Source organism: Nonomuraea sp. IBHARD001, from assembly GCF_056106265.1.
Window position 1 is genome coordinate 7,279,731 of record NZ_JBWBBW010000002.1, and the last position, 228,015, is coordinate 7,507,745.

The 228,015-nt window shown below is 69.7% G+C and carries 206 protein-coding genes, 3 tRNA genes and 1 riboswitch (2 of these 210 running past the window's edge); of the genes, 111 read left to right on the forward strand and 98 right to left on the reverse strand.

Features of this window, described 5'->3' with window-relative positions:
• The 3 genes from ACTWNK_RS34705 to ACTWNK_RS34715 form a co-directional block, all read right to left on the reverse strand.
• Positions 1–301: the start of a DNA polymerase III subunit alpha gene (locus ACTWNK_RS34705; RefSeq protein WP_474311068.1), read on the reverse strand. It extends 3,296 nt beyond the left edge of the window; only the first 301 of its 3,597 coding nucleotides appear in the window; its start codon is at positions 299–301; its stop codon lies off the left edge, out of view.
• The gene (locus ACTWNK_RS34710; RefSeq protein WP_474309139.1) at positions 301–567 is read right to left on the reverse strand and encodes a DUF6504 family protein; all 267 of its coding nucleotides are present in this window, start codon (positions 565–567) and stop codon (positions 301–303) included. The genes ACTWNK_RS34705 and ACTWNK_RS34710 overlap by 1 nt, the downstream gene beginning before the upstream one ends.
• A 90-nt stretch (positions 568–657) precedes the next feature.
• On the reverse strand, positions 658–1,404 hold the full coding sequence (locus ACTWNK_RS34715) for a GntR family transcriptional regulator (protein ID WP_474309140.1): 747 nt from the start codon (positions 1,402–1,404) through the stop codon (positions 658–660).
• 113 nt (positions 1,405–1,517) lie between these two features.
• On the opposite strand from ACTWNK_RS34715, the gene ACTWNK_RS34720 reads away from it, so the two are divergent.
• From ACTWNK_RS34720 to ACTWNK_RS34750, 7 genes are read left to right on the forward strand one after another with little or no spacing between them, the layout of a single operon-like run.
• The gene (locus tag ACTWNK_RS34720; RefSeq protein ID WP_474309141.1) at positions 1,518–2,663 is read left to right on the forward strand and encodes an ABC transporter substrate-binding protein; all 1,146 of its coding nucleotides are present in this window, start codon (positions 1,518–1,520) and stop codon (positions 2,661–2,663) included.
• 3 nt (positions 2,664–2,666) lie between these two features.
• Positions 2,667–3,509, forward strand: a complete 843-nt coding sequence (locus tag ACTWNK_RS34725; RefSeq protein ID WP_474309142.1) for an ABC transporter permease — start codon at positions 2,667–2,669, stop codon at positions 3,507–3,509.
• On the forward strand, positions 3,497–4,390 hold the full coding sequence (locus tag ACTWNK_RS34730) for an ABC transporter permease (RefSeq protein ID WP_474309143.1): 894 nt from the start codon (positions 3,497–3,499) through the stop codon (positions 4,388–4,390). Before ACTWNK_RS34725 ends, ACTWNK_RS34730 begins: the two co-directional genes overlap by 13 nt.
• Positions 4,387–5,460: an ABC transporter ATP-binding protein gene (locus tag ACTWNK_RS34735; RefSeq protein ID WP_474309144.1), complete on the forward strand. Its 1,074-nt coding sequence runs from the start codon at positions 4,387–4,389 to the stop codon at positions 5,458–5,460. Before ACTWNK_RS34730 ends, ACTWNK_RS34735 begins: the two co-directional genes overlap by 4 nt.
• Positions 5,450–6,091, forward strand: a complete 642-nt coding sequence (locus ACTWNK_RS34740; protein ID WP_474309145.1) for an HAD family hydrolase — start codon at positions 5,450–5,452, stop codon at positions 6,089–6,091. The genes ACTWNK_RS34735 and ACTWNK_RS34740 overlap by 11 nt, the downstream gene beginning before the upstream one ends.
• Before the next feature lie 58 nt (positions 6,092–6,149).
• Complete coding sequence (locus ACTWNK_RS34745) at positions 6,150–7,787, forward strand: serine/threonine-protein kinase (protein ID WP_474309146.1); 1,638 nt, start codon at positions 6,150–6,152, stop codon at positions 7,785–7,787.
• 40 nt (positions 7,788–7,827) lie between these two features.
• Positions 7,828–8,787, forward strand: coding sequence for a quinone oxidoreductase family protein (locus tag ACTWNK_RS34750; protein ID WP_474309147.1), 960 nt, complete (start codon positions 7,828–7,830; stop codon positions 8,785–8,787).
• A gap of 83 nt (positions 8,788–8,870) precedes the next feature.
• On the opposite strand, the gene ACTWNK_RS34755 is transcribed toward ACTWNK_RS34750, so the two are convergent.
• Positions 8,871–9,608: an SDR family NAD(P)-dependent oxidoreductase gene (locus tag ACTWNK_RS34755; protein WP_474309148.1), complete on the reverse strand. Its 738-nt coding sequence runs from the start codon at positions 9,606–9,608 to the stop codon at positions 8,871–8,873.
• Between the two features lie 230 nt (positions 9,609–9,838).
• Here ACTWNK_RS34755 and ACTWNK_RS34760 point away from each other — a divergent pair, with 230 nt between their 5' ends.
• Entirely contained in the window at positions 9,839–10,387 is a 549-nt protein-coding gene (locus ACTWNK_RS34760) for a TetR/AcrR family transcriptional regulator (protein ID WP_474309149.1), read from the forward strand.
• A gap of 154 nt (positions 10,388–10,541) precedes the next feature.
• Here ACTWNK_RS34760 and ACTWNK_RS34765 read toward each other — a convergent pair whose 3' ends face one another.
• The 9 genes from ACTWNK_RS34765 to ACTWNK_RS34805 form a co-directional block, all read right to left on the reverse strand.
• Positions 10,542–11,435 (reverse strand): IS982 family transposase, encoded by an 894-nt coding sequence (locus tag ACTWNK_RS34765; RefSeq protein ID WP_474309150.1) that lies wholly within the window; start codon positions 11,433–11,435, stop codon positions 10,542–10,544.
• Positions 11,436–11,537: 102 nt separating this feature from the next.
• Positions 11,538–12,185, reverse strand: coding sequence for a LysE family translocator (locus ACTWNK_RS34770; RefSeq protein WP_474309151.1), 648 nt, complete (start codon positions 12,183–12,185; stop codon positions 11,538–11,540).
• 316 nt (positions 12,186–12,501) lie between these two features.
• A complete protein-coding gene (locus ACTWNK_RS34775) occupies positions 12,502–12,996 on the reverse strand; it encodes an N-acetyltransferase family protein (RefSeq protein WP_474309152.1) in 495 nt (164 codons plus the stop codon).
• Between the two features lie 273 nt (positions 12,997–13,269).
• A complete protein-coding gene (locus tag ACTWNK_RS34780; RefSeq protein WP_474309153.1) occupies positions 13,270–13,809 on the reverse strand; it encodes a hypothetical protein in 540 nt (179 codons plus the stop codon).
• Positions 13,809–19,736, reverse strand: coding sequence for a polymorphic toxin-type HINT domain-containing protein (locus ACTWNK_RS34785; protein ID WP_474309154.1), 5,928 nt, complete (start codon positions 19,734–19,736; stop codon positions 13,809–13,811). Before ACTWNK_RS34785 ends, ACTWNK_RS34780 begins: the two co-directional genes overlap by 1 nt.
• A 335-nt stretch (positions 19,737–20,071) precedes the next feature.
• Positions 20,072–21,727, reverse strand: a complete 1,656-nt coding sequence (locus tag ACTWNK_RS34790; protein WP_474309155.1) for an FAD-dependent oxidoreductase — start codon at positions 21,725–21,727, stop codon at positions 20,072–20,074.
• Positions 21,728–21,763: 36 nt separating this feature from the next.
• Positions 21,764–22,741, reverse strand: coding sequence for a PucR family transcriptional regulator (locus tag ACTWNK_RS34795; protein ID WP_474309156.1), 978 nt, complete (start codon positions 22,739–22,741; stop codon positions 21,764–21,766).
• Positions 22,741–23,541, reverse strand: coding sequence for an ABC transporter permease subunit (locus ACTWNK_RS34800; protein WP_474309157.1), 801 nt, complete (start codon positions 23,539–23,541; stop codon positions 22,741–22,743). The genes ACTWNK_RS34795 and ACTWNK_RS34800 overlap by 1 nt, the downstream gene beginning before the upstream one ends.
• Positions 23,510–24,427 (reverse strand): ABC transporter ATP-binding protein, encoded by a 918-nt coding sequence (locus ACTWNK_RS34805; RefSeq protein ID WP_474309158.1) that lies wholly within the window; start codon positions 24,425–24,427, stop codon positions 23,510–23,512. The genes ACTWNK_RS34800 and ACTWNK_RS34805 overlap by 32 nt, the downstream gene beginning before the upstream one ends.
• A gap of 121 nt (positions 24,428–24,548) precedes the next feature.
• Here ACTWNK_RS34805 and ACTWNK_RS34810 point away from each other — a divergent pair, with 121 nt between their 5' ends.
• Positions 24,549–25,496, forward strand: coding sequence for a serine hydrolase (locus tag ACTWNK_RS34810; RefSeq protein WP_474309159.1), 948 nt, complete (start codon positions 24,549–24,551; stop codon positions 25,494–25,496).
• A gap of 215 nt (positions 25,497–25,711) precedes the next feature.
• Positions 25,712–25,957, forward strand: a complete 246-nt coding sequence (locus ACTWNK_RS34815) for an ArsR/SmtB family transcription factor (RefSeq protein WP_474311069.1) — start codon at positions 25,712–25,714, stop codon at positions 25,955–25,957.
• Here the strand turns inward: ACTWNK_RS34815 and ACTWNK_RS34820 are convergent.
• The 6 genes from ACTWNK_RS34820 to ACTWNK_RS34845 all read right to left on the reverse strand — a co-directional run bounded on the left by ACTWNK_RS34820 (position 25,954) and on the right by ACTWNK_RS34845 (position 40,549).
• Positions 25,954–27,000 (reverse strand): HTTM domain-containing protein, encoded by a 1,047-nt coding sequence (locus tag ACTWNK_RS34820; protein ID WP_474309160.1) that lies wholly within the window; start codon positions 26,998–27,000, stop codon positions 25,954–25,956. The genes ACTWNK_RS34815 and ACTWNK_RS34820 overlap by 4 nt on opposite strands.
• Positions 26,997–27,590: a DUF5819 family protein gene (locus tag ACTWNK_RS34825; protein WP_474309161.1), complete on the reverse strand. Its 594-nt coding sequence runs from the start codon at positions 27,588–27,590 to the stop codon at positions 26,997–26,999. The genes ACTWNK_RS34820 and ACTWNK_RS34825 overlap by 4 nt, the downstream gene beginning before the upstream one ends.
• Before the next feature lie 157 nt (positions 27,591–27,747).
• The gene (locus tag ACTWNK_RS34830; protein ID WP_474309162.1) at positions 27,748–28,311 is read right to left on the reverse strand and encodes a hypothetical protein; all 564 of its coding nucleotides are present in this window, start codon (positions 28,309–28,311) and stop codon (positions 27,748–27,750) included.
• Positions 28,299–39,308 (reverse strand): polymorphic toxin-type HINT domain-containing protein, encoded by an 11,010-nt coding sequence (locus tag ACTWNK_RS34835; protein ID WP_474309163.1) that lies wholly within the window; start codon positions 39,306–39,308, stop codon positions 28,299–28,301. Before ACTWNK_RS34835 ends, ACTWNK_RS34830 begins: the two co-directional genes overlap by 13 nt.
• A gap of 359 nt (positions 39,309–39,667) precedes the next feature.
• Entirely contained in the window at positions 39,668–40,333 is a 666-nt protein-coding gene (locus tag ACTWNK_RS34840) for a hypothetical protein (protein ID WP_474309165.1), read from the reverse strand.
• Positions 40,334–40,336: 3 nt separating this feature from the next.
• Positions 40,337–40,549, reverse strand: coding sequence for an SHOCT domain-containing protein (locus tag ACTWNK_RS34845; protein ID WP_474309166.1), 213 nt, complete (start codon positions 40,547–40,549; stop codon positions 40,337–40,339).
• A gap of 6 nt (positions 40,550–40,555) precedes the next feature.
• On the opposite strand from ACTWNK_RS34845, the gene ACTWNK_RS34850 reads away from it, so the two are divergent.
• From ACTWNK_RS34850 to ACTWNK_RS34860, 3 genes are all read left to right on the forward strand, one after another.
• A complete protein-coding gene (locus ACTWNK_RS34850) occupies positions 40,556–41,386 on the forward strand; it encodes a patatin-like phospholipase family protein (protein ID WP_474309167.1) in 831 nt (276 codons plus the stop codon).
• A gap of 25 nt (positions 41,387–41,411) precedes the next feature.
• Complete coding sequence (locus ACTWNK_RS34855) at positions 41,412–42,446, forward strand: 1-acyl-sn-glycerol-3-phosphate acyltransferase (protein WP_474309168.1); 1,035 nt, start codon at positions 41,412–41,414, stop codon at positions 42,444–42,446.
• 96 nt (positions 42,447–42,542) lie between these two features.
• Positions 42,543–43,124, forward strand: coding sequence for a Pycsar system effector family protein (locus ACTWNK_RS34860; protein ID WP_474309169.1), 582 nt, complete (start codon positions 42,543–42,545; stop codon positions 43,122–43,124).
• 10 nt (positions 43,125–43,134) lie between these two features.
• Here ACTWNK_RS34860 and ACTWNK_RS34865 read toward each other — a convergent pair whose 3' ends face one another.
• From ACTWNK_RS34865 to ACTWNK_RS34880, 4 genes are all read right to left on the reverse strand, one after another.
• Positions 43,135–44,631, reverse strand: coding sequence for a cobyric acid synthase (locus ACTWNK_RS34865; RefSeq protein ID WP_474309170.1), 1,497 nt, complete (start codon positions 44,629–44,631; stop codon positions 43,135–43,137).
• Between the two features lie 72 nt (positions 44,632–44,703).
• On the reverse strand, positions 44,704–46,308 hold the full coding sequence (locus ACTWNK_RS34870; RefSeq protein ID WP_474309171.1) for a carbohydrate binding domain-containing protein: 1,605 nt from the start codon (positions 46,306–46,308) through the stop codon (positions 44,704–44,706).
• 308 nt (positions 46,309–46,616) lie between these two features.
• The gene (locus tag ACTWNK_RS34875; RefSeq protein ID WP_474309172.1) at positions 46,617–47,582 is read right to left on the reverse strand and encodes a cobalamin biosynthesis protein; all 966 of its coding nucleotides are present in this window, start codon (positions 47,580–47,582) and stop codon (positions 46,617–46,619) included.
• Positions 47,566–48,351 (reverse strand): phosphotransferase, encoded by a 786-nt coding sequence (locus ACTWNK_RS34880; protein WP_474309173.1) that lies wholly within the window; start codon positions 48,349–48,351, stop codon positions 47,566–47,568. Before ACTWNK_RS34880 ends, ACTWNK_RS34875 begins: the two co-directional genes overlap by 17 nt.
• Before the next feature lie 103 nt (positions 48,352–48,454).
• Here ACTWNK_RS34880 and ACTWNK_RS34885 point away from each other — a divergent pair, with 103 nt between their 5' ends.
• Positions 48,455–49,189 (forward strand): ZIP family metal transporter, encoded by a 735-nt coding sequence (locus ACTWNK_RS34885; protein WP_474309174.1) that lies wholly within the window; start codon positions 48,455–48,457, stop codon positions 49,187–49,189.
• A gap of 86 nt (positions 49,190–49,275) precedes the next feature.
• Positions 49,276–49,349 (forward strand) — tRNA-Arg (locus ACTWNK_RS34890).
• Positions 49,350–49,697: 348 nt separating this feature from the next.
• Here ACTWNK_RS34890 and ACTWNK_RS34895 read toward each other — a convergent pair.
• A complete protein-coding gene (locus tag ACTWNK_RS34895; RefSeq protein ID WP_474309175.1) occupies positions 49,698–50,030 on the reverse strand; it encodes a GntR family transcriptional regulator in 333 nt (110 codons plus the stop codon).
• Between the two features lie 62 nt (positions 50,031–50,092).
• Here ACTWNK_RS34895 and ACTWNK_RS34900 point away from each other — a divergent pair, with 62 nt between their 5' ends.
• Entirely contained in the window at positions 50,093–50,527 is a 435-nt protein-coding gene (locus ACTWNK_RS34900) for an NUDIX hydrolase (protein ID WP_474309176.1), read from the forward strand.
• 199 nt (positions 50,528–50,726) lie between these two features.
• Here the strand turns inward: ACTWNK_RS34900 and ACTWNK_RS34905 are convergent, their stop codons facing one another.
• The 3 genes from ACTWNK_RS34905 to ACTWNK_RS34915 all read right to left on the reverse strand — a co-directional run bounded on the left by ACTWNK_RS34905 (position 50,727) and on the right by ACTWNK_RS34915 (position 53,414).
• Positions 50,727–51,668 (reverse strand): HNH endonuclease, encoded by a 942-nt coding sequence (locus tag ACTWNK_RS34905; protein WP_474309177.1) that lies wholly within the window; start codon positions 51,666–51,668, stop codon positions 50,727–50,729.
• A gap of 964 nt (positions 51,669–52,632) precedes the next feature.
• Complete coding sequence (locus ACTWNK_RS34910; RefSeq protein WP_474309178.1) at positions 52,633–53,091, reverse strand: DUF732 domain-containing protein; 459 nt, start codon at positions 53,089–53,091, stop codon at positions 52,633–52,635.
• Positions 53,092–53,186: 95 nt separating this feature from the next.
• A complete protein-coding gene (locus ACTWNK_RS34915) occupies positions 53,187–53,414 on the reverse strand; it encodes a hypothetical protein (protein WP_474309179.1) in 228 nt (75 codons plus the stop codon).
• On the opposite strand from ACTWNK_RS34915, the gene ACTWNK_RS34920 reads away from it, so the two are divergent.
• The 9 genes from ACTWNK_RS34920 to ACTWNK_RS34960 all read left to right on the forward strand — a co-directional run bounded on the left by ACTWNK_RS34920 (position 53,413) and on the right by ACTWNK_RS34960 (position 62,385).
• Positions 53,413–53,808, forward strand: a complete 396-nt coding sequence (locus ACTWNK_RS34920; protein ID WP_474309180.1) for a hypothetical protein — start codon at positions 53,413–53,415, stop codon at positions 53,806–53,808. The two genes, ACTWNK_RS34915 and ACTWNK_RS34920, sit on opposite strands and share 2 nt — an antisense overlap.
• A 474-nt stretch (positions 53,809–54,282) precedes the next feature.
• Complete coding sequence (locus ACTWNK_RS34925) at positions 54,283–56,781, forward strand: ATP-dependent Clp protease ATP-binding subunit (protein ID WP_474309181.1); 2,499 nt, start codon at positions 54,283–54,285, stop codon at positions 56,779–56,781.
• Between the two features lie 95 nt (positions 56,782–56,876).
• Positions 56,877–57,293, forward strand: a complete 417-nt coding sequence (locus ACTWNK_RS34930; protein WP_474309182.1) for a septal ring lytic transglycosylase RlpA family protein — start codon at positions 56,877–56,879, stop codon at positions 57,291–57,293.
• A gap of 125 nt (positions 57,294–57,418) precedes the next feature.
• Positions 57,419–57,775, forward strand: a complete 357-nt coding sequence (locus ACTWNK_RS34935; protein WP_474309183.1) for a GntR family transcriptional regulator — start codon at positions 57,419–57,421, stop codon at positions 57,773–57,775.
• Complete coding sequence (locus ACTWNK_RS34940; RefSeq protein WP_474309184.1) at positions 57,772–58,680, forward strand: ABC transporter ATP-binding protein; 909 nt, start codon at positions 57,772–57,774, stop codon at positions 58,678–58,680. The genes ACTWNK_RS34935 and ACTWNK_RS34940 overlap by 4 nt, the downstream gene beginning before the upstream one ends.
• Positions 58,677–59,381 carry a hypothetical protein gene (locus ACTWNK_RS34945; protein WP_474309185.1) on the forward strand — a complete coding sequence of 235 codons (705 nt, stop codon included), beginning with the start codon at positions 58,677–58,679 and terminating at the stop codon, positions 59,379–59,381. Before ACTWNK_RS34940 ends, ACTWNK_RS34945 begins: the two co-directional genes overlap by 4 nt.
• Positions 59,382–59,400: 19 nt before the next feature.
• Entirely contained in the window at positions 59,401–60,129 is a 729-nt protein-coding gene (locus ACTWNK_RS34950; RefSeq protein WP_474309186.1) for an ABC transporter ATP-binding protein, read from the forward strand.
• Between the two features lies 1 nt (position 60,130).
• Entirely contained in the window at positions 60,131–61,234 is a 1,104-nt protein-coding gene (locus ACTWNK_RS34955) for an ABC transporter permease (RefSeq protein WP_474309187.1), read from the forward strand.
• Positions 61,231–62,385, forward strand: a complete 1,155-nt coding sequence (locus tag ACTWNK_RS34960) for an ABC transporter permease (protein ID WP_474309188.1) — start codon at positions 61,231–61,233, stop codon at positions 62,383–62,385. The genes ACTWNK_RS34955 and ACTWNK_RS34960 overlap by 4 nt, the downstream gene beginning before the upstream one ends.
• On the opposite strand, the gene ACTWNK_RS34965 is transcribed toward ACTWNK_RS34960, so the two are convergent.
• Positions 62,372–63,007 (reverse strand): hypothetical protein, encoded by a 636-nt coding sequence (locus ACTWNK_RS34965; RefSeq protein WP_474311070.1) that lies wholly within the window; start codon positions 63,005–63,007, stop codon positions 62,372–62,374. The genes ACTWNK_RS34960 and ACTWNK_RS34965 overlap by 14 nt on opposite strands.
• 20 nt (positions 63,008–63,027) lie before the next feature.
• Here ACTWNK_RS34965 and ACTWNK_RS34970 point away from each other — a divergent pair, with 20 nt between their 5' ends.
• Positions 63,028–63,201 (forward strand): hypothetical protein, encoded by a 174-nt coding sequence (locus tag ACTWNK_RS34970; protein ID WP_474309189.1) that lies wholly within the window; start codon positions 63,028–63,030, stop codon positions 63,199–63,201.
• Here the strand turns inward: ACTWNK_RS34970 and ACTWNK_RS34975 are convergent.
• Positions 63,177–64,751 (reverse strand): ABC transporter substrate-binding protein, encoded by a 1,575-nt coding sequence (locus tag ACTWNK_RS34975; RefSeq protein ID WP_474309190.1) that lies wholly within the window; start codon positions 64,749–64,751, stop codon positions 63,177–63,179. The two genes, ACTWNK_RS34970 and ACTWNK_RS34975, sit on opposite strands and share 25 nt — an antisense overlap.
• A gap of 182 nt (positions 64,752–64,933) precedes the next feature.
• On the opposite strand from ACTWNK_RS34975, the gene ACTWNK_RS34980 reads away from it, so the two are divergent.
• Complete coding sequence (locus ACTWNK_RS34980) at positions 64,934–66,838, forward strand: sensor histidine kinase (protein WP_474309191.1); 1,905 nt, start codon at positions 64,934–64,936, stop codon at positions 66,836–66,838.
• Complete coding sequence (locus ACTWNK_RS34985; protein WP_474309192.1) at positions 66,831–67,187, forward strand: DUF742 domain-containing protein; 357 nt, start codon at positions 66,831–66,833, stop codon at positions 67,185–67,187. The genes ACTWNK_RS34980 and ACTWNK_RS34985 overlap by 8 nt, the downstream gene beginning before the upstream one ends.
• Here the strand turns inward: ACTWNK_RS34985 and ACTWNK_RS34990 are convergent.
• From ACTWNK_RS34990 to ACTWNK_RS35020, 7 genes are read right to left on the reverse strand one after another with little or no spacing between them, the layout of a single operon-like run.
• On the reverse strand, positions 67,174–68,064 hold the full coding sequence (locus ACTWNK_RS34990; RefSeq protein ID WP_474309193.1) for an ABC transporter ATP-binding protein: 891 nt from the start codon (positions 68,062–68,064) through the stop codon (positions 67,174–67,176). The two genes, ACTWNK_RS34985 and ACTWNK_RS34990, sit on opposite strands and share 14 nt — an antisense overlap.
• The gene (locus ACTWNK_RS34995; protein WP_474309194.1) at positions 68,061–68,801 is read right to left on the reverse strand and encodes an ATP-binding cassette domain-containing protein; all 741 of its coding nucleotides are present in this window, start codon (positions 68,799–68,801) and stop codon (positions 68,061–68,063) included. Before ACTWNK_RS34995 ends, ACTWNK_RS34990 begins: the two co-directional genes overlap by 4 nt.
• Positions 68,798–69,610 carry an ABC transporter permease gene (locus ACTWNK_RS35000; RefSeq protein WP_474309195.1) on the reverse strand — a complete coding sequence of 271 codons (813 nt, stop codon included), beginning with the start codon at positions 69,608–69,610 and terminating at the stop codon, positions 68,798–68,800. The genes ACTWNK_RS34995 and ACTWNK_RS35000 overlap by 4 nt, the downstream gene beginning before the upstream one ends.
• The gene (locus tag ACTWNK_RS35005) at positions 69,607–70,623 is read right to left on the reverse strand and encodes an ABC transporter permease (RefSeq protein ID WP_474309196.1); all 1,017 of its coding nucleotides are present in this window, start codon (positions 70,621–70,623) and stop codon (positions 69,607–69,609) included. Before ACTWNK_RS35005 ends, ACTWNK_RS35000 begins: the two co-directional genes overlap by 4 nt.
• 9 nt (positions 70,624–70,632) lie before the next feature.
• On the reverse strand, positions 70,633–72,273 hold the full coding sequence (locus tag ACTWNK_RS35010) for an ABC transporter substrate-binding protein (protein ID WP_474309197.1): 1,641 nt from the start codon (positions 72,271–72,273) through the stop codon (positions 70,633–70,635).
• 20 nt (positions 72,274–72,293) lie between these two features.
• Complete coding sequence (locus ACTWNK_RS35015) at positions 72,294–73,844, reverse strand: hydantoinase/oxoprolinase N-terminal domain-containing protein (protein WP_474309198.1); 1,551 nt, start codon at positions 73,842–73,844, stop codon at positions 72,294–72,296.
• Positions 73,837–74,910 carry a DUF917 domain-containing protein gene (locus ACTWNK_RS35020; protein WP_474309199.1) on the reverse strand — a complete coding sequence of 358 codons (1,074 nt, stop codon included), beginning with the start codon at positions 74,908–74,910 and terminating at the stop codon, positions 73,837–73,839. The genes ACTWNK_RS35015 and ACTWNK_RS35020 overlap by 8 nt, the downstream gene beginning before the upstream one ends.
• Before the next feature lie 105 nt (positions 74,911–75,015).
• On the opposite strand from ACTWNK_RS35020, the gene ACTWNK_RS35025 reads away from it, so the two are divergent.
• From ACTWNK_RS35025 to ACTWNK_RS35045, 5 genes are all read left to right on the forward strand, one after another.
• The gene (locus ACTWNK_RS35025) at positions 75,016–75,384 is read left to right on the forward strand and encodes a hypothetical protein (RefSeq protein ID WP_474309200.1); all 369 of its coding nucleotides are present in this window, start codon (positions 75,016–75,018) and stop codon (positions 75,382–75,384) included.
• On the forward strand, positions 75,381–75,722 hold the full coding sequence (locus ACTWNK_RS35030) for a hypothetical protein (protein WP_474309201.1): 342 nt from the start codon (positions 75,381–75,383) through the stop codon (positions 75,720–75,722). The genes ACTWNK_RS35025 and ACTWNK_RS35030 overlap by 4 nt, the downstream gene beginning before the upstream one ends.
• A 9-nt stretch (positions 75,723–75,731) precedes the next feature.
• The gene (locus ACTWNK_RS35035; protein WP_474309202.1) at positions 75,732–76,907 is read left to right on the forward strand and encodes an amidohydrolase; all 1,176 of its coding nucleotides are present in this window, start codon (positions 75,732–75,734) and stop codon (positions 76,905–76,907) included.
• Between the two features lie 68 nt (positions 76,908–76,975).
• Complete coding sequence (locus ACTWNK_RS35040) at positions 76,976–79,495, forward strand: Tex family protein (protein ID WP_474309203.1); 2,520 nt, start codon at positions 76,976–76,978, stop codon at positions 79,493–79,495.
• 144 nt (positions 79,496–79,639) lie between these two features.
• Entirely contained in the window at positions 79,640–80,833 is a 1,194-nt protein-coding gene (locus tag ACTWNK_RS35045) for a hypothetical protein (RefSeq protein ID WP_474309204.1), read from the forward strand.
• 303 nt (positions 80,834–81,136) lie between these two features.
• On the opposite strand, the gene ACTWNK_RS35050 is transcribed toward ACTWNK_RS35045, so the two are convergent.
• The 6 genes from ACTWNK_RS35050 to ACTWNK_RS35075 form a co-directional block, all read right to left on the reverse strand.
• Positions 81,137–81,541, reverse strand: a complete 405-nt coding sequence (locus tag ACTWNK_RS35050; protein ID WP_474309205.1) for a hypothetical protein — start codon at positions 81,539–81,541, stop codon at positions 81,137–81,139.
• Between the two features lie 99 nt (positions 81,542–81,640).
• Positions 81,641–82,552, reverse strand: a complete 912-nt coding sequence (locus ACTWNK_RS35055) for a sigma-70 family RNA polymerase sigma factor (protein ID WP_474309206.1) — start codon at positions 82,550–82,552, stop codon at positions 81,641–81,643.
• 10 nt (positions 82,553–82,562) lie between these two features.
• Positions 82,563–82,940, reverse strand: coding sequence for an STAS domain-containing protein (locus ACTWNK_RS35060; protein ID WP_474309207.1), 378 nt, complete (start codon positions 82,938–82,940; stop codon positions 82,563–82,565).
• Between the two features lie 405 nt (positions 82,941–83,345).
• Entirely contained in the window at positions 83,346–84,575 is a 1,230-nt protein-coding gene (locus tag ACTWNK_RS35065; RefSeq protein WP_474309208.1) for an APC family permease, read from the reverse strand.
• A gap of 173 nt (positions 84,576–84,748) precedes the next feature.
• Complete coding sequence (locus ACTWNK_RS35070; protein ID WP_474309209.1) at positions 84,749–85,213, reverse strand: universal stress protein; 465 nt, start codon at positions 85,211–85,213, stop codon at positions 84,749–84,751.
• 84 nt (positions 85,214–85,297) lie between these two features.
• Entirely contained in the window at positions 85,298–85,927 is a 630-nt protein-coding gene (locus ACTWNK_RS35075; protein WP_474309210.1) for a DUF998 domain-containing protein, read from the reverse strand.
• Between the two features lie 220 nt (positions 85,928–86,147).
• On the opposite strand from ACTWNK_RS35075, the gene ACTWNK_RS35080 reads away from it, so the two are divergent.
• Positions 86,148–87,122 (forward strand): aldo/keto reductase, encoded by a 975-nt coding sequence (locus ACTWNK_RS35080; protein ID WP_474309211.1) that lies wholly within the window; start codon positions 86,148–86,150, stop codon positions 87,120–87,122.
• 3 nt (positions 87,123–87,125) lie between these two features.
• Here the strand turns inward: ACTWNK_RS35080 and ACTWNK_RS35085 are convergent, their stop codons facing one another.
• From ACTWNK_RS35085 to ACTWNK_RS35095, 3 genes are read right to left on the reverse strand one after another with little or no spacing between them, the layout of a single operon-like run.
• Entirely contained in the window at positions 87,126–88,043 is a 918-nt protein-coding gene (locus tag ACTWNK_RS35085; RefSeq protein WP_474309212.1) for an anti-sigma factor RsbA family regulatory protein, read from the reverse strand.
• Positions 88,040–88,933 carry an aminoglycoside phosphotransferase family protein gene (locus ACTWNK_RS35090; protein ID WP_474309213.1) on the reverse strand — a complete coding sequence of 298 codons (894 nt, stop codon included), beginning with the start codon at positions 88,931–88,933 and terminating at the stop codon, positions 88,040–88,042. The genes ACTWNK_RS35085 and ACTWNK_RS35090 overlap by 4 nt, the downstream gene beginning before the upstream one ends.
• On the reverse strand, positions 88,930–90,336 hold the full coding sequence (locus tag ACTWNK_RS35095; RefSeq protein ID WP_474309214.1) for a helix-turn-helix domain-containing protein: 1,407 nt from the start codon (positions 90,334–90,336) through the stop codon (positions 88,930–88,932). Before ACTWNK_RS35095 ends, ACTWNK_RS35090 begins: the two co-directional genes overlap by 4 nt.
• 202 nt (positions 90,337–90,538) lie before the next feature.
• On the opposite strand from ACTWNK_RS35095, the gene ACTWNK_RS35100 reads away from it, so the two are divergent.
• The gene (locus ACTWNK_RS35100; RefSeq protein ID WP_474309215.1) at positions 90,539–90,853 is read left to right on the forward strand and encodes a hypothetical protein; all 315 of its coding nucleotides are present in this window, start codon (positions 90,539–90,541) and stop codon (positions 90,851–90,853) included.
• A gap of 181 nt (positions 90,854–91,034) precedes the next feature.
• On the opposite strand, the gene ACTWNK_RS35105 is transcribed toward ACTWNK_RS35100, so the two are convergent.
• Together ACTWNK_RS35105 and ACTWNK_RS35110 are read right to left on the reverse strand one after the other, a co-directional pair.
• On the reverse strand, positions 91,035–92,033 hold the full coding sequence (locus ACTWNK_RS35105) for a FecCD family ABC transporter permease (protein ID WP_474311072.1): 999 nt from the start codon (positions 92,031–92,033) through the stop codon (positions 91,035–91,037).
• A 5-nt stretch (positions 92,034–92,038) separates the two neighbouring features.
• Positions 92,039–93,034: an iron chelate uptake ABC transporter family permease subunit gene (locus ACTWNK_RS35110; protein ID WP_474309216.1), complete on the reverse strand. Its 996-nt coding sequence runs from the start codon at positions 93,032–93,034 to the stop codon at positions 92,039–92,041.
• Positions 93,035–93,112: 78 nt separating this feature from the next.
• Between ACTWNK_RS35110 and fepB the strand changes: the two genes are divergently transcribed.
• Positions 93,113–94,108, forward strand: a complete 996-nt coding sequence (gene fepB / locus ACTWNK_RS35115; protein WP_474309217.1) for a Fe2+-enterobactin ABC transporter substrate-binding protein — start codon at positions 93,113–93,115, stop codon at positions 94,106–94,108.
• Here fepB and ACTWNK_RS35120 read toward each other — a convergent pair.
• Positions 94,071–95,177 carry an aromatic ring-hydroxylating oxygenase subunit alpha gene (locus tag ACTWNK_RS35120; RefSeq protein ID WP_474311074.1) on the reverse strand — a complete coding sequence of 369 codons (1,107 nt, stop codon included), beginning with the start codon at positions 95,175–95,177 and terminating at the stop codon, positions 94,071–94,073. The genes fepB and ACTWNK_RS35120 overlap by 38 nt on opposite strands.
• A gap of 118 nt (positions 95,178–95,295) precedes the next feature.
• On the reverse strand, positions 95,296–96,609 hold the full coding sequence (locus ACTWNK_RS35125; protein WP_474309218.1) for an APC family permease: 1,314 nt from the start codon (positions 96,607–96,609) through the stop codon (positions 95,296–95,298).
• A 164-nt stretch (positions 96,610–96,773) separates the two neighbouring features.
• On the opposite strand from ACTWNK_RS35125, the gene ACTWNK_RS35130 reads away from it, so the two are divergent.
• Together ACTWNK_RS35130 and ACTWNK_RS35135 are read left to right on the forward strand one after the other, a co-directional pair.
• Positions 96,774–97,154: a hypothetical protein gene (locus ACTWNK_RS35130; RefSeq protein ID WP_474309219.1), complete on the forward strand. Its 381-nt coding sequence runs from the start codon at positions 96,774–96,776 to the stop codon at positions 97,152–97,154.
• 186 nt (positions 97,155–97,340) lie between these two features.
• Positions 97,341–98,807: a DUF2079 domain-containing protein gene (locus ACTWNK_RS35135; protein ID WP_474309220.1), complete on the forward strand. Its 1,467-nt coding sequence runs from the start codon at positions 97,341–97,343 to the stop codon at positions 98,805–98,807.
• Here ACTWNK_RS35135 and ACTWNK_RS35140 read toward each other — a convergent pair.
• Positions 98,804–99,922, reverse strand: a complete 1,119-nt coding sequence (locus ACTWNK_RS35140; protein ID WP_474309221.1) for a glycosyltransferase family 4 protein — start codon at positions 99,920–99,922, stop codon at positions 98,804–98,806. The genes ACTWNK_RS35135 and ACTWNK_RS35140 overlap by 4 nt on opposite strands.
• Positions 99,923–100,006: 84 nt before the next feature.
• Between ACTWNK_RS35140 and ACTWNK_RS35145 the strand changes: the two genes are divergently transcribed.
• Both ACTWNK_RS35145 and ACTWNK_RS35150 read left to right on the forward strand, forming a co-directional pair.
• Positions 100,007–100,384, forward strand: coding sequence for a metalloregulator ArsR/SmtB family transcription factor (locus ACTWNK_RS35145; RefSeq protein WP_474309222.1), 378 nt, complete (start codon positions 100,007–100,009; stop codon positions 100,382–100,384).
• The gene (locus ACTWNK_RS35150) at positions 100,381–100,884 is read left to right on the forward strand and encodes an SRPBCC family protein (protein ID WP_474309223.1); all 504 of its coding nucleotides are present in this window, start codon (positions 100,381–100,383) and stop codon (positions 100,882–100,884) included. Before ACTWNK_RS35145 ends, ACTWNK_RS35150 begins: the two co-directional genes overlap by 4 nt.
• On the opposite strand, the gene ACTWNK_RS35155 is transcribed toward ACTWNK_RS35150, so the two are convergent.
• Entirely contained in the window at positions 100,856–101,809 is a 954-nt protein-coding gene (locus tag ACTWNK_RS35155; RefSeq protein ID WP_474309224.1) for a hypothetical protein, read from the reverse strand. The genes ACTWNK_RS35150 and ACTWNK_RS35155 overlap by 29 nt on opposite strands.
• A 320-nt stretch (positions 101,810–102,129) precedes the next feature.
• Here ACTWNK_RS35155 and ACTWNK_RS35160 point away from each other — a divergent pair, with 320 nt between their 5' ends.
• The 4 genes from ACTWNK_RS35160 (at position 102,130) to ACTWNK_RS35175 (ending at position 107,742) form a co-directional block, all read left to right on the forward strand.
• Positions 102,130–102,300 carry a hypothetical protein gene (locus ACTWNK_RS35160; protein WP_474309225.1) on the forward strand — a complete coding sequence of 57 codons (171 nt, stop codon included), beginning with the start codon at positions 102,130–102,132 and terminating at the stop codon, positions 102,298–102,300.
• An 84-nt stretch (positions 102,301–102,384) separates the two neighbouring features.
• A complete protein-coding gene (locus tag ACTWNK_RS35165) occupies positions 102,385–103,203 on the forward strand; it encodes a PIG-L deacetylase family protein (RefSeq protein WP_474309226.1) in 819 nt (272 codons plus the stop codon).
• A gap of 37 nt (positions 103,204–103,240) precedes the next feature.
• Positions 103,241–104,308, forward strand: a complete 1,068-nt coding sequence (locus ACTWNK_RS35170) for a lysylphosphatidylglycerol synthase domain-containing protein (protein ID WP_474309227.1) — start codon at positions 103,241–103,243, stop codon at positions 104,306–104,308.
• 74 nt (positions 104,309–104,382) lie between these two features.
• A complete protein-coding gene (locus ACTWNK_RS35175; RefSeq protein ID WP_474309228.1) occupies positions 104,383–107,742 on the forward strand; it encodes a BTAD domain-containing putative transcriptional regulator in 3,360 nt (1,119 codons plus the stop codon).
• A gap of 81 nt (positions 107,743–107,823) precedes the next feature.
• Here the strand turns inward: ACTWNK_RS35175 and ACTWNK_RS35180 are convergent, their stop codons facing one another.
• Complete coding sequence (locus ACTWNK_RS35180; protein ID WP_474309229.1) at positions 107,824–108,336, reverse strand: hypothetical protein; 513 nt, start codon at positions 108,334–108,336, stop codon at positions 107,824–107,826.
• A gap of 182 nt (positions 108,337–108,518) precedes the next feature.
• On the opposite strand from ACTWNK_RS35180, the gene ACTWNK_RS35185 reads away from it, so the two are divergent.
• Positions 108,519–109,052, forward strand: coding sequence for a DedA family protein (locus ACTWNK_RS35185; RefSeq protein ID WP_474309230.1), 534 nt, complete (start codon positions 108,519–108,521; stop codon positions 109,050–109,052).
• Between the two features lie 24 nt (positions 109,053–109,076).
• Here ACTWNK_RS35185 and ACTWNK_RS35190 read toward each other — a convergent pair whose 3' ends face one another.
• On the reverse strand, positions 109,077–109,274 hold the full coding sequence (locus tag ACTWNK_RS35190) for a YegP family protein (protein ID WP_474309231.1): 198 nt from the start codon (positions 109,272–109,274) through the stop codon (positions 109,077–109,079).
• A 118-nt stretch (positions 109,275–109,392) separates the two neighbouring features.
• Here ACTWNK_RS35190 and ACTWNK_RS35195 point away from each other — a divergent pair, with 118 nt between their 5' ends.
• The gene (locus ACTWNK_RS35195; protein ID WP_474309232.1) at positions 109,393–110,277 is read left to right on the forward strand and encodes a D-alanyl-D-alanine carboxypeptidase family protein; all 885 of its coding nucleotides are present in this window, start codon (positions 109,393–109,395) and stop codon (positions 110,275–110,277) included.
• Here ACTWNK_RS35195 and ACTWNK_RS35200 read toward each other — a convergent pair.
• Both ACTWNK_RS35200 and ACTWNK_RS35205 read right to left on the reverse strand, forming a co-directional pair.
• The gene (locus ACTWNK_RS35200) at positions 110,274–111,095 is read right to left on the reverse strand and encodes a TrmH family RNA methyltransferase (protein ID WP_474309233.1); all 822 of its coding nucleotides are present in this window, start codon (positions 111,093–111,095) and stop codon (positions 110,274–110,276) included. The genes ACTWNK_RS35195 and ACTWNK_RS35200 overlap by 4 nt on opposite strands.
• A 60-nt stretch (positions 111,096–111,155) precedes the next feature.
• Positions 111,156–111,923 (reverse strand): DUF4184 family protein, encoded by a 768-nt coding sequence (locus ACTWNK_RS35205; protein ID WP_474309234.1) that lies wholly within the window; start codon positions 111,921–111,923, stop codon positions 111,156–111,158.
• Between the two features lie 171 nt (positions 111,924–112,094).
• Here ACTWNK_RS35205 and ACTWNK_RS35210 point away from each other — a divergent pair, with 171 nt between their 5' ends.
• The 14 genes from ACTWNK_RS35210 to ACTWNK_RS35275 all read left to right on the forward strand — a co-directional run bounded on the left by ACTWNK_RS35210 (position 112,095) and on the right by ACTWNK_RS35275 (position 129,072).
• A complete protein-coding gene (locus ACTWNK_RS35210; protein WP_474309235.1) occupies positions 112,095–112,730 on the forward strand; it encodes a cation diffusion facilitator family transporter in 636 nt (211 codons plus the stop codon).
• A 208-nt stretch (positions 112,731–112,938) separates the two neighbouring features.
• Positions 112,939–114,618 carry a substrate-binding domain-containing protein gene (locus ACTWNK_RS35215; RefSeq protein ID WP_474309236.1) on the forward strand — a complete coding sequence of 560 codons (1,680 nt, stop codon included), beginning with the start codon at positions 112,939–112,941 and terminating at the stop codon, positions 114,616–114,618.
• A 314-nt stretch (positions 114,619–114,932) separates the two neighbouring features.
• Positions 114,933–116,504: a sigma-70 family RNA polymerase sigma factor gene (locus ACTWNK_RS35220; protein WP_474309237.1), complete on the forward strand. Its 1,572-nt coding sequence runs from the start codon at positions 114,933–114,935 to the stop codon at positions 116,502–116,504.
• 115 nt (positions 116,505–116,619) lie between these two features.
• Positions 116,620–116,907 carry a hypothetical protein gene (locus tag ACTWNK_RS35225; protein ID WP_474309238.1) on the forward strand — a complete coding sequence of 96 codons (288 nt, stop codon included), beginning with the start codon at positions 116,620–116,622 and terminating at the stop codon, positions 116,905–116,907.
• Between the two features lie 133 nt (positions 116,908–117,040).
• Positions 117,041–117,889: a helix-turn-helix domain-containing protein gene (locus tag ACTWNK_RS35230; protein ID WP_474309239.1), complete on the forward strand. Its 849-nt coding sequence runs from the start codon at positions 117,041–117,043 to the stop codon at positions 117,887–117,889.
• A 66-nt stretch (positions 117,890–117,955) separates the two neighbouring features.
• Positions 117,956–118,312 (forward strand): hypothetical protein, encoded by a 357-nt coding sequence (locus ACTWNK_RS35235; RefSeq protein ID WP_474309240.1) that lies wholly within the window; start codon positions 117,956–117,958, stop codon positions 118,310–118,312.
• Between the two features lie 465 nt (positions 118,313–118,777).
• Entirely contained in the window at positions 118,778–119,149 is a 372-nt protein-coding gene (locus ACTWNK_RS35240; RefSeq protein ID WP_474309241.1) for a hypothetical protein, read from the forward strand.
• Positions 119,146–120,273, forward strand: coding sequence for a GNAT family N-acetyltransferase (locus ACTWNK_RS35245; protein ID WP_474309242.1), 1,128 nt, complete (start codon positions 119,146–119,148; stop codon positions 120,271–120,273). The genes ACTWNK_RS35240 and ACTWNK_RS35245 overlap by 4 nt, the downstream gene beginning before the upstream one ends.
• Before the next feature lie 142 nt (positions 120,274–120,415).
• Entirely contained in the window at positions 120,416–121,249 is an 834-nt protein-coding gene (locus ACTWNK_RS35250; protein ID WP_474309243.1) for a glycosyltransferase family 2 protein, read from the forward strand.
• The gene (locus ACTWNK_RS35255; protein ID WP_474309244.1) at positions 121,246–122,211 is read left to right on the forward strand and encodes a glycosyltransferase family 2 protein; all 966 of its coding nucleotides are present in this window, start codon (positions 121,246–121,248) and stop codon (positions 122,209–122,211) included. Before ACTWNK_RS35250 ends, ACTWNK_RS35255 begins: the two co-directional genes overlap by 4 nt.
• The gene (locus ACTWNK_RS35260; protein ID WP_474309245.1) at positions 122,208–123,011 is read left to right on the forward strand and encodes a polysaccharide deacetylase family protein; all 804 of its coding nucleotides are present in this window, start codon (positions 122,208–122,210) and stop codon (positions 123,009–123,011) included. The genes ACTWNK_RS35255 and ACTWNK_RS35260 overlap by 4 nt, the downstream gene beginning before the upstream one ends.
• Complete coding sequence (locus ACTWNK_RS35265; protein ID WP_474309246.1) at positions 123,004–124,326, forward strand: lipopolysaccharide biosynthesis protein; 1,323 nt, start codon at positions 123,004–123,006, stop codon at positions 124,324–124,326. Before ACTWNK_RS35260 ends, ACTWNK_RS35265 begins: the two co-directional genes overlap by 8 nt.
• 32 nt (positions 124,327–124,358) lie before the next feature.
• A complete protein-coding gene (locus ACTWNK_RS35270; RefSeq protein ID WP_474309247.1) occupies positions 124,359–127,793 on the forward strand; it encodes a hypothetical protein in 3,435 nt (1,144 codons plus the stop codon).
• 82 nt (positions 127,794–127,875) lie between these two features.
• Entirely contained in the window at positions 127,876–129,072 is a 1,197-nt protein-coding gene (locus ACTWNK_RS35275) for a DUF418 domain-containing protein (RefSeq protein ID WP_474309248.1), read from the forward strand.
• On the opposite strand, the gene ACTWNK_RS35280 is transcribed toward ACTWNK_RS35275, so the two are convergent.
• Positions 129,073–130,446, reverse strand: a complete 1,374-nt coding sequence (locus ACTWNK_RS35280; RefSeq protein WP_474309249.1) for a GH39 family glycosyl hydrolase — start codon at positions 130,444–130,446, stop codon at positions 129,073–129,075. It lies immediately after the preceding gene.
• A gap of 102 nt (positions 130,447–130,548) precedes the next feature.
• The gene (locus ACTWNK_RS35285; RefSeq protein WP_474309250.1) at positions 130,549–131,592 is read right to left on the reverse strand and encodes a phosphotransferase family protein; all 1,044 of its coding nucleotides are present in this window, start codon (positions 131,590–131,592) and stop codon (positions 130,549–130,551) included.
• A gap of 246 nt (positions 131,593–131,838) precedes the next feature.
• Between ACTWNK_RS35285 and ACTWNK_RS35290 the strand changes: the two genes are divergently transcribed.
• Both ACTWNK_RS35290 and ACTWNK_RS35295 read left to right on the forward strand, forming a co-directional pair.
• Positions 131,839–132,876 (forward strand): GNAT family N-acetyltransferase, encoded by a 1,038-nt coding sequence (locus ACTWNK_RS35290; RefSeq protein ID WP_474309251.1) that lies wholly within the window; start codon positions 131,839–131,841, stop codon positions 132,874–132,876.
• 7 nt (positions 132,877–132,883) lie between these two features.
• The gene (locus tag ACTWNK_RS35295) at positions 132,884–134,086 is read left to right on the forward strand and encodes a DegT/DnrJ/EryC1/StrS family aminotransferase (protein ID WP_474309252.1); all 1,203 of its coding nucleotides are present in this window, start codon (positions 132,884–132,886) and stop codon (positions 134,084–134,086) included.
• A gap of 79 nt (positions 134,087–134,165) precedes the next feature.
• Here the strand turns inward: ACTWNK_RS35295 and pdxR are convergent, their stop codons facing one another.
• Positions 134,166–135,569 (reverse strand): MocR-like pyridoxine biosynthesis transcription factor PdxR, encoded by a 1,404-nt coding sequence (pdxR, locus tag ACTWNK_RS35300; RefSeq protein ID WP_474311076.1) that lies wholly within the window; start codon positions 135,567–135,569, stop codon positions 134,166–134,168.
• A gap of 69 nt (positions 135,570–135,638) precedes the next feature.
• On the opposite strand from pdxR, the gene ACTWNK_RS35305 reads away from it, so the two are divergent.
• The 8 genes from ACTWNK_RS35305 (at position 135,639) to ACTWNK_RS35340 (ending at position 144,739) form a co-directional block, all read left to right on the forward strand.
• On the forward strand, positions 135,639–136,277 hold the full coding sequence (locus tag ACTWNK_RS35305) for a pyridoxamine 5'-phosphate oxidase family protein (RefSeq protein ID WP_474309253.1): 639 nt from the start codon (positions 135,639–135,641) through the stop codon (positions 136,275–136,277).
• A gap of 90 nt (positions 136,278–136,367) precedes the next feature.
• Complete coding sequence (locus ACTWNK_RS35310) at positions 136,368–138,683, forward strand: serine/threonine-protein kinase (RefSeq protein WP_474309254.1); 2,316 nt, start codon at positions 136,368–136,370, stop codon at positions 138,681–138,683.
• Between the two features lie 104 nt (positions 138,684–138,787).
• Positions 138,788–140,440, forward strand: coding sequence for a serine/threonine-protein kinase (locus ACTWNK_RS35315; RefSeq protein WP_474311077.1), 1,653 nt, complete (start codon positions 138,788–138,790; stop codon positions 140,438–140,440).
• A gap of 42 nt (positions 140,441–140,482) precedes the next feature.
• Entirely contained in the window at positions 140,483–142,036 is a 1,554-nt protein-coding gene (locus tag ACTWNK_RS35320; protein WP_474309255.1) for a protein kinase family protein, read from the forward strand.
• A gap of 134 nt (positions 142,037–142,170) precedes the next feature.
• The gene (locus ACTWNK_RS35325; protein WP_474309256.1) at positions 142,171–143,517 is read left to right on the forward strand and encodes a DUF2510 domain-containing protein; all 1,347 of its coding nucleotides are present in this window, start codon (positions 142,171–142,173) and stop codon (positions 143,515–143,517) included.
• A 66-nt stretch (positions 143,518–143,583) separates the two neighbouring features.
• Positions 143,584–144,204, forward strand: coding sequence for an oligoribonuclease (orn, locus tag ACTWNK_RS35330; protein WP_474309257.1), 621 nt, complete (start codon positions 143,584–143,586; stop codon positions 144,202–144,204).
• Positions 144,205–144,287: 83 nt separating this feature from the next.
• Positions 144,288–144,363: transfer RNA gene (locus ACTWNK_RS35335), tRNA-His, on the forward strand.
• Between the two features lie 151 nt (positions 144,364–144,514).
• On the forward strand, positions 144,515–144,739 hold the full coding sequence (locus tag ACTWNK_RS35340) for a helix-turn-helix domain-containing protein (RefSeq protein ID WP_474309258.1): 225 nt from the start codon (positions 144,515–144,517) through the stop codon (positions 144,737–144,739).
• A 257-nt stretch (positions 144,740–144,996) separates the two neighbouring features.
• Here ACTWNK_RS35340 and lat read toward each other — a convergent pair whose 3' ends face one another.
• The 5 genes from lat to ACTWNK_RS35365 form a co-directional block, all read right to left on the reverse strand.
• Entirely contained in the window at positions 144,997–146,271 is a 1,275-nt protein-coding gene (gene lat / locus ACTWNK_RS35345; protein ID WP_474309259.1) for an L-lysine 6-transaminase, read from the reverse strand.
• A 75-nt stretch (positions 146,272–146,346) separates the two neighbouring features.
• Complete coding sequence (locus ACTWNK_RS35350) at positions 146,347–146,880, reverse strand: HdeD family acid-resistance protein (protein ID WP_474309260.1); 534 nt, start codon at positions 146,878–146,880, stop codon at positions 146,347–146,349.
• 46 nt (positions 146,881–146,926) lie between these two features.
• Positions 146,927–147,292: a PPOX class F420-dependent oxidoreductase gene (locus tag ACTWNK_RS35355; protein WP_474309261.1), complete on the reverse strand. Its 366-nt coding sequence runs from the start codon at positions 147,290–147,292 to the stop codon at positions 146,927–146,929.
• Positions 147,289–147,939 (reverse strand): PAQR family membrane homeostasis protein TrhA, encoded by a 651-nt coding sequence (gene trhA, locus ACTWNK_RS35360; protein WP_474309262.1) that lies wholly within the window; start codon positions 147,937–147,939, stop codon positions 147,289–147,291. The genes ACTWNK_RS35355 and trhA overlap by 4 nt, the downstream gene beginning before the upstream one ends.
• A gap of 126 nt (positions 147,940–148,065) precedes the next feature.
• Positions 148,066–149,556, reverse strand: a complete 1,491-nt coding sequence (locus tag ACTWNK_RS35365; protein WP_474309263.1) for a penicillin-binding transpeptidase domain-containing protein — start codon at positions 149,554–149,556, stop codon at positions 148,066–148,068.
• 96 nt (positions 149,557–149,652) lie between these two features.
• Between ACTWNK_RS35365 and ACTWNK_RS35370 the strand changes: the two genes are divergently transcribed.
• On the forward strand, positions 149,653–150,495 hold the full coding sequence (locus ACTWNK_RS35370) for a spermidine synthase (RefSeq protein WP_474311078.1): 843 nt from the start codon (positions 149,653–149,655) through the stop codon (positions 150,493–150,495).
• On the opposite strand, the gene ACTWNK_RS35375 is transcribed toward ACTWNK_RS35370, so the two are convergent.
• The 9 genes from ACTWNK_RS35375 to ACTWNK_RS35415 form a co-directional block, all read right to left on the reverse strand.
• The gene (locus tag ACTWNK_RS35375) at positions 150,492–152,051 is read right to left on the reverse strand and encodes an amylo-alpha-1,6-glucosidase (RefSeq protein WP_474309264.1); all 1,560 of its coding nucleotides are present in this window, start codon (positions 152,049–152,051) and stop codon (positions 150,492–150,494) included. The genes ACTWNK_RS35370 and ACTWNK_RS35375 overlap by 4 nt on opposite strands.
• Positions 152,052–152,054: 3 nt before the next feature.
• Positions 152,055–152,876 carry a carbohydrate ABC transporter permease gene (locus ACTWNK_RS35380; RefSeq protein ID WP_474309265.1) on the reverse strand — a complete coding sequence of 274 codons (822 nt, stop codon included), beginning with the start codon at positions 152,874–152,876 and terminating at the stop codon, positions 152,055–152,057.
• Positions 152,877–152,886: 10 nt separating this feature from the next.
• On the reverse strand, positions 152,887–153,762 hold the full coding sequence (locus tag ACTWNK_RS35385) for a carbohydrate ABC transporter permease (protein WP_474309266.1): 876 nt from the start codon (positions 153,760–153,762) through the stop codon (positions 152,887–152,889).
• Between the two features lie 62 nt (positions 153,763–153,824).
• Positions 153,825–155,132, reverse strand: a complete 1,308-nt coding sequence (locus ACTWNK_RS35390; protein ID WP_474309267.1) for an ABC transporter substrate-binding protein — start codon at positions 155,130–155,132, stop codon at positions 153,825–153,827.
• A gap of 36 nt (positions 155,133–155,168) precedes the next feature.
• Complete coding sequence (locus ACTWNK_RS35395; RefSeq protein WP_474309268.1) at positions 155,169–155,927, reverse strand: SDR family NAD(P)-dependent oxidoreductase; 759 nt, start codon at positions 155,925–155,927, stop codon at positions 155,169–155,171.
• 2 nt (positions 155,928–155,929) lie between these two features.
• Positions 155,930–156,958, reverse strand: a complete 1,029-nt coding sequence (locus ACTWNK_RS35400; protein WP_474309269.1) for an ATP-NAD kinase family protein — start codon at positions 156,956–156,958, stop codon at positions 155,930–155,932.
• Positions 156,959–156,982: 24 nt separating this feature from the next.
• A complete protein-coding gene (gene gcvPB, locus ACTWNK_RS35405; RefSeq protein WP_474309270.1) occupies positions 156,983–158,548 on the reverse strand; it encodes an aminomethyl-transferring glycine dehydrogenase subunit GcvPB in 1,566 nt (521 codons plus the stop codon).
• Positions 158,545–159,843, reverse strand: coding sequence for an aminomethyl-transferring glycine dehydrogenase subunit GcvPA (gene gcvPA, locus ACTWNK_RS35410; RefSeq protein WP_474309271.1), 1,299 nt, complete (start codon positions 159,841–159,843; stop codon positions 158,545–158,547). Before gcvPA ends, gcvPB begins: the two co-directional genes overlap by 4 nt.
• A complete protein-coding gene (locus ACTWNK_RS35415) occupies positions 159,840–161,795 on the reverse strand; it encodes a beta-galactosidase (RefSeq protein WP_474309272.1) in 1,956 nt (651 codons plus the stop codon). Before ACTWNK_RS35415 ends, gcvPA begins: the two co-directional genes overlap by 4 nt.
• 113 nt (positions 161,796–161,908) lie before the next feature.
• Here ACTWNK_RS35415 and ACTWNK_RS35420 point away from each other — a divergent pair, with 113 nt between their 5' ends.
• Positions 161,909–162,556 (forward strand): GntR family transcriptional regulator, encoded by a 648-nt coding sequence (locus ACTWNK_RS35420; RefSeq protein WP_474309273.1) that lies wholly within the window; start codon positions 161,909–161,911, stop codon positions 162,554–162,556.
• Positions 162,557–162,670: 114 nt separating this feature from the next.
• Positions 162,671–163,630 (forward strand): pirin family protein, encoded by a 960-nt coding sequence (locus ACTWNK_RS35425; protein ID WP_474309274.1) that lies wholly within the window; start codon positions 162,671–162,673, stop codon positions 163,628–163,630.
• Between the two features lie 49 nt (positions 163,631–163,679).
• Here the strand turns inward: ACTWNK_RS35425 and ACTWNK_RS35430 are convergent, their stop codons facing one another.
• The 8 genes from ACTWNK_RS35430 to ACTWNK_RS35465 all read right to left on the reverse strand — a co-directional run bounded on the left by ACTWNK_RS35430 (position 163,680) and on the right by ACTWNK_RS35465 (position 171,606).
• Positions 163,680–164,780 (reverse strand): aminotransferase class V-fold PLP-dependent enzyme, encoded by a 1,101-nt coding sequence (locus ACTWNK_RS35430; protein ID WP_474309275.1) that lies wholly within the window; start codon positions 164,778–164,780, stop codon positions 163,680–163,682.
• 58 nt (positions 164,781–164,838) lie between these two features.
• On the reverse strand, positions 164,839–165,399 hold the full coding sequence (locus tag ACTWNK_RS35435) for a superoxide dismutase family protein (RefSeq protein ID WP_474309276.1): 561 nt from the start codon (positions 165,397–165,399) through the stop codon (positions 164,839–164,841).
• 55 nt (positions 165,400–165,454) lie between these two features.
• The gene (locus ACTWNK_RS35440) at positions 165,455–165,730 is read right to left on the reverse strand and encodes a 4a-hydroxytetrahydrobiopterin dehydratase (protein WP_474309277.1); all 276 of its coding nucleotides are present in this window, start codon (positions 165,728–165,730) and stop codon (positions 165,455–165,457) included.
• A gap of 4 nt (positions 165,731–165,734) precedes the next feature.
• Positions 165,735–166,631 carry a carbohydrate ABC transporter permease gene (locus ACTWNK_RS35445; RefSeq protein ID WP_474309278.1) on the reverse strand — a complete coding sequence of 299 codons (897 nt, stop codon included), beginning with the start codon at positions 166,629–166,631 and terminating at the stop codon, positions 165,735–165,737.
• Between the two features lies 1 nt (position 166,632).
• Positions 166,633–167,547: a carbohydrate ABC transporter permease gene (locus ACTWNK_RS35450; RefSeq protein ID WP_474309279.1), complete on the reverse strand. Its 915-nt coding sequence runs from the start codon at positions 167,545–167,547 to the stop codon at positions 166,633–166,635.
• Positions 167,548–167,551: 4 nt separating this feature from the next.
• Positions 167,552–168,994, reverse strand: coding sequence for an N-acetylglucosamine/diacetylchitobiose ABC transporter substrate-binding protein (gene ngcE / locus ACTWNK_RS35455; protein ID WP_474309280.1), 1,443 nt, complete (start codon positions 168,992–168,994; stop codon positions 167,552–167,554).
• 459 nt (positions 168,995–169,453) lie between these two features.
• Complete coding sequence (locus ACTWNK_RS35460; protein WP_474309281.1) at positions 169,454–170,671, reverse strand: aminotransferase class III-fold pyridoxal phosphate-dependent enzyme; 1,218 nt, start codon at positions 170,669–170,671, stop codon at positions 169,454–169,456.
• Complete coding sequence (locus ACTWNK_RS35465) at positions 170,668–171,606, reverse strand: carbohydrate kinase family protein (RefSeq protein ID WP_474309282.1); 939 nt, start codon at positions 171,604–171,606, stop codon at positions 170,668–170,670. The genes ACTWNK_RS35460 and ACTWNK_RS35465 overlap by 4 nt, the downstream gene beginning before the upstream one ends.
• Before the next feature lie 81 nt (positions 171,607–171,687).
• Here ACTWNK_RS35465 and ACTWNK_RS35470 point away from each other — a divergent pair, with 81 nt between their 5' ends.
• Positions 171,688–172,278, forward strand: a complete 591-nt coding sequence (locus tag ACTWNK_RS35470; protein WP_474309283.1) for a TetR/AcrR family transcriptional regulator — start codon at positions 171,688–171,690, stop codon at positions 172,276–172,278.
• A gap of 28 nt (positions 172,279–172,306) precedes the next feature.
• Here the strand turns inward: ACTWNK_RS35470 and ACTWNK_RS35475 are convergent, their stop codons facing one another.
• Together ACTWNK_RS35475 and ACTWNK_RS35480 are read right to left on the reverse strand one after the other, a co-directional pair.
• Complete coding sequence (locus ACTWNK_RS35475; RefSeq protein WP_474309284.1) at positions 172,307–172,960, reverse strand: class II aldolase/adducin family protein; 654 nt, start codon at positions 172,958–172,960, stop codon at positions 172,307–172,309.
• 47 nt (positions 172,961–173,007) lie between these two features.
• Positions 173,008–174,576, reverse strand: coding sequence for a DUF885 domain-containing protein (locus tag ACTWNK_RS35480; RefSeq protein ID WP_474309285.1), 1,569 nt, complete (start codon positions 174,574–174,576; stop codon positions 173,008–173,010).
• 36 nt (positions 174,577–174,612) lie between these two features.
• On the opposite strand from ACTWNK_RS35480, the gene ACTWNK_RS35485 reads away from it, so the two are divergent.
• From ACTWNK_RS35485 to ACTWNK_RS35505, 5 genes are all read left to right on the forward strand, one after another.
• On the forward strand, positions 174,613–175,830 hold the full coding sequence (locus ACTWNK_RS35485) for a DUF4032 domain-containing protein (protein ID WP_474309286.1): 1,218 nt from the start codon (positions 174,613–174,615) through the stop codon (positions 175,828–175,830).
• Positions 175,831–175,995: 165 nt separating this feature from the next.
• Positions 175,996–176,373, forward strand: a complete 378-nt coding sequence (locus ACTWNK_RS35490; RefSeq protein WP_474309287.1) for a roadblock/LC7 domain-containing protein — start codon at positions 175,996–175,998, stop codon at positions 176,371–176,373.
• Positions 176,374–176,376: 3 nt separating this feature from the next.
• Complete coding sequence (locus tag ACTWNK_RS35495; RefSeq protein ID WP_474309288.1) at positions 176,377–177,204, forward strand: hypothetical protein; 828 nt, start codon at positions 176,377–176,379, stop codon at positions 177,202–177,204.
• Between the two features lie 38 nt (positions 177,205–177,242).
• Positions 177,243–177,638, forward strand: a complete 396-nt coding sequence (locus tag ACTWNK_RS35500) for a roadblock/LC7 domain-containing protein (RefSeq protein ID WP_474309289.1) — start codon at positions 177,243–177,245, stop codon at positions 177,636–177,638.
• A gap of 31 nt (positions 177,639–177,669) precedes the next feature.
• Positions 177,670–178,041, forward strand: coding sequence for a hypothetical protein (locus tag ACTWNK_RS35505; protein WP_474309290.1), 372 nt, complete (start codon positions 177,670–177,672; stop codon positions 178,039–178,041).
• A gap of 180 nt (positions 178,042–178,221) precedes the next feature.
• On the opposite strand, the gene ACTWNK_RS35510 is transcribed toward ACTWNK_RS35505, so the two are convergent.
• Both ACTWNK_RS35510 and ACTWNK_RS35515 read right to left on the reverse strand, forming a co-directional pair.
• Positions 178,222–179,013: a hypothetical protein gene (locus tag ACTWNK_RS35510; RefSeq protein ID WP_474309291.1), complete on the reverse strand. Its 792-nt coding sequence runs from the start codon at positions 179,011–179,013 to the stop codon at positions 178,222–178,224.
• A 234-nt stretch (positions 179,014–179,247) separates the two neighbouring features.
• Positions 179,248–179,384, reverse strand: a riboswitch (cyclic di-AMP (ydaO/yuaA leader).
• A 207-nt stretch (positions 179,385–179,591) separates the two neighbouring features.
• Positions 179,592–179,795: a DUF5302 domain-containing protein gene (locus ACTWNK_RS35515; protein ID WP_474309292.1), complete on the reverse strand. Its 204-nt coding sequence runs from the start codon at positions 179,793–179,795 to the stop codon at positions 179,592–179,594.
• 83 nt (positions 179,796–179,878) lie between these two features.
• Between ACTWNK_RS35515 and ACTWNK_RS35520 the strand changes: the two genes are divergently transcribed.
• Complete coding sequence (locus tag ACTWNK_RS35520; protein WP_474309293.1) at positions 179,879–180,511, forward strand: DUF1707 SHOCT-like domain-containing protein; 633 nt, start codon at positions 179,879–179,881, stop codon at positions 180,509–180,511.
• A 32-nt stretch (positions 180,512–180,543) separates the two neighbouring features.
• Here the strand turns inward: ACTWNK_RS35520 and ACTWNK_RS35525 are convergent, their stop codons facing one another.
• Positions 180,544–181,086, reverse strand: a complete 543-nt coding sequence (locus ACTWNK_RS35525; protein WP_474309294.1) for an RNA 2'-phosphotransferase — start codon at positions 181,084–181,086, stop codon at positions 180,544–180,546.
• A gap of 121 nt (positions 181,087–181,207) precedes the next feature.
• Positions 181,208–182,377: an MFS transporter gene (locus ACTWNK_RS35530; RefSeq protein WP_474309295.1), complete on the reverse strand. Its 1,170-nt coding sequence runs from the start codon at positions 182,375–182,377 to the stop codon at positions 181,208–181,210.
• 45 nt (positions 182,378–182,422) lie between these two features.
• Here ACTWNK_RS35530 and ACTWNK_RS35535 point away from each other — a divergent pair, with 45 nt between their 5' ends.
• From ACTWNK_RS35535 to ACTWNK_RS35550, 4 genes are all read left to right on the forward strand, one after another.
• Complete coding sequence (locus tag ACTWNK_RS35535) at positions 182,423–183,454, forward strand: ROK family protein (RefSeq protein ID WP_474309296.1); 1,032 nt, start codon at positions 182,423–182,425, stop codon at positions 183,452–183,454.
• Positions 183,455–183,466: 12 nt separating this feature from the next.
• A complete protein-coding gene (locus ACTWNK_RS35540) occupies positions 183,467–184,039 on the forward strand; it encodes a DUF421 domain-containing protein (protein WP_474309297.1) in 573 nt (190 codons plus the stop codon).
• Positions 184,040–184,093: 54 nt separating this feature from the next.
• Positions 184,094–185,542 carry an MFS transporter gene (locus ACTWNK_RS35545; RefSeq protein ID WP_474309298.1) on the forward strand — a complete coding sequence of 483 codons (1,449 nt, stop codon included), beginning with the start codon at positions 184,094–184,096 and terminating at the stop codon, positions 185,540–185,542.
• A gap of 117 nt (positions 185,543–185,659) precedes the next feature.
• Positions 185,660–186,649, forward strand: coding sequence for an endonuclease/exonuclease/phosphatase family protein (locus ACTWNK_RS35550; protein WP_474309299.1), 990 nt, complete (start codon positions 185,660–185,662; stop codon positions 186,647–186,649).
• A 10-nt stretch (positions 186,650–186,659) separates the two neighbouring features.
• Here ACTWNK_RS35550 and ACTWNK_RS35555 read toward each other — a convergent pair whose 3' ends face one another.
• The 4 genes from ACTWNK_RS35555 to ACTWNK_RS35570 form a co-directional block, all read right to left on the reverse strand.
• Positions 186,660–187,589: a GNAT family N-acetyltransferase gene (locus tag ACTWNK_RS35555; protein WP_474309300.1), complete on the reverse strand. Its 930-nt coding sequence runs from the start codon at positions 187,587–187,589 to the stop codon at positions 186,660–186,662.
• 37 nt (positions 187,590–187,626) lie between these two features.
• Positions 187,627–188,280: a pentapeptide repeat-containing protein gene (locus ACTWNK_RS35560; RefSeq protein ID WP_474309301.1), complete on the reverse strand. Its 654-nt coding sequence runs from the start codon at positions 188,278–188,280 to the stop codon at positions 187,627–187,629.
• A gap of 47 nt (positions 188,281–188,327) precedes the next feature.
• Entirely contained in the window at positions 188,328–188,675 is a 348-nt protein-coding gene (locus ACTWNK_RS35565; RefSeq protein WP_474309302.1) for a hypothetical protein, read from the reverse strand.
• 77 nt (positions 188,676–188,752) lie between these two features.
• Positions 188,753–189,568 (reverse strand): AfsR/SARP family transcriptional regulator, encoded by an 816-nt coding sequence (locus tag ACTWNK_RS35570; RefSeq protein ID WP_474309303.1) that lies wholly within the window; start codon positions 189,566–189,568, stop codon positions 188,753–188,755.
• Between the two features lie 236 nt (positions 189,569–189,804).
• On the opposite strand from ACTWNK_RS35570, the gene ACTWNK_RS35575 reads away from it, so the two are divergent.
• The 21 genes from ACTWNK_RS35575 to ACTWNK_RS35675 all read left to right on the forward strand — a co-directional run bounded on the left by ACTWNK_RS35575 (position 189,805) and on the right by ACTWNK_RS35675 (position 214,910).
• The gene (locus tag ACTWNK_RS35575) at positions 189,805–191,937 is read left to right on the forward strand and encodes an Agd3-related carbohydrate deacetylase (RefSeq protein WP_474309304.1); all 2,133 of its coding nucleotides are present in this window, start codon (positions 189,805–189,807) and stop codon (positions 191,935–191,937) included.
• Positions 191,934–193,337 (forward strand): GT4 family glycosyltransferase PelF, encoded by a 1,404-nt coding sequence (pelF, locus tag ACTWNK_RS35580; protein WP_474309305.1) that lies wholly within the window; start codon positions 191,934–191,936, stop codon positions 193,335–193,337. The genes ACTWNK_RS35575 and pelF overlap by 4 nt, the downstream gene beginning before the upstream one ends.
• Complete coding sequence (locus tag ACTWNK_RS35585) at positions 193,334–194,701, forward strand: hypothetical protein (protein ID WP_474309306.1); 1,368 nt, start codon at positions 193,334–193,336, stop codon at positions 194,699–194,701. The genes pelF and ACTWNK_RS35585 overlap by 4 nt, the downstream gene beginning before the upstream one ends.
• A 13-nt stretch (positions 194,702–194,714) precedes the next feature.
• Positions 194,715–195,440, forward strand: coding sequence for a sugar phosphate nucleotidyltransferase (locus ACTWNK_RS35590; RefSeq protein ID WP_474309307.1), 726 nt, complete (start codon positions 194,715–194,717; stop codon positions 195,438–195,440).
• Positions 195,437–196,324 carry an NAD-dependent epimerase/dehydratase family protein gene (locus tag ACTWNK_RS35595; protein WP_474309308.1) on the forward strand — a complete coding sequence of 296 codons (888 nt, stop codon included), beginning with the start codon at positions 195,437–195,439 and terminating at the stop codon, positions 196,322–196,324. The genes ACTWNK_RS35590 and ACTWNK_RS35595 overlap by 4 nt, the downstream gene beginning before the upstream one ends.
• Entirely contained in the window at positions 196,300–197,172 is an 873-nt protein-coding gene (locus ACTWNK_RS35600) for a glycoside hydrolase family 191 protein (RefSeq protein ID WP_474309309.1), read from the forward strand. The genes ACTWNK_RS35595 and ACTWNK_RS35600 overlap by 25 nt, the downstream gene beginning before the upstream one ends.
• Positions 197,157–198,437, forward strand: a complete 1,281-nt coding sequence (locus tag ACTWNK_RS35605; protein ID WP_474309310.1) for a nucleotide sugar dehydrogenase — start codon at positions 197,157–197,159, stop codon at positions 198,435–198,437. The genes ACTWNK_RS35600 and ACTWNK_RS35605 overlap by 16 nt, the downstream gene beginning before the upstream one ends.
• Positions 198,434–199,366, forward strand: coding sequence for an NAD-dependent epimerase/dehydratase family protein (locus ACTWNK_RS35610; RefSeq protein WP_474309311.1), 933 nt, complete (start codon positions 198,434–198,436; stop codon positions 199,364–199,366). The genes ACTWNK_RS35605 and ACTWNK_RS35610 overlap by 4 nt, the downstream gene beginning before the upstream one ends.
• Positions 199,363–200,082 carry a hypothetical protein gene (locus ACTWNK_RS35615; protein ID WP_474309312.1) on the forward strand — a complete coding sequence of 240 codons (720 nt, stop codon included), beginning with the start codon at positions 199,363–199,365 and terminating at the stop codon, positions 200,080–200,082. The genes ACTWNK_RS35610 and ACTWNK_RS35615 overlap by 4 nt, the downstream gene beginning before the upstream one ends.
• Before the next feature lie 86 nt (positions 200,083–200,168).
• Positions 200,169–200,810, forward strand: coding sequence for a Crp/Fnr family transcriptional regulator (locus tag ACTWNK_RS35620; RefSeq protein WP_474309313.1), 642 nt, complete (start codon positions 200,169–200,171; stop codon positions 200,808–200,810).
• Between the two features lie 71 nt (positions 200,811–200,881).
• The gene (locus ACTWNK_RS35625; RefSeq protein ID WP_474309314.1) at positions 200,882–201,616 is read left to right on the forward strand and encodes a hypothetical protein; all 735 of its coding nucleotides are present in this window, start codon (positions 200,882–200,884) and stop codon (positions 201,614–201,616) included.
• The gene (locus ACTWNK_RS35630) at positions 201,613–203,811 is read left to right on the forward strand and encodes a hypothetical protein (protein WP_474309315.1); all 2,199 of its coding nucleotides are present in this window, start codon (positions 201,613–201,615) and stop codon (positions 203,809–203,811) included. Before ACTWNK_RS35625 ends, ACTWNK_RS35630 begins: the two co-directional genes overlap by 4 nt.
• A 296-nt stretch (positions 203,812–204,107) precedes the next feature.
• Complete coding sequence (locus tag ACTWNK_RS35635; protein WP_474309316.1) at positions 204,108–204,719, forward strand: hypothetical protein; 612 nt, start codon at positions 204,108–204,110, stop codon at positions 204,717–204,719.
• Entirely contained in the window at positions 204,716–206,101 is a 1,386-nt protein-coding gene (locus tag ACTWNK_RS35640; protein WP_474309317.1) for a protein kinase family protein, read from the forward strand. Before ACTWNK_RS35635 ends, ACTWNK_RS35640 begins: the two co-directional genes overlap by 4 nt.
• 269 nt (positions 206,102–206,370) lie before the next feature.
• Entirely contained in the window at positions 206,371–209,007 is a 2,637-nt protein-coding gene (locus ACTWNK_RS35645) for a DEAD/DEAH box helicase (protein WP_474309318.1), read from the forward strand.
• A complete protein-coding gene (locus ACTWNK_RS35650) occupies positions 209,008–210,183 on the forward strand; it encodes a hypothetical protein (protein WP_474309319.1) in 1,176 nt (391 codons plus the stop codon).
• Positions 210,184–210,201: 18 nt separating this feature from the next.
• Positions 210,202–210,405 carry a hypothetical protein gene (locus ACTWNK_RS35655; RefSeq protein ID WP_474309320.1) on the forward strand — a complete coding sequence of 68 codons (204 nt, stop codon included), beginning with the start codon at positions 210,202–210,204 and terminating at the stop codon, positions 210,403–210,405.
• A 332-nt stretch (positions 210,406–210,737) separates the two neighbouring features.
• Positions 210,738–211,475: an ABC transporter ATP-binding protein gene (locus ACTWNK_RS35660; protein WP_474309321.1), complete on the forward strand. Its 738-nt coding sequence runs from the start codon at positions 210,738–210,740 to the stop codon at positions 211,473–211,475.
• On the forward strand, positions 211,472–212,293 hold the full coding sequence (locus ACTWNK_RS35665; protein WP_474309322.1) for an ABC transporter permease: 822 nt from the start codon (positions 211,472–211,474) through the stop codon (positions 212,291–212,293). Before ACTWNK_RS35660 ends, ACTWNK_RS35665 begins: the two co-directional genes overlap by 4 nt.
• Before the next feature lie 71 nt (positions 212,294–212,364).
• Positions 212,365–213,513, forward strand: a complete 1,149-nt coding sequence (locus ACTWNK_RS35670; protein ID WP_474309323.1) for a substrate-binding domain-containing protein — start codon at positions 212,365–212,367, stop codon at positions 213,511–213,513.
• 17 nt (positions 213,514–213,530) lie between these two features.
• The gene (locus ACTWNK_RS35675; protein WP_474309324.1) at positions 213,531–214,910 is read left to right on the forward strand and encodes an amidohydrolase family protein; all 1,380 of its coding nucleotides are present in this window, start codon (positions 213,531–213,533) and stop codon (positions 214,908–214,910) included.
• A 109-nt stretch (positions 214,911–215,019) separates the two neighbouring features.
• Here ACTWNK_RS35675 and ACTWNK_RS35680 read toward each other — a convergent pair whose 3' ends face one another.
• The gene (locus ACTWNK_RS35680) at positions 215,020–215,388 is read right to left on the reverse strand and encodes a hypothetical protein (protein ID WP_474309325.1); all 369 of its coding nucleotides are present in this window, start codon (positions 215,386–215,388) and stop codon (positions 215,020–215,022) included.
• A 176-nt stretch (positions 215,389–215,564) separates the two neighbouring features.
• Between ACTWNK_RS35680 and ACTWNK_RS35685 the strand changes: the two genes are divergently transcribed.
• The gene (locus tag ACTWNK_RS35685; RefSeq protein WP_474309326.1) at positions 215,565–217,694 is read left to right on the forward strand and encodes a GmrSD restriction endonuclease domain-containing protein; all 2,130 of its coding nucleotides are present in this window, start codon (positions 215,565–215,567) and stop codon (positions 217,692–217,694) included.
• Here the strand turns inward: ACTWNK_RS35685 and ACTWNK_RS35690 are convergent.
• Positions 217,649–218,548 carry an abortive infection family protein gene (locus ACTWNK_RS35690; protein ID WP_474309327.1) on the reverse strand — a complete coding sequence of 300 codons (900 nt, stop codon included), beginning with the start codon at positions 218,546–218,548 and terminating at the stop codon, positions 217,649–217,651. The two genes, ACTWNK_RS35685 and ACTWNK_RS35690, sit on opposite strands and share 46 nt — an antisense overlap.
• A gap of 209 nt (positions 218,549–218,757) precedes the next feature.
• Here ACTWNK_RS35690 and ACTWNK_RS35695 point away from each other — a divergent pair, with 209 nt between their 5' ends.
• Together ACTWNK_RS35695 and ACTWNK_RS35700 are read left to right on the forward strand one after the other, a co-directional pair.
• Positions 218,758–219,135, forward strand: coding sequence for a hypothetical protein (locus ACTWNK_RS35695; RefSeq protein ID WP_474309328.1), 378 nt, complete (start codon positions 218,758–218,760; stop codon positions 219,133–219,135).
• A gap of 1 nt (position 219,136) precedes the next feature.
• The gene (locus ACTWNK_RS35700) at positions 219,137–219,589 is read left to right on the forward strand and encodes a YxiG-like protein (protein WP_474309329.1); all 453 of its coding nucleotides are present in this window, start codon (positions 219,137–219,139) and stop codon (positions 219,587–219,589) included.
• 581 nt (positions 219,590–220,170) lie between these two features.
• Here the strand turns inward: ACTWNK_RS35700 and ACTWNK_RS35705 are convergent.
• Positions 220,171–220,734: a hypothetical protein gene (locus tag ACTWNK_RS35705; protein WP_474309330.1), complete on the reverse strand. Its 564-nt coding sequence runs from the start codon at positions 220,732–220,734 to the stop codon at positions 220,171–220,173.
• A 686-nt stretch (positions 220,735–221,420) separates the two neighbouring features.
• Positions 221,421–221,494 (reverse strand) — tRNA-Lys (locus tag ACTWNK_RS35710).
• 98 nt (positions 221,495–221,592) lie between these two features.
• Between ACTWNK_RS35710 and ACTWNK_RS35715 the strand changes: the two genes are divergently transcribed.
• Positions 221,593–222,441 (forward strand): AAA family ATPase, encoded by an 849-nt coding sequence (locus ACTWNK_RS35715; RefSeq protein WP_474309331.1) that lies wholly within the window; start codon positions 221,593–221,595, stop codon positions 222,439–222,441.
• Between the two features lie 82 nt (positions 222,442–222,523).
• Positions 222,524–223,915, forward strand: a complete 1,392-nt coding sequence (locus tag ACTWNK_RS35720) for a vWA domain-containing protein (protein ID WP_474309332.1) — start codon at positions 222,524–222,526, stop codon at positions 223,913–223,915.
• A gap of 47 nt (positions 223,916–223,962) precedes the next feature.
• Here ACTWNK_RS35720 and ACTWNK_RS35725 read toward each other — a convergent pair whose 3' ends face one another.
• Positions 223,963–224,736, reverse strand: a complete 774-nt coding sequence (locus ACTWNK_RS35725; RefSeq protein WP_474309333.1) for a nuclease-related domain-containing protein — start codon at positions 224,734–224,736, stop codon at positions 223,963–223,965.
• Between the two features lie 156 nt (positions 224,737–224,892).
• Here ACTWNK_RS35725 and ACTWNK_RS35730 point away from each other — a divergent pair, with 156 nt between their 5' ends.
• Positions 224,893–225,480 carry a TetR/AcrR family transcriptional regulator gene (locus ACTWNK_RS35730; protein ID WP_474309334.1) on the forward strand — a complete coding sequence of 196 codons (588 nt, stop codon included), beginning with the start codon at positions 224,893–224,895 and terminating at the stop codon, positions 225,478–225,480.
• A gap of 37 nt (positions 225,481–225,517) precedes the next feature.
• Here the strand turns inward: ACTWNK_RS35730 and ACTWNK_RS35735 are convergent, their stop codons facing one another.
• The 3 genes in view from ACTWNK_RS35735 to ACTWNK_RS35745 are tightly spaced (at most 35 nt apart) and all read right to left on the reverse strand, a layout consistent with a single transcriptional unit that may run on beyond the window.
• Positions 225,518–226,570 (reverse strand): acyl-CoA dehydrogenase family protein, encoded by a 1,053-nt coding sequence (locus tag ACTWNK_RS35735; protein WP_474311080.1) that lies wholly within the window; start codon positions 226,568–226,570, stop codon positions 225,518–225,520.
• Entirely contained in the window at positions 226,567–227,718 is a 1,152-nt protein-coding gene (locus ACTWNK_RS35740; protein WP_474309335.1) for an acyl-CoA dehydrogenase family protein, read from the reverse strand. Before ACTWNK_RS35740 ends, ACTWNK_RS35735 begins: the two co-directional genes overlap by 4 nt.
• Before the next feature lie 35 nt (positions 227,719–227,753).
• Positions 227,754–228,015, reverse strand: the 3' end of a protein-coding gene (locus ACTWNK_RS35745; RefSeq protein ID WP_474309336.1) for an acyl-CoA dehydrogenase family protein. 941 nt of this gene lie beyond the right edge of the window; only the last 262 of its 1,203 coding nucleotides appear in the window; its start codon lies beyond the right edge, outside the window; it ends in the stop codon at positions 227,754–227,756.

Consider the following 228,015-nt stretch of genomic DNA (forward strand, 5'->3'; position numbering starts at 1 on the left):
AGCGGGCCAGCACGGTGATCCGGTCCTCCGCCTCGGACCCGGTGCGCGGCCGCGCCCCCTCCGGAGGCCGTGTGCCGCCCGAGGGCGTGGCCAGGGCCAGGTCGACGCCGTAGACGGGCGCGATGCCCGCGTCCGCGCAGGCCTGGGCGTGCTTGACCGCGCCGTAGAGGCCGTCGCGGTCGGTGAGGGCGAGGATGTCCATGCCGTGCGCCGCCGCCCTGGCCGCCAGTGCCTTCGGGAAGGCGGTGCCGTAGCGCAGGGAGTAGGCGGAGGCGACGTGCAGATGGGTGAAGGCCGCCATCAGTCCCACGCCCTCAGCAGCAGCCAGCCGCCGCTCGCGGTGTCGTAGCGCAGCTCGTAGGCGCCCTTCTCCCTGCCGGGACCGGCCTCGACGCGCCAGAACCAGCGCTCACCGGGATCGGTCTCGGAGGTCTTCCACCATTCGCGGGCGACCACCCAGTGGTCGAGGATCTGCCTGACCAGGTAGAGCCGGTCGCGCCAGACGAACTGGACGGGCCTGCCCTCACGGGTCCACACCTCTATCGGATCGCCATAGAGTCTGCTCAAGACTTTTCTCTTCTCCCCGCGGGCTCAGGACTGCTCTCTCGTGAGCCACCCGGGGGAAGACGGGCGCATCAATGTGTCGAACATATGTTCTCACGGCCCGAAGCGCAAGTCGCCCTCCTGCCGGATCAGCGGGTTGGCGCCGATCGAGTTGCGGATGCTGAAGGCCACGCTGCCCGCCCGGTACCTGTCGTCCGACCACTCCACGGGCCTGCCCTCACGCGTGGTGGTGACCCGTCGCTGACGCAGCAGCGGGCTGCCTCGCCGTACTCCGAGCAGGCGGGAGTCGAGCGAGCCCGCGGCGACGGCGTCGATGAGGTGCTCGCCGTAGGCGAAGACCAGGCCGACCGCGTCGTTCAGGGCCTGGGTGATCGACTCGCAGTCGGGCGGCAGGGCCTCGACGGCCGGGGCGATCCAGCCGCCGTACACCGTGCGCTCCAGCAGCACGGGCTCGCCGTCGAGCGAGCGCAGCCGCAGCACGTCGAGCACCTCGTCGACGGCCAGTTTCGCCGACTCGGCCGCGCTGGCCCGCCTGCGCCGCTGCCGCACCACCTGGCCGCCCACCCGGTAGCCCTTGGAGGCCGCCCACTGGGCGAAGCTGTGCAGTTCGGCGAAGCTCTGCGAACGCTCCTGGCCGAGCACGATCCTGCGCGCACCCTGACGCGAGCCGATGAGCCCTTCGGCCGCGAGCAGCGCCACCGCCTGACGCACCGTGCCCCTGGCAGCGCCGTAGCGCGCAGCCAGGTCGGCCTCGGTGGGCAGCTGTGCGCCCACCGCGTGCACACCGGTCAGGATGGCCTCGCGCAGCTCAGCGGCAATGCATTCATAGCGGGCAACCATCCTCGACCTTCCCCGTTCACGAAACAGCAATCCTTATGGGACTTACTGGGACTGGCCTTGTTTGAACAAGTTTCTTACATTCAGTGCACAGCCCCAAGAGTGGAGGAGGCGCCGTGTTCGCACCCCGCGCCCGAGTCGCAGCTGTCGTAGCAACTCTCACCGTAGTCACGGCGGCCTGCGGAGCCGCGCCCTCGAAGGAGCAGGCGACGGAGGGCGGCGTCAACGCGAAGACCGCCACCTCCGCCGCCGACTTCGGCGGTTTCGACAAGCTCGTCGAAGCCGCGAAGAAGGAGGGCAAACTCCATGTGATCGCCCTGCCGCCCGACTGGGCCAACTACGGCGAGATCATCAAGGTCTTCGGCGAGAAGTACGGCATCGCGATCGAGAGCGAGGACCCCGACGCGGCCAGCGCCGACGAGATCAACGCGGTCAAGACGCGCAAGGGCCAGGACCGCGCCCCCGACGTGCTCGACCTCGGCCAGTCCTTCGCCATCAGCGGCGCCAAGGAGGGTCTGTTCGCCCCCTACAAGGTGCAGACCTGGGACAAGATCCCCGCCGCCCAGAAGGAGGCCACCGGCCTCTACGTCAACGACTACGGCGGCTACGTCTCCATCGGCTGCGACGCCAAGGCCATCGCCGCCTGTCCGCAGAGCTTCGCCGACCTGCTCAAGCCCGAGTACAAGGGCAAGGTCGCGCTCAACGGCAACCCCACCAAATCCGGCTCGGCCTTCGCCGGTGTCTACGCCGCCTCCCTGGCGAGCGGCGGCTCCTTCGACGACATCGCGCCCGGCCTCGACTTCTTCAAGAAGCTCAAGGACGCGGGCAACTTCAACCCGGTCGAGACCACCCCGGCGACCATCGAGAAGGGCGAGACCCAGATCAGCATCGACTGGGACTACAACAACGCCGCCTACGCCCCCAAGATGGCCGAGAAGGGCCTGGACTGGCAGGTCGCCATCCCCAGCGACGGCCAGTACTTCCAGATGTACGCCCAGGCGATCAACAAGGACGCCCCGCACCCCGCGGCGGCCAGGCTGTGGCAGGAGTTCCTCTACAGCCCCGAGGGCCAGAACCTCTACCTCAAGGGCTTCGCACGTCCCGCGCTGCTGCCCGCGATGATCGCCGACGGCACCGCGGACCAGGCGCTGCAGGACAAGCTGCCCAAGGTCGAGGGCGAGCCGACGTTCCCGACGCCCGAGCAGGTGGACAAGGCCAAGGCGGCACTGGCCACCGGCTGGGACACCGCGATCTCCGGCTGAGGCATGACATCCACCCTCACATCGCGCCGGGCCCGCTCCAAGGGCTGGCTCGGCGCGCTGCCGCTGCTCGCCTTCGTCGCCTTCGCCTTCGGCGTGCCCGCCGCCGCGATGGTCGCCGGAGCCTTCACCGCCGAGGGCGAGCCGAGCCTGGCCAACCTCCGGATGAGCCTGCAGGGCGGCTACCTCAATGCCATGATCGGCAGCATTCAGCTGTCGGCCGTCGTGGCGTTCTCCGGCGCCGTGCTCGGCTCCTTCCTCGCCTATGCCGTCGTCACCTCGCGCTCGGCGCTGCTGCGCGAAAGCGTGCTGACCGCCTCCGGCGTGCTGGCCAACTTCGGCGGCGTGCCGCTGGCGTTCGTGTGGATCGCCACGCTCGGCAACTCCGGCATCCTCAGCGCGCTGCTCGGCCTGCCTTCGGGCAGCCTCTACAGCTTCTGGGGCCTGGCGATCACCTATCTGTACTTCTCGGCGCCGCTCATGGTGCTGGTCATGGTGCCCGCCTTCGACGGCCTGCGCCCGCAGTGGCGTGAGGCGGCGGCGGGAAGCGGCGCCACCGCATGGCAGTACTGGCGGCACGTGGGCCTGCCGGTGCTCGCACCCGCGCTGCTCGGCGGTGTGGTGCTGCTGTTCGGCTCGGCGTTCGCCGCCTACGCCACCGCGCAGGCGATGGTCGGGACCGTTGTGCCGCTGGTCACCTTGAAGATCGCCAACGCGCTGACGGGCGACGTGCTGATCGGCTACGAGAACGTCGCACTGGCGCTCAGCCTCGACATGGTCGTCGTCGCCGGGCTGGTCATGGCGCTCTACCTCCCGCTGCAGAAGAGGAGCACGCGATGGCTGCGGTGACCCCGGTGCTCGTCCCCGGCTCCGAATCCGCGCCCGCGCCGCGTCAGGCGGGCCGCAGGCCGTGGCGTCTCGTCGTCCTGGCGCTGGCCGCGCTGTACTTCCTCGTGCCGCTCGGCGCCTCGGCGTGGTTCACCGTCGAGGACCCGGGCAAGGGCTTCACCCTGGCCGCCTACGGCCGCATCCTGACCGCCGACGGGTTCGCCGCCAGCCTGCTGCTGTCGTTGTCGCTGGCCGTGGCCACCATCGTGCTCGCGCTGCTGCTGACCCTGCCCGCGATGCTCGCCGTACGGCTGAGCGCGCCTCGGTTGAAGCCGGTCATGGAGGTGATCTGCACGCTGCCGCTGGTGGTGCCGCCGATCACCTTCGTCGCCGGGATCAGCACGGTGTTGCGGGCCGGGCCCGACTACCTGGCGGCCACGCCGTTCTGGGCGACGCTCATCGCCATCCAGGACCCCGCCTTCCCGTTCGTGCTGGTCCTCGCCTACGTGGTGCTCGTGCTGCCGTTCGTCTACCGCTCGCTGGACGCGGGGCTGGCCACGATGGACGTGCGCACGCTGGTCGAGGCCGCGCGCAACCTGGGCGCCTCCTGGCCGCACGTCATGTTGCGTGTCGTCGTGCCCAATCTGCGCTCGGCGCTGGCCAGTGCCTCGTTCCTGGCGCTGGCGCTCGTGCTGGGCGAGTTCACCGTGGCCAGGCTGCTCGGCTACCAGCCGTTCGCGGTCTGGATCGTCACCGTCTCGGGAGCGGACGGGCGGTTGTCGGTCGCGGTCTCCGTACTGAGCCTGCTGCTGACGTGGCTGCTCCTGCTCCTCGTGTCCACGGCCTCGGGAAGATCCACCGCCTCACGAAGATCTACCGCCTCAGGAAGGAAGAAGCGATGACGTCAGCGCGTGTGGAGTTCAGCGGGCTGCGCCGGGTCTTCGGCAGGACCACCGCGCTCGACGGATTCGATCTGGTCGTCGAGCCGGGTGAGTTCGTCGCGCTGCTCGGGCCTTCGGGGTGCGGCAAGACGACGGCGCTGCGGTGCGTGGCCGGGTTCGAGCAGCCGGACGAGGGCGCGGTGCTGATCGACGGCAGGGACGTCACGCGCGTCCCCGCCAACAAGCGCGACGCGGGCATGGTCTTCCAGTCCTACTCGCTCTTCCCCAACCTCAACGCCCGCGACAACGTGGCGTTCGGGCTGCGCGTGCGCAAGGTGCCTGTCGCCGCGCGCCGGGCCAAGGCCGCCGAACTGCTCGACCTGGTCGGCCTGCCCGCGCACGGCGAGCGCTACCCGCACCAGCTGTCCGGCGGGCAGCAGCAACGCGTCGCCCTGGCCAGGGCGCTCGCCCTCGAACCCCGCGTGCTGCTGCTGGACGAGCCGCTGTCGGCGCTCGACGCCAAGGTACGCGTCACGCTGCGCGAGGAGATCCGCAGGCTCCAGCTCGACCTGGGCATCACCACGATCTTCGTGACGCACGACCAGGAGGAGGCGCTCTCGGTCGCCGACCGGGTCGCCGTGCTGCGCGACGGCCGTCTGGAGCAGTGCGGCACGCCCGCCGAGGTCTACGACAGACCGGCCACGCCCTTCGTCGCCGAGTTCGTCGGGACGATGAACCACCTGCCAGGCCGGGTCTCGGGCGATCACGTGACGGTGCTCGGCCAGCTCCTGCCGCTGGCCGGCGCCGCGCCTGGCGACGACGTCGACGTCCTGGTCAGGCCGGAGGCCGTACTGGTCGAGCCGGACGCCGAAGGCCGCGCCGACGTGCTGACCGTCTCCTTCCGAGGCGCGTCCGCGCGGGTACGGCTGGCCGTCGACGGCGCCGAGATCCTGGCCGACGTCGCCGGGCACGAGGCCGTACGGCTCGCGCCCGGCGCCAAGGCCACGGTGCGCCTGGTGGAGCGGCCCGTCCTGGTGGCGGCACGCGCCGCCGCGTCGCCGGTGCGGGAAGCGCGGGCCGGTGCGATCTGAGGCCCGGGCGGTGCTCTTCGACATGGACGGAACGCTGGTCGACACCGAAGGGTTGTGGTGGGAGGCCGTCGCCGAGGTCGCCGGATCGCTCGGTCTGCCGCTCGGCCCGGCCGACGCCCCCGACGTCGTCGGCCGCTCGGTCGAGGACACCGCCGCGTACCTGCTGCGCCGTGCCCCCGATGCCGGGCCCTGGGTCGGGGCGGGGCTGGCCGAGGCGTTCGTCTCGCGTGTCGCCGGAGGGGTCACGGTGCTGCCCGGCGCGTTCGACCTGCTGGAGGCGCTCACTCTGGCCGGGGTGCCCACCGCGCTGGTCAGCGCCTCGCCCCGGCGTGTCGTCGACCTGGTGCTGCCCTGGCTCGGCGGGCACGCCTTCGACCTCGTCGTCGCGGCCGAGGACGGCGCGCGGGGCAAGCCGTACCCCGATCCGTATCTGGCGGCGGCGCGTGCGCTCGGGGTCTCGCCCCGGGCGTGTGTGGCGGTCGAGGACAGCCCGGCCGGGATCGCCGCCGCGCACGGGGCCGGGATGACGGTGCTCGTGGTGTCGGGCGCGCCGCTTCCGCCCGGTGGGCTGCGGCTGGGCGGGCTGGGCGAGGCGATCGGGCTGCTCGGGCTCGACGCCGTGCCCCGGTGAGGTTCCGGCCGGGCGCTGCCCCTTCCGAATACGCCCGGCATCGGTAAGCTGGCCCGCTGTGAGCGCGCATTCCCCCCAGATCGGGCGTTACAGATTACTGGGGCAGCTGGGCAAGGGCGGGATGGGCACGGTCCACCTCGCCGAGGACCCTTCGGGGCAGCGGGTCGCCATCAAGGTGATCAACCAGGAGTACAGCCAGCACGAACAGTTCAGACTGCGCTTCCGCCGTGAGGCCGACGCGGCCGGCCGGGTCCGCAGGTTCTGCACCGCCGCCGTGCTGGAGGCCGCGCTCGACGGCGACCAGCTCTACGTGGTGACGGAGTACGTGCCCGGTCCCAGCCTTGAGCAGGCCGTACAGCAGTCGGGCCCGCTCAGGGGGTCGAGCCTGGACGCGCTCGCGGTGAGCGTGGCGACCGCGCTCACCGCCATACACGGGGCCGGCGTCGTGCACCGCGACCTCAAGCCGTCCAACGTGCTGCTCTCGCCCGTCGGGCCCCGGGTGATCGACTTCGGCATCGCCAGGGCGCTGGACGAGCTCGGCGGCGTCACCACCACGGGGCAGCTCGTCGGCACGCCCAGGTACATGGCGCCCGAGGTGCTGCGCGGCGAGCAGGCCTCGCCCGCGTGCGACGTGTTCTCGTGGGGCTGCCTGGTCGCCTACGCGGCCAGCGGCAAGGCGCCCTTCGGCGGGGACGCGCTGCCCGCGATCGTGTACCAGGTGCTCAACACCGAGCCGGTGCTCGACGACGTCGAACCCGGTCTGCGTGAGCTGGTCGTGGCCGCGCTGTCCAAGGATCCGGCCCGGCGTCCCACGGCCCAGCAGCTGCTCGACCAGATGGTGGGCCGCCAGGCCGACCCGACCCGCGTGCGGGAGGCGCTCACGACGGCGCTTCCCTCGACGGGGGTGCCCACGGCGGCCGTGCCCGCCGTACGGCAGGGGGCGAGGGCTGGGCGGGTCAAGCTGGTCGCCGGGCTGGTCGCGGCGCTCGTCGTCGCGGGCGGTGCGGCCGCCGCCTGGACGATGCTCGGCGACAAGGGGCCCTCCGCCGACCTGCCGATCCTCTACCAGGACGACTTCATCTCCTCCTCCACCAGCTGGGGCGGCGAGGACTACGACACCGGCAGCTCCGACTACAGCTACGGCTACACCGCCGAAGGCTTCTACGCCCTCGACGCCGAAGGCGACAACGACCTGCGGGCCGTCCAGGCGCCCATCCCCTACGTCGCGCAGCAGCCCACTCCGGTGCCCACGCCGACGCCCTCGCCGCTCATCCCCGAGCACGTGCAGATCGGCGCCGACGTCACGCTGCGCGAGGTGGAGGGCGAAGGCGAGTACGGCCTGTTCTGCAGGGGCGCCGACACGGGCAGCGCGTACGAGTTCATACTCGACAGCGGCGGCCAGGCGCGTATCCGCAGGTCGGTGAGCGGGGCGGGCGGCACGATCGCCAAGCCGGTCAAGGTCGAAGGGCTCAAGACCGGCAGCAGGGTACGTCTGGTCGTCTCGTGCGAGAAGGTCGACGACGCGGTCAGGCTGCGCATGTGGGTCGGCGACAGGAGCGTGCTCACCGTCGACGACCCCAACCCGCTGCCCAACGGAGTGATCGGGATCTTCGCCCGCATCGCCAAGGGCAGCGACTCCAAGATCCGTACCTCCTTCGACGACTTCGAGCTGCGCGGCCCGAAACCCACTTCCTGAGTCGGGAATTATCGGGGGCGGCGGCCGGTTGCCGCTGAACATGCGTGCCATCGTCGTGTCCGCGCCCGGCGGACCTGAAGCCCTCGTCCACTCCGCCGACCTGCCCGACCCACGGCCCGGACCCGGCGAGGTGCTGGTCGCCGTCGCCGCGAGCGGGGTCAACTACGTCGACGTCTACCACCGCTCCGGCGTCTACAAGGTGGCGGCGCCGTTCACTCCCGGCTCGGAGGGCGCGGGCACGGTGCTCGTCTCCAACAGCGACGACTTCACCGAAGGCCAGGTCGTGACCTGGGCCAACGTACTCGGCAGCTACGCCTCGCACATCGTCGTACCCGCCGCGCGGCTGGTGCCCGTGCCCGACGGCATCACGGCCGAGACCGCCGCGGCGGCGTTCCTGCAAGGCCTCACCGCGCACTACCTCGTCCGCTCCACCCACGAGGTCAAGCCAGGCGACCAGGTGCTCGTGCACGCCGGGGCCGGAGGGATGGGCCTGCTGCTGACCCAGCTCGCCAAGCTGCACGGCGCCCGCGTGATCGCCACCGTCTCCACCGACGAGAAGGAGAAGACCGCCCGCGCGGCAGGCGCCGACGACGTCCTGCGCTACGAGGGCTTCGCCGGGCGCGTACGCGAGCTGACCGGCGGCAGAGGCGTCGACGTCGTCTACGACGGCGTCGGCCTGACCACCTGGGAAGGCAGCCTCGCCTCCCTGCGCCCACGCGGCGTCCTGGCCCTGTACGGCGGAGCCGGCGGTCCCGTGCCGCCCATCGACCCGCTGGCGCTCACCGCCGCCGGTTCGGTCTTCCTGACCAGGCCCTCGCTCGTCGACCACATCGCCGAGCGCGCGGAGTTGCTGGCGCGGTCGGCCGAGCTGTTCGGGTGGATCGCCTCCGGGGACCTCAGGATCACGATCTCGCACCGCTATCCACTGACCGAGGCGGCCCAGGCCCACACCGACCTGACCGGACGGCGCACGACGGGGAAGGTCCTGCTGATTCCTTAGGCTCGGGCGTTCTTCGAGGTGATCGGCGGGCGCCTTGGGATCCGCCACAGGCTTTCTTCGACACGCTCGGCGGGCGCCCAGGGTCAGACGTGAGATCCGCCGTCCACGCGTAGCTCCACGCCGGTGAGGTAGGCGCCGTCCGCCGATGCCGCGTACGCGATGGTACCCGCGATGGCGGCGGGGTCACCGAAGCCGACCTGCGGCATGATGCGGCCGTAGAAGCTCGCGTCCACGCCTTCGGGGAAGCTGACCGACGTCATCAGCGGCGTCACCACCCCACCGGGCGAGATCGCCACCACGCGCACGCCCTGCGCCGCGACCTCCGCCGCCAGACTCACCGAGAACGCGAGCACCGCACCCTTGCTGGCCGCATAGGCAGTCATGTACGGATGCGCGTGCGTGGCCGACGTCGACGCCGTGTTGATCACCACTCCCTTGCGCTCCACCAGGTACGGCATCGCCTCGCGGGCGAACAGGAAGGTGCCGATCAGGTTCACGTCGAGCAGGCGGCGGAAGTCGGCCACGGTCAGTGTGGCCAGCGGCGTGGTCTTGTGGATGCCCGCGACGTTCACCAGGACGTCGATGCCGCCCATCGCACGTACGGCCTCGGCCACGGCCCGCTTGACCGCCTCCTCGTCCGACACGTCGGCGACGTGGGTGTGGACACCGTCGAGCTCCTCGAGTCCTTCGGCGAGCCCCTCGGCGTTGACGTCCACGGCGAACACCGTCGCGCCCTCCGCGACCAGGCGCTGCACCGTCGCCCTGCCGATGCCGGTCGCGGCCCCGGTCAGAAGCACACTCTTGCCTGCGAAGCGATCCATACGCACCTACCTTTTGTCGTCTCATAACGAGACACATGTGTCTCTTTCAGAGTATCCCGTCGAACATGGTGCGAGCGGCGGGGCGGGGGCGGGGGGCGGCCTGGGCTTACCGTGGATGGGCGATCCGCACTCTCGCCGGCCTCGTTCTCACCAGGCTCGTCACGTCGGGCTCGTCACGTCGGGCTCGTTCTCGCCAGTGACAGGCGGCTTGGCCCTACAGTGGATGGGCGATGAGATCAGCCGAGACCATGAGCCGCACCCGCGACGCCATCCTCCGAGCCGCGGCCACCGCCCTGCGCACCCACGAACGCGCTGGAATGGCCGACATCGCCGCCGCCGCGGGAGTCGGCAGAGCCACCCTCTACCGCCACTTCGCCAACCGCGAGGACCTCCTGCTCGAACTCGGCCGCTTCGCCGCCGAAGAGTCGATCAGAGTCCTGGACGAGGCCCGCATCGACGGCGTCCCCCCTGCCGAAGGCATCGCCAGACTCACCCGGGCCCTGCTGACGACAGGACGTGAGTTCTGGGTCGTCAGCACGCATCGCACCCAACTCTGGCCCGAGGAGGAAGAGGTGGGCCACCGGCTCCGCACCCTCGCCGAACGCGGTCAGGCCGACGGCGTGCTCCGAGGGGACATGCCTGCCGATCAGCTGGCCGTGCTGCTGGGCGCGCTCATTCTCGGGGCGCTCAGTTTGCCGCCGCTGTCGAACCTCGGGGTCGAGGACGCCACGGATGCGATCGTACGGCTGTTCCTGGAGGGGGCTCGGGCCCCAGGCTAGAGGGGCGCCGACGTTTCGTTTCGCCGGTTGCCCAGCTGTGGGCTTGTGTCGACTGTTGTCCAACCGCTGGCTTGTGCCGATTGCCCAGCTTCGAAGGGCTCTCACCAGTTGCCCGCCTACCTGGGCGTCTAGACGCGTAAGTCCTTAGTCGGGGTCAGTGATCGTAGGCGATCAGCGATCGGGTGATGGGCTGGCCGGTTGCGCGGTTGTGCCAGATCGCGGTGGTCAGGGCGAGGATCCGCTGGGCTATGCGCACCGCGACGCCCGTTGGGGTGCGGGCGCCGTGCAGCTCGAGGTCAAGCTGGCTTTTGAGGGTGTGATGCACGGATTCGATGAGCTGGCGGATCGGCTTGAGCAGATGCTCGCCTGGGCGGGGTGCGCGGTTGCGGTGGGAGGGACGCAGCAGCCGCACGCCGCGGTCGGCGAGGTAGGTGTCCAGTTCGGCGGAGATGTAGCCCTTGTCGGCGATGATCAGCAGGCCGGGCCGGTCGGTGAGCAGGGCGGGATCGTGGTCGCAGACGGCCGTGAGCACCTGGCGTTCGTCGATGCCGGGGGTGGCCAGCGCCCAGGTGACGGGGAGTCCTGCGGGGGTGCAGACGAGGTGCAGGCGCAGCCCCCAGAACCAGCGGGCGTGGGAGCGGCAGTAGCCGTAGCCGGCCCAGCCGGCCAGCTCGGATCGCAGCGCGGTGGGGCGGGAACGGCCGCATTCGACCGGGGTGGAGTCGACGATCCATACGTCGTCGTGCCACAGGTCGGTGTCGGTGGCCAGGGCACGTATGGCATGTTTGAGCAGGGGCAGGGCTTTGTGCAGGCGCTTGTTGTAGCCGGATTGGCCGGGCAGGTACGGGAAGGCCCCGGGCAGGTGAGCGGGCACATAGCGCAGCCAGCGGGCTTGGGAGCGGACGCCGAGCAGGACCTGAGCCACGGCCAGGGTGAGTAGCTCGGCGTCGGTCAGCTTCGGCGGTCGTCCGAAGCGCGGGGATGTCTTCAGCCAGTCGTCGATCGCCACGTACAGTGCGGTGAGAAGGGTGTTGAGGTCTTTCGTCACACATCGATCCTCAACACCCTTCGCCATTCCCGCACTGGCATGGAAGCGACTTAGGACTTACTCGTCTAGGGGCTCTCGATGGTTGCCTGCACACCTAAGCGCCTAACGGCTCTCGACCGCCAGCCGTACGCCCAGGGCGATCAGGACCGTGCCGCTGATCGCGTCCAGGCGGCGGCGGATCGCCGGACGCCGGAACCACGCGCCCGCCCGTCCGACCACGGCCGCCAGCCCCAGGTACAGCACGACCTCGATCGCCACCTGGAGCGCCGCCAGCCAGGCGGTGGTGGCGAACAGCGGCCGATCGGCGGGCACGAACTGCGGATAGAACGCGATCATAAATGCCGCGATCTTGGGATTGGCCAGCATCACCACCGCCCCCTCCCCGAACGCCCTCCACCACGACAGCGCCGCTTCCCGCTCCTCCAGTTCCTCGCCCCCCGCACTCCCCCGCCGCGCCGACCGCCAGGCCTTCACCCCGAGGTACAGCAGAAACCCCGCCCCCACCACACGCAGCACGAGAAAGGCCACCTCAGAAGCGGCCACCAGCGCCCCGAGCCCCGCAGCGGCCAGCAACGCCCACACATACAGCCCCGCCTCGAGCCCCAGCACAGTGGGCACCGCACCGGAGAACCCCCGAAGCGCGGCACGCCGCAGAATCAACGCCATAGCCGGCCCCGGCGAAGCCGAAATCACCACAACCGCAAGCGCAAAGGCAAGAAGCGAAGACGTCTCGACCATGACGCACATCATGTCCGCGCCAACGCCACCCCCTCAAGACATTTAGCACCGAGCACCTTCGCCGAGCACGTCTACCGGGAACGTCTACCAAGGACGTCTGCCGGGCGCATTTGTCTCGCGCCTTTGCCTCGCGCTTCTGCCGAGCGCGTCCACCTCGTGCACGTGCCGAGCGCTTTCACACCAAGCGCGTTTCGCGCCTAGGCGCTTCCCAAACCGGGCGCTCCGGGATGCGCAGGGTGCCCAGCATGACCGGGAACCCCCGCGCACCCGATCAGACCAGACTCTCCAGGTCAGACAAGACCCTCCTGGTCAGACCAGCCCTTCCCGCTCAGACCAGACTCTTCTGCATCAACACGGTGTCCACCCACCGGCCGAGCTTGAACCCCACCCCTCGCAACCGCCCCACCTCGCCGAACCCGTACGCCCTGTGCAACGCCCCGGAAGCCTCGTCCCCCGTATCGGCGATCACCGCGATCACCTCCCGCACCCCGCCCGCCGCACACTCCGACAGCAACGTCGCCAGCAGCGCCTTGCCCAGCCCCTTGCCCGTCCAGCCCGGCGCAAGGTAGACGGAATCCTCCACCGAATGCCGATAGGCCGGCTTGAGCCGCCAAGCACCCGCATAGGCGTACCCGGCCACCTCCCCCTCCACCTCGACGACCAGGAACGGCAACCGCCTCTCCTGCAGCCCGTACAGCCGCTCCCGCCAGTCGTCCACCGAGGGAGGCGTCTCATCGAAGGTGATCACAGTGTGCTCGACATAGTGCGCATAGATCTGCGCAACAGAGACGAGATCCACCGGCGTGGCAGGACGAATGACCATACCGCCCATCCTCCCGCACCCAACGCCACCACAAGGGCCACTACTCCGGATCAGCCCCTCACTCCCCGTACAGCGCGACGATCAACTCCTCCACATCACCCGCCACAAGGGTCCAGCAGGGCCTCCGATCGAACCCGAGATACAGAACACGCGGCCGCCCACGCGACACCCGATAATCCAGAACCACCGGAACGAGCAGCCCACCAATAGCGAGACCGTCTTCCTCGGCAGCGGCGGTCAGGCGAGCTCCATGACCAGCAGATTCCGGCAAGGTCACTCCGTCATCCGATCCTCATCGAACCCGAGTTCGTCCTCTATCCCCAAAGCCACCGCGGCATGCCAGCGAATCGGGTCCGGCCAGTCCTCCGCAGTCATCTCCCGCAGAAATCCATCCGCCTCACCGGTGCCGAACTCACTCAAAGCGAGAACGGCTTTCTGCGTCAGCCAATAAGCCGGAGCATCGGACACCACCGAACGCGCGACCAGCCCATGAATCGCACGTGCGGCACCCGCTGCCCGTATCTCCCCGAGGATGTCCACGAGGTCCTCGACATCAAGCCCCGGCCGATCCCCCTCAAGCAGCCCGCTGAGCTCCTCCCCAAGCCCAGGCGGCGCGAGCGGAGCGGCAAGATTCGCCAGACGGCCCACCCTCGGCCAGTCCCCGTGACGGGCTGCCCGGCGAATCCAACCCACGATCAATTCCTCGACCTGAGGATGCTCCCGAACGATGGCCCGAGCCTGCTCGGGAGTGACAAACCCGGTGATCAGCGAGTCGACCTCGCCAAGAAGGAATTCGTCACTCCCGAAACTCATTACCAGTCTATCCTCTCGAATCCAAGAATTCTGGAGTTGAATACATCGACCGAGCCCGGCCTGAGGCCGAACGTCTGCGCTCCCCGCTCCATCTTCAGATGGACGGCGGCCATGTCGGAGCCGATATCGTCAGGCATTTTCCCGGCGGCCGTGAGCGCATCCCTCGTCCCGTCCGCCATTTGGAAGCGTACCAGCACGGTGTACTTGTCGGCATTTCTGCCACCCCTTCTCGTGAATCTGTCCCTCAACCCTTCGAGGTATTCACGTGACTGGGTGACGAAGTTCTCAGTCCCCTTGACCGTAATGCTGCCACTGTTTTCACCGAGCTGCTTGAACTCCTTCTCGCTCATCGCCCGGTAGAAGGTTTCGCAGTTGTGGACGAGGACATCTGTGGTCCCGGCGTACACGTAGTACGTGTGGATGTCGGCGACCGTGAGGTTGTAGACGCGTTCGTGCTGGGTCCATTGCTTGACCGCGCTTACCTGGACGTATGTCCCGGCGCTGGTGCGCAGCCATATGCCGGGCTCGAGCTGGTCGGCGTCGAGCCACTTGCGCTGGTCCCGCACCCAGAACGGATGGTTGTCGGTCGCCACCAGTTGGCTGGTCGCCGTGCCATCGTCGCCGTCGGTGTCGACGGTGATGCGGACCAGGTTCTTTTCGCCCTCGCCGCGGATGAGGCCGACGACCGGTTCGGTCTTGGTCTCTCCCGTTTCGGGGTCGGTGGCGATGACCTGGTCACCGAGGTCGACCTTTTCGATGGGCTTGCTGGTGCCGTCGGCCAGCAGGACCGGCGTGCCTGCGACGAAGCTGTTCTCACACTTGGCCGCTGGTTTGGGCTTGGTCTTCGCCTTGGCCTTGGCGGCCAGTGCCTTGGCCCGTTCTGCCGCTTCGGCGGCCACCTTCTTCGCGTATGCCTCGGCTGCCGCCTTGGCCGCGGCCGCCTTTTCGGCTGCTGCCTTGGCTGCTGCCGCTGCTGCGGCCTTGGCGGCTTCGGCGGCTCGTTCGGCTCCTCTCAGGATGGCTTTGGCCCAGTTGAGTTCCTTGAAGAAGGTGATGACGGCTTTGCCGGCTCGCCAGATGGCCTCGATGATCTTCTTGGCCTTGAAGATCTTGCCCCAGGGCAGGTTGCCGACCACGGCCATGACGCAGGCGCCGAGGTCGCCGTTGAGGCAGTTGATGATGTCGTTGATCCCCAGGACTTCCATGAGGATCTGGCCGCCGGCCTCCAGGATGACGTCCAGCACGCTCTTGTTCTGCAGCTGCTGGGCCTTGGCCACGTCCTCGGGACTCGGCCCCGGGTCGACCTCCTGGTTCGGCGCGGTGCCGCCGCCTCCTCCTCCGGCGTCGAGGACCATGCCGGTCGGGTCGGTGTAGACGAGCGGGTTGTTGGCCGCGTAGGTGTAGGCCGAGCTCTTGCCGATCCCCGTCGGCATGGCGTCCGTCGCGGTGAAGCGGCCGGTGCCCGGGTTGTAGTTGCGTGCTCTGAGGTAGTAGTTGCCCTCGCCGCTGGTCTGGTCCTGGTACGCCCCGGTGAAGCGCATCGGGTTGTCGGGCGCCTGCTGGGAGGGAGGCGCGGTCAGGGTGGGCCCGGTGCGGGGATTGCCGAACGGGTCGTAGTCGTAGCCCGCTTCCACCTGCCCGCCGGGGGCGAGCATGTTGGCGACGCCGCCGAGCCAGTCGTGGGTGTAGGCGTGCGCGGCACCGTTGAGCAGGGCGAGGGGCTCGTCGTCGGGGCCGTAGGCGAAGCCCTGTCGTTCCACCGTGGCGCCGTTGCCGTTGGTGGTGGTGTCCAGGGCGATCTGCGGCAGGGTGCCGTTGGTGTCCCAGCTCCAGCGCTGGGTGGCGGCCAGGGTGCCGCCCGCGGTGCTGGTGGCCGCCGACAGGCGCAGGCCGGTCGCGTCGTAGGTGAAGGCGGCCTTGTTGCCGTTCACCGTGGCGGTGGCCAGGCTGTTGTCCAGGTTGTAGGTGAGCCGGTCGGCTCCGGCCCGGATCTGGTTGCCGTTGACGTCGTAGCCGAAGTCACGCGCCACCACCGAGCCAGGCTTGGCCACGGTTTCACGGGTGAGCTGGTCGGCGGCGTCGTAGGCGTAGGTGGTGGTGTCGTTGCCCGCGCTGCCCGTGCGCTTTTGGGAGGTGCGGTTGCCGACCAGGTCGTAGGTGTAGTCGATACGCCCGGCCATCTGCGAACCCGTCGCGCAGCTGGTGGCCGAGTAGCACGCCGAGGTGACCCGGTCGACGTTGTCGTAGGAGTAGACCACCGCCTCCGACGCCGTCCCCCTGGTGGTGGTGACCTTCGTCGGGTTGCCCACCGGGTCCAGCGTGAGATCGAACGCCGAGACCGGGGCCGCGTCCCCGTCGGCGGTGCGGATGGAGGTCAGGCGTCCGGCGTCGTCGTAGGCGCGCCTCTCGCTCAGCCCGCCGCCCGGCAGCGTCGTCGTGGTGCGGCGTCCGGCGGCGTCGTAGGCGAAGGTCCAGGTGCTGGTGCCCCCGGCGATACCGCCCGCGACCTTGTGCTCGGTCTGACGGGAGTCGTCGTCGTAGGCCGCGCTGACCTGCGTGCCGTCCGGATACGTGCGCGAGGTGATGTTGCCGCGCTCGTCGTAGCCGTAGGTGAACCTCTCGTCGTCGAGCCCGGCGGTCTTGCGGGTGACCGTCGTGATCTGGTCCTCGTCGTCGTAGGCCACCTCGCGTACCCCGGCCGGGTCGCCGTAGGCCGTGGTGCGGTCCTTGGCGTCGTAGCCGTAGGTGTAGGCCGGGCCCTCCGACCCCAGGGCGGTCTTGGTGCGGCGGCCCCGGATGTCGTAGGTGTTGACGATCGTCCGCTTCAGCCGCTCCTCAGGGCTGACCCACTCCGGCCCGTTGATGGTGATCGCCGACAGCGCGTTGTTCTCCGCGTCGTAGGTGACCTCCACCCGCCTGGCCAGCGGATCGGCCCGCGTGATCAGACGCCCGGCATCGTCGTAGGCCATCCGCGTGTACCGCCCGGCCGGATCGCGCACCGACTCCAGCAAACCGTCCACGCTGTACCCGTACACCGTCGACCTGGCGGTCGGATCCGCCGGGTTGTACGGCGTGTCCGGGGTGTGCACCGTCGCCGGGAGGTCGTCCTCGCGGTAGGTGTAGTGGGTGGTGCGGTTCTTCGGGTCGGTGCTCGCCGAGACCCTGCTGGTCGCGTCGTAGGCGATCGTGGTCGTCGCGCCGAGCGGGTCGATGGACTTGACCTGGTTCCCGGCCTGGTCGTACTCGTAGCGGGTGGTGAACCGGGCCGGATCGGCGCCCTCCAGGTTGCCACGCGGCTCGGTGACGCTCACCAGCAGGCCGTCGTCGTCGTACTTCCAGGTCGTGACGCCGCCCGCCGCGTTCGTCTCCTTGATCCGGTTCCCGGCGGGGTCGTACTCGGTCCTGGTCGCCTTCCCGCCCGGATCCTTGATCTCGGTCTGACGACCCGACCGGTCGTACTCCATGGACGTCTTACGGCCCAGGTTGTCCGTGGTCGCCGTGACCTGGCCGGTCTTGTCGCGCTGGAAAGCCGATGACTTGCCCAGCTCGTCGGTCTTGTTCGTCGTCCGGTCGAGCGGGTCCACCTTGATGTCACGCTCGGTGAAACCACCCCCGGGATACGGCGTGCGCACCCGGATCGGATTGTCGTTGGCGTCGTAGAAATAGGTCGTCGTGAAGTCCGCCGGATTCGCGCCGGGCTCGTTACCTCGTGGCGAGACCACGGTCTTCAGCAGGCCCTTGGCGTCATACCCGTACGTGGTCGTGATCGGGGCACGCGTGCGCAGATGCACCAGGTCGGCGGACTTGCGGCCGGCCGCCGTGTAGGTGAACGTGGTCGTGCGGCGTTCGTCGTCGACCGTCTTGAGCAGACCGTTGGCGAAGTACGCGTAGACCGTCGTCTGGCCGGTCGGCGTCTGGGTGCGGATCTTGCGACCGGTCTCGTCGAACCCGGTGCGCCAGGCCCCCGTCTTGCCGGGCTCCAGCGTGCTGAGCAGCCGGTCCTGGGCGTCGTAGGCGTACCGGGTGGTGTAGGCGGCACGATTGCCCCCCGCCACCAGGCCGCGCGGATCGACCGAGGTGAGGGTACGGCCGGTCACGTCGTAGGTGACCTCGTTGCGGCGTCCGGTCGGCGAGATCACGGCCTTCGGCATGCCGGTGGCGTAGTACTCGTACCTGGTGACCTTGCCGCGCTGGTCGGTCGTCGTCAGGCGCAGGCCGCGCGTGTCGTAGGTGTGGGTGATGTCGTTGTTCTCGGGATCCACACTGCGGACCAGCTCGTTGAACTCGTTGTAGGTGTCCTTCCACACCTGGCCATTGGCGTCGGTGTGCTCGGTCGGATTGTTGTTCGCGTCGAACTTCGTCCTCTCCGAGAAATCCAAAGACTTCGGCGCGTCCGCGCGCACCCGGTTGCCGTTGGCGTCGAACGTCGCCTCGTGCTGGTACTGATTGCCGTTCACCACCAAATCACGGTTCAGCGCAGGGTCATACCGGTGGTTGTCGGAATCGCCGGTCGCACGCTGGGAGTAGACCAGCGTGTTGCCCTTGTACCCGTCCCAGATCGTCACACCGTCCGGGTCGGTCGTCGACGCCTCCTCCTTCCCGGCATCCCACCCGAACACCGTCTGCCTGCCCAGCGCGTCCTGCTGCGACGTCACCCGCCCGTCGGCGCCGTAGACGTTCGACACGATCGCCACATTGTGCGGATCCACCACCTGCGAGAGCAGGCTGTTGGCGTGGTAGGCGTACCGCCACGCGAAACCACGCGCGTCCAGCACCCTCGTCAACAGGCCACCGGTGTAGAAGTAGTTCACATTACGGCCGTCCGGCAGACTGATCTGCCTGATCAGACCGCCCTCGATCCGTACCTCGACGACCCGGCCGGAGGCGTCGGTGATGTTCACACCGAGCCCCTCGTACGCCAGCGTCACGCCGACGTCGCGGGCGTTGCGCACCGAGACCAGGCGGCCTTGGGCGTCGAAGGCGTAACGCACCTGGCGGGGCGTCTTCAGCTCCCAGCCGCTCGCCGTCTTGCGCAGCGTCGAGCGCACACCCGGCGGGCGCTTGTAGGAGTCGCCGTCGGCGGTGTACCTGGCCTGGGCGCCGTCCTCGGCCCTGACCAGCACGGCGCCCTCGCCCGCCGGGGTGACCCGCATGTCGTAGGACCAGTTCCAGCCCGGCCCCAGCGGGCTCGCGCCGCGGTTCATCGACGAGTACGTACGAGCCGACACGAACTGCGGCCCGAACGACGCCATCGCGAAATCCTGCTCGGTCCGCACATACGCCCCCGTACCGGTATTCACACCCGACGCACGAGAGGCCTGCCCGGCCGCGGTCAACGCCAGCGCATTGCCACACCCGCACCCGGCCGCCTGCTCGTTCGGCACCGGCGGCGGCACCGACGTGACACGCGGCTGCGCCTCACCCGACGGATTCGACACCACCTCACGCCCGTCGCCGAACACCGCGGCGACCGTCACGAAGTACTGCTTGGCCGGGTCCAGCACCCAGCCGTCCACAGCACCGAACGAACGACAGAACTGCCCGCCCGAACCGCAGTACGACGACGCCAGATCCGCACGCGACACCAGCGACGAGGCCTGCTCGGTCTGCGACTCCACGTCGTACAACCGCACCCGTGCGCCGGTCCACGACGGATCGACGCCGGAGCCGTTGAAGTAGGTGATCAGCGAGGTGTCGCCCAGCGCGTACCCGGGGCGCAGGTCGAGGTCGGTGAAGCCGTCGTCGGCGACGGCGGCGGGCCTGGCCACCAGCGACGACCACCTGGCCCCGGCCAGCTCGACCGGCTTGCCCTCGGCTTTCGCGCCCAGGGGCACGACCGGCGGCCGTTGGGCCGGGGCCTTGTCCGGGCGCACACCGGCGGGCAGCGGCCGGTTGACCGGCCCGGCACCCGCCTTCACCTGCGCCACGGGTGGCGGATCCGCCGCCGCCGCGATCGGTACGGGAGCCCATAAGAATGAGGCGAGAAGAGTGGACACCACGGCCAGGATCAGAATCCGGGCACGCCGAACAGAACGCTTGTCGCGCATGGGCTTCAACCCCCGTTGAATAGTCCCCGGGCTGAGAGTTCAGCCATTCATTTCCATATCGGAGACAAGCAGGGCTTCAGGGGGTGCGCAACCCGTAATTTATAGGGGTGGCATTCCGTCATTTCGCTCGGGAATAGGCGGCGAGCAGTTCAGCGGCATCGCCGCCGATTCCATACCTGGCAGTTCATCGGGAACGTCACCTTCCGCTTCCTCACTCAGTGCGAGGAATCGACTCCCTTTCCCAAAGAATGCGCGATATCGGTCGCCGCCGCATATCCGAACGTCATCGCCGGGCCGAGCGTCGCCCCGGGCCCCGGGTAGGTCTCGCCCATCACCGCGGCCGATGCGTTGCCCGCGGCGTACAGGCCTTCGACGGGGGTGCCGTCCGCCCTGACGACCCTGGCCTTGGCGTCGGTGACCACGCCGCCCTTGGTGCCGATGTCGCCGGGCCTGATGGGGATGGCGTAGAAGGGGCCCTTGTCCATGGGGGTGAGGTTGGGATGGGGCAGCGTGGGGTCGCCGTAGTAGGCGTCGTAGGCGCTGTCGCCGCGGCCGAAGTCCTCGTCCCTGCCTCGGGCGGCGAGGGTGTTGAAACGGTCGACGGTGGCCTGGAGCCTGGCGGGTGCGACGGAGATCTTCGTGGCGAGTTCGGCGACCGTGTCGGCCTTCCTGATGAAGTCGCCGCGCATCCACGCCTTCTTGAACGGCTGGCCGGGGAAGTGCCCGAGCATGAGATAGCGGTTCTTCGTACGCTGATCGATGATCATCCAGGACTCGACGGCGTCCTTGGCGTACATCGTGTCGACGAACTCGTGGTACGGCACGGCCTCGTTGACGAACCTGTCGCCGTCGCGGTTCACGATGACCATGCCGGGCACGGCCCGGTCGGTGACGAGGAAGACGGGCGCGGCGCCCGAGGGCACGGCGGTGGGCATGCCCCACACCCTGTCCATGAGGTCGAGCGTGGCTCCGGCCGCGACGGAGGCGGCGATCACGTCACCGGTCTGGCCCGGCGCCGCCGAGGTCCACCGGGCGTCGGTCGGGGCCGGCAGGTACTGCTCACGCAGGGCCTGGCTGTGCGAGAACCCTCCGGCGGCCAGGATCACACCGCCGCGTGCCTGGATGCTCTTGCCCGAAGCCCGCACCCCGGCGACCCTGCCGTCCTCGACGACGAGGTCCTCGAACGGCGTGTTCACCCGGACCTGGCCGCCCGCCTCGGCCAGCGACAGCCGCAGCCTGCCGACGAGCGCCTCCCCGAGCGAGGCGTAGCGTGCGCCGGTCAGCAGCGAGGTGACCGCCCGCATGCCGATCCTGAGCGCCATGCGCCTGCCGCGCCACGTCCTGGAGATCATGTTGACCTTGTGGAACTCGCGGGAGTTCATCACCATGCCGTAGGTGGGCAGTTCGGCCCGGCGCATCGTGGCCCGCAGATGGCCGAGCTTGCGCAGGTCGAACAGGACGGGCTCGACCGACCTGCCGAGCGGCTTGCCGCCGGGCCGCTCGGGATAGTAGTCGGAGTAGCCGGGCGTGTACTCGAAGCGCATGTGCCGGGTGCGTTCGTGCAGGAAGCGCACCATCTCGGGACCGAGGTCGAGATAGGCCTCAAGGCGTTCGCGCGGCACGCGGTCGCCCACGGTCTCCTTGAGGTAGAGCGCGGCCTCCTCACGGCTGTCGCGCAGCGCGGTGCCCTCCAGGTAGAGATTGCCCGGCACCCAGATGGCTCCGCCCGACAACGCACTGGACCCGCCGTACGTGGCCGTCTTCTCGATGACGAGTGCGGTGAGCCCGCGCAGCCTCGCGGTGAGGGCGGCGGCCAGTCCCGCGGCTCCCGAGCCCACCACGACGACGTCATAGCTGTGGTCCCAGTGCATCGCTACACCTCTTTCTCATGACGAGACACCTATGTCTCATACTAGCGATGCGGGCCAATCCAGCAGCCGTGCTCCGAGTACGGCCGTCTCCAGCGTGAAGCGCTGCGTCGGATCGTCGGGCGAGAAGCCGGTCAGCCTCCTGACCCGCTCCAGCCGATACGTCACCGCCCGCACACTCACCCCCAGCCGCCTGGCCGCCGCCGTCTGGTTGCCCTGCGCGGCGAAGACCGCCTCCAGCGTCTCCAGCAGCGGCCCCGGCCCGCCCCTGGCCTCGAGCAGCGGGCTCAGCACCGTACGGATCAGGTCCTCGATCGCCTCCCTGTCGCGCAGCAGAACGGGGAAGACCAGCAGATCGGCCGCCTTGAGCACGTTCGCCCGCAGGCCGAGCCTGGTCCCGAGATCGAGTGCGCCTCCCGCCTCCCTGAAGGAGGTGACGATCCCGGCCGGGCCCCTGTGCGGGCGGCCGATCGCCACCCTCCAGCCGGGCGCGTCGTCGGCACGCACCCTGTGGGTGAACTCCCCCGTCGCCGCCGCCAGCGAGGCCGGAGCCACACACACGAGCAGCCCCTCCCGCACCGCCACCAGGATGTTGTGCGACCCAAACCTGGCCACCAGGTCACGCTCGATCCGCCCGGCCACCCCCTCCTGGTACGGCCGCGCCGAGCCCGCGACGGTCACCGTGTACGACTCGGCCAGGCGCAGGCCGAAGTGCTCGGCGCGTTCGGCCAGCCGTTCGGCCCTGCCCTGGAGCAGGTCGTCGACGAACTCGCGTCTGGCCTTCTCCTCCTGGCGCAACGCCTCTCGCTGGGCGTCCTCGTACCCGGTCAGCAGGGCGGCGACCGAACGGCGCAACTCCGGGCCGACGACCGTGCCCTGCGCCGCCTCCAGCGCCGCCTCGACCAGGGTGCGCACGGGGACGCCCAGCTCGGCGGCGCTGACACCGCACGCATGCCAGTGCGCCCTGGGCTCCGCGCCCGCCACCAGCTCGCGCAGCCGTTCGCCGAGCAGATCCATCAGACTCCCAGGTCGCGCCTGTCGAAGGTGAGAACCGCGATGAGCACGAGTACGGCGCTCGCCCCCGCGAGCACCAGGTAGTCCCCGACCGGAAAGCCGTGGTGCAGCGGCTGCCCTTCGAGGTAGTAGCGGAACGGCGAGACCCCCCTGAGCCAGCCGACGGCCTCGACGCCCTTGCCCAGCGTCTGCACCGCGTAGCCGGTCAGCGCCACCGCGCCGACGACGGTCAGCGCCAGGGCCTTGCGCCCGGTCGCGGCCCCGACCGCCAGGCACAGCGTCCCGAACAGCAGCGCGATCAGGTACAGACCGACGTGCCCGGCCACCAGCCTGGAGAACGGCACGCCCATCCCCACCGCCGAAGCCACCCCCCACACCACGCCGAACGTCACCACCGCCACGCCGAGCAGCCCGAGCGCCATCGCCGCGAACCTCTCCAGCAGCAGCCTGCGCCGCCGTACCGGCAGGGTGACGGTCAGCTCCAGCGTGCCCGACTCCTCGGGCGCGGCGATCGCGCGGCCCGCCATGCCGGTCGCGCACAGCAGCAGGAGCAGCGGCCCGAACAGCTGGTACACCAGCGTCTGGAGGAAGCCGGCGCCCGTCGTGAAGTCGCCGAGACCGCCCATCAGGTCGCGCAGCACGCCCGGGTACTTGTTCAGCACCAGCTGGCCGTACAGGTGGGCCTCGGCCTTGACCTGGGTGAAGAAGGCGCCGTACCCGCCGAAGAACAACGACGTCCCGAGCGTCCAGCCGATCAGCGGCCTGCGGTTGTCACGCAGGGCCTTCGCCAGCAGCACCGGCATCACGCGCCTCCTCGCTGTAGTAGGTCAGGAAGATCTCTTCGAGGTCGGGCTCGGCGCTGACCAGGTGGACGACGGTGAAGGCCGCCGCCGCCTTGATCAACGCATCCGGCCTGCCGTCGATCGTGCAGCGCAGATGGGCGCCTTCGATGCGCAGCTCCCGCACACCGGGCAGCCCCTTGAACGCCTCCGGCGGCACCGGCGCGTCGAAGTGGAACTCCACCTTGCGCACCGCACGCTCCCGGAGCGCCGCCACCTCCTCCAGGGCGATCAGGCGACCGGCGCGTACGATGCCGACCCGGTCGGAGACGTGCTCGACCTCGGCCAGCACGTGCGAGGACATCAGCACCGTGCGGCCTTCGGCTCTCGTCTCGCGCACCATGGCCAGCACCTCCTGCTGGACCAGCGGGTCGAGGCCGCTCGTCGGCTCGTCCAGGATGAGCAGGTCGGGGCGGTGCATGAAGGCCTGGATCAGGCCGACCTTCTGCTTGTTGCCCTTGGAGAGCCTGCCCATCGGGACCGACAGATCGGCGTCGAGCCGTTCGGCCAGCTCCGTCACCCGCCCCTGCGGCACGCCGCCGCGCATCGCGGCCATGAAGGCGAGGAAGTCCTTGGCCTTCTCCCCGCCTTCGAGCGCCAGTTCGCCCGGCAGGTAGCCGATGCGGGCCCGTACCTCCGGGTCGCGCGAGTCGTGCCCGAGCACGGTCACGCGGCCTCTGGTCGGTCTGATGACGTCCAGGACGAGTCTGAGCGTCGTCGTCTTGCCTGCGCCGTTCGGCCCGAGATAGCCGAAGACCTCTCCGGCGCGGATCTCCAGGTCGAGGTCTTCCAGTCCCCTGCGCCCGCCGTAGAACTTCGTCAGCCCCTCGGCTCGCACCACTGCTGTCATGGCGTCGATGTTCCTCCGGGCGGGTGGCCCGTGACAGGGCCGAACCCGGACATCTGGCCGCCGCTTCCGTTCCGTGCTCCAGAAAGTTTTAAATTCCGAAAATTCGAGTTATCGTAGATCCATGCATCTCCTTCCCTCGCTCGCCGACATCGTCGCCTCGGCCGCCACCTTCGCGCCCCGCCTCAAGGACACCGAGTCGCTGCTGGCCTACCTCACCGCCCATCCCGGCGACGTCGCCCTCGTCACCACCGGGCTCGCCCACAACGCCGACGTCCTGTTCCCCGTCGCCTCCGCCATCAAGGTCGTGCACCTGCTTGCCTACGCCCAGGCCGTACGGCAGGGCACCGCCGATCCCGGCGAACCGGTCGAACTCGCTCTCTGGCGCGCCTACCACCTGCCCGGCACCGACGGCGGCGCCCACGACAAGGCGCTCAAGCGCCTGCAGGCCGGACCCGTCGTCACCCTCGACCAGGTCGTCTCGGCCATGATCGAGGAGAGCGACAACGCCGCCGCCGACCTGCTGCGCGACCGCCTCGGCCCCGACCACCTCGCCGAGATCGCCGCCACCCCCGTGGGCCCGGTGAACGGCGAACTGCTCAAGGAGTACGGCAACCGCCCCGGCAGCGCCGACGCGTGCCTGCGCCGCCACATCGAGCACGGCGACGTCAAACTCAGCATGGGCCGACTGTCCCGGCAGGCCGCCTGGGCCGACACCGTCACGCGCCTCACCCCCGCCGCCCTGCACACCGCCCTGACCGCGTGCTGGGCCGACCCGCTGGCCGCCCAGCACCTGCGCTGGCCCATGCGCAGGCCCGGCGCCACCCCCGAACCGGTCATCGGCGTCAAGCCCGGCGCACTGCCCGGCGTGCTCAGCGAGGCCATGTCCGTCCACACCCAGGCCGCCGGCGCCCGCCACACCGTGCTCGCCCTGCGCCACCTGCCGCTGTCGACCTGGCTGTCCGGGACGCTCGGCTATGCTCTGCAGCAGTTCATCGCCCGGCTTTCCACCGATCCCGGCTTCGCGCCCAGGGTCGGGCAAGCCCTCCAGCCCGAAGCGAGGCCGCTCTGACCGACGAGACGCGCATCCAGTCGCTGGAGGCCAGGGTCGCGGCGCTTGAGGCGTCCATCGCCCGGCCTCCCGCCCCGTCGTCCACCACCGTCTCGGCATCCGGACGCTTCGAGTACGGCGGGCAGGCCGAACTCGGCGGCCAGACCTGCGAATGGCATGCCGTACACGACCCCGCCGACCTGCTGACCCTGCCCACCGCGCCCATCGCCGCCGTCCTGGCCGCCGCCGGGCACCCCGCACGCCTGGACATCCTGCGCCTGCTCACCGCCGGCCCCCGCGCCATCGCCGACCTGCAGTCCGCCCTGGGCCTCGCCTCACCCGGCCAGCTCTACCACCACCTCAAGACCCTCCAGTCGGCCCACCTGGTCGAACAGCCCGAACGCGGCGTCTACCGCGTCCCCCCCAAGGCCATCTTCCCCATCCTGGCCCTGACGGCAGCCGCCCAGGACACCACGCGTTAGGGGCCGACCTTCAACGGCTCAGGCAGCACCACCTTTTCTTTCCCGCCGAACCTCCGGCGCGCCTTCACCACGACCACCCGCGTCACGGCGGCTCCCCGCTGATAGGTACGGCCGCGCACGAACAGCAGGTCGGTCGCAATCATGATCAACGAGAACGACGCCAACCCCATCAACACACCGATTCCCGCATGCATCCCGGTCACAGCGACCAGACCGAGCCGCCTCGTCACCGTGTTCAGCATCAACAAAGGGAACAGCAGTTGCACGAACACCGCCGTGTACGTCCCGGCGGTGACGAGCAAGGCATTGTCGTACACCAGTTCGCTCAGCCACGGGAACGGCTGAAACTCCGTCACCCGCAGCGTGTAGTACAACGCCGTCCCGTCCTGCCACATCTCACCGCGTACCTTGAGCAGACCCGCGTTCATGTACAGGATGCTCACCTGCAGCAACGTCGCCAGCAGGGCCGCGTTGTGCAGGACGCCTCCCAGCCTCCGGCGCAGCCCGTCCCGCACCTCGACCGTGCCCCTTCTACGGACGTCGAGCGACCAACGGCCCGACAGGTCGGCGAAACACAGGTAGATCAGGACGAGTTGCATGAGGTTGTCGCCACCGTCGAGCACCCACGGCTCCCGCTGGTGCCACGACCACACCATCGCCGCCAGCAACGGCGTCACCCACCGCGTCCGCCAGCCCAGTGTGAACAGTACCGCAAGCCCGATGAAGGCGTGGTATACCACCTCGAAGAACCATCCCGAGTCGGTCAGCGCGAAGATCGAGAACGTGCCTTCCTCGGCCAGGCTCTCGTTCAGCAGGCCCACCGTCCACGGCGACTCCGGCCCCCATAGCACCCGCCGATCGCCGTATGCGGTCAGCAGCAACCCCAGCAACACCACGCCGTAGCCGATCCGGAGCACCGCCAGCCCGTAGAGTCCGTGCCGAGCCCCCGAGACCCACTCGACCGCATCCCACAACCGGGCCCGCCCACGCGCCCAGAGCCGACGCGGCGATGGCAACACGTCATCCTGTCGCACGTCGCTCACCGGTGCGCCTCCTTCCACAGCCGCACCGCATGCGCCGAGACCTTCGCCGGCTGCCACCACCCGAAGTCGCCGTAGGTCCGCTGCCCGTCCTTCCGGCTCACACCCGCGCGCTCGTCGAACCGCGCGAACACGTGGTCGGTGACCCGCACCTGCACCGCGCTCACCCCGTCACCCCACCGCGCCCTGGCGGCCAGCGTCGCCACCGCCCGCATGTGCCGTACCGCCTGCTCCTGGAACACGGGATCCGCCGTCTCCTCCTCCCCTTCCTCTTCCTCCTCCTCAGTCCCGGCGGGGCTCTCCGGTGCCACGTCGGCATCGGTCATCATCTGCCGCGCCCCGCCCACGATCCGCGACGTACGCCTGGGGAACAGCGAGCCCTCGACCATCCGCATCTCCGCCACGGTGATGTCCTCCCAGCCCGTGTGCCGCTCCCACCCATCGGCGTTCTTGACCTTCGCCCGCACCTGCACGGCGGGGTTGTAGTCGATGGGATCGGGGGCGAACAACTCCCAGTTCTGGCCGAAGTACGGATTGATGTAGCCGTCGACGACCGATGCCCCCTTGTCGTAGACCGGATTCCAGGGCGCCACGTATAGGAAAGTCAGGAGAAAGTGTCCGGTGAGTGCTGCGGCGCAACCGAAAATCCCACCTAGCACCAGGCGCCTTTCCCATCGCGGGAGGGCACGAATGCCCCCCACTCCTGCTAAGGGTTCAGTACGCCGATCCGGCTCCGCCGCTCTGACGATTTCAGTCGTCATCGTCATCGTCCGGCGCCAAGGCCACTTCCAGCGCGTCGAGAGCACGCTGTCGTCGTGTGGAGGTGGATCTGGCCACTTCCCGCTCGATGATCCCCAGTGCCTCCGGGCTGCGCCGGACCATGCCTCGTACCAGGAACATCAGATACTCGAATACCGCGCCTTGCGCCTCTGAAGCCGCCCGGCCGATCAGTGGAAGCGCATCAGCGATGCGCGTACGGCAATACTCCTCGATGTCATGGCTCTGCCCCTCCACCATGACTTGCCCGCCGTACGAGGCTCCGCGATTGATGGCGTTGAGCAGGAGCCAGCCGTAGGCAGGCAGATTCCCTTCCTGATTCAGCTCATTCAGCAGAAGATCCACTACACCGGCGGCAGCCGAGTGGAGGTCTCCTTGAGTGACCACCAGGTTGAACAAGTATCGAAACGCGTTCAGCGCTTCTTCCTCTACCGGCGAGAGCAGTCGCTCGACCAACGGCGGCACACCGCTGCCGTCGCCACTCAGCGTTCGCAGACTCGCCCAGTCCCAGTTCACTGCACCCGTCATCTGCCCCACGCCCCATCAGGATCGGCCAGCACCCCAGGAGGGAACTGACTCTCTGCATTTCTTTCTTGGCATCGCGTACAGACGGCGGCGTCTTTTTCCGTGTCCGGGTGACGCGGGTTTCCGTAGCGAATGTTCGCCGGATCGGAGCCCATGTTCACCAGCTGTTCACGCGCGTTGTCCTCTGCGCAGAAAGGCCCGGCTCCGGACCGCTTCTTTCCGAAAACGCCTCTTCCATTGGTACAGTCCACTGCGCCGATGCCCATGACGTGCTTGTCTCTCTGCGTCTTCGACATGTTGCTGATCCCCTCATCTCTGATGCGATTGGCTTCAGCGAAGCACTGTTCATCGGTGAGCGGCTCGTCGTTGTGAACCAGGATGCCCTGGTCACCGACGACGACGTAATACGTGCTGAGCTCGTCGATCGTCAGGTTGTGGACGCGTTGGACGGCGGTTTGCCGTTCGACTGCGGTGACCTGGACGTAGGTGCCGGCTGAGGTCTGGAGCCAGGCACCGGGCTGGAGTTGGTCGGCGCGGACCCAGCGGCCGAGGTCGGGCGCCCAGAACGGGTGGGCGTCCGTCGCAGTGATGGGGGCACCGGTTTCGAGGCTGATCGAGACGAGGGTCTTGGGGCCCTCGCTGGTGATCAGATTGGTGACCGGCTTCGGCTCGGTACGGCCGGTGGCCGGGTCGGCGGCGAGCACCTGGTCGCCGATCTCGACTTGCTCGATCGCTTTGGTGGTGCCGTCGGCCAGGAGAACCTGCGTCCCGGCCACGAAGCTGCTCGGCCGGGTGCATCCGCCGCCGTCGAGGCCGGGGATGTCCATCGGGAGTTCGGGGACGATGTCCTCGATGATGTTGTCGATGACCTCATCGGCGGTGTCCTCGACGATGTCCTCGATCACGTCCTTGACGCAGCTGCGGACACTGCGGCAGCCCAGGTCGACATCGCCCATCGGGATGCCGAAGTCCTCGACAGCGGCCTCGATCAAGCCTTCCTTGACGTCCTTGCTGCTGCCCTTGCCTGCCTTCTTCGCGGCCTTGACGACCTTCTTGGCCGCCTTTCCTGCCTTCTTCGCCACCTGCTTGGCGGCCTTCTTCGCAGCCTTGCCCGCCTTCTTGGCCGCTTTTCCAACCTTCTTGGCGGCCTTGCCGACCTGCTTGCCCGCCTTCTTGGCGACCTGCTTGGCGGCCTTGCCGGTCTTCTTCGCCACCTGCTTGGCGGCCTTGCCGACCTGCTTGACCGCCTTGCCCGCCTGCTTGCCTGCTCGCTTCGCGCCTTGCTTGACGGACTGCTTCACCGCCTGTTTGACCGACTGCTTCCCGCCTTGCCTTGCCCCCTGTTTCGCGCCTTGCTTGGCTGCCTGCTTCACCGTCTGCTTGACGGACTGCTTCACCGACTGCTTGACCGCCTGCTTCACGACCTGCTTGACCGCCTGCTTGCCCACCGCCTGCGCGACGGCGCGTCCGACGGCGGTCCGTACGGCCACCTGGACGACCACGCGGACGGCGATGAAAAGCAGCGGAATGCAGAACGGACAGTTACCCGACGGGTCGGTGTAACCGAGAGGCGAGCCTCCGGCATAGGTGTAGCGGTTGAGATTGATCGACGGGTAAGGGCTGATCGTCCAGTCGTCGCGGGAGGCGAAGCCTCCGGTCCCCGGCATGTACCAGCGCGAGTGCATGTTCACCTTGCCCGTGGTGGGGTCGGTGTACTCGCCCTGGTAGCCGAGCCTGCGCTTGGTGCCCGTGCTGGCCGCCACCTCGCCGAAGGGGGTGTAGGCGACGCTGTCCACCAGGCCGGTGTCGGAGAAGGTGGCGACCACGTCGTCGTGCTGGTCGGTCAGGACGCCGAGCTTCACGCCGCCTTCGTCGAGGCCGAGCAGTTCGCCCGCCGGGCCTCGACCGAAGCGCGCCTTGACCACTCCGGCGGCGTCGGTCACGGCGGAGATGTCGTTCTCCAGCCCGCCGTACACGAATCGCTCGTCGTCGCGGGAGGTCAGGCGGCCCAAGCTGTCGTAGCCGTAGTCGACCTCGCCGTCCGAGACCATCTGGTCGAAGGCGTCGAACACCAGGTTCGTGGTGACACCGTCCGTGGTCTGCGAAGCCAGGGTGCCACGCGGTGAGTAGGCGTAGGTGCTGCCCGCCCCGCCGATGAGGCGGTTGCGCTCGTCGTAGGTGAAAGCGGTGGCGCCGACCTTGACCCGGTTGCCCGAGTCGTCCCACTCGTAATCGGTGACAGTGCCGTCGGGAGCCGTCCAGGAGGTCAGCCGATCCGCGCGGTCATAGCGATAGGAGTTGGTCCCGGCACCGGCCGTACCCGTGGTGGTCTTGCCGGTGAGGTTGTCGTCCTTGTCCCAGGTGTAGGCGATCGAGGCCAGCGGTGTGGAGCCGGGGCCGCGCAGCTCGTGGCTGACGACGCGGTCCATGCCGTCGTAGCCGTAGGTCTGAACGCCGGCCGGGTTCGCTGAGGTCAGTGTGGTCAGGCGGTCGGCCTGGTCGTAAGCGTAGGTGAAGGAGCGTCCCGAGACGGGGTCGCCGACCGAGGAGAGCCGGTCGTCGGCGTCCCATCCGAAGGTGGTGTCGCCGTTGACGTCCTGGCGCTTGGTCGGGTTCCCGTACTCGTCGTAGGTGAAGGCCGCGGTCTGGACACCAGCCTTAGTGATCGTGGTGAGCAGGCCCCGATCGTTGTAGCCGAGGTCGTACTCGCCGATCTTGGTACGGCGGCCCGCCTTGTCATATCCGAAGGCCCATTCAGGCGTCGCGGCCTGCGCGTTCGAGCCGTTCTGGCGGACCAGACGGCCCAGCGGGTCGTACTCGTTGTCGACACGCACGCCGCCCGGCTGCAGCGCCGCCAGCATGTTGCCGCCGCCGTCGTAGACGTAGGTCCAGGTACGGTCGGCCGCCGACGGGTGTGACGAGGTGGCTGGCTCGATCACCGACTCGGCCAGTCCCAGGCTGTTGTACGTCGTCCAGACCGTGTTGCCCCGGCCGTCGGTCGAGCGGGTGCGCTGACCGGTGGCGTCGTATCCGAAGGTGGTGGTGATCGACTTGTCGGCCGAGGCCGGCTCGATCAGCTCCACCAGGGCGTCGGAGGCGTCGAACACGCTGCGGATGGTATGCCCCTCGGCCGACGTCTCGCTGGTCTCGTTGCCGGCCAGGTCGTAGCCGAAGCCGATCTCGCGCAGCACGCCTCCCGCCGCGTCGGCCTCCTTGAGCGAGGTACGCCGTCCGGCCAGGTCGAAGTCCATCAGTGTGGTGTCGCCGAGCGGCCCCTTGACCTTCACCGCCCGGCCCATGAGGTCGTAGCCGTAGGTGGTGGTGTTGTTCGCCGGGTTCTTCTCGGTGAGGATCTGCCCAGCCGCGTTCACCGTCCATGTGGTGGTACGGCCGAGCGGCCCGACCTCCTTGACCCGGTCGCCCGCGTCGTTGTACTCCAGCGAGGTGATGAACGCCTGCGTCGCGGGGCTGCGCTCGATCAGTGTGGTGGTGATCGCCCGGCCGAGATCGTCGTAGGTGGACTGCACCCTGGCGCCCATCGGGTCCACGCCGGCCACCTGCTCACCGGCGAGATCGTACTCGTAGACCCACTGACCGGAGCCGGGCTCGGTCACCCGGACCCGGTTACCCAGGGCGTCGTACTCGGTCGTCCACACCGATCCTCTGGGGTCGGTCATCGCGGTGACCCGGCCCGCGTGGTCGTAGGTGTAGGCGGTGACCGGGTTCAGCAGGCCGCCGCCCGATGGCTGCTGGTAGGCCGGCGCGGTGGCCGACTTCAGCCGACCGAGCCGGTCGAACGCGGCCGTGCTGACGGCTCCCTCCGCATCCTCGGCGTGGGTGCGGTTGCCGACCGAGTCGTAGCCGTAGCGGCCGGTCGGCCTGGTCGTCACCGGTGCGGTGCCCTGCTTCTCCACTCGCACCTCGGGAGCCTTGACCTCCACCAGGCGATCGGCCGCGTCGAAGCGGTAGGCCGTGGTGAACGCGGCCGCGTCGGCGCCCGCCGCGTTGCCACGGGGGTCGGTCACAGTCATCGTCAGCCCACGCTCGTCGACCACCCGCGAGCTCACGATGTCGACGTCGCCGTTCTCGACCGTCTGGCGGATCAGCACGTCGTCGGCATTGTAGGCGTACTGCGTCGACTCCTCGCGCTGCGTGCCGGCGCCGGTTCGCGACGCCTTCAGGACGTTGTCGTTGGCGTCATAGGTGTAGGAGGTCGTGCGTGCTTCCCCTTCGGGATCGAACGTCCTGGACGTCAGCCGGTCGGCGGCGTCGTACACCGCGTCGCTGCGTTGCACGCCCCCTCCGGCGACCACGCGCACGATGTTGCCCGACGGGTCGTAGGTGTTGGCCTCCAGCACGACGTCCCTGGGAGTCGCCGAGCCGTTCAGCCGTACGTCGTCGGCGATGACCTGGGCCAGCAGGCCGTCGGCGAAGTAAGTGTAGGAGGTCTTGCGACCCATCGCGTCCACCTCGGAGGCGAGCCTGCCCTCATGGTCGTAGGCGTTGGACTCCAGGACGACGTCCTGCGGCGCGTGCGGCGCCACAGGGCTGCCGGTCCAGCCCTTGAGCGTCGTGGTCTCCAGTTCGTCACGCTTGGTGTAGGCGTACTCGAAGCGCACGCCCGCCTCGTCCACGACACTCGTCCGGTTACCTGCGCCGTCCCAGGTGTAGGCGACCGTGCCGTTCTCGGCCCCCTTGACGGTCTCGACCCGGCCGTGGGCGTCGTAGGTGTAGGTGACCATGCGGGCCGGATCGCCGCCGGTCAGGTCCGCGGCAGTCTCGGTGAGGGTGTTGCCGTCGGCGTCGTAGGTGTAGGAGACACGCGAGGTGTGGGTGACGCCGGAGACCTCGTTACGGACGCCGGGACCGGTGTGGGTGAGCAGCCGGGTACGGCCGTCGTAGGTGAAGGCCGAGGTGACTCCGTCTGGGTCGGCCTGGGTGGCCACGGTCTTGGAGCGCACTCTGCCGATCTCGTCGTGCGTGAAGCGGGTCACCAAGCCCTGGGGGCTACGCGTCTCGGCGAGGTCGCCGGAGGCGGTGTAGCGGTATGTCGTCTCGTTGTTCTTGGCATCGCGCTCAATCTTGAGCAGTCCTGCGGGCGTCTGGCCGCCGCCGACCGCGGCCTCGGTGCCATCGGTGTAGACCGATACGGCGGCCCTCCCCGTGGGGAAGTCGGCCGTCGGCGGGGTCGTCTCCTTGGTCTTCTCGCCGAAGGAGTTGAACGTCCAGGCGGTGAGGTACCTGTCGTCGACGGCCGAGCTCGAACGGCCGTCGCGCTGGGCGATCAACTGGTCGTTGCGGGGATCGAAAGGATCGTCGGCCTTGAGGTAGTAGTCGAAGTACTCGGTGAAGCAGGTGCCGACCACGCGGCACGTCTTCTTCGCGATCATGTTTCCGCGGGCGTTGAAGGACAGCTCGGCGCCGTTGCCGTTGCGGTCGACGACCTTGGCGAGGAAGCCGCCGGTGTCGTATCGGAAGGTCGTGCTCTTGCCGAGCTGGTCGGTCCTGGTGACCAGTCGGTGTCCGCGCTGCGCGTCGGTGGCGTAGGTGATCGTGTTGTCGCGCGGGTCGGTGACCTTGGTGGTGGCCAGGGTCAGCGAACTGGACTCGCGGGTGAAGACCGGGGCCGACACCTTCCACATACCACCGTTGGAGTCGACATGGGTGAGCAGCCTGCCACCGTCCGGAGCGTAGGCATTGTCCGCCCACACCCGGCCCGACGGCTGCACCACCTTGGTGAGCTGCGCTCTGGCCAGCCGGGCCGCGTGATGGGCGCGGACGACGCCCTCGCCCAGCGGCTTGGCGTAAACGGCGACCTCGTCGATGTCACCGACGAAGGAGAAGGATCCGGGCGTGGTCGTGGTCGACGGCCAACTCGGCGCGCCGTAGCCGGAGCCGATCCTGGTCTCCCATTGATCCCAGTGCCAGATCTGCCCGGCCAGGGCGCCGACGCGCTGACCGTCGAGGAAGAGGGTCTGCGAGGTTCCGGCCCCCGACAGCACGACGTGGTGCCAGTTGCCGTCGTTGACCGGCCCCGTCGAGGTGATCGGCTCCGGCTTGCCGGTGTAGAACTGGCCGCGAAGCTTGCCGTCCTTGCCCACGTACACGACGGGGGTGAAGGCCGAGGGGTCGCTCCACTCGGAGTTCTGGTAGCCGATCACCGTGCCGGACGCCGTGGTCTTGAACCAGGCCTCGACGGCCAGGTTGCTGCCCTTGCCGCTCACCGAGCCCGGCGGCAGGCGTACGTAGGAGGAGGTGGCCGTGCCCTTGAAGCGCATCGCGGTGTCGCCCGAGCCGCCCAGCGCACCCGGCACACCCGCGATCAGGTCGGCGGTGTAGCCGGTCACCTTGGCGTCGTCGATGCCCGCGTTCCATTCGGCGGCGCTGGCCACCTTCGTGCCGCCGACGGCCGTGGGCTCGTTGAGCCGCCAATAGCTGACCGGTCCGGTGTCCAGGGCCAGGCTGCGGTAGGTGTTGGCGTCACTGTAGGCGTAGGTCGTACAGGCGGTTGCGCTGTCCGGCGGGCATACCTTGGTCAGTTTGTCACCGTTGTAGGTGTAGCTCCAGGTGAGCGGCGTGCCGGCCACAGGGTCGGTGGAGACGCCGGTGACGTGGCTTCCGGTCCAGGTGAACGAGATCGACCGGCCGCCCGTCGCCGTGACCTTCTCGATCTTCCCGTCCGCGCCGTGGGTGAGCACCTGGGTACGACCCCGGCTGTCACTGATCTTGGTCAGCCTGGAGGAGGCGTCGAACCAATAGGAGGTGGACGACTTGTCCATAAGTCGCCAGCCGCCGCCCGCCACTGTGGCCAGCGTGGCGTAGGTGCCCGGCGGCGCCGCGTAGGTCCCGTCACCCTTGGCCGCGAACCGCAACTGCCGGCCATCCGGGTAGGTGATCAGCAGCGTCGAGGTCTGACTCTCGTCCTCGACCCGCATGTCCCAGCGGGTCGACCAGCCGACCCCGAACGCACCGTCGGCACGCTGGTCGAGGCTGTTGTAGGTACGCGTGATCGACAGCGGCGGTCCGGCCACGGGGATCGCCAGATCGGTGACCGAGTGGCTGTAGTTACCGGCGACGTGGTTAAATTCGCGGCCGTTCGTCCCTGTCGTCAGCAGAGAGTTGAGCGAGCCCTGCTCGGGTGCGGTCACGAAGGTCCGCCAGGCCGAGGTGGTCTGTGCGGTGGCCGTGCTCGCCTTGGCGTACCACCAGTAGGTCTCTCCCCACTTCAGCTTCTCCTCAGGGATGCGCCAGCTCCCCTCCTTCCCCCACTCGTAGGAGGATTCGCACCACGTCCAGGCGTCCTTGGCTCCGGCGCAGATCTGGAACCAGTAGGTGACGGGCGACTCGTCCAGCGGCCTGGCATTGGCCGACAGTGTCGGCGTCAGCGCCCCCACCTGGGTGTTGTCCTCGGGATAGAACGAGGTGAACGGCAATGCGGTGATCTTGGCGCTCTGCCATTCGGTCCAGGGGCCCGTGGCGTTGGACACCGTTACGGCGCGCACCCGCCAGCGGATCTGCCAGCCGTCGCTCAGCTTGGCCGTGGGCACCTGAGTCCAGGCGTTGGTGCCCGAGGCGTAGGACTTCGCGCCCTTGCCCGCCCAGATCAGGCCGGTGCCCTGATCGGTTGCGGTGGGGTCGTGCTCAACCTCGACGCCGAGGAAGGCGGGGCGACTCTCCGGGTCGGTCACCTTGGCGTAGAGCCATGGGGTACGGGTCGTGGCAGTCCACGAGACGGTGCCGCGCGCGGCCGGCGACATGCCCGGCGCCTCGACCGACGGCTTGTTCAAGTCAACCTTGGCCGATTCCCAGTCCGACCAGGGGCCCTTGACGCCGTTGGCGGTGGCTCCCCTGACCCGCCAGCGCACCAGCCAGCCGTCGGTCAGCTTGGCCGTGGGCACCTGCACCCAGGCATTGGCATCGGAGGCCGCAGCGGTGGCGCCCTGCCCGGCCCAGATGAGGCCGGAGCCCTGCGCCGTGGCGGTGGGGTCGTGCTCGACCTCGACGCTGAGGAAGGCAGTGCGGCCCTCGGGCGAGGTGACCTTGGCGTACACCCAGGGAGTGAGCGTGGGCACCGTCCACAGGCCGCTGCCCTTGGTACCGGGTGTCAGGCCCGGCGCGCTGACGGCGGTCTGGGTCAGCGACACCCGGCCGGTCTGCCAGTCGGTCCAGGCGCCCACCGCGCCCGACGTCGGCACTCCCCTGACCCGCCATCGAACGAGCCATCCGTCGGTCAGCTTGGCCATGGGCACCTGCACCCAGGCATTGGCACCGGAGGCGTAGTTCGTCGTGCCCTTGCCTTCCCAGATCAGGCCGGTGCCCTGGCCCGGCACCGACGGGTCGTGCTCGACCTCGACGCCGAGCGCGGCGGCGACGCCGTTCGGGGTGGTGATCTTCGAGTAGAACCACGGGGTCAGCGAGGCGAACGTCCACAGACCGTCGCCCTGCGTGCCGGGTACGACGCCCAGTCCGGTGCCCGCGGGCGAGTTGACCTCGACCTTGGCGATCTGCCAGGTCGACCAGGGGCCGTAGAGGGTGCCCGACACACTGGTGTGGCCGCGCGCCCGCCAGCGGATCAGCCAGCCGTCGCGCAGCTTGTTCGAGGGGACGGTGAGGGAGATCGCGGAGCCTGAGGCGCTACCGGCGCCGGTGGCGCCGGTCCATATCCGCCCGTTGCCCTGGGCGGGCACAGAGGGATCGTGCTCGACATCGATCTCAACCCCGACGCTGCGGCCGTCCCCGTCGGACACGGTGGCGGCGAGGGCGGGTGTCAGCGACGTCAGAGTCGACAGGCTCGTGCTCAGCGATCCCGGCGACACCGACAGCGACGACACCGCCGGCTTGGTGATGTCCAGCCGTGCGTACTGCCAGGTCGACCACGGACCGTAGAGGGTGCCGGACGCGGAGGTGTGGCCGCGTACCCGCCAGCGGATCAGCCAACCGTCCTTGAGCTGGTTACCGGCGACGGTGAAGCGGACGGCCGCTCCCGAGAGGTTGCCGGAGCCGCTCTCAATGGCATAGATCTGGCCGACTCCCTGCGCCGGGACAGAGGGGTCGTGCTCGATCTCCAGGCGCATACCGACGTTGCGCTCGGCCGGGTCGGTGACCCTCGCCTCGATCCACGGCGTTCTCGAGGACAGTACGGCCATGCCGCCGGTGACCGCGGTGCCCGGACCGGCGGCGAGCTGGGAGACCGCAGGCTTGCCGATATCGATCCTGGCGGTCTGCCAGGCCGACCACGGTCCGTACAGCGTTCTGGAACCATCTGTGATGGTAGCGCCTCTGGCCCGCCAGCGGATCAACCAGCCGTCCCTGAGCTTGCCCGAGCCCACGGTCTCGGTGATGACGGTGCCGTTGTGGTAGCCCACTCCTCCGTTGGTGGACCAGATCAACCCTGAGCCCTGGCCGAGCGCCGACGGGTCGTGCTCGACCTGCACGGACATGCCGACGCTGCGTTCGTCGGGGTCGATGATCCTGGCACTGAGCTCGGGCGTCAGCGAGGTGAGCTCGGTCAGGCCGCCGCTCTCGGTGCCGGGCCAGGCCGCGAGCTCGCTGGCCAGCGGCTTGGTGACGTCAACCTTGGCCGACTGCCACAACGACCACGGCCCGTACAGGTAGAGGTTGTCCGCGCCCACGGTGAGGCCACGCACACGCCAGCGGACCAACCAGCCGTCCTTGAGTCTGCTCGAAGGCATGTCTACTGAGGCCACTGAGCCCGACGGGTAACCCGACCCGGTGGTATCGGACCAGATCCGGCCCGTGCCCTGACCTGCCGCAGCCGGGTCGTGTTCGACCTCGACGGTGATACCGACCGGGCGTCCGTCGGGGTCGACAACCCTGGCCTCGAACGAGGGGTCGAACGCGGCGATCGTCCACAGGCCGCCGTCGTTGGAGGCAGGCCATACCCCCAACGAGGAGACCGAGGGCTTGCTGATGTCCACCTTGGCGCTCTTCCAGCCCGACCACGACCCGAACACGTACTGGTTGCCCGACCCCACTGTGAGGCCACGGACACGCCAGCGGATCAGCCAGCCGTCGCTCAGCTTGCCGGACGGGACGGTATGTCTGAGCAGGGAGCCGCTGGGGTTGCCCGAGCCGCCCGTGTAGTCCCAGATCAGGCCGGTACCCTGCGCGGGTACGGAGGGGTCGTGCTCGACCTCCACGGCGAGGCCCACGTTGCGTGCGTCGGGGTCGTCGACCCTGGCTTCGAACCACGGCATCTGTGAGGACAGCGTCGTCTGGCCGCCCTCCTCGGTGCCGGGTCCCGTGCTGCGCTGGGAGACCGCCGGCTTGCTGATGTCGAGCCTGGCGCTCTTCCAGCCGGACCAGGCGCCGTAGACGCTGCCGGTGCCGCTGTCCCAGGTGTGGCCCCGCGCCCGCCAGCGGATCGTCCAGCCGTCGCTGAGCTTCCCCGTCTCGACGGTGAACCGGATCGCGGCGCCGCTGCTGTGGCCCGAGCCGCCCTCGTAGGCCCAGATCTCCCCGGTGCCCTGTTGCGGCACCGAAGGGTCGTGCTCGACCTGCACCTGAAGGCCGACGGTGTCGCCTGCGGCGTCGTGGACCCTGGCCTCCAGCCAAGGCGTGGGGGACGACAGCACCATGACACCGTCTGCGGCCTGCGTGCCGGGACCGGCCTGGAGCATGGCGATCGTGATGTCCGCCGGCACCGAGGCACGAGCTTGGGCAGGTGGTACGGCCGCTGCCCCTCCCACAGGGGCGATCGGCGGGACGGCAGGTGGTGGCGGTGTGTCCTGCTTCAGCGCTTCTGGCAGAGGCGGTGCGCTCTTGAGGCCACCGGTGGCCGGCTCGTCGGCAGGCTCATGCCGGGCTTCGAGCGGCAGTGCCCCCTTGGGCCGCTTGCCGCCCTCCGGCAGAGCCGCCGGGCCTTGCTGGGTCACCGAGGGGTCGACCAGATGGGGCAGGCCCTTGGCCGTACCGCTCTGCTGGACGGGCAGGCTGAGTGGAACGGGAACGGGATCAGCTGCCACCGGGAAGGCACTGAGCTGCGCCATGCTTGGTAACAGCGCCACGGCGAGCACCGCCGCCAAGCGAGCCCGCCACCGGCTCGGTCCGTCGATCCCCAGCCCAAATCTGCTTGCGCGCATGCGACCGCCCCTATGCCCCGTAAGCCGTCCAGTACGGAGAGATCAACTTCTCCGCGAACGGTCAGGAAGCTATCAGGGCGCTCTAAATAATCTCTAGACGGAACAAATGCGCATCAGAAACGATGACACCCAAAGGCGTATACAGCACCGAACACGCGGACACCATCCGCCGAACATGCTCAAGCACAGGTTTCGACCGACGAAAGCAGTTACTCAACACACCCGCGCCGTCACCATCAGCGCGCTTACGCGAAGCGCATGCCTGTCTAGATGAACTCGTCGCGAAACAAGCGCCCCTCGTAAACCTGGTCCATGGCGACTCTTGCGACCGCCAAGGAATGCTCCGGGTCGGTCCAGTCGGGCAGGTAGCGCCTCAGTACACGCGCCACGCGAAGGCGGATCACCGGATTGGCGTCCACCAGGAAACCCCGCGTGGTCGCCACCGCCTCCTCCCCCCAACCCGTCCGGCCGAAGAGCGTGGTCACGGCAGCGGCCAGGTCGCCTCGCACCACGAGGTCCGTCTCGCTCCGAAGCGCCTCGACACACCACGGCAGCGCCTCATCGGGGTCCGCGGCCTCGCCTAGCAACTCGATACTCGCACCCCGTAGCGCGACCTCCGGATGAATGGCGAGTGCCCAGACCACGTGCATGCCCTCCGAGATCGCCGACCGGCATTCGTACTCTTCGGTCCCCGGCCGCATGTCGAGCGGCGGCGCGCACACACCGTTGACAGCCGCGACACAGTCGATGAGCTGCAGCGCATAGTTCCGCCACGCGAACGCGGGATCCGCGACCAGTCCCCACAACTGCCTGACCACCGATGCGGTTCCTGCCACAACGAGGAGCGAGCAGCTGAAGTACTCCCCCTCGATCCCGGCGGCCGCGTGAGCGGCCTCATCATCCGTCGGGGCGGCGCGAAGCGTGTGCACCACCGGCTACCACTCCTGTGACAGGCCCGACATACGGCGCAGGTACTCGTCCTCGTCGATCTCCCCGGCGGCGTAGCGGCGGCGCAGGATCTCGCGTGGCTCCTCCGCCGACGACCTGCGCGGGGCGGGCTTGGACCTGCGGTTGTTGGCCAGCATCACGCCGAAGATGACGGCCGCGACGAGGGCGATCAGCAGGAGCGGCAGGACGAGGCGCAACATGCACCGATGATACGTGTCATCGTTGGAGGCGTGGAGACGGCGTTCGTACTCGGTGGTGGCGGTGTGCTCGGTGCGCACGAGGTGGGCATGCTGCGTGCCCTCGACGAGGCGGGCGTACGGCCCGACCTGGTGGTCGGCACGTCGGTGGGCGCGCTCAACGGTGTCCTGGTGGCGGCCTCGCCCGAGGACGCGGTCAAGCGGCTGACGGGGCTGTGGGGGTCGGACGTCGTGCGGACGGCGTTCACGGGGTCGCTGCTGACGCGTATCTCGACCCTGGCCAGGACCGGCACGCATCTGCATCCGATCTCGCCGCTGCGCAGGCTGATGGAGGAGACGATCCCGGTCTCGCGCATCGAGGACCTGGCGGTGCCGTTCCAGTGTGTGGCCGCCTCGATCGAGAAGGCCAGTGCGCATTGGTTCACCGAGGGGCCGGTCGTCGACGCCGTGCTCGCCTCGTGTGCGGTGCCGGGGCTGCTGCCGCCCGTACGGGTGGGTGGCGAGAGCTTCTTCGACGGCGGGCTCGTGCACAGCATCCCGGTCGGCAGGGCCGTGCACCTGGGGGCGAGGCGGATCTTCGTCCTGCATGTGGGCAGGATCGAGCAGCCGCTGAGCCGGCCCAAGCGGCCCTGGGAGGTGGGCACGGTGGCGTTCGAGATCGCCAGGCGGCATCGGTTCGCCGAGGAGATGGCCGCGTTGCCGCCTTCGGTGGAGGTTCATGTGCTGCCCGCCGGTGCAGATTCCTTGAGCTCACCGCTCCGCTACCGCGATTTTTCGGCTATTGGTGGATACATCGACAGGGCTTATCGGGCGTCGGCTCGATACCTTGCCGCCCTGTGAACCGCCTTATGACAGGAGGCCCGGCGTGCTTCCCCCTCGTATCCTGCGGCGGTTGATCCTGGCGCCGTTGCTGATCCCGCTCACTCTGTTCATGATCGTCACCCTGCCGGTCTGGCTGCTCGTCGCCGCCGCGGCCTCCATGCGGCTGCCCAGGCCGCAGCGGCGCAGTGCCAGGCTCGTGTGGTTCCTCGTGGTGTGGATGACGCTGGAGTGCGGGCTGCTGGTGTCGTGCCTGGCGCTGTGGGTGGCCAGCGGGTTCGGCGGGCGGCTGCACCGCGACAACCACCAGGTCAGGCACTACTCGCTGATCCGCTGGTTCCTGTCCAAGGTCTACAACGTCGCCGTGGCCATCTTCCAGCTCAGCGTCGACGTCGAGGAGCCCGAACACACCCCGCAGGAGCTGGCCAGCCGAGGCGCACGCCCGGTCGTCGTGCTGTCCAGGCACGCGGGACCCGGCGACTCCTTCCTGCTGATCCACCACCTGCTCACCCAGTACGGCAGGCAGCCCAGGATCGTGATGAAGGCCGCACTCCAGCTCGACCCTTCGCTCGACGTCGTGATCAACCGCCTGCCCAACGCGTTCGTCCCCCGCAAGGTCGCCGAGAGCGGCGTCATCGAGGAGATCAAGCGCCTGGCCGCCACCATGGACGACGACGACGCGCTCGTGATCTTCCCCGAAGGCGGCAACTTCACCCCGCGCCGCCGCAGGGCCGCCATCCAGCGCCTGGAGGACAAGGGCCTGACCGAGGAGGCCGAACGCGCCCGCGGCCTCGACCACCTGCTGCCACCACGCCCGGGAGGCGCGATCGCCGCCATCGACGCCTGCCCGCAGGCCGATGTGGTGTTCGTCGCGCACACCGGGCTCGACGAGCTCATCACGATGCGCGACGTCTGGCACCACCTGCCGGTGCGTGCCCACATCAAGGTCAAGTGGTGGCGGGTGCCGAGCGCGCAGGTGCCGAGGGAACGCGAGGCGCAGGCCCGGTGGCTGTTCGACCAGTGGGAGGCCATCGACGCCTGGATCGCCGCCAACCGCACGCACCCGGTGATCAAGAACTGACCTCAGATGTCTTGTGCGAGGGGCACGACCTGGGTCAACCTTGATCCCCGTGACCTTCTTCCCCGCCCGAAACTTCCCCGCCCGAAACGCCCTGTGATGTTCCGTCGGCTCCTGGGCGTCGACGGCCGCCGCCCCACCCCGCGCGAGGAGGGCCCCGCCGAGCGCGCCCGCGCCGCCGGACAGTACGGCGAGCGCCTGCTCGACGAGGCGCGCGAGGAGCTCAACAGGGCCGACGTCAAGGCCCAGGTCCTGCTCAGCACCGCGGGGATCGGCCTGGGCGCGGTCGCCGCCGGACTGCTGGCCGGCACCTGGGCGCCGGTGTCGCTGCCCGACTCGGTGGAGTGGCTCTGGTGGCTGGGCGTCGGAGCGACGCTGGCCGCGGTCGGCGCGCTCGCCGGAGCCGTGTACCCGCGTCTCGGGCAGGCCAGGCGGGTGGGCTCGCTGGCCTACTTCGGCGACGTCGCCAAGCACGTCACGCCTGCCAGCCTGGCCAAGGCGCTCGACGACGCCCACCAGCCGGACCTGCTGCGCATCGCCGAGCAGCTGCTGCAGATCAGTGTGATCGTCCGGCGGAAGTACCGGCTGATCAGGTACGGCTTCTGGCTGCTGTGCGGAGGCGTCACCGGCGCACTCGCCTCGGTGATCATCGGCTGGATCATCAAGTCCGCGACGCCGTGACCCCGCCGCCTCAGGGCGCGCCCGGCGGCAGGAACGGATAGGCCGGGAGCGGGCCGGTCAGCAGGCGGGTGAGGGCGGCGGTGTCGAGGTGCCGCTCGACCAGGTCGCCCAGGGCGTCGAGCCTGCTCTCCCGCAGCGCCTCGAACGACACGTCAGGCGCGGGGGTGAAGTCACGTCCGGCCCTGGCCGCGACGTCGGCGAGAAAGGCACGCCGGAAGCCGTCGTTCTCCAGAGCGCCGTGCCACGTGGTCCCGTACGTCGCGCCGACCCGGCACCCGTCGAGGAACGGCTCCCCGCCCCGAACGGTGACGACGCCGTGATGGATCTCGTAGGCCGCCACGCGCTCGCCGTACGCGCTGCCCACAGGACGGCCGAGCGTCTTGTCCTCGGCGAAGGTCACGTCGGCGGGCAGCAGACCGAGCCCCGGTACGGCTCCCGCCTTCGACTCGACCTCGTCGAGGATCCGTCCGGCCAGCATCTGGTACCCGCCGCAGATCCCGAGCACGGGCCCCCCGGCGGCGGCGCGTGCGACGACGGCGTCGGCGAGGCCGCGTGCGCGCAGCCAGGCCAGGTCGGACACCGTGGCCCTGGAACCAGGCAGCACGACCAGGTCGGCGTCGTCGAGTTCGGCGGGCGAGGTGACGAAGCGCAGCACCACACCGGGCTCGGCGGCCAGCGCGTCGACGTCCGTGAAGTTGGAGATACGCGGCGGACGCACCACCGCCACCCGCAACGTCTGGCGACCGCGCGCCTCCTGGGCGGGCACCGAGCGGCTGTCCAGGGCGAGGGAGTCCTCGACGTCCATCCACAGGCCGTCGAGCCAGGGCAGCACGCCGTACACCTCGCGTCCGGTCAGGCCGCGCAGCATGTCGAGCCCCGGCTGCAGCAGTTCGGCCGCGCCCCTGAACTTGTTGACCACGAACCCCGCCACCAGCGCCTGGTCGGCGGCCTCCAGCAGTCCGACCGTGCCGTAGAAGGCGGCGAACACGCCTCCCCTGTCGATGTCGCCGACCACGATGACGGGCAGGTTCGCGGCTCTGGCCAGGCCCATGTTCGCGATGTCGCCGCGTCTGAGGTTGATCTCGGCCGGGCTGCCCGCGCCTTCGCAGACCACCACGTCGTACTGCTCGCGCATCCGGCTCAGCGACTCCAGGGCGACCTCGCGCAGACGGTCCTTGAGCGCGCCGTACTCCATCGCGTCCACGTCGGTCAGCGGTCTGCCCATGACCACGACCTGACTACGGCGGTCGCTGCCCGGTTTGAGGAGGATGGGATTCATGTCGGCCGTCGGTTCCAGCCCGGCCGCCCTGGCCTGCATGGCCTGCGCCCTGCCGATCTCGGCGCCGTCCGCCGTGACGAACGAGTTCAGCGACATGTTCTGCGCCTTGTACGGCGCCACGCGCACGCCCTGGCGGGCCAGCCAGCGGCAGATGCCCGCGGTGACCACGCTCTTGCCCGCGTCCGACGTCGTCCCTGCGACCAGCAGTGCACCCTTCACGGGTGCCATCTTGCTGCATCACCGCACAACGGCCGAAGGCCGCTCCCCCACGCCGGGGAAGCGGCCTTCGGTGCGGACCGGCTAGCGGCCCTGCAGTGACTTCACATTGTCGCCGAAGGTCCAGCCCTTCGAGCCGTCCCAGTTGATGGACCAGGTCATCAGGCCCTTGAGCTGGCCGCTGAAGCTGTTCCAGCTCTGGCTGACCAGCGACGGGCCCATGTGGCCGCCACCGGCGCCCGGCTGGGCCGGAAGGCCGGGGACCTGCTTGTCGTAGGGCACCTTGATCGTGGTGCCCTGGATGACCAGGCCGTTGTTGAGGCAGGTGGTCTGGGCCACGAAGCCCTGCACGGTGCCTGCGCCGTAGGAGTCGCCGGTGCAGCCGTACATGCTGCCGTTGTAGTACTGCATGTTCAGCCACCACAGGCGGCCGTTGTCGGCGTACTTCTTGATGATCGGCAGGTACGCGCCCCAGATCGAGCCGTAGACGACGCTGCCGCCGGTGACATAGGCCGTCTCCGGGGCCATGGTCAGGCCGAAGTTCGAGGGCATCTGGGCGAGCACGCCGTCGATGATGCGGATGAGGTTGCTCTGCGAGGCGGACAGCGTGTTGATGTTGCCGCTGCCGGCCAGGCCGGTCTCGATGTCGATGTCGATGCCGTCGAAGTTGTACTTCTTGAGGATCGGCACGACGGTGGCGACGAAGCGGTCGGCGACGGTGGCGGAGCTGAGGTCGATGCCGGCGGTCGCGCCGCCGATCGACATCAGGATCGTCATGCCGTCAGCCTTGGCCTGGCACATCTCGGCCGGGGTCGCGACCTTGACGGTGACGTCCATGCCGTCTTCCCACAGGACCGTGCCGTCGGAGCGGATGACGGGGAAGGCGGCGTTGATCACGTTGTAGCCGTGCTGCTTCATGCGCGGGTCGGTGATCGGGATCCAGCCGAGCGGCGGGTGCACGCCGTTGATGGCGCCGTCCCAGTTCTCCCAGTAGCCGTGCAGGACCTTGCCGGTGGGCCGCGACTTGACCGCGCAGGTGGGGCTGGTCGGGGTCACGGTGGGCGTGGGCGACACGGTCGGCGTCGGAGACACCGTCGGGGTCGGGGAAACCGTCGGGGACACCGTCGGCGTCGGCGACACGGTCGGCGTGGGCGACACGGTCGGCGTCGGGGACACCGTCGGGGAGACGGTCGGCGAAGGCGTGGAGCCCGGGCCGTCGAAGTTCACGTCGTCGACGTTGTAGGTGCCCTGGCCGTACCAGCCGTGGGTGTAGACCTCGGCGCTGGTCTGGCTCGCCGACGTGGTGAAGGACACCGTCAGCTGGGCGTAGGAGGAGGCGGAGGAGGTCCAGCGGGCCTGGCCGCCGGTCACGCCGAGATAGACGTAGCTGCCGCGTACCCAGGCGCTGAGCGTGTAGGCCGTGCTCGGCCTGACGCTCACGGTCTGGGTGCACTTGGCGTTGTCTGAGCCGCTGGCGGCGGCGGCGAGCGCCTTGGTGCCGCTGCGGACGGGAGTGCTGACGATCGAGCCCAGGCCGCCGGTACACGACCAGGGCGACAGGGTTCCGGTCTCGAAGCCCGGATTCACAAGGAGGTTGGCGGCGTTGGCCGACGTCTGAGTGACGAGGACGCCTGCGAGTGCCAGCAGCAGTGACACTGCCAGCACCAGGAGGCGGGGGGTTCGCTTCATGGGGGGAGAACCCTTCTGTTGCCCGGACGCGATTTGTCACCGGGCACTGACGGAGCGGCGGTTAGTAGCGGGGCCGCGGTGATGGGTGGCTCGCGAGTAGCAAGTTGACCGAATTATCGGAAGAAATTCGGTCATTGTCCATCAGAAGTTGATAACCCGTCATTGTTCACTTCTAGACACTTATTCGGGCATCTTTGGCGACGAGGGGCGCTTACCCGGGTTGACCTGGGACGTCAGGAAGACGGGTCAGGCTGACTTCGTCGGGTCCTCGGCCGGGTCCTTGCTCGGGTCCTTGCTCGGGTCCTTGGTCACGTACGGCGAGACCGTCGGACGGCCGCCACACCGAGGGCCACCGCGGTCGCCGCCAGGCTCACCACGCGCGTCAGCCGTACGGCGCGCCTGATGTCGCCCACCTCGGGCTTGTGCCCCTCCCCCAGCTCCGGCCGGTGCTCGACCCGGCTCCCGTACACATTCGTGCCGCCGAGCCGCACCCCCAGCGCGCCCGCGAACGCCGCCTCGCACCTGCCCGCATTGGGACTGGGATGGCGGTGCCCGTCCTTGAGCAGCACGCGTGCCGCCCGGCCCGGCGATCCGCCCACCAGCGGCGCCCCGAGCACGGCCAAGGCGCCCGTCAGCCTGGCCGGAACTACGTTCGCCACGTCGTCGAGCCTGGCCGAGGCCCAGCCGAAACGCTCGTACCGTGCCGACCTGTGGCCGACCATCGCGTCCAGCGTGTTGATCGCCCGATACCCCAGCAGACCGGGCACCCCGGCGACCGCCCCCCACAACAACGGCGCCACGACGGCGTCGGAGGTGTTCTCGGCCAGCGACTCCACCGTCGCCCTGGCCAACTCGGGCGGCTCCAGCACCGAAGGGTCGCGCCCGCACAGGTGCGGCAGCCTGCGCCTGGCGGCTTCGAGATCGTCGCCCTCCAGATGGCCGGCCATCAGGGCGCCCTCGCGGGCCAGCGTCGTGCCGCCGAGCACCGCCCACGTCGCCACCGCCGTCACCCCGGCCCGCGCCACCGGACTACGCCGCGTCAGCCACTCGGCCGCCGCCCCCAGCCCCACCGCCGCGCCCACGGCCAGGGCCGTGTAACCCGCACCCGCCGCCCGCGCGTCCCGATGCGTCCGGCGCTCCAGCGTGCCCGCCGCCCGGCCGAACACCGCCACCGGATGCCAGCGCGAACGCGGATCACCGATCACCGCGTCGAGCGCCACCCCCGCGGCCAGTCCCGCGACCCGCGACCATCGCTTCTCACACCAGATATCCACGAATCTCATCTTCGTGCACGTCCAGCCATGCCGCCGCACGCCTGATCCGCTGCCCGGCGCCGCCCGCCCACAACCGGGCCCACGCGCCGCCCTCGCTCTCCGCACGGTCGCGCATCACCAGATACGACCGGTCGAACCGCGTGCGCGCCACATCGACGAGCCGGCGCCGCTCCCTCGCGCCCAGACCGTAGGCGTCGCAGAACAGACGCACCCGCGCGCCCACCTCGACCCCGCGCTGGCACGGCTGGCGATCCAGCGGATCGGCGAAAGGCGCCCAATGCCGCAACGTCGTCACCACGTCGAACAACCGCGTCGTCGGCCTGGCCAGATCGAAGTCGATCAACGCATAGGGCAGGCCGTCACGGCGCACGACATTGTCGGGTGTCACATCGCAGTGCCCGATCACCTCGGGCGGCGCGTCGTCGTTGGAACCGCCGATCCACCCGTGCCCCGCCAGCGGGAACCCGGCCGTGGCGTCATGGAAGCGGCGCAGCAACCGCGCGAGTGCGACCAGGCTCTCCTCGCTCGCCGTCGCGGCTCCGGCGCCGCACTGCCCCGGCAGATAGGTGAGCACCTCGCGCCCGGCCCCGTCGAGCCCCATCGCCCGGGGCGCACCGTCGAAGCCCGCGGCCTCCAGGTGCCGCAGCAGGGCGTGCACAGCGGGCGTCGAACGGCCCACGGGTCTGCGCACCGTGCTGCCGACACGCACGACCCCGTCCGTCACGACCCCGCCCTGCAGCGGAATCTCATGAAGGGTCGTCGCCACCATGCGACCACAGAATAGAGCAAGGCCCTTGGAACGCGCCGCCGTTTTCCCAGGCGCATGTGTCGTTCGGCCCGCCCGGGGCCCGCTCCCCCTACGGTGAGGTCCCGTGCCGATCCTGCTCTCCTTCGCCGCGTTCCTCATGACGCTCGCGGGAGGCCTCGTCGCCCTGCGCGTACGCGACCACCGCCACCTCGTACTCGGCGCAGCGGCCGGTGTCATGCTCGGCGTCGTCGCCTTCGACCTGCTGCCCGAAGCCCTCACGCTGAACACCGTGATCCTGCACGGCGTGCCCCTGCCCATGCTGACGTTCGCACTCGGCTTCCTCGCCATGCACGGCGTCGAGCGTTCGCTGGCCGTACACGACTCCCAGGAGGGCGCCTACGCGCCGCACGTCCATCACCACCACTCGGTCGGCCTCACCGCGGGCAGCGCCCTCGTCCTGCACAGCCTCCTCGACGGAGCCGCCATCGGCGCGGCCTTCCAGTCCGGCGGCACGGTCGGCCTCACCGTCGCCGTCGCCGTCATCGCCCACGACTTCACCGACGGCTTCAACACCTACACACTCACCACCCTGTACGGCAACGCCCGCCGCCGCGCGCTCGTCCTGCTCGGCCTCGACGCCGCCGCCCCCGTGGCCGGAGCCGCCCTCACCACGCTCATCACCATCCCGCACGGCGTCCTGTCCGCCTACCTCGGCTTCTTCGCCGGTTTCCTGCTGTACCTGGCGACCGCCGACATCCTGCCCGAGGCCCACACCACCCGCCGCCAGCCGTACCTCACCCTCGCCACCACCCTCACCGGAACGGCGTTCATGTGGCTGGTCATCGGCTTCGCCGGCTGAGCCCGTCGCATACTCGCCGAAGGCGACACAGGACACTATGCTCTACGCTGTGTACGCGCGGGAGCCGCATCGGCACCCGGCCCCTGGCACCCTTAGCTCAGCTGGATAGAGCACCGGACTTCTAATCCGACGGCCGCAGGTTCGAATCCTGCAGGGTGCGCTTCCTTTTCCTGAATATCAGCGGGCTGACCTGGTTCTTCTTCTGATCTGAGCGATGATCTCGAAAGCCGCTGGATGTCAGTAGAGGCCGTGCACTGCACCTTCATGCCACTGGTCACGGACCATACACGGAATGCGTTGGCCTCTTGTTCCCCCGATAGATCACCGATTCTGAGCCCGATCACCAAAGGACTCCGGTGGTCTCCGGAGCCCCGTTTCGCCTTCGTGCTTCATGCGGCCAAGGCGTCAAGGATGCGCTGGTTTGCCACCTCACGTTGTCCGTCAATGCACTTGGCGCAAGCCGAGCCGGAGACCAGTCCACTGACCAAATGCCGGCGCGACCGAGCCACTACCGGATCCTCCGGGCCGATTCCCAGCAGGCCCACCGCATCGTTGGAGGGCGCTCCTCGGCGAACCGGATCGTCTTGCCCTGTTCGCGGTGTCGGCGCGCGAACCTGCCGGAGGCAAATCCGCGAACCGGCGAATGAGATCGAGCGAAGACGTCTTGTGTGTGCTCGGCGACAGTCAGCCCTTCGCCTTGCAGAGCCAGAAGGGCGCCGCGGATCGTCATCCGCGCAACGCCGTAATGTTGCATGAGCTCGGCTACTGAGGTCACTTTGTCGCCCACGGCAACCGCGCCTCGCTCGGTCGCGCATGCCTGATGTGACGGCAGCTCTGCCACCACCACTCCTCAGCGCGTAACCAACCGCATAGCCCTCCTTCACAAGCAGCGGAGGTAATCCGATGGATCACCAGGACACGCACTCCGTCAGCGTGGCAGGCGTGATCATCGACGATCGGGGACGAGCACTCCTCACCCAGCGCAGAGACAACGGCCACTGGGAGGCACCCGGCGGCGTACTGGAGTTGAACGAGGACATCACCAGCGGCCTGCTGCGCGAGGTCTACGAGGAGACCGGTCTGACAGTCGAACCGGTCGCACTGAGCGGCGTCTACAAGAACATGGCCCGAGGCGTCGTCACGTTGGTCTTTCGATGCAAGGCCATCGGCGGACACATCTCCGTGACCGACGAGACCCGAGCGTTCCGCTGGGTTACCGAGACCGAGGTACGAGAGCTCTCATCCGAGGCCTTCGCCATCCGCGTGCTGGATGCCATGCACCGTACCCAGCCGCCCGCCGTACGCCACCACGATGGCGTCCAACTGTTGGGGAGCTAGCAGAACACATCCGGCATCTCACCCGAGCATCTGGGGATCGTGCCGAACTGTTCTCGTAGGTATTCAAGGCGGCGGCGCGCGCCGCGCCGCCGCATCAGCCGTATGCCCTCCGCGCTGCGCGTGCGGCCGAGCTGGAAGGTGGATCTCCTCATTCGCCGTCGGCCCAGGCGCATCGGCCCTCGGGACCAGGGACCGATCGCTAGAGGGCGATGCCCGAGCGGTGTGTCTTCCAATGCTGGCTGAGCCATTTCAGATGTCCCGCCGACAAAGGGACACGGACAGGTGAGCCATGGAGGCTTGCGTACTCGGAGAACGCCTTGAGCGAGTGTGCGGCATCGATCGTTCTTGTGCCGGGGTGGATGGACAGCTGGCCTAGGTCGAAGAGCCGGTGAATGTCTCTGCGCATGAGCAGGCCACCATGGGAATGGTGTCTTGCTTGATCCGCATAGCTGTAGAGGTGCGCTGCTTCGAGAACGGCGTCGGGTGCCGGACCCGTGAAGGCGCAGATGTACCCATGCTCTCGGAGGAGACGCCGACGGAAGTCTGCTTGGCCGATGCGGACTCTGACGGTAGCGGTCGAGTGTCCGCCGCGGATTCGGACCTGAGTGTTGTGGAGAAGCGGTAGCGGAAACCCCTCGATGCGCTGCTCTATCGCCTTCGTAAAAGCCGACCAGTCGAGCTTGCGGAAGCTGTGCTGGGTTCCAGGGACAACACAAAGCTGCCGAAGCTCGCTGCCGGACAGCACGCCTGCCAGGTCGATCCAGGCTGCCTCGTGTTGCGAGGCGTAGGACGTGACTTCCTTCTCCTGGCGTGCGGCAACGTCAAACTCGCCCTTGCACCCATAGCATCTATAGAGCGGCTGCTGCACTTCGCGGGTCTTGATACTGGAATTCCCGCAGTCGGGGCACTTGTATATGGACTTCTGGATCTGGGCGGTCATGATCTTCTCGATCACTGAGACGCCCAGCAGCGTGTCTTTGTCCCATAGCGCGATCACATCGCCCGCTGCCACTGCCGCCGAGTGCGGAACAGTGCTGTCCCATCGGTAGGACTCGCTCGGGATGTCGGCGTACCCATCGTTGCCGCCATGCTCCCGCTTGCCCGACACGGTCAGTGCCAGCCAAGCCGTCGGCTCGCTCATAGTCCCCCCGGGAGGTTGCGGTGAGAGTCTCAACGCTAGCCAGCGTCACCGACAAAAGGGCAGGTTTCATGGCCGACTGAGCGCCCAGCGCCAAGCTCTTTGGGAGCCACATTGGGAGCCACCGCGCCGACCGGCTGGCATCTCGCCGGAGATCGCTTGCACCGCTGCCTGCTGTGCCTTCCATCAGGTGGCCGCAGACATCCTTCCTGATGGAGATGCCAAGTGCCCGACTGCCTCCGGGGAGTGCCGCGAAGGCAAGAGCCTCAGAGGTTGCGATCCTTCACCAGACCACCGGCTCCAGACGGTCCACCAATGGCGTGTCAGACCAGCCCGAACACGCTGGGGCAGCGCAGACCCGAGCAGCTGATGCCGGTTTGCCACGGCCCCGGAGGCGCTGCCCACATGTCGTCTCACGATCGCCAGAGGGCTCCGGGAACTGCGGGTGGTAAGAGCGCTCCTCCAAGCGATTAGCGTCCGACCAGCCAAGACACCTGGACCTCTTGAAGCTCTCCCACACCGACAGCAAGGACTTCTGCATGATCCGGAACGTGCACAGCAAGCCCAGCGCTCCTCCTGGCCATGCAACGATCGGCTTTGGGGAACGATCACGAGGAGACGCTTTGTCTGGCGGCTGTCGCAGGCACAGACGCACTTCTGGGGATCATCGTCGAGCGAGCAGGCCAGGCCGCCGACACCCTGTGAACGATCGCAGACCAGGACACCAACGCCCGCGGCCTCATCCTCAAGCTGACCAACGCCCAGAGCCAGGGCTGGACACTCCTATCAAGCCCCGCCGTATGCCATCACGGTGGCACCCGTCTGCTGAGGAGCTGACGGCGCGACTCAGGGTCCTGCGCCGTTCGCCGCGTGGGCAATGCCAGGAGCGCTCAACGGCTGCTCGTCGGCGAGTAGATCCGTGCTCAGCGAACGAGGCGCGCCGTTGTCCGGGCCTTTCGTCGCTCGGTCAGTGCTTGGCGCGGTGTTCTGGGCACAGTTCCGAAATCGCCATGCCGATGACGAGGGCGGCCTCTTCGCGTGACAGGTTCCTGGGCACGGTGCCGTTTTCCGCGATCGTGGCGAGGTCCTGGCCGTCGTCGAGCGCCTCGCATATGGGCAGGCCCGAGTCGACGAGCCTGGCCACTTGGTCCTCGGAGAGCATCGGGTGCTCTCGCTGCAGTTCCGTCAGGAAATCCTCGCGCTCATCGGCGATTGTCGTCTCTACCGTGTCCCTTGACTGTTCGGCCCAGCCCAATGGTGCGGCGGCGAGCGGGACCACGCCGAATACGAGAATGCCGACAGCCATCAGCACGGTGACGGTCAGCACGGTGCCCCCGCCGACCGCTACCAGGGCGATCAGCGCGATCCAATGGCCGCGTCGGAGCGGTGTCAGCCGACGCTGCTGCGGGGGCTGGTCAGAAGGCATGGAGCACACCGTACGCCCCATGGCGCGGCTTCCGTCCCTGGTGACCGGTGACGCCTCAAGGTGACCGCCCGATGCAGTCCCAAGCCGTGGTCGCCTCACTTCAGCTCGCCCAGCGAGAAACCCGCGTCCGTCAAGCGGATGGAATGGACCTCGGGGTCGTCGAGGAGGCGGCTCAGTGTCGGGACGGCCCAGCGGTCGACGACCAAACCGTAGGTCAGCCCGAACGCCGTGAGGTCGACGTCGGCGTCCGGAGCGGCGGTCCAGGTGATGGCGTTGGCAGGGTGGGGGTCGCTGGAGTCGTCGTGGTACGGCGGCGCGTACATGAAGGAGACGGAGGCGTCGACGGCCTTCTTCGCGTTCAGCGCCTCGGGCCTCCCTGCCGCCTCCGCCCGGCCCAGCTCGGCCAGGGCGTCGCCCAGCCTGCCGTTCGGACCGCCGAGCCAGGGAGCCGAGACCGTGCCGAAGAAGTCCTCCTCGATCGCGCAGGCCTTCTCCGCAAGGGAAGCGCGGCTCCCCCCGCACGGTGTACGTCGACGTCAGCACGCCACGTTCGACCCGGCCGTGCGTCGAACGCAGGTCGGGGTTGGCGATGAGGGCGGTGGTGCCGTACAGGTGGGCCATGGTCGTGGCGCCGTCGACGACGAACCGGGCCGGGGGGCGGAGCATCGCGAGGGCGAGCACGAGGGCGGCGGTGACGGCGATGACCTCGGCCGGTGATCGGCCCACGTGGGACCAGTCGGGCTCGTTCGTGTTCGACACCGGACACTCCCCGCGCGGCGACGACGGACAGCGGCACGGATCGAAGATCGAAGAAGTGGAACGCACCATATCCGATCGGCCCGGCGAACGGCTTCGGATGGCGACGCGTGGGACGCAGGAATATGCAGCAATACGCAAGTTCCCGCGCCGGTGCGAAAACACGCCCGCACCCGGCGCCAATTCCCTGTCGCGATTATGGGACAAGCCCGCACCCCGGCGCCCACGGGCCGGACCCTGCCCAGCAGGGGTGATGACGCAGCGAAACCACGAGTTTTCTAATTGCTCCCGTCAACCATTATCCCGCCCTCTATATAGAGCCTGCGTTCGCCGCTGGCGTAGAGGGGTTTCGAAATATGAGAAGGGTAGTTGGATAGAGCGTGAACGAGTCTGCCCCAGGGAACGTCTATACGTAGAGGTGCGAGGAGCGGCGTGATGTTCGAGAGGTTCACCGACCGTGCGAGGCGGGTTGTCGTGCTGGCGCAGGAAGAGGCGCGCATGCTCAACCACAACTACATCGGCACCGAGCACGTTCTGCTGGGCTTGATCCACGAGGGCGAAGGCGTGGCGGCCAAGGCGCTGGAGAGTCTGGGCATCAGCCTGGAGGGGGTGCGTCAGCAGGTCGAGGAGATCATCGGGCAGGGCCAGTCGGCTCCTTCGGGACACATTCCGTTCACCCCGCGGGCCAAGAAGGTTCTTGAGCTGTCGCTCAGGGAAGCTCTGCAGCTGGGTCACAACTACATCGGCACCGAGCACATCCTGCTCGGGCTCATCCGTGAGGGTGAGGGTGTGGCGGCCCAGGTCCTCGTCCGGCTCGACGCGGATCTCAGCCGTGTGCGCCAGCAGGTGATCCAGCTGCTGCACGGATATCAGGGAAAGGAGCCAAGCGTGGCGACGAGTGGGCCCCAGGAGGCGGCGCCTTCGACCTCTCTGGTGCTCGACCAGTTCGGCCGCAATCTCACCCAGGCCGCCCGCGAGGGCAAGCTGGACCCGGTGATCGGGCGTGAGAAGGAGATCGAGCGGGTCATGCAGGTCCTGTCCCGCAGGACCAAGAACAATCCCGTTCTGGTGGGCGAGCCGGGCGTCGGCAAGACGGCCGTCGTCGAAGGGCTCGCGCAGCGGATCGTCAAGGGTGAGGTGCCCGAGACGCTGAAGGACAAGCAGCTCTACACCCTCGACCTGGGCGCCCTCGTGGCCGGTTCCCGCTATCGCGGTGACTTCGAGGAGCGCCTGAAGAAGGTGCTCAAGGAGATCCGCACGCGCGGCGACATCATCCTGTTCATCGACGAGCTGCACACCCTGGTGGGCGCGGGCGCGGCCGAGGGCGCGATCGACGCCGCCAGCATCCTCAAGCCGATGCTGGCCAGGGGCGAACTGCAGACCATCGGCGCCACGACCAACGACGAGTACCGCCGCTACCTGGAGAAGGACGCCGCCCTTGAGCGCCGCTTCCAGCCGATCCAGGTGGCCGAGCCGACCCTCACGCACACGATCGAGATCCTCAAGGGCCTGCGCGACCGCTACGAGGCCCATCACCGCGTGTCGATCACCGACGACGCCCTGGTGGCAGCCGCCCGCCTGGCCGACCGCTACATCAGCGACAGGTTCCTGCCCGACAAGGCCATCGACCTCATCGACGAGGCCGGTTCGCGCATGCGCATCCGCCGGATGACCGCACCCGCCGACCTGCGCGAGTACGACGAGAAGATCGCCGACGTACGGCGGGGCAAGGAGTCGGCCATCGACGGCCAGGACTTCGAACGCGCGGCGGCGCTGCGCGACAAGGAGAAGCAGCTGCAGCTCAGACGTGAGCGCAGGGAGAGGCAGTGGAAGGCCGGCGACATGGACGTCGTGGCCGAGGTCACCGAGGAGCTCATCGCCGAGGTGCTCGCGACCGCGACCGGCATCCCGGTCTTCAAACTGACCGAGGAGGAGTCGCAGCGCCTGCTCCGCATGGAGGACGAGCTGCACAAGCGCATCATCGGCCAGAACGACGCCATCAAGGGCCTGTCGCGGGCCATCCGCCGCACGCGGGCCGGCTTGAAGGACCCGAGGCGTCCGGGCGGCTCGTTCATCTTCGCCGGGCCTTCGGGCGTGGGCAAGACGGAGCTGTCCAAGGCGCTGGCGGAGTTCCTGTTCGGCGACGAGGACGCGCTGATCATGCTGGACATGTCGGAGTTCATGGAGAAGCACACGGTCTCGCGGCTGTTCGGGTCGCCTCCCGGCTATGTCGGCTACGAGGAGGGCGGGCAGCTCACCGAGAAGGTGCGGCGCAAGCCGTTCTCGGTGGTGCTGTTCGACGAGATCGAGAAGGCGCACTCCGACATCTTCAACTCGCTGCTGCAGATCCTGGAGGACGGCAGGCTGACCGACGCCCAGGGCCGGGTGGTCGACTTCAAGAACACCGTCGTGATCATGACGACGAACCTCGGCACCCGCGACATCTCCAAGGGCCAGGGCATCGGGTTCGCCAAGTCCAACGACGCCGAGTCCAACTACGACCGGATGAAGGTGAAGGTCCAGGAGGAGCTCAAGCGGCACTTCCGGCCCGAGTTCCTCAACCGTGTCGACGACATCGTGGTCTTCCACCAGCTCACGCCGAAGGAGACGATCCAGATCGTGGACCTCATGCTGGCCCAGGTCGGCCAGCGCCTGAAGGACCGCGACATGGACATGGAGCTCACCCAGGAGGCCAAGCAGCTGCTGGCCGACAGGGGCTACGACCCGGTCATGGGCGCTCGGCCGCTGCGCCGTACCATCCAGCGCGAGCTGGAGGACTCGCTGTCGGAGAAGATCCTGTACGGCGAGCTGCGCCCTGGCCAGATCGTCAAGGTGGGCGTCACCGGCACGGGCGAGGCGGCCACGCTGACGTTCACGGGTGTGGCCAGGCCGATTCCCGGTCTGACCCTTGAGGCCGAGGCCTCCTCGATGTAGCCGGGAGGCGCCTGCCGCCGTACACGTGTGACGGCCGGCGCCTCCGGGGACGAGATCACCGTCAGTAGTCTTCCGACTTCCTGAGGTGAGTCTTCATGCGTGTCACCCATAGCCTGACCGCCGTCGCCGTCGCCCTGACGGCCTGCCTGACCGGGCCGGTCGCCCTGGCGGCGAGCGCCGATCCCGCGCCCGTCGCCGCCGAGGAGTGCCAGGCCACCTGGCACGGCGAGCCGGACGACCCGCCCACCCAGACCGCGAGCGGCGAGATGTTCGACCCGCTCGGCCTGACCGCGGCCCACCGCACGCTGCCGTTCGGCACCCTGGCCAAGGTGACCAGGATCGACGACGCCAGGCGGCCTTCGGTCGTGGTCCGGATCATCGACCGGGGGCCGCGCGGCAAGAAGCGCTGCGTGAACCTGTCGAGGGCGGCCTTCGAACGGCTCGCGCCGCTGTCGACCGGCGTGGTCCAGGTCAGGGTCGAGGTCGTGCCACCCGGCACTTCGCAGGACTAGCACCACCACGGAGCCCTGTACCAGCGCACCCGAAGCGTCAACCCCGCCGACTCCGGGGTTGACGCTTTTCGCTGCCTGCTTCTATGGTTCATTAGTGGAGTAATGAACCATAGAAGCAGGAGCCGATGTTCGACGACCGCAGTCCCATCTACCGGCAGATCGCCGAGCGCATCAAGGCCGACGTGCTGAGCGAGGCGATCAAGGCCGACGAACAGGTCATGTCGACGACGCAGTACGCCGCCTTCTACCGGATCAACCCCGCCACGGCTGCCAAGGCCTTCCAGCAACTCGTGGACGAAGGCGTCCTCTACAAGAAGCGAGGTATCGGGATGTTCGTCAGTCCGAGCGCGCGCGACTCCCTCAGAGCGCAGCGCCGGGAGAGCTTCTTCGCCGACGTGGTCGAGCCGATGATCGCCGAGGCCGCGGCCATCGGCATCTCACTCGACGAGATCGTCGCCAGGCTCAGGAAGGAGCAGGTATGAAGATCGAGGTGACCGGCCTGCGCCTGGACTACGGCAATGTCACGGCCCTGCGCGACGTCGACTTCACCCTGGCCAGCGGCAAGATCTACGGCCTGCTCGGCCGCAACGGCTCGGGCAAGACCACCCTGCTGTCGGTGCTGGCCGCCTTCCGCAGGGCCACCGCAGGGAGCGTACGGCTGGACGGCCTGCCGGTCTGGGAGAACAGCGCCGTCACCCGCAGGATCGCCCTGGTCAGGGACGCGGGCGAGACCATCGACATCGACAAGGTCGAGGACGCCCTCTGGTTCGCCCAGGGACTGCGCCCGCAGTGGGACCAGGACTACGCCGAGCAGCTGCTGGAGCTGTTCGGGCTCAAGAAGTCGATGAAGGTCTCGGAGATGTCCAAGGGCCAGCGCTCGGCGACCGGCATCGTGGTCGGGCTGGCGGGCAGGTCGGACGTGACCATGTTCGACGAGTCCTATCTCGGCATGGACGCGCCCTCGCGCTACGCCTTCTACGACGCGCTGCTGGCCGACTACGCCGCCAACCCGCGCACGATCATCCTGTCCACGCATCTGATCGAGGAGGTCAGCTCGCTGTTCGAGGAGGTCCTCATCATCGACAGGGGCCGCCTGCTCGTGCACGAGGAGCGCGAGAGCCTGCTGGCCAGGGGCACGGCGGTGACCGGGCCGACGGCGGCGGTGCACGAGTTCACCCGGGGACTGCAGGTGCTCAACGAGCGTTCGCTCGGTCCGACCACGTCGGCCATGGTCTACGGCGAGTTCGACCAGGCCCGCAGGCGGGCGGCGCTCGCCGACGGCCTCGAACTCGGGCCGATCGCCCTGCAGGACCTGTTCGTCCACCTCACCGAACCCGAGCCCAAGTCCGAGCCCAAGTCCATGCCCGCCTCCGGAGGCCCGTCATGACCTTTCCCACCCGGTTGTTCGGCGGCAACGCCTACTTCTCCGTCGTGGTGTGGGCGCTGTTCCTGCTGGGCGTGCTGGTCGTGGCGACCGGCATCGCGATCTTCGGCACACTCTCGGTGAGCATCTGGGAGGCCGGGATCGCCGCGTCGAAGTGGTTCGCCGCGGCGCTCGGCGTGTATCTCATCCGCATGTACATGCCGCTCTACATCGCACACGGCCGGACCAGGCGCGAGTTCGGCGGGCATGCCGCGATCACCGCCGCGCTGCTCGCGCCCTTCCTCGCCGTCCTGGTCACGCTGGGGTACCTGCTGGAGCGGCTGGTCTACCACCTGGCCGGATGGACCTACGCGCTCGACCGCGAGCACCTGTTCACCCAGCCCACGCAGGCACACCTGGTCTTCGCCGAGTACACCCTCGCCTTCCTCGTCTGGATCGCCGCGGGCGGCTTCGTCTCGGCCGGGTTCTACCGCTGGCAGGTGGGAGGGGTCGTCACGCTGCCCGTGGGGCTCGGCCTCGTGGTGCTGATGGAGGGCACGATCGGCTCCGGGCTGCGGCTGCCGTTCTTCGCCGACATGTTCTCCTTCGAGGCGTCGGTGCCGCTGCTGTCCGCCCTGGCCATCGGGCTGGCGCTCGCCGCGGCCGGGCTGGGGCTGTGCTGGGCGCTGATCAGGGACGTCCCCCTTCGCAACAGGACCGGCTGACGCCGAAAGGAGCGCGCTCGTGACCGTCCCCCTTCTCCAGGTCACCGGGTTGTGCAAGACCTACGCCGGACGCCCCGCCGTACACGATCTCGGCTTCGACGTGCACGCGGGTGAGATCTACGGGCTCCTCGGGCCCAACGGAGCCGGGAAGAGCACGGTGATCTCGATCGTGGCGGGTGTGCTCGCACCCGACGCGGGTGAGGTGCTGCTGGCCGGCCGCCCGCACTCGGTGCGTGCGTACGCGGCCAAGGCGCTGGTCGGTTACGTGCCGCAGGAGCCCGCGCTCTACACCGACCTGACCGCCCGGGAGAACCTGCGCTTCTTCAGCGGCCTGTACGGCATGCGCCGCGCCCGCGCCAGGGCCAGGATCGCCGACGTCCTGGCCCTGGCCGGGCTGAGCGACCGGGCCGACGAGCCGGTCGCCAAGTACTCCGGCGGCATGCTGCGCCGCCTCAACATCGCCATCGGCCTGCTGCACACCCCCCGCCTGCTGGTGCTGGACGAGCCCACGGTCGGCGTCGACCCGCAGAGCCGCAACGCCATCCTCGACGGCGTGCGCCGCCTGGCTGACGAGGGGCTCGGCGTGCTCTACACCACCCATCACATGGAGGAGGCCGAGCGGCTGTGCGACCGGGTCGGCATCGTCGACCTCGGCAGCATGCTCGCCGAAGGCACACCGGCCGAGCTCGGCGCGCCCGACCTGGAGGCGCGTTTCCTGCAGCTGACCGGCAAGGCGCTGAGGGACTGACATGCGCGCCCTGCTGCTCATCACGCTGAAGGATCTCAGGCAGCGCTCACGCGACAGCATGCTGGCCGTGTTCGCGGTCGTGCTCCCGCTGGGCATGGCCCTGCTGTTCACCACGGCCATGGGCGAGGAGGGCCCACGGCTCAACGCGAGGTACGGCGTCGTCGACCTCGACCCCGGGCCGACCGCCGAACGATTGTCGGGCCAGGTGCTCGGTCCCATGGCCTCGGCCGGACACATCGAGGAGCCGCGGGGGCTCGCCTCGGTCGTCCGGGCCGAGGCCATGGCGGCCGACGGCGAGCTGGACGCCGTGTTCGTCGTCGAGCCCGGCGGCTCGCTGCGGGTGATCGGCTCCACGCACGCGCCGCTGGCCGTACAGGTGGCGCGTGAGCTGGCCGAGGGGCTGCTGCTGCGGGAGGAGGGGGGCAGGCTGGCGGGGGCGCTGGCCGGGGGCGGGGGTGCGGTCGCGGCGCTCGCGCCCGTGCTGGTGCTCGGCGGTGACGACTCGCTCGGCACCAGGCAGCTGAGCCGTGCGGCCTATCACACGGCGGGGATGGCGGTGTTCTTCCTGTTCTTCGCGGTGCTGTTCAGCGTCGCGGGGATGTTCCAGGAGCGCTCGTCGGGGACGCTGCGCCGGATGCTGGCCGCGCCCGTCGCGCCGGTGACGATCGTGGCGGGCAAGCTGCTGGCGGGGGTGCTGGCGGCACTCGCCGGGCTGGTGGTGCTGATCCTCAGCTCCTCCTGGCTGCTCGGCGTGTCGTGGGGACCGCCCGCGGGGGTGGCGGCGCTCGCGGTGTCGGGGGTGCTGGCGGCCACGGGGCTGATGGCCGCCGTGGCGACGTTCGCGGGTACGGCCGAGCAGGCGGCCAACTGGCAGTCGATGCTGGCCACCGTGCTGGGACTGTTCGGCGGGGCCTTCTTCCCGGTGGGGCAGCTCGGCGTGCTGGGCGGGCTGGCGCCGTTCACGCCGCACCACTGGTTCCTGCACGGGCTGGCCGAGGTGCAGGGGGGCGGCTCGGCCGTACTGGCTGTGCTGGTGTTGCTGGGGTTCGCACTGGCCGGCGGCTCGGTGGCCGTCGGCCGTAGCCGAAGGACGGTGGGGCTGTGAAGGTCGCGGGGATCGCGTGGCTGAACCTGCGGCGGCTGTTTCGCGACCGGGCCAATGTGTTCTTCGTCGTGCTGGCGCCGTTGCTGCTGGTGTTCGTGCTCGGGCAGCTGTTCGGGGAGCAGCGGCTGCGGCTCGGCGTGCTGGCCGACGACGGCGTGCTCGCCGCCGGGCTGGTCGCGGCGCTCGGCGCGGGGCCGAAGGTCGAGGTGGAGCGGCACGACGACGAGGCCGGGCTGCGTGCGGCCGTCGAGCGTGGTGAGGTGCACGCGGGGCTGGTGCTCCCGCCGGGCTACGACGCCGGTGTGCGCGAAGGGCGTCAGGTGCCGCTGCTGCAGCTCACCAGGCGTGACGACCTGCGCGGACACGACGTCGCCGCCTGGGTGCGCTCGGTGGTGGCCGGGCAGGACGTACTGCTGGCCGCCGCGCGGCACGGGCAGGGCGCGGGGGCCGGTTCCCTCGACGCGATGCTGGCCGAGGCCGGGCGTGCCGCGCCCGTGCGCCGCGTCGTGGTCAGCATGGCGGGCGGGCCCTCGCCCTTTCCCGAGGGGTACAACGCCTTCGCGGTGTCGGCGCCGCCGTTGCTGCTGATGTTCACCTTCCTGACCTCGCTGACCTCGGCGCTCGGCCTGGTCGAGACGCGGTTGAGGGGAGTGGCGCGGCGGATGTGCTCGACGCCGACCGCGCCGTGGACCATCGTCTGCGGCGAGGCGCTCGGCAGGCTGCTGGTGGCGCTCACCCAGGCGTTGCTGGTGATGGCGGGCTCGGCGCTGCTGTTCGGCGTCGAGTGGGGCGATCCGGCCGGTGCGGCGGCCCTGGTGACGGTGTTCGCGCTGGTGGGTGCGGGCGCCGGGATGCTGCTCGGCGCGGCCTTCCGCACGCCGGGTGCGACGATCTCGACGGCCATGGTGCTCGGGCTCGGGCTGTCGGCGGCGGGCGGCACGATGGTGCCGCTGGAGGCGATGGGCGAGCCGCTGCGCTCGCTGGCGCATCTGACGCCGCACGCCTGGGGCTACGACGGCTTCGCCGAGCTGCTGCGGCGCGGCGGCGGCCTCACCGACGTCCTGCTCGAACTCGGCGTGCTGGGCGCGCTCGCCGCCGTGCTGTTCACGCTGGGCGGCTGGCGGCTGCGCGTCGTGCTCACCCGTCGGTAGCGTCCTTCGGCACCTCGACCATGATCTCGCCGCCCAGCCGGTGGCCCTCGGTCAGGCCCAGGTCGTCGCCGCTCCAGAACCGGCCCGGGTCGTACCAGTTGGGCCTGCGCCCGCCCGGCAGCAGGCCCATCTCCTCGTAGGTCACCGCGACGACCTCGGCGCAGTACGCGCTCTCCAGCGCGGCGTCGGCGCCCGCCCGCCTGATCCTGGGCAGCCTGCCGCGCAGCCAGCGACCGGCGAGCCTGGCGGTGGAGGGGAACGGCGTGCCGTCCAGCCGTGCCACCACGCGCAGGGCGGCGTCCTCCATCTCGCGGGTCGCGGTCGGCTCCAGCTGACGCAGCCAGCCGCGCTGGCCGTATCTCCGCGCCCACACCGTCACGGCCGAGCGCAGGTCGTGCAGCTGGACGCCGCGCTGGTTGGCGCCGGCCCACAGGTCGGGCAGCGAGCGGCCGAGCTCGGCGTGCCACATCATCGGCGGCATGTCGTCGACGACGATCGACATGCCCACGTGGTTGACCGGGCTGTTGGTCGTCATCTGGATCGCCCGGTCGGGCACCGAGCGGCCTCGGAACACCCAGAGATCCCCGGTCCTGGTCAGGCTCACGGCCTCGTCGAGAGTCAGCACACCGCTAGCGTAGGCACATGACCAAGCGCTGGTGGAAGATTCTCGGCCTGGCCGGGTTCGCGGGCGTCGCCGCGACCGGTGTGGTGATCGCACGGGCCGAAAGGCGTCGCCGGGCCTACACGCCCGACGAGATCCGGTCCAAGCTCCGCGCACGGGTGGAGGAGGCTCAGCCCGACACTTCGAGGTCGTGAACGAACACCACGTCCGGATAGGCGGGATTGTCGGTGTAGCCGCGCACGCCGCCCTGGTAGACACGCTGGTAGGTGACCACCCAGGGCACCGCGAGCACCGCCTTGGCGTCGAGGAGCTGGGCGCGCAGCTCGGCGTATGACGCCTGGGCGGCCGGTCTGTCGGTGGCGGCGAGCTGGGGCAGCCTGTCGATGGCGGTGTCGATGACGCTGTCCTTGATGAAGCTCAGATTGAACTCGGGCCGCTCGCTGCTGCGGAAGAGCCCCTTGAACCAGGAGTAGGCGTCGGCGGCGTCGGGCCACCAGTACATCGCGAAGATGTCCTGGGCGCCGCGCTTGCCGAGCTCCCACTGCCTGCCCCAGGGCAGCGCCTTGGACTCCAGCGTGACGTTGAGCGTGGCGAGCGTCTCGGTCAGGCTCTTGACCAGGGTCGCCTGGTCGTCGTCGCCTTCGGCGTAGGTGAGCGTGAGCTTGAGCGGCGCGCGCCCGGGGCCGTGCCCGGCCAGGGCCAGCCAGGCCGCTGCGTTGTCCAGGTTCTGCTTGGCCGCCTTGCCCGCGACATGGCCGAGCAGCGCCTCGGGCACGATCCCGCTGGCGGGCGCGGCGGCTCCGCGCAGCTTCTTGATCAGCCCCTCGTAGTCGATGGCCCGCTGTACGGCCTTGCGTACCCTGACGTCGCGCATCGGGCCCTTGGCCGTGTTGAACATCAGCACCATGGTCTGGAACGAGGGCCGGTTCGTCGTCCGCACGCCCGGTGTGCGTTGCGCGGTGCGGAACAGCGCGGGCGTGAGCCTCGGCACGAACGTCGCCTCGCCGTTCAGCAGCAGCCGCCAGCTCCGGCGCGGGTCGGTCTCCACCCGGAAGGTGACGCGGCGGTAGTGCGGCTTGCTCCAGCGCCCCCAGTAGCCCGGGTAGGCCTTCAGCTCCAGCTCGTCACGCGCCCCCTTGCGCCAGGCCGCCACCGTGTACGGCCCCGAGCCCGCGTCGCGTCCGGCCGACAGCCATTTCTTCAGGTCGGGCGCCGCCTCGGTGTCGTAGATGTAGGCCGCTGCCCCGGCCGATGCGATGAGGTCGAGCGGCACGGGGTACTTCAGGGTGAACGTCACCTCGGTCGGCTCGTCCACCCTGATGCGATCGACGGCGTCCCAGATGTAGGACGCGCCCATGCCGAGCCGCCTGGTGCGCTCGATGGCCGAGCGCACGGCGTCGCCGTCGAGCGGTCTGCCGGTGTGGAAGGTGACGCCTTCGCGCAGGACGAACGTCCAGGTGCGGCCGTCGGGCGTGGCCCACCACGAGGTGGCCAGGCGCGGTCCGGCCTTGCGGGTCACCGGGTTGTAGACGGTGAGCGTCTCGTAGATGTTCTGCAGGGCGACGATCTCGTTGGAGTAGGCGCTGGCCGGGTCCCAGTCGGTGACGATCTCGAGGTTCGACAGGTAGGTGAACGTCGATTCCAGCACGGTCGGAGGCTGGGCCGAAGGGACCTCCGAGGCGGTGCAGCCGGTGAGCGCGAGCACCACGGCGAGCAGGCAGGCGGTGATCGACCGGTATCTCATGGACTCGTTCCTCGTTGGATCCTGGGGCAACCTACTCCAAGTCCGTGGGCAACCTACTCCAAGATCACGAAATTACCCCGAAAGTCCTTATTTTTCGGGTAATCTCAACTTTCTCACTGATAACCTCAGGCCTGTCCCCTCCGGGGTTCCGATCAGGGACCGCTCGGAAGGAGGTGTCGATCGTGTCCCGTAGCCGGACCATCCGGGTCAGGGTCGGCAGCCTGCTGCTGGTGCCCCTCGTCTCGGTCGTCGTGCTGTGGGGCGTGGTCGCCGCCGTGACCACCGGCGAGAGCCTGGAGCTGCGCACCTTCGAGCAGCTCTGGACCGGCCTGCGCCAGCCCGCCGACCGTCTGGTCGTCGAACTCCAGCGTGAGCGTCTGGCCTCGGCCAGGCTCCTGCGCACAGAGCAGGAGCGTGACAGAGCAACCGCATACGTGCAACGCGTCAGGACAGATCAGGCCAGGGAGAGCTTCCGCACGTTGGCAACGCAGTCGAAGAGCATGATCGCAGAGGGCACCGTCGCGCAGGTCGACGACCTTCTCGTCCGGCTTTCCCGCCTCGAAGGGGTCAGGGCCGAGATCGACTCGGGCCTGTCGGACCGGCTGCGCGCGATCGAGTCCTACAACGACATCTGCGACGCGCTGTTCCGCCTGCACCGCAGCGTCGCGCTCTACGGCGACATCCCGATCTACCAGCAGTCCCGCGTCGTGATCAACCTGGCCTACGCCAAAGAGCTGCTCAGCAGGGAGCAGGCGCTCGCCGTCGGCAGGCCGGACTCCGCCGAGCGCAAGATGTTCACCCAGTTCGTCGGCAACAGGCGCTTCCTCGTCGACCAGTCGCTGGCCGAGCTCGACCCCGAGCTGCGCGACATCCACGTCGACCTGCTGGCCGGGGCCGAGTACCAGCGGCTGCGCATGATGGAGGAGCAGATCGCCGCCGGTCGCATGCCGTCGGCATGGCAGGAGACGGCGCAGGAGTTGTCGGCCGACTTCCAGCAGGCGCACGTCGCCGCCGGGTCGATGCTGGCGCGCAAGGCGAAGCCGATCTCCGAAGCCGTGTGGACCAGGGCGCTGCTGTTCATCGGCGCCGGTCTGATCGCGGTCGCCGCCTCCATCGGGGTCTCGCTGCGCCTGGGCACCAAGTTGTCCAAGGAGCTGGCCGGGCTGCGGCAGAGCGCGCTCGACCTGGCGCTGATCCGGCTGCCGCAGGTCGTCGGCAAGCTGCGCAGGGGCGAGGACGTCGACGTCGCCGCCGAGGCGCCCGATCTGCGGGTCAGCGCGAGCACCGTGGAGATCCAGGACGTCGGCCAGGCCTTCTCCACCGTCCAGCACACCGCGATCGAGGCCGCGGTCGGCCAGGCGCACCTGCGCGAGGGCGTCGGGCACGTCTTCCGCAACCTGGCCAAGCGCAGCCAGGCCCTGCTGCACAACCAGCGCATCCAGCTCGACGGCATGCAGCGCAGGGCCACCGACCCCGAGGCGCTCGAAGACCTGTTCAGGCTGGACCACCTGACCACCAGGATGCGCCGCCACGCCGAAGGCCTCATCATCCTGTCGGGCGCGACACCGGGACGCGGCTGGAGCAAGCCCGTGCCCCTGCACGACGTCGTACGCGGCGCCGCCGCCGAGGTCGAGGACTACGCCAGGGTCACCGTGCTGCCGATGCCGTCGCACGCGCTGGCGGGACCCGTGGTCGGCGACATGATCCACCTCATCGCCGAGCTCATCGAGAACGCCGCTCGCTTCTCCCCCCAGCACACCACCGTGCACGTGCGGGGCGAGCTCGCCGCACACGGGTTCGCGATCGAGGTCGAGGACAGAGGGCACGGCATCGGCGCCGACGAGCTGACCGAGCTGAACGCCAGGCTGGCCGACCCGCCGGAGTTCGACCTGGCCGACAGCGACAAGCTCGGCCTGTTCGTCGTCGCGCGCCTGGCCGCGAGACATGACATCAGGGTGACGCTGCGCGCCTCGCCGTACGGCGGGAGCACGGCGATCGTGCTGATTCCGGGCGACCACGTGGTCGCCCCAGAGGAGCCCGTGGCCGAGCAGCGGCCCCGGCCGGTGAGGGTGGTTTCCGGTGAGTGACCAGAGGTGGCTGGACGAGGACGCGGGCCCGATCGTGCCCGCGTATCTCCTGACCAAGGGCCGGACCGAGCCCTCGGGTCAGGCGATCGACCTCATCGCCACGGTGACGACGGCAGGCGGCCTGGCCATGCCGGTGGGGCTCGGCCCCGAGCACCTGATCATCATGCAGCTGTGCACCAGGCCGACCAGGCTCGTGGACGTCGCGGCCGAGCTCGACCTGCCGATCGGCGTGGTCCGCGTGCTCGTCGGCGACCTGCGTGAGCGCGAGCTCGTCTCGGTGGAGCAGCCCGCTCCCACGCCGACGGGAAGCGTGCTGCTGGAAGTGATCAACGGACTCAAGGCGCTCTGAGCACCTCAGGCGCCCGATGGCAGGCGACCTTCCTGCCCTCCTCGATCGTCACGAACCGCGGTGTCCGAAGGCAGACGGCCACCGCGAGCGGACAGCGCGGCCGATAGGCACAGCCCTCCCCCGCCGCGACCGCCTCCGTCCTCCCCGTCACCGGCGGCGCCGGACCTCCCAGCTTCGGCGTCGCGTCCCGCAACGCCTTGGTCCAGGGATGCGCCGGCCGTTCGAGCACCGCCTCCGACGGCCCCGACTCCACCACCCGCCCGGCGAACAGCACATACGTCGTACGGCACAGCCGCCGCACCGAGGCCAGGTCGTGCGTGATGAGCAGGCGTCCCGCCTCGACGGAGGCGATCAGGTCGAGCACCCTGCGCCGCACCGTCGCGTCCAGCGCGCTCGTCGGCTCGTCGAGCACGAGCAGCGACGGCCGCACGGCCAGCGCCCTGGCGACGACCGCACGCTGCCGCTGCCCGCCCGACAACTCGTGCGGCCTGCGTACGGCGAGCGCGGGATCGAGGCCGACCTGCTCCATCAGGGCCGCCACCCGCCCGGCGGCCTCCGCCCTGCCCAGCCCTTCGGCGATCGAGCGGCCGATCCGCATCCGGGGGTCGAGCGAGTCGGCCTGGAACACCGGCTGCACCGCCCGCCGGAAGGCGCGCCGCTGGGCACGGTCCATGCGGGCCAGGTCGAGCCCGTCGAAGGTGATCGTGCCTTCGACCGGCCTGATCAGGCCGAGCACGGCCCTGGCCAGGGTGGTCTTGCCCGAGCCGCTCTCGCCGACGAGCCCGGCGCCGCCCTCGCCCACGGTGAGCGAAACGCCGTGCACCACCGTGGTCCTGCCGTGGGCCAGGCTGACCTCCCGCACGCGCAGCTCGGTCATGGCAGTGCCTCCAGGAGCTCACGCGTGTGGGCGTGGGCCGGGTCGCCCAGCACACGGGCCGTTTCGCCGCTCTCGACGACGTCGCCGTCCTTCATCACCAGCACCCTGCCCGCCATCGCCGAGACCAGCGCCAGGTCGTGCGAGACCAGCAGCAGGGCCAGGCCCCGCTCCTCACGCAACCGGCACAGCACCCCCGCCACCTCGGCCTGGACGGTGACGTCGAGCGCGCTGGTCGGCTCGTCGGCCAGCACGACGCCGACGCCGAGCGCCAGGGCCAGGGCGATGGCGAAGCGCTGGGCCTGGCCGCCCGAGATCTCGTGCGGACGGCGCCGCAGGATCGACGGGTCGAGCAGCACGTCCCGCAGCGCCCGTGCGGCCCGCTCGCCCCTTTCGTCGCCGAGGCCGTGCCTGCGCAGGGCGCGCCGCATCAGCGTGCCGAGACGCATGGCCGGGTTGAGCGAGCCCTGCGGGTTCTGCAGGACGAGGGCGGCTTTCGCACCGCGCAGCTCGCGCAGGCGCCTCGGCCCCGCCTGGTCGACGCGCACGCCGCACACGGTGATCTCGCCGCCCACCTTCGCGCCTTCGGCCAGGCCGAGCGCGGCCAGCAGGACGCTGGACTTGCCGCAGCCGCTCTCGCCGACGATCGCCACGCACTCGCCGGGGCCGACGTCGAGCTCCGGCACGCGCGAGACGCTGTGCCCGCCGTACGCGACGTCGAGGTTTCTGATCTTGATCATCGCCTGGCTCCTCTGGGGTCGAGTGCGGCGCGCAGTCCCTCGCCGAGCAGGGTGCAGGCGAACGCGGTCAGCACGATGGCCAGGCCCGGGAAGGTGATCACCCACCAGTTCGTGGTGAACAGCGCCTGCCCCTGCTCCACCATCAGCCCCCACTCGGCGACCGGCTCCCGCGCGCCGAGCCCCAGGTAGGACAGCGCGGCGACGGTGAGGATGACGCCTCCCGCGTCCAGCGAGAGCTGCACGATGACGGGCGTGAGCGAGTTCGGCAGCACGTGCCTGACCACGATCAGCGGCGCGGGCACGCCGAGGCAGCGGGCGGCGTCCACATACGTGCTCCTGGCGACGGTGGCCGCCGTGGAGACGGTGAGCCTGGCGTACCAGGGCCACCAGGTGGCGGCGACGGCCACCACGACACTGGTCAGGCCGGGCCGCAGCACCACGGCCAGCGCGAGCGCCAGCAGCAGCGCCGGAAAGGCGAGGAACACATCCGTCACGCGCATGATCACCTCACGCGCCCACCCGCCCGCGTACCCCGCGACCACCCCGAGCGTCACCCCCACCAGCGCCGACGAGAGCAGCACCGCGGCGACGACGGCCAGCGAGGTCCGCGCGCCGTACACCACCCTGCTGAGCACGTCGCGCCCCACCTGGTCGGTCCCGAACCAGTGCGCCGCGCTCGGCCCCTCAAGCGCCCGCACCGGATCGAGCCGGTCATACGGGTACGGCGTGAGCCACGGCGCCAGCACGGCCACCAGCACCACGAACGCCAGCAGCACCCCTCCCGCCACCGCGAACCCGTCACGCCTCACCCGGCACGCGCCCTCGGGTCGACCACGCCCTGCAGCAGGTCGACGACCAGATTGGCGAGCACGTAGACGACGGCGACCAGCAGCGTGACGCCCGCCACGGCCGGGGTGTCCAGCGCCCTGATGGAGTCGGCGGCGTAGCGGCCCAGCCCCGGCCAGTTGAACACCGCCTCCACCAGGAACCCGTTGACCAGCGCGTAGGCGAAGACGAGCGCGATCAGCGACAGGACCGGATTGATCGCCGGTCGCAGGGCGAACCTGGTCAGCACCGCGCCCTCGCCGAACCCGAGCGCCCTGGCCATCCTGGCGTGGTCCTGGCCCGCCTCCTCGATGAGCGCGGCCCGCGTCATCTGGGCGATCACCCCGGCCGGGTACGCCGCCACGACCACGGCCGGGAGCGCCAGATGCCACAGCGTGCTGACCAGGATCGGCCAGTTCCCGGTGATGAGCGCGTCGACGGCCGTGATGTCCGTCCACACCGTCAACGGACTGGTCGTGTCGAGCGAGGCGTCGTACTCGCCCGCGACCGGGAACCACCCGAGATCGGCCGCGAACACCGCCTGTACGGCGAGCGCCAGCCAGAACACCGGCACCGAGACCGCCAGCATGCCGCCGAGCCGTACCCCCAGGTCGGGAAGCCGGGCCCGGAAGCGCGCGGCCAGGAGGCCGAGCGGCAGACCGACGGCCACGGCGAGCAGGAGGGCGGCGCCGACCAGTTCGAGCGAGGCGGGGAAGGCGCCGAACAGCTCCTCGCGCACCGGCCGCCTGGTCCGCAGGCTGATCCCCCAGTCGCCGCTCAGCAGGTCGCCCGCGTAGCGCCACAGCTGCACGGGCAGCGGGTCGTCCAGGCCGAAACGCCTCCTGGCCTCGGCCAGCTGCGAGGCCGTCGCCTTCGGCCCCGCGTAGGCCACGGCCGGGTCGCCCGGCACCCTGCGCATGATCAGGAAGGTGAGCGTGACCACACCGGCCACGACCAGGACGGCCTGGCCGAGCCGGTGGATCAGGTGACGCGTCATGCCGTCCGATCAGTCGATGGGCCTGAGCGAGTGGAAGAAGACCACGTTCGGATAGGCCGGGTTGTCGACATAGCCCTGCACACCCGCCGACAGCACCCGCTGGTAGGTCTGGACGTAGGGCACCGCCGCCGCCGCGCGTTCGCCGAGGATCGTGCGCTGCAGGTCGATGTAGGACAGCTCGGCGCTCTTGCTGTCGGTGGCCGTGAGCTGGGGCAGGGCGTCGACGGCCCGGTCGAGCGCGGGGTCGCTCAGGTAGGACAGGTTGAAGTTCACCGGGTCGGCGCTGCGGAAGACGTTGACGAACCAGGAGTAGGCGTCGGCGTAGTCCGGGTACCAGTACATGACGAACACGTCCTGGCCGCCTCGCTTACCGAGGTCCCACTGGGCGTTCCAGGCGAGCGGCCTGGCCTGCAGCTCCACGTTCAGGCCCTTGAGCGCCGAGCTGAGCAGCGTCACCAGCAGCTGCTGGTCGTCGTCGCCCTGGGCGTAGGTGAGGGTCAGCCTGAGCGCCTCCAGGTCGGGCCCGTACCCGGCCTCGGCCAGCAGGCTCTGCGCCTTGTCCAGGTCCTGCTTCGGCTCAAGGCCCGGGCTGAAGCCGAGCAGGCCCTGCGGGACCAGGCCGCTGCTCTTGCGTCCCGCGCCCTTCAGCGCCGCCACCAGGCCGTCGTAGTCGATGGCCAGCTGCAGCGCCTGCCGTACCCTGACGTCCTTGAGCGGGCCCTTGGCCGTGTTGAACAGCAGCATCAGGTTCTGGAACGAGGGCGTCTCGCTGACCTGCACGCCCTGGGTGCTCCTGGCCCGCTCGACGAGCTGCGGGTTGAGCCGCTGGACGAAGCCGACCTCGCCCGCCTGCAGCAGTTGCCAGGCCGTGGTGAGCTTCGGGGTGACCCTGAAGGCCGCCTTGCGGTAGTGGCCGGGCTCCCAGCCGCCCCAGTAGTCGTCGAACGCCTTGAGCGTGAGCTCGGTCTCCTTGCCTCTGGTCCAGGTGTCGACCGTGTACGGCCCGGTGCCCGCGTCCTCGCTGCCGTCCTTTACCCGTTCGACGGCGTCGGTGTCGTAGATGTAGGCCGCGTACCCCGATGAGGCGATGAGGTCGAGCGGGGCCGCGTACTTCAGCTTGAAGGTCAGGGTCGAGGCGTCCGGCGTCTCGATCGCCTGGACCGCGCGCCAGATGTAGGCGGCCCCGCCGTCCAGTCTGATCGTGCGCTCGACGGCCTTCTTGGCCGCCTGCGCGGTGAGCGGCGCCCCGCTGTGGAAGCGCACGCCCTGACGCAGCTTGAACGTCCAGGACCTGCCGCCCTCCGCGCTCGACCACTCGGTGGCCAGCAGCGGGTCCGGCTTGCCGGTCTTCGGGTTGTACCTGGTGAGCTGCTCGTAGATGTTGGCCATCGCGATGATCTCGTTGGAGTACGAGGTCGCGGGATCCCAGTCGGTGACCACCTCCAGGTTCGGCGCGTAGACGAACGTGGCCTCGTTGGGCTGGGCGGTGTGCGGCTGTGCCGTGGCTCCCGTCGCCGTGGGCTTCGCGGACGGCCTGGACGCGGACTTGGCGGGGTCTGCCCCCCTGACCTGCCCGCCCGCGCACGCCGATGCGGTCACGGCCAGAAGTCCTGCGACTCCGGCGACGAGCAGACGCTTGTGCCAGCGCATGATGTTCGGGTGTTCCTTTCCTACCTGTGGTGCCGGAGCGGCCCTGCGGCCTTCACGTGCAGGCGCGTTGCGGGCTCTGCCAGATAGCTGAGCGGGACCTCGTGCAGATCGACGATCCGCACGGCGCCCGGATCGGCCCCCGCCGCGACCGCGCGTTCCACGGCCTCCTGTTTGGCGTCTTGCATGGCTTTCGTCCGGCCCGGCCCCGCGGGCAGGATGGTATCGACTCTGCCGCCCGCCAGTGCGATCGCGGCGCCCACGGCGTTGGCGACGGCGGCGTGCGGCGGCCTGACCGGCTCGCCCGCCCCCGCCAGCCGTCCGGGCATCAGGAAGGCGCCTCCGCCCACGACGACGAGCGGCAGGCCGGACCGTCCGGGCCGCATCCGGTCGACGGCGTCGGCGAACTGCCGCTCCGCCCTGGCCAGCGCCCGGGCGAGCGCCTCGGCCCGGCTCGCGAGCACCCCGGTCCTGGCCGCCCACGAGGGCGCGATCCCCTCGGTGCGCCCGGCCGCGACCGCCGCGTCGGTGAGCGTCGGGGTCGAGCCGCCCGCCACCAGGGCGGCCGAGCCGATGCGGCGCCCGACCGACCGGGGCTCGCCGCCCACGACGGTGCCGCCGCCGACCGCGATCGACAGGATGTCGGGCATGCGGAAGCCGGTGCGCACACCGCCGATCTCCGTCGCCGCCGCCGACTCCCTCGGGAAGCCGCCCGCGATCACCCCGAAGTCGGTCGAGGTGCCGCCCACGTCGGCCACGATCGCCTCGCCCACCCCCGATAGGAGCGCCGCCCCTCGCAGCGAGTTCGCCGGGCCCGAGCCGATCGTCGAGATCGGCAGGCGCGCGGCGCGCTCCACCGACATCAGCGTGCCGTCGTTCTGGGCGAAGTACGGCCGCGCGCGCACCCCCGAGGCGGCGAGCGCCCGGGTGAGGGCCGCGCTCACCTCGGCCGCGACGCCGTGCAGCGCGGCGTTGAGCACGGTGGCGTTCTCGCGTTCCAGCAGGCCGAGTGTGCCGATCTCGTGGCTGAGCGAGATCGGCAGTGCGCCTCGTTCGCGGGTTATCAGGTCTGCCGCCGCCCGCTCGTGCTCGGGTGTGGCCGGGGCGAAGACGCCGGTGACCGCCACGGCGTCCAGGTCGTCGCCCAGCGTCTGGAGGAACCTGGCGATCTCGTCGGTGTCCAGGGGGGCGATCGCCCTGCCGTCGACGTAGTGGCCGCCGCCCACGACGCGCTCGCCCGCCGACACCGCGGCCCTGAGGTCGCGCGGCCAGTCGCTCAGCGGGGGGATCGAGGTGGTCGCGGGCAGGCCGAGCCTGATCACGGCGACCCGGCCGAGCCGCGTGCGTTCGACGATCGCGTTGGTGGCGTGCGTGGTGCCGAGCACCACCCTGCTCACGTGCCGCTCGTCCTGGCCCAGTACGGCGAGCACGGCGCCGAGCGCGTCGGTGAGGCCGCCGGTCACATCGGCGCTCGTGGGGCGCTTGACGGCGGCCACGACCCTGTCGCGTTCGTCCAGGGCGACCGCGTCGGTGTGGGTGCCGCCCACGTCGACGCCGATACGCAGGTCAGGCATGCGGCACCGCCACCGGCACGTGGTCCAGGTCGTACCCGAACGCCCTCGGCCCCGCCGTGCGCAGCCCCTGCGGCGTACGCCACAGCGGGTCGCACGGCCAGGCCAGCACCGCCACGCGCATGCCGTACCTCAGGCTCTCGGTCTGCACGGCCAGCGCGGTCTCGGCGTCGACGACGGCGATGAGGTCGGGGACCGCGGCCAGGACGCGTTCGCCCGATCGGGCCAGCAGGTTCTCGTTCTGGATGTCGAGGGTCAGCGTCGTGCCCCGGTGCTCGCCGGTGCCCTCGACGGTGGCCGTGCCCCTGACGAAGCCGCCCGAGGTACGGCGTTCGACGTCGGCGAGCCTGCCGGTGATGAGCTGGGCGGCTCCGAGTTCGTCGCGCAGGGCGGCCAGCGGGCCGTGCGGGGCCCTTTCGGTCGCGAGGCCGATCTCGATCGCCCTGCTGACCGTGCCCTCGATCACCGCTCCCCTGGCCAGGCCCGCCGTCATCACGTAGTCGGCCATGAGCGCGCTCGATCCCGACGCCACGCACACGGCCCTGGCCAGGCGTTCGGACCACAGGCCGTCCGCCGGTCTGATCGTCACCACGTTCCCGGCGACGTCCGCCATGATCACCAGGTCGGCCGGCAGGCCGGCCACGTACATGGAGACCATCTGCACCTCGGGGAAGGCCCGGCCCATGCCGTCGGCGTCGAGCAGCGGCAGGCCGAGCTGTGCGGCCCAGGCGACGGCCGCCACGCCGTTCGCGCCGCCGATCTCCGAGGGCATGACGACCGTGGGCGGGCGGCCGAAGACGCGCTCGGCCTCCTCGGCGATGCGGCGCGGCTCGTGCGTGCCGTGCGGCATCTCGTGGCTCACGGTCGGGGCGCCGATGCCGGACAGCGGGAGGATCAGGGCGTCGTCGTCCAGGTCGGCCAGGCGGGTCAGCCTGACCTCGCCGTGCTCCTCGATCGCACGTCCGGCCGCGACCGCGCCCGTCCGCACCTCGCCGCCGCCGCCCGTGCCGAGGACCGCGCATCCTCTGGCGAGTGCGGCGACGTCGCCGAAAGTGATCTTCCCTCGCATCACGGCGAGCCTTGCCGATCTTCGTCGGCGGTGGCGGGGAAAGCGGGGAGCTGTTCCCGATTTGTGTCTTTCTGCCCCCGATGCCGCACCTGCCACACTGCTCTCATGACCGTGCCCCAGACGCTCACCGACGCTCTGACCGCCGTACGGCAGGACCTTAGATCCACCGGCGTCGCCCAGCCCCTCGACCTCGTGACCGACGAGTACGGCTACCTGCGCGTCTCGTTCATGGGCCAGGCGTGCTCCTACGGCCTGTCCGCACACGACGCGCACGAGCCCGTCGACACCACGGTGCTGGTGGCCGACCTCGCCCAGGAGGTCGTCGTCGAGCAGCTGTGGGGCGCCTGGCCGGTGTGCCCCGAGCACGACCACGGCCTGCATCCCGTGCGGGCGGCGGGCGCGGCCGTGTGGAGGTGCGAGGCCAAGGGACACCAGGTGGCGGCGATCGGGGAGCTCGCAGGGGCGGCGCGATGAGCGGCGCGAGCGACCCGGTGCTCGGCCGGGTGGTCGCCGACGTGCTCGCCGAACAGGCGGCGCAGGTGGCGCGGTGGGGTGAGCAACGCCATCACGACGACACGGGAGCCGCCGAGCACGCGGCCGCGGCCGAGCGGGCCAAGGCCGCCGTCGCCGACGCCGTCGCCCGGGGCGAGCTGACCTGGCGGGCGATCCTGTACGAAGAGGTCATGGAGGCGTTCGCCGAATCGGACCCCGGCGCGCTGCGTGCCGAACTCGTCCAGGTGGCGGCCGTGGCGATCCAATGGGCCAGGGCCATCGACCTGCGTGCCGCCGAAAACGTCGGCGGCACCGTCTAGGGTGCAGGCATGACCGAGGTCCTGCTGCGGGGTGGCCGCCCCTGGGGGCTCGACGCCCCCGCCGACATACTCGTGCGCGACGGCGTCATCGCGGCCGTCGGGCCCGATCTCGACGCCGCCGGGGCGCTCCCCCGTGCCCAGGTGCGCGACGTCACCGGTCTCCTGCTGCTGCCCGGACTCGTCGAGGCGCACTGCCATCTCGACAAGACCCTCTACGGCGGGCCGTGGGAGCCGCACTCGGCCGACGACACGCTCGCCGGTCGCATGGGCAACGACCGGACGCGGCGGCACGAGCTCGGCCTGCCCGACCTCGGCCGGATCACCGCGCTGCTGGAGCGCATGAGCGCCTTCGGCACCACCCACGTGCGCACCCACACCGACGTCGACCCCGAGGTGGGCCTGCGCGGCGTCGAGACCGTCGGCGCGGCCGCCGAGCTGGTCGCCCGCCGGATGAGCGTCACACAGGTCGCCTTCCCCCAGCACGGCGTGCTCACCAACCCCGGCACGGCCGAGCTGCTCGAAGAGGCGCTGAAGAGCGGCGTCGCGGCCATCGGCGGCATCGACCCCGCCGGTGTCGACCGCGATCCCGTCGGCCATCTCGACGTGGTCTTCGGCCTGGCCGAGCGTTACGGCTGCGCGGTCGACCTGCACCTGCACGACGGCGGCACGCTCGGCGCCTGGGAGCTCGAGCTGATCATCGAGCGCACGCGGGTGAGCGGCCTCGGCGGCCGGGTCACCGTCAGCCACGCCTACGCGCTCGGCCAGCTCGACGAGGGCCACCAGCGCCGCCTTGCCGAGCAGCTCGCCGACGCGGGAGTCGCACTCGCCACCGCCGCCGTCTACAGCTTTCCGGTGCCTCCGGTGAAGCTCATGCGCGCCGCCGGGGTCACGATCGCGTGCGGCCACGACGGCATCCGCGACCTGTGGGGCCCCTACGGCAGCGGCGACATGCTGGAGCGCGCGATGCACCTGGCCTACCGCAGCACCTTCAGGCGCGACGAGGACATCGAGCTGGCCCTGCACGCCGCCACCTACGGCGGTGCGCGGGCCCTGCGGCTCGACGGCTACGGGCTGCGGCCGGGCGACCGGGCCGACCTCGTCGCCGTCGCCGCCGGCAGCGCGGCCGAGGCCGTCGTGACGCGACCGCCACGGATCGTGGTGATGAAGGACGGGACGCTCCTGTGACCCTGGACAATTGACGGGCACCCCTCTGCTGCCTGCACCTTGCAACCTCGTACCTCGAAGGCGGATCAGTGACCTCAATCAACCAGCGGATCGCGGAAGAGCTCGGCGTGCGCGAAGGACAGGTGGCGGCGGCCGTCGACCTGCTCGACGGCGGCGCCACCGTGCCCTTCATCGCCCGATACCGCAAGGAGGTGACGGGCACACTCGACGACGCTCAGCTGCGCACGCTGGAGGAGCGCCTGCGCTACCTGCGAGAGCTGGAGGAGCGGCGGGCCGCGATCCTGGAGTCGATCAGGTCCCAGGGCAAGCTCGACGACGCGCTCGAAGCGCAGATCCTCGCGGCCGACTCCAAGGCCAGGCTTGAAGACATCTACCTGCCCTACAAGCCCAAGCGGCGCACCAAGGCCATGATCGCCAAGGAGCTCGGCCTCGAACCCCTCGCCGACGCCCTACTGGCCGACCCCACGCTCGACCCGCTCGCCACCGCCGGACCCTATGTCGTGGAGGGGCTGGCCGACGCCGCCGCCGCGCTCGAAGGGGCCAGGGCCATCCTCGTCGAGCGGTTCGCCGAGGACGCCGACCTCATCGGCGAGCTGCGTGAGCGCATGTGGAGCAAGGGCCGGGCCTCGGCCAAGGTCCGTGAGGGCAAGGAGGAGGCCGGAGCCAAGTTCGCCGACTACTTCGACTTCGCCGAGCCGTTCACCAAGCTGCCCTCGCACCGCATCCTGGCGATGTTCCGCGGCGAGAAGGAGGAGATCCTCACCGTCTCGCTCGAGCCCGACGAGGGGCCCGACTACGAGCTGCGCATCGCCGCGCGCTTCGGCGTCTCCGACCAGGGCAGGCCCGCCGACAAGTGGCTGTCGGACACCGTGCGCTGGGCCTGGCGCACGCGTGTGCTCGTGCATCTCGGCCTCGACCTGCGGATGCGGCTGTGGCAGGCGGCCGAGGAGGAGGCCGTGCGGGTGTTCGCGTTCAACCTGCGCGACCTGCTGCTGGCCGCGCCGGCGGGCACCCGCGCCACCATGGGCCTCGACCCCGGTCTGCGCACCGGCGTCAAGGTGGCCGTCGTCGACGCCACCGGCAAGGTCGTCGAGACTGCCACGATCTACCCGCACGAGCCCAAGCGGCAGTGGGACCAGTCGCTGGCCGTGCTGGGCGCGCTCGCCCAGAAGCACGGCGTCGAGCTGATCGCCATCGGCAACGGCACGGCCTCCCGCGAGACCGACAAGCTGGCCGGTGACCTGATCAAGCACATGCCCGGTCTGACGAAGATCGTGGTGTCGGAGGCGGGGGCCTCGGTCTACTCCGCGTCGGCCTTCGCCTCGCAGGAGCTGCCCGACCTCGACGTCTCGCTGCGTGGCGCGGTCTCCATCGCGCGTCGGCTGCAGGACCCGCTGGCCGAGCTCGTCAAGATCGACCCGAAGTCCATCGGCGTCGGCCAGTACCAGCACGACCTGTCGGAGACCAAGCTCTCCCGCTCGCTCGACGCGGTCGTCGAAGACTGTGTCAACGCCGTCGGCGTCGACGTCAACACCGCTTCGGCGCCGCTGCTCACCCGCGTGTCCGGCATCGGCGCCACACTGGCCGACAACATCGTCCAGCACCGCGACACCAACGGTCCCTTCCGCAGCCGCACCGCGCTCAAGGGCGTCGCCCGGCTCGGGCCCAAGGCGTTCGAGCAGTGCGCCGGGTTCCTTCGCATTCCCGGGGGCGACGATCCGCTCGACTCCTCCAGCGTGCATCCCGAGGCCTATCCGGTCGTACGGCGCATGCTCGGCTCGACCGACGGCGACCTGCGCACGCTGATCGGCAACACGGCCGCACTGCGGGCGATCAGGCCGCAGGACTTCGTGGACGACACCTTCGGCCTGCCGACCGTGACCGACATCCTGCGCGAGCTGGAGAAGCCCGGTCGCGACCCTCGTCCCGCCTTCAAGACGGCCACGTTCAAGGAGGGCGTGGAGAAGCTCTCCGACCTGTCCTCCGGCATGATCCTCGAAGGCGTGGTCACCAATGTCGCCGCCTTCGGCGCGTTCGTTGACGTCGGCGTGCACCAGGACGGCCTGGTCCACGTCTCGGCCATGTCCCGCACGTTCGTGAAGGACCCGCGTGACGTCGTCAAGCCCGGCGACATCGTCAAGGTGAAGGTCCTCGAGGTCGACATCCCCCGCAAGCGCATCTCGCTGACCCTCCGCCTGGACGACGAGGCCACACAGGACGACGGGGGGCGCGGGGCTCGCGGTGGCGCCGGGGGTCAGGGGCAGCGGGGTGCCGGCGGGCCTGGCGGGCCCGGCGGATCGGGAGGCCAGGGCGACGGCCAGCGTGGTCGCGACGGCCAGGGCGGCGGGCGTGGCGGTCAGGGCGGCCGTGATGGGCAGCGTGGGCGTGATGGGCAGCGTGGGCGTGACGGTCAAGGTGGTCAAGGTGGTCAAGGTGGTCGTGATGGGCAGGGTGGCGGGCGTGGTGGTCAGGGCGGGCGTGGCGGTCAAGGTGGCGGCCAGCGTCGTCAGGACCGTCCCGCTCCCACCGGCGCACTCGCCGAGGCCCTCCGGAAGGCGGGCCTGACCGGCGAGGACAAGCGTTCCTGACCTCAGGGACGCGCACGGCCAAAGCACGCCGATCGTCATCCGCCAGGGCGAACAGCCCTGGCCGTTCCAGGGATGCCTGAGGTTCCGGCCTCAGGCATCCCGGGCGCACACACGGCGTCGGTGGGGAGTGGGTACGGTCGGGTGGTGAGCAAGAAGAGAGCGGTCGGGCGGTATGCGCAGGCGGTTACGCAGGCGCGTGAGCTGTTGCGGTGGCGCTCACCGCTGCGGACGGAGTTGTGGGCCGGTCGGCTGAGTGCCGCATGGTTGCCAGGCGGTCCACAGGAGGTGTCGCCGGACCTGGACGACGCCGTTGTGCAGGAGTCGTCGCTCCAGGAGTCCGGAGCCCAGGAGGCGGGGTCTCAACAGGCGGCGCGCCAGGAGTCCGAGCCCCACGAGGCGGGATCGGTTCCGGCAGATGTTGAGGCCTTTCTCGGGCGGGCGTTCAAGGAGAAGGGGCCGGAGGGGGCCGTCATCCTGCGGGCGCTTGCCGTGGCAGGGGCCCCCGAGGTGGTGGCGCGGGAGGCCGGGCGGCTGGCGGCGGAGCGCGAGAAGCGCCAAGGAACTGAGGAGCGCGACGAGCGCGGCCGTGAGCTGGGCTGGCTTGGGCGGCTGGGTGAGGTGAGGTGCGAAGGAGGCTGGTACGGGAAGGCCGATGCCTACGGTGAGCAGGCGCTCGGTGTGTTGCGCTTCGACTACGAGGACGGCAGGGAGCCGCATCTGGTCGTGGTGGGCATCGACCAGGTCAACGGTGGACTCGCCGTCGACGCGACGGTGGAGGAGCCGAAGTTCCTCGACGATCTCGCCCTGCTGACCGCGGAGCCGTACGAGCAGGTGGCGCGGCGGATCGCGACCGCGTTCGCGCTGACCGACGAGGTGATGGGGGCGGCGACGGCCGACACGCTGGCGGCCGAGCGGTCGTTCGTGCTGGCCAGGGTCGGGCGGGTGCTGGAGCAGGCCGGGCCGACGGCCGAGGACGAGCCGTGGGGGCACGGCGGCTGGGGCGGCGAGGAGGGCGTGCGGGGCTTCGAGGTGCCGAACGTGGCGGGAGGGGCCGAGGCCTGGGAGCGGTTGCGGGAGTTCGTCGGCGACCGGGTCCTGTGGTGGAGCCCGGCCAGGGTGACGACCTTCCTGACGACCTGGTTGCCGCGTGAGGCCGTGCTGAGCGACGAGGCGCTGGCCGCCATGCCCGACGTCGTGCTCGCCTGGACGCGTTTCCAGGGCGGGCACGCCGAGGTGCTGGCCAGGGTCGAGCGGGAGGCGCCGAAGCTGCCCGCCTTGATGGCGGATCTCACACGGGCGAGTCTCGCCAAGCGCATCGCCCTGGCCCAAAGGGGTTGACTCCTGCGGCTATGCTGCGCAGTGGACTTACCGTGGGCCTTGCCCGGACACCCCTGAGGGAGATCTTCGCCATGTACAAGGAGTTCGCTGCCGAGGCCGTGGTCTGGCTCGTACCCGTCGTCGTCCTGCTCGGCCTCGCGCTGATGATCACCAGCACCTGAGCCTGCGCACGTGAGCCTGCGCATCTGAGTCTGCATATCTCAGCCTGCGCATCTGAGCCCGAGTGCCAGAGCCCGCACACCTGAGCCTTGACGGCCGGTCCGGCGTGTCCCGCCCGACCGGCCGTCGTCGTTCGCCCCCCGCCTATGCCCGGCCCGTCACCCGCACGTACGCCTCGGCCGAGAAGTCCTCCAGGTAGCCGTTGTCGTACTCGTCCCACAGAGCGGCGAGTTTGTCGGTCGACACCGTGCATCCGACGTTCCGCACACGTCCGCGGGGAATCGTCCCGACGTAGGCCGAGCAGGTTCCGGCCTTCTTGCCGTTGACCTTGAGCGTGGCCTTCATGCGCGTGCCGTACGAGGTGCTGGAGCCGTTCTTGATGCGGACCTTGATCCGGCAGGTGTCCTTGCAGCGGCCGAACGTGATCTTCAGCGTGTAGTGCCTGCCCGCCGATTCCGCCGCCGACGCCGATGCCGTCACGGGGGTGACGGTGGTGAGTGCCGTGGCGAGCAGGGCTAACGCGAGCACGCCGGTGACTCTTCGCAACATGGGACCCCCTGGTTGATGTCCCCGCCCCCGGTCGGAAACGGGCGCATTAATCAACCTTCATCCCATTCGTCCCGTCAACGAATACCCACAAAACGGGTATCAAGCTGCCCAGGCCAGCAACACGCGGCCCTTCTTGAGGCGGTTCATCGCCTGCTTCTCCAACTGCCTGACGCGCTCCCTGGTGAGCCCGAGCCGTTCGGCCAGCTCCCTGTGGCTCGTCGGGCCGCCGCCGCCCAGGCCGTACCTCGCGGTGATGATCAGCCCCTCACGCTCGGGCAGGCGTGCGACCATGCGGCGCACGTCCTCGCCCATCGCCCTGGCCTCCAGCGCCTCGTGCGGCTGCGGGCCGTCCTCGTCGGCCAGCAGGTCGGCGACGACGTGCTCGCCGCTCGCCCCCACGGGCACGTCCAGGCTGACGACGTCCCTGGCCAGCGTGCGCAGCCTGGCCAGCTCCCGCGTCGAGAGCCCGGCGGCGTCGGCGAGTTCGGCCTCGGTCGGGTCGTGCCCGAGGTCGAGGAACATCCGGCGCTCCAGCCGGGCGAGCTTGGCGATCTCCTCGGCCATGTGCACGGGCAGCCGTACGGCACGCGACTTCTCGGCCAGGCCGCGTTCCATCGCCTGCCTGATCCACCACATGCCATAGGTGGAGAACTTGAAGCCGCGCCGGTAGTCGAACTTCCACACCGCCCTGATCAGCCCGAGATTGCCCTCCTGGATCAGGTCGAGCAGCGGCAGCCCGCGCTGGGCGAACCGTTTGGCCGCGGCGACGACCAGCCTGAGGTTGGCGGTGATCAGAAGGTCCATGGCACGCTCGCCCTCGACCGCCACCTGCCACAGGTCGCTGTCGAGCACATCGGCGTCGTGACCGTGACGCAGGAGGTGACGCGCGTAGAGCCCGGCCTCGACCTGCCTGGCGAGGTCGACCTCCTCCGCCGCACCGAGCAGGGGGACGCGTCCGATCTGCTCAAGGTAGAGCCCGAGCAGATTCGGCTCGTCGACGGGGATCGTCATGCCCCGGCGACTACCCAGGGATCGGCGAAGGATGCTCCAGAGCGGCGACGGCGTCGTCGACCGTGGGCCTGATGTCGAAGAACCTGTCGAGCGAGGTGATGGCGAACAGGTGCCTGCAGCGGCCGTGCACCCCGGCGAGCAGCAGCCGGCCGCCCGTCGCGGTGATGCCCTTGTGCAGATACACCAGGACGGACAGGCCCGAGGAGTCGCACATGCTCACCGCGCGCATGTCGATGACCAGCAACGGCGGGCGCGTGAGATCGAGTGCCCTGGTGATCCGATCCCTGACCTCGGCCGCCGAGCCGAAGTCGAACTCTCCTGACAGTCTCGCGACCACGCACGGGCCCTGCAGCCCGAGTCTGATCGACAACGCCTGATCTGTCGTCACCTCAGCTCCACTCGGTCGGTTGCCAGCAAATCCGGACACCACATCCAACCGCATACCTTTACAAGAAGTAAAGGCTTGAGTTGCTGCCAAGCATAGGGTCAAGGCCGCCGCTGGGCCTGCTTTCCTGGCGAATATGACCAAAGCGCCAGTTCAGTACGTCGGGCCGCCGCGCACGGGCTCGCCCTGCTGCCGTCAGGGGCCATGACCGTGCGTGATCGCGTGCTGCGTGTGCGTGCGCGTGAGATCGGGCTGGGCGGGTAGGCAAAACAACCTCCCAAACCTGCTGGGGTTGCGGGTAACGTACACCGCGCATCCCAAGCACACCAGAGGGGCCGAAACCGCTTACAGGGTTCCGGTCCCCCCTTCCAGCCTCGCGACCACCACGAACCGCCCGTCCGGGCCCGTTCACCTGGGCCTCGCGCGCATGAGGGCGAAGACCAGCGCGCCCACCGCGAACACGGCCACCCCCGGCAGCACCGAGCCGATCGGCAGCGTCGCGGCCAGCACCAGGCACAACACCAGCCCGGCGACGGGCACCACGACGGGCGGCGCCCCCTCGGCCGCTGTCAGCCTGAGCGCCGCCGCATTGGCGATCGCGTAGTACACCAGCACCCCGAACGAGGAGAACCCGATCGCCCCCCGCAGATCGGCCACCAGCACCAGCCCGAGCACGACGACCCCCACGACGAGCTCGGCCCGATGCGGCGCCCGACGCACCGGATGCACGGCCCCGAGCATCGAGGGCAGGTCACGCTCCCGCGCCATGGCGAAGACCGTGCGCGAGACGCCGAGCAGGAGAGCGAGCAGCGCCCCGAGCGCCGCCACGGCGGCCCCCACCCTGACAAGCGGTGTCAGACCATCCCATCCCGCTGCGACCACGGCATCGGCCAGCGGCGCCACCGACCCGCCGAGCGCGACCGGCCCCAGCACCCTGAGCAGCCCCGCCGCCACCAGCGCGTAGACGACGAGCACCAGCCCCAGCGCCAGAGGTACGGCACGCGGAATCGTCGTGGCCGGATCGCGCACCTCCTCGCCCAGCGTGGCGACGCGCGCGAACCCGGCGAAGGCGAAGAACAGCAGCCCCGCCCCCTGCAACACCCCCCACGGCCCCGCCGGTGCGACGACGACGTCAGGCGCGCGCCCGCCCGCGAACGACGCGACCACCACCACCCCGAGCACGACCAGGACGAACAGGACGGCGACCCGCGCCGCGAGGGCCGAGCGGTGCACGCCGAGCAGGTTCAGCCCGGTCAGCGCCACCACCGCGCCGACGGCCAGCGGCCTGGCCAGGCCGGGAGCGACGTAGGCGCCGAACGTCATGGCCATCGCCGCGCACGAGGCCGTCTTGCCGAAGGTGAATCCCCATCCGGCCAGGAAGCCCCACAGCGGGCCGAGCCGCTGCCTGCCGTACACGTAGGCGCCGCCGGAGGAGGGGTGCCTGGCGGCGAGCGCGGCCGAGGAGGTGGCGTTGCAGTAGGCGGCGAGCGCGGCCAGGGCGAGGGCCGCGGGCAGCCAGGCCCCGGCGGCTGCGGCGGCGGGCGCGAAGGCGGCGAACACCCCCGCGCCGATCATGGCGCTCAGCCCCACGACGACCGCGTCGCCCGTGCCGAGCCGCCGGGCCAACCCCTCGGCCACCGTGTCCCCTCCGCTGCCTCGCAGTGAAAGCGACACTCTCCACCATCCCGATGAACAACGGGTTACCGCATACCGTCATCCACCCCCGAGACGACCACGCCCACATGCGCCCCCGTATCCACGGCATGCCGCCGCCCGAGACAGCCGCGCACACTCGCCCCTCGCTCTCGGGATCAGCGCCCGTCGTCGCTCTCCTCGACGCTGGGCACGACCAGGACGGGGCGTCCGGCGTGGTGCAGGACGCGGTCGGAGGTGCTGCCGAGCAGGAGGGACTTGACGCCGCTTAGTCCTCTGGTGCCGGTGACGATGAGGGCGGCGTCCAGTTCGGCCGCGGTGTCGACGATCGTGGACCAGACGGCCAGCGAGTTGGAGGCCCAGCGGGCGCTCGCGTCGAGGCCGGCCTGGCGGGCGAGTTCGGCGCCCTGCTCGGCGAGTTCGCGGGTGGCCTGTTCGATCGCCGCGTCCTCGCCCGTGGTGTCCGGCGTCATGATCATGCCGGCGGACGCTCGGGCCGAGGCCAGGGCGAGGCTCTCCCACACGCTGAGGACGACGACGCTCTGCCCCTTGAGCAGCGATCCGGCGAACGCGATGGCCGACTTGGCGTCGTCGGATCCGTCGTAGGCGATGAGAATGGCCATTTTCGGTCCTCCTAAAAGAATGCTCCCGACTAGCCCTCTTTCCGGATTCGCGGCTTTCACGCATGCTGACGCGCACAGCCCCCCTCAGGCCCGCGCCGTGACCCTGGCCTTCCTCGCCTTGAACAGCGACAACGCGGTCAGCGCCAGCACCGCGACCTCGCTGACGACGACCAGCCGCTGGGTCAGCCCGGCGGGGATGTCGGCGTTGCTGAGCGGGTACCCGAGCATGCGCACCACGTACGGCACGACGACCAGCAGCAGCGCGCCGAGCGCGACGGCGCTGAGCACCTTCAGCGCCCTGGCGTAGTACAGCCTGGTACGGCTCAGCCGCGCCCGGCTCAGCAGCAGCCCGGCGGCCGGCATGCTGAGAAAGGCGGCGAAGGCGGCATAGCGATGGATGCCCCCCGAAAGCGATAGCGGCACACCGGGCCTGTCGGTGGGGAAGGCGCCGATGAGGAACATGCACGCGCCCCACCCGAGCATCAGCAGCACGACACGCCGATCGGCCCCCGCCTTGCGCAGCGCCAGTGCGATCAGCGCCGAGCCCGCAGCGAAGAGCGTCAGCGAGGTGGGCAGCAGCCAGCCGACCGACTCGAACGCGTACTCACTGATCACACTGTGCAGCGGATCGAGGCCCGCACCGGCGTGCAGAGTGAGCATGGCGCCTGTTCCGGCGGCGATGGCGGCGAAGCCGCTGACGAGGAGACCCTTCATGTTTCAAAGGTCGGGCAACGCCCGCTCCCGGAGTATCGGAGATCGACCCGAAGCGCCCCTGAAGGACCCCCTACTACTTTGGTCGGAAAATACCGCCCGCACGTGCCCTGACCTGCCCCCGGACAGCCCCTGGTAGGGCTGGCCTCCTCAGGGTCTCCCCTGGGGACCGCACCCCCGTGCGGCAAGCTGGACAGGCAGGCGACCACCATCGGGAGAACACATGAAGCACCGCACACTCGGCACGGACGGCCCTCAGGTCTCGGCACTCGGACTCGGCTGCATGGGCATGTCGGAGTTCTACGGCACGGCCGACGAGAGCGCCTCGATCGCCGTCATCCACCGCGCCCTCGACCTGGGCGTCACCTTCCTCGACACCGCCGACATGTACGGCGAAGGCCACAACGAACAGCTCGTCGGCCGGGCGATCGCGCAGCGCCGGGACGAGGTCGTCCTGGCCACCAAGTTCGCGATCCGGCGCGAGGGCGGCGTCAGGAGCATCGACAACTCCCCCGCCTACATCCGCAGCGCCTGCGACGCCTCGCTCAGGCGGCTCGGCGTCGAGCACATCGACCTGTACTACATGCACCGCCGCGACCCGGCCGTGCCCATCGAGGACTCGGTCGGGGCCATGGCCGAGCTGGTCCAGCAGGGCAAGGTCGGGCACATCGGCCTGTCGGAGGTCAGTGCGCGGACGCTGCGCCAGGCGCACGCCGTGCATCCGATCGCCGCACTGCAGAGCGAGTACTCCCTGTTCACCAGGGACATCGAGCGGGAGATCCTGCCCGCCGCCCGTGAGCTCGGCGTCGCCCTGGTCGCGTACTCGCCGATCAGCAGGGGCCTGCTCACCGGCACCGTGCCGTCGGCCGAGCACCTGCCGGACGACGACTTCCGCAAGCACACCCCGCGCAACGTCGGCGAGAACGCCGTGCACAACGCCGCCCTGGTGGCCGAGGTGGCCAAGATCGCGAGTACGGCCGGCTGCACGCCCGCGCAGCTCGCCCTGGCCTGGCTGCTGGCCCAGGGCGACGACGTCGTGCCCATCCCCGGCACCAAGCGCCTGACCTACCTGGAGGAGAACGTCGCCGCCGCCGCGCTGACCCTGACCCCCGAGCAGCTCGACGCCCTGGCGACGGCCGTGCCCGCCGACGCGGTCAGGGGCGCGCGATATGCGGACATGTCCAGCGTCGAGCGCTGAGGCTCAGGTGCGGGGCAGGGCGAAGGTCGCCCTGATGACCGTGCGGCCCGGCGCCGTCCAGGTCCTGACCAGGTCGCTGAGGAGGTTGACCACCAGGAGGCCGCGTGAGCCCTGCTGACGCGGGTCGGCGGGGACGCGGCCGGCCATCGGGTCGGTGATGTGCCCGGCGTCGCTCACCTCGCACACGAGCGCGTCGGGTTCGAGCCAGAGGCGCAGCGTGCCGGAGCCGCCGCCGTGGTCGAGGCTGTTGGCGGCCAGTTCGGCCACGACGAGCTGGATGTCGTCGATCCGGCGCGAGGAGAACCCGGCCAGCCGTGCCTCCTCGACCGCCAGGTGCCTGGCCGCCGCCAGGCTCCCCGCGTCGAAGCCGAGCACGACGGGCCCGTCGGGTTCGGGCAGCGGCAGGTTGTAGCGCTCGAACACCTCGTCCGGCGCGTAGGCGCTGCTCGGCCACTCGCCCGCGGTGTCGAGCAGGGTGGGATGGGTCCTGGCGGCGTCCTCGATCACCGAGAGCGGCAGGCCGTCGAGGTCGTAGGGGCACAGGATCGTGACGGGCCGACCGGCGAACGCGTGGTTGATCAGCGCCTCGTGCTGGACGCAGGCGGGGTACTCGGCGTCGCTGCGGCCGGGCCAGATGGGCTCGCCGACGATACGGACCCTGCTGTCGGGATGGGTGTCGGCGAAGGCGCGCAGCACACCGGGGATGATCCGCCCGGGATTGCGGCCCGCGACCCGCATGTCGATCCAGTGCACCTTCTCGGCCGCCGCCCCCAGCGCCTCGCCGATGAGCTCCAGATGCGGTCCCGGCGCGGCGACCGCGACCGGCTCGGCCTCGGCCAGTCCCTCGGCGACGAACGGCACGGCGCCGGCGACGAGCTCGTCTGGCCCGCTGTAGAACAGCGCCGGATGGACGAAGCTCATTGCCTCACCGCGTCTCCCATGTACCACCTGGCATTGCCGTCCCCCCTCGCCAGAGAGTCGAGCCTACGCGGTAGCTCGCGCCTGGAGAACGGATCGGCCGCGGCGTTGCGGATATGGATACCGATGGCATACATGTCTCGTACCTCCATCAGCGTCGCGTAACCCCGCCAGCTACGGAGATCTCTGCCATAGGCCGCGGCGAAATCATCCACATCACCCGAGGTCAGGCCAAATCGCCGCTGCCCGTGGTAGGTGTGCACGAGGTCCCACTCCCGTGGGCCGACCGCCACGCCGTCCCAGTCGCACAGCACCACGTGCCCGTCGGCGCACCGCAGCAGGTTGTCGATCCAGGCGTCGCCGTGCAGGAGGACGGGGTCGTCCTCGACGGCCAGGTCGAGCCACTGCTCGCTGAGCCTGACGATGCGCTCGCCGAGCCACACGCGCTCCTCGACGGTCAGCACCTGCGAACGCGCCACCGCCGCGCGCAGTTCGGCCAGCGGGTCGCCGAACCTCTTCAGCTGCATCGGCGGCACCGGCAGCCGGTGCAGGCTGCGCAGGATGCGCCCGAGCTCACGCGTGGTGGGCCGCCCGTCGGAGGGCACGTAGTGCCAGAACGTCACCACCCTGCCGTCGTGCACGACCGGCTGCTCGGAGATCTCGTCGGCCGGGCGCACGGCGGGAAAGCCCTGCTCGGCCAGCCACCTGGCGACGGCGAGCACGAGCGGCAGGCGGGTGAGGGCGTCGGGCGCGGTGGCGATCCTGACGACGATCTCGCTGCGCAGCTTGAACACCGCGTTGCTGCGCACCCGCAGGAGCTGGGCGTCGTCGGAGCAGATGCCGACCTCGGAGCAGACCTGTTCGAGCACACGATGCGCCTCGTCCGTCCTCACAGGCTCACCAGGATCTCTTCCAGTCTGCGCGCGGCCGGGCCACGCCTGCCGGTGGGCAGCAGTTGCCTGGCCCGTGTCACCACGATCGAGGTGCGGAACTCCACCGGCACCTGCAGCAGGGCGGCGGCGGCGAGCTCGCAGGCGTCCTCGGCGCCGCCCTCGCGGGCCAGCCTGGCCGCCTTGTCGAGCTGCAGCAGGATCGGGTCGATCGTGTAGGGGCCGGGCGCGTAGCTGCCCGCCTCCTCGGAGTCGCCGAGCTCGATCAGCGTGCAGGCGCGGTAGAAGGCCAGGCGGCGCTCGGAGAAGACGAACGCCAGATGCTCCGACCTGCCCCTCGGCATTCTGGCGAAGATCTGCTCGGCCTCGGCGAGCGCGTGCCGCGCGGCCTTGTGCTCGCCCATCCTGGCCAGCGCCCTGGCCTCGGCCGCCGCCCCCAGCGCCGCCGGTGTGCTCGGCGCGCTGCCGGCCAGCATGCGGGCCTCGCGGGCCAGGCGTATGGTCTCGGCGACGTCGCCGTAGTAGTAGGGCAGCATCGCCTGCTGGGCGCGTACGAGCGCTCTGAGACGCAGGTCGCCCAGGTCGTCGGCCGCGACGCGGGCCGAGCCGTACCAGGCGTTGGCCAGTCTGGTGTCGCCGAGCTTCATCAGCGCGTCGGCGGCCAGCAGGGCCAGCATGGTGGTGGCGTTGAGCAGGCGGCGCTGGGCGGTGAGCGGCTGGCGTGCGGCCGTCACCCTGCGCACGTCGTCGAGCTCCAGCATCAGCCGGTAGAGCATGGGGACCGGCGCGCTGCCGATGTACTGCCTGCGGAAGGTGACGACCTGTTCGTCGATCAGGTCGAGCTGGTCCTCGGTCACGGTCGAGGTGGCCAGCGCCCGGTCGAGGTCCTGGCGGGTACGTTCCACTTCGGCCAGTTGCCTGCCGCCCGGCGCGCTGCCTCCGGCGATCATGGCCTGGTGGAAGACCGCGCTCCTCGGGCCGGACTCGTCGATGAGCACGGCGTCCAGGGACGGCGGCAGCCGCTCGGTGGTGGCGACCATGACGACGGCGGTGTCGTCGTCGTCGCAGAAGTCGGCGGCCAGGCCGAGGCGCACGGCGTTGGCACGGTACAACCTGGCGATGAGGTCGATGGTCTGCGGTCTCGGCCGTGCTCTGCCGTTCTCCCAGGCGTTGAGCAGGTCGATGTTGGCGTGCGGCTCGCCGAGCCCATGGCGTTCGCACAGGTCGGTGAGCTCCTGGACGGTCTGGCGTGCCGACCAGCCTCTGGCCAGCCGGTGTGCTTTGAGCAGGCTGACCGCGCAGCAGCCGTGGATGGCCTGGGCGCTCTGCCACAGGGTCCAATGCTGCTCTGCGGCCTGCTGACGCCAGCGCCGTGCGCAGGCAGGTGCGTGCTCGCCTCTGGCCACCTCGCCCCCTCCGGGATTGCCGCCAGATTAATCATCGCGCACGATCCCATGACCGTCCCGTTACCCAGCATTCCCGTTATCCGCGTGTTTTCCACGACCTACCGCCCAGTTTCCGCGTTAATCCACGTATCTGGTCATGCGCAGTGATTGCCGGAGCGGACAGGCTGTCGCACTCTGCAGGAAAAGCAGGCTGCAGGTAAGCATGCCTTCCCGTTTCCAGCCGATGGAGTCGATCGCCATGGAACGTGCCGACGCAGTGGACCACCTGCAGCGCCTCGCGATCCAGTTGGAGGCGCACGCCTTCCAGGTCGAGCTCCGCTCGCGTACCGGCCTGTTCCCGAGGCTGCACGTCGTCAACCCGATGGTGCCGTCGATGAGCGAAGACGTGCTCGCCGCCTACGAGTCCGACGGCGAGTGGTGGTTCTGGCTGTCGTGGGCCGGACGCATCGGCCATGCCGAGGACGTCGCCACCGCCGCCGAGCGGATCGCGTCGGTCCTGCACGTGATCCGCAGGTGAACCGGTCGTTGAATCAACATCGCCCATGACGTGATCTGTCGTTGACCTGGGGTATTAATAAAGCATCCCCTCCGGAAAGGAGTCGGATCATGAAAAGGCTCCAGATCCAGCGTCCCCGTCCGCCTCGCCGACCCGAACCCTCGCTCGACCTCCGCACGCCGTCGGGTCGTCGACTCCCTTTCTAACGCCGCCTGGCCAGCAGCAAGGCCAGATAGCACCCCCCGATGGCGGCCGTCAGGACGCCGACGGGCACCTGAGTCGTGCTCGTCACGCGCTGAGCCGCGAGGTCCGCGGCCAGTAGGAGCAGGCCGCCCATGAGCCCGGAGGTCACCAGACCCGTCCCTGTGGTCCTGGTCAGCCGCCTGGCCAGCTGGGGCGCCGTCAGCGCGACGAACTCCACCAGGCCCACCGCGGCCGTCGCCGTGGCGCACAGGGCGACCGCGGCGAGCATCAGCGTGAGCCTCGTGCTCTCCACCCCCACGCCGAGCCCTCGCGCGGTGTCGTCGCCCAGTTCGAGCAGCGTCATCCGGGTGCTGTGCGCGAACACCACGGGCAGCAGCACCGCCAGCGCCACCGCCACCATCGCCACGTCCGTCCAGCCCCGCCCGTTCAGACTGCCGAACAGCCACGCCTGGGCCCGCTGCGCCTGCGTCACCTCCGCCCTGGTGATGAGGAAGGCGTTGACCGAGTACAACATCGCGCTGACCCCGATGCCGATGAGCACCATGCGGTAGCCCTGCACGCCCTTGCGGTAGGACAGCGCGTAGACGAGCACGGCGGCCACGATCCCGCCGCCGACGGCCGAGCCCGCCAGCAGGGCGGGCCCGGCCCCGAGCACCAGGATGGCCACGATCGCGCCGGTCGCCGCGCCCGTGGTGAACCCGATGATGTCCGGGCTGCCGAGCGGATTGCGGGAAAGGCTCTGGAAGACCGCACCGCTCACCCCGAGCCCCGCCCCGACCAGCAGCGCGGTCACCACCCTCGGCACGCGCAGCGTCAGCACCACGAACTCGCTGCCGGGATCGCCCCTGCCGAGCAGGGTGCCCACCACCTCGCCGGGGCTGAGCGGCACGTCGCCGGTCCCGATCGCGTAGACGGCCATCAGGGCCGACAGCAGTGCGATCAGCGCCCCCACGACCACCGTGCGCGCCCGTACCCGGGACAGTCCCGGCCTCGTCATCGCCTTCACAGCTGCGCGATCCTCACCTTCCGCACGATCGCTATCAGGACAGGCGCCCCCACGAACGCGGTCACCAGCCCCACCTCCAGCTCGCCCGGACTGGCCACGATCCGCCCCAGCACATCGGCCACCAGCAGCAGCAGCGCCGCCAGCACCATCGAGTACGGCATCAGCCACCGCTGGTCGGGCCCGGTGATCGCCCGGGCCAGATGCGGTACGGCGAGCCCCACGAAGACGAGCGGCCCCACGGCCGCGGTCGCACTCCCGCACAGCAGCACGACGGCGACCGCGCCGAGCCCCCTGGTCAGCCCGACCCGAGCGCCGAGCGCCGCCGCCGCGTCGTCGCCGAGCGCGAGCGCGTTGAGCGGCCTGGCCAGCGCGAGCGTGAGCAGGATCCCGGCGACCAGGAAGGGCATCAGGTCGACGAGCACACCGAGGTCGCGCCCTTGCAGCGACCCGACCGACCAGAACCTGAAGTCGTCGAACACGGTCAGGTCGAGCATCATCATCCCGGCGACGAACGCCTGCAGCGCGGCGGTGATCGCGGTGCCCGACAGCGCCAGCCGTACCGGGGTGGCGCCGCCTCGGCCGCGGCTGCCGAGCGCGTAGACGAGGACGGCGGCGGTGAGCGCTCCGGCGAAGGCGAACCAGACGTAGGAGCCGGGCTCGCTCACGCCGAAGAAGGCGATGGCGACGACGACGGCGGCCGAGGCGCCCGCGTTGACGCCGAGCAGGCCGGGATCGCCGAGCGGATTGCGGGTCAGCGCCTGGACGAGCGCTCCGGCCAGGCCGAGCGCGGCGCCGACGCCGATGCCGAGCAGGGTGCGCGGCAGGCGCATGTCCATGACGACCACGGCCTGTTCGGTGCCGCCGCCGTGCCAGAGCACGTGCCAGACCGTCTCGAAGGGGATCGACTGCGCGCCCACGGCGAGGCTGGTGACGACGGCCGCGGCGAGGGCGGCCAAGGCAAGGGGCAGCCCCAGCGCCCTTCTCACGTTCATAGTAACCGGACAATATTAGGTAAACCTCACCTAAGTAAATTAAGGTAAGCCTGCCCTTAGATCCCCCATGGAGGACTCGTGCGTATCTTCACCGGGCTCGTGGCGGCCGTCGCCCTTGCCACGCTGACCGCCTGCGGCTCCGCGGCGCCCGCCGCACCCGCCGCTTCGGCCGCGCCCGCCGCCGACGCGGCGCCCGCCACCCGTCAGGTCCAGCACGACCTCGGGACCACCGCGGTGCCCGCATCCCCCCAGCGCATCGTCTCGGTCAGCGTCACCCTCACCGGGCACCTGCTGGCCCTGCAGGCGCCGCTCATCGCCACCCAGGCCACGCCGCCCTCGCCGATCGTCGACGAGAACGGCTTCTTCACCCAGTGGGCGAAGGTGGCGGTCGAGCGCGGTGTCAAGCCCGCCTACCAGGGGTTCGAGCCCGCCCTTGAGAAGATCGCGGCACTCAAGCCCGACCTGATCGTCGGATCGGCGTCGGGAGCCGACGACAGCTCCAAGCTCTACGACAAGCTCGGCCAGATCGCCCCCACGATCATCTACCGCTACGACCAGCTGTCCTGGCAGGACCTGACCACCAAGATCGGCCAGGCGATCGGCCTGGACGCGGCCAAGGTCATCCAGACCTACGACGCACGCGTGGCCGAGGTGAAGGCCAAGATCAAGCCTCCGGCCCAGGAGGCCGCGCTGATCAGGGTCAACCCGACCGAGATCCCGATCTTCACCGCGGTCTCGGCGCAGGGCCGGCTGTTCACCTCGCTCGGTCTGAAGGTACGCGCGCTCCCCGCCGACCTCGCGGGCGGCTCGGTCGAGGGCGAGGCGGGCCAGCGCTCCGACATCACCCCCGTGGCGGGCGAGAACGTCACCAAGGCACTCGGCGACTCCTCGCTGTTCTTCGTCAGCCACACGCCCGAGGAGATCACCGAGGCGCAGACCAAGCCACTGTGGAAGGACCTCCCCGCGGTCAAGGACAAGCGCGTCTACGACCTGGGCCTGGACTCCTTCAGGCTCGACTACTACAGCGCGACCAATGTCATCGACCGGCTGGAGAAGCTGCTAGCCGGTCAGTGACCCAGCGGTGGAAGGCCGAGAGGTGATGCTCGCTCGGCACCAGGACGCCCCCATCCCGGTAGGCCCGTGAGGCCATGCCGGGCTGGGTGCGCTCGCAGGCGGCGAAGTCCTGCTCGTTGACCCGGTGGAACAGCTCGACCGAGCGCGACAGATCGGCGCCGGACTCCACCACACCGGGGGCGTAGAGCCAGTCGCACTCCACCCTCGTGCGGTCGGGGGCCAGTGGGAACACCCGGTGCAGGATCACGTGGTCGGGCACCAGGTTGACGAACACCTGCGGCTTGACGGTGAGGGCGAAGTAGCGCCTGTCCTGTTCGTCCGCCACCGAGGGCAGCCGCCCGAACCCGGCGCCGCCGTCGACGGTGAAGCCCTCGGCCCGCTCGGCGAACGCGGCGCCGTGCCCCACGTAGGACTGGGCGGCGTACCCACCGGCGAACTCGGGCAGCACGGCGGTGAGCTCGGGATGGATGCTGGCGCAGTGGTAGCACTCCATGAAGTTCTCCACCAGCAGCTTCCAGTTGGCCGCCACGTCGTAGCCGATCCTGCGCCCGAGCGCCAGGTCGCCGACCGTGTAGCGCTCGATGGCCCCCTGCTCGCCCAGCCGCTCGACGGCCGACGCCGTCACGGTGTCCTCGAACGAGGGCGGCCGATCGGCCAGGCACACCCACGCGTAGCCGAGCCACTCGCGCAACGCCACCGCGACCAGGCCGCGCTCGACCCTGTCGACGTCGGGCATCCTGGCCAGGTTCGGCGCGGCGGCCAGCGTGCCGTCCAGGTCGTAGCTCCAGGCGTGATAAACACACCGCAACGTACGGCCGGCCTGGCCGCTCTCCTGCTCGCACAGCCGTGCTCCCCTGTGCCTGCAGACGTTCAGGAAGGCCCTCAGGACGCCGTCACGGCCCCTGACGACGATCACGCTCTCCCGGCCCACCTGGACCGTGCGCCAGGCCCCTGGCGAGGCCAGGTCGGCCGAGCGCACGGCGCAGAACCAGAGCGCCTCGAAGATCTTGGCCTGCTCCTCGGCGAAGATCGCGGGATCGGTGTAGAAGTGGCCAGGCAGGGTGGGCATCAAGCTCGTCACATCGGGCCCCCTGTCGCGCACCACGCGCACAGTCGCATCCTTGGCGACATCGTGGGAGTCGTTCATCCACCTGTCAAGAAGATGAACGCCCGGGGGCCCGGGCTCGTCAGTCCGACGGGTTGATCTTCGAGGCGTCGATGTCCTTGACCCGGCCGAAGAAGATCCAGTTGACGAACCACAGCAGCACGCCGATGCCCAGCAGGATCCCGGCCCGCAGGTAGACGTCGCCGCCCCTTCCGGTGATCGGCAGCGTCAGGAACAGGCACACCACGGCGCCGAGCGCGGGCATCCAGCTGGGCGCGACGTAGTGGTCATGCTCGACCCGGTCCTTGCGCAGCACCAGGACGCAGACGTTGACCAGGGCGAACACCAGCAGCAGCAGGAGCACGGTGGTGTCGGCCAGCGGCCCGACGTCGCCGGTCGAGACCAGCACGACCGCGATCGCCACCGTGAACAGGATCGCCACCCACGGCGTCGAGCGCGTCGGGTGCACCGCGCCGAGCACCGGCGGCACGATGCGCTGGCGTGCCATGCCGTACACGAGTCTGGAGGCCATCAGCATGTTGATCAGCGCGGTGTTGCCGACGGCCAGCAGGGCGATGAGGGCGAACAGCTTGGGCGGGAAGGCGAATCCGGCCACCTTCACCACTTCGAGCAGCGGGCCCGAGGAGTCGATCAGCGTCTTGGTGTCGACCAGCATCGTCGCGGTGAAAGCCACCGCCATGTAGATCAGCGCCGCCACGACCAGCCCGCCGAACAGCGCCCTGGGGAAGTCGCGCTGTGGGTTCTTGGCCTCTTCGGCCAGGTTGACGGAGTCCTCGAAGCCGAGCAGCGCGTAGAACGCGAGCGCGGTGCCGCCCAGCACTCCGAGGAAGGCGCCGTTGGCCGGATGGAACTCCAGCGCACGCGCGGGCTCGCCGTCCCCCGTGACCAGGGCGAACACACCGATGGCCACGATCACCAGCAGGCCGAACGCCTCGATGACGGTCAGGACCACATTCACCTTGATCGACTCGGAGATCCCGGCGAAGTTCACCAGGGTGACCAGAGCCAGGAAGACGAACGCCCCGATGATCGTCGGAATGTTCACGAACTCGGCGAGGTACTTCCCGCCGAACGCGCGTGCCGCCGCGCTGGCCGACGTGATCCCGCTCATCAGGACGGCGAACGCCACGATGAACGTGACGAACGGAATATTGAATGCCTTGTTTGCGTAAAGCGCGGCACCGGCCGCTTGGGGGTACTTTCCTACCAGTTCGGCGTAGGCCGTCGCAGTGAGCGCCGCAAGGACGAACGCCACCAGGAACGGCATCCACAGCGCTCCGCCGACATACCCGGCAACCTTCCCCACCAGGGCATAGATGCCCGCACCCAGGATGTCGCCGACCACGAACAGCAGCAGGACCCTGCGGCCGATCACGCGCTTGAGTGAGTGATTCTGTACCTGACCCTCAGTCATGCGGGGGGTCTACCCCAGATCTACCTCGGATCTACCTGCGGGTGTAAGCACGATGTAAGTGATCCGCAAGGAGTGCTGAATAATGTCCGCTTCGTTGCACATGCGAAGAAGGGCACATCCACATCATGAAGTTCTATAGCCGTCCCCTCGCCGTCGCCGCCACCGTGGTCGCGCTCGCCGGGTTCACCTCCGCCTGCGGCGCCTCCGACACGGCCAACTGCGTCGAGGCCAGCCAGATGATCACGGCGTTCAGCTCGGCCGCCAGCTCCAAGATGGCGACCGACCCGGCCGGCTTCTCCGAGTCGCTGAAGAAGTTCAGCGCCGACGCCAAGGCTCTCGCCGACAAGAGCGGCGGCGACCTCGCCGCGGCGCTCAACTCCTTCGTCTCGCTGATGACGGACCTGGAGGGCGCGACCCAGGACCCGACCAAGGCCGCCGAGGCGACCGCGGGCATGGGCCCCAAGCTCCAGGAGTTCCAGACGAAGCTCACGGCCGCCTGTAGCTGACGGCGAGGCCGTACCGGCCAGCGGCTCACGGCCGTCGTACCGCCTGCGGGGGGCAGCGCGGTGCGGCGGCCGTGTCGTGTCCGTCGCAGGTGGTTCGTCATCGGTGTCGCCTCTGGCACCCGAACGACGTTCCAGAGCGCTCTGGCCGTGTTCTTACCCCCCTCGTGCCGTCTACCCTTGTCGCCCGTGACCGTCGACATCGCGGAACCAGCGACCGTGCCGCCAGCAGGCCCCACGGGCAGGACCAACCGCCACGCGCTGTACGTGGGGCTCATCAGCGTGGTGTCGACCCTCGCCTACGCGCTGCTCGGGCTGACGAAGCTGGCCTCCTTCCGGGCCACCACCTTCGACCTGGTGATCGTCGACCAGGCGGTGCGTGCCTTCTCCAGGTTCGCGCCGCCCTACATCCCGTCGGTCGGGGTGTTCCGTGATCGCGGGCTGGAGTACCTCCTGCTCGGGGAGCACTTCTCGCCGATCTACGCGTTGCTCGCGCCGTTCTACTGGATACACGACGGGCCCTCGACGCTGATCGTGGCGCAGGCCGCGCTGTTCGCGGCGGCGATCCCGTTCCTGTGGATGTTCACGCGGCGGGTGCTCGGCACCGGGCCCGCCTATCTGGTCGCACTCGCCTACGCGCTGTCGTGGCCGGTCGCGCAGGCGGTGGCGTTCGACGCGCACGAGGTGATGTTCGTGCCCGTGCTGACCGCGATCATGATCGAGCGTTACCACGCGGGGCGGCACGTGCCCGCGTTCGTCGCGATGCTCCTCCTGCTGATGGTCAAGGAGGACATGGGGCTGATGGTGATCGGCTTCGGGCTCTACCTGGCCGTGATCGGCGACCGGCTGCGCGGCGCGAGCGCCGTGGCGATCGGGCTGGCCTGGACGGTGCTGGTGCGCTCGGTGCTGGTGCCGATGGCGGGCGGCGATCCGAGCGACTTCTGGGCCTACAACCACCTCGGCGACGGCGCCGGCAGCGCGATACTCGGCATGCTCGGCGATCCGCTCGGCACGCTCTGGCTGCCCTTCAGCGAGGAGGCCAAGGTCGACACGCTGTTCCTGCTGGTGTGGCCGACCCTGCTGCTGTGCCTGCTCTCACCGCTCTCGCTGGCCGCGCTGCCGCACGTGCTGGAGCGCATGCTGTCGGACCGCATGCTGTGGTGGCAGGCCGACTTCCAGTACAACGCCTTCACCGTCATCGTGCTGTTCTGCGCCGGGGTCGACGGGCTGGCCAGACTCCTGCGCTGGCTCAAGCGTTCCGACGACCGCTCGCTGAAGCTGGCCTGGTCGGTCGGTGTGCTGGCGGTGGCGCTGACCCTGGTGCCCAGGTTCGCCTTCGACCAGCTCTACCACCACACCTTCTACGACAAGGACGCCCGGGTGGCCGCCGCGGCCGAGGCCGTGTCCTACGTGCCCGACGGGGCGCTCGTCGAGAGCACCAACTCGCTCGGCCCCGCCCTGACCAGGCGTACGACCGTGCTCCTGTGGGACCACAAGCCCAGGATGGCGCCGTGGGTGGTGGCCGACGTGGCCCGCTGGGAGTTCCCGTTCGGCTCGGCCGAGGACCAGGCCAACCGGGTGGCCGAGCTCAGGGCGATGGGCTACGTCACGGTCTACGAGCGCGAGGGTTACGTCGTGCTCAACAAACCCGCCTAGCCGGTGCCGCCCGCCTGCTTGTAGCAGCGCTCGAAGCCGTCGAGCACGGCGGGCCAGGCGCCGACCGTGGGGTCGGTCCTGCGGTTGTGCTCGGCGATCGACCGCCTGAAGCCGGCATCGGTCGCCAGCCGCGCCACCGCACTCACGAGATCGTCGAACGTACGGCCGAGCAGGCCCTCCCTGCCCTGTGCGACGAAGTCGGCCACCCCGCTCTGCGCCCTGGCCACCACCGGCAGCCCGGCCGCCCTGGCCTCAAGCGCGGCGATGCCGAACGACTCCCGGGGGGCGGGCGCCACGAAGATGTCGGCCGAGGCCAGCACCTTGCCGATCTGCTCGCGCGTGTAGCGGCCTGGCAGGCTCACCCAGCCGGTCATGCCGTGCTTGGCCAGGTAGCGCTCCATCGAGCCTCTGGCCGGACCGTCGCCGATGATCGTCGCACGCATGCCGATGCCGGGCGGCACCTTGGCCCGTGCGCCCCGCAGCAGTCTGAGCAGGCGCACCGGCTGCTTGCGCGGCGCCAGCCTGCCGACGGCCACGACGTGCACGTCGCGCCCTTCGCCGCCGCTCTCGCGCACGCCCGGCTCCGCGGCCGCCGGACGCCAGCCTGAGACGTCGAGGCCGTTGGGGACCACGTGGACGGGCACGCCGCGTCCCGCGACCCTGCGGATCGGCACCGCGGCCGCGGCGCTCACCGTGGTCGCCACGATTCCCCAGCGCTGCCACTCGAACAGCAGCTTCAGCCCGCTGTACAGGCCCGCCGTGACCGGGTCCCACATGCTGTGCACGGTGACCACGACCGGCAGCCCGCACCGCACGGCCGCCCGCACCCCCATCCACGCGAACGGCGAGACCGCTCCGGTGTGCACGTGCACGACGTCGGGCCTGCGCGAGGTCATCAGGCGCATGAGCTTGCCCACACCGAGCGGATGGACCGGCAGGTCGAACGGCATCCTGGCCACGATCCTGTGCACGCCGGGCAGCGCCTCCCCCTTGGTCGCCGTCGCCACCTCGACGTCGTGGCCGGCTTCGCGCTGCATCCTGATCAGGTCGGCGACCTGCACTTCGATGCCTCCGAGCCGCGGCAGGTAACAGTCGCTCACGTGAAGGATCCGCACCCGTCCACCCTAGTGCGGCACCCGGCGAGCGCTCACCGCCCGCCACATTGCCCAACGCGTAACCTATGGGTTACGCTTTCAGTCATGGACCAGGCTGCCGAGGCGATCGCGGATCCGGTGCGGCGCGAGATCCTGGTGATGCTGCGCGAGCGGCGGATGCCCGCCGGGGAGATCGCCGCCCACTTCACCATCAGCAGGCCCGCCGTCAGCCGCCACCTGCGCGTGCTCAGGCAGAGCGGTCTGGTCCGCGACGAGGTCGTCGGCAGGAGACGCCTCTACGCCCTGGACACCACGGCGCTCACCGAACTCGTGCGATGGCTCGACGACCTCGTCCGCGCGCCCGAGTCGCCCTGGGAGCGCCACCTCGACGCCCTGGAGACCGAGGTCTACCGGACGCGCCGCGAGAACCGCGCGCCGCAGCCGCACGCGGATTCCGACACCGACAAGGAGAACACCGCATGAGCCCGACACCCACTGGCAGGCTCTTTCGCACCGATTCCGGCACCGACCTCGTCCTGACCAGGACCTTCCGCGCGCCCGTCGACGACGTCTGGGCCAGCCTCACCGAGCCGGAGCGCACCGCCCGCTGGTTCGGCACCTGGACGGGCGAGGCCGCGCCCGGCCGGACGATCAAGGTGCAGCTCGGCTTCGAGGAGGGCACGCCCTGGAGCGAGGCCCGCATCGTGGCGTGCGAGCCGCCGGTGCGCCTCGCGCTCGCCGTGGTCGACGAGTACGGCAGCTGGCACCTCGAGCTGCTGCTGAGCGAGAGCCAGGGCAAGACGGAGTTGCGCTTCGTGCACCACCTGGACAAGGAGGAGCAGGTCGGCGAGGTCGGCGCGGGATGGGAGTACTACCTCGACCAGCTCGTGGCCTCCCGCGAGGGAACGCCTCTGCCCGACTTCGACGACTACTACCCGGCCATGAAGCCGTACTTCACCGCGCTGCGCGACGAGCTGGACTAGGCCCGCCGGAGGCGTAGGCCGGGACGCGCCCGGCGATCTCGCCGGGGAAGGGCAGGGGCTGGGACCACTCGCTCGCCCTGAGCGACGCCTCGGCGTTCTGCCCGCCCCTCGCCCGCGCGAAGCACGCGGCCAGCCCGGCGACCTCCTGTGGGCGCAGCGGCACGTGGTGATGGCCGCGCGCGGTGTGCCTGCCGCGCGCGGGCAGCAGCAGTTCGAGGCCGGCGGGCCCGTCAACGCTGGTCGCGTAGGCCAGCCACCTGCCCGTCAGGCCGCCGGCCTCGAAGTCGGCGTAGGCGAAGGCGACCTGCCAGCAGACGTCGGCCACGATCGAGCCGACGAACCTGGCTCCGGCCCGCAGCTCGGGCAGGTCGAGCGCCAGCTGCGGCCTGGCCCGCCCCGCCAGCTCCAGCAGCAGCCGCCCCTCGTGCACACTGCCGCGATTGGCGAGCAGGATGCCCAGCTCGAACCCCGACAGCGCCTCCCCCTGCTCGAACTCGGCCAGCAGGTGCCGGCCTCTCGGCCCGAACCACCGTTCGAGGCGGTCACCCGTGCGCCCGTCGCGCGAGGACCGCGCCCCCACCGGGGGCGAGGGCCCCGCCGCCCCCGAGGCGGAGGGGTCGGCGGCTCCCGTCACGTCGAGGTAGAGGCGGTAGAGCCGCTCCAGGGTGCCGAGGCCGACGTCCGGATCGACGCCCGTCGCGGCCAGCTCGGCCCGCAGGACGTCGTAGACGCTGGCCACCTGCTCCCACCGGGGCGGATTCTTCCTGCCCTTGCCGGTGCACACCGCGACCACCGTGGTCTTCGACCAGCTCTTGCTGATCTTCTTGGCGATCTCGCCGTAGGAGATGCCGCCCGCTCTCCTGCGCATCTGCTCGAGCTCGGCGTACAGCCTGCTCGCCGTGGGCCGTGCCTCAGGGCCAGTCATCGCTGCCGGCCACCGCCAATCGCACGCTTCGTCGTTGATGGATGGAAGGCAAGATTCTTCCGCACCGCACCGGCCCGCGCTCCCCTGACGGAACCTGCCGTACGCGAACGGCACGATCCGGAACGATCCGTTCTCCCCTCGACCGGGCCGGGGCGCGCCCGTGCTGCTGTCGCGATGCGGTCCGGGCGCGGCCCGGATCATGCTTGGCGCGGCGCGGCCGTACCTGGCGCTGGTATGCCTGGTGGTGGGGGCGCCGGCCCCCTGGCGGCCCTGGTCGGGGGCGGAACGTGCGGCCCTCCTGGTGATGTTCGGAGAGTGCGATGTCCTTGTTCGACGTGCGGGCCGCGGTGGTGCTGTCGATCGCGGTGGGGGCCGCGGCCATCGCCGTGGGGCTGCTGCGCGCCGGGGGTGCGACGTGGCCGACGGCGCTGCTGGGCGGGGGCGCGGCCTTCGGCGGTGCGCTCGCGATCGCGCCCGCGCTGATCTCCTGACCGGTCGCGTGCGGGCCGGTTCGAGATCGATTGGGGACCGGTGTCGCGCGCGGCCGGGGGTGGTGGACAAATAGGCTGGAGCCTGTGCCACGTACCGCAGTGTTCTTTCATGCCCATCCCGACGACGAGGCCCTGCTGACGGCGGGCACGATGGCGATGCTCGCCGACGAGGGGCACCGGGTGGTCCTCGTGGTGGCGACCGCGGGCGAGCGCGGACTGGCCGACCAGGAGCCCGGCGAGGCGCTCGGCGAGGCGCGCATGGCCGAGCTGGAGCGCTCGGCGGCCGTGCTCGGCGTCCAGCGCGTGGTGTGCCTGGGCTACGGCGACTCGGGCCTGAGCCCATCGGGCGGCTCGGCGGACGAACGTCCGGACAACGCCTTCATCGACGCCGACTCCGAAGAGGCGGCCAAGGCGCTGGCCGGACTCCTCCAGGAGGAGGACGCCGACCTGCTGACGATCTACGACCCGGCCGGAGGCTACGGCCATCCCGACCACGTCCAGGTGCACAGGGTGGGACGCCGGGCGGCGGAGATCGCGGGCACGCCGATCGTCCTGGAGGCCACCGTCAACAGGGACCCCCTGCTCAAGGCGCTGAGACTGGCGGGAAAGGTCTACCGCTTCCCGCCCGAGTTCGACGTCAGGACCTTCGAGAGCGCCTACAGCGCCGGGGACACGATCACGCACAGGGTCAATGTCAAACGCTACATCCGCCGCAAACGCGCCAGCATGCGCGCCCACGCCTCCCAGGCCACGGGCGGCAGCACCGACCGCACCCTGGCCGTGATGCTCCGCATCCCGGGCCCGCTCTACCGCCTGGTCTTCGGCACCGAGTGGTACGTACGCCGTGACGTCCCGCCGGGCACCCGGCTGAGGCACCCGTTCGACAATCCGCCTCAGGGATGAGCTGAGGAGCCGTCGCGACCGGGCAGACTTGACGGCGATGAAGAACAAGTGGCTCCAGGTCCTGCTGTCGGTCGCGTCGCTGGCGCTCGCCGTGACGCTGGTGGTGTTCCTGCCGCAGATCGTGCGTTCGCTGACGGGCAAGGACGTCTCCTGGGCGCAGATCGGCGAGGTGTTCGCCGGGCTCAGTCCCGGCATGATCGCGCTGATGGCCGCCGTGTGGCTGGCCAGTCTCGGCGCCTACACCTTCGTGCTGACCTCCTCGCTGCCCGGCCTCACGCATCTGCAGGCGCTGACGCTGAACGCGGCGGGCAGCGCGGTGTCGAACCTGCTGCCGTTCGGCGGGGCCGCCGGGGTGGCGATGACCTTCGCGATGACCAAGGGCTGGGGCTTCCCCGTCCGTCCCGTCGTGGTGCTGACGCTGGTCAGCGGGGTGTGGAACACCCTGTTCAGGTTCATCCTGCCCGCGGTCGGGATCGTGGCGCTGCTGACGGCGGGCGAGGTGCCCAACCAGACGATCGCCAACGCGGGCTGGGTCGGCGCCCTGTCGATCCTGGCCCTGGTGGCGGTCGCGGCGGCGGCGCTGTACTGGGACCGCGCGGGCGACCTGCTCGGCCGCGCCCTCGACCGCCTGGTACGGCTGGCGCCCAAACGGATCAGACCGGCCGAGCACGCGGCGTCGGAGGCACTGCGCAAGCTGCGGGCCGACACGGCCGACATCGTCAGGACCCGATGGGCCGGGCTGACGTTCGGCATGGTCTTCTTTCTGGTGTTCCAGTGGTTGATCATGGTCTGCTGTCTGCTGGCGACCGGCGCCTACCCGGGCCTGGCCCAGTCGATCGCCGTGTTCGCCCTGTCGCGGGTGCTCACCACCGCCCTGATCACGCCGAGCGGCACCGGGATCATGGAGGCGGGCACGATCGCGTTCCTGCTGTTCTTCCAGGTGCCGGCCCCCGCCGCGGCGGCCGCTGCACTGCTGTTCGGCTTCTGGACCTACACTGTCGAAATCCCCTTCGGTGGCCTGGCACTCGGCGCCTGGGCCCTGCTGCGCAAGCGAAACGGCAAGGTCTCCGACACCGACAGGGGCGAGGTCGCAGAGCGAGGTTGAGTTGTCCAGGCCAGCGCCAAACACAACAAGGTCCTTGTGCGTGATTCGAAAGCCCGCATAGCGTGGCGGCTGACATGGTGGCATTCCGGGTTCTCGGGCCGGTCGAGGCGTACTCCAACGACGATGCCCTCGACCTAGGCGGGTTGCGGCAGCGCGCCGTGCTCGCTCGCTTACTCGTTGCCAGAGGTCAGGTCGTCCCCGTCGACACCCTGCTGTACGACCTGTGGGACGACGACACGGCCAAGGGCGCGCAGTCCGGCCTTCAGGTCTACATCTCGCGCCTTCGCCGCGTGCTGGAGCCGGGCAGGCCGCGCGGCGGGCCCAACAGGCTGCTGGTGACCGTCGCCTCCGGCTACGCGCTGCGCGTGGCGCCGGACCAGGTCGACGCCCTGCGCTTCGAACAGTTGGTCAGGGCCGCGGGCGAGCACCTCGAAGGCGACGATCCGCAGTCGGCACGCGCCCGCCTGGAGAAGGCGCTGGGCCTGTGGCGCGGCACGCCGTACTCCGACTTCGCCGACCAGCCGTGGGCCGAGGCCGAGGTCAACAGGCTGGCCGAGATGCGCCTGGTGGCGCGCGAACGGCATGCCGACACCGGGCTGCGGCTCGGGCTGCCCGCCGAGACCGTGCCCGACCTGGAGGCGCTGACCGGCGAGCACCCCCTGCGTGAGGAGGGCTGGCGGCTGCTGGCACTCGGCCTGTACCGCTGCGGCAGGCAGGGCGACGCGCTCGCCGCGCTGCGCCGGGCCCGCAACATGCTGGCCGACGAGCTCGGCATCGATCCGGGACCGGCGCTGCGCAAGCTGGAGTCCGACATCCTGGCGCAGGACTCCGGGCTCGAACTCGCCGCCGCCCCACGCCCCTCGCGTCCGGCGCCGATCGGCGACACCTGGCCGCCCAGGCCCGCGACGCCCATCGAGCCGCCGCCGCTCGAACCCGAGCCGTTCGTCGGGCGCGACGCCGAGCTCGCCAAGCTGACCTCGGCGGGCGCCCGCACCGGCCGCTTCACCGTCGCCATCGTCAGCGGCGCCGCCGGAGCGGGCAAGACCACCCTGCTTCGCCAGCTCGAAGGCAGGCTGGCCGCCGACGGCTGGACCACCTCCTCCGGCGCGTGTCCCGACTCCAGCGCCACCCCGCCCGGCTGGGCCTGGGTCGAACTGCTGCGCACGCTGGTCGGCGTCACCGGCCCCGGAGAGTACGGCCAGCTGCTGGCCCCGCTGCTCGACGACGCCGACCCCGATCCCGACGACGACGAGGCGTCGGGCGGCTTCCGCCTGCACCGGGCCGTCGGCGGCTACCTGGCGGGCGTGGCGCGCAGGGCTCCCGTCCTGCTCACCCTCGAAGACCTGCACTGGGCCGACGACCAGACGCTCGCCCTGCTGCGGGCGCTGCCGAGCCTGCTGGCCACCAGCAGGGTCCTGCTCGTCGTCACCTGCCGTGACAGCGAGCTCGACGACAGGCAGGCCGACGTGCTGGCCGCCTTCGCCAGGCTCGGGCCGGTCAGGGTGGGCCTGTCCGGGCTCGACCCCAAGGCGGTGGCCGAGCTGGTTAGGGCGACCTGCGTGCGCGAGGTCGACGAGGAGGCGGTCAACTCCATCGCCGAACGCACGGGCGGCAACCCGTTCTTCGTACGCGAGACCGTCAGGCTGCTCGACGCCGAGGCCCAGAGCGACCGGGCGACCGCGCAGGAGGTGCTGTCCGGCGTCCCTTCGGGTGTGCGTGACGTGCTGCGCAGGCGTATCTCCCGGTTGCCCGCCCAGGCCCAGCAGATCCTGCTGCAGGCGGCGGTGATCGGCCGCGACGTCGACGTCGACGTGCTGGTCGAGGTGGCGGGCGACGAGGACGCCGTGGTCGACGCGGTCGAGGCCGCGCTGCTGGCCGGACTGGTCACCGAGCCGGGCCCGGGGCTGCTGCGCTTCGACCACGACCTGGTCAGGGACACCGTCTACTCCGACGCCTCCAGACTTCGCCGTACCCGGCTGCATGCGGCGGTGGCGGCGGTCATCGAGCGGCACAGCGCGGCCGACGTCGCGGCGCTGGCCCACCACTACGACGCGGCGGGCACGGCCGAGACCGCGGCCAAGGCCGTGCACTACGCCGGGCTCGCGGCCGAGCAGGCCGAGCGCAGGTTCGCCCATCGCGAGGCGGCCACGCTGTGGGAGCAGGCGATCACCGCGTTCGACCGCACGGGTGGCGACGTGCGCGAACGCCTTCAGCTCACGCTGCGCCTGATCAAGGCGCTCGCGCTGTGCGGCGACATGACGGCCGCCAGGCTGCGCAGGCGTGAGGCCATGGACGCGGCCCTGCCGCTGGGCGACCTGGCGCTGACCGCACGCGTCGCGGCCTCGCTCGCCGTACCCCACAAGGGCATGGCACGTGACTTCACGCGCACCGCGTGGGAGATCGTGGACGTGACCGAGCAGGCGCTGATCGAGCTGCCCGAGAGCGAGAGGTCGCTGCGGGCCAGCCTGCTGGCGACGCTCGCCCTCGAACTCGAGGGCTCGTCGGCGCCCGAGCGCGGGCGTCAGGCCTCGCTGGAGGCGCTGGAGCTGGCCAGGCAGAGCGGCGACCCGACGCTGCTCGCCCTCGCGCTGAGCGGGCAGCTGCGTCAGTCCTACGACATCCCGACCGTCGACACGCGCGAGAGCATCGGCCGCGAGCTGCTGGAGGTGGCGCAGCGCTCGGGGCAGATGGCCGTGCAGGCGCTGGCCCACCTGGTGCTGCTGGAGTGCGCGGCGGCCAGGGGCGAGTTCGCCACCGCCGACAGGCACGCGGGCGCGGCCGAGCGGCTGGCCAAGCAGTACGACATGCCCGCGCCCGCCGCGGTCGTGGCCTGGCACGCCGGGCAGCGGCTGATGATCGCGGGCGACTACCACGGCGCCGAGCGCGGCTACCGCGAGGCGGCCAGGCTGACCGCGCGGGCCGGGATGCTGGAGGGCCGCCAGGACCTGCCGCTGATCACGACGTTCTGCCTGCACCTGGTGGACGGCAGGGCGGCCGGGATGGTCGAGCCGCTGGGCGAGGCGCACCAGCGCGGCGCCAAGTGGACGATCGACGCCTACGCGCTGGCCCTGGCCTCGGCCGGGCATCCGCGTGACGCCAAGGCGGTGGCGGCGGCCAGGCCTCCGGTGCGGCCCGACTTCCTGTACGAGCTGGCGATGACCTGGCGGGCCCTGGCCGGGATGCTGCTCGACGACCGGGAGCGGATGGTGGAGTCCTACGACACGCTCAAGCCGTTCTCCGACCGCATCGCCGGGGCCGGGACCGGCGTGGTGGCGTTGTGGCCGGTCGCGCTTACGCTCGGCGACCTCGCGGTCAGGCTCGGCCAGGCCGACGCCGCCCGTGATCACTACGAGAAGGCGCTGACGGTGGCCGAGCGGGTCGGGGTGCCGCGCTGGGTCGAGGCGGCGCGCCGGTCGGTGTCGGCCGCCCTGTAGAGCCGGAGCGCGGCCTTTTCAGCAGCGCACGCGGCCGTCTCAGCAGGTCACGCGGAAGTCTCAGCAGCGCACGCGGAAGTCTCAGCAGCTCACGCGGAAGCGGGTGCTCTTGATGGTCTTGGCGGTGCCCGCGGTGAGTTCGACGCGGTACCAGCCGGGGTTGTCGACGACGCGGGCCTCCCAGGAGACCGTCATGCGCTCGCCCGCGAACCCGGACTGCCCGGCCGCGTAGGTCTTCCAGGCGCCGGAGGCGGTGCTCCAGCGCACCAGCTTCCAGCCGTACAGCAGGGTCTGCTCGGGCGCCGGGTTGATCAGCACGCTCTGGGCCAGGTACGTCTTGTCGCACGTGGCGCCCGTCTGCCGTGCGGCGACGGTGACCGCGCCGACGGCGGCCGGCTGCTGCTGCTCGATCTCGGTGGTCACGGCCTTCGCGCTGAGCGTGACCGTCTGGGCGCCGGACGCGGCCGAGGTGGCCTTGTCGTGCGCGGAGAAGCCGACGTAGGCGCCCGTGAAGGCGAGCGCGGCGATGAGTAGCTTGGCCGCGCTGGCTGTTCCGCTGGCCAGGACCGGGGCGACTGTGCTGCGCTGCTTCATGGTCAACACTCCTTCTGTTCTCACCCCTAGGTTGGGCCACCGTGCTTGATCTCGACTTGCCGTCGGCTTGCAGCCGCTTTCGGGCGCGCGGCCCTACGGTTGGAACGGTGTGTGGTGCGCGCTCCCCGGATGAAATAAGGTAAGCCTGACCTAATGTTCGTTTGGGGCGGTGATGTCCTGCTATGCGACACTTTGTGATCGCGCATCTGGCTGTCCCCGCACCGGACAGCTCCTCCTGGCTCGGCCTGCCGTACTGGCTGGTCGGTGTGATCCTGACCGTCGCGCTGTTCGGGGCGTTCCAGGTGTACTACTGGGTCGGGTTCAAGCTCGGCGAGAAGCTCTACGACTCCAAGTTCGGCAAGAAGCTGCCGCGTGAGCGGATCGCGCAGGTCGAGCGGATCGTCGAGAAGTGGGGGGCGCTGGCCGTATACGGGTGCTTCTGGGTGCCCGTGCTGCGGCACACGCTGCCCTGGGTGGCGGGCGTGCTGCGCGTCTCCTATCCCTGGTACGTCGTCGCCAGCCTGCTGGGCTGTCTCACCTGGGCGCCTCTGGTGTGGTTCGGGCTGTATGCGGCGTTGCGCGGCTGGCTGGAACTCGCGGCGCGTTCGCCGCTCGTGGCGGGAGTCGTCGGGGTTGTCGTGATCGCGGGTGTGGCGTGGTTCGTCACGTGGCGCAGGCGCAGGCGCAAGAGCGCGCAGGAGGCCCTCGCCGCCTGACGAGGGCCTCGGCTCCGGATGGCGTCAGACGGCCGCGGCCTCAAGGGCGGAGTCGTCGATCACGGCTTCGGCCGCGTACCTGCGCACGGACTCGACGCCGTTCACACAGGCCGCCTTGGTCGTGTAGCCCTCGCTGACCGCGATGGTCTGGCCGTTGCCTGCGACCAGCTTGAAGCGGAATTCGCCTCGTCTGTCCTTTGTGATGACAAACTTACCTGCCATGTGGATCCCCCCCGGAATGCGACTTGTAACGATCATTTACCCCGGTCAGTACGTTGTTTTCCCGTCATAGGGTCAAGTTCCGCATATCAACGGTTGATCACCTGTCACCATTGGTGGCATGAATACCGGTGGTATCAGCAGTCTCTCGCGCCTGGTCACAGGCCTTCTGCTGGGCGTGCTCGCCCTGCTCGTGTCCGCTTCGCCCGCTCTGGCCGCGCCGGTCGACGCGTCGCGTACGGTGTCACGGCCTACGGTCGCCGCCCAGATCGGGTACCTGCTCGACACCACCACGGGCACCGTGCTCGTCGAGAAGCGCTCCACCCGCCGGGTGCCGGTCGCCAGCCTCGTCAAGACCATGACCGCCTATGTCGTGCTGAACGAGGGCAGGCTCGGCGACGTCGTGACGATCACCGGGGCCGATGTCAGGCATGCCGTCGCCAACGGCGCGACCAGCGCCAACCTCACCAAGGGCGAGCGGCTCACCGTCAGGGACCTGCTGTACGGCCTCATGCTCCCCTCCGGCGCCGACGCCGCCCGCGCCCTGGCCAGGACGTACGGCCCCGGCCTCGACGCCTTCGTCGCCAAGATGAACGCCGCCGCCCGGCGCCTCGGCCTGACCGACACCCGCTACACCAACGCCGACGGCCTGCCCAAGCCCGCCAAGGGCGGCTACTCCACCGCCGTCGACCAGGCCGCACTCGCCACCGTCTCCCTACGCGACCCCGTCTTCCGTCAGATCGTCGCCACCACGACGTACAAGGTGCGCAAGAACGCCGTCCACAAGGCGCACACCTGGCGCAACAGCAACAAGCTGCTGACCCGCACCGACGGCGTGCTCGGCGTCAAGACCGGCTACACCAACGCCGCCGGCTACTGCCTGCTGTTCGCCGCCGAACGCCAGGGCCACCAGCTCGTCGGCGTCCTCCTCAACGACACCGCCGAACGCCGCTTCACCACCGCCGAATCCCTCCTCGACCACGCCTCTGCCCAACTGCTTTCCTAACGCACGGCCGCCCCCCGCATCAGCCCGTGGCAGGCGATGGCCGCCGCTGCGACGACGTTGAGGGAGTCGACGCCCGAGGCCATGGCGGTGGGGCTCATCGGGATGCAGACGGGGGTGTCGGCCATGCGGAGCCAGCGGGAGGAGAGGCCGTCGCCTTCGGAGCCGAGCAGGAGGGCCACGCGCGAGGTGAGGGGGACCTCGTCCAGGGGGGTGGCGTGCTGGTCGGGAGTGAGGGCGAGGGTCTGGTAGCCCTCGGCGCGGATGTGGTCGATGCCGTCGTACCAGTTGGTCATACGGGCGTACGGGACGCTGAAGACGGCGCCCATCGAGACCTTCACCGAACGGCGGTACAGCGGATCGGCGCAGCGCGGCGAGAGGATGACGCCGTCGACGCCGAGTGCGGCGGCGCAGCGGAAGATGGCGCCGACGTTGCCGTGGTCGACGAGGTCCTCGAGGATCAGCACCCGGCGGGAGCCCGAGCCGGACAGCAGGTCGGCGACCGAGGGCAGGGCGAAGCGCTCCATCGAGGCGAGTGCGCCCCGGTGCACCTGGAAGCCCGCGACTCCCGTCATCACCTCGTCGTCGACCAGGTACACCGTCACGCCGTCGAGCACGTCGGCCAGCGAGTCGGCCCACTTGCGCGTGGTCAGCACCGAACGGACGCGGTGCCCGGCGCCGATGGCCCGGCGGATCACCTTCTCGCCCTCGGCGACGAACAGGCCGCGCTCGGCCTCCATGCTCTTGCGCAGGTCGACGTCACGCAGGTCGAGGTAGTCGGCCAGGCGGGGATCGGCGGGATCGGTGAGGTGTTCGAGCACCCGAGCATCCTGCCACGAGCATCCGGGGATCCTGCCACGAGCGGGCGAGCACGGGCTCCCTCAGGCACGCGCGGCGACGACGGCACGCCGTACCCGCCACAGCAGGGCGTAGCCGGTCAGCACCAGCACCAGGCCGACCAGCGTGCCCGCCCCCACCTTGGTGACGACCGAGGCCAGACCGAGACGGGCGATCGGCGGATCGACGAACCGCCATGCCCACGCCCCGGCCAGCGCACCGGCCACGGCGCAGGCGAGTACGGCGTGCCTGACCCGCGTGCCGATGCGCAGCTCGACGGGCACGGGCGAGTCGGGCAGCCGGGACAGCCCACGCCAGGCCCACCACACGACCAGGACCAGCCCCACGACCGACGAGCCGTACTGCAGGAGCCTGAACACCGGGATCACGCCGAACGCGTCGGCGTTCAGCCATGCCCAGCCCCACACCTGCAGGCTGTAGGAGTGGGTGAAGGAGTCCCACACCACGTGTGTGGCCGCCCCGACGACCGCGCCGAGCACGATCGGCACCACGCGCACCGACGGCCGCAGCGAGGCGGCCCGCCCGGCGAGCGAGGGCGGCAGCAGGGCGATCAGCGGTTCGCGCAGCAGCCAGTGGAATGCGGCGAGCACCACCAGCACCATGACCAGGTCGACGGTCAGCACGCCGGTGGGCGAATGGGTGTCGCCGTACTCGGGCGCGAACGGCAGGAAGATCGGCAGATCGGGCACCATCGTGCCGAGCGCCAGCGCCCACGGATCGAGCCACCGCCTGGCCTTCGGTGACGAGATGAGCGGAAGCACAGCCGCGACATGGCTGGGCGTGAACGGCACCGAACGCCTCCCTGGGTACGGACTCCCGCACCCTACCCACCGATCTCCGCGATCTGGCGTCCCAGGCGTTTCTTGCACGATCTTTACACATCTTCGGCGGCGTCACGTTGCGTGCTGGGTAAGGTACGGAACGCTGTCTGCGGCCGGAGTCGAGGGAACACGGAGGTCACGGTGTCTGACCAGCGCGTTCACTCGCATCCGGCCGCGTCAGCCGCCTGGTTGCGCGATGCCGGGCGGGCCAGGGCGCTGTCGGTGGCCACGCTCGTGTGGCTCGGCGCGGAGAGCTCGCTCGGCCTGCTGGCCGGGCTGAGCGCGCATTCGGTGGCGTTGATCGGCTGGGGGCTCTCGGCCATGGTCGAGGCGCTGGCGAGCCTGATCGTCGTCTGGCGGTTCACCGGGGCCAGGACGTTGTCGGCCCATGCGGAGGCGCGGGCGCAGCGGGCGGTCGCGATCAGTTTCTGGCTGCTCGCCCCCTATCTGGTCCTGCACGTGCTGCACGACCTGGACGTGGGGCATCGGCCGCAGGCCTCGGTGCTCGGCATCGTGATCACCTCGATCAGCCTGGTCAGCATGCCGGTGCTCGGACTGGTCAAGCGCCGGCTGGGTGAGCGGCTCGGCTCCGCTGCCACGGCGGGCGAGGGCACGCAGAACCTGCTGTGCGCGGCGATGGCGGGCGGTGTGCTGCTGGGGTTGTGGCTCACCACGTTCGGCTGGTGGTGGGTCGATCCGGTGATCGCGGTGGCACTGGCCGTGCTCGCCGTACGTGAGGGATGGCGGGCCTGGCGGGGCCATGGGTGCTGTCACTGAGCTGCGATCGGATACCGACCAATAGTAATCGCAGCACCAAAACAGTGGTTTTGCCGCACCAAGTCCACCGAGTATCGTTCCGTATTCACTACGGACTTAACGTCTCGACACCGAAGAGGACATCGTGGGGCGACATCGTACTGACGACCTCGATGACGGATACCGGACCCCACGTCGCCGTAGCCGTGGCGGGCGGGGCAAGGTCCTGGTGCCTCTCGCGGGCGCGGTCGCGCTGACCGTGTTGCTGGGTGTCGCGGCGTACGTCATCTTCACCAAGGAGCGCGGTTGCGGCGCCGAGAGCATCGCGCTCAAGGTCGTCGCCGCCCCTGACATCCATCCCGCGCTCGACCAGATCGCCACCACGTTCAACAAGGCCGGACACCGGGTCGGCGAGGCGTGCGTCGCCGTCGAGGTCGGCAAGGAGTCCCCGGCGAAGGTCGCACTCGGGCTCGGCAGCGGCAAGGCGCCGGGCGACGTGTGGATCGCCGACTCCAGCCTGCTGGTGGCGAGGGTACGCGCCTCGGGCAAGGGCGCGGCGCTTCCCGCGCCGACCGGCTCGGTGGCGCAGTCGCCGATCGTGCTGGTGGCGGCCAAGAGCGCGGCGGCGGGACTGGCCAAGAGCCTGCAGCCGAGCTGGGAAGGCCTGATCAGCGCCGCGAACGTGGCCAACCCCGACGGTCCGGGACGCAAGATCCGCGTGCTCGCGCTCGATCCGCAGAAGAACTCGGCGGGGCTCGGCGCGCTGCTGGCCGCGGCGGGAGCCGCCGAAGGCGCGGGGCTCGGCGAGGATCAGCTCGTCGGCGCGCTCAAGCAGCTGTCCGGCTCGATCGTCGCCGACCCGGCCGCGCTGCTGAGCAGCCTGGGCGTCAGGTCGGGCGGCAAGGTGCCGGTCGGCGTGGCCTCCGAGCAGAACGTGTTCGCCCACAACGCCAGGAAGGGCGAGGCGCCCGTCGTCCCGCTGTACCCGGTCGAGGGCACGCTGAGCCTCGACTTCCCCCTCGTGGTGACGAGCGGCGACCCGGCCAAGGTGCGGGCCGCGCAGGAGTTCAGGAAGGCGCTCGGCGGCGAGGCGGCCAAGAAGGTGCTGCGCGAGCGCGGCTTCCGCACGCCCGACGGCAAGGGCGGCGCGGCGCTGGCCGAGGGCGACGGCTTCCAGTCCGACGCGCCCGGCGCCCTGGCCGCGCCCGATCCCAAGACGGTGGCCAGGATGGCCCAGTCGTGGTCCCGGCTCAATCTGGGCACCAGGCTGCTCGCCCTGCTCGACATCTCGGGCACGATGGCCTATCCCGTACCCGGCACCGGCATGGACCGCATGGGCGCGATCTCGAAGATCGCCGGAGAGGGCATGGGGCTGTTCCCGGCGAATGCGGAGATCGGCGTGTGGGAGTTCTCCACGAACCTGGACGGAGCAGGCAAGGACTGGCGCGAGACCGTCTCGGTCGGCCCGCTCAGCGAGACCGTGGACGGCGTGCTCCGCAAGCAGCAGCTGGCCCAGAAGCTCGCCACCCTGCGCGCCAAGCCGACGGGCGACACCGGACTCAACGACACGATCAAGGCCGCCTACACCCGGATGAAGGAGGAGTACCAGCGCGACAAGATCAACACGATCCTCGTCCTCACCGACGGCGCCGGGAACGACGACCCCGAAGGCGGCGTCGGCAACCAGGAGATCCTGACCTTCCTGAAGAAGGAGTACGACCCGGAGAAGCCGGTCAACATCCTGCTCATCGCCTTCGGCCCCGACGCCCCGCGCGGCAAGCGCCAGATGGACGCCCTCGCCAAGGCCACCGGCGGCGAGGCCTACATCGCCAAGGACGTCCTGCAGGTCCGCGACTTCTTCCTCCAGGCCATGAAGCGCCGCCTCTGCAGCCCCCACTGCGACGGCTGACCCCTTCCGCCCCAGTACGGCAGGCCACACCACGCTCCCCCGTGGTCACCCGCCCGGCCTCCACCGCCCGACGCCCCTCAAGCCGACTTCGCCCCCCGCCGCCACGTCGCACGTGCCCCTGGAAAGGGCTGTCAAACCCCACCCGTCACACCCTCACCAAAGATCACTCCTCGCCCCTCCAATAGCCTCGTTTTCCCAGCTCATGCCCACTTGGTATGGCCGGGACCGCACGGGTCAACCTCTCCGGGCAAGGCGGCGTCCCACTCCCCGTGGGGCCTGTCTGAACGTGTGAAGTCCTGCGGGGAGGAAGATCAGTGCCCGGATGGCCGACAGTCGACCGTGCCGACGACCACCGACTGGTGGAGGCGTTGCGCCGAGGCGAGAGCGACGCGCCCGCCTTCCTCTACGACGCCTACGCCGAGCGGCTCCACGACTACGCCTACTCCATCGTCGGCGACAGGGACACCGCCTCCGAGGCCGTGCACGACGCCCTGGTCACCGCGCACGGGTGCGTCGACCGGCTCAAGGAGAGCCCTCGGCTGCGGGCCTGGCTCTACGCGCTGACCAGGTTCCAGAGCATCGCCAAGGCGTCGGCGCGCGGCGAGACGCCCGCTCGTGGCGGCGCGGCCGTACTGGACGATCCCGAGGACCCGGAGCTCGCCGCGCTGGTGCGTGACGCGCTGGGCGAGCTGAGCCGTAACGAGCGCGAGGTGCTGGAGCTGTCGTCGCGGCACGGCCTGACGCCCGCCGAGGTGGGCGCCGTGCTCGGGCTGACCTCGCGGCAGGCGGCCTCCCGGCTGGCCAGGGCGCGCGACCATCTGGAGAACTCCGCCGCGGCCGTGGTGCTGGCCAGGACCGGCAGGGCGCACTGTCCCGACCTGTCGGCCATGGTGGACTCCTGGGAGGGGCCGCTCACGCCGCTGCTGCGCCGTCGCCTGTCGGGGCACATCAGCGGGTGCGAGGTGTGCACCGAGGGACGGCATCGGCAGGTGTCGGCCGGGCGGCTGCTGGACATGGTGCCCGTGGTGTTCCCGCCCATCTCGCTGCGGCGGCGTGTCGCCGACACGTGCGGCAACCCCGAGCGCGACCGCTCGCGCACGCTCATCACCGAACGCGGCGACAGCTTCGACCGGACCGGCTTCCCGGTCGTCGTCGAGCGCCGTTCCCGCCGTCGGCGCAGGAGGCTGGCCCCGGTCGTGACGGTGGCCGCGTGCGTGCTCGCCGCGACGGGCGCGATGGTCGTCATCAGCGGGCAGAGCGTCGGCACCACGGCCTTGCGGGTCGTGCCCGCCGCTTCGGGGCCCGTGGTCTTCAGCCCCGAGCCGTCGCCGCAGACCGATCCCGAACTCGACCCCGAGATCGACCTGGAGTCCGCGCCCGAGCCGACCGCGCCCGGCGAGGAGCTCGACAACCCCTCGACGCTGCCCCCGGCCCCGCGCGCGGTCGTGCCGACCAGCAGGCCCGCGCCCACCCGTACCCGTCCGGCGCCGCAGCCGACGAGCTCGCGCCGCCCGCCCGCGGTGCCCGGCGCCCGGCTGGCCGTGAGCTGCCCCGGCGCCATCGAGGGCGCCTCGACGGTACGGCTGACGGCGAGGAACGCGGCTGTGACCTGGAGCGCCACCACCTCCCAGGACCTCGGCGTCTCGCCGTCGGGCGGCACCATCAAGGCCGGGGCCTCGGCCCAGATCTGGGTCACCGTGCACGACCCGGGCACGGCGGGCGCCGGAACCGTGGTCTTCCGTTCCAACGGCGGCGCCCAGAGCTGCACGATCACCTGGTTCGGCCAGGACCCGCACCCCACCGAGCCGTCGGACCCGACGCCCACGCCCACCGACACGCCGAGCGCGTCCACCACCGTCGAAGTCGCGACGCAGAGCACCGCCTGAGCCCCGGGCCGCCCCTGAGCCGCCCGAGAAAAGACTCCACCGCCACCTTGACTCTCCGCAACTCATGAGTGACGTTGCGTAGACAGACATGAGGCGGCACCGCTGGAGGAGCAACATGGGGCTTCGGTTCATCGGCATCGATCCCGCGACACCCGGAGGAAACTGTCCTGCCGTGTGGGTGGACGAGCGCGACGGCTCGCTCGTCATACAAGGGTCGGAGATCGTGGATCCGGCCGACCGGGAGGACTGCGCGGCGGACAGCCCGCTTCTCGCGCACGAGCGAATCATCAAACTGCCCGGCAGGATGAAACACATCGTGGTGGAAGCGCTGAAGGCCCTTGACCGCGATCACGCCGTGGGCGCCGAAGGGCGACATTCGGCGATGCGTGAGAATACCCCCTGACCGTCACCGCGCACACCAGTTGACCCTCTGATTCACCGCGGCGGCCGGCGGAACTCATTCGCCGGCCCGCCCGCATTCCGAAGCAGCGATTCTCCTCCCGGTTTCCTCGTTTCCTCACCAGACCAGGAAGACCATGCCCACTCCATCCTCAAGCGCGCAGCTCGCCCGTCAGGCGCTGGCCGATCGGCTGCGTGAGATCCTGCGTGACTCGGGCCTGACCGCACGGGCGCTCGCGGCGAAGGTCGGCTGGCAGGAGACGAAGTGCTCCCGGCTCATCAACGCGCGTACCCCGCCGAGCGAGCAGGACATCCGGCTGTGGTGCTGGGCCTGCGGCGCCGAGGAGCAGATCCCCGACCTGCTCGCCCAGGCGCACGCGGCGGGCTCGCTGTGGCTCGACTGGCGGCGCATGGAGAAGTCGGGCCTGCTGCAGGCGCAGAAGTCGGTGCGCAGCCTTTACGACGCCACGCGCCTTTTCCGTTTCTACTCCTCGGTCATGATTCCCGGCCCGATCCAGACCGCGCCCTATCTCACCGCGATTCTCTCCGCGATCAGGGACAGGCGCGGCCTGATCGACGACGTGGCCGCCGCGGTCGCCGAAAGGGTGGACCGCCAGCGCATCGTGCACGAGGGCGATCACCGTTTCGCCATTCTTCTGGAGGAGAACGCGCTGCGGCACCGCCTCGGCGGAAAGGACGTCATGGCCGGGCAGCTCAGGCATCTGCTCGACGTGGCCTCACTGCCTTCGATGTCGCTCGGCGTCATTCCGATGAACGCCGACCGCTCGGTCATGTGGCCGGTGGAGATGTTCTTCGTCTTCGACGAGATCCAGGTGAACGTGGAGCTGATCTCCGGCTTCCTCACCATCACCGACCCGAGGGAGATCGCGATGTACGTCAAGGGTTTCTCCGCCCTGGCCGACAACGCCGTGTACGGCCGGGCCGCCCGCGACCTCATTCTCGGCGCCATCAGAGCACTGGACTGAAGCACCCCGGTAGAAGTCCGTAGAAGTTCGTAGAGGCGTTGGAACGATCTCTCCTAACGTCGAGGCATGCCTCCGTCTCCCGCCACGCCAGGCCTGTCCGCCCAAGCCGCGGAGGACCTGGACCGCGAACTGCAGGAGGTCCAGCGCCTGCTCGCCACCCGGGGTGTGCGCTGCCTGCGGGTGACCCGCATCGTGCTGCGCGTGGGAGCCGGGCCCAACTGGAAGCCGGGCGTCGCCGAGTACCACCCGCCCGAGCTCCTCGTGTTCGACCAGGGCCGCCGCACCGCCCACGTCACGGTCGACGGAGACGCCTTCGCCGTGGAGCAGGCCGACACCGTCACCCGCGAGCACACCCCCACCGACGCCGCCCGGCGCATCACCGCGACCGATCCCCGCCGAAGGCCACACCCTTCCGCCCCCTGAACCCACGCCGGCCCTCCTTCCGACCTCCTGGCCCACGCTGGTCGTCGCTTGGGGATCTCGTTACCCCTCGTGCGGTGAGTGAATTGCCCCACACCGTCGCAGGGCCCCGCCGAGCGTTCCCCCTTGCCTGCATAGCCGCTGGTCACAGTACATACGGCTGCGAAACGCCCCGCCTCAAGACATTGCCAAGTCGAGACACGACAAGTGGCGCATCATGGTGCAAACTAGGACCAATGGGACCCCCGATGTCCCACCTGGGACCACCATCAGGCATCCTGGTGGGCTTGAAGTCGTCTTCAAGCAAAGAGTCTTGACATCGTGTTGAATAGCACGATGGATTGCCTCGCCCATGCGGTAAACCGGGGGCACCGGCCAGACGTCGGCATTGACGTTCCCGCAGGGGGGTTGGTCACATGAGGATGAGATCAACCATGCCTTTACCAGCCAGGAGCAGGAGTCACGGACATGCTGAAGCACCGCAGGGCGCTCACATGGGTGCTCGGCCTGGCCTGCGTCGCGGGAGCCATCGTGGCGCTGGCCGACATCCAGACGCCGCTGCGGCCGCTGCTGATCTCCCTGTTCCTTCTCGTGGTCCCGGGCGCCGCGGTCGTCGGACTGTTGCGTGATCGTGACCCGCTTGCCGCACTATCAGTAGGTGCCGCGGCAAGTCTCGTCCTGAACGTTCTCCTGGCCCAGGCCATGCTGCTGTTCGGCGCCTGGTCCCCTCGTGCGGGCGTGGCCACCGTCGCCGTGCTCGGAGCGTTCATGTACGTCCTGCGGATTCTGTATCGGGGGAACAAGAGCATGCAGACCGAACAGGGGGCCGGATCAAGGTGAACATCACCGTCGTCCGCCCCGGTGAACTCGGCGCGTCGGAAGTCGAGCGCTGGCGTGAGTTACAGAAAACGTCTCCTTCCCTGGACAACCCCTTCCTCTCGGTGGAGTTCGCCCTGGCGATGGACCGGCTGCGCGACTACGTGCGGGTGGCCGTGATCACCGACGGCGGCCAGGTCGTGGGCTTCTTCCCCTACGAGCGGCACAGCTTCGGCATCGGCAAGCCGCTCGGTGGTTTCCTGACGACCTGCCACGGCCTGATCTCGGGACCCGATCTCCAGGTGGACGTACGCGCCCTGCTTCGCGCCTGCAAGCTGAGCGTGTTCGACTTCGACCACATGGTGGCGGGCCAGCCGACGTTCGCGCCCTACGAGACGGACGTACGACCGGCCGCGGTGATGGACTTCACCGAGGGGTTCGACGGCTGGATCGCACAGGTGCGGGCCAACTCCCCCAAGAACCTCAAGACGGTGCGCTACAAGGAGCGCAAGCTCGGCCGCGAGCACGGCGGACTGCGTTTCACGTGGGCCTCCGACGACGTCGGCGAGCTGCGTACCCTGCTGCGCTGGAAGAGCGACCAGTATCGGAGGACAGGCCGGGTCGACAGGTTCGCCCAGCCGTGGATCGTCGAGCTGATCGACCAGATGCATGCGCAGAGGTCGGACGACTTCTCGGGAGTCCTGACCATGGTCTACGCCGGTGACGTGCCGGTGGCCGGGCATTTCGGTCTGCGCACGGCGACGACTCTGGTCGGCTGGTTCCCCGCCTACGACACCGAGTTCGCCCGCTACTCGCCCGGCATCGTGCACCACCTGCAGATGGCCGAGCACGCGGCGGCTGCCGGATTACAGCAGGTCGACATGGGCAAGGGCGGCAGGGAGTACAAGGACTGGCTCAAGAGCGGAGCTCTGCTGGTCTCCGAAGGGCGCATCTCGCGACCTTCGGCCACTGCCGCCGTGCACTGGATCGGCCGGACCCCTTTCAACAAAGCGCGAACAATCGTCACCGATCGACCGTCTCTTTATAGGGTGGCCGATCGAGTGCTCAAGGGTTTCGGCCGGGTGCGGACGTCTTTGCACTCCCAGTCACCTAACGCAACCGTCAAGGAACCCTCGGGAGCGCGTTGAGCGCCCCCACCCCCGCACACCCTCACCCCACAGGACCCTTCATGTACCGCTCAGACCATCCGCCATCCCCGACGATCCTTAGGATCGCGAGTGGCACTCGGGTCTTTCGGCCGATACAGGGTCCCGGAAGGAACCCGTCGCCATGAGTCCCGAGATCACCAAGCACAACGGCAAGGCCCAGGTGGCAGCCCTGCGGTCCATGCCGCCCATCGAGCGCTTCACCCCACTCACCCCGCACTTGGCCATTTCCCCGACGGTGAGTGTCGTCGTCCCCGCGATGAACGAGGCGGAGAACCTGCCCCACGTTTTCGCGACCCTGCCCCAGTGGATCGACGAGATCGTACTCGTTGACGGCAACTCCGTCGACGACACGGTCGCCGTCGCCAGGAAACTGCGGCCGAACGTGAAGATAGTCACCCAAACAGGCAAGGGCAAGGGCGATGCGCTCGCGGCCGGTTTCGCCGCCTGCACGGGCGACATCATCGTGATGATCGACGCCGACGGCTCGACGGACGGCCACGAGATCATCACCTTCGTCGGCGCGCTGGTCACCGGAGCCGACTTCGTCAAGGGTTCGCGCTACGCCTCCGGCGGCGGCAGCGACGACCTGACGTTCAGCAGGCGTTTCGGCAACAAGGCGCTGACCGCCCTGGTCAACCTCATCTACGGCACCAAGTACACCGACCTGTGCTACGGCTACAACGCCTTCTGGGCCAGGCACCTGGACGTACTCGACCTGGACTGCGACGGCTTCGAGGTGGAGACGCTGATGAACGTCCGCGCCGCCAAGGCCGGGCTGCGCATCCACGAGGTGCCCAGCCACGAGCGCTGCCGCATTCACGGCGAGAGCAACCTGCGTGCCGTACGCGACGGCATCAGGGTATTGAAGACCATCCTGCGGGAGTGGCGGCGTCAGCCGACGCTGCCCGTGCCCGAGCCCGCCGCGGCACGCGCCGCCGACCAGGGCGCGGCATGAATGGGCTGCCCACCAGGCAGCTCACCCTAAGCGTCGTCATCTGCGTCTATACCGAAGATCGTTGGGCCGACATCGAGGAGGCCGTCGAGTCGGTCGGCAGGCAGCGACGCGGGGCGGACGAGCTCATCCTGGTGGTCGACTACAACGACGACCTCCATCTGAAGCTGAAGAGGGCCTACCCGCAGGCGATCGTCGTGCAGAACACGCACGAGAAAGGCCTGTCGGGCGGCAAGAACACCGGGGTCGACACGGCCACGGGCGACATCGTGGTCTACCTCGACGACGACGCGGTGGCCGACGCGGGCTGGCTGGAGGCTTTGGAGGAGGGCTTCCAGGACCCGCAGGTCGTCGGCGTCGGCGGGCGCACCGATCCGCTCTGGGCCGGTGGGCGCAGGCCGCGCTGGTACCCCCGCGAGTTCGACTGGACCGTGGGCTGCACCTACAGGGGCATGCCCACGGTCAAGGCGCCGATCCGCAATGTGATGGGCGGCAACGCGGCCTTCCGCAGGGCGGCCGTCGCCGAGGCGGGCGGCTTCCACACCGGGATCGGGCGCAGCGTCCAAGGACGCAAGAGCCGCCCGCTCGGTTGTGAGGAGACCGAGTTCTGCATCCGGCTGAGTCAGCGCAGGCCGGGCTCGATCATGCTGTTCGAGCCCGGCGCTGTCATCGGCCACAAGGTGCCAAGCCAGCGCCAGACGTTCGCCTACTTCCGCTCGCGCTGCTACGCCGAGGGCCTGTCCAAGGCCCTGGTCACCCAGAGCGTGGGCGCGGGCGACGGCCTGTCGAGCGAGCGCGCGCACGCGATGAAGGCGCTGCCGCTCGGCGCGCTGCGCGGTGTCGGCGAGGCGCTGCGCGGCGACGTGTCGGGGCTGGGCCGGGCCGTCGCCATCGTCGTCGGCCTCGCCTGGACCGTGTGGGGCTACGCCGTCGGCTCCCTGCGCCTGAAGCTGGTGCGGTCATGACCAGGGTGCCGATCCTCATGTACCACTCGGTCACCGACCGGCCCAACGCCGAGACGGCGCCGCACTCCGTACGGCCTGGCGACTTCGCCGAGCAGCTCGCCTATCTGAAGGAGAGCGGCTTCACCCCGCTGACCGTGGCCGACCTGGTCGCCTCGGTGCACCGCAACAACGGGCGCGTGCTTCCCGCCAAGCCGGTCGTGGTGACGTTCGACGACGGCTATGCCGACTTCCACTCGGCGGCGCTGCCGTTGCTGGCCCACCACAACTTTCCCGCCACGGTCTTCCTGACCAGCGGCTGGGTGGCCGACGCGGGCAAGGACGCCGCGGGCACGGCACTGGACGGCACACTGACCTGGGGCCAGGCCCGTGAGGCCGCGCAGTCCGGCATCGAGTTCGGCGGCCACAGCCACAGCCATCCCCAGCTCGACCAGCTCTCCGACGCCGACCTGCGCCAGGAGCTGCGCCGCAACAAGGGACTGCTGGAGGAGAAGCTCGGCCAACCAGTGGCCACCATGGCCTATCCTTACGGCTACTCCAGCGCGCGGGTGCGTCGCGAGGTGCGCAAAGCCGGCTATTGGGCGGCCTGCGCCGTCGGCAACGCCATCGCGGCCGACCGCCACGACGTGCTGGCCATCCCGCGCCTCACCGTTTCGCAGAGCACCAGCATCTCCATGTTCCGCCGTGCGGTCGAGGGCTCGGGTGTCCCCCTGATCTACCTCAAGGAGCGCGTCCTGACCAAGGGCTACGCGGTGGTGAGAAGAACGAGGTACGGCCTGCGCCGGGTGCGCGGCGATGTCTAGCACCTCGCTCTGGCAGCGACTGCTCAAGGACCTGCGCAATCCGTTGTTCCGCAACGGCTACGCGTTGATGGCCAACACCGGCATCACCGCGGTCCTCGGCATGGGCTACTGGCTGCTGGCCACCAGGTACTACACCCCCGAGGAGTTCGGCAGCGGCCAGGCGCTGATCACCGCGATGCGGCTGTTCGCCTCGCTGACCGCGCTCGGCTTCGTGGGCGCGCTGGCCAGGTACATCCCCATCGCCGGTCGCCGCACCCCCGAGCTGATCCTGCGCGCGTACGGCGTCGCGGCGGCCACGGGCGGCACGGCCGCGGTCGGGTTCCTGCTGACGCTGCCCGTCTGGGGTGACACCTATGCCGTGCTCGGCGGGTTCGGGCCCGGACTGTTCTTCGTGGCCTCCGTCCTGGTGTGGGCGATCTTCACCCTGCAGGACGTGACGCTGGCCGGGCTGCGCAAGGCGACCTGGGTACCCGTCAACAGCATGGCGTTCGGCCTGGTGAAGATGGGCCTGCTGGTCGCGCTGGCCGGGGCGCTGCCCGACGGCGGCATCTTCGTCTCGTGGATCGTGCCGACGGCCATCGCGCTGATCCCGATCAACTACCTCATCTTCGGCGTCCTGGTGCCCAGGCACGTCAAGGAGACCGAGTCCGAGGCCGCGCCGCCCAAGCTGCGGGAGGTCGGACGTTTCCTGGCCGGTGACTTCCCCGGCACGCTGTCGATGCTGGCCATCGTGTACCTGGTGCCGGTGCTCGTCGCGGCGCAGGTGGGCGAGACGACGTTCGGCCGGTTCTCGATGGCCCACACGCTGGGCTGCATGATCGAACTGCTGGCGATGAACATGGCCGTCTCGCTGACCGTCGAGGGCTCCTTCGACCGCGAGGCCCTGGCCGCCAACGCTCGTCAGGCGTTGCGCCGGGCGTTTATGATCATCACGCCGATCATCGTGGTGACGATCGTCGCCGCGCCGTTGATCCTGACGATCTTCGGATCGGCGTTCGCGGAAGAGGGCACGCTGCTGCTGCGGCTGATGGCGCTCGCGGTGTTGCCACGGGTGCTCATCGAGATCTACCTGAGCGGTCTGCGGGCCCGCGGCGAGGCCAGAATGCTGGCATTGGTGCAGGTCGGGCTGGCTGTCATGGTGTTGGTCTCGGTATTGGCGCTGTTCCCCGCATTCGGGGTCAACGCGGTCGGCTACGGGCTGCTGATCAGCGAGACGCTCATGGCGCTGCTGATCTTCCGCGGACTTCGTAAAATTCTCAATTTCGGCGAAAAAGGTCATACGACTGTCACGCAGGGGTCGCCGGAAGCCGCATGATTTACAACGTGAGGCAACGGGCAGGCGATGACATGGCAACCGGCATGACCGACTCCTCCTCCCCCTCGGCACAGCCCGAGTCGGAGGAGGTAGAGGCGACGTCCCCCAACGGCGACGCCGCCCCGGTCACCGACGCGACGACCACGGACGCCGACCCGGCCGCAACCCAGAACTTCCGCATCCAGAAGGCTCCGACGCCCGGTCCCGTACGGGACGGCGAGGCGGGGCCGGGTGGGGAGAAGTCCGAGGAATCACCGGGTGGCGAGAGGGGCTCGGGGAGGTTCGGGAAGGCGAAGCAAGCCGCGGACGTACCGGAGACCGGGAAGTCCCGGGCTTCCGGGGCTTCCGGGGCTTCCGGGGCTTCCGAGGATGGGACCGCGTGGCTGGACGGCGACGCCGACGACGAGGACACGACCGTCGAGCGTCGTCTCCCCTCCGCGAAGCCTCGCTCCGCGCCGCGCGCGATCGCCGCCCCCAAGCCGAAGGCCCCGCAGCCGAAGCCTCAGGCCAAAGCCCAGTCGAAGCCCCAGCCCAAGGCGCTGACCCGACCCAGGCCCAAGCCGAAGCCGCCCGCTTCGGACGTCTCGACCACCGAGCCGGAGCCGACGACCGAGGCGTCCGCCGAGACCACCGTCGTCATGCCCACGCCGAAGGCCACCACGGCCGCCCCCGAGAGCACCACGCCCACGCCGGACGTCACCACGACCGCGCCCGAAGGCCGCACGCCCGAGGCGGAGAACTCCGAGCCCGACTCCGACGACGCCCACGCATCGGCGGACGTGCGCGAGGATCTCCCTTCGCCTGTGGACGCAGGCAGTACTGAGGTCAGCCTCTCCCCAGTGGACGCGGGCACGGTTGAGGTCAGTCCCTCACCCGATGCCGATGCCGAAGACGCCCACGCGTCGGAGGCCGAGGCTTCCTCCCTGCCTGAGGACGAGCACACTCTGCGCCTCCCCCTGGCCGTGGATGACGACGAGGACACCTCCTCGCCCACCGACGCGGACGTGCGCGACGACAAGGACGAGGACGCCCCTGAGGTCGCCCCCGAAGGCGAAGCCCAGGACGAGAGCGCGAGCGAGGCCGAGGACGAGCAACCGCCCGCCTCCGACCTCGCCTCCCCCACCGCCCCCGCCCTCCCTTCGGACACCCCCGCCCTCCCCTCAGACGACGAGGGCGAAGCCGAGGACGCCCCCCCAAGCGCCTCCCACCCCGGCACGCTCACTCCCGCACCCGCGACCCCCCAAAGCCCCCCCAAGCCCACCTCAGCCCCGCTCGTGGTGACCGCAGCCGACGCCCCAGGCGCCAAGCCCCACACCGGACTACGCGCCAGAGCGGAAGCGCTTCTGCGTAAGGCGCCGGTGTGGTTGCCGGTGCTGCTGACGGTCGAGGCGCTCGTCATGTACGTGCTCGCGCTGAAGGTCGCGCCGGGTGCGCTCGCGGGGGTGAACCCGGACGACGTCGACGGGCTCGGGCTGATCTCGGCGTTGCCGGTGACGGCGTTCGTGGCGATCTCGCTCATGCTGGTCGCGTTCTTCGTCACCGTGGCGCAGAACACCGACCGCAAGTTCCTCCTGCTGTTCCAGCTCGCGGCGATCACCTTCGCCCTGCACGGGGCGGGCGCGCTGGTCGCCGACGAACCGCGCTTCCCCACGGCGTACGTGCACGCGGGGTTCGTGGACTTCATCCAGCGCACGGGTGAGACCGCGCCGATCCTGGACGCGCGGATGGCCTGGCCCGGCTTCTTCGCGCTGTTCGCGTTCGTGACGAAGGCGGCGGGGATCACCGATCTGTCCAGCGTGCTCATGTGGACGCCGCTGCTGTCGAACCTGCTCTACCTGCTGCCGTTCGTCCTGATCCTGCGTCAGGTGGTGGCGACCACGCGGGCGCGGTGGTTCGCGGCGCTGCTGTTCGTCCTGGTGCAGTGGATCGGGCAGGACTACTTCTCGCCGCAGGGCTTCACGTTCGCCGTCTATCTGGCGTTCGTGGCGATCCTGCTGCGCTGGTTCGGGCGGGTGGAGCCGCGCGAGGGGCCGCTTCCGGCCAGGCGCGGACTGCGCAGGCTGTGGGCGCGGCTGGACGGGCTGACGCCTGGCGAGCTGGCCAACACGGGCATGGTCAAGGCCGACAAGTTGATCATGTTGCTGCTGTTGATCATGTTGTTCGTGGCGGCGACCGCCTCGCACCAGATCACGCCGTTCATGATGCTGGGCGTGCTGACCGGCCTGCTGCTGCTCAAGCGGACCTCGCTGACGTGGGCGCTGCCGTTCTTCTTCGGCCTCATCGTGCTGGCCTGGATCAGCTACCAGACGACGATCTTCTGGGCCGGACACCTGGACCAGCTGTTCGGCGGGCTCGGCCGCATCCTGGACAACCTGCAGCGCAACACCGGCGACCGGATCGCCGGAAGCGACCCCGAGCACGCCCGCGTCCTCCAGGTACGGCTCGGCATCTGCGCGGCCATCATGGGCCTGGCCCTGGTCGGCCTGCTGCGCAGGCTGCGCCGAGGGGTGTTCGACCGGGCGGCCCTGGTCCTGATGTGCGTGCCCGTGCTCGCACTCGGCCTGCAGAGCTACGGCGGCGAGATCGGCCTGCGCATCTACATGTTCGCGCTGCCCGGCGCGTGCCTGCTGGCCGCCTACGCCTTCTTCCCCAACCTGCCCGCGCTCGGCGCCGGCGAGGAGACGGTGCCCGTACGCAGGCTCAATGTGCGCTTCAACCCGCAGGTGACGCGCAGGGTCTCGCTGATCCTGGCCGCGACCGTCGCGGTGGCGTTCGCGATGGGCTTCCTGGTGGCCCGCTACGGCAACGAGAAGTTCGAGCGCGTCACCACGGGCGAGGTGGCGGCGATGCACTACATCTACGACCACCACAAGCCGAGCGCACGCGCGTACTACCTGGTGCCCAAGCTCGGCGAGGAGGTGACGCCGACGCTGCCGTGGGGCGAGAAGTTCTTCGAGTACGTCTCGATCAGCGCCAACCAGGTCCTGGTGACGAAGGACCCGGCCAACATCGCCCCGGCCGTCCAGACGCTCAAGGGCGCCCCGCGCAACACCTTCCTGGTGGTGAGCAAGGGCCAGGCCAACTACCTGGAGCTGAACGAGGGCTTCCCCGCCGACTGGGTGGACAGGTACCGTGCCTCGCTCGACGCCTCCAAGGATCTCAAGCGCGTCTACTCCAACAAGGACGCGGCGGTCTACACGTGGAAGAAGTTCCCGAAGGGCACCGAGGTCCCCGAGCCGATCACCCTGGCCGGGAGCGGCGATCCGACCTCGCCGTGGACGCCGCTCGGCCTCGCGGCGCTCGCGGTGACGTGGACGTCGCTGTTCGTCTACGAGGTGATCAGGCTCCGGGGCGGCACACGGGGGGCCAGGCTCAGGCGCAGGATGCTGATGATCGGCATTCCGGCGTTCGCCGTGTCGTTCGCGGTGATCGTGGAGAGGTTCCTCACCATCGGTCTCGGACCGTGACCATCCTGGGGAAAACTCACAGCTGACTCCCAGCTTTGCGGCATGATGTCGGCTTCGTCGTCGTCACGGGGAGCCTCGGGTCATGCTGGAGTCGGGAGATCGGCGGCAGGCGCCCGCCGTGGCCGCCTCCCGGCTCGCCGCCGTGGACGCGCTGCGCGGGTTCGCCCTGCTGGGCATCCTGGTGGTCAACATCGCCTACCTGGCCTCCGGCTATCGGATGGCCGGGCTGCCCGAGCCCGCGTTCGACTCGGGGCTGGACTGGGCGGTGCGCTGGGGCGTCACGCTGCTGCTGGAGAACAAGTTCTACCTGCTGTTCTCGTTCCTGTTCGGCTACAGCTTCACGCTGCAGCTCGACAGTGCGGCCAGGCGTGGCAGGGCGTTCACGCCGATGTTCCTGCGGCGGCTCGGCGGGCTGTTCCTGCTGGGCGCGGCGCATGCGGTGCTCCTGTTTCCCGGCGACATCCTCACCACCTACGCGGTCGCCGGGCTGGCGCTGCTGGCCCTGCGCAGGGTCGGGCCGCGCACCGCGCTGATCATGGCGGGGGCGCTCACGGTGGCGCTGGCGCTGGGGTTCGCGCTGGTGGCGGTGCTGGCCGCGACGGGCAGCGACCTGGCGGGCACGGTGTCGGGCGGCGCGGCCGAGGCGTTGCGGTCCGACCGCGCGCTGCACGGGGACGCGCCGCAGATCGTGGCCGAGCACCTGCACAAACTCTCGCTGATCGTCGTCATGCGCGTGATCTTCCAGGGGCCCGCCGTACTGGCCGCGTGTCTCGTCGGGCTGGCCGCGGGTCGCAGGCGGCTGCTGGGCGAGCCCGAGGCGCACGTGGCGACGCTGCGGGCGCTGCAGTGGGCCGGGTTCACCGCGGGGCTCGCGGGCGCCGTCTTCTACGCCTGCGCGGTGTGGGCGGGCGCGGGTACCGTGCTGAAGATGGCGGGGCAGGCCGTCGACCTGCTCACCGCGCCGCTGCTGGCCGCCGCCTACGCGGCCACGCTGCTGCGGGCGCTGCCGAAGGCGCCTCTGCTCGGGCGGGCGCTGGCCGCGCCCGGACGGCTGGCGCTGACGAACTACCTCGGCCAGTCGCTCATCTGCGCCCTGGTCTTCACCGGGTACGGCCTCGCGCTGATCGACAGGGTCGGGCCGCCGACCGAGGTGCTGCTGGCTCTGGTGATCTTCGTCGCGCAGGCCGCGCTGAGCGCCCGGTGGCTGCGCGGCCACAGGTACGGCCCGGCGGAGTGGATGCTGCGGGCCCTCACCCACTGGCGAAGGCCCGGCCGGTAGTCACGCGCCGCCGCGCTGGCTCCACTTGATCTCGTAGGGCGCGAAGTCGAAGGACCTGCCGTCGACGGTCGCGGTCAGCGGGGCGTCGGTGGTGTTGACCATGACCATCTGCCTCGGCTGGCCCAGCACCTTGACCTTCGGGTCCGAGGCGGGCAGCTTCTGCGCCGCCACGCCCGCGGGGAACCACCGCGTGAAGCCGCTGAGCAGCCCGGCCATCGGCAGCTCGTCGCCGCGCTCGGGCCGCCAGAGGCAGCCGTGGCACTGTCCCGCGCTCTTGGCCTGCGGGTTCCAGTACAGGGCGGTGGTGACGCCGCTGGTGGCGAACTCCATCAGCGCCGCGGCCTGCACGGCCGTGCGGTGGTCCTCCTTCCAGCCCGCGTTCTCCGGCTCGACGTACCACTCGGCCCACCAGACCGGCATGTCGCCGCTCTTCTGACGCAGCCAGGCGGTGATCGCGCTGAACTTGCCGAGCGAGGTGAACTCGTCGGGGATCGCGCCCTTGTCCTTGGTCACCGAGGCGCCGTCGATGACGATGAAGTCGGCGCCGTCGTTGTTGTCGATCCAATACTCGATCGCGTCGAGGGCACGCTGGTCGACGGTGCCCCACGGGCCGCGCACCTCGGAGTCGTCCGGCTTGGAGGAGCTTTCGAGCGGGACGTACGGCCCGCCCACCTTGATGTCCTCGTCGACGGCCTTGAGCGCCCGGTAGACCTTGTTGTAGAGCTCGGTGTAGCCCTCGGCGTCCCAGCGGTTGGTCGCGTTGTTCCAGAAGCCCTTGAACTCGTTCCACACCATGAAGTGCTTGACGGTCGGATAGCGCTTGGCGACCGTCACGGCGAGTTTGGCGTAGTCGTCGAAGAACTCGCGCTTGGGTGCGACGGTGGCGTTCTTGCTCCAGTCGGTGCGGCCGGGCGTGCCGCCCTTCATCCAGTCGGGGGCGCAGCACAGGGTGATGACGGGCAGGGCCTTGGAGTCCGACATGAACTTCATGCGCTTGTCGAGCTCGCGGAAGTCGTACTTGCCCTTGGACGGCTCGGGATTGCCCGCCCCCCAGCCCATGATGTGCTGGTTCTGCACCATGGGGACCCGGCTGAGCACGTGGGCGGCCCCGTCGGCGACCTCGCGGCTGTCGTTGGTCGCACTGTACTGCGTGTGGGTGATCCCCCAGCGCGGCCAGCCCTCGACCGCGGGCGGCTGCTCAAGGGTGGGCGCGGCCTGCGAGGGCGGGATGGTGGCGACCTCGCCCCTGGAGCGGTCCCGGCCCGACGCCACGATCATGATCGCGACGACCAGCACGACGGCGACCACGCCCGCGCCGACGGCAACCGGCCACGGAGGTCGCCTTCGCGCGTGCCGGCCGTTGTTCGGGATCACCGGAACCTCCATGGACGTGTGTGGGCGCGGGATGGCACTGGGTCACCCCATCGCCACTCCCTACCGTATCCGCCCCGTCTTGCAGGACGCTTGAAACATTGACTACAGCCGGTCACCTCGGTCGCCGTCCAGCATGCGATGCGCCCTTGCCACCAGAGTGGGCACGGCCGAGCCGATCTCGCCGAAGCCCTCCCCCACGGTCTTGCCCTGCTTGAACCTGGCATGGATGCCTTCGACGATGACCGCGAGCTTGAAGTTACCGAAGGCGACGTAGTACCCGAGATCGGACATCTCACGCCCCGACACCTCGGCGTAGTGCGCGGCGAACGCACGCGAGTCCAGGAAGCCCGGCGTGAGCGTGACGTCGCCGGCCACAGGGATGCTCGCCCGCTCCTCGTCGCCCGGATCCTGCCAGTACGTCAGCGACAGGCCCAGGTCGGCCAGCGGGTCGCCCAGCGTGGACATCTCCCAGTCGACGACCGCGAGGATCTCGGGCTCGGGCGAGAGCCGTACCAGGGTGTTGTCGAGGCGGTAGTCGCCGTGCACGAGGGTGGCGGCGCCTTCGGGCGGCATGCCGTCGCGCAGCCTGGCGACGAGCCTGTCGTACTCGGGCAGGTCGGCGGTCTTCGAGCGCTCCCACTGCTGGCACCAGCGCTGCAACTGCCTGGCCAGGTACCCCTCCGGCCGCCCGAAGTCGCCGAGCCCGACCTCGGCGTAGGAGACGGCGTGGATCTCGGCCAGGATCTCGGCCAGCCGCCTCGACAGCGCGCGCACCTGCTCGGGCGTGGTCTGCGCCAGCTCGGCCTGCTCGCGTACGGCGACGCCCTCGACATGGCCCATCAGGTAGAACGGCGCGCCGATGACGTCCTCGTCACGGCAGAAGGCGATCGGCTCGGGCACCGGGACCGGCGTCGAGGCCAGCGCCGAGATGACCCGCCACTCCCTGCGCATGTCGTGCGCGGTGGGCAGCACGTGACCCAGCGGCGGGCGTCTGAGGACCAGGCTGCGCTCCTTGGTCCGCACCAGGTAGGTGAGGTTGGACTTGCCTCCGGAGATCAGCGAGACCTCCGTCGGCTCGCCCGCGTCGGGGGCGTTGGCCGCCGTCCAGGAGACGAGGGCGGGCCAGTCGATGCCAGGTACCATCATGACACCCCATTAGAACGCCACTCGGGTTGTCGCCGCCACCCGGCCCCGATCGCATGTTTGTCCAGCGGGCGACACGGGGATCAGGACATCCTTTACTGTTGCATTACCTGCGACGGGAGAAGATGGATGGGGGAGCACCTATCCTGACTCAGGCCATGCCGAACGGCGGTCGGGGAAACCGCGAACCCGCAGTAGGAGCCCATGCGTATCTCACTCGTTCACCCCCGTGACCTGGGGGAACCTGAAGTGACCCGCTGGCGGGCTCTCCAGGAGGCCGACCCGGCCTTCGACAATCCGTTCCTCTCGCCCGAGTTCACGATCGCCGTCGGCGACCTGCGCGAGCACGTGAGGGTCGCCGTGCTGCACGACGGGCCGCAGATCGTGGGCTTCCTGCCCTTCGAGCGGCACCCGCTGGGCATCGGCAAGCCGGTCGCGGCCGGGCTGACCGACGCGCAGGGCATGGTCCACGCCAAGGGCATCGACCTCGACGCCCGCAGGCTCATCAGGCAGTGCGGGCTCAACGTCTTCGAGTTCGACCACCTGCTCACCACGCAGGCGATCCTGCCCGAGCGCCACGAGCGCCACCCGTCCCCGCTGATCGACATGAGCGACGGGTTCGAGGCCTACACCGAGGCCATCAAGAAGCAGTCCGGCAAGACGTACAAGTCCACGGTCTACAAGTCGCGCAAGCTCCAGCGTGACGTCGGGCCGCTGCGCCACGACTTCGGCACGACCGACCTCGAACCGCTGCGCACGCTGCTGGCCTGGAAGACCGACCAGTACCGTCGCACCGGCCGCACCGACAGGTTCGCGCACAAGTGGATCGTGGAGCTGGTCGAGCGGCTGCTGGCGACCAGGTCGGAGACGTTCGCCGGCGTGCTCGACATGCTCTACGTCGACGACGTGCCGATGGCCGGGCACTTCGGGCTGCGCACCCGCGACACGATGGTCGGCTGGTTCCCCGCCTACGACACCGCCTACGCCAAGTACTCCCCCGGGCTGATCCACCACCTGGCGATGGCCGAGGAGGCGGCGGCGGCCGGGATCAAGGTCATCGACATGGGCAGAGGCGAGAAGGAGTACAAGGAGAAGCTGAAGAACGGCGAGCACTACGTCGCCGAAGGCCGGATCGCGCGCATCAGCGCGGGCGCGGGCGTGCACTGGGTGGTCAGGGTGCCGCTGCGCAAGACCCGGGCCACCGTGATGGCCAATCCCCTGCTGCTGAAGACCGCCGACAAGGCGCTGAAGACCTACGGGCGGCTGCGCACCGCCCTGCAGTCCTGAGTCCGGGATGACGGTTCAGAGCAGGCATGACCTCACCGATCCCATCGTGACGCCCCGGCCGCGCAGGAACGCGCCCGCGACCCCCGAAAGGGCCATCGCCGAGCGCACGGGCAGGCACGCGCTGCTGCTGCCCTCCAACCGCCTCGGCCTCTACCTCGCGCTGCGCCACTGGTGCACGCCGGGGCAGCGGCTGCTGATGTCGCCGATCTCGGCCGACGAGATCCTCTTCCTGGTGCTGGCCGCCGGGCTGCACCCGGTCATCGCGCCGCTGTCGCCGCGCGACGGCAACATCGACACCACCAGGATCGACCTCACCTCCGTCGACGCGGTCCTCACCACGAACCTGTACGGCCTGCCCGACGACGTGGCCGCGCTGTCGGGCAAGATCCTCATCGAGGACGTCGCCCATGCCATGGAGACGTCGGTGGGCGGTCGTCCGCTGGGCACGTTCGGCCAGGCGGGGGTCTTCAGCCTGTCCAAGCATCCGGCCGCCGGGTCCGGCGGTGTGCTCGTCGTGCGGGACGCCGCCGAACTCGCCGCCCTCGAACGCGAGCGCGACCTGCTGCTGCGGCCCGGCGCGCTGCATCGCGAGCTGCTGAGCGTAGGCTCCTCGATGGCCAGGCAGGCCGCGCTCCGGCTGGGCCTGGTCCGTCCGGCGCTGCGCATGACCAGGCTGCTCGGCCTGGAGGAGAAGCGCGACGGCTATCGCATCGCGGTGCGGGCCGAGGCGCTGGCCAAGGCGCAGGTGAGCATTCCGCAGCTGCCGCCCTTCGACGGCTGGGTGCGGGCCGACCTGCACGACTACCGCTCGCGCCGGGGCCGGGTCGCCCGCTGGTACCAGACGCGGCGCACCGCCAAGGTGGCCGGAGATCGGGCGCGCAGGCTGGAGGGCGTGGCCATGCTGGCCGCGCTGCCGACCGTGGCCGCCGGTGTGCTCGACCAGCTCGACCAGCCGCTGTTCCGGGTGCCGCTGCTGGTGGCCGACCGGGACGCGGCCATCGCCGAGCTGGAACGGCGTGGCGTCGCGACCGGCTATCTGTACGACCCGCCCTACGACGACTACGCGCCCGGGTTCACCGAACCTTCACCCGATCCCGGCGCGGCACGCTGGTGGGCCAGGCACGTGCTGCCGGTCGACCCGATGTACGCGGCCAGGGCACTGCCGGTCCTCCTGCGCCAACAGCCCGCGCCGGAGCGCCCGCTTCCCTGACGGGCACATGCTTCAGGTACACGCCCTCGTGATCAGGCCGACCGGCAGTGTGCAGCCCCTGCGGACGTCGGGCGCATGCTTAAGCGCGTGCCCTGGCGATCAGGCCGGCCAGGAGGGTGCAGCCCCTGCGGACGTCGGCGAGTGAGGCTGAGCCGTAGCCGATGACCAGTCCGTGGACCCGTTCGGCGCCCAGGTGGTGGCGTGTGGTGGTGTCGAGCAGGACGCCGTGTGCCTCGGCCTCGCGCACGACGCCCGCGACGACGGCCTTCGGCAGTTCGGCCAGCACGTGCAGCCCGGCGGTGACGCCGTGCAGGGTGGCGACGGGGCCTAGCGTCTCCACCACGACACTGCGGCGACGGGCGTACTCCAGCCGCATCCGGCGCAGGTGGCGTTCCAGGTCGCCCCGGCCGAGCAGGGTGGCCACGGCCTGCTGGACGGGGCCGCTCGTCCGGTCGGCCAGCTCGTCCCTGATCCCGGCGATGCGCCGCAGCAGGGCCTGCTCCCCGACCAGCCAGCCGACCCCGACGTCCGGCGCCAGCGACTTCGACAGCGTGCCGAGCAGGACGACCCTGCCGGGATCGAGGCCGTACAGGGCGGGCAGCGGCGCCACGTCGTAGCGGAACTCCGCGTCGTAGTCGTCCTCGACCACGACGGCGCCCGTGCGCCTGGCCCAGGCCAGCAGCCGTTCCCTGCGGCCGATCGGCAGCCGCCCGCCCATGGGGTACTGGTGCGCGGGCGTCGTGTAGAGCACCTTCAGGTCGTCGGGGAGCGCCTCGACGATCACACCTTCGGCGTCGACGGGACAGGCCACGACCTCGGCCCCCCTGGCGGCGAACACGTTGCGCGCCACGCGGTAGCCCGGGTCCTCAACGCCCGCCCTGGCGCCCGGTCCGAGCAGGGCCATCGCCACCAGGTCGAGACCGTTGCCGGTGCCCCTGGTGACCAGGACGTTCGCCAGTCCGGCGGGCACCGCCCTGACCCGGCGCAGGTGGTCGGCCAGCAGGCGTCTGAGGACCGGCAGGCCGTAGGGGTCGGGGTCGTCGCCGGGCGGCAGGTCGGCGGCCTTGCGCCAGGCTCTGCGCCAGGCCGCCTCGTCGTAGTCGCGTACCCATGGGCTGCCCGGGGTCAGGTCGATCACGCCGCCGCGCGGCGGGCCAGCGTCGGTGGGCTGGAGGGGCTCCTCCTGTGGCTGGGGCGTGGCCAGGGCCGCGTGCGCCGCGTCGTCGAGCACGGCCACGTATGTCCCCGAGCCGTGCCTGCCTTCGAGCCAGCCCTCGGCGTACAGCTGCTGGAACGCCTCGGTGACGACCGTACGGCTGACGCCGAGCTGGGCGGCCAGCGCCCGGGTGGAGGGCAGGCGCTCGCCGGAGGCCACCGTGCCCGTGCGCATGGCGGCGCGCAGCCGGTCGCCCAGCTGGGTGGCCAGCGGGACGCCGAGCTCTCGGGTGAGGGAGATGGGCAGGTCGACGGTGGTGCGCACCAGAAGTGGTCTCCATGAACAGGCTGATAGTGGCTCTAATCTACAAGCCACTCGCCGGGCAGGATGAGACGCATGCTCTCCACCACACCCCGCACCACACTCGGCCGTGAGAAGGTCCGGGCGCGCACCGACAGATCCGACCTCTATGCCGTGCTCGACGCGGGGTTCATCTGCCATCTCGGCGTCGTGACCGACGGGCACCCGATGGTCGTGCCGACCGGCTACGGCCGGATCGACGACACCCTCTACCTGCACGGCTCCACCGGCGCCAGGTCGCTGCGCGCGGGCGGCGGCGCCCAGGTGTGCGTGACCGTGACCCACATCGACGGCGTCGTGCTGGCCCGCTCGGTGTTCAACCACTCGATGAACTACCGCTGCGCCATGATCTACGGCGAGGCCCGCCTGGTCACCGACGAGGACGAGCGGCTCGAAGGGCTGCGCGCGCTGACCGAGCAGATGGCGCCCGGCCAGTGGGACTACGCGCGCAGGCCCACCCGCAAGGAGCTCGCCGCCACCTCGGTCGTGGCGTTGTCGCTGGCGGAGGCCTCGGTGAAGGTACGCCAGGGGCCGCCGAACGACGAGCCGGAGGACTACGGGCTGCCGATCTGGGCCGGGGTGCTGCCCACCCTGACCGGGTTCGGCGCGGCCGAGCCGGACCCGAAGATGACCGACCGATACGACATACCTGTTCACATCACCGCCAGACGGTAGTTCCATACGATCGGGAGCCACCTTCGCCAACCAAGTCGGCGTTCCACACGTCTCATACAGGTGAGCCCCACCTCCTGACAGGAGATCGACATGGCGGCCACCGGTGAGTGGAGTGTCCCGGGCTACACCGAGGCACGACAGCTCGGTCACGGCGCAAGCGGCAGGGTCGTGCTCGCGCGGCACGACGAGTCGGGCACCGACGTGGCCGTCAAGTACCTGTCCGAACGGCTGCGCCACGATCCCGCCTGGCTGGCCAGGTTCCAGGCGGAGGCCAGGCTCCTGGTGGAGCTGCGTGACGACAACATCGCCAGGCTGTGGGAGTACCACCAGGATCCCAGGGGCGCGGCGATCGTCATGGAGCTGGTCAACGGCGTCTCGCTGCGCGCCCTGCTGCGCGAGCACGGCGAGACCGGTCCCGAGGCCGCGCTCGTCGTGCTCAAGGGCTCGCTGCTCGGTCTCGCGCACGCGCACTCGACCGGTCTCGTGCACCGCGACTACAAGCCCGAGAACGTCATCGTCCAGGCCGATGGCGCCAGCAAGCTGGTCGACTTCGGCATCGCCGTACGGCAGGGCACGGTCAACGAGGCGACGGGCACGCCGCCGTACATGGCGCCCGAGCAGTGGGAGGGCGGGCAGGCCACGCCCGCGACCGACGTCTACGCGGCGACCACCGTCTTCTTCGAGTGCCTGACCGGGCACAGGCCCTACCGTTCGACCGAGCCGAGTGTGCTCGGGTACCAGCACATGCACGCGCCGATCCCGGCGCACGACGCGCCCGAGCCGGTGCGCGAGCTGATCCTGCGCGGGATGGCCAAGGACCCGGCCGAACGCCCGGCCGGGGCGCTGGCCTTCGTGATCGAGCTGGAGCGGGTGGCCGCAGACGCCTACGGCGAGGAGTGGGAGGAGCGCGGCAGGCGCAGGCTCGCCGCGCTGGTCGGGCTGCTGGCGCTGCTGCTGCCGATCCAGTCCGCGGTGACGCCCGCGACGTCGAGTTCGCTCTACCAGTCGGTGCTCGGGGCCCGGGTGGGGACCGGGCTGCGCACGGCGCTGGGCGCGGCCAGGCGCAATGTCGGCAAGCTGGTCATCGCCACGGCGGCCGTGGTGGTGGCCGGAGGCGTCACCGCGTACGTGCTGGCTTCGCAGCGCCCGCCCGAGCCGACGGTCAAGACGGCCGCGATCGCGCCTTCGCCGCCCGGCCTGCCGAGCCCCGACGAGGTGTTCACGCCGAGCGCCGAGCCGACGCCCACGCCCACGCCGACACCCACGCCGTCGGACAGCGACCCGGCGAACGGAGGCGGCGGCTCCAGCCCACCACCGGCGACGCCCACCCCGACCCCCACGCCGACACCCACCCCGACGCCCTCCACCACGCCGACCCCGACGCCCACCCCCACACCTACGCCCACCCCGACCCCCACGCCGACCCCGACCCCCACACCCACCCCGACGCCGGTCACGCAGGTGTCGACGCTGGGGCTGGGCGGCCTGTCGGTGAGTGAGGCGGGTGTGGCCTCCTCGCGGCTGACGCTCAGGACGACGGGCACGAAGCCGATCAAGGTGAGCGCGGCCTACGCCGTGTCGGGGCAGCTCGTCCACACCCAGCGGGTGACGCTGACCGGCGCACGCTCCTACGCGCGCACGCTCTCCCACGACCTTGGCGAACAGCCGTGCGGCAAGCCGGTCGCACTGACCGTCACGACCGTGCCCGCGGCCCCGGGCGGCGCCAGGACCGTCGCGCTCGACGTGCCCGCCTGCCCGACCCGCGTGACGGGGATCGACGCCTCGCTCTCGGTGGCCGAGGCGCCGGGCAGAGGCGTCACGGGAGGCGCCCGTATCCAGGCCGGCGGCACGGGCCTGGTCAAGGCCGAGGCCGAGATCCTGCTCGACGGCAAGCGGGTCGCGGCCGAGAGCTACGAGTTGTCGGGCCGCAGGAGCTACTCCGTCTCCCTCTCCCACACCTTCGAGTCCAGGCCGTGCGGCAGCACGGTGAGCGTCGTCGTGCGCGCGGGCGACGAACGCTCCAGCGCCGAGTCCAGGGTGAGCTGCCCGGCCGTCGTCCGAGCCGTGGAGATCACCCGGGCCTCGCTCACCCCGAACGGCCTCACCACCGTCGTCTCGGTCTCGACAGGCGACGAACAGCCCGTACGGCTGGCGGTGAGTTTCGCGGTCGGCGAACGCGGGCTCGGCGCCCAGGAGATCGAGTTGTCCGGCGCGACCTCCTACACCAGGACGGTCTCGGTGCCCGCCGGACGGGTGCCGTGCGGCTCCACATGGACCGTCACCGCAGGCACCACGCCCCGGGCGGCCAACGGCGATGCGACCAGGAGAGGCGAGACGGAGCCGTGTTCTGAGCCGTCCGAAACACCAAATGAGGACGAGCCGGAGTCGGCGTCTATGCCCGTTTGAGTGAAATACGCGATATTGCAAGTCGGATTCAAGTTAGCGCCGCTACGCTACGGTTCCGTCTGATGTGGGTGGGGGCCCTGAGACAGGAGACCGTTATGAACGGGATGCCGGAACGGCATTGGGGGGTCCCCGGCTATACCGAGATTCGTGAGCTCGGGGCCGGGTCGGCGGGCAGAGTGGTACTTGCCCGCCGGGACTCCGATGGTGCCGAAGTCGCTATCAAGTACCTCTCTGAAGAGCTGCGATCCGACATGGGGTTCGTGGCCAGGTTCAGGCACGAGGCCAGGCTGCTCGGCACGATGCGCAGCCCGCACAACGCACGACTGATCGACTACATCGAGGACAGCAACGGTTCGGCCATCGTCATGGAGGCCGTCGACGGCGTCGCCCTGCGTGCGCTCATGCGCTCCAAGGGCCCGACCGGACCCGAAGCCGCCCTCTCGGTGCTCAAGGGCGCCTTGCAAGGTCTGGCAGCGGCGCACGCGATCGGCGTGGTGCACCGCGACTTCAAGCCGGAGAACGTCATCGTCCAGGGCGACGGCGTCAGCAAGCTCGTCGACTTCGGCATCGCCGTACGTTCGGGCGAGAGCGACGTGCCCGCGGGCACACCGCCGTACATGGCGCCCGAGCAGTGGTCGGGCGGGCCCGCCTCGCCCTCGACCGACGTCTACGCGGCGACCGTGGTGTTCTTCGAGGCGCTGACGGGCACCAGGCCCTTCCGCGCGCCGAACATCGCCGCTCTGGCCCGTCAGCACACCTCGGCGCCGCCGCCGATCGAAGAGGTGCCCGGACCGGTGCAGGGGCTGGTCGAACGCGGCCTGGCCAAGCACCCGGCCGAGCGGCCCGCTTCCGCCGAGGACTTCCTGAACGAACTGGAAGTCATCGCGATCGGCGCCTACGGGTCGGACTGGGAGGAGAAGGGCAGGCGTCGGCTGGCCAAGCTGGCCGGACTGCTGCTGCTGCCCTTCCCCGGTGACGGCGGGGTGCCGGACGCGAGCACGTCGCTGCACCAGACGACGCTGCCCGAGCCTTCCGGCCTGCTCGCCAAGCTCGGTGTGAAGATCCTCGTCGGCGTCGCCGTCATCGGTGTGATCACCGCGATCGGCGCCATGGTGCTCAGCGGCGCCAGTGACGACGATCCCGCGCTCACCTCGCAGAGCTCCAAGGTGACGCCCAGCGCGCCGCCCTCGCTCATCGAGGCGCCGAGCGAGGAGCCGTCGGAGGAGCCGACCGAGGAGATCGTCGCACCCAGCGAGGAGCCCGAGCCCACGCCGAGCACCACGACGCCCACCGTCAAGCCCAGCCAGGGCGTGAGCGTCGCACCGCCGGTCAGGCCGAGCCCCAAGCCGACCAAGACCAAGTCGCCCAAGCCGACGCCCACGGCGACCAAGACCAAGACCGTGCCGCCGGCCAGCCCACCGCCCTCGCCCGAGCCGGCGATCACCCTGACCGGCAAGGACGACCCGCCGGCGACGACCAGGCCGCCGACCACGAGACCGCCCACCGTGGCGCCGACGGTGGTGCCGACGCGCCCGACGCCGACGCCCACCCGGACGACCGACACGCCCACCCCGACGCCCACCCAGACCCAGACCAGCACGGACGACACCAACCCGCGCATCACGGCCGTCGCCCTGCTCAGGGTCGACACCGCGCCCGCGGCGTTGCTCCTGTTCGGCCTGGTGACGTCGGGCGCGGTACCGGTCACACTTGCGGTCAAGCGCCGCGTGGCCGGACGCCACCGCCGCAGGCGCTAGCCGACGAGCGGTAGCCGGCCGAGGCACACGGGGGCGAAGGCGATGAACGACAGGTCCACCTCACCCGACTCGCCCAACGCGCGATCGGGACGACACCACGAGCCGTACGGGTCCACCGGCCCGTACGGCGGGGCCCAGCAGCCCGGCGACCCCCACGGGGGCCCGCAGGGCAGGGGCTCCATCTCCGGGTTCCGGCTGACCGCGCGCACGCGTGGCAGCGAACTCGGCCTCTGGAGCGACGCCGTCACGCCCGACGGGCGAAGGGCGGGCGCTCTGCTGTTCGACACGCGGATCGACGCGATTCCCGGTGCGCGGGAGCGCGTCGTCGCGTCGATCGTCGCCGACAGGCGGCTCGCGCAGGCCGGGGTGACCGGGCTCGTACCGGTCGCCGACCTGGTCGCGGGCAGGGCGGAGATGTGGCTGCTCACCGGCCACGCCGTCTCGCCCAGCGTCGGCGATCTGCTCAACACCCCGCTGGAGGCGGGAAGCGCGGCGGCGGTGCTGGTCGAGACCGCCCAGACGCTGCTCGCCCTGCACGCCTCGGGCCTGGCGCACGGCGCGCTGCACCCGGGCACCGTGGTCATCTCCGACGACGGGGCCGCGCTGCTGTCCGAGCGTGGTCTCGCCGATGCCATCAGGGGCACGCAGCCCGCTCCCGCGCACGACGTGGCGGCCTGGGCGGCGCTGGCCAGAGGGCTGGCCGCCGGGTGGGCGAGCGGGTCGCCGCAGGCGGCGGCGCTGCTGGAGCGCGCGGCCACGGCGGCGACCACACACGGCCTGGCCACGGCGCGCGACACCCTGCTCGCCGGGCGGGACGCGCTGCCCGGCGGGTCCATCCACCGCGATCGGCTGGCCGAGCTGGCCAGGCGGTGGTCGGCGCTCGACGTCGCCACGCAGTCGATGGCCAGGCAGGACGAGGGCGACATCGTCACCCTGCTCCACGTGCCCGGCGAGAGCCGTACCGGGCCGCCGGTCTCCGGTGCGGCGTTCGCCGGGGCCGCGTTCGCCGGGGCGGTGGGAGGGGCCGATCCGGACCGGACCCGGGTGGCCGACGACGTGCGGTTCGGGCCCGGCGTGCCGGGCGGGCCTGCCGGGCCGCCTTCGGAGACGACCGCCGAGCAGATCTGGCGCACCGGCAGGGACCAGGCCACGGTGCAGCCGAAGGGCAGGCAGCGGGCCGCGGTCGCGCGGCGGCGGCGCACGATCGTCTCGACGGCGATCCTGGCTCTCGTCGTGGTGGGCGTGGTGCTGGCCTTCCTCTGGCGGTGGTCCGGGCCCGAACTCGTGGTGAACACGGTCTCGGTGAGCGCGCCCAAGAAGACGCAGGGCTGCGGCAAGACCGTCAAGATCACTGCGAAGATCGCCACGAACGGGGCCGCGGGCAGCATCACCTACCAGTGGCTGTTCAGCGACGGCAGGGAGCCCATCGAGCAGACCGACACGCTCGCCTCGGGTACGACGTCGCATCCTGTGACGCTGAACTGGGCGGTCAAGGGCGAAGGCTCGCTCAAGGGCACCGCGACGCTGAAGGTGCTCTCGCCTGCGGCGTCGGGCAAACCGATCTCGGGGAAGGCCACGTTCACCTACAGGTGCTGAGTTCCGGAGGTCCGGCGCCACCTCCAGGCGCCGAGCCTCGGCAGGCGGGTTTCACCTACAAGTGCCGAGGAAGGCGGCAGTGAGTAGTTCGGCCGACAATGCATCGCATTCGGGTTCTTACTACTCTGGCGGCCATGACCACGCAGACCCCCGCAGGCTGGTACCCGGACCCCTATGGCTCGCCGCAGCTGCGGTGGTGGGACGGGAACCAGTGGACCGACGCCACCCATCCCGTGGAGCCGCAGACCGGCGCCGCGCCCGCACAGCAGCCCTCAGGACCGTCCGGCGGCCCTGAGGGCGGCCCGGCACAGCCGCAGCCCGACGCCCATGGGCCTACGGCCCCGCCGGGCACGGGCGCGTTCGGGCCGCCGTCCGAACCCCACCGGTCCCAGGGCGCCTTCGCCGCACCATCGGGGCCATCGGGGCCATCGGGGCCATCCGGACCGTCCACCGCGTCCGGGCCTCAGGCGCCGCCCGGCGGGTTCGCCTCGCCGTCCGGCCCGCAGGCCCCGCCGCCCGGCCCCTACGGACCACCGACGGGCCCCGCACCCTCGGGCCCCTACGCGACGCCGTACGGGCAGCAAGGGCCCCAGACCGGGCCGGGAACGGGCGGATGGGCGGGAGCGCCGCACCAGCCGACGCAGCAGTACGGGCAACCGGCGTGGGGCGGGACGGCGCAGTTGCCGGTGCCCGAGTTCGGGGGCGGGGAGCCGCCCAGGCGCAGTCCGTTGCCGTGGATCCTGGGCGGTGTCGGCGCGGTCGTCGTCGTGGTGGCGATCGTGGTCGCCGCGTTCTTCGTGATCAACCAGACGCGCCCCCAGGCCCAGCCGAGCACGCCCGACCCGACGTTCACCCTGCCGCAGGAGCGGCCGACGGACGAGTTCGAGCCGCCGCCCTCCGACAACCCGACGGGACCGGCCCCCGAGTCGGGCCCGCTGCCCCAGCCCCAGGACGGCAAGCTGACCGACCCCACGCTCGGCCTGTCGTTCGACGTGCCGGGATCGCCGTGGGCGGTGCCCGAGGGCCAGGTGAACGCGGGCGCGGACCAGCAGCAGTGGACGAGCGCGCTGTCGGCCGTCTCCCACCCGAAGTACGACGGCAAGAGCGACTGGACCGGCAGCATCTTCACCGGCCCGCTGCACCCGAGCTTCCCCTACCTGGGCCCGAAGACCCTGCGCGAGACGACGGCCACGGTGTTCACCTACTTCAACGGCTGGGCCTACCCGGTCAAGCACGAACGCCGGATCGTCGACGACAAGGCGTTCAAGGTCGGCGACAGGGACGCCTGGGTCCTGGAGTACGAACTGGACTTCAGCGCCGAGGCCGAGAAGAACGGCTACAAGTGGAAGAAGGAGCGCGGCGCGGTCGTGGTCATCGACCGTGGAGCCGACCAGCGGCCCGCGCTGATGTACATCTCCGTTCCCGACAATCTGGACACTTCCCTTGTAAACCAGGTACTCAAGTCGCTCAGCCTGTCCTGAACTGGGCACTACCCTGGGTTGTACGAGCGAACACAGCTCGTATGGGCGAGGTCGAGGAGCACGTACATGAGTGACCTTCTGGTCTGGATCGACTGCGAGATGACCGGGCTCGACCTCGGCCGTGACGCGCTCGTCGAAGTGGCCTGTGTGATCACCGACAGCGAGCTGAACCAGGTCGACGCGGGGGTCGACGTCGTGATCAAGCCTCCCGCCGAGTCGATCGAGCAGATGTCGGACGTGGTGCGCGAGATGCACACCGCGTCCGGACTGCTGCCCGCGCTCGGCGGTGGCGTCACGCTGGCCGAGGCCGAGTCGATGGTGCTGGACTACATCAGGAGCCACATCCCCGAGCCCAAGCGCGCTCCCCTGTGCGGGAACTCGATCGGCACCGACCGCACGTTCATCTCGCGCGACATGCCCGCGGTGGACGCCCATCTGCACTATCGGATGATCGACGTGTCGTCGATCAAGGAGCTGGTGCGCCGCTGGTACCCCAGGGTGTACTTCGCCGCGCCGGAGAAGCAGGGCGGGCACCGGGCGCTGGCCGACATCACCGAGAGCATCAGGGAGTTGCGTTACTACCGCGCGGCCGTGTTCGTCGCCCAGCCAGGCCCGGACTCCGCCACCGCCCGCCTGCTGGCCGAGGGCGTGGTCGAGGAAGCCGCGAAGGGCGCCGCCGAGGGGTGATCCACGCGTCGGGGGAAACTCGGTGGCGTAATGACTCCCGAACACCGCTACACTTTTCATGTGCTGCTGCGGCGGTGCGCATGGTGGGTGTAGCTCAGTTGGCAGAGCGCCAGGTTGTGGTCCTGGATGCCGGGGGTTCAAGTCCCCTCACTCACCCCATGTCGGCGGCCGGTCCTTCGGGACCGGCCGTCTTTTATTTCTCCCTTATCCTCCGCAAACGCACACATTGAGGGTTATGCTCGCTCTCAACCGCTTACGCCGGAAGGGCGGGGGCCTCGGCGATCTAACCGTCTTCGTCTACGGAGGCTGGATGAGATTCGACGACGCCAGCGATGTTCGTATCGCCCCACGGCTGAGCAAACGCGAGACCGAGGTCATGGACCTGATCGCGACAGGCCAGTCGAACGGACAGATCGCTCAACACCTGTTTCTCAGCGAGAAAACCGTCAAGAACCACGTCAACCGGATCTACGCCAAGCTCGGCGTCGACTCCCGAGTGACCGCGATCGGCGTCTGGCTCGCCCGCCCCGAGTAGCCCCACCGAGCCGCTTCGCCCTGCCCTGTACGGCTCACGCCCACCATCGACCACTGTCCGTAGCCGGCCCCCCACCATCCATCACGCTCCTCCAGCCGACTCCGCCCACCCGCCGTCACGTCGCCCGCACTGCTTCGGCGAACGCCGTGCTTCGACCAACGCAGTGCCACGACACACGCTGCGCCCCGCCGAGCTCCACGCCACCCCGCAAGGCCCGGCGCCTCCCACCGGGCCCCTCCGGCATGCCCGGCGCCCGGCTACACCCCTTCCAGCACCTTCGCCACGGCCGCGACGCCGTGCTCCAGCTCCTCCTCGCCCATGTTCAACGCGGGCCGAAGCCGTACCGACCGCTCCCCGCACGGCAGGACCAGGACGCCCTCCTCCTCGCGCAGCCGGGCGATGACGACCTCGCGCTCCCGCCCGGACGGCAGGTCGAAGGCGCACATGAAGCCGCGCCCCCTGGCGTGCGAGACCAGCGCGGGGAAGTCCGCCTCCAGCTTGGCCAGCCGCTCCAGCAGCCGGACGCCGAGCCGGGCGGCACGAGGGATGAGGGAGTCGCGTTCGACGATCTCCATCAGGCCCTGGGAGCGGACCATGTCGACGAGGCCGCCGCCCCAGGTGGAGTTGATGCGGCCGGAGACCTCGAACACGTTGTCCGGCACGAGGTCGACCCTGCGCCCGGCCATGATGCCGCCCACCTGGATCTTCTTGGCGAAGGCCACCACGTCGGGCTCCAGGCCGAGTTGCTGGTAGGCCCAGGGGGTGCCGGTCGTGCCGCCGCCGGTCTGGACCTCGTCCAGGACGAACAGGGCGTCGTGCTCGTGGCACAGCGCTTGCATGGCGCGCAGGAACGCCGGACGCATGTGGTTGTCGCCGCCCTCGCCCTGGATCGGCTCGGCGATGAAGCAGGCGATGTCGTGCGGATGGCGGGCGAACGCCTCGGCCGCCTGGGCGAGCGCTCTGGCCTCGGCGGCCTCGACGTCGCCGAGATGGATGGCGGGCACGTCGATCCTCGGCCACGCGAACCGTGGGAAGCGATCGGTCTTGACCGGATCGGTGTTGGTGAGCGAGAGCGTGTAGCCGCTGCGGCCGTGGAAGGCACGGGTGAGGTGCATGACCTGCGTGCCGAGTGCCCGGTCGCGACCCGCGGCCTCGTTGCGGCGGCTCTTCCAGTCGAAGGCGGTCTTGAGCGCGTTCTCCACCGCGAGCGCGCCGCCCTCGACGAAGAACAGGTGCGGCAGGGCCGGATCGCCGAAGACCCGGGCGAAGGTGTCGGCGAAGTCGGCCAGCTGCTCGGTGTAGAGGTCGGAGTTGGCCGGTTTGTTGGCGGCCACCTTGCCGAGCACGGCCTGGAAGTCGGCGCCGAACGGGTTCACCCCCAGCGGCGCCGAGGCGAAGAAGCTGTAGAAGTCGAGGTAGCGCCGGCCGGTGCGGGCGTCGACGAGCCAGGAGCCCTGGCTTGCGTCGAGGTCGAGCACCAGCCGGTACCCATCGACGAGTAGGTGGCGGGCAAGCCGGTCGTGTACGTCCATGTCCCCTCCGCATCGAGTCGACAAGCCGTACATCCCCGTAAATTCAGCTGGTCATGCGAAAGGATTTCCGCGAGATCAGACTCTGGAGGCGAGGTTCTTCACCCGGAAGGAGAGGAAGATCAGGGCGATGCCCGAGATGACGGCGAACGTGCCGATCAGCCAGACCAGGGCGAGCGCCCCCGAGCCCGGCCAGACCAGCAGCAGGAGGCCGAAGATCACCGAGAGCACGCCACCGATGATCATCAGCCACTCGTTGGTGATCTCCTTGCGCAGTTTGATCCCGGCCACGATCTCCGCGATACCGGTGAAGATCGCCCAGAACGCGATCATGTAGAGCAGCACGAGCGTGGTGATGCCCGGCCACACGAAGACCACGATGCCGGTCAGGATGCCCAGAATGCCGGAGACGATCAGCCCGGCCTTCGACCCGGACTCGGCCCTGAACCCGGCGAACAGCGCGAAGGCGCCACCCACCAGCGAGTAGGCGCCGAAGAGGATCACCAGCGTCCACACGGTGATCCCGGGCCAGACCAGGGCCAGGATGCCGAAGATGACCGCGACGATGCCGCGGATCAGAATGAGCCACCACGTGCTTCCCCATTGCTCCATAAAGGAGTGATTTCCGAAAGGAAGCGGAGATCAGCCCAGTACGGGGTCAAATCTCGGTGACGCGCACGCCAATCGTCCCGGTCTGCCCCCTGCGCAACCGGCTGCCGAGCATGGTCACCCAGCCGAGGAAGCCGTACTTGCGCTGGATCAACCTGCGCACGCGCTCGCTGCCTTCGGCGTCCAGGAGTTCGGCCCTGCCCTTGACGGCCTCGCCGCGCAGCTTGCCGCGCACGTCGCAGGGCGCGAGCGTCACCTGGGGGTTGTTGCGGATGCGCTTGACCTTGGCCGAGTCGGTCACCGTCCAGAACACCAGCGCCTCCCCGTCCTCCGCCACCCAGACGGGCGTCGCGACGGGTGTGCCGTCCCGGCGGAAGGTGGTCACCGAAACGTACTGCTCAGCTCCAAGGCTCACAGGTGGGAGTAGACCACAATCGAGACCGCGATGTACTGCACCAGGTAGGCGGCGAGGGTGAAGGCGTGGAAGACCTCGTGGAAACCGAACCAGCTCGGCGACGGATCGGGCCTGCGCAGGCCGTACACGACGGCTCCCGCGCTGTAGAGGATGCCGCCGACGGCCACCAGCACGACGGCCAGGACGCCCGCGCCCGCCAGCAGTTGCGGCATGACGAAGACCGCGGTCCAGCCGAGCCCGAGGTACAGCGCGGTGTAGAGCCAGCGCGGCGCGCCCATCCAGAACACGCGGAACAGCACACCGGCCGTCGCGCCGCCCCAGATGACGGTCAGCACGGCCACCCTGGGCACCCCTTCGAGCGCGAGCAGCGCGAACGGCGTGTAGGTCCCGGCGATGATCAGATAGATGTTGGCGTGGTCGAACCTGCGCAGGAACTCGGCCAGCCGGGGACCGAGCGTGCCCCTGTGGTAGGTGGCCGAGATGCCGAAGAGCAGGCCGGAGGTGATGGCGTAGACGGCCGCCGCCAGGCGGGCCTGGAGGGTGGGGCCGAGTGCGACCAGGGCGAACCCGGCGACCAGCGCGAACGGAAGCGCGCCGGTGTGCAGCCATCCTCTGAGTCTCGGCTTGATGAGTACTGCGCTCGTCATGCAACCTACGTTAACGTAACTTACGCCTCCGTAGGTTATGACGTTCGCTACACTTTCCCCCACCCTGCGTCCCCGCTTTGTCCTGACGCCCGCCCCGCCAGGCCGAGCGCCGACGCGCCATGCGGTTCACATGCTGTTGAGGAAGCGCGCCGCGATCGGCACGGCCGTCGCGGCGCCCGAGCCGCCGTTCTTGACCAGTACGGCGAAGGCCAGGTCGCCCCGGTACCCGATGAACCAGGCGTGCTCCCTGCCACCGCCGAGTTCGGCCGTGCCGGTCTTGCCCGCCGTGCCGGGCGGCAGGCCCTTGCCCTTGGCCGTGCCCTCGCGCACGGTGGCGAGCATCATCGTGCGCAGCGGTTCGAGCACGCGCGGCGGCAGCGGCGTCTCGGCGGGCGGGTCGCCGTCGAGGCGTTTGGCCGCGCGTGCGGTGACCAGGCGCGGCGAGCGCCAGGTGCCGTTCTGCACGGCGGCGGCGACGCCCGCCATGCACAGCGGGCTGGCCTCGACCGTGCCCTGGCCGATGGCGTCCTCGGCGAGCTGGTCGAGGCCGTCGGTGGGCTTGAGCGTGCCGCAGACGCCGCCGAGCCCGGTGGTGAGCCTGCGGCCGTCGAAGCCGAACAGCTTGGCCGCCTCGGTCAGGTCCGGCCTGCGCGTGACGACCTGCTGGACGAATGTGGTGTTGCACGACTGGGCGAACGCGCCGACCAGCGTCACCTGTCCCCGGTCCGTGCCTCCGGCGTTGCGCTTGGTACTGTAGCCGGGAATCGTGTACGTGCCGGGACAGGCGAGCGTCGCGGTGGGGGCCAGGCCCGAGGTGAGCAGCGCCGCCGCCGTGACGACCTTGAACGTGGAGCCGGGCGGATACATCCCGCCGAACGCGCCCCTGCCGTCGCCGAGCCGGTCGGCGACGGCCAGGACCTCACCGGTGCTCGGCTTGACGGCGACGATCGCGGCCTGCTGCCTGACCGGGTCGAGCGCACGCGCCGCGGCGGCCTGCACGGTCCTGACCAGCGTGATCCTGGCCTTCTCGGCCGGAGGCGGCTGGAAGACCACCAGCTTGTGCGGCTTCTCCCTCGGCGACCTGGCCTCGATCGCCCACCCGTAGTCGACCTCGCCGACCTTCTGCTTGAGCGCGTCGATGTACGGCTCGGCCCTGCTGTCCCTCGGCACGGGCTCGCCCGACCTGGTGACCAGTTCCAGGGCGGGCACCTCGACGGGGTCGAGGGTGAGCGAGCCGCCGTCCTTGAGCGCGGGGTGCAGTGTCTCGGGCGTCCAGGACACCATCCAGCGGCGCTCACGCACGACGAGCCTGAGCGTGGTGGTGAACGGCCACGAGCCGAGTTCGCGCATCTGCCGGGTGCCGCTGAAGGTCATCTCGGCGCTCTGCTCGCCGAGCATCCTGAGCTTGCCCGGCTGCAGGTCGATCGAGGTGACCCTGAACTCGGTCGAGAACGCGTGATGGCGCTCGGAGAAGTCCGCTGGCGGCGCGGCCACGAGCGAGCGCATCGTGTCCACGTCGCTGTCCTGCCAGGCGTCGAGGTACATTCTGGCCGTGGCGGCAGGGGTGCCGTGCACCCTGGTGGTGGCGACGAAGGCGAAGGTGCCCGCGCCTGCCATCACCAGAAGCGCGACAACCAGCCCAATCAGCCTTCGGCTCCGCATACGGTTCTCCCAGGGACAAGTGCCATGTTCATACCAGAGGAGTCGATCGTGATGCGAGGACCGGCCGAACCGATGCCCGGGATCTACCCGGTCACCTTCGGCGAGGTCGAACTCCTGCGCGACCTCGACCGGCAGGACGGCTGGCTGCTGTGCAAGGACGACGTGCCGCAGTCGTATGTGGACCTGAAGGATCCGACGTACCTGGAGTTCGAGTACGTCAGGCTGATGGCCGACGTGATCGACGTCATCGACGACGGGCCGCTGAGCTGCGTGCACATCGGCGGCGGCGCCTGCACGGTCCCCAGGTACGTGGCGGCGACCCGGCCGGGTTCACGGCACATCGTGGCCGAGCCGGACGGCCTGCTCGTCGACCTGGTGCGCACCCATCTCGACCTCAAGTCGGTGCCCAAGCTCAAGGTCAGGGTGCAGGGCGGCCTCGAGGCGACGGCCAAGATCTGGGACGACTCGACCGACCTGTTCGTGCTCGACGCCTTCTCCGGCGCGACGATGCCGGTGGAACTGGCCACCGCCGAGTACATGGCCGACATCGCCCGCGTCCTGCGCGCCTCGGGCACACTGCTGATCAACCTGGCCGACGGCAAGGGCCTGGCCTTCGCCCGCAGGCTGGCCGCCACCGTGCGGGGCACGTTCAGGCACGTGGCCCTGATGGCCGAGCCCGCCGTCATGCGGGGCCGCCGCTTCGGCAACCTCATCATCGCCGCCTCGCCCACCGCGCTGCCGCTCGACCTGCTCACCAGGCGCGCCGCCGGAGGCCTGACCCAGGCCAGATGCGTGCACGGCGACGCGCTGACGAACTTCATCGCGGGCGCGGCCCCGATCCACGAGGGCGAGGCCGTCCTCGCCCCCGTGCCGCCGCCCGCGCTGTTCGACTAGGGGTTCGCCTCGCCCGCCGCCAGGTCGAGGAAGAGCGCGGAGGACCAGCCGAAGCCGCTGGTCGCCCGCTCGGCCCGGCGTCCGGTGAGCGGGTTCCAGTACTCGTACAGGCCGCCGCCGTCGCGCACCATGGCCAGCGTCCTGGCGGTCAGCGCGTCGGCGGCGGCGTCGTATCCCGACCTGCGCAGGCCGTCGACCAGCAGGTAGTTGACATTGAGCCAGACCGGGCCGCGCCACATGGCGTCGGGGTCGAACAGCGGGTCGTCGTAGGCCACGGTCGGCACCGCGCGCTCGCCCCAGAACGAGGGCGAGAGCAGGTCGGCGACCAGCCGGTCGGCGATCTCGGCCGGCAGCCTGCCGGTGAACAGCGGCATGAGGTCGAGCGGCGTGCGCGTGTCCACCCGCGTGCCGCCCGAAACGGTGACGAAGCGCGAGCCGTCCCAGCGCCTGGCGATCAGCAGGTCGGTGTGCCGCTGCGCGCTGTCGCGCCACCCCCGCGCCTCGTCCGCCAGGCCGAGCGCGTCGGCGATGTCGGCCAGCCTGTCGTACTGCAGGGCCAGGTAGGAGTTCAGGTCGGGCGGCTCGGCCCGGGGCCCGTGGTCCCAGATCGGGCTGTCGTCCAGGCCGGAGGAGTACGGATGCAGGTATTCGGCCAGGCCGTCGCCATCGGGGTCGGAGTGCGTGAGCCACCACTCCTGCGACCGGACGAGCGGCCGGTAGACCTCGGCCAGGAACTCCAGGTCGGGAGCGGCCTGGTGGATCTTCCACACCGCCCACGCGAGCAGCGGCGGCTTGGTGACGGGCACGACGCCGCCGATCGGCCCTTCGGCCGGGGCCTCGCCGCCCACGTGCTGGGCCAGTCTGGCGTGGTCGGACCTGGGCAGGTCGGTGGTCTCGGCCAGCACGCCGTGGTCGTGCACGACGTCGGGCAGCAGGCCGTCCGGCCGCTGGTTGGCCAGCAGGATGCGCACCTGCTCACGAGCCAGGCCGGGATCGGCATGCCGCAGCGCGATGGCGTGGAAGGCGGAGTCCCAGTTCCACAGTCCGACATAGCCGTACTTGGAGGGGATGAGCGACTCCCGCCCCTGGATCCACACCAGGTTCACCGCCAGCGTCCACCACGCCATCCGCGCCCGCTCCACCAGATCCCCGCGTACGGCGGGCATCAGCGCGAACCAGTCGGCCCAGCGCCTCCCGGCCGCCGCCAGCACCGAGGCGCCGTCGAAACGCCCCTCCCCCACGAGCGTCACACAACCGTCGATCTCGGCCGAGCCCTGCGCCCAGACCGCACGCGCGCCCGTCCCGACCAGGACCAGTGTGTCCGCGTCCGCGAAGGCCAGGCGCACGCCGCCGTCGAACTCCACGTACTCGGGCAGGGCAAGCCGTACGGGCAGCTCGCGCTCGCCGTCGAAGAGCCGCAGGCCCGACAGCAGGGTCGCGTCGGCCAGGCGGGTCTCGTACAGGGCCTGGGCGACGCTCAGCGAGCCGTCTTCGGCGGCCACCACCAGCAGCCGGGAGCCGCGGTCGGTGAACGGCCTCTCCACCAGGTCGAGCATGGGTCAGCGACCTCCAAGGCCGGATGCGGCCATCGAGTTGATGATCTTCCGTTGACCGATCAGGAACGCGATCAGCGTCGGCACGACCGAGATCGCCGAAGCGGCCAGGATGAGGCCGTAGTCGATCGCGGAGCGCTCACCGGAGAACTGGGCCAGCAGCAGCGGCACGGTGGCCAGCTCGGCCGAGTTCAGGAAGATCAGCGGGAAGAAGAAGGAGTTCCACGAGGCCAGGAAGGCGATGATGCCGAGCGCGCCCATCCCGGGCCTGATGTTGGGCAGCACCACGCTCCAGAAGATGCGCCAGCGATTGGCCCCGTCGATCTTGGCCGCCTCCTCCAGCTCGATGGGCACCGCCCTGATGAACTGGCGCAGCAGGAAGACCGCGAACGGATTGACGATCGTCGGCACGATGAGCGCCAGATGCGAGTCCACCCAGCCGAACTTGGCCAGCATGATGTAGAGCGGCACGATCGTGACCTGCGCCGGCACCATCTGGGTGGCCAGGAACAGCACGAACAGCACGCCCGAGCCCCTGAACCTGATCCTGGCGAAGGCATAGGCGGCCATCGCCGAGGTGAGCAGCGTCAGCGCCACATTGACGACGGCGATGTAGAGGCTGTTCCAGTACGCCCGGCCGAAGGGCATCTTCGACAGCGCCTCGGGATAGTTCTCCGCACGCCAGGGGTTGGGCAGCCAGTCGAGCGGGTTGTTCAGCATCTGGTGCACCCCCTTGAAGGAGGTGAGCGCCATCCAGACGAAGGGGAACAGCATCGCCAGCCCGCCGAGCAGCAGCGCGGCATGCAGGGCTACCTGTCGGTTACGCATCTCGCGCCCCTCAGGAGTCGTAGTGGACGAGGCGCTTTTGCGCCGCGAACTGGACGAGGGTGACGATCAGCGTCATGACCAGCAGCAGCAGGGCGGCGGCGCTGCTCATACCGAACTCGAACTTCTTGAAGCCGAGGTCGTAGACCTGGTAGACGATCGTGCGCGCGCCCTCGTTGGAGTCCGGGTCGACCAGCACGTAGATGAGGTCGAAGGCCTGGAAGGAGCTGATCACCGCGACGATGGTGGAGAAGAAGATCGTCGGGGAGAGCATCGGCAGCGTCACCGAGCGGAAGATCCGCCAGGCCCCGGCGCCGTCGATCCTGGCCGCCTCCGTCAGGCCCGGCGGGATCGTCTGCAGCCCGGCCAGGAAGATGACGACATTCAGCCCGAGCGACGACCAGATGGTCACGGCCGAGATGGCGACGATCACCCAGCTCGTGTCGCCGAGCCAGTCGGGCCCCTCGACGCCGAGCAGCGAGCGCAGGGTGTTGTTCAGCACGCCGTTCTCGTCACCGGCCAGGATGACCTGCCAGATCAGCGCGACGGCCACCGAACTGGTGACCACCGGCATGAAGTACAGCACCCGGTAGACGTTGCTGCCCTTGATGGTGTTCAGGGCGACCGCGATGAGCACCGCGAGCGTCAGGCCGACGGGCACCGTGACGAAGGTGATCTTCACCGTGTTCCACACGGCCAGCCCGAACTCCCGGTCCGACAGCTGCGCCGCGAAGTTGTCGAACCCGACGAACGACATCTCGCCGAGGCCGTCCCAGTCGGTGAAAGCCAGCACGAAGGCGAAGCCCAGCGGGAACAGCAGGAACACCACCAGGCCCGCGACCTGCGGCCCGAGGAACAGGGCGGCCCACCAGCCGTCCCGGGACCGCACGCCGCGAGCGGCGTGGCGTGCGGTCTCCGGGGGGCGGACCTCTTTGGCGAGGACGGCCATCGTCAGGCCATCGCACTCTCGACGAGCTTGTTCAGCTCGGCCATGCCCTCGTCGAAGCCGATCTTGCCGGTCCAGACCTTGAGCAGGTGCTCGTTGATCTCGGCCGTGAGACCGGGCACCGCGACCTCTTCGGGGAAGTTGGCGAAGCCGCTGTCACGCACGTCGATGAACGTCTGCGCGTGCGCCGGGTAGCCGTTGAGCACGACCGCCTCCGCGCCCTTGATCGACGGCACCGCGCCGCCGCCCTTCAGGCGGATGGCTTGGCCCTCCTTGGAGACGAACTCCGTCAGGAAGGTGAAGGCCTCCTTCGGCAGCTTGGTGTCCTTGTTCAGCGCCAGGTACGAGGCGGCCACGGCACCCGGCATCGGCGCACCGGTCTCGGAGGGGAAGGGCACGATGTCGTAGTTGTCGAGGTCGCCGCCCTTCTTGATGGAGTCGATCACCCAGCGGCCGCCGGCATAGAAGCCGACCTTGTGCTTGAGCATCTGGGTGCTGGCGCCGTTGCTCGCGGGCAGCACGTCGGCCGACAGGAACGTCTTGTCGGCATAGCCCTTGGCCAGGGTCTGCAAGGCCTGGAGCGACTTGGGGTCGGTGGTGGCGACGAACTTGCCGCCGTCCCAGACCTTGCCGCCGAAACCGCCGATGACGCTGTAGGTGGAGCCGTACCAGTTCCAGAAGATGGAGCCGCCCTTGCCCGCGGCCTTGAGCTTGGCGTTCATGTCGAGGTACTTGGCCATCGTCCACTGGCCCGCCTCGTTGAGCGCGGCCGGGTCCTCGGTGATGCCGGCTTCCTTGAGCGCCTTCTTGTCGAACCAGAGGACCTCGGGGTTGGTGTCGTTCGGGACGCCGTAGATCTGGCCGTCCTTCTTGGCGCCGCCGTACACGCCTTCGAAGAAGTCCTCGGGCTTGCTCTTGGAGTCGGCGCCCGCGAGCTTGTCGTTGAGCGGGCTGAGCACGCCCGCCGAGACGAACTTGCCGACGTTGTCGTCGCCGACGAAGAAGACGTCGGGCGCGGTCTTGCTGGTGAGCTGGGTGAGGAGCTTGGGGTGGTAGTCGGAGTACTTCGGCACCGACTCCAGCTTCAGCTTGATGTTGGGGTACCTCTTCTCGAAGTCCTTGGTGAACTCCTCGTACAGCTTCACGTCGTCGGCCGAGCCCCAGGTGGACCAGCGGACGGTCACGGGACCGCCGCCGCCCGCCTGGGCGCCGTCGCCGGTCCCCGGCACGCCGGGTGCGGCGCCGCCGCCGCTGCAGGCCGCCATGGCCGTGGTGGCCGCCGCGAGGGTGAGTACGGCAATAGCGCGCTTCATCACAACTCCTTACAAGGGGGGTGTAGGTCGTACAGGTCAGGCGAGTCCGCCGCCGTCGACCACGAGGGCCGCGCCGGTGATGTAGCTGGCGGCGTCGCTCGCCAGGAAGAGCACGGCCTGGGCGATCTCTTCTGGAGTGCCCGCCCTGCCCATCGGACGGTCGGCCGCGTCGGCCGCGAACGCCGTCCAGTCCTCCTCAAGCTGGCGCGCTTCCTCGCGGAGCATGGGAGTGTCGGTGTCGCCGGGGTTGACGGAGTTCACCCTGATCCCGGCCTTGGTGTGGTCGATGGCCAGCGCCCTGGTCATATTGACGACGGCGGCCTTGGAGGCGCAGTAGGAGATCGCGTTGCCGCCGCCCTTCAGGCCCCAGCCGGAGCCGGTGTTGACGATCGAGCCGCCGTCCTTCATGGCGGGGATCGCGTGCTTGCACATGAGGTAGACCGAGCGCACGTTGACCGCCATGACCCGGTCCCACTCGTCGGCCTCGATGTCGAGCACGGTGGTGCGGCGGATGATGCCCGCATTGTTGAACAGCACGTCCAGGCGGCCGAAGCCGTCGAGCGCCGCCCGGACGATCCGGCGGCAGTCGGCGTCGTCGGACACGTCGGCCCGGACGGCGATGGCCGCCTCGCCGATCTCCAGCGCGGTCTTCTCCGCACCGGGGCCGTCGATGTCGGCGACGACCACCCGGGCGCCCTCCTGGGCGAACAGCAGGGCGGTGGCCTTGCCGATGCCGGAGGCGCCGCCGGTGACGATCGCCACCTTGCCCGTCAACTTGCCCGTCACCATCGTCATGTCTATTCGCTTCCTGAGATTCGGTAGAAGGCGCTCTCCCGGTAACCGGTGATCACCTCGGCGTGGCCGCTGAGCCGTTCGTCGGTCGCCCGGTCGCCGGTGTCGGCCAGCAACGGCCTGCCGTGCAGGGCGGCCAGCTTCTGCTGGGTGGCGAGCACCAGCAGGCCGCCGACACGGGCGAGCACGCGGGGCGAGAGCTGCTGATTGCCACGGCCGAGCACGAAGCCCTGTCCGCCGATCACCGAGACGACCGCGACCGCGCCGCCGGCCTCGACCGGCTCCAGCAGGGCGAGCAGCTCCCGCTCACCGGCGTCGGCGGCGAGCAGTTCGCCGTCGGCCACGACGTCGACGCCCAGCAGGGTGGTGGCCAGGCCCAGCTCCCTGCCGACCGCCATCGTGGTCGCGCCCGGTCCCAGCAGGTACCGCACGCCCGGCCGCATCCTGGCGACCACCTCGCGGGCGATCGACTCGGCCGAGCCGGGCTCGGCGTGCGAGGAGCCGGTCTTGCGGCCCGACAGCCTCGCCCTGGCGGCGGGGACCCTGAGCGTGCCGTACAGGCGGGGGCTGACCCTGCCCCGGCGGTAGAGCTCCTCGTCGAGGTCCACCACCTCTGCCTCGGTCGTCTCGCCGGTGAACTCGGCCGCCAGGGCGCCCGCCGCGGCCGGGCCGAGTGCGAAGCAGCCCGAGTAGACCTTCACGCCCGCGGGCACGCCCAGCACCACGGGGGCGCGCTCGCCGAGCTCACGCACGGCGTCGAGCACGTCCCTCGCGGTGCCGTCGCCCCCGGCGAACAGCAGCAGGTCGACGTCGGCCAGCTCGCGCACGGCCGCCTTCGTCTCCTCGGGCGAGCACCGCGCACCGGCCTCGCGCACGACGGCGTCCGGCCTGAGCCTGCTCAGCGCGGCAAGCGCCTGGGCCGCGCGCTCGGCCGACCTGGGCCGTGCGCCCCTGGCCCTGGCCTCGGCCTGGACCTCGGCGCCGTCGCTGCCTTTGAGGCCCACGCTGCCGCCGAGCCCCGCGACGGGGTTCACGACCAGACCGACGGTAAGCACGGGTCAGGCCTGTCCGGAGGAGAGGTGCTTGCGGACGTAGGCACGCCAGGTCGGCGCCCACTGCTTCGGATCGTCGAGCGACGTCATGTCGATCTTGTGAACCGTCTGGTTGTACGGCGCGCCCTTGACGAACTCCGGATCGGTGCGCGCCTCGGAGGCGACGTGCGCCAGGATCGCGGCGTACTCGTCGAGGTCCTCCTTGGAGTAGGACTCGGTCGGCTCCAGCGTGAACGGCTCGGGCACGAGGTAGGGGTGATGGCTGGTCCAGTAGTGCACGCCGAAGTCGGAGGCCCGCACGCCGATCTCCTCCGAGTGCACGCCCGTCTCCTGCGACAGCTGCTCCCAGGAGTAGCGGACCTGCTCGACCCTGCGCTTGTCCCACGGGGCCGAGGCGCCGGGGATCTGCAGGATCTTGTGCATGAGGTAGTTGTTGTTCAGCACCGCCGTCTCGGCCACCTCGCGCAGCCCCTCGGCGCCGAGCGACATGATCCAGGCGTAGGCCCGCACGATGTTCGGCGTGACGCCGAGGAACGGCCTGATCTTGCCGACCGAGCGCTCGGGCGTCTCCAGCGTGTAGCGCCCGTCGCGCTCGACGACGGCCGGGCCGGGCAGGAACGGCTCAAGGGCCTCGGAGACGCCGCACGCGCCCGCCGCCGGGCCGCCGCAGGCGTGCGGGGTGGAGAAGGTCTTGTGCAGGTTGAAGTGGCACAGGTCGAAGCCCGCGTCCCTGGCCCTGGTGATGCCCAGGATGCCGTTGGCGTTGGCCTGGTCGTAGCAGGCCAGGCCGCCCACGCCGTGCACCAGGTCGACGAACTCGCCGATGCGCGGGTTGAAGATCCCGGTGTCCTCGGGGTTGGTGATCATCAGTGCGGCCGTACGGGGGCCGACGGCCGCGCGCAGGGCCTCGATGTCGGGATAGCCGTCGGCGTCCGGCATCAGCGTGATGACCTCGTAGCCCGCGGTCTTGGCGCAGGCCGCGTTCGAGGGGTGGGAGAACATCGTGGTGATGACCTGGTCGCGATGGCCTTCGCCGTGCGAGGCGTGGTAGGCGCGGATCATCGCGATATTGGCGTAGATCGCCGCCGAGCCCGAGCCCGGCTGCAGCGAGACGCGTGCCATGCCGGAGATCTCCGCCAGCATCCGCTCCAGACGCCAGTAGATCTCCAGCACGCCCTGCACGGTGTCCTCGTGCTGCAGCGGGTGCAGTTCGGCCGCGGCGTTGGCGAACTGGTCGTTGACCTTGGGGCTGTACTTCATCGTGCAGGTGCCCTGGCCGACGTCGATGTTGAAGTCGACGCCGAGGTTCTCCTGCGACAGGCGAAGGTAGTGCCGCAACACATGCAGCTGCGACATCTCGGGCAGCCTGGGCGGCTCGGCCCTGCGCACGGAGGCGGGCAGTTCGACGTCGGGCGCCTCCTCCGATGAGACGGAGGAGACCGCGATGCCCCTGCGGCCCGGCACCGACTGCTCGAAGATGATCGGCTCGTCCCACCTGGCCTGGTGGAAGCGGCGCAGCGCCGGCTTGGGCGCCACGGGAAGCGAGGCGAACGACTCACCAGACGCGCTCACAGCGCCTCCTTCACGGCTGCGGCGAGCCGGTCGATGTCCTTCAGGGAGTGGCGCTCGGTCACACAGACGAGCACCGTGCGCGCGTCCAGCCGGACGCCGCCGTAGATGCCCTGCGCACGCAGGGTGTCGAGGAGCGCGTCCGCCGACGGCACCTCGATCGCGAACTCGCGGAAGTGGACGGCGTCGGCGCGCAGCACGACGGCCCCGGAACGTTCCAGCACGGTCATGGCGTAGCGGGTGCGGGCCAGGATGGTCTCGCCGAGCTCCTTCATGCCCTGCGGGCCCATGAGCGCCAGGTAGACGCCCGCGGTGATGCCCCAGAGGGCGGCGGCCGTGCCCACCCATTCCTTGCCCTCTTCGCGGTGGGCGAAGGAGGTGCGGTCGTAGAAGACGTCGCCGAAGCCGTACTCACCCTCGACCCTGGTCGGCGCGATGCCGAACAGGCGGGACGGGAACTCCGCGACGAGCGGCTCGTGGTCGTGGGTGGCGATGTATCCGGCGTGCCCGCCGCCGAAGCTCTGGTGCATGCCGAGCGACTGGATGTCGCCGCAGACGATGTCGGCGCCGTAGGCGGCGGGCGGGGCCAGCACGCCGAGCGAGATCGGGTCGGTGCTGACGACCAGGAGCGCCCCGCAGGCGTGCGCCGCGTCGGCCAGCTGCCTGCCGTTCTCGGCCACCACGCCGTCGGCGTCGGGCGTCTCCAGGTAGATCGCCGCGAACGACTCGTCCACCTCGCCATCGGTCACGATCTCGACGTCGGGGGCGAGGAAGTCGCGCAGCTTGCTCATCTTGTCGGCCGACACCGCGCCCCGCACCAGCACCCTGGCCCGCCCGGTGTAGCGCGCGGCCATGCGGATCGCGGTGCCCGACGCCTGGAAGCCGTCGTAGGTCGGGACGTTCACCACGTCCATCTCCAGCAGCTCGCCCATCATGCTGACGTACTCGAACAAGGCCTGGAACCGCCCGTGGTCCTCGTACGGCTCGCCCGCGTACGCGGTGAGGAACTCGCTGCGGGAGTTGACCTCGTCGCACACGGCGGGCACGTAGTGCGGGTAGCAGCCGCCGCCGAGGAAGCTGAGCGCCTCGACGGTGTCGGTCGTGCGGTCGAACAGGCCGCGCATGTGCTGTACCAGGTCCTGCTCGGCCACGAAGGGCTCGGGCAGGTCGAGGGTACGGCCGAGCCTGAGGGCCTCGGGGATGTCGGCGTAGAACTCCTCGACGCTGTCGGCGCCGATCGCGGCGAGCATCTCGGCCCGCGCGCCGGGCGAGGCGTTCGGGATGTAGGGGTGGGTCACTTCGCTCCTTCGATTCGCAACACGACGGCGTCGCGCGAGGGGATCTCGATCTCGCCCGCCAGCTGCCGTCCTGTCAGCAGGTCCTGTCCCGGTCCGCGCAGACGGACGCGCTGGGCGGTGCTGGTGTGGTTGAGCAGGAAGAGGTGGTCCTCGCGGCGGGTGGCCTCCACGCCGGGCGGCACGTCGGCGACCGGCGTCACGCCCGCTCGCGTCAGCACGTCGGCGAGGACCGGGGTGAGGTCGTCGAGCAGGCAGCTCAGGTACGTGGCGCGGCCTCGCCTGGTGATCGCGGGGCGGCCGTCGAGCTCGCCGCCCCGGTACAGGGCGATCGGGTCGGCGCCTTCGAGGGTGAGCCACTCGCTCCAGGTGCTCGCCGTGCCGAGGTCGCCCACCTGCCGCGTGTGGCCGTCGGGCAGGGGCCAGAACTCCTCGACCGTCACGCCGAGCAGCTCGCGCAGGGGGCCAGGTGCTCCGCCCTCGTGCACCTGGTCGGCCGCGTCGACGACGCCGCTGAACGGGCCGACGACCAGCTCGCCCTGGTAGGCGGCCAGCGCCTTGGCCTGTTCGGCCGTGCACATGTAGAGGTTCGGCGCGATGACCAGGCGGTAGCCGGACAGGTCGCGGCTGGGCGGGGCCAGGTCGACGGCGATGCCGCGCTCGTGCAGCGGCGCGTACCAGTCGAGCAGCAGGTTCTTCAGCTTGAGCCGGTTGGAGGGCATGGACTCCGGCGCCTCCAGGCCCCACCAGGAGTCCCAGTCGAGCACCAGGGCGACGTCGGCCTCGCTCGACGTTCCCGCGACCCCGGCGAGCGCGGCCAGGTCGCGGCCGAGGCGCAGGGTCTCCTGCCAGGTCCTGGTGGCGGTGCCGCCGTGCGGGAGCAGGGCCGAGTGGAACTTCTCCGGGCCGTACCTGGCCTGACGCCACTGGAAGAACATGGCGCCGTCGGAGCCGTGCGCCACGGCCTGGAGGCTGTCCAGGCGCATCTTGCCGGGCGGCTTGGGCGCGTTGACCTCACGCCAGGACACGGCGCTGGGCGACGACTCCAGCAGCAGCCAGGGCCGCTGCCGCAGCGAGCGCATGAGGTCGTAGGACAGGGCGATGGCGATGTGGCTGCGCGGGTCGGCCGGGTCGGGGTAGGCGTCGTCGCTGACGACGTCCTCGGCCTGGGCCCACTTCCAGTAGTCGAGGCCGTGCAGGACGCTCATGAAGTTCGTGGTGATCGGCAGGCCGGGTGTGATCTCGCGCAGGACGGCCTTCTCGGTCTCGAAGCACTCCAGCAGGGCGTCGCTGCAGAAGCGCCGCCAGTCGACGAGCTGGGAGGGGTTGACCGGGCCCGGGGCCTTGCGCGGCGGCTCGACCTGCTCGAAGCCGGTGTAGTGCTGGCCCCAGCAGGAGGTGCCCCAGGCGGCGTTGAGCCCGTTGATGCCGTGGTAGCGCTCACGCAGCCAGCGCCTGAAGTGGGCGGCCGACTCCTCGCAGAAGCACTCCAGCGTGTGGTCGGCGTACTCGTTGCCGATGTGCCACATGACGACGGCCGGATGGTCCTTGTAGCGCTCGGCCATCGCGCCCGCCAGCCTGGCGATCTCCCGCCTGAGCACGGGCGAGCTCGGGCAGTACCCCTGGCGCGAGCCGAACTCCAGCCGGGTGCCCGCGGCGTCGACCGGCATCAGCCCGGGGTTCTCGCGCACCAGCCACGGCGGCGGGGTGGCGGTGGCGGTGGCCAGGTCGACCGCGACGCCGTTGGCGTGCAGCAGGTCGACGATCCGGTCCAGCCAGCCGAAGTCGTAGGCGCCCCGGCTCGGCTCCAGCCGCGACCAGGAGAAGACGGCCACGGTGACCAGGTTGACCCCCGCTTCGGCCATGAGCCGCACGTCCTCGGCCCAGACCTCCTCGGGCCACTGCTCCGGGTTGTAGTCCCCGCCGAACAGCAGGCCCGGCACCCTGGTCAGCACTCTTCCATCCCCCTACGTGACATGTAATATTTTGTATGCAGAATTCATAGTGCAGCATTCACAATGCCGTCAAGGCGCTAAGCTCTCGACGGAGATCACATAGAAGGAGCGCCATGCCGATCGAGCGGCGTCCTCTGCGCGAGCAGATCAGGGAAGAGCTTCTGACCAGGCTCGACCGAGGTGACTTCGCCGCAGGCACCGACATCAACGAGGCCGTGCTCGCCGGTGAGCTCGGCGTCAGCCGGACACCGCTGCGCGAGGCCCTGATCACCATGGCGGGCGAAGGCGTGCTGGAGAGCAGCCAGGGCCGCGGCTTCAGGTTCGCGCCGGTCAGCCGCCAGGAGTTCCGCGAGCTGTGTGCGATCGTGGCCGCCCTCGAGGCGCTCGGCCTGGAGAGCTCCGACCCCGCCGACCTGCGACGCATCGCGCCCGAGCTGCTCACGATGGCCGAGGAGTTCCCCGACCCCGTCGCCGAGCAGGGCGAGATCGAGCGCCACGACGACGAGTGGCACGACCTCATGCTGAGCGGCTGCCGCAACGAACGCCTGCTCGACCTGATCACCAGCGTCAAGGCCGGGATGCGGCGCTACGCCCACCTGACGGTCGACGACGAGCACGCCCCCCTCGAACGCGAGGCCGCCGAGCACCGCAGGATCGCCGAGCACCTGGTCGCGGGCGACCTGGAGGGCGCCATCGCCGCCCTGCGCGACAACTGGGTCAACGGGATGGAGCGCATGATGTCCCGCATACCGACTCCCTGATCTCCCCGGCTTCCTCCCGGGTTCTCCGACGACTTCCACGGGAGCACTCGACGCCGGAATAGTTGAAATCTAAACTGTGTTTCAGCCTGGCGAATCCGATGGAAGGAGCCAGAGATGCCCGCCGTGACCGTTGAGAACCCGTTGACCCTCCCGCGCATCCCGCAGCCGCTCACCGGCGCGGAGGAGCGCAAGGTGCTCGTCGTCGAGACCGCGCCCAGCGGTTTCGAGGGAGAGGGCTTCCCGGTGCGCAAGGCACTGGCCGCGATCAAGCCCAAGTACCTCGACCCGTTCGTGATGATGGACCAGATGGGCGAGGTCGACTACGCGCCCGGCGAGCCGAAGGGCACGCCCTGGCACCCGCACCGCGGCTTCGAGACCGTCACCTACATGATCGACGGTGTCATGGACCATGCCGACTCGCACGGAGGCGGCGGCACCATCACCGACGGCGACACCCAGTGGATGACCGCCGGGTCGGGCATCCTGCACAAGGAGGCCCCGCCGGAGTGGCTCGTCGTCAAGGGCGGCCTCTTCCACGGCATCCAGCTCTGGGTGAACCTGCCAGGCAAGGCCAAGATGCTCGCGCCCAAGTACCAGGACATCGGCAGGGCCAGCGTCAAGCTGCTCAGCAGCGACGACGGCGGCGCCCTCGTCCGCCTGATCGCGGGCGACGTCGCCGGGCACCAGGGGCCGGGCAGCACGCACACCCCGATCACGCTCCTGCACGCCACGATCAGCCCGGGAGCGCGCCTCACCCTGCCCTGGCGCCAGGACTTCAACGCCCTGGCGTACGTCCTGTCGGGCAAGGGCGGGGCCGGGCTCGGCAACCGGCCGATCGAGAGCGGGCAGCTGGCCGTCTTCGACGGGTTCGGCGCGACGACGGCCGAGGCCATCACGCTGTCCGCCTCCGCCAAGGCCACCGAGCCCCTGGAGGTCATCGTGCTGGGCGGCCGGCCGATCGGCGAGCCGGTGGCCCACTACGGCCCGTTCGTGATGAACACCAGGGCCGAGCTCGTCCAGGCCTTCGAGGACTACCAGTCGGGCCGCTTCGGCAGCATCCCCGCAGGCCACTGACGGCCGCCGCGGACCGGCGCCCTCCCGTACGGCAGGCATCGGGAGGGCGCTACCCGCCCCGCGCCGCCAGCACGCGCGGCAGGACCTCGGCGAGCCTGTCGTAGTCGGACTCGGTGTTGTAGATCTGGGCCGACAGGCGCAACAGCCCACCGGGGCCGATCTTCGCCTGGATGCCCTCGCCGAGCAGGGCCGCCACCAGTTCCGGCTCGCTCGCCGTGGTCGGCGGCAGCCGTACCAGGCGCATGGACAGGCCGGGGTCGCCGCCCTGGGGGTCGACGCCCAGGGCGGCGGCGACCACGTTCTGGCCGTAGGCGACGAGCTTCTCGTTGTGCTCGCGCACGCGGGAGGCGCCGAGGCCGCACAGGAAGGCCAGGCCTTCGGGCGCGGTCAGCAGGTTGCTGTAGTCGCGGGTGCCCTGGAACTCCACCGACAGCGGGAAGTCCGGCGCCCACGACACGATCGGCGGGCGCACCCGGCCGCGCCAGCGCTCGGCGACGGCCAGCACCCCGGCGGGACGCGGTGCGAACGCCCACTTGTGCAGGTTCGCCACCCAGAAGTCGGCGCCGATCGCCGCCACGTCCACCGGCAGCATGCCGGGCGCGTGCGCCGCGTCGACGAGCGTGACGACGTCCCTGGCCGCCAGCTCCGCCACCAGCGCCGCGACCGGCATCAGGCGCGCGGTCCCCGAGGTGACGTGGTCGAACACGGCCACCCGGGTACGCGGGGTCAGCGCGCCGACGATCGCCTCCATCGGCTCGCGCCCGGTCACCGGCACGCGCACCACGCTCGCCCCGCGCTCCTTGGCCGTCCTGAGCACGGCCAGCTCCACCGCGCCGTAGGCCTGGTCGGTGTAGAGGATCTCCTCGCCCTCCCCCAGCGGCGCCGTGCCCAGCGCCACCGCAACGCCCTCGGTCACATTGGCGAGGAGCGCCAGGTCGGGTGCGTTGAGGAAGGCCGACACCTCGGCCCTGGCCGCGGCGAGCCGTTCGGGCAGCGTGTCCAGCCAGCGCTCGGGCGCACGCTCGATCTCCGCCCGCATCCCGTCCTGCGCCAGCCGCACGCTCACGGGCACCGCGCCGAACGAGCCGTTGTTGAGATGGATCAGCCCGGGATCGAGCGAGAACAGCCCGAGGGCGTCGGGAAAGGCCACCGCCTCACGCTAGCCCTCCCCCGGCCCGGGAAGGCCGCCGGGGGCCGCTGGAGGGCCGTCAGCCGCCCTTCAGCGTGACGCAGCCCACCCGCGCGCCCGCCATGCCGGCGTCGGCGCCCGTCGTCTTGGTCGCCAGGGCGTGGATGACCAGGGCGCCGGGCACCCTGCCGCCCTCGAACGTCCACGGATGGCGGGCCCTGGCCGTGCCCGAGCCCTTGGCGTCGGTGGTCAGGTCGAGCCAGACCTCGCTCGACGGGTCCACGTGGGAGGGCATGTGCTGGTAGTGCGGGCCCGCGTCGTCGGGGTCGGCGCCGCACGCCCGGCTGTGCAGGTGCACGCCGTACACGCGGGAGGGGGTCAGGCCCTCGACCGAGAGCGACGAGACCGTGGTCGATCCGGACGACTCGACGGTGACGTCGGCCCGCGCGCCGGACGGCACGAGCGCGGGGTCGTAGGCGATGGCCTCAGGGCCCTTGGCGGTGAAGGGGCCGCCGCCGGTGAGGACGATCGCCGGGGGCGCAACGGCCACGTCGTGGCCGGACGGGGGCTGCGGGGTGCTCGCACAGCCCGCCTGGGTCAGAAGGACGGGCAGCACGAGCAGAGGGGTGAGCACACGCACGGGGCATCTCCAAGAGCGGTGGCCGACCCGACCACTCTAATGAGTAGCCGTGCGACTACGCCCCGTGTTTTGCGGCGATGCCGTCGATGACGGCGGCCAGCCGGAAGTCCAGATCGGTCAGGCCTCCGGCGTCGTGCGTGGTCAGGGCGAGGGTGAGCGTGCGCCAGCGGATGTCGATGTCCGGGTGGTGGTTGAGCTCTTCGGCGGCCACCGCGATCTCGTCGACGACGCGGATCGCGGCGGGGAAGTCCGGCGCGGTGATCGTGCGCCGGATCTCCTCGCCCTCGCGCGTCCAGTGCGGCAGGTCCTTCAGCTTGCGTTCCACGTCCATGGGTTCACTTTAGGGCTCCCGCACCCAGGCCGGACTGGATCTGGCGCTGGAAGACGACATAGATCAGCACGACCGGGATGATGGCCATGCTGAGGGCGGCGAACAGGGCAGGCCAGTCCGCCTCGTACCCGGCGATCGTCGAGATGTCGGCGATGCCCTGGGTGATGACCCACTTGTCCTTCGCGCCCCCGAGCAGCACGAGGGGAAGCAGGTACTGATTCCACTGACCGAGCACATTGAAGATCGTGATGCTGACCAGACCCGGCTTGGCCATGGGCAGCATGACCTGGAAGAACGTCCTGGTGTGCGAGGCGCCGTCGATCATGGCCGCCTCGGCGACCGCGGTCGGCAGCGTCTTGAAGAACGCCGACAGGAAGAACACCGTGAACGGCAGCGAGTAGGCGATGTAGACCAGCACCAGCCCGAAGTGCGAGTTCAGCAGGCCGAGCTGGTCGACCACGAAGAACAGCGGCACCAGCGCGAGGAACACCGGGAAGGCCATGCCCGAGACGAACAGGAAGTAGATCACCCTGTTGCCCACGAACTTGTAGCGCGACAGCACATAGGCCGCCATCGACCCGAACAACATCGTGCCGAGCGTCCCGAAGAACACCACGATGACGGTGTTGAGCATGTACCTGCCGACATTGGCCTTGTCCCAGGCCCTGGCCCAGTTGTCCAGGCGCAGTTCGGCGGGGAAGGCCAGCGGGTCGCCGAAGATCTCGGTGTTGTTCTTGAACGAGGCCAGCAGCGTCCAGATCAGCGGCAGGATGATGAGCGCCGCCCAGATGAACAGCGCCACGTGCGCCAGGCCGCCCAGCACGTTCGGGCGCTTGACCGGCTGCGGAGCGGGCGACGCGGACTCGACCACCTTGAGCTTGCGTGCGTCGGTGAGTGCCATGTCAGAGCTCGATTTTCTCGCGACGCCCTGCGCGCAGGGTGATGATCGCGAACGTGATGGTCATGAAGAACAGCGCGACACCCATCGCCGAGGCGTAGCCGAACTTGGAGTAGCTGAAGGCCGCCTTCCAGATCTCGACGGGCAGCACGGCGGTGGCGCCCTGGGGCCCGCCCTGCTCCATGGTCAGCACCGCGACGAGCGCGAAGCAGTCGAAGGCCGCGATGCCCAGGTAGACCCAGCCGACCTGGATGGTGTCCCAGATCAGCGGCAGCGTGATGCTGAAGAACAGCCGGAAACGCCCGGCGCCGTCCAGCGAGGCCGCCTCGAAGACGTCCTTGGGGATGGCCGCCATACCGGCGGAGAACAGCACCACGTAGAAGCCGACGGCCTGCCAGACCATGACCGCGATCAGCGACCACAGCGCCAGGTTCGGCTCGGTCATCCAGCCGACCGGCTCGATGCCGACCTTGTCGAGGATGCCGTTGAGCACACCCTGGGCGTCGGGCCGGTACACCGCCTTGAACAGCACGCCGATGATCGCGACGGCCAGCACCTGGGGCAGGAAGAAGACGACCTTGTAGAACTTCGAGCCCCAGACGCCCGTCATCACGCCCCCGCGCTGTCCGCCGCCCACGTTCAGCAGGAAGGCGAAGAACAGCGCGAGCGCGATGGTCAGGAGCGGCAGCGTGATCAGGACGATGGCGTGATTGCGTATCGCCTGCCAGAAGATTTCGTCATCCCACAACTTGACGAAGTTCTCAAAACCAATGTATTCCGGCGACCTGGCGATGCCCTTCCAGTTCGTCAGCGAGATCTGGAACGCCTGTACGTACGGGCTGATCACGAAGACGACGTAGAGAGCCACCGGCACGAGGAGAAAGCCGGTGATGAAGCCATACCTGCGCAACCGCTCCATCGTGCTAGACGCTCCGCGTCTGCTTGGTGATGGAGGTGTCGGCCTTGATCTCGTCGGCCTTCTTCTGCATGTTCGCACAGAACTTGTCGACGTCGATGCGACCGGCCATCACGGCGTTGACCTGGGTGCTGGCGTAGTCGAAGAGCTCCTTGTACCAGCCCTCGAAGCGCGCGTCGGTGATGATGTTCTGCCCGGCGGCGGTCTGGACGGCGGCGGCGCTCTTGACACCCGGGGGCAGGTCGAGGCCGTCGGCGGCGCCGTCGACGACGGTGAGGTTCTTGGTGCGGTCGGTGAAGTCGCGCGCACCGGCCTTGGAGAGCATGACGCGCATGTACTCCAGGCCGCCCTGCGGGTTCTTGCCCTTGGCCGAGACGAAGAAGTTCTCGCCGACGCCGACCATGATGGCCTCGTACGGCATCTTGTCCATGGCGGTGACGCTCGGGACCGGCGCGAGGGCGTACTCGAAGCCCTCGGGCTTGTCCTTGGCCATCTCGTTCTCGAGCCAGGAGCCGGTCGGGTAGAACAGCACCTTGTGCTGCAGGTGCTTGACCTGGGTCTGGGTGTGGTCGAGGCCGAAGTAGGCCTTGTCGCCGTACAGCTTCTGGATCTCGACCCAGGCCGAGACCGAGGCCTTCACCGCGTCGTTGTTCCAGGCGTTGTCGACCAGGTTGTCGATGTCGAGCAGGACCTGGTTGCCACCGATCTTGGCGGCGGTGTAACAGATGTTCCACGTCTGGTAGAACGGGCCGACCTGACCGGGGTAGGCGAACAGCGTGATGCCCTCGGCCTTGGCCTTCTCGCCCAGGGCCTTGAACTCGTCCCAGGTCTTGGGAAGCGTCCAGCCCTTGGACTCGAAGAACTTGGCGTCGTACCAGAGGCCTCGGTGCGAGACGTTGTAGTTGAGCACGAGCGGCTTGTCGGCGATGAGGCCGTTGGTCAGCACGGCGGGCGTGATGGTGTCCCTGACCTTCTTGGACGGGTCGTCGATCGACGGCGCGTCGTAGAGGGCGGTCAGGTCCATCAGGTGGCCCTCTTCGGCCAGCGCGACCAGGTCGAGCGCCTCGGGGCCGGAGTTGTTGACCACGTCGGGCACGTCGCCGCTGACGAAACGCGGGCGGAGCTGCGTGCCGATCTTCTGGGTGGCCTCGTGCTTGATCGTCACACCGGCGTACGCCTTGGAGTACAGAGCCTCGTGGCCCTCCTTGGCGTAGGCGTCGCCGAATCCGCCGGAGAAGATGACGACATTGAGCGGCAGCTTGGCGTCGACGCCGAAGGGGTTGGCCGCCGAGGTGGCAGCGGCGGCGGCAGTGGTGGGGGCGGCGGACGGCTTGGCGGTGCTGCCGGTCGCGCAGGCGCTCAGCAGCCCCGCGCCGGGGCCGGCGACGAGCGCGGTCATTCCGATCCGGCGCAGCAACTGCCGCCGAGTGATCTCTCCGGGGTGGGACATGCGGGGCTCCTGGTTAAAGGATCAATTAGGAAAGTTTCCTAAACGTTTGCCCGAAAGTACGGACGTTCCAAGAGTCGCGTCAAGGGCCTGCAACAGACCCGTGACCTTGAAGGGTCACAACGTGATCCGGGGAGCGCCGCGCACCCCACCTACCTAGAACATTGTTCTGGAAAAGGGCGGCGCCCCGCGAGCGGAACACCATGATCGTCAAGTATGCCGAGCGTGTCCGGGAGGGCCCTGAGACCGACAGCATCGTCGATACGCCCCCACGACGGCAAGGGTGCGCCCGGGCCCGCCCGAGCCCCGGCCGTCCTGGCGGCTCCGCGACCGGTTCATCCCGTTTCCGGAGGAGTCGTCACTCCGAGCGGCGTTCTAGTGGCTTGAGTCACTCGGCCCCCCGTCCCCAGGGGTCTTCCGGTACGGCCTGCGCGACCCCGTGCCTGCCGTACCGGAAGAGAATCAGGCCCCGAAATGTGCTCGCGTTTCGGCGAAGGCGCGATCTGTGCCTTCGAGAGCACGAGCGATGTCGGCCTCGGAGTGCGCTGCCGACAGGAACCAATTGTGCCAAGGGTGGAGATAAACGCCATGCCGAAGGGCCGCGTCACTCCAGAAAAGTGCTTGCTCCAGTGTGACGTCTGACTCGAAGCTGAGCCAGGGAATTGTCACAGGTCCCGTCTGATTCACGGTAAATCCATGAGCCTTGGCCTGACGGTAAAGCCCGTCGCGCAGCTGGGAGCCCGCCGCTTCCATGGTCGCTATGCCGTTTTCATCGCGCAGTGTCTCGATGGTCGCCTTCGCTGCGGCCATGGCCACGGCCGAGAACCAGAACGAGCCGGTCGAGTACAACGACTGGGCAGCGCCGCGCAACGCGTCGACCCCGGTGACGGCGGCGATCGCATAGCCGTTGGCCATGGCCTTGGACCACGCGGTCAGGTCGGGCCGCACGCCGTAGGGCTCCCAGGAGCCGCGCAGGTCGATGCGGAAGCCCGCCCGCACGTCGTCGATGACCAGTGCGGCGCCGATCCGGTCGGCCAGCGCCCTGGCGCTCCTGGCGAAGGCGGGCTCGGCGAGCTCCTGGTCCTCGAACGAGTCGTGCTTGAACGGGGTGACGATGATCGCCGCGATCTGGCCCTCGTGCTCGGCCGCCTTCGCCTCCAGGTCGGCCGCCGAGTTGTAGGCGAACTCCACCAGGTCGGCGCGCTCGTTCGGCGTCGTGCCCGCCAGGCTCGGCGTGCACCAGGGATCGGCGCCGTGGTAGGCGCCGTGCGCCATCAGCACCTTGTGCCTGCCGGTCGCCGCGCGGGCCACCATGAGCGCCTGGGTGGTGGCGTCGGTGCCGTTCTTGGAGAACATCGCCCAGTCGGCGCTCGGCACCGTGTCGACCAGGAGTTCGGCCAGCTCCACCATGACCGGGCCGGGGCCGTTGAGCGTGTCGCCCAGCGCCAGCTGCCTGGCCGCCGCCTCCTCGACACGGGGATGGCGGTGGCCGAGCACGACCGGGCCCCAGCTGCACATGAGGTCGACGTACTCGTTGCCGTCGACGTCCCACTGCCTGCAGCCCTCGCCCCTGGCGAAGAACTGCGGATAGCCGGGGGCGAAGATGGCGGCGTTGAGGTGCCCGTACATTCCGCCGGGCACCACCTTCAGGGCGCGGGCGCGCAGGTCGGCGTCGGTCATCGCGAGGTGCCTTTCGAGGTTCGGAGCAGGGCCAGGGTGTCGGCCAGGTCGACGAGCCCGGCGTCCGAGCCGAGCCCGGTGGCGACCTTGGCGGCGGCGGCCGTGCCCCAGCGGGCGGCCGTCACGACGTCCTCGCCGTTGAGCAGTCCGGTGATGAAACCGGCGCAGTAGGCGTCGCCGCAGCCGGTGGTGTCGCTGACCTCGACCTCGATCGCGGGCAGCCGGGTCACACCTTCGGCCGTGGCCACCAGGCTGCCTTCGGCGCCGAGTGTGACCAGCACGCCCTTCGGCCCCTCGGCGAGCAGCGCCGCCGCGGCCGATTCGGCGTCCGCGGCGCCGGTCATGAGCATCGCCTGGGCGTCGTTGGGCAGCACGTAGTCGACGTGCGGCAGGAACGCCTTGGCCAGGCCCAGCAGGTCGCCCATCTCCGAGAGCAGGTCCATGGTCACGACGACTCCCGCCGCGCGGACCTCGTCGAGCAGGGCGAAGAACGCCGGGTCGCCGAGTCCGAACGTGACGTCCATCCCGCCCAGATGCACGGCCGACGCCGTACGCAGGAGGGCGGGGTCGAGGTCGGCGAAGGCGAGCGAGAGGTTCGCGCCGGGCACGTGGAAGCTGGGCCTGCCGCCGTCCGGCCTGATCGGCAGGATCGAGGCGGCGGTCTGCTCGCCCTTCCTGCGCACGATCTGGCCGACGTCGACGCCGCGTGCGCTCATCACGGCCAGCAGGAAGTCGCCGAGCTCGTCGTCGCCCACCGCTCCGGCCGAGCGCACCTCGTTGCCGAGCCTGACCAGGTCGACGGCCGTGCCCGCCGCCGAGCCCGCGGCGGTGAGCCTGATCTGGTCGACCAGCACCGTGTCCTGTCCCTCGGGGATCGACACGACGGGCCTGGTCAGGATGTCCACGATGTGAACGCCTAGCGTGACAACGGTCATAGTCGCTTAGTAGACAGACGTCCGAATAAAAAGTCAATATGCTTGGATGCGACGGGAGACGACCGAGCGAAGGGGTCCCGAATGCCGAAGATCGTCGATCACGACGAGCGCCGCCGCGAGGTCCTGGCCGCGGCCCGGCGGGTGATCGTGCGCGACGGCATCGACGCGGCCACCACCCGGGCGATCGCCAAGGAGGCCGGGTACTCCAACGGCGTCCTGGCCCACTACTTCGCCGACAAGGACGACATCCTGCTGTCGGCGCTCGGCCAGTCGCACCGCCGTATCAGGGAGCGCATCGCCGCGAGGGTGCACGGCGTCTCCGGGCTGGCCGCCCTGCGCGAACTGCTGCTGGACAACCTGCCGCTCGACTCCGAACGCACCCAGGAGACCAGGCTGGAGATCAGCTTCTGGAGCCGCAGCCTCGCCGTCGAACGCCTGGCCGAGGTCCAGCGCTCCGAGGCCGCCGAACTGCGCACCGCCGTACGCGTCCTGCTCGGCCAGGCCGCGAGCGCGGGCGAACTCACGACGCGGGAGAACCTGGACGACGTCACCACCCGCCTGCTGGCCCTCGTCGACGGCCTCAGCCTGCACCTGCTCCTCTACCCGGAACGCCTGACCAGAGTCGACCTGGAACGCCTGCTGCTGTCGACCCTGGACGCGCTGACGACCTGACGACCTGACGTGCGACGGCGCCACACACTCAGCCCCCCGGCGCCCTCCGGGGAAACGTGGGAGCCGTGAACGCCCGTTCCACCACGGCGGTGAGTTGTTCGTCGGTCAGTACGGCCGGTTCGCCGATCGCACTCGCCCTGACGTACACCTCGCACAGCCATTCCAGCAGTCTGGTCGCCTCGAAGGCGCGTTCCAGGTCGGCGCCGATCGTGACGCCGCCGTGGTTGGCCAGCAGGGCGGCCTGCCGTCCGCTGAGCGCCTCCCGCACGTGCGCGGCCAGCTCGGGCGTGCCGTACGTGGCGTAGGCGGCGACCCGGATCGCACCGCCGAGCAGCAGGGCGTTGTAGTGGATCGGCGGCAGCACCTCGCGGGTGGTCGCGACGACGGCGCCGAAGACCGAGTGGGTGTGCACCACGGCCCTGGCGTCGGTGGAGGCGTAGATCGCCAGGTGCATGGGCGTCTCGGACGAGGGCGGCGACTCGCCCTCGACCAGGTATCCCTCGATGTCGACCACGGGGATCAGGTCGGGCGTGAGCCGGTCGAGCGGCACGCCCGAGGGGGTGACCGCGACGAGGTCGCCGTCGCGGACGCTCAGATTGCCCGAGCTCCCGATCACCAGGCCGAGCTCGACCGCCTTGCGGCCGTAGGCGCAGATCTGCTCTCTCGGCTCAGCCATCCTCATGCTGCGCAATGTAGTCGGTCGTCCGAAATAGAGCCAGCACCGGCCGCTCAGGCCAGGGCGACCTGCTCGGCCAGCCCGAGCGGCAGCCCGCCGGACCCGGCGATCGTGTCGTGGAAGGAGCGCAGATCGCCCGGATAGGCGTCCCTGATGCGCTCGATCTCGATGGCCCCGGTCAGGTACGAGGGCGCCTGGGTCGGCCAGGCGCAGTACCTGCTGACCTCGCCCTGCGCCGTGCCAGGCGACAACGACGCCTTGGTCGACATGAACTGCTCGGCCTCGGCCACCGACATGTCGTCGCAGTGCAGCGCGGTGTCGACGACCATGCGGGCCGCCCTGAAGATCCGGCAGTCCAGATGCGCGAGCTCGGTGGCGGGCGTGTCGAAGTACCCCTGCTCCAGCAGCAGCTTCTCCACGTACAACGCCCACCCCTCGGTGAAGTACGGCGTGCGGAACACCTTGCGCACGGTCCGCGAGCTGCCCGCCAGGTACGACAGGTGCCAGTGGTGGCCGGGATAGGCCTCGTGCACGGCGATCGAGGGCATCTGGGCACGCGAGTTGGTGCGCAGCCGCTGGCGTACCTGCTCGGGTGTGAAGGAGTCGGGCGTGTAGGGCACGTAGAAGACGCCGGTACGCGAGGCGGTGAGCGGCGGCGGCGCGAGGTAGTGCGCCACGGCCAGGATCGGCCGCTGGTACTCCGCCGACGGCAGCACCAGGCACTCCTCCCCCTCCGGGAAGGTGACCAGGCCGCGCTCACGGACGAAGGCGCGGGCGCGCTCGGTCTCGGCCTCGTACTCGGCGCGCATCGCCTCAAGGGTGGGCGGATGGTCGTCCATGAGGACCTCCATCGCCGCGCGCCAGTCGTCGGAGCCGCCGACCAGCTTGGCCACCTCGCGCATGCGCGTGTCGAGCTCGGCCCAGGCGGCCTTGCCCTTCTCGTGCAGCTCGGCCGCGCCGTACCCGAGCAGCTCGCGCTCGCGCAGCAGTGTGGAGTAGAGCCGCTCCCCCATCCGCCAGCTGCCGCCGCACACGAAGCCTTCGAGGAAGGCGGCGAAGTCGTCGAAGGCACGGGCGGCGGGCTGCGCTGCCTCGGCCAGCCTGGCGCGCAGGACGGGATCCTCCACCTGCGCGGGAATGGTCTCGGTCAGGAAGCGCCTGCCGATGCGCGCCTGCCCGAGACCACGTTCGACCAGCAACGGCGCGGCCAGGTCGGCGTCCAGATTGGCCCGGCACGCGGCCAGTACGGCGGGCACCTCGGCGAGCCTGTCGACGGCCGCGGAGACGAGCTCGGCCTCCGGCTTGAGCCGTTGCTGGAACGGCGTGAACAGCGAGGAGAAGATCGGCGACAGGTACGCCGCCGGGTCGCGCCGCCAGCTCGGCCAGGTCGCGAGCGCCGATGCGCCCCTGAGCTGCGACAGGACCAGATCGCGGTCGACGGCGTCGTCCAGGGTGGCGACGGGCAGGGCTGAGAGCCGTTCGATCCAGCCCTGCGCGGCCCGCTCCCTGTCGAGGAAGGCCGAGGCGCTGAAGTCGCCCAGCGTACGGTCGTGGCCGTCGGCGCCCATGAGGCTGGCGGTGACGGGGTGCTCGGTGAAGTACCAGGTGAGAAACTCGTCCACGAGAATGGACTTTATCCCGACATAAGGAGCATCCCAGTGCCTCTCCAGATCACCGGCGCGCTCGGCGATCCCGACCTGATCCGGCTGCCCTGGGACGTCCCGCTTGAGCAGTGGCCCAACCACCACCTGGTCGACCTGCCCCGCGGCATCTCCCGGCACGTCGTGCGTTTCGCCAGGCTCTCCGGCAAGGTCTATGCGATCAAGGAGATCAGCGAGAGGTACGCCAAGCGCGAGTACAAGCTGCTGTGGGACCTGGCCAGGCTGGACGCGCCGTCGGTGGAGCCCGTCGCCTATGTGACCGGGCGTGACGAGGGGCTGGACTCGGCGCTGATCACCAGGCATCTGCAGTTCTCGCTGCCCTACCGCGCGGTGATGTCGGGCACGCTGCGGCCGGACACGCTGACCAGGCTGCTGGACGCGCTGGCCGTGCTGCTGGTGCGGCTGCACCTCAACGGCTTCTACTGGGGCGACTGCTCGCTGTCCAACACGCTGTTCCGCAGGGACGCGGGCGCGTTCGCCGCCTATCTGGTCGACGCCGAGACCGGCGAGCTGCACCCGATGATCAGTGAGGGCCAGCGGCTGCACGACATCGAGGTCGCGCACACCAACATCGCGGGCGAGATGTTCGACCTGGAGGCGGGCGGCCTGCTGCACCCGTCGATCGACCCCGTCGACACCTCCGACGAGATCGCCGCGCGCTACCACCGGCTGTGGAGCGAGATCACCCAGGACGAGATCATCGAAGAGGTCGACTGGCACAAGGTCGAGCACCGCATCAGGCGGCTGAACCTGCTCGGCTTCGACGTCGCCGAGATGATGGTGCGCCGCAAGGTCGGCACCGGCCGGTTGATCGTCAGGCCCAAGGTGGTCGACGCCGGCCACCACCAGCGCAGGCTGCTGCGCCTGACCGGTCTCGACGTGGAGGAGAACCAGGCCAGGCGGCTGCTCAACGACCTCGACGGCTACCGGGTGGCCAAGGGGCTGCGGCACGAGGACGAGGCCATCGTGGCGCACCGGTGGCTGGCCGAGATCTTCCAGCCGACGATAGAGGAGATCCCCACCGACATGCGGCGCAAGCTGGAGCCCGCCCAGCTCTTCCACGAGGTCCTCGATCACCGCTGGTACCTGTCGGAGGAAAAGGGGGGCGACGTGGGGTTGCGTGCCGCTGTGCAGTCATACGTGACAAATATTCTCATTTACAAGCCTGACGAGAAGGCTCTTCTTCCCGTTGAGGCGGCCGACACTGAGGGTTAACCCGACTGTCACCCTAAATGCGAATATTCTTATAAAAGACTGGGACTTTTCTATACAGGTGCTAGTTCCTTCCACTCAGTAGCAAACCTCTCCATCCACACCGATAGTCCGGGAAGCGCAAACTCCTACGCTTTCCCCGGTTGGGACTTCGGCGAGGGAGGCCACGTGCTCGGACTGGACGACTGCCTCACCGAGGTCATGGCCATCCCGGGTGCGCTGGACGCGATCGTGGTCGATCACACCAGCGGGATGGCCGTGGCCTACGGTGGCGGCGAACAGGGGTTCGACCCCGAACGATCGGCGGTGGCGCTGAGCGAGACGCTCCGCGCCACGATGGACGGGCTGGCCCAGTCCTCACCAGGTGGAACGGTCCGGATCGAGGACATGATCGTCACCACCGATCAGGGCCTCCACCTGCTCAAACCTCTGGAAACGGTCTTCGACGGACCGCTGGTCATCTATCTGCGTCTCGACCTCGACCGCTCCAACCTCGCCCTGGCACGACACCGGCTCCAAGCCATCTCCTGCCGGTTGACGACGTGAGCCATGCCACCCCTGGAGACGCTACTCAAAGGCATAGCCGCCGAACGGGCCACGGGCTCGCTCAAGATCGGCAGAGCGGGCACGATCTATCTCACCGGCGGCAAGGTCACCTATATCGACAGTGCCCAGACGCCGAAGGTCGAGGACATCCTGCTGGCCAACGGCCGGGTGTCGGGCACGGCGCTGCGCCGGGCGCAACGCGAGGGCGGTGGCGACCAGCTCGTCGCCGAAGGTGTGCTCACCCTCGGCGAGTTGCAGTACTGCGTGCTCGGCGCCGTTCTCGACGCCGCGTTCTTCCTCCTGCCGGTCAAAGGCGCCCCCAGGCCGAAGTTCAGGCCGGGTGAGCGGCACTGGCTCGGCGCCCAGTGGTACTTCGAGGTTCCCGGACTGATCCGGGAGTGCGCACGAAGGAGAGCACAGTTGGCACAGGTCTGGTCCTCTGCCGAACTCGACACCGTCCCCGTGGTGCCGGTCCCGAGACTGCCCGGCGATCGGGTGGTGCTCACGGATCTGCAATGGGAGGTCCTGGTCCACGCCGACCGCGCCTCCAGCCCGATGGACCTGGCCAAGCGGCTCGGGCGTCCGGCGTACTCGATGCTGCTCGCCGTACGGCAGCTGGGGGCGGCCGGGCTGCTGCAGTCGCCGCCGCCCGCGCCCGCGCAGGCCGTGCAGGGCCAGACGGTGCAGGCGCAGGCGACGCGGGGCTCGCTGCCCAGGCGTGAGGCCGCGGGGCCCGACCAACGGCCCGAGCTGCCGCCGGTACCCACGGCGGAGCCGACCGATATGACCATGCTGCTCCGGCTGAAGAAGGCCCTGGAGGAGTTGTCGTGAGGTTCCCCTCACTCAAGCGCAACGCGAGGAGACCCCCAGTGGAGCTACGCGAAGACGTGCTCAGGGAGATGCGCAGGCTGCGTGAGCACACCCCCGACGTCAGCGGCAGTGTCGTGTGCACGGTCGACGGGCTGACCGTCGCCTGCGACAGGATCGGCGAGGCCGCCGAGCAGACCGCCGCGCTCTCCTCCGCGCTGCTCGCCCTCAGCCGCCGTATGACCACGCTGGCCGAGAAGGGCGCACTCGAAGAGACGCTCATCTCAGGTACGGCCGGCTTCGCCGTCTTCTACGCGGCGGGCCCCACTCTCGTCCTCACGGTCCTGGCCGAGCCCGGCGCCAATCTCGGGCTGCTGCGACTGGAGGGCCGCAAGTCGGCGGACAGGCTCGCCGTCATCGCATCGCGGACGCCAAGTGGTCCGTCCGTCACCCCGTAACACCCATCCCAACCCTCATCTGGAGGCACTCATGGCCAGCATCGACGTCTCGCTCAAGGAGATGATGACGATCGACGGTGCGGTCGGTTCGGTCGTCGTCGACTACAGCAGCGGCATGGCGCTCGGCGCGCTCGGCGGCTCGAAGGATCTCGACCTGCAGATCGCCGCCGCCGGGAACACCGAGGTCGTCAAGGCCAAGATGCGCACGATGGACTCCCTCGGTATCAAGGAGTCCATCGAGGACATCCTCATCACGCTCGGCTCGCAGTACCACCTCATCCGCCCGATCACCGGCAGGGGCGGCAAGGGCCTGTTCCTCTACCTGGCCCTGGACCGGGGCCGGGCGAACCTGGCGATGGCCCGCCACCAGCTGCGGGCCATCGAGGAGAAGCTGGAGATCTGACCCGCGCCTTCGTGGCACGGCCCGCTCCCGGCGGCGCGGCGGGCACGGGCCGTGCCACGGGAGCGGGATCTGCCCGCCGGGCAACGCCGCAGCGGTCGCCCGGCCCCCGTCGATCCGCACGAGCGCGTTCTGCTCACCGTGTACGACGAGTGCGGGCCCGGCGAGCCGACGGCAGGGCGTCTAGCCTCGGACGAAGCGGCGGATGCGGTCGCGGCCGAGGAACAGTCCGCCGCCCAGCAGTGCCAAGCCGCCGACGAGCACCAGGGCCGTGCCGTTGTGGCTGTCGTCGGCGGTGTCGGTCTTCATCGCGGCCGCGGTGGCGTCCAGCTTCTGCGTCTTCTCCGCGGCGGGAGCCGCCGCCGCCTGCTTCTCGGCGGGCTCGCTCTTCTTCTCGACCTCGGCCTTGGCCTCGGCGACGACCGGCGGCTTGGCCGGGTTGGCGTCGTGACGCTTGTAGGCGCCGGAGGAGAAGGAGACCGGGTGGTTCTTCTTGCCCTTGCCCGAGCCCCACTTCGTGATGACGTACTGGACCTTGATGTGGCCCTGGCCGCCGACGCCGTCGACGCCGAGCGTGCGGCTGTTGAAGGAGCCGCCGGTGAGCTGGGCGAAGGTCTTGGCGTCGAGGTCGAGCATGATGCCCCGGTTGGAGGGGGTGCCCGGACCGCGGTCGCCGACGAAGAACGGCGCCTTCTTGCCCTTGTAGACGACATAGCCCTCGGTCATCAGGGGCCAGCTGGGGCTGGCGGCCAGACCCTTCTGCATCGGCTTGCCGCTGGCGGGCAGACCGGTGTCACCGGCGCGGCCGGAGGAGTCGTCCCAGAAGTAGGACGCGGTGGTGTTGCCCTTGAGCAGCACCTTCTTGTCGGTGTCTGTGTCGGCGTGAGCCGTGGATCCAGCGCCTGCGACCACGGAGGCGGCGATCAGGGAACCAGCGAGAACGGCGGAAACGCGCATGCCAAAACGGGCGTTCATGAAAAACGAAATCCTTCGTACGGCGACAGGGCAGGCGCTCGCGAATGATCGTCGAAAAAGCGATCAAAGAATGGCGTAGCCGGGCAAAGGCCTAACGGACGCTACGCATCGCGACGAGCGCGGGGGATGGTGCGAGAAAGTTCAGGGAACGCCGGCCTACAAGGCGGCGGAAGCTGGGCGATCGTACGCTGGGGAAGCGACGCGGGGGGTCGCGGCGAGCTCGTTCACAGGGGAAAGTCCTCTCCATCGCGCCTACCGGGTTAGCTGACGGGTTCGGGCGTGGAGATGCCCTACCGACCCGCAGGTCGGACTCACCCCAAGGGACATGGGTCCCCGGCTCCCGCTCTCGCGGGACTCGGCGTCAGCCGGCTGCCTTCCTTACGAAGGTCCAGGTCACCAGCTGATAACGCTTAGGACTGTATGGGGCATTTGGCGGAAAAGCAAAAGCAAACCCATGAAATGGTGTAAAGATCTACCTTTATCGCCCTGGAATGGTCATGGAGATCGCGGCCAAAGCATGATCCCGGACATGAAAAAGGAGGGCACGGACTTGCCGTACCCTCCTGTGTTGCCGCCGTTCAGCCGCCGCTCTTGCGGCGGAAGGAGCGCTTGCCGCCCGCCCTGCTGTGCACCCCGTGGATCTTCGACGGATCCTTGCCCTTACCGCCGGCCCCCGAGTCGGCCTGCTGCGCCTGCTTGCGTGCCAACGCCTCGCGGAACTTGCGCTTCAGCTCGTCCTCGGGACCCTCGGTAGCGTCTGGTTCAGCTGGGACTTCAGCCATGAGGACCTCCTGGTCTTGGGGACGCACAAAGCTTCGCACACCGGCGGACCGCGCCGCGAAACCGGGGCGGCTACGATCCAGTCATGGCCCCCCTTCCCGACCGCGATCACCGCGAGATGCGCATTTCCGACCAAGACCGCGATCAGGCGGCGGCCGTCCTCCGCCACGCGGCCGGAGAGGGGCGTCTGGCGATGGTGGAGTTCCAGGAACGACTCGACTCCGTCTACACCGCCAAGACCTACGCCGATCTCGAACCACTCACCCGCGACCTGCCCGCCGTCACAGCGGTCGAGCGGTCGGCGCGCAGGTTCGATCCGCATCCCGAGGGCTCCAGGGTGAGCAGGTGGGCGCTCGGCTTCATGGGCGGGTTCAGGCGCAGGGGCCGCTGGCGGGTGGGCAGGGGCTTCACCGCCGTCGCCGTCTGGGGCGGCGGGACCGTCGACCTGCGCGAGGCGGTGTTCGCCGAGCGCGATGTGACGATCTACGCGATCGCCGTCATGGGCGGCGTCAGTGTGATCGCCCCCGAGGACGCCGACGTCCGCACGACCGGACTGGGCATCATGGGCGGCTTCGACACCAAGGCCGACGGGCCCGGCATCGAGAACGCTCCCCGCATCACCGTCACCGGCCTGGCCTTCTGGGGCGGCGTCGACGTCAGGCGCAAGCCCCTGAAGCGGGCCAAGGCCATCAAGCAGAACACCGACGACGACACCTGAACCAGCCGGGCGGCACCTACCCCCCTTGGAGCTCACTCCGGGAGCGTCAGGAACTGCGGCGGCACGTGCGCGGCCAGCCAGACGCCGTTGGCGCTCAGCCTGAACTCGTGCCCTTCGGCGTGCATGGCGCCCGCCCGTACGCTCAGCACCACGGGCGGCCCCTTGCGGGCGCCGACCCGCCGCGCGGTCTCCCTGTCCGGCGACAGGTGCACGTGCAGCCGTCGCATCGGCAGCAGGCCCTGCTCGGTGATCGCGGGCAGATGCCTGTGCACGGTGCCGTGGAAGAGCCATGCGGGAGGCGTCGCCACCGGGAGGTCGAGGTCCACCTCGACCGTGTGCCCCTGGCTCGCCCTGATCCGCCCGTCCTCGAGCACGTAGCGGCGTTTGTCGTTGAGCTCGACGACCTGCTCCAGTTCGTCCCTGCTGATCGCGAATCCGTGTGCGCCCGCCGCGGCGAGCAACTCCTCGACCGGCACCCAGCCCTGCGGGTCGAGCTCGATCCCGATGCGCCCAGGCTGGTGGCGCAGGTGCCTGGAGAGGTACTTGGAAATCTTCACCATCCGCCTGTCGTCCACGTCCGGCACGATACGGCCGGCGGCGGCACGGCGGCCAGCGGATAGTCGCGCCCGCCCGGATGACCTGTACGACCGCCGAAACCCCGACGAAACGGCGGCCGTACAGGCGTCTGCGATGACCTCAGTGCGCCGCTGCGACGACCCGGTCATCTTCCCTGATCCTCGCAGGCCGCAGCGCGCCCGCAAGGGCCGCCATCGCCAGAGTGACCGCCACGATGACGCCGAACGCGAAGGGCAGCGAGGTCAGGCTTGCGATCCAGCCGGTCGCGGCGGGTGCGACCAGGCCGGACACGTAGGTGATCGTGGCGACTCCCGCCACGCCCTGGCTCGGTGTGGCCGCGGCGTTCCCGGCCGCGCCGAAGACCAGCGGCACGATGACCGCGACGCCGAAGCCGAACAGGGCGAACCCGGCCGTCACCAGGACCGGCTCCCGGCCGAGCACCACGACGAGTCCGCCCGCCGAGGAGACGAGCCCGGCGACCCTGACGGTCGCGACCGGGCCGAGCCTGCCCACGATGGCGTCGCCGCCGAGCCTGGTGACGGCCATGGCCAGGGCGAAGATGGCGTAGCAGGCCGCCGCGACACCGGGGCCGCCGCCCGCCACGTCCTTGACGTAGACCGCGGCCCAGTTGTTGGCCGACCCCTCGGCGAACGTGGCACAGAAGCCGACCAAGCCGATGAACAGGATCGCCCGCGAGGGAAGGGCGAAACGCGGGGGCGCCTTCTCGCCCGGCTGCGGCACGGTCACCAGGAGGGTGCGCCCGATGTACAGGCTCACCAGGAGCAGCACGGCCGACATCACGGCGAGATGCACCCTGGCGTCGACGCCCGCCGATGCGGCCAGCACGCCGATCCCGGCGCCCGTCAGGCTGCCCACGCTCCACATGCCGTGCAGGCTGGACATGATCGGGCGGCCGTATCGCTGTTCGACCGTCACGCCCTGGGCGTTCATCACCACGTCCGACATCCCGGCGGCGCAGCCGTACAGGAAGAAGGCCACGCACAGGGCGGGCAGGCTGGGCGCCAGCATGGGCAGGGCGAGCGCCAGGCACCACAGGGCGATGAGCAACCGGGTCGCGGGCTTGCCGCCGAGGCGGTGGGCCAGCCGCCCGGCCATCGGCATCGCGATGAAGGCGCCGATCGACGGGCAGAGCAACGCCAGACCGAGCACACCTGGACTGAGGTCCAGCTGATCCTGCAACCATGGGACACGGGTGGCGAGGCTGCCGGAAACGGCTCCGTGCACGGCGAACACACCGGCGATCGACACTCTTGCTCGTTGGATCGTCATGTTGATAGAAATTAACAGGCAGGCTTCCTGATGAAAAGAGGGGCTTTGAAAACCGCCACTCCGTCGATGGCTCGGGCGATCAACGACAGGCTCGCGCTCGACCTGCTCCTGGAGCGGGGCGCGCTCACCGCGCCGCAGCTCAGGGCGCTGACCGGGCTGTCCAGGCCGACCGTCTCCGACCTCATCGAACGGTTGCAGCGCGAAGGGCTGATCCAGGTCGCGGGCGAGAGCGGCGGGGAGCGGCGCGGGCCCAACGCCAAGACCTACGCCATCGTCGCGGGCAGGGCGCACGTGGCGGGGGTCGACGTACGCCGTGACCGGGTGGACGTCGAGGTCGTCGACCTCAACGGCGACATGCTGGGCACCGCGTCCGCCGCGCCGGGCGCCGACCTGACCGGTGTCGTCGCCGAGGCCGTCGCCCAAGCCTCGGGCCCGCACGCGCCCTACGCCATCGCGGTCGGCTACCCCGGCCTGGTCGACCCGCGCAGCGGCGAGCTGTTCACCGAGACGCTGGTGCCCGGGTGGCGGCCGGACCTGCTGGCGGCGCTGCGCGAGCGCACCGGCGCCCAGGTCGTGCTGGAGAACGAGGTCAACCTCGCCGCCATGGCCGAGCACCGCCTCGGCGCCGCACAGGGCGAGGACGACTTCGCCCTGCTGTGGCTCGACGACGGCGTCGGCTCGGCCGTCGTCCTGGACGGCAGGCTGCGCAGGGGCGCCTCCGGCGGCGCGGGCGAGATCGGCCTGCTCGACATCGAGGACATGGCGATCTGCGACTACCTCGGACCCGCGGCGCGCTCGATGGCGCCGGACGCGCTCGCCTCCTACGTCGCCAGGGTGGCCTACACGCTGGTCGCCGTGCTCGATCCCGGCCTCGTCGTGCTCGCGGGCGGGCTGGCCAGGACCGGGGGCGAGGCGCTCGCCGAAGGCGTCGAACGCGAGCTCGGCCGCCTGTCCCCCGTGCCCACCCGCGTCCGCACCACCGCCGTCGAGGGCAACCCGATCCTCTGCGGCGCCGTGCGCACCGCGCTGGCACTCGCCCACGACGAGTTCTTCGGCCCCGGCCAGCGCCAGGCGTGATCTCATGGACTGATGTGGGATGAGTTGATGGTGAGCGGCGTCTCCCTGGCGGACAAGACGATCAGGACGGTCGCCGTCTACGCCGCGATGGTGATCCTGCTCAGGCTCGCGGGCAAGCGCGGGCTCGCCCAGTTCAACACCTTCGACCTGGTGGTGACGTTCCTGCTCGGCAATGTCGTGCAGAACGCCATCATCGGCCCCGACAACTCCCTGACCGGCGGCCTCGAAGGCGCGGCCGTCCTCATCGCGATCAACGCACTGTGGGTACGGCTGGTCGCCTCCTCGCCGCGCCTGGCCCGCCTGATGGAGGGCACGCCGACCGTGCTGGCCAAGGACGGCGACTACGACACGCCCGCACTGCGCAAGCTGTCCCTGCGCAGGAGCGACGTCGACGTGGCCGTGCAGCACCAGGGCGGCGACGGCATCGCCGACGCCCGCCTGGTCACCCTCGAACCCAGCGGAGCCGTCCTGGTACGGCTGCGCGACGACGAGCAGAGCGCCAACAAGGCCGACATCGCGGCCCTGCGCCTGCAGCTCACCGCCATCGAACAACGCCTCGACACCCTGCTCGGCAACCGGACCTGATACCCGTCGATCTGCGAGGGTAGACGCCTCCCCTCAGCTCGACAGGGAGGCCTCGTGTCCGAAAAGAGCGGCACCGTGCGCAGTCTGGTGCCGGCGCGCATCGACAGACTGCCGTGGTCGCGCTTCCACACCAGGATGGTCGTCGCACTCGGCATCGCCTGGGTGCTCGACGGTCTTGAGATCACCATCGTCAGCTCGCTGGCCAGTGTGCTGCAGGGCGACGACGCGCTCGGGCTGACCTCGACCGAGGTCGGGTTCTCCTCGACCGTCTATCTCATCGGCTCGGTCGTCGGCGCACTGTTCTTCGGGCATCTGTCCGACCGCATGGGCAGGCGCAAGCTCTTCATCTTCACCCTGGCGCTCTATCTGATCGCCAACGCGCTGACCGCGCTCGCCTTCAACTTCCCGATCTTCCTGGTCTTCAGGTTCTTCGCGGGCATGGGCATCGGCGGCGAGTACGCGGCGATCAACTCGGCGATCGACGAGATGATCCCGGCACGCTACCGGGGCCGTACCGACCTGGCCGTCAACGGCACCTACTGGCTGGGCGCCATCCTCGGCACGCTGGCCACCTACGTGCTGCTCAATCCCGACCTGCTGCCGCCCGAGATCGGCTGGCGCATCAGCTTCCTCGTCGGGCCGGTCATCGGCCTGTCGATCTGGCATCTGCGCAAGCACATCCCCGAGAGCCCGCGCTGGCTGCTCACCCACGGCAGGCCGAAAGAGGCCGAGGCCGCGGTCGCCGAGATGGAGCGCGACGTCGAGGAGTCGGGCACACCCGTGCCTCCCGTGGACGAGACCAAGGTCATCGAGGTCCACGAGGAGAAGACGATCCCGTTGACCGAGGTGGCCCGCACCCTGTTCGTGAAGTACCCCAAGCGCTCCTTCCTCGGCGCGACGCTGATGATCTGCCAGTCGTTCCTCTACAACGCGATCTTCTTCACGTACGCGCTCGTGCTCACGCACTTCTACGGGGTCAGCGCGCAGGACACGCCGAAGTACATCTTCGCCTTCGCACTCGGCAACCTGTTCGGGCCGCTGGTGCTCGGGCCGCTGTTCGACACGGTCGGGCGCAAGCAGATGATCGCCGGGACGTACATCACCTCGGGTGTGCTGCTGGGCTTCAGCGGGTGGTTGTTCAACATCGGCGTGCTGACCGCGCTCACGCAGACGATCCTGTGGTCGATCATCTTCTTCATCGCGTCGGCGGCGGCGAGTTCGGCGTATCTGACGGTGAGCGAGATCTTCCCGGTCGAGCTCAGGGCGCGGGCGATCTCGCTGTTCTTCGCGATCGGGCAGATCGTGGGGTCGTTCGGGCCGACGATCTTCGCCTCGCTCATCGGCGACCAGGCCGACCCCGATCCGACCCGGCTGTTCTACGGGTATCTGTTCGCGGCGGGCATCATGATTTTCGCCGGTGTGGTGGAGGCGGCGATCGGCGTGAAGGCCGAGCGCGCCTCGCTCGAAGACGTCGCCGAACCGCTCACCGCCGTACGCAAGTAGGCCGTCTGCACCGAATCCACACATCCCGTTAAGTCGCTGACCTGCGCGGACTGGCTAAGGTCGAGCATGACGCCGTCCACCGGTCACGGCGCTTACCCGATGGGACGGATGGAACGCATGGGCGTCACAGCAAGGACCGAACGCCGCACGGCTCGCGCGAGCGGCACGCGCGGGCGCAGGGTTCCGGCCTTGCTGATCTGGACGCCGGTGACCGGACTGGGGGCGATGGCGGTGGTCCGGGTGTTCGGGCTGGAGGGCGGCTCGCTGCCGACCCAGATCATGACGCTCACCCCGCACGCCGCCGCCGCCTCGCTCCTGGTCGCCGGCACGGCCCTGCTGACCAGGCGCAGGTATGCCGCCGTGGCCGCCGGGGTGGTCTGCGCGGCGCTCGTTTGGAACGTGCTACCGAGGATGCTGCCCGCCGACCAGCCGCCGGCGCAGGGGCCGCAGCTGCGGGTCCTGACGCTCAACCTGTTCGGCAAGGCCGACCCGGACGCGGTCGTCGACCTGGTGCGCGAGCTGAAGCCCGACGTCTTCAGCGCGCTCGAACTGCGCCCGCACCAGGTCGCCGCGCTCGACGCCGCCGGGCTGGACGAGCTCATGCCGCACCGGGTGCTGCAGGACGCACCCGGTGCGACCGGCAGCGGGCTGTTCGCCGCCCATCCGCTGGCCGAGCTGAAGGGGCTGTTCACACCGCTCGGGCACAACATGCCCGCCGCCACGCTCACCCTGCCCGGCGGGACGAGCGCGCAGATCGTGGCCGTGCATCCGAACCCGCCGCTCGGCAGGAAGGCCGCCGAGTGGTACGCCTCGCTCGCCGCGCTGCCGCCCGCCTCGCCGGAGGTGTTCAGGGTGCTGGCGGGCGACTTCAATGCCAGCCTCGACCACCGCGCCCTGCGCGACCTGCTGGCCAGAGGCTACGCCGACGCCGCCGCCGAAGTGGGCAAGGGCCTGACGCCCACCTGGCCCGCCGGGCGCGTCGTCCCACCGATGATCACCATCGACCACGTCCTCGCCGACTCCCGGGCCGCCGTCGACACCGTGCAGGTGCGCACCGTCCCCGGCACCGACCACCGCGCCGTCTTCGCCGCCCTCCGCCTGCCCTGACCCGCGAGGCTCAGGCGGGAGCCGACAGGACCAGGCGTACGGCGAAGTTGCGGTAACCGGCGCGTTCGAAGGCGGCGGCCATGGGGGCGTTGGTGGTGTCGGTGTCGGCGGCGATGCGCTGGGCGCCACCCGAGGCGAGCGAGCGGGTGATCTCGTCGAGCAGATCGCCGACGTAGCCCTTGCCCCGGTGCTCGGGCACCACACCGAGATAGCCCACAACCGGACCTGCGGCGTTGGCCGAAGGCAGGGCGACGCCGACGAGTTCGCCTTCGGGGGTGAAGGCCAGACGCCACCAGGAGCGCTCGCCGTTCATCGTGCGGTAGAGCTCGACGTCGTCCCTGGCCTGGGTGACCGGGTCGGTCCTGGCCAGCTCCTGCCTGGTCTCGTGGTCGAGTGTGCCCACGGCCACCCGGCGGAAGACCTCGACGAACGCCTCGTCGTCGTCATCGGCCCTGAACTCCAGACGCGCCGACGCCTGCGGCACGCCGATCTCGCTCGTCCACTCGTAGCGCAGGCGCTCCAGCTCGGCCGTGAGCCCGGCCCGGCGTGCGGCATCGGCGCGCCAGCCGAGCCCGGCGGTCACCGCGGGCTTGTCGCGCCAGCCGTTCGGCAGGAACACGTGGTAGGCGGGGGCGTCACCGAACGCCCGATGCGCCTCGGTCAGGAGCTCGGCCGCCAGCTCGACCCGGTCGGGCACCGACGGGTGCACCCAGACGCAGTCGAGGGCCAGCGGTCTGTCGTCGGTGGCGAAGCCCCACCAGACGGCCCTGGCCAGCAGGGTGCCGTTCTCGTCCTCGACCAGCCAGATGCGCTCGAAGCGGTACTGGCCGTCGGCCAGGTTGGCTCGCATGCGGTCGGGATTGGCCCAGCTGATGGGCTCGTCGACGACGCAGGCGAGCAGACGGTCGAGATCGGCCTCGACCGCGGAACGGAAAAGCATCAAACCTCCGGAGGGGAGCAGGAAACCTGGAGGCTCATCATCGTCCATATCCCACGATGCCGGGACGGCCTCCGTCAGGTCGTACGTCGAGACCAAGGGCCAGGGCGATCGTCACGGCCTGGCCGGGGTCGATGATCGCGCCCTTCAACGACACGGCGCCTGGCTCCAGGGCCGAAAGCTCGCTGCCCCGCAGGTCGGCCCCTTGCAGGTCGGCGCCGTGCAGCCAGGCCCCGGCCAGGTCGACCTCGCGCAGGCTCGCCCCGGCGCAGCGCGCGTGCGTCAGGTCGGCCTCACGCATGCGCACCCCGCCGAAGGAGGCGTTGCGCAGGTCGGCGCCCGGCAGCCCGGTGAACGACCAGTCGCCGCCGCTCACCTTCATCAGGTCGAACGAGCAGCCGTCGAACATACTGCCCACCAGCTTGCACTCGGTGAAGGAGGCGTCGAAGAACGACGTCCTGACGAAGGTGCAGTTGACGAAGGCCGAGCCGGTGTGGACGGAGGCGTTGAAGCGGGCCTGGCGGAAGGTGCACTCGGTGAAGACGGCGCCCCGGCTGGTGGCCTCGGTCAGGTCGAGGTCGGCGAACAGCACGCGCTCGTGGCGCTCGGCGCTGACGTCCTCGCACTCCCAGTCCTGGCCGCGCACGGTCGAGGTCGTCTCCGGCGCCTGCTCGCCGTGCTTGCGTTCGCTCATGGACGGGCACCCTAGCCCGCGGGTACGACAAGTCGGCGGCGGCCTGCTCAGGCCCGTCTCAGCACGACCTCGGCCTGCGGGTCGAAGAGCACCAGGCGGTGCAGGTGCGCCAGCTCGATGACCACGCGGCACACCTCGCCCGCCCGGGGGAAGACGGCGTCCATCAGCACGAAGTCCGGCCCCACGGTCAGCGGCGTCGCCCACGGCGAGTCGCGGTAGTCGTGCTCGTCGTCGAGGTCGGGCAGGATCAGCGTCAGATCCTCGTAGAAGGCCGAGACCTCGGGCCCAGGCTCGCCCGGCTCGCCCTCGGCCGCACGCCAGTGCAGGTACTTGCGCAGCGCCTCGTCCTCGGTGATCGGCGCCGACTCCACCCAGGCACCCAGTTCGAAGCTCATCTCACGCCCTCGGGCTCGCGCACGGTTTGCGGCAACCGCCCTAACCGTAGTGCCCGCGAGCCCACGCCCGGCCCGCCTCAGCAGTGCGGGCAACTGGTGCGGCAGCGCCTGCCCGCGCGTTTCGACCGGCTCGCCAGCGGTGTGCAGGCCTGGCTGAGCGAGGCGTCGCTGGTCAGGATGGCCTGCTCCAGCCTGCGCAGCTCGGCCGAGGGCTCCAGGCCGAGGTCGTGGGTGAGGATGAAGCGCCCGTCGCGGTAGACCTCGAGCGCCTCGGCCTGCCGTCCGGCGCGGTAGAGGGCGAGCATGAGCTGACCCCGGAACCTCTCCTGGAAGGGGTGCTCCTTGACCAGCACCGACAGCTCGCCGATGAGATCGGCATGCCGTCTGAGCTTGAGGTCGGCCTCGATGCAGTCGCCGGTGGCGGCCAGGCGTTCCTCGTTCAGCCTGGTGGCCTCCTGGTGCAGGATCGGCGCGTTGTCCAGGCCGGACAGCGCGGGGCCGCGCCACAGGGCGAGTGCGGCGCGCAGCAGGTCGCTGGCCTGGGCGACGCGACCGGCCGCCAGTGCCTTCCTGCCTTCGCCCGCCAGGCGTTCGAAGCGGCGGGCGTCGACGGAGTCGGGGGGAACGGCGAGGGAGTAGCCGGTCGGCTCGTACACGATGATGTCGGTGGTGCCGAGGGCCTTGCGCAGCCGGTGCAGTTGCAGCCGTAATCGTTTGGCGCCCAGGTCGCCCGCGTCGGAGCCCCAGAGGGTGTCGATGAGCACACTGCTGTGCACCAGCCGCCCCGGCCGGCACAGCAGGAGGGCCAAAATGGCCCGTTGTTTGGCGGATCGCAGGGGTAAGCGGCATTCGCCCTGTATGACTTCGAGTGCACCCAGAATTCCGAACTGCATGGTCCCTCCACAGCGCAGCCGAGTTACCCGAGAGTCGGAGGATAAAGCCAAAACAGAGGGCAGAACAGCCGATCATCGAGAAACGACGGAGAATCCAAAGTGAAACCCATCTAACCGACACTCATGGGGTGCTGACGTGGGCCGTCATCATCCTTTTATGCCATTCACCCTATGTGTCCCGGCACAGCAGTACAGACACATAAGTCATGAATGGTGGAGTTTAGATGGGAAATATCATGAAAACTAGTCGTGCCTCGTGGCTGGTGCGCGCCTCCCTGCCGATCGCCATCGGCCTGGTCGCGGCACTGCCGGCACTCCCCGCCAATGCCGCCAATCCCCCGGCCAATCCCGAGGACCCCTCCAGCCACGCGCACGCCGCACCGGGCAAGCTCCCCGTGGAACTGCCCGCCGTCACCACCCCAGCCCCGCTGCCCACCACCACCCAGGGCCCGATCGAGGTCGAGACGGGCGCCGCCGCCCGCTCACTGGCCGCCGCCGCCACCGACAAGGTCGCCCTGCGCGCGCTCGTCGTCGCCGTGGACGAGGAGGACTTCGGCCTGGCCACCTGGAAGGCCGCGCTGGACCGCGTCGGCATGCCGTACGACGTGCTGCTCAGCAAGTCGCAGGACCTCGGCGACCTGGTGCGGGGCGACGGGACCGGCAAGTACAACGCCGTCCTGCTGACCAACAACTCCCAGCTCTACTTCGACGGATCGGGCTACGTCAGCGGTCTCGACGCCCAAGAATGGAACGCTCTATGGGCCTACGAGCGTGACTTCGGCGTCAGGCAGGTCTCGCTCTACACCTCATACGGCTCCTTCCCCGAGGACTACTGCCTGCGGCCGGGCACCGAGGGCGGCGTGGGCGCCACGCCGATCGCCACCACGCTGACCCCGGCGGGCGCGGCCGTCTTCGACTACCTCAAGACCGGCGTCAACGTGCCGATCAGCCAGTCCTACCTGTACCGCAGCACGCTGGCCGCCGGATGCGCCGCCGATCCGATCATCAAGACCGGCAACGACGTGCTCGGCGTCAAGAGCACCTCGGCCGACGGGCGCGAGCGGGTGGCGCTGACCTTCACCTCCAACCAGTACCTCCCCCAGGCCGACCTGCTCACCTTCGGCCTGCTGCGCTGGGCGACCAAGGGCCTGATGCTCGGCGAGCGGCGCCACTACCTCAACCTCGACGTCGACGACTGGTTCGCCCACACCGACCACCTGATGACCAACGGCACGCTGGACAGCAACCCGGGCTTCAGGATCACGCTCAACGACGCGGCCAACGCGCTCAGCCAGCAGCAGAGCTTCCGCTCGGCCAACCCGCAGGCGGCCAACTTCAAGCTGAACATCGCCTACAACGGCGAGGGCTCCAACCTCAATGCCGGCGCCGGGCTGGCCTGCCTGCTGCCGATCCTCAGCCCGGACGGGCTCACCACGTTCACCCGGTGCAACCCCACGGGCTTCAACTGGGTCAACCACACCTTCTCGCACCCGAAGATGAACTTCCTCGACCTGGCCACCAGCCAGACCGAGATCACCACCAACCTCACCCGGGCCCAGCAGCTCGGCCTGAGCGTCGACCCCGCCGTGCTGAAGACCGGCGAGTACTCGGGTCTCGGCGTCTACCACCCAGACCCGACCAACGACATCGACCCGCCGACCGACTTCGGCCTGGCCGCGGCCAATCCGAACCTGCTGCAGGCGGCCAAGAACACCGGCGTGAAGTACCTGCACGGCAACATGTCGTTCGTCAGCCACCGCCCCTCGTGCTTCAACTGCGGCACCAAGCTGCCGCAGGAGCCGACGCTGACGATCGTCCCCGACTGGCCGACGAACGTGGCCTACCACGTGACCGACCCGGCCGAGGAGACGCTGTTCTACAACTCCTACTACGGCCCGAACGGCAAGTTCCCGTACTGGCCCGTCAACCAGACCTACGCCCAGGTCATCGACAACGAGAGCAACATCGGCCTGCAGCACGTCATGTCGGGCTCGATCTACTCCCACACCTTCCACCAGGGCAACCTGCGCAACTACACCGGTAACAAGACCCTGGTCTTCGACTGGGTCAACGCCGTCATGACCAAGTACAAGAACTTCTACAACCTGCCGATCCTCAGCCCGAACTGGACCGAGCTGACCACGCACGTCTCACGCCGCAACGCCCACTTCTCCACCCTGACGGCAGGCGCCGACGCCGTCTACGACAGGAGCGCGGGCACGATCACGTTCACCTCGCCGGTCGCGGGCTCGGTGCTGGCCACCAATGCGAACGCCGCCGGGTTCACCACCTACGGCACCGACAAGACGGCCAACGTCACGCTCGCCGCGAACGTCCCCCTCACCGTGCCCGCGAGCGTGCGCCCGTGAAGGTGACGCTCGTCTCCGAAGGCACCTACCCGTTCGCCATGGGAGGTGTGAGCGTCTGGATGGATCAGCTCATCCGCGGCATGCCCGACTACGAGTGGGATGTCGTCACGATGACCGTGGACGGCGCCGAACGGCCCGTCTGGGATCTGCCGGACAACCTCGGACAGGTCATCTCCATGCCCTTGTGGCGAACCGATCTCCGGCGCTCCACGCGAGCGCCGGGCTCGGCCTTCCACGAGGTGTACGACGAGTTCCTGCGGATGATCCTCACCCCGGCCGTGATGGGCGAGGGCAGCGACAGGTTCCTCGCCGTGCTGGAGGAGATGTCGCGCGTCGACGACCTCATCGGCGCGCTCACCTGCACCAGGTCGCTGACCCAGCTCATGGACCGCTGGTACTGGAACCGCATGGACGGCATCAACCTCGCCGACGCCATCACCGCGGCCCACCTGCTCGGCCACATGCTCCGCCCGCTGGCCGAACCGCCGATCAGGACCGACATCACCCACGTCGCCATGAACGGCCTCAGCATGCTGGTCGCCATGGCGGCCAAATGGCGGCACGGCACGCCGATCGTCCTGTCCGAGCACGGCGTCTACCTGCGCGAGAGGTATCTGCAGTACCTCACCGAGCCGGTCGGCCATGCCGTACGGGTGCTGCTGCTCAGCTTCTTCAGGAGGCTGGCGGGCGCCTCCTACGCCATCGCCGACCGGATCGCGCCGCACTCCTCCTACAACAAGCGCTGGCAGGTACGCGGGGGCGCCGACCCCGAGCGCATCCACGTCATGTACAACGGCGTCGACCCCGACGACTTCCCACTGGCCCGCAGCGAGCCGGACGTGCCGACGCTGGTGTTCATGGGCAGGATCGACCCGCTCAAGGACCTGCACACGCTCATCCGCGCCTTCGCCGTCGTCTTACAACGGCTGCCGGACGCGCGCCTGCGCATATTCGGCGGCGTGCCGGAGGGCAACGAGAGCTACCACCGCAGCTGCGTGACGCTCATCGAGGAGCTCGGCCTGACCGGGTCCGCGGTGTTCGAGGGACGGGTCTCGACGCCGGTCGACGCCTATCACGCGGGACACGTGGTGATGCTGACCAGCATCTCCGAAGGCTTCCCGTACACGGTGGTCGAGGCGATGGCCTGCGGCAGGCCGGTCGTGTGCACGAATGTCGGCGGCGTCTCCGAGGCCGTCGCCGACGCCGGTTTCGTGGTGGCGCCCCGCGACCACGAGGCGGTGGCCGAGGCCGCCGTGCGCCTGCTGACCGACACCCAGCTGCGCCGCAGGCTGGGCACGGTCGCCAGGGGCCGGGTGATGGAACGTTTCACCCTGCGCCAGTCCCTCGACGACTACCGCGGTGTCTACCGCCGGCTCATCCCGTCGAGCGTGTCCGCATGACCACGGTGGCCATCGAACCCCTCGACGTCCTCATCGAGCAGCTGCGGCCCAGGCTCGCCAGGGCCGTGGAGCCGCTGCAGGTGGCCGCCGCCCTGGAGTCCGAAGGGCTCAACGACAAGATAGCCAAGGAACGCTACGGCCAGCAGGACGTGTTCGCGCTGGCCGAAGCCGTCTACACCAAGCTGGCCGCCCCCGGCTCGGCCGGACGCGACCCGGCCGAGCGTACGGCCAGGCCGCTGGCCCAGGTCGCGCACGGCCTGCTCTACGCCATGCCCGCCGCCCTGCTGCCCGCGGCGACCGCGGCCGTCGGCGCACGCTGGCTGCTGCCCGGGCTGGTGCTCACGACGGGGATCGGCTGGGTGTTCGGCGGCGCGCTCACGCGTGTCGCCTACGGCCTGGTGAGCACCGGGTCCAAGGGGTCGGCGGGGCGGGTGTTCAGGCACGGCATCGGGATCGGCGTCGGCATGGCGCTCGTCTCGGGCGCCCTGCTGCCCGGTCCCGCCACCCTGGTGGCCTTCTGCGCCGCGCAGATGGCCTTCCAGCTGTCGTCGGGCATCCTGCTGTTCTACAAGCGTGAGGGCCTGCTCGCCCTGACCATGTCGCCCGCCGTCGGGTCCGGGGTGGCGTTCCTGCTGGTCGGCGGGCACACCGCGATGGTGGTCGCGGTCGTGACCGGGTGTGTCTGCGTCGCCGCCGTGGTGGGGGTGGCCGTCCTGCTCTCGCGCAGACAGGGCGGTGCCGACAGGTCGGGGCTGGCCTTCGTCAGGCTCAACGCCAGGACGATGGCCGCCGCGGCCTGCTACAGCCTGCTCACCGCGCTCTTCCTGCTGCAGGGCGAGGCGCGTTACGTCGTGGGCAGGGCCGACATCGCACTGGCGGGCGCCGGGCTCGTGCTCGGGATGGGCGTGCTGGAATACCGCGCGCACCGCTTCGAGGACGACGTCAGAGGGGTGATCCGGCAGGTCTGCTATCCCGATGAGTTCACCGCGCACGGGCAGCGGCTGGTGGTCTCGGGCCTGGCCGCATGTGCGGGCTCGCTGGCCGCGCTGGCCCTGATCCCGCTGCTGTTCCTGCACGTCACCGGGGTGATGACGGTGGCGAGTGTGGTGATGGCTGCGGCGCACGTCGTGCTCGGCGTCTCCTACTTCGTCGCCTTCCTGCTGGCCAACCAGGGCCGTGTGGTCGATCTCTGCCTGGCGCAGGGCGCGGCCCTGCTGGTGCATCCGGGTTCGTTGCTGCTGCTGCCCGCTCCCGTGGACGCGCTGCCCGACGTGCTGCTCTTCCTGTCGGCCTGCCTGATGTTCCTGTTCATCCTTCTCGTCCTGATGGCCAACGCGCTCAAGGACGTGTGGCACTACCGCTGAAAGGACCCTCACCATGCACGTGGTCATCCTCGCGGGCGGCAAGGGTGTGCGGCTGCGTCCGTACACCTCGGCGCTGCCCAAACCTCTGGTGCCCATCGGCGAGGAGTACGCGATCCTCGACATCATCCTGCGTCAGCTCAAGTCGCAGGGTTTCACGAGCGCCACCCTCGCGGTCGGCCATCTGAGCCCGCTGATCAGGGCGTTCGTCGGCGACGGCAGCCGCTGGGACCTGGCGGTCGACTACACCGAGGAGGTCACACCGCTGTCGACGATCGGGCCGCTGTTCTCCATCAGGGACCGGCTGCCCGAGCACTTCCTCGTGATGAACGGCGACGTGCTCACCACGCTCGACTACGCCGCGGTGCTGGCCACGCACAGCGCGGCCGACGTCCCGCTGACCGTGGCCACGGCTCCCAGGGTCGTCAAGATCGACTTCGGTGTCCTGGAGGCGCAGGCCGGGCACATCATCGGGTTCAGGGAGAAGCCGCTGCTCAGCTATCTGGTCAGCATGGGCGTCTACGCCCTGTCGCGCAGCGCCATCGCCTCCTACCCCGAAGGCATGGCGTTCGGCTTCGACGACCTGGTGCTCGACCTGCTGGCCAAGCAGACGCCTCCGGCCGTCTACGAGTTCGACGGCTACTGGCTCGACATCGGCAGGCCGGACGACTACGACGAGGCCAACGCGCGCTTCGAGGAGTTCAGGCCGTTGCTGCTGCCCGAGCGGGAGCCGGCGCGATGAGCAGGGTGCTGCTGTTCGGCGCCTCCGGCTTCCTCGGGCGCTGGGTGCACGCCCTGCTCGCCGACGACCCGCGGGTGAGCGAGCTGAGCTGTCCCGGCCGGACCAGGCTCGACCTGCTGCGCGCCGGGCCGCAGGAGGTGGCCGCACTGCTGAACGACACCAGGCCCGATGTCGTGCTCAACTGCGTCGGCGCCATGTCGGGCGGCCCGGACGCCTTGCTGCGCGGCAACGCCGGGGTCGTCGCCTGCCTGGTCGAGGCGATGACCCTGGTCACACCCGCCGCCAGGCTGGTCAGGCTCGGCTCGGCCGCCGAGTACGGCGAGAGCGTCGCCGGCCGCTCCAGCCACGAGGAGGACCGCACCACCCCCGTCAGCGCCTACGGCGTCAGCCACCTGGCCGGGACCGGCCTGATCGAGACGTGCGGCCTCGACGCGGCCTCGCTGCGGATCTTCAACCCGATCGGTCCCGGCCTGTCGGAGCAGAGCGTGCTCGGCCGGGCCACCGCCCTGCTGCGCCGTGCGGCGGCCGAGGGCGCCAGGCACATCGACCTCGGGCCGCTCGGCGCGATGCGTGACTTCGTCGACGTGCGCGACGTCGCCGAGGCCGTCGTCGCCGCCGCGTTCGTGCCCTCGCTCGCCGCTCGCGTGTTCAATGTCGGCAGCGGGAACGCCGTGGCCACCAGGCAGCCGGTGCTCATGCTGGCCGAGCAGGCGGGGTTCGCCGGTGAGATCCGCGAGGGCGAGCCGGAGTCGGCCAGGTCGGCCTCGATCGGCTGGAGCCAGGCCCATATCGGCAGGGCGGGCAGGCTGCTCGGGTGGCAGCCTCGCCACACCATGGCCGAGTCGGTGAAGGAGCTGTGGTGCGCCTCGCCGTACTGGCCCTGATCCTGGTGCTCGCGGGGTGTGCGGGGCCGGTGGCCGAGGCGGGTGGCGGCTTCGTCTACGTGCTGACCGGGTACCCGCAGGGGCGGCTGGACCGGGTGGCGGCGGCTCCGGCCGAGCTGGCGATCGTGGATCTGTCCAGGGACGGCACCGTGCCCGGCTACTTCACCGAGGCCGAGATCGCCCGGGTGCGGGCGAGCGGCAAGCAGGTGCTGGCCTACTTCGAGATCGGCTCGATCGAGGAGTTCCGCACCGAGTACCCGCAGACGCGCGGCCTTCGGCTCAACTCCTGGAAGCAGTGGCCGGACGAGCACTTCGTCAGGTACTGGGAGCCCCTGTGGTGGCAGCGCGTGCTCGCCCCCCGGGTGGAGCAGGCGCTGCGGGCCGGGTTCGACGGGGTCTACCTCGACACGCCGCTCGCCTACGAGGAGATCGACCTGAGCCTGGTGCCAGGCGAGACGCGCGGGAGCCTGGCCAGGAAGATGGCCGACCTGGTCATCAGGATCAGCGCCCACGTCAAACGGGCACGGCCCGGCTTCCTCGTCTTCCCGCAGAACTCCCCCGAGCTGCGCCACCAGCGCGGCTACACCGAGGCCATCGACGGCATCGGCATGGAGGAGTTGTTCTTCCGCGCCACCGACCGGCCGTGCACGGCCGAGTGGTGCGCGGGCAACCTCGCCGAGACCCTCGCACTCAGACGGCAGGGCAAGCGCGTGCTCGCCACCGACTACGCGCAGGACCCCGCCAATGTCAGGGCGGCCTGCCGCCGATACCAGGAGCACGGTTTCGCGGGAAACGTCACCGTGCTCGCTCTCGACACCGAAAGGAACACACGATGCCCAAGACCGTAGGCGTCATCGGCATGGGATACGTCGGCCTGACCCTCACGGCCGCGCTCGCCCGCAACGGCTATGTCGTACACGGCGTCGACAGCAGCCCCGCCGTCGTCGAGGCGCTGTCCAACGGGCGTATCCACGTCTACGAGCCCGGTGTGCAGGAGGTGTTCGCCGAGCATCTCGGCACGCGCATCACGATCGGCTCGCAGTTGCCGGGCACGCCGCTGGACGCCGCCGTGCTGTCGGTCTCGACGCCGGTCGATCTCACGACGGGCAGGCCGGACCTGACCAACCTCGCCGCCGCCGCGCGGCACGTCGCCACCACGTGCTCGGAGGACACGCTGGTGGTCGTGCGCAGCACGGTGCCGATCGGCGCAAGCAGGAGCGTCGTCCTGCCCGAGCTGGGTCAGGGCGCACGCCTGGTGATGGCGCCCGAGCGTACGATCCAGGGCCAGGCGCTGCGCGAGCTCGTCGAGCTGCCCCAGGTCATCGGCGGTCTGGACGAGGAGAGCCTGGCGGCGGGCATCGCGGTGTTCGAGGGGCTGGCCGACCAGATCGTGCCGGTCTCCAGCCTGGAGGCGGCCGAGATGGTCAAGCTGTCGAACAACTGCCACACCGACCTCATCTACGCCTTCGGCAACGAACTCGCCCTGATCGCCGAGACGCACGGCCTCGACCCCCTTGAGGTCATCGCCGCCACCAATCTCGACTATCCCCGGCCGGACCTGGCCAAGCCCGGCTATGTCGGCGGCGGCTGCCTGTCGAAGGACCCGTACATCATGCTGGCCAGCGCGGGCACGCACACGCCGTACCTCGTGGGCAGGGCCAGGGCGCTGAACGAGCGGCTGCCCGCGCATGTCGCCGAGCGGCTGGTCGGGCTGATCCGCGAGGAGTTCGGGCAGAGCGAAGGGGTGCGCCTGTCGGTGCTCGGCTGGGCCTACAAGGGCTGGCCTGCCACCGACGACATGCGCGGCACCCCGATCGCGGACATGATGCCGGTCTTCGAGGCCGCCGGGCTGGTCGTGCAGGGACACGACCCGCTCGTCACCGACGACGTCATCAGGCAGTACGGCGGCAGGCCGCTCAGCCTGGACAAGGCGTTCGCCTCGGCCGAGGCGATGCTCGTCATCAACGACCACCCCGACTACCGGGCGCTGGAGGTCGGGCCGCTGCTGGAGTCCTCGCCGATCAAGGTGCTGTTCGACTCCTGGCGCGTCCTCGACGAGGAGCAGATCACCGAGCACGGCGTACGCTACGCCGGGATTGGATACACCCGATGAAGATCCTTCTGCTGGGCGGGGCCGGGTTCATCGGCCTGCACCTGGCCAGACGGCTGCTGGCCGACGGCCACACGGTGACGATCGTCGACGACTTCTCCCGGGGCAGGCGCGACCCCGAACTGGAGGCGCTGCCCGCCGACGTCAGGTCGGCCGACCTGACCGACCCGGCCTCCTACGCCGCGCTCGAACACGGCTGGGACCAGATCTACATGCTGGCCGCCGTCGTCGGCGTGCGCAACGTCGAGGCCGATCCGGCCCGCGTCATCAGGGTCAACACACTGGCGGTGCTGAACCTGCTGGGCTGGATCACCCCGCAGGAGCGCCTGTTCTTCGCCTCCACCAGCGAGGCGTACGCCGGAGGCGTCAGCGCGGGCGTCGTGCCGGTCCCCACACCCGAAGGCGTGCCGCTCGTCATCGAGGACGTCGCCTCGCCGCGTTTCTCCTACGCCATCAGCAAGATGCTCGGCGAGGCCGCCGTGCTGCACTCGGCGCACGCGGTCGTCGGGCGCTTCCACAACGTCTACGGGCCGAGGATGGGGGCCGACCACGTCATTCCCGAGCTGTCGCTGCGCGCGGCGGCCGGGCAGGATCCGTTCACGCTCTACGGGGCCGACCAGAGCCGGGCGTTCTGCTACGTCGAGGACGCCGTCGACGCCATGATCGCACTGATGGCCACCCCCGAGGCCTACGGCCGCGTCGTGCACATCGGCGACGACACCGAGGAGACCAATATCGGGGACCTGGCCAAGCTCATCCTCAGAACGGCCGGATTCGACCCCTCCGTCATGACCGTGCCCGCCCCCGAAGGCTCGGTCGCCCGCCGCTGCCCCGACCTGACCCTGCTGCGCTCCCTGACCGGCTACGAGCCCAAGGTCGGCCTCGAAGAGGGGGTACGCCGTACCTTCGACTGGTACGGCGGGCGCCGATGACCGCCACGGGCGAGGCGCGTGCCGTCAAGTCGCCGATCTGCTTCTACTACGGCGACGGCGAGCTGGAGCGGCTCTCGGTGTTCGAGAAGGTGGTGCTGCAGGCCGACTTCTACACGCCCGCGCAGCTGGACGTGCTCAAGGACGGCGGCGTGCACACGCTCGGGTACCTGTCGCTGTCGGAGGACGTCGGGCCGCCCGCGCCCTGGCATCGGCCCGAGCGCAACCCCGACTGGGGAGGCGCGTTCGTGCACGTGGGCGATCCCCGCTGGATGGCGCATGTCGTGGACCAGGCCAAGGGGGCGATCGCGACCGGGTTCACCGGGTTGTTCCTCGACACGCTCAACCTGGAGCAGACCTATCCGGAGGACCTGCCGCACCTGCTCACCCTGATCGCCGCGATCCGGGAGGAGGCCAGGCCGGACTACCTGCTGGCCAACCGCGGCTTCGGCCTGCTGCCGCAGATGGCCGACCTGGTGGACGGCGTGCTGTTCGAGTCGTTCTCCGCCCGCTGGGTGGACACCGAGAGCTACGCCCCCTGGCCCGACGACGTGCTGGAGGTGCACGCCTCGGTGGCCGAGCACCTTCTGGAGTTCGACCTCGACCTGTACGCCCTGGACTATGCCGAGGACGACGAGCTGTCGGACTACGCCTATCGCCGGGCCAGGGAGTTCGGCATGTTGTGCTTCGTCAGCGATCGGGTGCTGTCGAAGATCTGATGACCGGACCGGCGCCGTCGCCTGGGAGGCTGTGACGGCGCCGGTCCTTTCGCATGTGCGCGGGATCCGTGAGACAACGGAGGGCGATGGACGTCTCCGATGTCATGTGGGCGCGGCTGGTGGCCGCAGGCACACCTCGCGGGTTCGGGCGGGGCGAGGTCGTGCTGCACCAGGGCGGCGCCTCCACCCATGTCGTGCTGCTGCTGGAGGGGCGGGTCAAGGTGCTGCTGGACCTGGCCGACGGCGGGACGCTGCTGCTGGCCGTACGCGGGCCCGGTGAGGTGCTCGGGGTGATGGGTGTGGTCGGCGAGAGCGACAGGTCGGCGACCGTCGTCGCGCTCGACGCGTGCCGGACCAGGACGCTGGGCGCCGGGCGCTTCCTGACCTTCGTCCGGTCGGCGCAGGAGGAGTCGGTGCTGCTGCGGCGGGCGATGTTGCGGATCAGGGAGGGCGAGGCCTGGCGTGCCGAGACGGCGGCGCTTCCGGCCAGGCAGCGTGTGGTCCGGGCGTTGCTGCGGCTGGCCGTACCCGTGCCCGGCAGGCCGTTGGAGGTGGTGCTCAGCCAGACGGAGATCGGCCAGGCGGTGGGGTTGTCGCGCAGTGTGGTGGCGGCGCAGCTGGCGTGGTTGCGCACCTCGCGGGTGGTTTCGACCGGGGACGGCCGTGTGACCATCGAGGATCCGGCGAGGCTGCGGGCGCTGGCGGTATCAACTGAGGGCGATGTCTGATTTAAGACACCATAGTCGGCAGATCATCTGCATCATGGGCAAGACCGACCACTCGCCAGGGAGGCCCGTCCATGGAGAAGTACAGCGCGCTGCTCAGCGTCGACGCCGAGAAGTTCAGCCGGAACCGTGACGCCGACCTGCCCCGCCTGCACATGGAGATCCGCCACGCGCTGGTGGCCGCCTGCGCGGCGAGCGGCCTGGCCGAGGTGTGGCGATCGGCGGCCTTCGTCGAGAGCACGGGCGACGGGATCCTCGCGATCCTGCCGCACGAGTCGATCGCCACACTCGTCGACAGGTTCCCGCTCAGGCTCCAGGACGCGCTCGCCGCCGTGGCGCCCGAACTGCGGGCCGAGGGGCTGCGCCTGCGACTGCGGGTCGCCCTGCACGTCGGGCTCGTCGACGACGAACGGCCCGAGGCGCCCGGCGTCTCCAGCGCCACCGTCGAGGTCTGCCGGATGCTCGACTGCGGGCCGCTGCGCGACGCCCTGCTGGACAGCGATCCCGACGTCACCTTCGTGGCGTTCCTGGCCTCGCAGGAGATCTTCTCCACATATGTCGCGGGCGGCAGGACCACCCTGCGGCCCAGCCGGTTCACACCCGTGCGGGTGGCGGTGAAGAGCTTCGACCGCACGGCCCACCTCCACGTGCCCGTGCCCTCCTCCATCGCGCCCCCGCCCGCGCCCCCACCCGTACGGCCCGCTCCCCCGGCGGGCGTCTCGCTCAGCGGTGTGCACATCACCGGGCAGGGCTCGCGCAACGTGTTCGGCAACACGGTGACCGGCGACCTGCGCCTGGGGGACTCGTGACGACGACGATCATCGAGGACGTCACGATCGGCGACGACTCCCAGAACGTCTTCGGCAACACCGTCGGCCGCGATCTCGTCGTCCACCAGATCAACACCATCCGCGGCAGGCCCTCGATGATCCTGTGCGAGGAGGACGTCACCGAGAAGGTCGCCGTCTACGTGCCCGTACGCAACCATCGGCGCATCGGCGAGGCTCTGGCCAGGGAGAACGTCATCGCCATCAGCGGCGCACGCGGCTCGGGCCTGGAGACGACCGCCGTCGCGGTGCTGCGGCACCTGAGGCCCGGCGTGCCGATCAAGATCTTCAGCGCCGAGGAGAACGACGTCGACGAGGTCGAGACCCAGAGCCGGACACACGGCTACATCGTGCGCGCCCGCGACGAGCAGCCCGCCCGGCTGCGCACGTTCCTGCATGCCGTACGGGAGGCCAACGGCTATGCCGTCGTGGTCGGCACGCCCGCCGAGCAGCGCCCCTTCGCCACCTTCCTCACGCCGATCACGATCGAGACGCCGCCCGCCGACGCGGTGTACCGCAGCCACCTGTACCGGCGTGGATTCGGCGAGTCGCACTGGCCCGACTGGCGGCGCGGCCTCGAACTGCTCCAGGGCGCGAGCCCCGCCGACGCCGAACGGCTGGCCAAGCTCGCGGCCGAGATCCTGCGCGAGGGCGGCGGCGAGCACGAGGTCGAGCGCGCCTACCTGGGCTGGGCCGACGAGCTGCGCACCTGGTTCGCCAAGCACGCCGAACTGCTCGACCAGGCTCTGATGATCTCCGCCGCCACCATCGCGCCCGCCGACGAGACGCAGATATACGGAGCCGCGCTCGCCCTGACCAGACAGCTGGAGATCAGGCCGCAGGGCGGCGGCCTCGCCTGGACGCCCACGGCCGAACTGAGCCACCTGCTCGACAGCGGCAGGGACGACGACCGGATCGTCTTCCGCAGGCACGGCTACGCCCGATCGGTGCTGCGCCACGTCTGCGGGGAGTACCCGCTGGCCAGGATGGAGCTGCTGTCGTGGCTGGCCGCACTGCCGACCGACACCGTGCTGGCGCTCGACGCCTCGATGGGCTACCGGCTGGTCGAGGAGTTCGCCGGGCTGGCCGCCGACTACGACAAGGCGGAGAAGGTCACCCAGATGGCCCGGACCTGGGCCGAGGCCGAACGCTCCGACCTGGCCTACATCGCCCTCACCGAGACGTGCCTGCACGACGTCGTCGGCGGGCAGGTGCGGCGCACGCTGTACGACTGGTCCAAGCAGCACCACACGCCGCAGACGCTGAAGCTGACCGTCGTGCGGGTGTGCGAGGTGCTCGGCCAGACACATCTGGCCATGGCGCTGACCCGGCTCAAGCATCTCGCCACCCACGGCAACCGGCAGGTACGCGACGAGGTCGTCGAGGTCGTCAGGTCACTGGCCGCACTCGACGCCGACACCGTCTTCCGTACAGTGCTGCAGTGGGCCCGCACCGCCGTACGCGCCCATCCCAGGGACGCCGAACGCCGCCTCGACGTCGCCACCCGGCTGCTGCTCGACGTGATCCCCCGCCCTCGTTTCGGCCACTCCCATCTCAAGGCGATCCTGGACGCCGTCGAACTTCTCGTCTCCGACGGCGACCCGCGCCTGCACCAGCGCCTGCTCGCCTGGGCCGCGGGCGACCTGGCCGCCGTGCACCGCGTGTCCGTCCTGGCCCTGGCCACCACGCTCGCGGCCACGCCCGACGCCCTGACCCCTTCGACCGGCGCCAGGCGTGCCTTCGGCACCACCCTCGTCTTCCAGCTGGCCGTCGTACCCGACGCCGACGGCCTGGCCGCGATCCTCACGACCGCCGAACCCCTCGACCCGCACGCCTACACCCCCGCCTGGCGCATCGCCCTGCGCCGCCCGTCCGAACACCCCGGCCTGCGCGACGCCCTCACCCTCTGGCTCAACACCGCCGCCACCCGCCCCCGCCTCCGCGTCCCCCTCACCACCACCCTCACCACCGCCACCGGGCGCGACCCACTGCTGCGGCGGGTGCTGATCCCCCTGGTGGTGACCTGGGCGGGGACACATCCTCGCCTGCATCGGGGGGTGAAGGAGGCGATCCTCACCCGCATCCTGCTACCGGAGTGGCGCCGCTGGGCACTGGTGGCCTGGGTCCAGGTGCGAGGCGCCCTCACCCCAGGCCGCCAGCCCCGCCGTAGGCGGTAAGGGCAACGCACGGTTGCACTGGCGCGACATCTGGCGAAAATTGTTCACTATTAATACCAGGGCACTATTTATTCCACATACACCAAGAGTGGCAATATAGTCCGATTTGCGGCCCGTCACTGCCAGTAACCAGCAAGGTCAGCAGCCCTCGAAGAATAGCCGCTCATGTGTCGCGCCTTACTCCTCCGACGATGCGACCCTGGCGAACAGCCAACCGTATTTCATGCTATTTCATGATTTCTGACGGAGATGAGTGAGATCCGCTAGTCTCCCGCTGCAATTGACTCTCTAGTGCCGTGGGGAATCAGGTGCACCCCTATCCGGAACACGCTTTCGCCCAGGGCTGGCAGGACGCCTGCAGCCTTCGCGGGGACCTCCTGGCCGGTCGCCCGCTCCCCGCACTGTGGACCAACGACATCCGGCTCCTCCCCGGCGAGGAGTTACATGCCCAAGCGTCACAACTGCACGAGATCTGGTGCGGGATGGAGGTCAGCTATCGCGTATCGGGCATCGCTCTCGGTCACCCTGCTGCCATGGCCGCAAGCTTGGCGGTCAGTTTGGTCGGCAACTCGATCCGTCGCACCAGGGCGCTCCGGCGGGCGATGGACCAATGGCGGCCCATGGGCTGGACGCCGACGCTCGTGACCAGTCACCGCATTCTCGCGTACGCGGACCACCGATGGCACTCATGGGGATTGGATTCCATCATGGGATTGTGGCCTGCCGTGGCCGGCTTCTCGTTCATCGTCCACCTCCAGGGCGAGTATCCGCTGCGTGTGTCGGGCCCTTGGGCGCCCTGGCACTGCGTCGTGCTGAGCTATCTGCTGGACGGCCGCGAACAACTGCTCAACCACGACGAGTTCCGGATGATGGGACCGGCGACCCCACCGCGGATGCGTGCGACATGACAGGCCAGCCCCCGATCAACTTCCGTGCGCACGAACGGCAGAACAAGGAAGGCGCCCGCATCGAGTTCGAGCAGATGCTCGGAATGCTGGTTCAAACCGTTGAAGGCGTCCAGGCCTACACGCTCGAACCGAGCGGCGGGGAAGGTGACTGGGGCATTGACGTCCTGGTCGGAGAACTCCACGACCGCGTCTCCATCTGGCAGGCGAAGTACTTCATCGATGGGTTCAACCCCTCTCACTACCAACAGGTGAGGCACTCCTTCAGATCGGCACTCAAAGGCCGGTCCGATCATGGCCATGCAATCGATCGATGGACTCTCTGTATTCCCTGCAGCATGACGCCCGCCGCCCACAACTGGTGGGCGCGCTGGCGTGCCAAGCAGCAGGCGGCAACCGGTATCAAGATCGAACTCTGGGACGAGACCAGGCTCCGCACCCTCCTCGCCCGGCCTGAGGCGGACCACGTCCGGCATCTGTACTACAACCCCTATCGCCCGCCGTCGGACAACCACGCGGCACCGGTGTCGCCCTCCGTCTCCGGCGACGACGGCCACTGGCGTCCCGGCGCGGTCAACGGCGCGTACCTCCTGCACGAGGACGCCACGGAGACCCTGGCCGCCGACCTCTCGTGGGCGTCACGGCAAGGGAGCGCCGACCAGATCGACCCGCCGGGCCGACGTGTCGTCCTGCGGCAGGTTCAGCTGTTCCGGGACTCGCCTCATGGCCGGACGAGATTCGATGGCCTGCTGGCCCAGGCCGCACTCATGGACGAGCTGGCCGACGTGCGGAACCTGCCGCGCAAGCTCGCCGCGATCCGTGCCGGTGATCGCCTGATGACACTGGCCAGCACACATCCGCGAGGCATGACATGGCGAGAGGCGTTGGGGCCCGCCACTGCGCTTGATCGGCTGGGTGCGGCTGCCGTGACCGCGGCTGCCGCCGCCGCCTGCGACGCCCTCCGCCATCTGCATCGGCGAGGGCACTCCCATCGCGCCTTGAGCCCAGATGCGCTGATCCTTCGGGATGGCAGGCACGAGGCGGCGCTTCGTGATCTCGGACTCGCCGCCGTCGGCGTGCTTCCTGGCGAAGGCGTCGCTCCCTACCAGGCGCCGGAACAGCTTCGGCCCGGCCTGGCGTCCCTGCCGCCGGGGCCACGAACCGACATCTATCAGATCGCCGCACTCGTTCATCACACCGTCTCCGGGCTGCCCGGATCCGCCCTGCCTTTGCGTGCGGTCGTGCCGGGGTTTCCTGACGCGTTGGAGGAATTGTTGGCTCAGGCACTTGATGCCGATCCCGCACGACGTCCTGCCGACATTCGCACCCTCTCGGCGGAGCTGCGCCGGGCCCGCGCCTCGCTGTCTCAGGGGGCAGGGTCATGACAACGGTGCCGGTGCTGCTGAACACAGCCGTCGCGGTCGTGCCGTCCCCGAAGGTCCACACGAAGCTCGGCCCGCCCTTGCATCCGTTCGCGCTGGTCGAGGAGATGAGCGCCCTCGCCCGTGCGGGCGCCCTGCCTGCCCGAATCGACGACGGACGCCTCATTGTCTATACGAGCAGGCACGTCGCCTGGCTCTTCCGTACCAATCGAGGTGACGCCTACAGTCTGGGTAGCGCCGCCCCACGCACGTTCAGGGACGAGGAGCGGCTGGTGACCGCCGCCCTGCTTCTTCGGTGCCCATATGGGTTCCAGGCGTTTCACCACGTGCGCGATGTTCGGCCCGGTATGTCGGCCCACACCGAGCTTCTGCACCACGCCTGGGCGCAGGCGGAGGCGCCGGTCGTCTCCGGCTCGCCTTTACCGCCTCGGCACGGCCACTACCTGGACCTGATGTCCCGGGTGATCGAGGCGGGGAAGGACCTTGAGATCGCCAAGCAGCTGGACGCCGAGCCCTTGCTCTATCGCAACAAGAGCAGCGCCAGGGAACAGCGCCACTCCACCCGCGACGTCTACACCTTCCAACTCCTGCGCACTGTCGAAGTGGCGGAAGGCACCGTGCTCTACGTCAAGGAACGACCAGAGCTGCGGGGCAGAGTCATCCGGATCAAAGGCACAGACCTGACGATCCGGTTCGAACGCGCCATCGACTATGGACAGGTACCGGCCGTCGGAGCACTGATGGCAATGCCGAGCGACCGTATCTTCAGGGCACAGGCCGACGCGGTGACCCGCCTCCGCGAGGGGGAAGCAGCCAACCCCCGCCTGCTCCACCAACTCGTCGATCGGCAGGTCTCCGCGTACGAGCCGGACGCGAACGCTCGGCCGCGCGAGCCGCTCGACCAGGAGAGCGGTCAGCTCGCAGCCTTCCAGCGTGCGCTCACTGTTCCGGACATGCTGCTTGTTCTCGGACCGCCCGGCACCGGCAAGACCAGGACCATAGCCCAGATCGTCGCAGCGTGCGCGGGCCGCCAGCGGGTACTGATCACCTCACACACCAACCGTGCCGTGGACAACGTTCTTGAGAAGCTGCCCGAGGACGTCTTCACCGTCAGGGTCGGCAACGAGGACAAGATGAGTTCTCACGCCAGAGGCCTCATGGTCGAGACACGCGTGCAGCAGGAACAGCGCCGGATCATGGCCGCGACCGAGGGCACCGCAGCGGCACTGGCCGCCTTCTCCCACTCGGATGCGCCTGCTGGGCGCTGGCTCGGATATCTGGCTCAATGCCTCGACGGCGCCGTGTCGGCGGACGATCGGGCCGGTGAGCTTCAGGCCGAGCGAAAGGCTGCCGTCACACGCGTGGCCGCGCCGATCGCCGAGCATCTGCACCAGGCCGAACTCGAACTCACGACCGCTCGTGCACTGACCGCCAGGCTCGACACCGTGTTGCACACCGCACGTCGGCGATACGAGAGCAGTCGTTCCAAGGCGGACTCGGGTGCTTTCGCCTTCTTCTTCCAATGGCTGGCAGGCCGGCGACTGCCCAAGGTCCACTCCGCGCAGCAGGACCTCGCCACTGCTCAGGCCAGGCTGGCGCAGGCCGATGCCGCGAACGCCACCATCCAAGCTCGACTTCAGGAGCGGGTCGCGGGCGACCCACAGGCACTGCGCCTGGCCGAGGAGATCCAAGCCGCACACGCGCAGCGTGAGCGTGAACTCGCCGAGGCGGAACGTGCGACGTCCATGCTCCGTCCCATGATCTCCGCCTGGCTGCCGCTGAACCCGGTGCGGCCCGGTGAAGCGCTCCCTGGCAGACGCATCGAGCAGGCGTCACTGGAACGGGCCGTGGCCGCTCTGTCCGCAAGGGCGGAGATGCTCGCCCAGTGGCGTGCCGGTCTCGCGACGGTCGGCGAGGAGCTGCAACGCGAAATGGTGCGTTACGCCACTGTGGTGGGCGCCACCTGCATCGGCACCGCGACCACGCCGCTTCTGGCCGACCTCGAATTCGACCTGGTCATCGTGGACGAGGCCGGTCAGATCTCAACACCCAACCTGCTGGTCCCGCTGGTACGCGGCAGGCGCACCCTCCTGGTGGGTGATCACCATCAACTGCCGCCGTACCTCGACGAGGAGATCAAGGCGTGGGCCGACGGGCTGATGGCCGACGACGACATCACTCCCGAGGCCGTTGAGACGATCGGCGACGTGCTGCGTCGAAGCGCGTTCGAGCAGCTGTACGGCACGCTACCCGACGATCACCAGATCATGCTGCGCAAGCAGCGACGCATGCCCCGTGAGGTCGCCGATTTCGTCTCCACAGCGTTCTACGGAGGCATCCTGCGCACTGAGCATCCCGGCCGAGACCCGGACCCGATCTTCACAAGCCCATTCGCCATGATCGACACGTCCGACCTCGCACCCTCCCGCAGGCGCGAGACGAAGATGACCGGAGAGAAGGCCGGCTACCGCAACGAGGCGGAAGCCGAGCTGATCGTCCGGCTGATCAACGCCTATGCGCCTCGTTACAAGGACTGGGCGGTGATCGTGCCGTACAACGCCCAGGCCGAGCTGATCCGGCGTCGACTCGACATACCCGAAGCGGCGGAGCAGGTCGGCTCCGTCGACTCATTCCAAGGCGGCGAGCGAGACCTCATCGTGTACGGCTTCACCCGCAGCAATCCCGGCGGCCAGGTCGGATTCCTCAAGGAGCTGCGCCGACTGAATGTGGCCATCTCCAGGGCACGCGCCCAACTGGTCGTCGTCGGCGACACCACGACACTGACCAGAGCGCAGAACAAGGAGTTCGCCCAGCTGATGAAGGCCATGGTGGCCCACGTCGGACGAGTCGGGGACCTGCGGCCATCACACGAGATCAGCGCCCTGATCGACACCGTCGGGGAGGTCTGAATGGGGCAGAACATCATCTACCCCGCGATACGCGCTGTAGAGCATGCGGTCGTCCGATCCGGCGCGCACCCCGTGCGTATCTTTCCCGTTCTATGGCCTCTGTGGCAGGCCGAAGTCACGGCCGACCTCTACGAGCAGCAGGCCTACGAGGTGATCGACCGCTTTCTTGTCCGCGCCGTGGCCGACGGGGGCGTGACGACCGTCGGTGAGCTCAGCAGCTTCTTCGGCCTCGATCGCTCCTTGGTGGATCGATGCCTGCACTTCCTGGCGATCATGGGCCATCTGTCCGTCACGGGCGAAGGCGTCATCCGCCTGACCGAGCTGGGCCTGCGCTCCCACCGCGAGGGAGTGCGCTATGCCTTGCGCAAGGAGAGCCGGAGAAAGCTCCTTTTCGAAAGATTCACCGGACACCCCTTGCCCAAGAGTCACTACGACGGTTCGGTCGCCATCCTAGACACACCCGCCGCGAGCAAGGAGGTGCTGGCCGACAACACCCGCTTTCGTCCGTTGTTCGCGCTGACCCCGTTCAGCGAGAAGCTCGTCACCGGCCTCGCCGCGCGGCCGGATCGGGCCGCCTACAACCTGAATGCCTCGCTCACCGAGATCCGGGACATCCGGTCCCAGGAGGCGTTCCTGCCCGCTTATCTCATCGACACCGCCAAGAAGTCCTTACTGGCCTACACAGCAGCCGGAAGAGATCGCGACCTCTTTCTGGAGGGGATCGTCCATCACGTCCCAGAAGTGCGTGCGAGGGTCGAGGCCGAATTCAGCCTGGATGAACAGTCGCTGTGGCGGGAGTGGCTGGCCGAAAGCGGTCTCGGTCACGGCACGCTCAGTCAGGCTTCGCATGGCGGCTGGCGCGTAGTGCTGGCGGCGAGGGCGTTCGGTCCTGCCGGAAAGCTGCCGCTCAGCCGCGTGGGTTCCTTCCAGCTCCGCAGGAACTACTTCCTTCAGCTGTGGTGCCAGGACGAACGTCTACGGGGTCGCGCAGCACACGAACGCGCCCTCGGCATGGCCAGACAACGCGAAGTCCGCACCCGTGACGACCTGGAGCAGCGTCTCATCGATCTCGCGACGCAGCTCGAGATCGACATCCCCACCATCGAGTCTCTGCGCGCCTATGCCCAACAGAACGGTTTACGCGACCGCATCGCTCACCTCGACACTCTCGAATAGGCACTCTTCATGACCAGCATGAGCATTGATGTCCACTTCTGGAACATCAAGTTTCAGGATCTCTACTACTTCGTCGACGCTGCCCGCGCGATGGGCCACGAAGGAACGACGCAGGTCCCTGTCATATACCGCGACGACGACGGGTACGACTCACCACGCGAACCGGCGGGATTTCAACTCAGGTTCACTCCGGAGAAGTTCAGAGGATTCCCCGCGCCGTGACCTTCGCGGAGTGCGAACAGCTGTGCCGCCTACTGGAAGAGCTCTCGACCGGCGTGCACTCACGCGATCACCTCCCCGGGATTCTGCATTGGCGAGATCGCCTTCGACAGCTCTCCGCACATCGGTGTGACAAGAAGGCGGCTGAATGACACACACAGCCCAGTGATACGCCATCGACGCCTGCATCTCCAACGTGTGTCGCCACCATCTAGCGCACTCGCCTTGTGCTGGCAAGGTGCTGATCCGGCGACAACTTTGAGCCCTTGCCGGTAGGACGCTGTTGGCTGCATCGTCGTCGTCATGGGAACGGATCATGCGAATGGCGGGGCGGTGTGACGGGGGCGAGGTCGCTGCTCTCGTTCGATGAGGTGGCCCGGTGGTTCGGGGCCGTGCGGGCGCTCGATCCGGTGACGCTGGCCGTCGGGCGGGGGGAGTTCGTCTCGGTCGTCGGGCCTTCGGGGTGCGGGAAGTCCACCTTGCTCCGGCTCGCGTCCGGGCTGGACACCGCCTCGGCCGGGACCGTGCGCACCGCCACCGACGATGTGGCCTACGTCTTCCAGGACCCCACCCTGATGCCCTGGCGTACGGTACGCCGCAATGTGGAGCTGCTCGGTGAGCTGTCGGGGTTCGGCCGTGCGGACGTGCGCAAGCGGGCGCAGGCGGCGCTGGAGGCGGTCGGGCTCGTGGACTTCGCCGAGCACCTGCCCAGACAGCTGTCCGGCGGGATGCGGATGCGGGCGAGCCTCGCGCGTGCGCTGGTCGTGGAGCCGGGGCTGTTCCTGTTCGACGAGCCGTTCGGGGCGCTGGACGAGATCACGCGTACCCGGCTGAACCTCCAGCTCATGGACCTGTTCGTGGAACGCGGGTTCGGCGCGCTGTTCGTCACGCACTCGGTCGAGGAGGCGGTGCTGCTGTCCGGCCGTGTCGTCGTGATGTCGGCGCGGCCTGGCCGGATCGTCGCCGAGTTCGCCGTGCCGTTCGCCTTTCCCCGCCCCGCCGGGCTGCGGTACACGGCCGCGTTCGCGGCGCTGGCCGGAAAGGTGGCCGGCGCGCTGGAGGAGGAGGCGTGACCAGGCGCGTGGCGGCCGTGCTCGGCCGGGCGCTGCCGCCGCTCGGCGTGCTCGCCCTGGTCCTCGCCTGCTGGTACGCGGTGACGTACGGCGTGCTCGCCGAGGACCGCAGGTTCCTGCTGCCGCCTCCCGACGAGGTCGTGGCGGCGGGGCTGTTCGACGCGCGGGTGCGGGCGGACATCCTGCTGGCGAGCTGGGAGACGCTCAAGGCGGCGCTGATCGGGCTGGTCGTCGCGTTCGTGCTCGGGTCGGTGCTGGCGGTGCTCATGGCGCGGGCGCGCTGGATCGAGCGTTCGCTCTATCCCTGGGTGGTGTTCCTGCAGACGATCCCGATCCTCGCCATCGTTCCGGTCATCGGCTTCTGGTTCGGGTACGAGCTGACGGCGCGGGTCGTCGTCTGCGTGATCATCTCGATCTTCCCGCTGGTCATCAATCCGCTTCAGGGCCTGCTCGGCACCGATCGCGGACTGCACGACCTGCTCACCCTCGCCAAGGCCAGGCCGCTGACCCGGCTGCTGAAGCTCCAGATCCCGTCGGCGCTCCCGCAGGTGTTCGTGGGGCTCCAGACGGCGGCCGGGCTGTCGATCGTGGGGGCGGTCGTCGGCGACTTCTTCTTCGGCAGAGGGGCCATCGGGCTCGGCCTCCTGCTCTCGCGCTACAGCGGGCGGCTGCAGTCCGCCGAGATGCTGGCCACGGTCTTCGCCGCGGCGGCGCTCGGGGTGGTCGTCTTCTGGATCTTCGGCGCGCTGGGCCGAAGGGTCGTCGGGGGCTGGTCGGAGGCATGGGGCCCGGCCGACCGGGCGTCCCGTACGTCCTGATCTTTTTGGTGGTTGTCCATCCCCTGGTGTTCCGGCCGTGGCCGGGGCGCCCGATCACGCAAGGACGAGTCATGTCCAGTCCGCTCCCCCGCCGTCTGCCCGTCGCCACGACCCTCGTCACCTGTTTCGCCCTGCTCGCCGCCTGCGGTGGTGAGCCGCAGGCCGCGCCGAAGGCCCGCTCCGGAGTGCTGTCCGGCGTGTGCCCCGCCACCGTCGCCATCCAGACCGACTGGGAGCCCGAGGCCGAGCACGGCGGCCTGTACCGGCTGCTCGGCGAGAACCACACCGCCGACGTCGAGGCCAAGTCGGTCAAGGGCGCGCTGCTGGCCGCCGGGACCGACACCGGCGTGGACGTCGAGATCCGCATCGGCGGGGCCTCGGTCGGCTACCAGACCGCCCCTCCCCTGCTCTACCAGGACAAGAGCCTGCTTCTTGGCTACGGCCGCGTGTCCGAGCATCTGGTGACACAGCGGAAGACGCCGGTCGTTTCGGTGTTCGCCCAGCTGGAGAAGAGCCCGTACGCCATCTACTGGGACCCGGCCACCTACCCGGCCGCCAAGACCATCGCCGACCTCAGGAAGGACAAGGTCAAGATCCTGTTCGGCGCCGAGGCCACCGTCTGGCAGGAGTACCTCGTCGGCGCCGGGATCGTCGACAAGGCCCAGGTCGACCAGAGCGACTCGCCCAAGCCCGCGACGTTCGTCGCCGAAGGCGGCAAGGTCGCCGAGACCGGCTTCATCACCGCCGAGCCGTACATGTACGAGGTCGAGACCAAGGCCTGGGCCAAGCCCGTCGTGGGGCAGCTCATCCACGACACCGGCTTTCCCGAGTACTTCCAGTCGGTGGTCGTGCGCGAGGAGGACGTCACCAAGGAGCGCGACTGCCTGTCGAAGCTGGTGCCGATCCTGCAGCGGGCCCAGATCGACTACATCACCGACCCCGCGCCGACCAACAAGCTGATCGTCGACCTGGTCGACCGCTACCGCACGAGCTGGAGCTACACCCAGGGCCAGGCCGAAGCCGCGGTCAAGGCACAGACCGACCTGGGCCTCGTCGGCAACGGCGACGACGCCACCCTCGGCAACTACGACCTCAAGCGCGTGCAGACCCTCATCGACCTGATCGGCGAGTACGCCCCCGACGCCGACATCTCCGGCATCACGCCCGGCGACCTGGTCACCAACGAGTTCATCGACCCCTCGATCGGCGTCAAGCCCTGACCTCCCAGGAGGAACGCGTGTCCCCTTCCCCGTCGCGTGAGGAGATCCTGGTCCGGGCCGCGTGGGTCCTCACGGTCGGGCCGCCGGGCGAGATCGAGGACGGCGCCGTGCACATCCGCGACGGCCGCATCGTCGCGGTGGGCCCGTACCCGCAGCTGCGTGCGGCACTGCCCGGCCTGCCGGTCGAGGGTGACGGCACCGGCCTGCTCATCCCCGGCCTGGTCAACACGCACACGCATCTGTCGGAGGCGCTGGCGACCGGGATCGGGTCCGAGCTGACGCTGTTCGAGTGGGGCGAGCGGATCGTCGGGCCGCTCGGCTCGGTGCTGACCACCGAACACGCCCGCGAGGGCACGCTGCTGCGGGCGATCGAGATGATGCTGTCCGGCGTGACGACGGTGAACGACATGTTCGTGCACTGCAATCCCGACGAGGCCGCCAGCCTCGGCGTCGTCGCCGGGCTCCAGGAGGCGGGCCTGCGCGGCGTCGTGTCCTTCGGCGCCGAGGACGCCACACCGCCCTGGGCGGACGTCGAACGCGTCCTGGCCGAGCAGTACGCCCTCGCCGACGCGTGCGAGAGCGCCGAACTCATCTCCTTCAGGTACGGCGTCGGCACCCTGCTCGGGCAGAGCGACGCCCTGCTGGAGGCCGGGGCCAACGCCTGCCGGGACCGAGGCTGGGCCGTACACACCCACCTCGCCGAGGTACGCGAGGAACTCGTCGCCGCCTCCCTGCGCTGGGGCCGCCGGACCATACCGCACGCGTACTCGCTCGGCCTGTTCGACCGCCCGCTCATCGCCGGGCACGGCGTCTGGGTCACCGAGTCCGACATCGAACTCCTCGCCGCCCACGACGTCGCCATCGCCCACAACCCGGTCGCCAACATGATCCTCGGCTCCGGCGTGTGCCCCGTGCCCCGCCTGCGCTCCGCCGGGATCACCGTCGGCATCGGCACCGACGGCGCCGCCTCCAACGACAGCCAGGACATGCTCCAAGCCGTCAAGACCACCGCCCTGCTGCAGAAGGTCCACGCCCTCGACCCATCGGTCATCGACGCCGCCACCGTGCTGCGCATGGCGACCCTGGACGGGGCTCGTGCGCTCGGGCTCGACCACCTCGTCGGGTCCCTGGAGGTGGGCAAACGGGCTGACCTGGTGCTGCTGCAGGACTCGGTGTGCGTGTCCGTTCTGCATGACCCTTGTGGGCAGTTGGTGTACGGGGCGTCGCCTCGGGGGGTTCGGGCTGTTTGGGTGGATGGGCGGCGGGTGGTCGGGGGGCATGTGTGCTTGACGGTGGACGAGCAGGGGCAGGTGGAGCGGGGGCGGCGGCTCGCACGGGAGGTGGCGGAGCGGGCCGGGTGGCGGGGGGTGGGGGTTTCCCGGCTGAAGTCCGGTTGACGGGCGACCGGCTGTGTGGACGCGCATACGCCACTTGGGCCAGCACCTGGAGCGCCGGGAGTGCCTGGAGCGCCGGAGGAGCCCCTGCTGTTCCTCCTCCCGCCTCTGATCACTCTCCTCTGCGGCGGCGATACAGCCTGTTCATCTCGTCCCAGAGATCGAGGGGATCGGGGAATGCCTCAAGAGCTTTCCGCCCGGCGTCTGTGATGTGCCAGCGAGGCCTGGTCTTGCGCAGCCAGCCGTCGTACTTGTCGCCTTGTCCGGTGGAGGCGTTGTTGCTGCCGTAGCCGACGTTGTACCAGTAGCGGGTGCGCTTGCCGTCTTTCATCAGCTCCAACTCCCCGGGCTGCGGTGGCATGCGCTCCATCATCCTGGCCTCGACCTCGGGCCGGTCGAGCCCGTGAGGGTGCTCGGCCAGCAACTCCAGTACGGCACGCAGCAGGTGAGCCCTACGTACGTCGTTCGGATCTCTGCCCATGTGATCTCCTTTGCTTGATCCCCCAGTCTGGACCAGGTTGGACGTGTCCACGCAAAGCCACCGATAGGCGTACATGTGATCCGCGTCCCGCGATAGCGATGGACATTACCCAGCCGGGCCCACATGAGCTGAAGTATCGTTCTACGGTTCCCCTCCCTGACACGCGTAGGACTTTCATGGCGACCGCGCTCTTTAAGGATTCCAGCTACACCGTCGGCTACCTCGTCGAAGCGATCGACCGAGGCGACATCGCACTGCCCGACATACAGCGGCCCTTCGTCTGGCAGGCCGCCAAGGTCCGTTCTCTGTTCGACTCGATGTACAAGGGCTTTCCTGTCGGGTTCCTTCTCTTCTGGGAAACCGATGCCGACCCCGGCGCCCGTCAGATCGGGACGGGCACGGCCGTTCCTCGCTACATGATTGTCGACGGGCAGCAGCGCCTGACCTCGTTGTACGCAGTTCTCAAAGGCCGGCCGGTTCTCCGCGAGGACTATTCCACGGCGTCCATCCGCATCGCCTTCCGCCCTCGCGACGCGCTTTTCGCCGTCACGGACGCCGCCATCGAGAAGGACCCGGAGTTCGTTCCCGACATCAGCGTCCTGTGGAACGGCAGTTTCCGGCAGACGGTCCGCGAATTCCTGGACCGTCTCGACTCCTCCCGGCACGAACTCCCGCTCCAGGAACGCGATCGCCTCGAAGAGGCCCTCGACCACCTCCGCGATGTGCAGAACTACGCCTTCAAGGTCATGGAACTGGCCAGCACAGCCGACGAGGAACGCGTCGCCGAGATCTTCGTACGGATCAACAGCGAAGGCGTGACCCTCAACCAGGCCGACTTCATCCTCACCCTGATGAGTGTGTTCTGGGAGAAGGGCCGCCGCGACCTCGAGAACTTCTGCGTCGGCGCGAAACGACCTACCGGACGTGGTCCGTCGCCGTTCAACTGGTACATCCAGCCGCAGCCGCCGCAACTTCTCCGTGTGAGCGTCGCCCTGGCCTTCCGCCGTGCCGTACTCAAGCACGTCTACACGCTGCTCCGAGGCCGTGACCTCGGCCATGGAGTCACCTCCCCCGAGGGCCGCGACGAACGCTTCGCGCGACTGGCCGAGGCTCAGGCGCACGTCCTGGACCTGACGAACTGGCAGGAGTTCCTGCTCTGCCTCGAACGGGCCGGCTTCCGCAGCTCGAAGATGGTCACCAGCGACAATGCTGTTCTTTTCACCTATGCGATGTGGCTGTTCGGGCGGGTTCACTTCCATGTCCCGCTCAAGGAACTGCGCGAGGTGATCGCCCGCTGGTTCTTCATGGTGCACACCACGAGCCGCTACTCCGGTTCGTTCGAGACGCAGGCCGAGCGCGACTTCGGCGCTCTCGGCCAACTCGCCGACGCGGACGCGGACACTTTCCGCAGTGTGCTCGACGCGCTCATCAACGACACCCTGACCAACGACTACTGGACGATTCGCTTCCCGAACGACCTGGCCACATCCGCCTCCAAATCACCCGCCCTCATGGCGTACGTGGCCGCGCTCAATATCCACGACGCCCCGGCGTTGCTCTCGCACATCCGTATTCGCGCTCGTCTCGATCCGGCCGTGATAGCGAAGAAGGGCATCGAACGCCACCACCTGTTCCCCCGCAAGTACCTGCAGACCACGCTGGAAATCACCAGCGTCAACCAGATCAACCAGATCGCCAACATGGCCTTGGTCGAGTGGTTCGACAACATCTCCATCTCCGACAAGGCGCCTGCGGTCTACTGGCCGGCCGAACTCGCCGCCGCGAAACTGTCCGAGTCGCAAAGGGAGCGGCAGGAGTATCTTCATGCCCTTCCCGACGGCTGGACCGCCATGGACTACCAGGAGTTCCTGTCGGCCCGTCGGCTGTTGATGGCCAAGGTGACGCGGGATGCCTTCGAAACACTCTCCAACCCGGCTTACGCGCCTTCCTATCCGGAATCCGGGCCGCCGCCGCCGGAAGCGAAGACGACCTATTACGGGGTCACCGTGTCGCACCTCATGAACGCCGGTCTGCTCGACGTCGGCACCACCCTCATCGACGCACAACGAGGAACCGGCGCCGAGGCGTTCGTCAGCTCGGACGGCAGGATCGAGTTCGAGGGCGTCCCGCATCCGAGTGTGTCAGCGGCGGCCGCCGCGGCAGGCGTCAACGTCAACGGCTGGGAGTTCTGGTACGCGGTCACCGACGACGGCCCGCGCAGGCTCGCCGATCTGCGCGAAGACCACCTCGCCCAGATCGCTCAGCCCCCGCCCGAGCCGGAGCCCCCCACCGAGTCCAGCATGTAGGCACACCACGCGATCGCGGCCCGTACGGCGAGCCGGCTGTCACGCGGTTCGACCCCGGTGACGGCCGACGCCGGGCCGTGCCCGTCGCCCACCTTGTTTCTCAACGTACCGACCTTGAGTGCGACCTCACGCAGGCTGTGCAGCATGTCACGCACAGCCTGCGGCTTCGCGGCATCCTGCTGATCGGGATGGACGTGAAGCACCGTCATCGCCCGATTGACGAGGTCTGGGATGTTGTCCCTGGTGCTGACAGCCGACCCCTTCGCGATGAGGACCGACTTGGCGGTCGCCTCGATCAGGTTCTTGGCCTTGCCGATCGCGAGTCCGGGATCTTCGTCGAGCGCCCGTTCCATCCGGGTCAGCTCCACGCGGATCGCCGACGCGTCGAGCGAGGTCCCCGCAGCGGCGAGGCCGAGCCCTCGAATGGCGACCATCGGATCCCCGGACGCCTCCAGGTGAATCCCGTCCGAGGCCAGGCACTGCCGGAGCCGCACCAGGCGGCTGCGATCCCCACTGGGATGTCCCTGGTAGATCTCGGCGAGGGTGACCGCCGCTCGCAAGACCGCCCCCACTGTCTGCGGGGCCGTGAGATCCAGCCCTCGCAAGGTCCTCATCACATGCTTGGAGATGCTGGGGATGACCACCGCACCCTCGTGCCGGGCAATGGGTGCTCTGTCCAGCACGATCCCGACCTCGGCGAACGCCCGCTCCACATCGTTCTCCGAGCGCGCGAGATCCGCGATCGCGCCGAGGGTGCCACTGCCGAGGAGCGGCTTCCCGGAGTCCGCCGCTGTCACCATGCCACGATTGTTCCAGATCTTCACCAACCTGCGCCGCCGGTCGGAAAATCGCACTGTCGCAGAAGGTACCGGGTCCCACGGCGACATCTTCCCCACTGAGATCATCGCAGCGCAGGTCGATGTCCAGCCAGAATGGGCGGATGTTCGACTTTGGCATCCATGGCTAACGCCCGCGTTGGCTGTCGGGTTGCCTTGCCCTGCGGGAAGCGCACGGCGACCGGCTGGCGGCCCTCGTCGGACGCCGCCTGACGAACCTGTGGACGGTGTGGGATCTGGAGGATGATCGCTGGTTCGCCGACTGTCCCGTCATCGTCGACCTCGCCGACGAACGGGTCGAGATCCAGCACCAGAAGTTCGCCGACCTGTCGATCACCTTCAACAGCATCGATCCCAGCCGACCGATCAACTGGCCGGAATTCCGGCTGGAGTGGCGCACCGGCACTCACCCTGAGCTGGTCGGACAGCCGCTGGAGGGAGTCGAGTTCTGGGAATGGGCAGGCGGTGACATCGCCGACGGAATGGTATCCGTCGGCTTCGTCTTCGCAGATGGCCGATTCGAGGTCCACAACGCGCTCGACGAGAACGGTCTCGCCTTCGGCCCCTTCGACGACCGGTACCGGCGTCACCGCCTGGGAGACTGAGATGGACACGACGGAGCTTCAGGCTGCGCTGGACGAGAGCTTCGACTTCGCTCTCGTCCACCACGGCTTCACCGACTACATGCGCGACTACGAGGCAGTCGTCCATGTCCCGGTCAAGCCGACGATGAATCTGCGCTACCTGTTCAAGCACTGCGTCGAGGCGAACGTGACGACCGGGCTACGCCCTGAGACGTGGCGCGACTCGCTGGATGATGCCCTGCTGGGCGAACCTGAGCAGGCCGACGGCTTCGTCTGGGCTGTCCGCTGGCAGAACCTCTATCCCGGTGCGGAGATCATCCCCGATTCCGCCAAAGCGCGCGAATGGGCCAAGTCAATCGGCATCGACTTCCACGAAGTACGCATCACCGGTGATGCCCACGTCATCAACCTGGTCTTTTCCGACCTGGAGGTCACCGAGGTGCCCGTCGGTTACACGCCGTTCACCGCCACCTGAAGCAGTCTTCCCTGTCAGCGCTCGGAGGGATGGTGCGATCTACGGCGACGCGGCGGGTCCGGAATAACCCAGTACCGTTTTCGCACATTCCCCCAACCTGGCGAGGTGACAATGGCGTCCGCGAAAGCGTGCTACTGCTGCGGCGACACGGCCACCCTTGGCGTCTGGATAACGTTCACGTCCGAGGTGGACTACGACCGGGTCACGGCGGCGGCCCAGGTCGGCGGACAGGCGTGGGCTTCGACGACGTTCTCCGGCAGGCCGGCCAATCGATGCCCCGAGCGGCATGCCGAGAGCGCCACGAGTGGTGGTTCTGACTATCAGGCACTTGCGGCTTGTCCTCAAGCAGGAGTAGCCGCGCCATGTGGTGCTGGAGGGTTTCCAGATTCGCCCGAATCTGACACTTGGGATAGGCCCCGGCGGCTGCGTGCGATCTCGACTGGATTCGGCGTTCGCCCCGAAGACATCGGACGGGAGAAGCATGATGGACGAGGATGCCTGTCCCGCTCGATATCGCCATCATCCCTCCAAGGGGCACCTGGAAGAAATCCGAGAGCTCCCACTGCGCCACTGCGAGCGGCTCAGCCGCGGTGGCTGAGCTCGTGTGCGAGCGATCGGAGCCAGCGCTCGCGGAACCCGGGCTCACCCGCCATGATCCGAGCCAAGGCCTGCCGTACCTCACGACTCCGGCCCTGTTCGATGAGCATGACGGCCTCACTGAGCGCCCCCAGTGTCTCGTCGTCCCGAGGTGGGATGGTCACCGTCGGGTCGGCCCAGCGTGGAGGGCGGAACGACGGGGTGAGCTTGGTCTGGTGGTCGCCCAGGTAGGACCAGAGCCTCCCGTCGAGTGAGACGTTGGTGACGGCTCGGCGGGGAAGCTCCTCGACCCACGTCGCGTGCTGCCACCAGCGCCAGGCGTTCGGGCTGGTCTTGCCCTGTCTGGTGATCCCGAGGAAGCGCATCTTGGTACGGATCACCTGCCAGGCGGCGGGTTCGTCGTCGATCCAGTCGCGCAGGGTGCGATAGAGGTTCTCGAAGGTCCGGCCCTCGTACACCAGGTCGGTGAAGACGATCGGCCGGTCGCGTCGTTCCAGTGCCGCGGGTGTGATGCCCAGCGCGGTCAGGTTGACCCGTAACTGCCGCACGTCTGCGGTAGCGAACTTGCTGACGGAACGGTACGAGTACGGCAACAGGTGGAGCCGGTCACTCGCAGAGGTACCCGCGAGGGCAGCGGCAAGAAGATCGTGAATGCTGTCACAGGATCGGCCGACGAAGAACAAGTCCCCGTTCCCGCTACGCGCCACCACCTTCGCGGCGCATTCAACAAGCTCGTCGAGGAAGGGGAAACGGCAGTCTCGGCCGTCAACGAGGGTTCCGAGTTGTTCGCGGTGGTCGACGTTCCACCGAAAAGGCCGCAGCGGCTCGGACAGGTTGGATCACCTCCTCTAACGGGTCGAAGGTAGCCACCGGCCTCAGCACATCGCATCCCATTTAGGGCTTGCGTGCCTCAGGGCAGGTGAATCCGGTCAAGGCGTCGCGCATGCGATAGGAAGAGACCACGATGGGACCACAGCGGGTGCAGCGTGCTTCGATCATCTTGCCGCCGCCGAGGGGGCAACCCTGGCGGCATCTCAGCACGGGCTCCACGCCACCCAAGGCCTCCACCGCGCCCCGGGCGGCATCGCGGGCAAGGGTATGACTCTCACCGCCAGCCGCTTCCCCCCAGCCTGACCTGAGCCGAATGGCGTGCGTCTGGCCAGACGACCGAACGAGGAAAGATGCCAAACAAAGAAACCCCGGCTCGGTATCACCGAGCCGGGGTTTCTCGCTGTGCGCCGCCAGGGACTCGAACCCCGGACCCGCTGATTAAGAGTCAGCTGCTCTAACCAACTGAGCTAGCGGCGCTTGCAGAGAGGAATATACCGGGCATCGGCGGCTCGGTCGAATCGGGTGGGTCCGGTACGGTAGAACGAAGTTCGGTTGAGGTGGAGGGAGGGTCGGGTATGTGGTTCGGGTCGCCTGGGGAGGCTGGGGAGCGGCTGGAAGGGGTGCGGTATTTGGCGGATGCGGGGGCGGCTACCTCGGTGTTTCTGGCGGGGGCGCTGGGGATGCCGTTGCTGGTTGAAGGGCCGGCGGGGGTGGGGAAGACGCAGTTGGCCAAGGCGGTGGCGGAGGCTGCGGGGGCGGGGCTGGTTCGGCTGCAGTGTTATGAGGGGCTGGACGAGGCCAGGGCCCTGTACGAGTGGAACTACAAGAAGCAGTTGTTGCGGATTCAGGCCAGTGCCAGTGACGAGGACATCTTCGGCGAGGAGTTCCTGCTGGAGCGGCCTTTGTTGCGGGCGATACGGAGCCAGGAGCCGACCGTGTTGCTCATCGACGAGATGGACAAGGCGGACGTCGAGGTCGAAGGCCTGCTGCTGGAGTTGCTGTCCGACTTTCAGGTGACGATTCCCGAGCTGGGCACGGTGAAGGCGGTACGCAGGCCGTATGTCGTGTTGACGTCCAATGCGACGCGGGAGTTGTCGGAGGCGTTGAAGCGGCGGTGCCTGTACCTGCACCTGGAGTACCCGACGCCGGAGCGGGAGCGCGACATCGTGCTGCGGCAGGTGCCGGAGTTGCCGCTACGGCTGGCCGAGCAGCTGGCGGCCACGGTGGCGACCTTGCGGGCGCTGGAGCTGAAGAAGGCGCCGTCGATCGCGGAGACCGTCGACTGGGCGCGCACGCTGCTGGCGCTGGGCCGTGACGACCTGGACGAGCCCACGGTCGCCGAGACGCTCGGCGTCGTCCTCAAGCACGCATCGGACCAGCGCAGGGCCGTGAAGGAGCTCGGCCTGCCGGACCCAGGACGATGACCCAGGTGACCCGGATGACCCAGTTGCCCCGGACGCCCAGGTGACCCAGGTGACCCAGGTGACCCATCCGACAAATCCCAACATGTCCCTCACGGATCGACATGTTGGGTTCGTGCGAGCGCTACGGGAAGCCGGTATCCCCGTCTCGCCAGCCGAAGGCGTCGACGCCGCCAGAGCGCTGACCGTGATCGACATCGGGGAGCGGGAGTCGCTGCGGGCCGCGTACGCCACGACGATGGTCAAGAGGCCCTCACACCGCCCCGGCTTCGACATGCTGTTCGACCTGTGGTTCCCCGCCACGATCACCACTGCGGCACAGAGCCGATTCGATCCCGCCACGACCACCGCGCCCCAGACTCAAGCAGACCAGACCCAAACGGCCCAGCCCCAAGCAGCCCAGCCCCCCACCCCCCGCGACACCCTCGCCGGACTCCTCAAAGGCAGTACCGACGCCCAGATGGCGAGGTTCGCACGTGAGATGGTCGCCCGGTTCGGACGCCAGGACGCGGGACCGGGGCGGCAGAACTGGTTCTCCTACAGTGTGTTGCGCGCCCTGTCGCCCGAGACGCTGATCGCCGGGCTCCTGGCCGGTGTGGAACGCGGCGGCCTGGCCGAAAAGCGGATCAGGCAGACCGTGGCCACGAACACCAGAAGGTTCGAGGAGGCGGTCGCCACGGATGTGCGGCGGCGCATCGCCGAGGACTCGGGAGTGGACCGGATCGCCCGATCGGCCGTGCGCCCGCCGCTGGAGCAGGTCGACTTCCTGAGGGTCGCCAAGGCCGATCTGGCCAGGCTGCGCAGGGAGGTGCACCCGCTGGCCAGGCGGCTCGCCGCGAGGCTGGTCGTCAAGCACAGGCACGGCAGAAGGGGCAGGCTCGACTTCAGGCGTACGATGCGGGCGTCGTTGCAGACAGGCGGCGTGCCGCTCACGACGTACTTCAGGCCGCCGAGGCCGTACAAGCCGGAGTTGGTGATCCTGTGTGACACCAGCGACTCGGTCGCGACGTTCGCGCACTTCACGCTGTTGCTCACCTATGCCCTGCGCGAGCAGTTCACGAAGGTCAGGGCGTTCGGCTTCGTGGACACGGTGGATGAGATCACCAGGTTCTTCGCACCGGGCACGGACGTGGTGGAGGCGATGGCCAGGATGACCACGGAAGCGGACATGGTGCGATTCGGCCGTACGAACTACGGCAACGCCTTCGAGACGTTCGCCGAGAGGTACGGCGAGGCGGTCGGGCCGAGGAGCAGTCTGCTCATCCTGGGCGACGCCAGGTCGAACTACCAGCCGCCCGCGCTGGAGACGCTGAGGCGGCTGGCGTCGAAGGCCAGGCACGCGTACTGGCTCAATCCCGAACCCTTCGCCCAGTGGGACACCGGCGACTCGATCGCATCGGACTACGGCGTGGTGGTGCCGATGCGCGAGTGCCGCACTGTCGCCCAGCTCACGGAGTTCGTCCGCGAGATCGGCTGAGCGGAGGGGGTCGCCGGGAAGCCGCGTACAAGGAAGGACTCAACTGCTCACACGGACGCGGTGCGCTGGAGTTCGCGGGCGGCCGTCCGGGCCAGGACCTCGATCTGGTCGTCCGCGAGGACGACGTCGCGGTCGTGGCGGATGAAGCGCCCGATCAGGGTTGGTTTGAGGAGGGTGAGGCCTTCGGCCGAGACGATGCCGGTGCGCGGCAGCAGGCCGCCGTGCACGGCGAGCAGCGGCTCGATCGTGACCTGGATCCCGGTCTGGGCGCCGAGCAGGTCGGCGAACGCCTGAGCGGTCTCCACCAGTGGCGTCGCGACCTTGGTGCCGTACTTCTCGCTGAAGAACAGCCGCCCGTTGTAGGTCGCGATCTCGGTGTCGGGGCTCCAGGCCTCGTTGTCGACGATCCACACGCCGCCGGGGCCGATGACCAGATGGTCGATCGACGCCTGGCCTCGGATAGCCCTGCCGTCGAGCACCTGGTAGCCGTGCTTGGTGAGCGCCCGCCTGATCAGCCGCCGGGTGCGGACCTCGCCACGGCGTTTGCCCCGCCATACGGCTGTCGCACGGAAGGAGCGCCAGGCGAGGTACCAGTCGACGGCCGCTGCCACTGCGGCGCCCACGAGGCCCCAGACAGGCAGGAACGGCAGATCGAACCTGATCGCCAGGAGGATGCCCACGACGAAGCCGACACCGGCCTTGATCGCCCTTGATCGTTGCCGGGCCTTCGCCCCTTCGATCCAGAACTTCTCGTAGTACCACTGAGGTGAGGCCCCAGTGAACTTGTCGTCTCTGGGCACATAGATAGAGCCACCGGGCACGGCAAACTCCCCAAATGTGTCAAGAAAACCATGGATCTGCCACGCCGAAGATCCCTCGCCGGTCATGAGATACCCACAGAATAACCTGACTGTGCAAAAGGTGAGGGAAATAGCACCAGACAGACGTTCAACCGACCAGTCGGTATGCTGGATGGCATGGTGAATCCAAAGGACGAGCCCGTGCGCGCGAGGCTACTCGCCGAGGCGACGCGGCTGTTCGCCGAGCGCGGGTTCGAGAGCACATCGGTCCAAGAGATCGTAGCCTCGGCCGGGGTGACCAAGGGGGCGATGTACCACTACTTCGACTCCAAGGACGACCTGCTGCACGAAATCTACGGGCGCGTGCTGCGGATGCAGATGGAGCGCCTGACCACGCTGGCCGACGGGCCTGGCGCGATCGCCGAACGGCTGCGCGCCGCCGCCGCCGACGTGGTGCTCACGACGGTGCAGAACCTCGACGACTCCAAGATCTTCTTCCGCTCGATGCACCTGCTGGCTCCAGAGACGCAGAAGAACGTACGGGCCGAGCGGCGGCGCTATCACGAACGTTTCCGCGCCCTGGTCGCCGACGGGCAGCGGGAGGGGGTGTTCAGGGCCGACATCTCGGCCGAGATCGTGGTGGACTTCTTCTTCGGCTCGGTGCACCACCTGGGCACCTGGTACCACGTGGCGGGCCCGATGACCGGAGCGCAGGTCGGCGACCACTTCGCCGACCTGCTCCTCACCTCACTGCGCCCAGGCTGACCAAGGCTCACCTCGCTGCGCCCAGGCTGACCGGGACTCAGCGCGTCGCCGCCGACGGCCCCGGCAGGTCGACGAGGGCGGCCAGGGCGGCCTTGTGGTCGCCCGGCGTGCCGAGGGCGATCTCGGTGGACTTGGCGCGCTTGAGCGACAGGTGCAGCGGGTGCTCCCAGGTCATCCCGATCCCGCCGTGCAGCTGCAGCGCCTCCTCCGCCACGTGCACCGCGACCCGGGCGTTCCACGCCTGCGCGACCGCGACCGCCACCGGCGACCCCTCGGCCACGGCGTTGCGCGCGGCGGCCCTGGCCCGCACCACGTCCAGCCACAGGTCGGCGAGGCGATGCTTGACGGCCTGGAACGAGCCGATCGGCCGGGCGAACTGATGGCGTTCGCGCACGTACTCCAGCGTGGTCGCCAGGCACCACTCGGCCACGCCGAGCTGCTCGGAGGCCAGCAGCCCCGCGCCGAAGGCCAGCACCTCGCCCAGCTCGCACGGCCCGGCGTCGACGCAGGCCGCGCCGTCGAACGTCACGGTGGCGACCGGCCTGGTCAGATCGAGCGAGGGCACGACCGCGACCCGCGCGTGCGCCGCCTCGACGGCGAACAGACGCCCCTGGTCGGGCACGAGCAGCACGTCGGCCACCTCCGCGCCCGCCACGCCGTACACCTCGCCGGTGAGCCGTCCGTCCACCACGGACACCCGACCCACACCCGGCGCGTACGGCGAGGCCGCGAACGGCACCACGAGCGCCGCGATCCGCTCGCCGCCCGCCAGCCCGGCCAGCAGCTCGCCCGCACCTGCGGCCAGCAGGGCCCGGGTGGCCAGGACCGAGCTGGTCAGGAACGGCACCGGCGTGAGCGCACGGCCGAGCTCCTCCAGCACGACGGCCGCCTCACGCGCCGAGGCGCCCGCGCCGCCGTACTCCTCGGGGATCAGCAGGCCAGCCACCCCGATCTCGCCGGTCAGCCGGCGCCAGACCTCCAGGTCGAACGTCTGCTCGTCCTCGACCCTCGCCAGTGCGGAACGCCCGGCCAGCAGGGCGCGTACGGCGGCGCGCAGGTCGTTCTCCTCCTCGGTGTAGAGCAGGGTCATCGCGGCAGGTCCTTCCACGGCACGTCCTTGTCCACGCGCGGCTCGCCCGGCAGGCCGAGCACACGTTCGGCGATGATGTTGCGCAGGATCTCCGAGGTGCCGCCCTCGATCGAGTTGCCCTTGGCCCGCAGGTAGCGGTATCCGGCGTCGCGGCCGAAGAAGTCGACGCCGTCGGAGCGCCTGAAGCTCCAGTCGTCGTAGCCGAGGTCTCGCCGCATCTCGACGTCGAGGCCGGACAGCTCCTGGTTGAGCTTGGCGAACGACAGCTTCATGCCCGAGCCTTCGGGGCCCGGCTCCCCGGCGGCGAGCTGTTCGCGCAGCCGCATGCCGGACAGCCGGGTGACCTCCGACTCCACCCAGAGCGACAGCAGTCGCTGGTGCAGGTCGTGGGTCCGCAGCTCGGGGCGTTCGCGCCAGGTCTCGGCGACGACGCCGACCATGCCGCCGCCCCTGGGCACGGCCGCGCCGCCGATGGCGACACGCTCGTTCATCAGCGTCGTCTGCGCCACCCGCCAGCCGTCGCCGACCGCGCCGAGACGCAGCGAGTCCGGCAGCCGCACACCGGTCAGGAAGACCTCGTTGAACTCTGCCTCACCGGTGATCTGGCGCAGCGGACGCACCTCGACGCCGGGCGCGCGCATGTCGCAGACGAAGTACGTGAGGCCCCGGTGCTTGGGCACGTCGGGGTCGGTGCGGGCGACGAGGATGGCCCAGCGGGCGTGGTGGGCGCCGGACGTCCACACCTTCTGGCCGTCGACGACCCACTCCTCGCCGTCGCGTACGGCCCTGGTGGCGAGGGTGGCGAGGTCGGAGCCGGCGCCGGGCTCGCTGAACAGCTGGCACCAGATCTCCTCGCCCGTCCACAGCGGCTTGACGAAGCGCTCCTTCTGCTCCTGCGTGCCGAAGGACAGCAGGGTGGGCAGGGCCATGCCGAGCCCGATGCCCTGCACACCGGTGTCGAGCTGCGGCGTGCCCGCGAGCAGGCGTTCGACCTCCTGCTGGTCCTCGCGGGAGGCGCCGAGGCCGCCGAGCCCTTCGGGCAGGTGCACCCAGGCGAGCCCGGCGTCGAACCTGGCGCCGAGGAAGGCGGCCCGGTCGGCGGGGTCGTGCGCCGCGAGCAGGGCGGCCACCCGGTCCTGGATCGTCACATGAACCTCTTGAGTCCGCGGTGGGCCAGGGATCGTCACATGAACCTCTTGAGCTCGCGGTAGGCCAGGGAGCGCTTGTGCACCTCGTCGGGCCCGTCGGCCAGGCGCAGGGTGCGCGCGCCCGCCCAGAGCGCGGCCAGCGGGAAGTCCTGCGAGACGCCTCCGGCGCCGTGCACCTGGATGGCCTTGTCGAGGATCCATTCGACGGTGATCGGGGTGGAGATCTTGATGGCCTGGATCTCGGCGTGCGCGCCCTTGTTGCCGACGGTGTCCATCAGCCAGGCGGTCTTGAGCACG

Excerpts from the sequence above, each read along its gene's own strand:
- ACTWNK_RS35540 (WP_474309297.1), top strand. The coding sequence starts at position 183,467 with ATGTGGGATGAGTTGATGGTGAGCGGCGTCTCCCTGGCGGACAAGACG.
- ACTWNK_RS35270 (WP_474309247.1), top strand. The coding sequence starts at position 124,359 with ATGGCAACCGGCATGACCGACTCCTCCTCCCCCTCGGCACAGCCCGAG.
- ACTWNK_RS35605 (WP_474309310.1), top strand. The coding sequence starts at position 197,157 with ATGCCCAAGACCGTAGGCGTCATCGGCATGGGATACGTCGGCCTGACC.
- ACTWNK_RS35650 (WP_474309319.1), top strand. The coding sequence starts at position 209,008 with ATGGGGCAGAACATCATCTACCCCGCGATACGCGCTGTAGAGCATGCG.
- ACTWNK_RS35575 (WP_474309304.1), top strand. The coding sequence starts at position 189,805 with ATGAAAACTAGTCGTGCCTCGTGGCTGGTGCGCGCCTCCCTGCCGATC.
- ACTWNK_RS35100 (WP_474309215.1), top strand. The coding sequence starts at position 90,539 with ATGCCTTCCCGTTTCCAGCCGATGGAGTCGATCGCCATGGAACGTGCC.
- ACTWNK_RS35550 (WP_474309299.1), top strand. The coding sequence starts at position 185,660 with ATGGGCGTCACAGCAAGGACCGAACGCCGCACGGCTCGCGCGAGCGGC.
- ACTWNK_RS35520 (WP_474309293.1), top strand. The coding sequence starts at position 179,879 with ATGGCCCCCCTTCCCGACCGCGATCACCGCGAGATGCGCATTTCCGAC.
- ACTWNK_RS35275 (WP_474309248.1), top strand. The coding sequence starts at position 127,876 with ATGCTGGAGTCGGGAGATCGGCGGCAGGCGCCCGCCGTGGCCGCCTCC.
- ACTWNK_RS34810 (WP_474309159.1), top strand. The coding sequence starts at position 24,549 with ATGCATCTCCTTCCCTCGCTCGCCGACATCGTCGCCTCGGCCGCCACC.
- ACTWNK_RS34715 (WP_474309140.1), bottom strand. The coding sequence starts at position 1,404 with ATGGTTGCCCGCTATGAATGCATTGCCGCTGAGCTGCGCGAGGCCATC.
- ACTWNK_RS34915 (WP_474309179.1), bottom strand. The coding sequence starts at position 53,414 with ATGTACGCGCCGCCGTACCACGACGACTCCAGCGACCCCCACCCTGCC.
- ACTWNK_RS35240 (WP_474309241.1), top strand. The coding sequence starts at position 118,778 with ATGCTGAAGCACCGCAGGGCGCTCACATGGGTGCTCGGCCTGGCCTGC.
- ACTWNK_RS35570 (WP_474309303.1), bottom strand. The coding sequence starts at position 189,568 with ATGCAGTTCGGAATTCTGGGTGCACTCGAAGTCATACAGGGCGAATGC.
- lat (WP_474309259.1), bottom strand. The coding sequence starts at position 146,271 with ATGGACGTACACGACCGGCTTGCCCGCCACCTACTCGTCGATGGGTAC.
- ACTWNK_RS35075 (WP_474309210.1), bottom strand. The coding sequence starts at position 85,927 with ATGAAGGGTCTCCTCGTCAGCGGCTTCGCCGCCATCGCCGCCGGAACA.
- trhA (WP_474309262.1), bottom strand. The coding sequence starts at position 147,939 with ATGACGAGCGCAGTACTCATCAAGCCGAGACTCAGAGGATGGCTGCAC.
- ACTWNK_RS35395 (WP_474309268.1), bottom strand. The coding sequence starts at position 155,927 with ATGACGATGGTGACGGGCAAGTTGACGGGCAAGGTGGCGATCGTCACC.
- ACTWNK_RS35680 (WP_474309325.1), bottom strand. The coding sequence starts at position 215,388 with ATGGGCAGAGATCCGAACGACGTACGTAGGGCTCACCTGCTGCGTGCC.
- ACTWNK_RS35320 (WP_474309255.1), top strand. The coding sequence starts at position 140,483 with ATGAACGACAGGTCCACCTCACCCGACTCGCCCAACGCGCGATCGGGA.
- ACTWNK_RS35715 (WP_474309331.1), top strand. The coding sequence starts at position 221,593 with ATGTGGTTCGGGTCGCCTGGGGAGGCTGGGGAGCGGCTGGAAGGGGTG.
- ACTWNK_RS34750 (WP_474309147.1), top strand. The coding sequence starts at position 7,828 with ATGCGTGCCATCGTCGTGTCCGCGCCCGGCGGACCTGAAGCCCTCGTC.
- ACTWNK_RS35475 (WP_474309284.1), bottom strand. The coding sequence starts at position 172,960 with ATGAGGATGGCTGAGCCGAGAGAGCAGATCTGCGCCTACGGCCGCAAG.
- ACTWNK_RS35055 (WP_474309206.1), bottom strand. The coding sequence starts at position 82,552 with ATGACGATCCCCGTCGACGAGCCGAATCTGCTCGGGCTCTACCTTGAG.
- ACTWNK_RS34870 (WP_474309171.1), bottom strand. The coding sequence starts at position 46,308 with ATGAAGCGAACCCCCCGCCTCCTGGTGCTGGCAGTGTCACTGCTGCTG.
- ACTWNK_RS35560 (WP_474309301.1), bottom strand. The coding sequence starts at position 188,280 with ATGAGCGAACGCAAGCACGGCGAGCAGGCGCCGGAGACGACCTCGACC.
- ACTWNK_RS35590 (WP_474309307.1), top strand. The coding sequence starts at position 194,715 with ATGCACGTGGTCATCCTCGCGGGCGGCAAGGGTGTGCGGCTGCGTCCG.
- ACTWNK_RS34860 (WP_474309169.1), top strand. The coding sequence starts at position 42,543 with ATGTTCCGTCGGCTCCTGGGCGTCGACGGCCGCCGCCCCACCCCGCGC.
- ACTWNK_RS35310 (WP_474309254.1), top strand. The coding sequence starts at position 136,368 with ATGGCGGCCACCGGTGAGTGGAGTGTCCCGGGCTACACCGAGGCACGA.
- ACTWNK_RS35110 (WP_474309216.1), bottom strand. The coding sequence starts at position 93,034 with ATGAACGTGAGAAGGGCGCTGGGGCTGCCCCTTGCCTTGGCCGCCCTC.
- ACTWNK_RS34755 (WP_474309148.1), bottom strand. The coding sequence starts at position 9,608 with ATGGATCGCTTCGCAGGCAAGAGTGTGCTTCTGACCGGGGCCGCGACC.
- ACTWNK_RS35720 (WP_474309332.1), top strand. The coding sequence starts at position 222,524 with ATGTCCCTCACGGATCGACATGTTGGGTTCGTGCGAGCGCTACGGGAA.
- ACTWNK_RS35505 (WP_474309290.1), top strand. The coding sequence starts at position 177,670 with ATGGCCAGCATCGACGTCTCGCTCAAGGAGATGATGACGATCGACGGT.
- ACTWNK_RS35255 (WP_474309244.1), top strand. The coding sequence starts at position 121,246 with ATGAATGGGCTGCCCACCAGGCAGCTCACCCTAAGCGTCGTCATCTGC.
- ACTWNK_RS35470 (WP_474309283.1), top strand. The coding sequence starts at position 171,688 with ATGCCGAAGATCGTCGATCACGACGAGCGCCGCCGCGAGGTCCTGGCC.
- ACTWNK_RS35035 (WP_474309202.1), top strand. The coding sequence starts at position 75,732 with ATGACCGAGGTCCTGCTGCGGGGTGGCCGCCCCTGGGGGCTCGACGCC.
- ACTWNK_RS35735 (WP_474311080.1), bottom strand. The coding sequence starts at position 226,570 with ATGACCCTGCTCTACACCGAGGAGGAGAACGACCTGCGCGCCGCCGTA.
- ACTWNK_RS35340 (WP_474309258.1), top strand. The coding sequence starts at position 144,515 with ATGAGATTCGACGACGCCAGCGATGTTCGTATCGCCCCACGGCTGAGC.
- ACTWNK_RS34910 (WP_474309178.1), bottom strand. The coding sequence starts at position 53,091 with ATGCCTTCTGACCAGCCCCCGCAGCAGCGTCGGCTGACACCGCTCCGA.
- ACTWNK_RS34730 (WP_474309143.1), top strand. The coding sequence starts at position 3,497 with ATGGCTGCGGTGACCCCGGTGCTCGTCCCCGGCTCCGAATCCGCGCCC.
- ACTWNK_RS34955 (WP_474309187.1), top strand. The coding sequence starts at position 60,131 with ATGCGCGCCCTGCTGCTCATCACGCTGAAGGATCTCAGGCAGCGCTCA.
- ACTWNK_RS35305 (WP_474309253.1), top strand. The coding sequence starts at position 135,639 with ATGCTCTCCACCACACCCCGCACCACACTCGGCCGTGAGAAGGTCCGG.
- ACTWNK_RS35515 (WP_474309292.1), bottom strand. The coding sequence starts at position 179,795 with ATGGCTGAAGTCCCAGCTGAACCAGACGCTACCGAGGGTCCCGAGGAC.
- ACTWNK_RS35420 (WP_474309273.1), top strand. The coding sequence starts at position 161,909 with ATGCCGATCGAGCGGCGTCCTCTGCGCGAGCAGATCAGGGAAGAGCTT.
- ACTWNK_RS34790 (WP_474309155.1), bottom strand. The coding sequence starts at position 21,727 with ATGCACTGGGACCACAGCTATGACGTCGTCGTGGTGGGCTCGGGAGCC.
- ACTWNK_RS34925 (WP_474309181.1), top strand. The coding sequence starts at position 54,283 with ATGTTCGAGAGGTTCACCGACCGTGCGAGGCGGGTTGTCGTGCTGGCG.
- ngcE (WP_474309280.1), bottom strand. The coding sequence starts at position 168,994 with ATGTCCCACCCCGGAGAGATCACTCGGCGGCAGTTGCTGCGCCGGATC.
- ACTWNK_RS34990 (WP_474309193.1), bottom strand. The coding sequence starts at position 68,064 with ATGACCGAGCTGCGCGTGCGGGAGGTCAGCCTGGCCCACGGCAGGACC.
- ACTWNK_RS35235 (WP_474309240.1), top strand. The coding sequence starts at position 117,956 with ATGCCTCCGTCTCCCGCCACGCCAGGCCTGTCCGCCCAAGCCGCGGAG.
- ACTWNK_RS35005 (WP_474309196.1), bottom strand. The coding sequence starts at position 70,623 with ATGACGCGTCACCTGATCCACCGGCTCGGCCAGGCCGTCCTGGTCGTG.
- ACTWNK_RS35350 (WP_474309260.1), bottom strand. The coding sequence starts at position 146,880 with ATGGAGCAATGGGGAAGCACGTGGTGGCTCATTCTGATCCGCGGCATC.
- ACTWNK_RS34945 (WP_474309185.1), top strand. The coding sequence starts at position 58,677 with ATGACCTTTCCCACCCGGTTGTTCGGCGGCAACGCCTACTTCTCCGTC.
- ACTWNK_RS35730 (WP_474309334.1), top strand. The coding sequence starts at position 224,893 with ATGGTGAATCCAAAGGACGAGCCCGTGCGCGCGAGGCTACTCGCCGAG.
- ACTWNK_RS34835 (WP_474309163.1), bottom strand. The coding sequence starts at position 39,308 with ATGGCGCAGCTCAGTGCCTTCCCGGTGGCAGCTGATCCCGTTCCCGTT.
- ACTWNK_RS35185 (WP_474309230.1), top strand. The coding sequence starts at position 108,519 with ATGCGACACTTTGTGATCGCGCATCTGGCTGTCCCCGCACCGGACAGC.
- ACTWNK_RS35010 (WP_474309197.1), bottom strand. The coding sequence starts at position 72,273 with ATGCGCTGGCACAAGCGTCTGCTCGTCGCCGGAGTCGCAGGACTTCTG.
- ACTWNK_RS34725 (WP_474309142.1), top strand. The coding sequence starts at position 2,667 with ATGACATCCACCCTCACATCGCGCCGGGCCCGCTCCAAGGGCTGGCTC.
- ACTWNK_RS35565 (WP_474309302.1), bottom strand. The coding sequence starts at position 188,675 with ATGAGCTTCGAACTGGGTGCCTGGGTGGAGTCGGCGCCGATCACCGAG.
- ACTWNK_RS35375 (WP_474309264.1), bottom strand. The coding sequence starts at position 152,051 with ATGCTCGACCTGGTGGAGAGGCCGTTCACCGACCGCGGCTCCCGGCTG.
- ACTWNK_RS34930 (WP_474309182.1), top strand. The coding sequence starts at position 56,877 with ATGCGTGTCACCCATAGCCTGACCGCCGTCGCCGTCGCCCTGACGGCC.
- ACTWNK_RS35230 (WP_474309239.1), top strand. The coding sequence starts at position 117,041 with ATGCCCACTCCATCCTCAAGCGCGCAGCTCGCCCGTCAGGCGCTGGCC.
- ACTWNK_RS35370 (WP_474311078.1), top strand. The coding sequence starts at position 149,653 with ATGCGAGGACCGGCCGAACCGATGCCCGGGATCTACCCGGTCACCTTC.
- ACTWNK_RS34800 (WP_474309157.1), bottom strand. The coding sequence starts at position 23,541 with ATGCCGGTGCTGCTGGCGAAGGCCCTGCGTGACAACCGCAGGCCGCTG.
- ACTWNK_RS35555 (WP_474309300.1), bottom strand. The coding sequence starts at position 187,589 with ATGCTTTTCCGTTCCGCGGTCGAGGCCGATCTCGACCGTCTGCTCGCC.
- ACTWNK_RS34805 (WP_474309158.1), bottom strand. The coding sequence starts at position 24,427 with ATGACAGCAGTGGTGCGAGCCGAGGGGCTGACGAAGTTCTACGGCGGG.
- ACTWNK_RS35655 (WP_474309320.1), top strand. The coding sequence starts at position 210,202 with ATGAGCATTGATGTCCACTTCTGGAACATCAAGTTTCAGGATCTCTAC.
- ACTWNK_RS35640 (WP_474309317.1), top strand. The coding sequence starts at position 204,716 with ATGACAGGCCAGCCCCCGATCAACTTCCGTGCGCACGAACGGCAGAAC.
- ACTWNK_RS35460 (WP_474309281.1), bottom strand. The coding sequence starts at position 170,671 with ATGACCGACGCCGACCTGCGCGCCCGCGCCCTGAAGGTGGTGCCCGGC.
- ACTWNK_RS35610 (WP_474309311.1), top strand. The coding sequence starts at position 198,434 with ATGAAGATCCTTCTGCTGGGCGGGGCCGGGTTCATCGGCCTGCACCTG.
- ACTWNK_RS35315 (WP_474311077.1), top strand. The coding sequence starts at position 138,788 with ATGCCGGAACGGCATTGGGGGGTCCCCGGCTATACCGAGATTCGTGAG.
- ACTWNK_RS34975 (WP_474309190.1), bottom strand. The coding sequence starts at position 64,751 with ATGAGATACCGGTCGATCACCGCCTGCCTGCTCGCCGTGGTGCTCGCG.
- ACTWNK_RS35365 (WP_474309263.1), bottom strand. The coding sequence starts at position 149,556 with ATGGCAGGCGCGGGCACCTTCGCCTTCGTCGCCACCACCAGGGTGCAC.
- ACTWNK_RS35620 (WP_474309313.1), top strand. The coding sequence starts at position 200,169 with ATGGACGTCTCCGATGTCATGTGGGCGCGGCTGGTGGCCGCAGGCACA.
- ACTWNK_RS35530 (WP_474309295.1), bottom strand. The coding sequence starts at position 182,377 with ATGACGATCCAACGAGCAAGAGTGTCGATCGCCGGTGTGTTCGCCGTG.
- ACTWNK_RS35700 (WP_474309329.1), top strand. The coding sequence starts at position 219,137 with ATGGACACGACGGAGCTTCAGGCTGCGCTGGACGAGAGCTTCGACTTC.
- ACTWNK_RS34850 (WP_474309167.1), top strand. The coding sequence starts at position 40,556 with ATGATACGTGTCATCGTTGGAGGCGTGGAGACGGCGTTCGTACTCGGT.
- ACTWNK_RS34845 (WP_474309166.1), bottom strand. The coding sequence starts at position 40,549 with ATGTTGCGCCTCGTCCTGCCGCTCCTGCTGATCGCCCTCGTCGCGGCC.
- ACTWNK_RS34920 (WP_474309180.1), top strand. The coding sequence starts at position 53,413 with ATGAAGGAGACGGAGGCGTCGACGGCCTTCTTCGCGTTCAGCGCCTCG.
- ACTWNK_RS34940 (WP_474309184.1), top strand. The coding sequence starts at position 57,772 with ATGAAGATCGAGGTGACCGGCCTGCGCCTGGACTACGGCAATGTCACG.
- orn (WP_474309257.1), top strand. The coding sequence starts at position 143,584 with ATGAGTGACCTTCTGGTCTGGATCGACTGCGAGATGACCGGGCTCGAC.
- ACTWNK_RS35085 (WP_474309212.1), bottom strand. The coding sequence starts at position 88,043 with ATGAGCTTCGTCCATCCGGCGCTGTTCTACAGCGGGCCAGACGAGCTC.
- ACTWNK_RS35030 (WP_474309201.1), top strand. The coding sequence starts at position 75,381 with ATGAGCGGCGCGAGCGACCCGGTGCTCGGCCGGGTGGTCGCCGACGTG.
- ACTWNK_RS35070 (WP_474309209.1), bottom strand. The coding sequence starts at position 85,213 with ATGGCCATTCTCATCGCCTACGACGGATCCGACGACGCCAAGTCGGCC.
- ACTWNK_RS34970 (WP_474309189.1), top strand. The coding sequence starts at position 63,028 with ATGACCAAGCGCTGGTGGAAGATTCTCGGCCTGGCCGGGTTCGCGGGC.
- ACTWNK_RS35155 (WP_474309224.1), bottom strand. The coding sequence starts at position 101,809 with ATGACTGGCCCTGAGGCACGGCCCACGGCGAGCAGGCTGTACGCCGAG.
- ACTWNK_RS35265 (WP_474309246.1), top strand. The coding sequence starts at position 123,004 with ATGTCTAGCACCTCGCTCTGGCAGCGACTGCTCAAGGACCTGCGCAAT.
- ACTWNK_RS35380 (WP_474309265.1), bottom strand. The coding sequence starts at position 152,876 with ATGCGTAACCGACAGGTAGCCCTGCATGCCGCGCTGCTGCTCGGCGGG.
- ACTWNK_RS35150 (WP_474309223.1), top strand. The coding sequence starts at position 100,381 with ATGAGCCCGACACCCACTGGCAGGCTCTTTCGCACCGATTCCGGCACC.
- ACTWNK_RS35015 (WP_474309198.1), bottom strand. The coding sequence starts at position 73,844 with ATGCCTGACCTGCGTATCGGCGTCGACGTGGGCGGCACCCACACCGAC.
- ACTWNK_RS35445 (WP_474309278.1), bottom strand. The coding sequence starts at position 166,631 with ATGGCACTCACCGACGCACGCAAGCTCAAGGTGGTCGAGTCCGCGTCG.
- ACTWNK_RS34735 (WP_474309144.1), top strand. The coding sequence starts at position 4,387 with ATGACGTCAGCGCGTGTGGAGTTCAGCGGGCTGCGCCGGGTCTTCGGC.
- ACTWNK_RS34900 (WP_474309176.1), top strand. The coding sequence starts at position 50,093 with ATGGATCACCAGGACACGCACTCCGTCAGCGTGGCAGGCGTGATCATC.
- ACTWNK_RS35190 (WP_474309231.1), bottom strand. The coding sequence starts at position 109,274 with ATGGCAGGTAAGTTTGTCATCACAAAGGACAGACGAGGCGAATTCCGC.
- ACTWNK_RS35175 (WP_474309228.1), top strand. The coding sequence starts at position 104,383 with ATGGTGGCATTCCGGGTTCTCGGGCCGGTCGAGGCGTACTCCAACGAC.
- ACTWNK_RS35250 (WP_474309243.1), top strand. The coding sequence starts at position 120,416 with ATGAGTCCCGAGATCACCAAGCACAACGGCAAGGCCCAGGTGGCAGCC.
- ACTWNK_RS35465 (WP_474309282.1), bottom strand. The coding sequence starts at position 171,606 with ATGACCGTTGTCACGCTAGGCGTTCACATCGTGGACATCCTGACCAGG.
- ACTWNK_RS35325 (WP_474309256.1), top strand. The coding sequence starts at position 142,171 with ATGACCACGCAGACCCCCGCAGGCTGGTACCCGGACCCCTATGGCTCG.
- ACTWNK_RS35595 (WP_474309308.1), top strand. The coding sequence starts at position 195,437 with ATGAGCAGGGTGCTGCTGTTCGGCGCCTCCGGCTTCCTCGGGCGCTGG.
- ACTWNK_RS35510 (WP_474309291.1), bottom strand. The coding sequence starts at position 179,013 with ATGAACGCCCGTTTTGGCATGCGCGTTTCCGCCGTTCTCGCTGGTTCC.
- ACTWNK_RS35050 (WP_474309205.1), bottom strand. The coding sequence starts at position 81,541 with ATGTTGCGAAGAGTCACCGGCGTGCTCGCGTTAGCCCTGCTCGCCACG.
- ACTWNK_RS35495 (WP_474309288.1), top strand. The coding sequence starts at position 176,377 with ATGCCACCCCTGGAGACGCTACTCAAAGGCATAGCCGCCGAACGGGCC.
- ACTWNK_RS35020 (WP_474309199.1), bottom strand. The coding sequence starts at position 74,910 with ATGCGAGGGAAGATCACTTTCGGCGACGTCGCCGCACTCGCCAGAGGA.
- ACTWNK_RS34865 (WP_474309170.1), bottom strand. The coding sequence starts at position 44,631 with ATGGCACCCGTGAAGGGTGCACTGCTGGTCGCAGGGACGACGTCGGAC.
- ACTWNK_RS34905 (WP_474309177.1), bottom strand. The coding sequence starts at position 51,668 with ATGAGCGAGCCGACGGCTTGGCTGGCACTGACCGTGTCGGGCAAGCGG.
- ACTWNK_RS35120 (WP_474311074.1), bottom strand. The coding sequence starts at position 95,177 with ATGCCCACCCTGCCTGGCCACTTCTACACCGATCCCGCGATCTTCGCC.
- ACTWNK_RS35440 (WP_474309277.1), bottom strand. The coding sequence starts at position 165,730 with ATGGACGTGGAACGCAAGCTGAAGGACCTGCCGCACTGGACGCGCGAG.
- ACTWNK_RS34795 (WP_474309156.1), bottom strand. The coding sequence starts at position 22,741 with ATGGATCTGCTCGGCGAACGGCTGCGCGAGCTGGTGGCGGGCGCGGAG.
- ACTWNK_RS35450 (WP_474309279.1), bottom strand. The coding sequence starts at position 167,547 with ATGGAGCGGTTGCGCAGGTATGGCTTCATCACCGGCTTTCTCCTCGTG.
- ACTWNK_RS34780 (WP_474309153.1), bottom strand. The coding sequence starts at position 13,809 with ATGAGTTTCGGGAGTGACGAATTCCTTCTTGGCGAGGTCGACTCGCTG.
- ACTWNK_RS34770 (WP_474309151.1), bottom strand. The coding sequence starts at position 12,185 with ATGATGTGCGTCATGGTCGAGACGTCTTCGCTTCTTGCCTTTGCGCTT.
- ACTWNK_RS35285 (WP_474309250.1), bottom strand. The coding sequence starts at position 131,592 with ATGATGGTACCTGGCATCGACTGGCCCGCCCTCGTCTCCTGGACGGCG.
- ACTWNK_RS35425 (WP_474309274.1), top strand. The coding sequence starts at position 162,671 with ATGCCCGCCGTGACCGTTGAGAACCCGTTGACCCTCCCGCGCATCCCG.
- ACTWNK_RS34760 (WP_474309149.1), top strand. The coding sequence starts at position 9,839 with ATGAGATCAGCCGAGACCATGAGCCGCACCCGCGACGCCATCCTCCGA.
- ACTWNK_RS35170 (WP_474309227.1), top strand. The coding sequence starts at position 103,241 with ATGAAGAACAAGTGGCTCCAGGTCCTGCTGTCGGTCGCGTCGCTGGCG.
- ACTWNK_RS35145 (WP_474309222.1), top strand. The coding sequence starts at position 100,007 with ATGGACCAGGCTGCCGAGGCGATCGCGGATCCGGTGCGGCGCGAGATC.
- ACTWNK_RS34995 (WP_474309194.1), bottom strand. The coding sequence starts at position 68,801 with ATGATCAAGATCAGAAACCTCGACGTCGCGTACGGCGGGCACAGCGTC.
- ACTWNK_RS35670 (WP_474309323.1), top strand. The coding sequence starts at position 212,365 with ATGTCCAGTCCGCTCCCCCGCCGTCTGCCCGTCGCCACGACCCTCGTC.
- ACTWNK_RS34775 (WP_474309152.1), bottom strand. The coding sequence starts at position 12,996 with ATGGTCATTCGTCCTGCCACGCCGGTGGATCTCGTCTCTGTTGCGCAG.
- ACTWNK_RS35105 (WP_474311072.1), bottom strand. The coding sequence starts at position 92,033 with ATGACGAGGCCGGGACTGTCCCGGGTACGGGCGCGCACGGTGGTCGTG.
- ACTWNK_RS35025 (WP_474309200.1), top strand. The coding sequence starts at position 75,016 with ATGACCGTGCCCCAGACGCTCACCGACGCTCTGACCGCCGTACGGCAG.
- ACTWNK_RS35195 (WP_474309232.1), top strand. The coding sequence starts at position 109,393 with ATGAATACCGGTGGTATCAGCAGTCTCTCGCGCCTGGTCACAGGCCTT.
- ACTWNK_RS35625 (WP_474309314.1), top strand. The coding sequence starts at position 200,882 with ATGGAGAAGTACAGCGCGCTGCTCAGCGTCGACGCCGAGAAGTTCAGC.
- ACTWNK_RS35180 (WP_474309229.1), bottom strand. The coding sequence starts at position 108,336 with ATGAAGCAGCGCAGCACAGTCGCCCCGGTCCTGGCCAGCGGAACAGCC.
- ACTWNK_RS35615 (WP_474309312.1), top strand. The coding sequence starts at position 199,363 with ATGACCGCCACGGGCGAGGCGCGTGCCGTCAAGTCGCCGATCTGCTTC.
- ACTWNK_RS35585 (WP_474309306.1), top strand. The coding sequence starts at position 193,334 with ATGACCACGGTGGCCATCGAACCCCTCGACGTCCTCATCGAGCAGCTG.
- ACTWNK_RS34935 (WP_474309183.1), top strand. The coding sequence starts at position 57,419 with ATGTTCGACGACCGCAGTCCCATCTACCGGCAGATCGCCGAGCGCATC.
- ACTWNK_RS35080 (WP_474309211.1), top strand. The coding sequence starts at position 86,148 with ATGAAGCACCGCACACTCGGCACGGACGGCCCTCAGGTCTCGGCACTC.
- ACTWNK_RS35295 (WP_474309252.1), top strand. The coding sequence starts at position 132,884 with ATGACGGTTCAGAGCAGGCATGACCTCACCGATCCCATCGTGACGCCC.
- ACTWNK_RS35225 (WP_474309238.1), top strand. The coding sequence starts at position 116,620 with ATGGGGCTTCGGTTCATCGGCATCGATCCCGCGACACCCGGAGGAAAC.
- ACTWNK_RS35390 (WP_474309267.1), bottom strand. The coding sequence starts at position 155,132 with ATGAAGCGCGCTATTGCCGTACTCACCCTCGCGGCGGCCACCACGGCC.
- ACTWNK_RS34880 (WP_474309173.1), bottom strand. The coding sequence starts at position 48,351 with ATGGTGGCGACGACCCTTCATGAGATTCCGCTGCAGGGCGGGGTCGTG.
- ACTWNK_RS35260 (WP_474309245.1), top strand. The coding sequence starts at position 122,208 with ATGACCAGGGTGCCGATCCTCATGTACCACTCGGTCACCGACCGGCCC.
- ACTWNK_RS35160 (WP_474309225.1), top strand. The coding sequence starts at position 102,130 with ATGTCCTTGTTCGACGTGCGGGCCGCGGTGGTGCTGTCGATCGCGGTG.
- ACTWNK_RS35685 (WP_474309326.1), top strand. The coding sequence starts at position 215,565 with ATGGCGACCGCGCTCTTTAAGGATTCCAGCTACACCGTCGGCTACCTC.
- ACTWNK_RS35130 (WP_474309219.1), top strand. The coding sequence starts at position 96,774 with ATGAAGTTCTATAGCCGTCCCCTCGCCGTCGCCGCCACCGTGGTCGCG.